The organism is Spirillospora sp. NPDC047279, from assembly GCF_040643285.1.
GTDB lineage: Bacteria > Actinomycetota > Actinomycetes > Streptosporangiales > Streptosporangiaceae > Spirillospora.
In genome coordinates this window covers 547,503-774,257 of the sequence record NZ_JBEYUA010000001.1, presented here as the reverse complement: position 1 = coordinate 774,257, position 226,755 = coordinate 547,503, and the positions used below count along the sequence as shown (strand labels likewise).

The following is a 226,755-nucleotide window of genomic DNA, read 5'->3' as shown; positions in this document are numbered from 1 at the left end:
GAGGGCGATCCGGCCCAGCGCAACAGCCGCCACGAGGCACCGCGCCGCAGCTGACCTGAGACCCCCTGCCCGCGGCGAACCACCGTCACTCCCGGCCATGGCACCGCGGGCAGGGCCGGGTCACCCGGCGGAACGCAGGAGTGGGCATGATCGGTAAGATGTCTGACATCTTACCGAGGAGGATTAAGGTGGCCCTCAGTCCCGTGCCCGGCGGCTCGACCGTGGAGGCCGTGCTCGACCAGCTCCAGGCCGAGGTCAGCACCGGCACGTGGCCGGTCGGCGACCGGATCCCCGGCGAACTCGACCTCGCCGCCCAGCTCGGCGTGAGCCGTCCGGCGGTGCGCGAGGCGATCAGGGCGCTGACGCACGTCGGCGTGCTGGAGGTCCGGCGCGGCGACGGGACGTACGTGCGCAGCGGCGCCGATCCGCGGCCGATGTTGCGCCGGGTCGAGCACGCGAACCTGCGGGACGTCTTCGAGGTCCAGCTCGCCTACGACGTCCAGGCGGCCCGGCTGGCCGCGCGCCGCCGTACGGACGCCGACCTGGCGCGGCTGCGGGAGCTCCTCGCGGCCCGCGCGGCGGCCACCGGCGCGGCCGAGTTCGGCGCCGCGGACGCCCGCTTCCACCTGGGCGTGGTCGAGGCCACCGGCAACCAGGTCATGATCGAGGCCTGCCGGTTCTTCCTGCGGCGGCTGGGCGAGGCGATGAGCACGCTGCGGCTGGACGGGGAGATCCCCGAGGCGAGCCAGGAGTTGCACGAGGCGGTGGCCGACGCCATCGAGGCCCGGGACGCCGACGCCGCGGGCCGCGCCGCCGCCGCGATCATCGAGCCCGCGCTGGAGGCCCTGGAAGCCCTGGTCGAGCAGGGAGGACGCCAGGAGGAACAGGGAGAACGGCGGTGACCGGGCGGCGCGCGCTCACCGTCCAGCTACTCCTGATCGTCCTGGTCGCGGTCAACCTGCGGCCCGCCATCGTCGCGGTCGGCCCGGTGCTGACCGAGATCCAGGACGAGTTCCACCTGTCGGGCACCGCCGCCGGGGCCCTTACGACGCTGCCGCTCTTCTTCTTCGGCTCGTACGGGCTGCTGGCGCCGTTCCTGCGGCGCACGCCGCGCAGCGAGTCGCTGCTGATCGGCTCCATGGTCATCCTGATCGGCGGGCTGCTGGTACGGCTGCTGGACGCGCCGGTCGCGCTGTTCGCGGGGTCGCTGGTGGCCGGGATCGCCATCAGCATCGGCAACATCGCGATGCCGGCGATCATCAAGCGGGACCACCCGAACTCGATCACCACCGTGACGTCGATCTACACCGTGGCGGTCACCCTGGGCGCGGCCACGTCGTCGGGCATGGCGGTGCCCGTCGAGCAGGCCCTGGACAGCGGCTGGCGGCTGCCGCTCGGGTTGCTGGTGATCCCGGCGGCGCTGGCCGCCCTCGTGTGGCTGCCGCGGGCCCGCCGCGCCGCGCACGCCGCCCGTGGCGCCCCGGTGGTCCGGCCGTCGCGGGCGCTCGCCGCCCATGTCTGGCGGTCCCGGCTGGCGTGGCAGGTGACCGCGTTCATGGGCCTCCAGTCGTTGCTGGCCTACGTCACGGTCGGATGGCTGCCGACGATCTGCCAGGACCGCGGCATGGCGGAGGCGCCCGCCGGTTACGTGATGGCGTTGTCCAGCCTCGTCCAGGCGTTCGCCGCCCTGTCGGTGCCGGTGCTCGGACGCCGGATGCGCGACCAGCGCCCCCTCGTGGTCGCCACGGTGGCGGCGAGCCTGGTCGGGTTCGCCGGCATCGCCTGGGCGCCGATCGGCTCGGTGTGGGCGTGGTCGGTCGTGCTCGGCGTCGGCCAGGGCCTCGGGTTCGCGACCGCGCTCTCGCTGCTCGGCCTGCGGTCGCGGGACGCGCGGGTGGCGGGGCAGCTCTCCGGCATGGCGCAGGGCGTCGGTTACGTGATCGCGGCGATGGGCCCGCTGGCGTTCGGCGCGCTGCACGACGCGACCGGCGGCTGGACCGTTCCGACCCTCGGCGCCATGGGCGTCGGCCTGATCCTGGGATTCTTCGGCTGGGCGGCGGGACGCGACCGCATGGTCACCGCGCCGCCGGAACCGGGGCCGGCGGGGCCCGAGCCCGAACCGGAGCCCGCCCGGACGGCAAAGAGGGCCCCTACAGAGTCAAATGCCTGCTAAATAGACATTCCCCACGATCGGGCCAGGGAATGACCACCTCGGGGGTGGTCACATGAACACCGGAATCGACGGCGGAGTCATCGCCTGGCTGGGGCCGATCGTCATCGCGCTGGCGCTGGTCGCGATGTTGTCCATGATCGCGACAGGGCTGCGGAGGACGAACGCGGCCTCGCGCCTGGCCGCGACCCGGCCGCCCGCGCCCGCGGGTGCGACCGCGGTGGCCGGGCTCGCCACGGTGCCGACGCAGCGCGACGCGCCTCGGCACGAGGTCGGGGGCGGGTTCTACCGGTACCGGCCCGGCATGTACTCGCACAGCTACTCGGAAGAGGAGATGGCGGCGCTGGACTCCGCCGAGAAGAAGGCGATCCTGCCCGCCTGAGCCGGGCGGCGAACCCGGGTCAGGAGCCGAACAGGCCGTCGGCGGGGCGGATGACGCCCACCGTGGCGTCGCCGCCGCGGAGGCGGACCGTCGCCAGGCCGTCGATCACGGCGGCGTCCGCGCCCGGCGCGGCGTCGATGCCGAGGGCGCGCAGCAGCGCCACCGTCACCGGCGTCCGGGCGCGCATCGAGCCGTCGTCGATCTTGATGGCGCCGGCCCGGCCGTCGGCGTGGGCGAACGCGTCCACGCCCTCCGCACCGCACTTGACCAGCAGCCCGGGAACGGCGTCCATGAGGCGCCGTTCCTCCCGGCGCGTGCCGGACGTCCATTCGGGGTGGGCGCGCATCGCGTCGGCCACGCGCCGTTCCGGCGTTCCCCGATCGGCCAGCACCAGCGAGCGGAACGCCCGCGCGACGCCGGTCGCGGACACGGCGAAGAGCGGCGCGCCGCAGCCGTCGACGCCGACCGCCGCGGCCTTCTCCGCGGTGAGCTCCTCGACGACCGCCCGTACGGCCCGCTGCAGCGGGTGCTCCGGGTCGAGATAGGAGTCGGTCGGCCACCCGGCCACGACGCAGGCGGCGAGCATCCCGGCGTGCTTGCCCGAGCAGTTCATCCGCAGCCGGGACCGGTCACCGCCCGACCGCGCCACGTCGAGCCCGACCTCGGGCTCGAGCGGCCACTGCGGCGGGCACCGCAGGAGCTCGGCCGACAACCCGGCCCCGGCGAGGATCCTCTCCGCGCCCTCGACGTGGAAGCCCTCGCCCGAGTGGCTGCCCGCCGCCAGCGCCAGCAGGTCGCCGTCCAGGTCGAGGCCGCAGCGGAGCATGGCGACCGCCTGCATCGGCTTGTTGGCCGACCGCGGGAAGATCGGCGCGTCCGGCGCCCCGGCGCGCACGGCCACCGTGCCGTCGACGCCGAGGCCCACCACCGACCCGCGGTGCCGCGACTCCACGAACCCGGAGCGCTCGACCTCCACCAGCACCGGATTGACCTGCATGTTCACCCCTGAATGACCCGAACGTTCCTTACAGGATAGAGGGAACGCCCACCCGGATCACGAGGTGGATGATCAGGCTGGTCAGCGGTTCTTGACGCCGAGGAAGGCACGCGCCTCGGCCACATCCATCGGCGGCCGCTGGGCGAAGCGGGCGACCGCCGCCGCCCGTTCGACGAGCTGGGCGTTGGACGTCACCGGCTGGCCCTTGGCGTAGGTCAGCGTGTCCTCCATGCCGACCCGCAGATGCCCGCCCGCCGACAACGCGGCGTACATCACCGGCAGGGACGTGCGGCCGACGCCGGTCGCCGACCAGGTGGCGCCCTCGGGCAGCGCGTCGACCGCCGCGACCAGCGTGCGCGCGTCGCCCGGCATCCCGCCGGGCACGCCCATCACCAGGTCGCAGTGCACCCGCCCGCCGTACGGCTCGCCGTGCTTGTCGAGCAGCCGGTGCAGCGCCGCCACCTGGCCGAGGTCGAAGAGCTCGAACTCGGGAACGATCTCCAGGTCCTGGGTGCGCCGGTAGAGCTCCACCATGAACGGCCACGGGTTCATGAAGACGTCGTCGCCGAAGTTGACCGTGCCGCAGGTGAGCGAGCACCCGTCCGGCTCGGCGTCGAGGACCCGCAGCCGGTCCTCGTACGGATCGGTGACCGCGCCGCCCGTGGACAGCTGGACGATCAGCCCGGTCGACTCGCGCAGCGCCTGGACCGTGTCACGGAGCCGGGCCGGGTCGAGTGTGGGCTTGGCCGCGTCGTCGCGGATATGGACGTGGACGACCGCGGCGCCCGCGGCCTCGCAGTTCTTGGCCGTCTGGACCAGCTCGTCGAGGGTCACCGGCAGCGCCTGGACGTCCGCCTTGGCGGACTCGGCGCCGGTCGGGGCCACCGTGATGAGCGTCATTGCTCCCATGCTCGAATGATCTGTCCTGCCAAGGCCCTCCCGCAAGTGAGGCGTACGGGACATCATGGGCGGCAATGAGGTTTCAGGTGCTGGGCCCACTGGCCGCGCGGGACCCCGACCGGGGTCCGGTCGAGCTGGGCCCGCGACGGCAGCGGATGGTCCTCGCGCGCCTGCTGGTGGCGGGCGGCGGCGTCGTGCCGGCCGAGCGCATCATCGAGGAGCTCTGGCCGGAGGACCAGCCGGTACGCGCCCTGGGCACCCTCCAGTCGTACGTGTCGCACCTGCGCCGGGCCCTGGAGCCCGACCGGCCGCCGCGCGCCCCGGCCACCCTGCTGGTGAGCGCGCCGCCCGGGTACGCCCTGCGCACCGAGGCCGTCGACGCGCGGCTCTTCGAGGACGAGGTCCGCGCGGCCGACCAGAGCCCGGACCCCGAAGAGGCGCTGCACATGCTCGACCAGGCGCTGGGCCGCTGGCTGGGCCCCGCCTACGCCGACGTCGCCGACCAGGGCTGGGCCCGGCCGGAGATCCTGCGGCTGGGCGAGCTGCGCGCGCACGCGGTCGAACGGCGCGCCGCGCGGCTGCTCGACACCGGGCAGGCCGCGGCCGCCGCCGGCGACCTGGAGGCCTTCCTGGCGGCCGAGCCGCTGCGCGAGGAGTCCTGGCGGCTGCTGGCGATCGCGCTCTACCGGACCGGCCGCCAGGGCGACGCCCTCGGCGCGCTGCGGCGGGCGCGCACGATGCTCGCCGACGAGCTCGGCGTCGATCCCGGCCCCGGCCTGCGGGACGTGGAGACGGCGATCCTCGCCCAGGACCCCGAGCTGGACGCCGTTCCGCACATGGCCCCGCTCGCGGTCGCCGAACCGCCCAAGCGCGCCGCCCCGCCCGACCCCGCGCCGGGCCCGGGCGCCGGCGGTCCCGAGACCGGCCTGTTCGGGCGCGCCGACGAGCTGGAACGGCTCACCGAGACCGCGCAGACCGCCGAGGCGGGCCGGCGGATGCGCACCGCCCTGGTCCACGGCGAGCCGGGCATCGGCAAGACCGCCCTCCTGGAGGTCCTGGCCGTCGGGCTGGCCACCGCGGGCTGGCGGGTGGCCTGGGGCCGCTGCCCCGAGGCGGGCGGCGCCCCGCCGCTGTGGCCCTGGCATCAGGTGGCCACGACGCTCCTCGGCGAGCCGCCGGTCGCGGCCGACCGGTTCCAGACCGCACGGGTGATCAACGACCGGCTGGCCCGGACGACCGACGACCGGCCCGTCCTGATCCTGCTCGACGACCTCCACAGTGCGGACGAGGGCACGCTGGCCGTGCTGCGCGACGTGCTGGCCGGGCCGCCGACCGCGATGCCGGTGATGGTCGTCGGCACGTACCGTTCGGCCGAGGTCAACAGCCCGCTGTCGGACACCCTCGCGGTCTTCGCCCGCCGGGGCGCGGTCCGGATGCCGCTCGGCCCGCTCCCCGACGCGGACGCGGCGGCCCTCGTCCGCGCCGTCCAGGAGGAGGAGGGCATCGCCGACCGGTCCACGCCCGGCACGGTCGCGGGCATCGTGCGGCGGGCCGGCGGCAACCCCTTCTACCTGCGCGAGCTGGCCCGGCTCCCCGTCGGCGTACCGGCCGAGGCCGCGGACGCCGCGTTCGCCACGCCGAGCATCCCGCCGCCGGCGCGGGACACGACGCGGGACAAGGGAGAGGGCGAGGACGGCGCCAAGGACGGCGGCGGGGCCGGTGAGGAGGCGCCCGCCGAGGTCCCCACCGGGATCGCCGAGGTGATCAGGCTGCGCGTGGCGCGGCTGCCCGCGCTGACCCGCAACGTGCTCCGCCTGGTGGCGGTGATCGGCCGGGAGGCCGACGTCCGGCTGGTCGTCGCCGCCCAGCGCCAGGACCCCGACGACGTCTACGACGCCCTGGAAGCGGCCGTCGTCGGCGGCCTCCTGGAGGAGCCCGCCGCCGGGCGGGTCAGGTTCGCGCACGTCCTGGTGCGCGACACGGTGTACGGCGACCTGCTGCGGCTGCGCCGGGCCCGGCTGCACGCCGACGTGGGCGCCGCGGCCGAACGGCTCTTCCCGGGCGGGCTGGCCGCCCTGGCGCACCACTTCTCGGAGGCCGCCGTGCTCGGCGAGCCCGACAAGGCCGTGCACTACTGCCGGGCCGCGGCCGAGGCGGCCGAACAGGCCCTGGCCTACGGGTCCGCGCTCGACCTCTGGGAGCGGGCGCTGGCCGCGTTCGACCGCGACGGCACCACCGGCGAGCCGCGCGTCCGGGCCGAGCTGCTCATCGGCCGGGCCCGCGCCGCGCAGCTCGCCGGGCGCCCGCGGTGGGCGCACGACCTGCGCGGCGAGGCCGTGCGCGCGGCCGAGGCCTGCGGCGATCCGGAGCTCATCGGGCGCGCGATCGTCGCGATCGCCACCCCGACGCTCTGGTACAGCCGCCCGCGCGGCCAGATCGACACCGGGCTGATCACCCTGATCAAGCGCACGCTCCCGGCCGTGCCCGACGACCTCCAGGCCCGGCTGCGGACGGTGTACGCGCTGGAGGCGGGCCTGCACCACGACCCGGACGGCGCGGTCGAGGCCGCCACCGCCGCGGTCGAGTGGGCGCGCGAGGCCGGCGACGACGGCCTGCTCGCCGGTGCGCTCAACGCGCTCTACTTCACCGAACGCAGGCCGGGCCGGTACGCCGAGGTCACCCGGGCCGCCAAGGAGCTCGAACGGCTCGGCCGCGACCGGCGCATGCCGGGCGTCGAGGCGCTGGGGCTGCTCGCCCGCTGCGTCGAGCTCGGCGCGCGCGGCGACATCGACGAGATCGCGTTCCTCACCTCGGCCGTCGCCGTGCTGGCCGACCGCTACGAGCTGCCGGTGTTCCGCATGCAGGTCCAGCTGGCCAACGGAGCCCGCGAGCTCGTCCAGGGCGATCTCGACGCCGCCGTGCATCTGTTCGCCGCGCTGGCCGAGGCGGCCGCCGGACGGGAGATGTGGGACGTCACCGGGGCCGGCGTGATCGGGCGGATCTGCGCCCGGCAGGCGGCCGGCGACGTGTCCGCGGCCGAGCAGGACGCGCGGCTGATCGCCTCGTTCGACGCCGCCGTGGGCACCCCGATCCACGCCTGCACGCTCGCGGCGCGCGGCGACGCCGAAGGGGCGCTCGCGCTGCTGCGCGACGCGCCCGAGCCTGCCCGCGACCAGCTGTGGCTGCTGCTGGAGGGTTTCCGCGCCGACGCCCTCGCGCTCGTCGGCGCGTCCGGTACAGACGGCCCGGCCAGCCCCCGCGAACTGGCCGGGCCGCTGTACGACCGGCTGCTGCCCTTCGAGCCGTTCGTCTGTGGCGGCGAGACGATGGGACTGCACATCGGTCCCGTCGCGACACGGCTGGCCCGCCTGGCCGAGCTCATGGGCCTCCCCGGCGAGACGGCCGCCCGCCATTGGGAGGCCGCGCTCGCACTGGCCCGCCGTGCCCGCGCACCACGGTGGGAACGCGAGGCCGTCACGGCGCTCGAACGCCTGAAGCGCTGAAGAGCGCCGCGCCGGCCGAAGGGCTCTGTGTCGTTCGACCGAAGTGCCGTTCGGCCGAAGTGCCGTTCGGCCGAAGTTGGCCGTGTTCAACCGAAGAGCGCCTCGTGCAGGCGCCCGTACCTCCTTCTGAAGAGACGCAACGCCCACCGGTGGGCGGGCGGGGTCCTGGCCATCGTCGACGACAGCTCGGCCGGCGGGACCACGGCCGCGTACCGCGAGACCGTGAACCACAGGTTCCGGATCGGGTAACCCTTGGTGGCGGCGCGTTCCCACCGCCCGAAGTCCTCCACCGAGACGTACTGCGCGATGGCCGGGAAGATGTCGCGCTCCTCCTCGGCGATGTGCTCGTCGAGCAGGTCGCGCAGCCGGACCGCCTCGACGGCCAGCGCCTTGCGCGCGACCTGGTCGGCCTGGCCGGCTTCCCCGGCCTGGTCGGCGCTGCCGGCCGGGCCGCCCCGCAGCGCCACGACGGCGCCGCGGAAGGCCTCGAGGACCGGTTCGAGCCGGTCGTGGTCGACGCTCAGCGGCTCGATGTCCACCGCCCCGAGCGCCGACGCCCGGACGACCGGGAACCCGATCTGGTCCTCGTAGTGGTGATGGTGCCGGACGTCGGCGACGAACAACCCGGTGTAGGTGTCCAGCGCCGTCGCCCGGCGGACGGTCAGTTCGACGTCCCCCGAGTGCAGCCGTTCCGCGAGATCGGCGAGCTCGTGGGCACCGTGCTGGATCGCCCGGTGGGCGACCGTGTACAGCCGCAGGTCCACCTGCGGGTCGGACGGCCGGCGCGGCCGGACCGTCAGCACCCTGTCCTCTCGCATGCGGAAAGCCTGGACCCGCCCACTTGGAGGCCACTTTCAGGACACTTGCACGCGCCCGGCAGAATCAGGGGGCATGCGGGCCGTAGTGCAGAGGGTGAGTCAGGCGAGCGTCACGGTGGACGGGCGCGTCGTGGGATCGGTCGAGGGGCCGGGCCTGATGGTGCTGGTCGGCGTGACGCACGACGACACCCCGGAGAAGGCGCGCAGGCTGGCCGCCAAAATGTGGGGCCTGCGGATCCTGGACGGGGAGAAGTCCTGCTCCGACCTCGACGCGCCGCTGCTGGTGATCAGCCAGTTCACGCTGTACGGGGACGCCCGCAAGGGGCGCCGCCCCACCTGGATCGACGCGGCGCCGGGCCCGGTGGCCGAGCCGCTGGTGGACGAGGTGGTGGCCGGGCTGCGCGACCTGGGCGCCAGGGTCGAGACGGGGATCTTCGGCGCCGACATGAAGGTCGCCCTGGTCAACGACGGGCCCATCACCCTGATCGTGGAGATCTGACCGTCAGAAGCCGTAGATCATTCCGGCGATGGTCACGACGGTGCCCAGCGCCGCGAGCAGGATGAGCGCCCGGTCGGCCTGCGCCAGCCGCCCGCGGGCCTCCGCCGAGACGACCAGGACCCCGGTCTCGCGCTCCCCGGAGGTGTCCGGCGGCTTGCGGAAGGGGTTGCGCAGGCCCGCCAGGCGCCACACCGCGTCGTTCTTGACGGCCTGGTGCGCGGCGCCGCAGGCGAACAGCCGGCCGCGGGCCGGCTCGCGGCACGAGAAGCCCTGGCGGGTCATCACCCGGCAGATCGTCGGCACGAGCAGGAACTGGTAGAGGCACCAGACCAGGAGCGCGATCAGCGCCAGCCGCCACGAACCGAACCACCAGGCCGCCCCCAGCAGGACGGCGAAGCCGCCCCACCAGACCAGCGCCGACTCTCTCCGGCGCCTGCGCCGCAACCCGCGTGCGCCCTTCTTGGCGGTCGGGGGATCGTCGTTCCCCAGGTTCGCCACCATCGGCAGGGACCCACCCCTCTTACCGGCCCATCCGATCCGATCGTGACCCGGTCCCCGTCCGATCGGACATCGTCCACGACAGACGATGTCCCCGTACGGTAGGCGGTTTACGCCCGATTTGCGGCTGTCCTCCGCAAGTCGATCTTGGCGTTGGCGCCGGTGTCCGGTGACACCACGACCTCCTGGCTCGCGGCCACCCCTCCGGCCAGCAGGTCAGCGTCGACCGGCACGTTCCGCTTGACCAGCGCGAGCGCGATCGGCCCCAGCTCGTGGTGCCGCGCCGCCGACCCGACGAACCCGACCGTACGGCCGCCCGGGATCTCCACCGGGTCACCGTGCGCGGGAAGCGTGTCGACGCTGCCGTCGAGGTGGAGGAAGACCAGCCGGCGCGGCGGGCGGCCGAGGTTGTGCACGCGGGCGACCGTCTCCTGACCCCGGTAGCAGCCCTTGGCCAGATGGACGGCCGAGTCGATCCAGCCCATCTCGTGCGGGATCGTCCTGTGGTCGGTGTCGCGGCCCATCCGCGGATGGTGGGCGGCGATGCGCAGCGCCTCGTACGCCCAGAGCCCGGCCGGCCGGAGCTCCCCGGCGAGCGACGCCAGGGACTCGCCCTCGCCCTCCTCGGCGCCGCGACGGACGAGCCACGTCTCCAGCCCCGCCACGTCGGGCCAGACGATCTCGCCGCCGCGCCCCGCGGGTCCGGTGACGACGGCGTACTCCTCGCTGACGTCGGCGACCTCGACGCGCATCATGAAGCGCATCCTGTCGAGGAACTCCACCAGCGACGGAGCGGCGCCCGGCTCCACGTGCGCCCAGACGGTCTCGCCGTCGTCGACCAGGTGCATGTGGTGCTCGACGTGGCCGTTGGGGCTGAGCAGCAGCGCCTGGGCGGCCTCGCCGGGCTTCATGACCTCCAGGTGCTGGCTGAGCAGGCTGTGCAGCCAGCGGTGGCGGTCGGCCCCGGTGATCGTGACGACGCCCCGGTCGCTCCGGTCGGTGAAGCCCGTACCCGCCTCCAGGGCGCGTTGTTCGTGCGCGGGCTCGCCGTAGTGGGCAGCGACCTCCCGGTCGGGCGAATCGGCGGCGACGGCTCCGGGCAGCTTGAGCAGCGGGCTCTCCATGCCCTCCAGACTATTTGGTCCGGGCGGGAGTTATCCGGCGCCCGCACCCCCGGGCGGGGATGGGCCGTCAGGTCCTGCAGTTCTTGCAGCGGCCGAAGACCGTGAGGTGGTGCACGTCGGTCTCGAAGCCGAAGTCGCGCTCCAGCACCCCGGCCAGCCCCGCGGCGACCTTGGGGTCCACGTCGTGGACCGTCTCGCAGCCGCGGCAGACCAGGTGGATGTGCTCGGCCTCCTCGGCCAGGTGGTAGTTGGGCGGCCCGTGCCCGAGGTGGGCGTGCTTGACCAGCCCGAGCTCCTCGAGGAGCTCCAGCGTGCGGTAGATCGTGGAGATGTTGACGCCGCGAGCCGTGCGCTGCACCTCGGCGCAGATCTCCTCGGGCGTGCCGTGCTCCAGCGCGGTGACCGCCTCGAGGACGAGCTGCCGCTGCGGGGTGACGCGGTAGCCCCTCGCTCTCAGCTCCTCCTGCCACGTCTCGCTCATGCCCCGAGTCTATGTGCCGGAGGTCACGGAAGGGGGTGGCGGAAAATGCGCTTGCCTCGATCCGCCCGGCTCGCATAACTTGCGAAGACGCGCGAAAGGAGGTGGTCCAGACAATGCATAGTTCTGGGACTCGCGAGGTGGCTGTCCGCTAGTCGCCGTTTACGCCTCGGAGCCGTCGTCCACGGGCGGCGGCGCCGCCGGTTGCACGGTGACCGGCGAATACCAGGCAGTTACCCGATCCCCGAGCCGGTGGGCCCGTCCTGTCCACCTCCCGCCACCCGGCGGGGAGGCTCGGGGATCGTTCATTTCCCGGCGTACTTGAGCTGGGCGGACAGGTGCGACTGGAGGGGCTGCCCGACGGCGGCCATCTCGTACACCCAGCCGAGGTCGCGCTTGCCGTCCTTCTCCGGCATCAGCCCGTAGAGCCGCTTGCCGCCGGTGACCTCCTTGGCCGTCTCCGTCCGCGCGATGACGTCGGTGGCCAGCTCGACCCGGTTGAACGCGACGTTCCCGAGGTAGATCTCGATGATCCCGGTGGGGTGGGCCAGCGTGACCTCGACCTTGTTGCCGGGCTGCGGCCGCCAGTAGCCGGTCTCGGTCGCCAGCGGGCGGCCCAGGGAGCCGTCGTCCTCGATCAGCCAGCTGCGGCTCGAATAGATCAGGAACGGCTTGCCGTTGTGGCCGAAGGTGATCTCCTGCCCGAACCGGAACTCCTGGATCGTGGGATAGTCGCCGACGCCGGCGCCCTCCCACCTGCCGAGGAGGAACTTCAGCGGTTCGAGGTCGGGGTGCAACTCGGGCTCCGTGGACATGGACACCGAGCGTAGCGGTGACGGCGCCCTATCTGAGCCGGGACAACCGTACGACCAGGAACGTCGCGCCGACCGCCACCAGCGCGAGCACCACGACCAGAATCCCCGCGTTCACCATGCCGCCCACGACCGGCACCCTATCCCCTGCGGGCGTTAGGGTGCCGGTATGGCGAGATCTCTGGTGATCAAGGCGACCGCCGGCGCGGACGGCGCGGAGCGGTGCAACCAGGCGTTCACGGTGGCGGCGGCCGGGGTCGCGAGCGGGCTGGAGGTCTCCCTCTGGCTCACCGGCGAGTCGGCCTGGTACGCCCTCCCCGGCCGGGCCGCGGACTTCGACCTCCCGCACGCCACCCCGCTGGCCGATCTCCTGGAGATCGTGCTGAAGGGCGGCACGGTGACGGTCTGCACCCAGTGCGCCGCGCGGCGCGACATCGGCCAGGACGACGTCGTCCCGGGCATCCGGATCGCCGGGGCGCCGACGTTCGTCGAGGAGGCCACCGCCGACGGGGCCCAGGCGCTCGTCTATTGATTGATCTTCAATAGAACGGACATAAGCGGCTTGACGACCCGCGAGGAGGCCGCGTGATCGAGATTCCGGTGTGGCTCTGGTGGGCGACGATCGCCCTCATCCTGGGGTTGTTCGTCTTCGACCTGCTGGTGGCGGTGCGCAAGCCCCATGCGGTCGGGCTGCGCGAGGCCACCTTCTGGTCGGTGTTCTACGTCGGGATCGCGCTGCTCTTCGGGCTGCTGCTGTGGCCGGTGGCCGGCACGACCGCGGCCACCGAGTACTACGCGGGCTGGGTCGTCGAGAAGAGCCTGTCGGTCGACAACCTCTTCGTGTTCGTGATCATCCTGGGCAGGTTCGCGGTGCCCGAGGAGTACCAGCAGAAGGTGCTGCTCTTCGGGATCGGGGCCGCGCTGGTGCTCCGCGCTATCTTCATCGCCGTCGGCGCGGCGGCGATCAGCATGTTCTCGTTCACGTTCCTGATCTTCGGCCTGGTGTTGTTGTGGACGGCCGTCCAGCTCATCCGGCACCGGAACGAGGATCCCGAGGTCGAGGACAACTTCCTGGTCCGCCGCACGCGCAAGATCATGCCGGTGACGACCGACTTCCACGGCGGCAGGATGTTCGCGCACGAGAACGGCCAGCGGGTGATGACGCCGCTGCTGCTGGTCTTCGTCGCCATCGGCAGCACCGACATGTTGTTCGCCCTCGACTCGATCCCCGCGGTCTACGGCGTCACCAGCGAGCCGTTCATCGTCTTCGCGGCCAACGCCTTCGCCCTGCTGGGCCTGCGGGCGCTGTTCTTCCTGGTGGAAGGGCTGCTGATGCGGCTGGTCTACCTGTCGATCGGGCTGTCGCTGATCCTGGCGTTCATCGGGATCAAGCTGATCCTGCACTTCGTGCACGAGGACATCAGCACGTCCTTCCCCGAGGTTCCGACGCCGCTCTCGCTCGGGGTGATCCTGCTCATCCTGATCGTCACGACCGTCGCCAGCCTGCTGCGGGTCAGGAAGCACCCGGAGGAGCGCGCCCACGCCGTCACCCTGCGCTCGCACAAGCGGCGCGAGAAGGAAGAAGAGGAGCGGGCCGCCCGCTCGTGACCGAGCGGGCGGGCCTCCGGGTGAGCCCTCGCGAACGTCCGTACCGTCCGCGTGCGGGCCGTCCGCGTGCGGGGCGTCTCAGCCGGCGGTGACGACGGCGTTGAGGCGCTCCTCGCGCAGCCGTCCGGCCCACGAGTCGTCGATCGGCTGGAGCTCGCCGCCGGTCGCCCAGCGCAGCAGCAGGTCGGCCAGCCCCGGGTTGCGCACGAGCGCGGGCCCGTGCATGTAGGTGCCGAGCACCCGGCCGGCGTAGGCGCCCTCGGTGCCGTCGCCGCCGCCGTTGCCGATGCCCGCGACGACCCGGGCCAGCGGCCGCGCGTTCTGGCCGATGTGGGTGACGCCCTGGTGGTTCTCGAAGCCGGTGATGCGCGGCACGTTCAGCTCGGTCGCGACGTCGCCGACGACCTCGCCCACCGCGCGCACCTCGCCGCGGCCGCTGCGGATGTCGAGCAGGCCGAGGCCGGGCAGCAGCTGCCCCTCCTCGCCGCCGAACTCGTGGCCGAGGATCTGGTAGCCGGCGCAGACCGCGAAGACGACCGCGCCGTTCTGCACGGCGCGGTGCAGCCCGCCGTCGTTGCGCAGCCGCTGCGCCGCGAGGATCTGCGGCCGGTCCTCGCCGCCGCCGAGCAGGTAGAGGTCGCCGTCCGGCGGCACCGGCTCGTCCGAGCGCAGGTGCAGGGTCTCGGTCGGGATGCCGCGCAGCGCGGCGCGGCGCTCCAGGACGATCGTGTTGCCCTGGTCGCCGTAGGTGGAGAGCAGGTCCGGGTAGATCCAGACGATCTTCAGTGGACGGTTAGACGACACGGCCGTACCTCGTTCGGATGTTCTGGAAGGCGGTGTAGTTGGCGATCACGTCGAGCTTGCCCGGTGGGACCGCCATGACCGCCTGGTCGATGTCCTCCACGAAGGTGAACGGCACCTCGGCGGCCTCGAGCCGGGCGGCCAGGTCGGTGCGGCGTTCGCCGGTGACCCAGACCGGGCGGCCGCGCAGGATGCGGTAGTCGACGTCCCACAACCAGGAGGTGTCGCGGCCGTCGGGGCCCTGCGCGTTGATCGACAGCGCGACCGGCGACGGCGCGGGCTCCAGCACGTCGAACGCCTCGAGCCAGCCCGCCGGGTTCTTGGAGAGCAGCAGCCGGATGTGGCGGCCCTCGTGCTCGACCGTGGTGTAGCGGCCGGCGACCGAGCGGACCTCGCCGAGCAGCGGGAGCGCCTGCTCGGGCGGCACGCCGAACTGGGCGACCACGGCGAGCGCGACCGCCGCGTTCGACCGGTTGGCGCGGCCGGGCAGGGCGAGTTGCGACAGCGGGAACATCCGCCCGTGCGGGTCGGTGACCTGGTCGCCCTTGAGCACCCAGTCCGGACGCGGGCGGGCGAAGTGGCACTGCCGGCAGCGCCAGTCGCTGTCCTCGTCGGTGTCCTGACGGTCGAGCGGGCCGCCGCACTCGGGGCAGCACCAGGAGTCCTCCCGCCAGTGCTGCCCGGCGGCCACCCAGGTCACGCTCTTGGCGGTGGACGCTCCCCAGGTGACGAGCGGGTCGTCGCAGTTGGCGATGACATGGCTCTGCGGGGAGGCCTCCAGGGCCTTGCGCCACTTGCCGGCCAGCAGCCAGATCTCGGCGGCGCGGTCCATCTGGTCGCGGCTCAGGTTCATCAGGGCGATCACGTTGGCCCCGGTCTCCCTGAGCACCATCGGGACGTACTTCTCGTCGCACTCCAGCACGCCGTAGCGGGCGGCGGGAGCCGAGGCGAGCGCCGACACGTGCCCGGTGGGCATGTTGGCGCCGAACGCGTTGGTGGCGACCTCGCCGAGCGGTGTCATCGCCGAGGTGATCAGCCGGGTCGTGGTGGTCTTGCCGTTGGTCGCGCTGACGAGGACGAGCTTGCGGTCCTTGGCCAGCCGGGTCAGCAGCTCGGGATCGAGCTTGAGGCCGACCTTGCCGCCGATCACCGACCCGTCTCCCTTGCCGGCGAGGCGGGACATCTTGGCGGCCGTACGACCGAGCGCGACGGCCAGCTGCGAACGCAGTGGAAGATCGCTCATGGACTCCGTCTTCTCCGGGGTTGCGCATCTGGGGCGCTTCAGAAAACCGTGTCGAGCCTAGCCGGAACCAGCGGCGATCTCGCCGGAACGTGACGAGATCGCCGGTGTCGTCACGCGCGTCCTCCTGGAAAATGCGACGAGAGTCACACGATCTCAGGTAAACCGGCTGCCTCGATCTTGACCGATGCCGAGGGTCCATGGTTCGGTGCCAGCCCCGGATGGCGGCGACAAATCGGGTGAACGAGTCGCAATATCGCCATCGACGCGCCCGCGAGCGACGTCAACCAGTACTTTGTCGGGGGCCCTGCTGTTTCGTGGGGAAAGCGGCGACAAGGCGAGGTCTGAGCGATGCAGTGTCCGACGTGCGGTACGAACACGCCCGCCACGCTCGGCAGGTGTGCCCACTGCAACGCGCCGGTCGACCAGCAGCTCGCGAGCATGCAGTCCGGGCTGCCGACGCCCCCGATGGGCGCGCCGGTGGCCGAGGCCGAGGCCTTCGGCGACAGGACGATGATGGTCCCACCTCCGACCCCGGCGTGGGCGCCGTCTCCCGAAAGTCTCGGCGGCACGCCGGCCGCGGCGGCCGGGCTCCCGCCGGAGGCCGACGCGCTCTCACCGATGGGCCGGGCACCGTCGCCGATGACGGGCGGCTCGCCGGCCGGCGGCACCCCACCGGTCGCGGGCGGGTCCTCGCCGCTGGGCGGGATGTCGCTGCCTCCGCCGCCCGAACCGTCCAGCCCCCTGCCGCCCCCGCCACCGGCGGGCGATCCCTCCCCCGCCGCCTCGGGCGGGTTCCCCGCCGCGTCCGGCGCGCTGCCGCCGGCGGACGGCGAGTCGACCGCCGCCTGGACGTTCGACCCGAACGCCGACGACGATGACCCGGGCTCCGGCGGTCACGGTGGCATCAGCGGTTCCAACGGCAACGGCGCGCAGGCGGGATCGTTCGCCGCCTCCCCGCCGCCTCCCGCGCCGTCCTGGGCGGACGGCCCGAACGGCCTGTCGGCGCCCTCGCCCTACGCGAAGGAGCAGCCGGCCGAGTCGATCGTGCCGGAATCCTGGTACGCCCCGGTCCGGCCGCCGCGCGAGCAGGAGGACCCCGGCGACCGCACCCAGATCTACTCGTCGCCCCCGCCCGCCGAGCAGCCCGCGATGAACGGGAACGCGACGATGCTCGACCAGGGCATGCCGCACCCCGGCGGCCCGTACCCCCCGCCCCCGGGGCCGGGCATGGACCAGTACGGCGCGGACCAGTACGGGGCCGACCAGTACGGGGCCGACCAGTACGGCGCGGACCAGTACGGCATGAGCCGGCAGGTCATGGATCCCAACGGCATGGGCCCCTACGGGATGAACCAGCAGGGGTCCGACCAGCAGGGGTTCGACCAGCACGGGACGGCTCCGTACGGGGATCCCCAGGGCATGGGCGGCCCCCACGGCATGGGGCCGAACGGCATGGGCCCCAACGGGATGGGGCCCAACGGGTACGGTCCCGGCGGCCCGGTGGACGCCAACGGCATGCCCATCGACCCCGCGTACGGCGGCCAGATGCCGCCGCGGTCGGGGGGCGGCGCGAGCAAGGCGCTCATCATCGGCGTCGCCGCGCTCGTCGTGGTCGCGCTGGTCGCGGTCGTCCTGGTGGTGCTGCCGGGGGACGACGACAAGCCGCCGACCGCCAAGCCCTCCGCGTCCGCGCCGCCGACCACGAAGGTCTCCGGGGAGAAGCCGCTCTCCGGCCCGGTCAAGCAGCAGGCCGCCGCGGTCAACGCCCTGCTGAACGAGAGCGCCGGCACCAAGCGCGTGCTCACCGCCGCGATGACCCAGGTCGGCAAGTGCGACACGCTCCCGGCCGCGATGGGCGGCTTCCAGAAGGTCGCGCAGGCGCGCCAGTCCCAGCTGCGCCGCACCCAGGCGCTCAAGCTCGACGAGCTGCCCCGGGGCGAGTCGCTGCGCACCTACCTCCGCATGTCGTTCCAGGGTTCCCTGGAGGCCGACCTGGCGCTGATGCGGTGGGCGCAGGGCGCGAGCCGCAAGTGCAAGGGCAAGCCGAAGCCGCCCGCCTCCAGGGCGCCCGGCCTGGCCTCCGGTGAGCGCAAAGCGACGCTGGGCAAGCGCCAGTTCGTCAAGGTGTGGAACCCCATCGCCAAGAAGGCGGGCCACCCGCAGCGGCGGTGGACGGGGATCTGACCCCGCTCCGTCACCCATCACAACCGGATTGCGACCGCGCGCGCCGCGAACCAGGGCAGACCGTCACGCAGTATCTTGTGACCGACCGTCCCCCGAGGGTTAGGGCTTGCCATGCGGTGCCCGCGATGCGGCAGCGACACTGATCCGGCGCTTCCCACCTGCTCCCGATGCGACGCGCCGCTGACCGACAACGCGACGACACCGGACCCGGGGCCCTTCGGCGAGCCGCGGTACGGGTCGTCCGACCGTCCGCCGCCCACCCCCTGGTCACCGTCGCCGCAGGAGCCGGCCGCGTGGTCGCCGCCGCCGCAGGACCCCGCGCCGTGGTCACCGCCACCGCGCGACCCCTGGGCCGGCGACGAGGGCGGGCCGAACGACTCCTGGACGCGGCCCGCGCCTCCCGGCGAGCACGGCCCCGGTGAGCACGGCCACGGCGAGCCGCCCGGCGGCGAGACCTCGATCTCCCTGTCCCGCGAGCCCTGGGACGAGCCGGAGATCTGGCAGCCGCCGCCCCCGCGGCGCAAGCGCAGCGCCCTGCCGGTCATCCTGCTCGCGGCGGGCGTCGTCCTGCTCGCCGGGATCGCGTCGGCGATCGTGCTCTGGCCGAGCGGATCCGACGTCCAGCCCGGCACGCCCACGACGCAGCAGAGCCAGGGCGTGCCGAGCGAGAGCGGCGGCACCGAGTCGCCGGCCGCCACCACGTCGGGCGCGGGCGTGACCGAGCAGGCCGGCAAGGTCGACGCGCTGCTCACCGAGATGGTCGCCACCCGTTCCGAGCTCGGCTCGGTCACCGGCGACGGCGAGTGCGAACGGTCCGGGCTGGAGCGCATCCGCTCGCAGCGGCAGGACCAGCTCGACCAGGCGCGCGATCTCGACGTCACCGCGCTGGACGGCGGCGCGGAGATGAAGGCCGCGCTCGTCCGCGCCCTCTCGGCGTCGGTCGAGTCCAACGGCAACTACCTGACCATGGCGCCGGACTGCCCGACCGACGCGACCGACGCCGACCGACGCGCCAGCACGGCCAAGTCGGAGTTCATCGGCCACTGGACGCCGATCGCCGAGCAGGCGGGTCTCCAGCCGCGTTCCGCCGACACCATCTGACCGCGCCCGCACCCCGCGGCCACCGCGCCGCGGGTCACTTCGTGGGGAAGGGCAACCCCTCGGCGGGGTCCTCGAACGGGACGACGAAGCGCTCCGGCCAGCTCAGCACCGGGTCGAGCCACTCGGCCACCCGCATCGTGACGGCCACGTGCTCGAGCTGCTCCTCATCCGACAGCCCGATGCCGACCACCGCGAGGTCGCGCACGAACCCCTCGTGATGGTCGTCGCCCGCGAGCGCGGTGATGGCGATGGGCCGGTTGCGTTCGAGCTCCATCGACAGCGGGTGGCGGCGCAGCGCGCGCAGCCGGTGGCCCAGCTTGGGCTCGGCGGGCTGCTTGAGCCCCGGCAGCTGGTAGTCGAGCGCCGGCGCCGGCTCGTGCTTGTCCGGGGCGCCCCCTTCGAACGGGAAGAGCCGCTCCATCTCGTGCAGCCAGCGCAGCTGCGGGATCACCCACTGGGGGCCGGGCAGCGACCCGATGAGGTCGTACGCGCCGCCGAGGAGGCGCTGCGCCGCCGTCGCGGCCGCGGCGGTGAGCTCGGCCGGCGCGTACGCGTGGCGCAGCGCCCACGCCCGCCGCGTCACCGCGCGTTCGACCAGGGTCGCCAGCGTGCACTCGCGCAGCCGCGGCAGCAGGCGCGACCAGGCACGGCCCAGCTCGGCCGGGACGGCGGGCAGCGGCCGGTTGGTGACGTGGGCGAGGACGAGCGTGTCGGTCCACAACCGCAACCAGGCCCAGTCGGCGTTGCCCGCGAGCAGGTCGGCCTCGCGCAGCTCGTACAGCGAGCAGGCACGTCCGGAGCGGCACTCCGTCCCGCACGCGTCCGACCGCCGCCCGTCCACCGGCGGCGGCGGGCCGGGCTGCACCGCCTCGCGTCCCTCGCCCAGCGGCACCCGCACCCGCAGCGGCCGGTCCATCCCGTCGGCGAACACCGCCGCGACGCCGGGACGCAGCGACACGACCTCGCGCGACTGCTCGGCGTCCAGGTTCATCGCCGAGCCGACCTGGTGGCGGTCGTCGAACGCCGGGAGCCGGTGCACGACCTTGAGCGCGGTGTTCTTGATGACGTCCGGCACCAGCTTGGTGGGGATCTGCTCGGCGACGATGATGCCCTCGCCGTACGCGCGGATCTCGGCGAGCATGCCGGCGAACAGCTCGACCGCGTGCGAGCTGGTGCGCTCGGGACCGCGGTTGCGCAGCAGCCGATGCGCCTCCTCGATCACGATCACGTGCCGGAGGCCCGGCGCGTTGCCCGACGCGCGGGCGCGCATCCGCAGGTGCTCGACCACACGGATGATCAGCGTGCCCATGAGGAACGCCTTGTCCTCGTCGTTGGCGACGTCCTCGATCGCGAGCACGATGTTCTCGCGCAACATGCCGCCGATGTCGGCCGGATGCCCACCCTCGAAGAAGCGTCCCGCCGAGCCGATCCGCAACGACCGCAACCGCACGTCCACGAAACCCTGGACGTCGGCCATCAGCTCGCGCCCGTAGCCGACGTCGCCGATGACCTGGAGCGCAGCGTTCTGGAGCTGCTCCAGCGTCGGCACCGCGGGTTCGATCAGCGACCCGGGCACGCCGCCACCGGTGACGACGTCCCAGCCGTTGGACTCGTACACCCGCTGCAGGGCCTGCGCCATGATCTGCGGGAACGGCTCCTCGGCGTCGAACGCGGCCTGGAACAGCGCCCGCACCATGTCGATGTGCGCCTGCACCGGGTAGCCGGGCTCGGGCGCCAGCGGGTTGACCGACAGCGGCACCGACGCCGGATCGGACGGGTTGACGACCGTCACCGGCCCGCCGAGATCCTCGATGCGCCCCGACATCGCCGCGTACTCCGACTTGGCCGGCTCGATCGCCAGCCACGGGATGCCCGCCCGCGTCAGCTGCTCCAGCAGGTGCCGCACGGTCTGCGACTTGCCCGCGCCGGTGGAGCCCGTCACGAACACGTGCCGGTTGATGGTCGAGCGCGGCACCGTGAACCGCCCGACCTGCCGGTCCTGCCCGTCCAGGATCGCGCCGAGCTCGATGCGCGGCTCGCTCACGTTGGCGGGCACCGCGTCATCGGTCTCGGACGTCACGTCGAAGTAGCCCGCGTCGAGCACCCGCAGGCCCGGCACCTCCCGCCGGGGCAGCCCGGCCAGGGCCGCCAGCGCCCCGGCGGTCGCCACGAACGGGTACCGCTGCTCCGACTCCACCGCGGGCCGCACCGGCGCGGGCGCCGCCGGCGGAGGGCGCAGGACCTCGCTGAACGCGCCGTTCCCGTGCCCGGACCGCAGCCGGTAGGGGTGGTGGCTCAGCTCCATCGAACCGACCAGCACCGGCGCGATCTGCCCGAGCTCGGCCTCCGACGCGGCGCCCGCCAGCACCCGCACCCGCCACAACCCCGCCTCGCGGAACGAGTCGAGCTCCGCCAGCCGATGGTCGGCCCGCGCCACCGCCAGCCGCGCCTGCTCGTCCTCACCCCGCCGCAACATGCGCAGCTCGTGGTGCAAATCCCGCATCTCCGAGTCGAGCATGCGCTCGTCGCACGGGTCGGCGACCACGAACCAGCCGAACGGCCGCTCCATCAACGTCACCAGCGTCGCCTCGAAGAGGCTCGCCCCGTTGTCGGCGGTCTTGACCTGCGGCGCCAGCCGTCCCGGACACCGCGTCCACACCATGCGCTCGGCCCGCCGGAGCCACCCGTCCCCGACCGGCACGCCCCGCGCCCCGCTCGGGAACAACAACCCCTGCTGCGCCTCCGGCCCGGGACTCACCGGACCGGCGTTCGTGATCAGTTCGAGCGGCGCGCCGCCGCCCGGAGAGATCCACCCCACCACGAACGGGCGCTGCCGCCGCGCCGCCGACAGGGCCGCGGGCAGCACGCTCACGAAGTCCCACTCCGCCGACGCGGTCCGTTCGGGCGCCGGGATCGACTGGATCCGATACCAGGGCCCGGGCAGGACACCGGCGTCCGCCACCTGCGGATCACGACGCTGCGTCTCGGGACGCTGCGTCTCGGGGGGTCGCCGCATTCCAGGGGGCACTGTCACGCCTGCATCCTTACCCCCGCGCACCCCCTCGCGCCACCTCCCCGGGCGCCACCTACTCGGGGGGAGGCTTGGGGGCGTGCTTGCCGTTCGGCTTCAACGGCGGGACGATCCGCGCCGGCCGCTGCCCCGCGCCCCGGGGAAGGGCATGCCGCGCGCCGCGCGGGCGAGGCGGCGCCTTGGCCTCCACCTCGGGCACCGCCGGGGTCTCGGTGTCGCGTTCCACCTCGGCCTGACGGGACCGCGCCAGCTCCTCCTCGGCGAGACGCTCCTGCTCGCGCACGTGCTCCTCGAACTCGACCGAGTGCGCGGTGGGCAGCGTGATGATCCCCGGGTTGGCGTCGACCAGCAGGATCCGCCGCCCGGCCGCGCCCGCGTGCGTGAACACCATCGCCGTCGGCGGCAGCTCCTGGAGCTGCGGCGGCTCGATCAGCAGCTCGCGGAACCGCTGCCGCGTCTCGGTCACCGGGATCGTCCGTCCCCACGCCGTGGCGGAGCTGATGCCCTCCACCAGCGCCGTGTCGTCGGCCGCCGGTGCCGGCAGCGGCGACCACACCGGATCGTTGAGCTCGTCGCCGCGCTTGCGCGCGAACGCCACCGTGCTCGCGTACCGTTCCCCCGCCGCGTCGGGCGCGGCCTCGCCGGCCGAGTCGGTGATCTCCGCCACCAGCAGCCGGTGGTCGGACCCGATGTGCTCGGCCGCGATCCGGGCGTCCTCCGGATTGCCCAGCCGCATGAACCCGACCGCCGCGTGCCCGCGCCGCCCGAGCCGCTCCCGCACATGCCGCGGGATCGACCGGTACATCAGCACCAGGCCGGTGCCGGTCGCCTCGCAGGCGTCGATCAGCCGGTCGAGCACGTCGCCGCGGAGCTTCTCCGCCCCGCACAGGAACAACGTGTGGTCCCACTTGCCGCCCGGCGGCGCCTCGCGGATCCGGTGCGTCAACGCCGTCGTCACGTACGTCCCGAGCACCCGGTTGGTGAGCACGCCCGCACGCCGGTCCATCGACACCACGTGCAGCCGGCTCGGCGGCAGCCGCACCGGCTCGGTGGCCAGCCGCTCCAGCTTGCGCAGTTGCGCCTCCAGCGCCCAGGCCCGCCGCACCACGATCCGGTCGGTCGCGTCGCGCCCGAACAACGTCGCGATGCGCTCCAGCTGGTCGTCGGTGAGCAGACCGGCCCGCAGGTCGTCGCGCGGGTCTCCCACCTGCGCCAGCACCCGCAGCCCCGCCGTGATCTTCGGGATCGTGACGTCGGGCCCGAGCACCCCGATCAGCCGTTCGAGGATCGAGTTGTCGAACGACAGGTCCCTGGTGCTGCTCTCCTCCTCGCCGGCGCTCACCACCAGCGAGAGCACGTCGGCCAGCGCCTCGGGCGCCAGCCCCTTGGTGGCGTCCAGCCGCGCCAGGTCGGCCGGCAGCACCCAGACCAGCGGGTCATCGCCCCGGCTGGCGGCCAGCCGCAGCAGGTCGTGGGCGACGGCGCCCTCGCTGAGATCGATGACGGTGACCCTGGCGCCCACCGCCAGCCGCGCCGCCCCCATCGTCGTGACGGTCGCCGACCAGCCCGCCAGCGTCCCGCCCACCACGTCCAGCCGGTCGACACCGGGCGGAACCGCCACGGGATACCACTCCCGCTGGCTCTCGTACGCCCGCTGCCGCCGCTCCCAGTCGGCCCACGCCTCCGCGTGCGCCTTGTCCGCCGCGTCCCGGTCGCGCCGCCAGGCGGCCCGCTCGCGTTCGCCCAGGGCCTCGGCCTCCGCGATGCGTTCGCGGACGACACGTTCGTCACGCCACAACGCCGAGCCCGTGATGGCCAGCACCACCCCGCCCGCCAGCATCGCCACCACGGCGAAGGCCCACGGCAGCACCCCGGCGAGCCCGCAGGCGAAGAAGAGCCCGACCCCGATGCCGGCACCGGCGCTCGCGGTGCGCAGCGGACGGCCGGCCATGTGCTCGGCGGGCATCCGCGTAGGCAGAACTCGCGGCTCGACGTCCGCCGAGGGCTCTGGTGGGCTCGGCGGCGGTCCAGGGTCCGGGTGCACCTGCGCGTAACGCCAGCCGACGTGGACGCGGTCGGCCTGTATCAACCGCGCCATCGCGGACCCGCTCGCCATGTCCGTCACGAAGTCAAACCCCTGGGTGTTGCGGGACGGTGAGTAACGCCTGGGGGCCGGGTTGGTTCGGATTCCTACCCGCACAGAGTAAAGACGTTCCGGGCACTACGCGCCACATTCAACCGAACACGAATACCCATGACCGACTTGAGCCACTAATTCGGTCAGGCCGTTCACCCACGTCAAGGTTCGGACACGCCGCGATGGACAAGGTGGCCGCATCCGGCCAAGGACCGTTCCAAGTCGGTCCGTCAGGGGGTCGTTCGTTCACCGCGCGTTCGCTCACTCGGAGGGTTCCGCGCCGGGGTTTCACGCGGGGTCCGTCAGGCGGGCGCGGCTCGACGCGCCAGGGGCTGGGGGCACGGCCGTCGCAGGTCCACTGCTGGATCCTGGCGGTGGTGGAGCCACCGGTCACCTCAAGGCAATAGGTACTGCTCCCCCGCGACACCGTGAAGTAGCCGCCGGTCACGGCGGTGAACTTCCACTTCTGGCGCGGCAGGGGCTCAGGCGGCGGAGGCTCAACGCAGGACGATGTCCTGCCAGGCCGAGCACACGGTGCCCAGGTCGTACCGCTCGCGCACCTGACCGTGGGCGACTTCGCGTTCCTCGTCCCAGCGCCCCGACGTGACGGTCTCAGCGATGGACCGGGCCATGGCGGCGGCGTCCGCGTGGATCCAGCGGCGGTCGTAGATCGTCTCGGCGCCCGGCCAGCCGAGGAGCGCCGGAACGGCCCGGGACGCCATGCCCTCGGCGGGGGCGAGATGGAAACTCTCGTCGTCGCTCGTCGAGAGGACGAACCCCACGCGGCGCAGCCACGCGCCCACGTCGCGGCCGTACGGATCGAACACGACCCCGCCGGACAGGGCCGGTGTCCCGCCGATGCGCCGGAACAGCGCCTCGTAGTGCGCCCGCTCTTCCGGGCGCTTCCAGATCCACCAGTACTCCCAGGGGAGCTTCGACTTCACGAAGAGCATGAAGCGGTCGTCGTGACGGCGCAGCTCCTCGACGACGTCCACGGCGAGGTCGAGCCGCTTGCGCGACGGGGCGGCGCCGATGAAGCCGAGGTGGAAGCGCGCGTCCGCCAGCTTGGGCCGGTCGAGCTGCGCGACGTCGACCCAGTTGGGCACCACGGTGATCTTGTCGGCGGGCCAGCCGGTGGCCTGCCGGGTCAGCTCGGCGTAGTGCGGGCTCACGCAGATCACCTGGTCGACCTGGCCGATGTCGAGCTTCTGCGGCCAGCCCGAGGTCAGCTCGAAACGGTGGAGCCGGACGAGCAGGCGCTGGCCGGCCCGCTTGTTGCGGGCGTACCAGAGCGCGTTGGGGCCGCACCATTCGCAGATGACCACGTCGGCCCATTCGGCCAGCTCGCGGCCGGCCTGCTCGTCGTGCTCGGAGAGCGAGCGCCAGTGGTCGACCCGGAGCTCGACGCCCGGCAGCGACCGCAGGTGCTCCATCAGCCGGGTGAAGAACTTCAGGTCGTGGCTGGCCACGAGCACGCGCAGGGGACGTTCCGCCGTGGCGGCGCGCGAGCGCGGGAACACCCGGTCGAGGTGTGCGCGGAGCCGGCCGGCGGCGCGGGCCAGCGAGAAGCCGTCCGCGGCGGCCCGGCACCGTTCGGCGGCGAGGGCGTAGACGGCCGGGTCGACCGCCGCCCGGCGCAGCCCTTCGACGACGTCGTCCTGCGTACGGGCGAACAGCGGGTAGTCGGCGCCGAGCAGCGCCTCGTGCATCGGGGTGCGGTTGAGCACGACCGGCAGGCCGAGGGCGCCGAACTCCAGCACCTTGGTGGACAGTTCGAGGCTGGCGTCCATCTCGGGCCGCCGCCAGGACAGCCCGATGTCGGCGCCGGCCGCGATGGCCATGGCCTTCTCCCGCGCGTGGCCGCCATGCCACACCACGCCGGAGGCGCTCGCCAGAGCGCCGCGCATCCGGTCGTGGAAACCGGGATCGGACCGTTCGTTGTGGATCTTGTCGCCCACCATGTGCAGCTCGGCGGTGACGCCCTGCCCCGCCAGGAGGCCCGGCAGCTCGGTCATCTCGAACGTGTTCCAGCGCAGCGCGAACTTGCCGGTGTAGACGAGCCGGAGCGGGGTGCCGGTGGTGCGGGTCTCGGCGCCGCGGTCGGCGAGCTCCTCGGGCACCACGACGACCGGCGGGAACAGCACGCACTTCCCGCAGGCGTCCTGGACGGCCTGCTCCAGGAAGCAGCGCAGCTCCTCGGTCTGGCAGAGCAGCACGCGCGAGGCGCGGGCGATGCGCTTGATCTCGCCGAGGACCGGCCCGTCCAGCTCGGCCGGGGACTGCGGGACGTCCGTCAGGTACGTCCACATGCGCCCGGCGAAGGCCGCGTCGCCCGCGAGCGCCGCGGCGACCCGGCGGCCCCGCACCACGACCAGGTCGTGGCGGTCCTCGGCGTCGATGTCGCCGAGGACCTGGTGGGCCTGCCGGACGGTCATCCCGGCGTCGCCCTCGACCAGGCCCTCCTGGTGAGGACGGCGGACGGTCACGCCGGCCAGCCCGGTGAGGGGGTCGACGAGCCGCCCGGTCCGGACCGGCGCCTTGAGGACGAGGGTGACCTCGCAGCCCGCGTCCCGCAGCGCACGCACCATCGACTGCGCCCAGATGGCCGACCCGTCGATGAGGTTGAGGTCCACGTCGCCGTAGACGAGCGCGCGGCGCGTCACCCGGTCTCCTCTGCTCGAAGTCATGGGGTCGCTCGGAGTCATGGGGTCGCTCGAAGTCATGGGGTCGCGTCCGCGGTGAGGCCGTCCAGGAGGGCCCGCAGCCGGGGCCCGTCGAGATCACCGGCATCGCCCTCGACGGCGTTCTCGACGGCGTCCCAGCCCAGCGTCACCAGCCCGGGCGCGCCGTGCGCGTTGTGCCACAACACCACCGGACGGCCCAGCGGCCGGGCCGCCTCCTGGACGGCGCGCAGGTTGTGCCAGCGGTCCATGGCCGCCGGGTCGCCGAGGTAGGCCCAGGGGTGCCCGGCCAGGCAGGCCGCCGCCTCGAAGATCACCACGTCGGGGTCGCACTGGTCGACCGCGACGCCGGCGTCGTGCGGGGACAGCCTGACCACGTGCGCCGCCTCGCCCAGCGCCGCCGCGGTCGCCGCGGTGAACGCGCCCGCGACGACCGGCCGGTCGGCGGGACGCAGCGTGGCGCCGAACAGGAGCCGCTCGACCTGGCCCACCTCGGTGCGCAGGACCGGCCAGCCCGACGCCGACTCGGCCGGGGGCACGGACGCGGCGGCCCCCGCCGCCCGGCCCTTGGCCAGCCGGTAGAGATCGCGGGGCAGCCGGACGAGATCACGCTTGGGCCGCCGCGCCGCCGCCGCGAGCCGCTGGCCGACGCGCAGCGCCGTGGACGCCTCCAGCGCGGTCAGCCGCGCCTCGGTCGCCCGCAGCCGCCGTTCGCGCTCCCGGAGCTCACGTTCCCGCTTGCGGAGAGCCGCGCGGAGCCGCTGCGTCTCCTCCTCGGCACCGGCCGCGCCGGCCGTGCCGTTCTCGGCGGGCTCGGCTTCGCTCCTGGGGCTCCCGGCGTCACTCACCGAGGCTCCTGATGATCACGTCGGCGATGCGGGCGCCGGCCCGGCCGTCCCACAACGGCGGCGCCTCGGCGTCCGCGGCCGGCGGCCCCTGCTCCAGGACCTTGCGGACGGCGGGCACGAGCTCGTCGACGGTCACGAGCCGGTTGGTGCCGTGGGTGATCGTGATCGGCCGCTCGGTGTTGGGCCGCAGTGTGAGGCACGGCACGCGCAGGATCGTGGTCTCCTCCTGGACGCCGCCCGAGTCGGTCACCGCGGCGACCGCGCCCCGGACCAGCCCCACGAACTCCACGTATCCCAGCGGGTCGCGGACGTGCAGCCCCGGGTGGTCGTCGAGGCCCGCCGCGGTCAGGGTGGGCCGGCTGCGCGGGTGCACCGGGATCACCACGTCCACCAGGTCGGCGACGGCGTGCAGGCGTGCCACGAGCTCGGCCGCGGTCGCGGGGTCGTCCACGTTGGCCGGGCGGTGCAGGGTCGCCGCCACGTACCGCTCGGGCAGCCCGTACCGCCCGCGCACCGCCGCCGGGTCGAACCGGTCGAGGTGGGCGAGCAGGGTGTCGATCATCGGGTTGCCGACCAGATGCGCCCGGTCGACCGCGACGCCCTCGTTCGCCAGGTGCCCGATCGCCTCCGGGCTGGTGACCAGGCACAGGTCCGCGAGCTGGTCGGTGAGGCGCCGGTTGATCTCCTCGGGCATCGTCATGTCGAAACTGCGGAGCCCGGCCTCGACGTGCGCGATCGGGATCCCGAGCTTGGACGCCGCGAGGGCCGCCGCGAGCGTGGAGTTGACGTCGCCGTAGACCACGACCATCCGCGGGCTCGTCGCGACGAACTCCTCCTCCAGCGCGGCCAGGAGCGCCCCCGTCTGCCTGCCGTGGCTGCCCGACCCGACCCCAAGATCGACATCGGGCTCCGGGAGGCTGAGCTCGCGGAAGAACACCGTGGACATACGTTCGTCGTAGTGCTGTCCGGTGTGGACGATCCGCTGCGCGCACCCGCGTTCGGCGAGCGCCGCGACCACGGGGGCGGCCTTGATGAAGTTGGGGCGGGCACCGATCACGTGCACGACGGGCGACAGCATCGACCTCTCCGATGGTCTGGTTGACTTACGGCTTATGTCCTGGGCCAAGACGTTCGCCCTCACCGCACAGGTGGCCGCGCGGCACCTGCGGACCGAACCGGCCCGCACTCCGCTGCTCGCCCTGCGGATCCTACCCAAGCCGGTTCGTACCGTTGTGCGCGGAATCCTACTGCGCGGCGGCCCGGTACCGAGCGCGTACGGGCTCTGGGACCTCGGCCGGCACGACGAGGCCCTGCACAAGATCGAGAAGGCCGCGGCCGGTGCCCGCCCGCGCCGGATCCGGCGTCTGGCCGCGTTCGCCGTCGCCGTCGAGCGCCCGGAGACCGCGGGCAAGCTGATCGCCGCGCTCCCGCCGGACTCCCCCGGCCGCCTCCACCTGGTGGCCCGCCTCGCCGCCAAGGAGGGCCGGCTCTCCGACGGCATCGCCGCCGTCGCCCCGCCCCTCCCGTCCGGGGCCGCCCGGACCGGTCGCCCCGCCCCCGCCCCCGTCCCCGCCACCCGGCAGGCGGCCCGCCTGCACCGAGACCTCACCGGCCGCCGCGACGCGCTGACCTGGACCCCGCCGCCGGCCGCCCCCGAACGTTCCGGCGACGCCGTTCCCGGCCGCGTCCTCCACATCGTCACCAACGCGCTGCCGACCACCAACGCGGGCTACACCGTGCGCACCCACAAGATCGCCACGGCGCAGCGCGAGGCGGGCCTGGACCCGCACGTGGTGACCAGGCTGGGGTTCCCGGTCGCGCAGGGGGCGCTCGACCCGCGCACCCGGGCCACGGTCGACGGCGTCCCGTACCACCGGCTCGTCCCGTGGCGGCTGCCGCCGCCGGCCTCGCTCGCCTTCCTGGAGGCGAACGTGAAGGCCGCCTCCCACCTGGTCGAACGGCTGCGCCCCGCCGTCCTCCACGCCGCCAGCAACCACGTCAACGCCCAGATCGCGCTGGCCCTGCGCGCGGAGCACGGCATCCCGGTCGTGTACGAGGTCCGCGGCTTCCTCGAGGAGTCCTGGCTCTCCCGCGACCCGCGCCGGACCACGGACCTGGAGTTCTACCGCCTCAGCCGGGACCTCGAAACGGCCTGCATGCGCGCCGCCGACCTCGTCGTGACCCTCGGCGGGACGATGCGCGACGAGATCGCCGGACGCGGCGTCCCGGCGGACCGGATCGTGGTGATCCCGAACGCGGTCGACGAGGAGTTCCTGAAGCCGCTGCCCGACGGCGGCCCGCTGCGGGCCGAGCTCGGGATCGGCCCCGGGGAGAAGGTCGTCGGGACCACGACGAGCTTCTACGGCTACGAGGGCCTCGACACCCTGCTGGAGGCCGGCGCCGAGCTGCGGCGGAACGGCCACCCCGTCCGGCTCCTCCTGGTAGGGGACGGGCCGGAACGCCCAGCGCTCCAGCAACGGGCGGCCGATATCGGCCTCTCCGAGGCCGCGCTGTTCCCCGGACGGGTGCCGCCCGAGGACGTCCGCCGCTATCACGCGGTGCTCGACGCGTTCGTGGTCCCCCGCCGTGACGAGCGCGTATGCCGCCTGGTCACACCGCTCAAACCGCTGGAGGCGATGGCCGGCGGAGTCCCCGTGGTCGCCAGCGACCTCCCCGCGCTACGGGAGATCATCGAACCCGGAGCAACAGGACAGATAACAGCACCTAACAATCCAGGACAGCTGGCCGAAATCCTGAAAATGCTCCTATATAGTTCATCCTTGCAGCAAACGCAACACGCGGCACAGGAGTGGGTCCGCCGTGAGCGGACCTGGCGGGCGGGCACCGATCGCCTCCGGGACGCCTACCGGTCGCTGAACATCCCCTGCTGACGCGAGCTCAGGTAAAAGGGGTCACGGGGTGGATCTTGATCTTGTCGTCATCGGGTTGGGCTACGTAGGGCTCCCACTGGCACGGGAGGCCAGTGCGGCCGGACTCCGCGTCGCGGGCCTCGACCGGGATCCGGCGGTCGTCGCCGATCTGGCGGCCGGCCGTTCGCACATCGACGACGTCGCCGACGCCGAGGTCGCGGTGATGCTCGGCGGCGGTTTCACGCCCACCACCGACCCATCGCTGATCACGCGGGCCCAGACGGTCGTGATCTGTGTCCCGACCCCCCTCTCGCCGGAGGGCGGCCCCGACCTGACCGCGGTGAAGAGCGCGACCCGCACGGTCGCCGAGCACCTCCGCCCCGGCGCGCTCGTGGTCCTGGAGTCGACGACCTACCCCGGCACCACCGAGGAGGTCGTCCGCCCCCTGCTGGAGACGAACGGCCTCGTCGTCGGCGAGGACTTCCACCTGGCGTTCTCGCCCGAGCGCATCGACCCGGGCAACCCGGTGTACGGCGTGCACAACACCCCGAAGGTCGTCGGCGGCGTCACCGCCGAGTGCACCTCGGCCGCCGCGTCGTTCTACGGCAAGTTCGTCGAGCAGGTCGTGCAGGCGCGCGGCACCCGCGAGGCGGAGATGGCCAAGCTGCTGGAGAACACCTACCGGCACGTCAACATCGCCCTGGTGAACGAGATGGCCGTGTTCTGCGACGAGCTCGGCATCGACCTGTGGGACGCGATCGAGCTGGCCGGCACCAAGCCGTTCGGCTTCCAGGCGTTCCGCCCCGGACCTGGCGTGGGCGGGCACTGCATCCCGATCGACCCCAACTACCTGTCGTACAAGGTGCGGTCGCTGGGCTACCCGTTCCGCTTCGTCGAGCTCGCCCAGGAGATCAACGACCGGATGCCGCGGTACGTCGTGGAACGTGCCCAGCGGCTGCTCAACCGCGAGGGCCGGGCGCTGCGGGGCGCCAGGGTGCTGCTGCTCGGCGTGACGTACAAGCCCGACATCGCCGACCAGCGCGAGTCGCCGGCCATCCCCGTCGCGCGGCGGCTGCTCCGGATGGGTGCGGACCTGGCGTTTCACGACCCGCTCGTCGACACCTGGACCGTCGACGGCGACGCCGTCCCCAGCCCGGACGACCTGGGCACCGCGCTCGCCTCCGCCGACCTCACCATCCTCCTCCAGGACCACCAGGCCTTCGACATGAGCGAACTCTCGGCCCGGGCGCGCCTGCTGCTCGACACCCGCGGGGCGGTGCCTCGTGGAGACAACGTCGAGGCATTGTGATCAAGTTCCCGGTTTGCGGCGTAACCCCCTGCACGACCCCGCGCGTCTGCATACTGAAGACCCTTTCCTTTTGGGGGCTGTGAGAAGGATGCGCATCTGTGTGTGCACCGTGGTCCATCACGCCGAGGATGCCCGGATTCTGCACCGACAGATCCGGGTCCTCCTCGACGCGGGTCACGACGTCACCTACCTGGCGCCGTTCAGCTCCGGTGACGTCACTCCCTGGGCCGGCCTGACCGCCGTCGACCTGCCGCGCGCCGGCGGGGTGCACCGCCTGCGCGCACTGCGCGCCGCCCGTCGCGCGCTCGCCGAGCACGCTCCCCAGGCGGACCTCCTGCTCGTCCACGACCCCGAGCTGCTGGCGACGCTCCCGTTCGTCCGCCGCCGCCCGCCGACCGTCTGGGACGTGCACGAGGACGCGGTCGCGTCCCTGGTCAGCAAGACCTGGCTGCCGCGCCCGCTCCGCTTCCTGCTGCGCCCCTTCGTCCGCGCCGCGGAGCTCTACGCCGAACGGCGCGTGCACCTCATCCTCGCCGAGGAGGGGTACCGGCCGCGGTTCCGGGGTTCCCACCCGGTCGTGCCCAACACGACGTTCGTCCCCTCCGAGCCGCCGCCGCCCGCCGGGGACGACCGCGTCGTCTACCTCGGCCACCTGTCGGCCGCCCGGGGCGCGGCGGAGCTGCTGGAGGTCGCCCGCCTCCTGGCCCCGGAGGGCATCAAGGTCGAGCTCATCGGCGGCGCGGACCCGCAGACCGCCGCCAAGCTGCGCGAGGCCAATCGCGCGGATCTGATCCGCTGGCACGGATACCGCTCGAACGACACCGCGCTGGGCATCGTCGAGGGCGCGCTCGCCGGGCTGTCCCTGCTCCACGACATGCCGAACTACCGGCACTCCGTCCCGACCAAGATGATCGAGTACATGGCGCGCGGCATCCCGGTGGTCACCACCCCGCTGCCCGCCGCGGTCGACATCGTCAACCAGAGCGGCGCCGGCCTCATCGTCCCCTACCTGGATCCCGAGGCCGCGGCCACCGCGATCCTGAACCTGCGCGACGACCCGGCGCTGCGCGCGGAGATGGCGTCCCAGGGCCACCTGACGGCCCGCCTGCACTTCCACTGGCCCGACCAGGGCAAGCTCTTCGTCTCCCACCTGGAGGAGTGGGCCGGCATCGGCGCCGCTCCGGCGGTCACCGGCCCGCCCGTGACCGTGTCCCAGGACAGGGTGACGTGATCAACGGGCCCGAGCCGTAAACCAGATCGGGGTCTCGCGCGTCTGACTACGAATTCTCTGGGGACGTGCGTCGTCGCGTTCCATCCGGGAACGCGGCGCACCATGAACCCCGTAGGGTACTTTGTGCTGATTTGCACGTGAAAAAACGCATCCGGAGGGGACCGTGAGCACGCCCGGCAAGCCAGAGGACGGCTCGAACCAGTCCTGGACCGACGAGCATGGTCGCCCCCAGGCCGAGAACGATGCCGGGCCGCCCCCGTCACCCGCCGACGCGGAGTCCGCCCAGGCGCCAGGCTGGGGCGTCGCGCCCCCGCCGACCCCGCCCTGGGCCGCCACGCCGGGGCCGGAGAACGCGGCTCCCGGCGCCTCCGTCGTCCCTGAAGGAGGCATCCCCGCTCCCCCGCCGCCCGCGTGGGCGACGCAACCGGGCGGCACTCCCGAGACCCCGCCCGCCGTGACCCCGCCGGACGACTCCGACGACGAGCCCGCCGACCGGACGATGATCGTCCAGCGGTCCGCCCAGCCGGCCGGCGACCAGACCCAGGTCGTGCAACATCAGCCCGCCCAGCCCGTCGGCGACGCCACACAAGTCGTGCAGCAGCCGGTCGGCGACGCCACCCAGGTCGTCCAGCACCAGCCGGCACAGCCGGTCGGGGATCAGACTCACGTCGTCCAGCGGCCCCCGGTGGGGCCGGCTCCCGAGACGGTCGTCCAGCAGTCCGCGCAGCCCGCTCCCGAAACGGTCGTGCAGCCCTTCAGCCCGCCTCCCCCCGTCGCGCAGCCGTGGGAGATCCCCCCGCCGGGCGCGGGCGCCCCGCCGTCACCTCCGGCTCCGGCCCCGTACGCCCAGCCCGAGGCGACCATGGCCGATCAGGTGCACCGGCCGTTCAGCCCGCCGCCCCAGGACATGAACCCCTGGGAGACCGGCCCTCCGGCCCAGCAAGCCGCCCAGCCCCTCCCGGGACCGCAGGGACTGTACGCACCGCCCGCCCCGCAGGGACCGCACGCGCCGCACGGCGCCGGATTCCAGCAGCCGGGCGGGCCTCCGCCGGCCGAGCCGTGGCTGGTCGAGGGCGCGCAGCGGCGCAAGCGCACGTTCCCGACCAAGCTGATCCTTGTCGTCGCCGGCGGGCTCGTCGTCGTGGTCGGCGCGGCGGCCGGGGTCTACGCCCTGGTCGCGAGCGGCGGAGACTCCTCGGACAAGGTCCCGGTCTCGCAGCTGGCCGACGATCTCTTCGCCGCCGGTCAGGGCGGCTCCGACGGCCTCGACCAGTCGATCAACGCGGTCGCCTCAGCCCAGGGCATGGCGATCGCGGTCGGCTCCGAGACGGGCGGCCTCAACCCGCGTCCGCGGTTCCTGGTCTCCACCGACAACGGGCAGAACTGGCAGGTCGCGACGGTCACGGCCAAGGACGGCGCACCGGCCACCGGCAACGGCCCGGACGCGGTCTTCGGCGTCCCCGGCGCCTGGGTGGCACTGGCCTCCAGCAACAGCGCCGAGAACGTCTGGACGAGCAAGGACGGCCGGGCGTGGACCCAGCTCGGCGCGGCGGCCGGCGTCTTCGTCGCGGGTGACAAGATCGAGCAGATCACCCGTTCGGCGGCCGGCTTCATCGCGGTCGGCCACCGGCAGCAGGGCTCGAAGACCCTGCCGCTGCTCTGGCGTTCCGCCGACGGCGCGACCTGGCGCCGCGTGGCGGGCGGCCAGCTGCGACTTCCCACGGACGGCGGAGCGGTGGGCCCCCTCCGGTACGCCGTCTCGGCCGGCGGAGACGCCCTCATCGCCGGCACCGTCGTCAAGTCCAAGAGCACCGTGGCCGGGCTGTGGCGCTCGTCCGACGGCGGTCAGACCTGGCGGCCCATCGCGACGCCCACGCAGAAGGGGGCGTTCGGCGACCTGCACCTCGCCGCGAACGGCTCGGGGTTCCTCGCGCTGCGCAAGGGCAAGGAGGGCTCCCAGCGTCCCGGCCTGCTGTTCCGTTCGGCGAACGGCGACAACTGGCAGGCGGCGGGCCAGATCAACGGCTCGGCGGAACCGGCCCCGCTGCGGCTCGCGGGCGGCGATTCGGGATTCGCGCTGCTGTCCAACCTCCCCGGCAACCGCCGGGTCCTCTTCCAGAGCCAGGACGGCGCCACCTGGGGCCAGCCGGTCGACATGGGGGCGGCGACGAACGGCTCGGCCGTCGGCCTCGCCACGGTCGGCGGGGTGACGCTGGTCGGCGAGTCCGTCCGCCAGTCCGACCTGAACTCCCAGCTCCAGACCGTGGCCGCCGGCCAGCGGCCGACGCCCGTCGACCTGGCGAAGGTCCCCGGCGCCGTCAGCGTCGAACGTGCGGTCCTGGACCTGCACACCGCGGCCGGCAAGACCATCGCGGTGGGCAGCACCAACGGGCGCGCCGCCGTCTGGACCACGGCCGACGGCGTCGCCTGGACCCGTGCCGAGACCAAGGGCCTGGGCACCAACAGCAAGCAGCGCCTCACCAAGGTTACCCACGGGACGCAGGGATGGCTGGCCATCGGCACCGAAGGCGGCCGTCCCCTGATCGCCACCTCGGCGGACGGCGCGAGCTGGCGCCGGGTGGACCCCTCGGCGTTCGCACCGCAGAACGGCCGGACGGTGACCCTCACCGGGGTCACCAGCGGACCCAAGGGCCACGTGATCGTCGGCCGGGACGACAGCGGCACCAGGGCCTCGTCCGCCCTCGCCTGGCACTCGACCGACATGGGCATCTGGACGCCCGCCAAGCCGGCCGGCCTGGTGTTCAGGGCCAACGTCTCGCGGGCCATGGCCAACGTCACCGCGACGCCGACGGGCTACGTCGCCGTCGGCTCGACGTCCACCCGGGGCGCGGCGGCGCCGGCCAACTCCCGGCCGGGCGTCTGGGTGTCCACCGACGGGCTGACGTGGACGGAGAAGGCCGTCACCCTGCCGGCCAAGTCCGCTCACCTCATCCACGTCGCGGCGCGCGGCAACCTCATCGTGGCCTCCGGTGAGGGGGTCATGCCGCAGAACCGGGCGATCACCGTCGTCTCCACCGACGGCGGCAACACCTGGCGCGGCGCCGCACTGCCCTTCACGGCCGACAAGGGCGCCAGCTACCTGCGGGCGCAGACGGTGACGAGCAAGGGCTTCACCCTGGTCGGCTCCATGGGCAGCTGGCAGAACGCGAACACCGTCCAGTGGACGTCGGCCGACGGCCAGAGCTGGCAGCCGTCGACGCCCGAGGGCGAGGGGCTCTCCGGCCCCGGACGGCAGCAGATCCTCGCGCTCGCGCCGCAGGGCGACGGCCTGCTCGGCGTCGGCGTGACGACGGAGGGGAAGGCCGACCAGATCACCCTCTGGCGGATCGCGGGCGGCTGAGCCGGCCCGCGACGCCGCCGGGGCGGGTCAGCGGTAGACGTTGTCCCAGGAGATGACGCGCTCGGTGGGCTCCGGATTGCATCCGGGGCCCCCGGTGAACGTCCGGCCGCCCGGCGACACCGTCCACGCGCTGATGGCTCCGGTGTAGCCGGAGCTCAGGGTGTTGGCGTAGAACCTGTTCTCCAGCGAGGCGCACTCGCGGGCCTCGCCCGAACGCTGGAACCAGTCCGAGAAGTAGGCCTTGGAACCCGCGCGGGTGAACACGTTCGCGGTGATCGTGTTGGAGTTGCTGCCGTTCCGGGTGCGGATCGGGTCGCCGCTCACGGTGGTGAACCGGTTGCCCCGGATCGAGTTGCCGCTGCTGAAGTGCGCCAGATAGACCCCGTGGATGAGGGCCTGCTGGTCCAGCGCGCCCGAGTTCTCGATCTCGACGAAGTCGTTGGCCTCGATGATGTTGTTCTGCGAGTTGATCAGGTCGACGGCCCCGAACCCGACCCCGGCCCGCGTGTGCTTGGACCCGATCGCCCGGAAGTACATGCCGTAGATCGTGTTCCCGTTGACGCCCCGGCTCGCCCCGGCGATCATGCCCTGCGTCCCGGTCTTGGTGCCGCCGTCGAGCATGATCCCGCCGTTGGAGTACTGCTCGACCTGCAAGTAGTAGAAGCGCAGCCGGGTGTCGCCGCCGGCGTGCCCCTCGGGCAGCTCCGCCCGGAACCAGAAGCCGTTCGACCCGTCGCCACGGAAGACCGGGCGGGCCTTGATCGCGTCGCTGCCCCGGCCGTAGGTGTAGTCGGCGGGCAGGAAGCTGATCGTGTGGCCGGGGACATAGGTGGTCCATGTCACCGGTGCCGCGGTGTAGACGCCCGCCTTGACGCGGATCTCGACGTCCACGTTCGGCTTCGCCTGGGCGACGACCTGTTGCGCGCGCGCGAGGCCGACCACCGGCGTGGACGGGCTCAGGCCGTTGTTGGTGTCGGCGCCGGCCGGGTCCAGATAGACCCGCAGGACCTTCGCGGCCTGCGCGGACGCGGAGGTGCCGGGACTGCGGCGCCCGTCCGGCTCGTCCTCCGCCCCGCCGGCGCTCGCCGCGACCAGGGCCGTCACCAGACTCGCCATCACGCCGACCGCGACCGAGGCGAAGGCGGCCGTACGCGGGTTGGAGGCGGGACGCCGCGGCCACCACCCGGCGGGCCCTCCGGCCTGGGCGGGCGGTGGTGGCGGCTCAGCCGGCGTCGGACGGTCGGCCGATGTCTGGTTCATCCCTGGTTACCGGGGCTTCCAGCGCGCAATCCTCAGTCCCTGTCTCTCGGAGATCGCCGCACGATCGACGTGCCCGCGATTCTGGCGGCCCGCTGCCTGGCCCCGTCCATCAGCTTCTCGCTGAGGGGAGCCTGGACCTTCCGCTTCAGGCGGGCGGCCTCCCGCTGCCACTGCTCGATCTCCTGTTCCTGCTGCCGTGCCTTCTTCTTCCAGCGCTTGGCTTCGCGCGTCCACTTCTCCAGCTCGACGGCCGAGGCGGGCTTGACCACGTCCGTCGCCGGCGCCAGCGCCCACTCCGTACCGTCGAGCCAAAAGGTACCGAACAACTCGTGAACGACCTGGTCGAGATCCTCGGAATCGTCTCGAAGTGCTTCCGCGCGGGCGATGGCGGCGGTGCGCTCGAACCTGGCCACCTTGAGGCCGTCGTCGTCCGGCACGGCGGCCAGGACGACCCCGTAGCCCTCGCTGTCGGCCAGCTCGACCAGCCTGGTCAGCGCCTCCGCGGTGGGCCGCCAGCCCGCCGGGACGGTCAGCCGGTACGGCGCGGGGGCCGACGTGGCCGGCGGGCTCTCGACGTAGTCCACCCGCCCGTCGTGGGCGAAGGCGGCCCGGGTGAGCCTGAGGTCGAGCAGGGGGTCGTCCAGCGGGGACCTGCGCTCGTCGCCGAGCTTGGACCACGGGCCCACGACGGTGACCCGGATGTCGTGCACCGGCCCGGCCAGGACGCCCGCGACGGAACCGCGCACGGCCTCGCTGGAAGCGTCGGTCGCGTCGACCACGACGTCGACGTAGGGGACGAGCCATTGCCGTCCGGCGGAACGGCGCCAGTCACGGCGCAGCGGCAGCAGCTGGCTCATGTACGGCTCGTTGTGCCGGGCCACCTCCTCGCGCCGCCGCATGACCGTCGACGGGCCCAGGTGCCAGCTGCGCGCCTCCGGCTCGGGGACGAAGACCGCCCCCTGCTGGGCCAGCCGGAAACCGAGGTCGGTGTCCTCGCCGAGGACGAGGGTGTCGTCCATGCCTCCGGCGCGCCGGAGCAGTTCCGCGGGCACGGAGGCGGTCGCCCCCACGTGGACCCGGTAGGTCCGGGGGCTGAAGGCACGGAGCCCGTCGCTCTCGTCGATGATCTTCTCGACCCATTCGTGCGGGTGGCTCCGCTCGACGTCGAACAGCCCGCCCGCCGCGCCGGTGCGCACCGCCTCGAAGACCGCCGCGGGGCTCGTCTCCCCACCGGAGAAGTCGACGAACCTCTTGTAGCCGAGCACCACCAGGTAGTCGGCCAGGTGGTGCCACCGCGCCTGGGCCTCGACGTGCTCCCGGTACAACACCATGTCGCAGTCGAGCCAGTGGACGATCTCGCCGTCGGCGACCGCCGCGCCGGTGTGGCACGCGTGGGCCCGCCCCCAGCCGCCCTCCCCGCCGCGCACCAGCCGGGTGCGCTCGGGAACGATCTCCGGCAGGCGCAGCGGCGGCGTGCTGCCGTCGTCGACGACCACGACCTCGAGAAGGTGCGCCGGATAACTCTGGGCCGCCAGGCTCGCCAGGGTGAGATCGAGCTTCTCCTGGTCCCGGTACGCCGGGATGACCACGGACAACGACCGGTGGGGAGCCCACCGGCCGGTTTCCGGGACCTGGAGAACGCTGTAGTCGTTGTGGCGGATGCGCGGCTGCCCGCCCATGCCCGCTGCGGGTTCGTTCACGTCTTCCCAACTCGGTGATTCGATGGTGCCGATGCCGGTGCCGCGTCGTGCGACGGGTCCGGCGTCATGGATCCGGCGTCGTACTCCAGCAGCGCGGTGGGCTCGAACCCGCGCCACTGCCGGGTCGCGGAACGGAGGAAGTAGGTGACCGGCACGCCCCACGTGTGGCCCTGCTTCCTGCGGTTGACGATGAACCCCAGGCCGTGGGTGCGATAGGTCCGTCCTCCGGCCGCCCTCGTGGCGGTCAGCAGGGCGGCGTCGACGCTCCGCGGAACGGGCGGGAAGCCGCCCAGGCTCTCGAAGAAGGAACGCTCCACCGTCATCGTCGCACCGGCGACCACGTCGGCGAACCGCTCGGACCCTCCCGCGGCGCGGTAGATGGTCAGGTCGATCTCCTCGAGATAGATGAGCTGCGCGAAGCACCCCACCAGCTCGGCTCCGGAGTACGCCGACGCGAGCAGCATGTCGGCCAGGAAGTCCGGGCCGTACCAGTCGTCGTCGTCCCACTTGACCAGGTGATCGCCGGACGCCCTGGCGGCTCCGCGGTTGAGGGCCTCGCCGAGGGGCGCCTCGTCGGGCACCTCCACCAGCGTGATCGGCCGGGTGCAGGCCATCACCGCCGCCTTCACCTCGGGGGCGTCGGCGGGGATGCCGTGCAGGGTGAGGATCACCTCGAAGTCGACGTCGCGCTGGCGCTCGATCTGCCGGAGGGCGAAGCCGAGGTAGTCCACGCGGCGGGTGCACAGGATCACCGACGCCGTGGGGGACGTGCCGGTTCCGGGCGCGGCCGGGCCCGCCAGCGCCTCCCACCGGGCACGCGTGGAATGCGCCCTGAACGCGGCTCGCCGCAGGCGGATGCTGTGCTCCTCCCGGCGGACGTCGTCGGCGAGATCCGCCGGTGCCACGCCGGTGATCAGGTCGACGAGCTCGGGCCCCAGCGCCCGGGCCCAGGACGGAACCCGGTCGGTGACGACCGGAACGCCCGCCATGGCGAGGGCGGCCACGACGCGCACGGCGGGGACCGGCCCCGTGTGGCGTCCCCAGCCGATCTCGATCCCGCGCAGCCGGCGCAGCCTGCCCACGTCCGCGTCGGTGACCGTGCCGGCGGGGTGGAAGCGCACGACGTCGCCCGGCGCCGCCTCGACCGCCCAGCGGTCGCCGTCCTGCCGGAGCGGTGCCCAGCCCAGGTCGGGGGCGGACGTGAAGCCCATCGGGTTGACCGAACGTTCGTCGACCGGCGGGACGAGGTCGCGGTGGGCGTACGCCTCGACGATCGTGCGCGCGTCCACCGCGCCCGGCGCCCCCAGCTCCGCCCACCGGGAGTGCCGGGTGCTCAGGCGGTCCGCCACGGGCACGCCGTCGTCAGGCCACGAGGGTGCTCCGGGCGCCGTCGAACGCAGGACGACCTCCGCGGGCGGGACCTGGTCCGGCTCCGCCAGGGGCCCCTCGACCGGAACGAGGGTGGCGGCCGGGTCTCCGGGACGCCAGAGGGCGCTGCCCGCCCCGGCCAGCGCGACGCGCGGCCCCTGCCACACCTGCGGCCGGTGACCGTCCAGGCCGCGGACGAGCGACGCGACGAACTCACCGGCCCGGACCGGGCGGCTGAACTGCGCCTCGACGGCCCAGTCGCCCTTGTCGCCGCGCAGCGCCTGGAACCGCCTGGCGGTGTGCCACTCGGTCCCGACGGCGGGAAGGGAGAGGGGATGGTGCCGCACCGACCGGATGACGCCCACGACGATGTGCGCCGCCCTGGGCAGCAGCCCGGCGAGGGAGGCCGCACGCCGCAGGTCGGTCGAGGTGCGGGCGACCAGGACGAACGTGCCGGACTCCTGGTCTTCCAGCGGATCCGCCGGGTCGATCTCGTCGAGGTCGATCACCGTGCCGGCCCGTGCGAGCCGTTCGGCGGCGGGCCCTTCCTCGGGCAGCAGCCCGATCGTCGCGACGACCGGCGGCGCGGCGTCGGCGACCAGCCCGGCGATCAGTTTGGTGGTCACGGGGACCGCCGGGTGAAGACATGGGCGGCGTTGCCCTGGCCGCGGGCGTTCCGCACCAGGTCCGGGTAGGCGGCGAGCCACCGGTCGCTCAGTGCGCGCTCGTCCGCCCGGTGGGCGTCGTCCAGCACGATCGTCACCACGTCCGCGCAGTGCCCCAGCAGTGCCGGCACCGCCGGGTAGCGCGCCTCGGGCCCGGTGTCGCCAGGGGGGCCGTCCACCAGGAGGACGCCGATCTCGACGAGGTCGGTGAGGGCGCCGGCGGCGTACCAGGAATAGGTGTCATCGCCGAGCGTCCACGGTTCGAGGGGGGCGTGCCGGACCTCGACGACCTCGTCGAGCCCGTGCGCACGCACGAGGTCCCGGGAGGCCTGGAGGAAACGTTCGTCGTGCTCCAGGGCGACCACCCGGCCGGTCCCCAGCCGCTGGACGGCGTACCCGAGCCACACGCTGGAGGATCCGCTCCCGCACTCGACGATCAGTTTGGGCTTGTCGCGCCACAACGTCTCGAACACGATCTGCAGCACGTCCGGCCGGATGGCCCACCCGCTGAGGCTCGGCAGGGGCGCCCGCGGGTCGACCCACGAACGCAGGTCGGCGTGCGCCTCGAGCTTGGCGTACGTGGCGTCCGCCGCGGTGCCGGCCGAGACCCTGACCTTCTCCGGGAGCTCTCTTATGAGGCCGTCGACCGCGCCGACGTGACCGTCGACCCCGGCCATCGTCCGTTCGAGGCGTTCGACCTGCCCCTTGAGCGCCGCGACGCCGTCCTGGAGCTCCGTCACCCGCGTGTACAGCTCGACGCGCTCCGCACCGAGCGCGCCCTGCATGCCCCGGACCGCGTCCCGGACCTCCTCCGCCACGGCCTGCCGCCGCTCGTCGATCTCGCCCAGCTCCCGGGAGCGCGACGTCTTGAGCGCCGAGGCGTGGTCGCGCTGCTCGCGCAGCGCCTTCTGGACCTTGGCGTCCACCCGGCGCACGCCGATCACGACGATGCCCAGCAGGACCAGGACGCAGTCGACGGCCAGCAGGGTCACCGCCGTCTCCCAGGCGACGCCGCCCGCGGCGGCCGTGATCACGACGGCGGCGGCCAGGCCCGCTCCGAGCAGACCTGCGAGGAGGGTCGACACCCGTGGTGAAAGTCTCGGCATTCCGTGCCTCATCCCTGGTCCGGGTCAGATGCAGACATGCGCTTCGGGCGGGCCGTAGAACTCGACCCGGGCCTGCTTGAGCAGTTCGGCGTCGTTCACCTGGAAGGTGTGCGCCGACGGGTCCGCGTTGCGGACGTACACGTAGTTGAAGCGGTCCGCGGAGTAGATGCGCACTCCCGCGGTCTTGGCCCGGCGCAGCAGCTGGGTGTCCGATCCGCGCGGGATGGCGTCGAACCGCAGCTCGCGCAGGACGTCGCCGCGGGCCACGAGCGTGCCGCCGCGCACGAGGTTGCCGTAGGCGTGCTCGGTCTCGGGCTTGCTGAGCAGCGTCGCGTTGATCGCCTTGAGCTGGACGTAGCAGGCGCGCTTTCCGACGATGCCGGCCTCGGTGTAGGAGAACGCCGGGACCAGGTCCGACAGGTAGTGCTCGCCGTAGATGTCGTCGTCGTCCATCTTCGCGATCAGCTCGCCGTCGGCGGCGTCGATGCCGAGGTTCAGGCAGGCGCCCAGCGGCAGGTCGGCGCCGGCCTCGACGATGACCAGGTCGTCGATCCCGTTGTCGGCCGCCTCCGCGCGTACCTTGTCGAGGTCCAGGTCCAGGCCGTGCAGCACCAGGACGAGCTGGAGGCGCTTCCAGCGCTGGTGGCCCACCTGCCGCAGCGCGGTGGACAGCCGGTCCGGGCGGTTGGTGGGAAGGATCACCGACACGTACGGCTCGGGACGGGTCTCGGGCCGCCCGATAGCCTCCAGGACGCTGGCGACGCGGTGGCCGAACGTATGGCTCGCGAACACCTCGCGCATGGCGAGATGGGCCTGGCGGTCACGGAGCTCGGGGTTGGCCAGCAGACCGGTGAGCAGGGTCTTGGTCTCCTCCTGGCTCCGCGTGAGCGAGACGGTGCCGGGGAAGAACCGTTCGATCGCCTCGGCGTGGCCCGACAGGATCGGGGTGCGGCAGGCCGACAGCTCGAAGATGCGCCGCGCGCACATGGTCGGCGAGTCCGGCACCGAGTTGACGTTCAGGAAGACCTTGTAGGCCTTGTACGCGGAGAGCATGCGCTCGTAGGGCAGCGAGCCGACCACGTGCCCGTCGTACCTCGGCGGGAACTGGAAGCGCGCGTCCTCCTCCAGCATCCGGCTGAAGATGTGCAGGTCGAAGTCACAGGCGGGCTCCAGCACGACCCGCATCTGGTCGGCGCGCTTGGGGTGCTTGTGGCTGAAGTAGGTGCCGGCGAAGGCGACCTCGTGGCGCCGGCCGCCGGGCACCTTCACGGGGTTGTGCAGGCGCGGCTGGGCCGCGAACGACAGCAGGCCGATCCGGTCGTGCCCGAGGATCTCCCGGTAGCGCGGGATCATCTCCTCGCTGGTGGTGAAGACCTGGTCGAACAACTTCGCCGTCTCGATGAAGACGTCGAAGTTGGGCGGGTCCTCCTTGTTCCAGAACACCGTGGGGATGCCGCGTTCGCGGCAGTAGGCGACGAGGTCGCGCAACGCCTGGCCGGGGGCGTCGCTGCCGCTCATCTGGCCGCCCCAGCGCTTGTCGTTGCCGGCCCAGGCCGACTCGACGAAGAGCAGGTCGGGGCTTTCGCGCTCCATCGTCTCCCGCCAGTCGCGCGGGCCCGGCTCGACCTGGCGCCACTCGTAGCGGAACGCCATCGCGGAGAAGCGGTCCAGGATCACCGCGACGGTGAGGTCCGGCCGGGCGATCGGCCCCTCGGGCAGGGCCGCCTCGGGGATGTCGGGCATCTGGCGCTGGTCCGTGCCGCCCTGGCCGCCCTTGCGGCCGGCGGCGTCCGCCTCCATCACCGAACGCCGGCCGCCGCGTCCCGGACGTTCGGGCGGCACGGGCATGTCGGGCTTGCGCAGGGCCTGGGTCAGCCCGCCGGGCAGCCGGAAGAGGTTCCCCGGCTTGCGCTTGACCTGCCAGAAGACCTCGCCGATCCGCCACCAGCGGCGGGACATCGACGACTTGAGCTGCCACGACACGTACTCGGTCTTGTACACCTGGTAGGCGTAGCGGCCTTCGGCGTCCTGCAGCCGCTTCTCCGTCTCGCGGAGCCGCTGCTCGGTCTGCGCCAGCATGCGGGAGAGGGTGTCGCTCTCCTGGTTCGCGGCGGCGGCCGCCCGGTCCGCCCCGGCCGGCGCGGTCCCGGCGGGATCGGCGGGGGGACCCTCGTCCGCGGAGGCGGCCGAGGACCGATCATCGATGGACATCCAAGACCCCAATTACGCTCGTCCGGCCCGCGGCCTTCGAAACCCGACCCTGATACCGGCACATCGCCATAGCCCCTCAACGGGGCAAACTCCACGAAATTCACGTCAGTGTACCCGCGCCACACCTCCGGACGGCGGGGGACGAAGCGTCTCGCGATCACATCGTTCAGGTGGCCTTGCAGACGTCGCGGTCGGCTCGGATCTCTCCGGTGATCTTGGGGATGGCGGAGCCGGCGCCCTTGAACTTGACGCCGTCCTTGCCGATCACCAGGTAGACGAGGCCGGGGCGGGCGGAGGGGCCCGCGGTGGGCTTGGGGCCCGGGACGGTGCCGGCGAGGACCTCGGCGGCCGGGCGGGCGCCGGTGCCGTAGAGGATCTGCGTCTTGGACGCGGCGGCCTTGAGGGAGCCGACCTTGGTCACCTGGTAGCCCTCTCTCTTGAGCCGGTCGGCGGTGCGGGCGGCGAGGCCGTCGACCTTGGTCGTGTTGTAGATGACGACCTTGACGTCCTTGGGCTTGGGCTTGGGGGTGGTCGTGCCGGCCTGTTCGGGCTTGGAGCTGGACGAGGGCTTGGGGGACGCGGGCGGGAGCGAGTTGTCGGTACGGATGGCGTCGAAGAGGGACGGCGAGCGGGCCGGGTCGAAGATGACGCGGTTCTTGTCGGCGGGGTAGGCCACGACGGGAACGGTGACGAAGCGGACCTTGCCCGCGCTCATGCCCTTGAGGCTTCCGGCCAGCTGCCGCATGACCGAGACGGTGAGCCGGTCGTCCGCCTTGATCGCCTTGGTGATGGCGTCCAGGAAGCCGTAGGTCTTGCCGGGGTCGGTCAGGACGCCCTTGCTGGTGGCCTTCTTGACGACCGAGCCCATGAACGCCTGCTGGCGCTTGATCCGGGAGAGGTCCGAGCCGTCGCCGAGGCCGCCGCTGCGGGTGCGGACGTAGCCGAGCGCCTGCTCGCCCCGCACGGTCTGCCGGCCGGCCTTCAGGTCGAGGTGCGCCTTGCGGTCGTTGATCGCCTTCGGCACGCACACCTCGACGCCGTCGAGGGCGTCCACGACCCTGATGAACCCGGCCATGTCGACCTCCATGTAGTGGTCGATCTTGATCTGGGTCAGCTTCTCGATCGTCTTCCAGGTGCACACGGGCCCGGCGAGCGCGTACGCGGAGTTGAGCATGCCCAGCCGGCCCGGCACCGTGCCGCCGTCCGACTTCTCGCAGGTGGGGATCTGCACCATGGAGTCGCGCGGGAAGCTGATGCCGACCGCCTTGTCACCGCCGGGCGAGATGTGCAGGAGGATCGTGGTGTCGGAGCCGCCGCCGCCGACGCTGCCGCCCAGTTTGCGGTTCTCGCCGTCCCGGCTGTCGGAGCCCATGAGGAGGATGTTGACCGAGTTGTTCAGCTTGGCGGGCCGGGGGCCGAGGCGCCCGCCCACCTTCTCGCGTTCGATGTTGCCGTCCAGCCTGCGGTAGAAGGAGTACGCGCCGAGACTGGCGATCACCAGGATCACCGACATCACGATCGAGAGGATGCCGAGGAGACGCCAGCCGCGACCGGTACGAGGAGCGTCGTCCGGCTCCCACCGGCCTGTTCTGCGCGTTACCACGTCGTTCGTCAGCACGGTCTCACCACGGCGTCGGCTCTTAGCGGCGTACTAACATAAATCACACCAGAACCGGAAATGTCACCATGTAACCCAGACGCGCGAACCCTGGCCACGGATGACATCGCTCGGGCGGCCCGAACGGCGGTGCCCGGACGCCACTAGAGTGGCGGCAGGATGAGCACCGTCGACGCGCTGACAGATCGGGCCATGGTCATACTCCAGGACCGGCCCGTCGTCGCGCTGCACCCCTGGCTCGCCACGGCCATCGCCGAGGGCGCCGACTCCGGCCGCGTCCTCCAGCTGGTCACCCCCCTCGACACCCGGCTGTCCCTGCCGCTGCGCACGGTGGCGGCGGCCGGCGACGGCGTGCAGTGGGTGATCCGTGACGGCAGCGGCTACTACGAGGGACTGACCGGACGCCCGCTGCGGTGGTCCGGGGGCATGTTCGCGCCGGTGCCCGAGGCCCGCGACTACGCGCCGGGCTTCACCAGCCGGCCGGGCGCCCCGATCGGCTCCCAGCTCACGCTCGTCTACCGGATGCGGCACGGCACCGACGGCGTCCTCGGCGGTCCCGTCGAACGGCTGCTCCAGCTGCTGACCGGCAAGACGCCGGCGGGCTGGGGGCCGGCCGAGCCCCTCGAACACCCCTGGCAGTCCGACCGGTTCACCGAGTACGTGCGCGGCCGGTCCAGTGCCAAGCTGATCGTCGGCGGCGACGGGCCCCGCGCGGCCCAGGCGATGTGCGAGTTCTCCGCGAGCACCGGCGGCGGCATCGCCGAGGTCAGCACGGTCACGGTCGGCTACGCGCCGGAGGACCCGCCCCCACTCCAGCATTTGCCGTCCCTGGTGGGCGGCCTGGCCGCCGACCAGCCGGTCGCCTCGCTGTTCGTGCAGCTCACCCCGGGACGCGCCGACCTCACCACCGAGCCGCGCTGGACCGGTGCACCCGCCCCGGTGGCACTGGCCGTGAGCGGCAGCGTCAACGGCCCCGCCGGGATTCCCGGCCAGCAGGTCGGCCCGCCGCGCGCCCCGCTGACCCTCTTCCCGCTGGGCGACGGCCGTTCGCCCGACGGCTGGCAGCGGCATCGCCACCTCATGCAGCACCTCCAGTCCTAGGGCGCCCCGGGGGGCCGCGGCGGGGCCGCCCGGCCAAGCTGAAAGCCCGCTCGGCGAAACCTGTACGCGAAAGGGCGGAACCAATGGGGCCCGGCGCGAATCAATAACGACGACGGGGCGTGTGACCTGGAGCCGGACGTCGTCTCCAGGGATCGCATACCCGATAGCCTTGCCCGACCTTTACTCTTATTTCATGACTAACGGCCTGGAGCAGTGATGAACCCTCCTGAATGGCCTGGCCAGAACCCCCCACCCGGCCACCCGGGATACCCCCAGGGTCCAGTGCCAGGCCCGCCCCCGTACGGGCAGCCGGCCTACGGCCCTGGACCCGGCGGCTACCCGCCCCCACCGCCGCGGCCGCCGAGCGGCGGCGGCCCGCTGATCCCGCTGCTGATCATCGGTGCGGTCCTGGTCGTCATCGTCGTGGCCGCCGGTGCCTTCGTCGTGCTGAGCGCCGACGACGACGATCCTCCGGTCACCCTGCCGACCCCGACCACCGGCGTGCCCACGCCGACGACCTCGCAGTCGGCCACCACCGAGGACCTCAGCACCATCCTCAAGACCACGGTCAGCACCGCCGGCGGCACCACGTTCACACGGGCCGGCGGCATCCGGAGCGGCAGCTGCGTGGCCCGGGCCGGTGCCGAGCTGCAGCGGGCGCTGCGCACCAACTCGTGCAGCCAGGACATGCAGTCCGCGCTCTACACCAACCCGTCGCGGCAGATCGTGACCGTGGTGTCGGTGCTGCGCTTCGCCGACTCGTCCGCCGCCGCCGCGGTCAACGACGAGACCAGCGAGGGCGCCGACCCGACGCTGCTCCTGCCGCCGTCGGGCAGCGGCCTGCCGACCCTGAGCCGCAACCCCAGCTCGTGGACCCGCAGCTGGACGCGCGGCCAGTTCGTCATCTACTCGCAGGGTTACTGGGCGAGCGGCAGCGACGCCGGCGAGCGCAACGGCACCGTCTACACCACGTCCGGCGAGCTCGGCATCGAGATCGCCAACGTGATCAGCTGGTCCAACTGATCTCCCGGGCGGGCCGACCAGGCAGGCCCGGCCGATCCCACGCACCGTCACGCCATCGTCACGGGACCGTTCGTGCGGCATCCGAGCGGCGTCCGCCCTCCCGGCGGGCGCCGCTCTGGCCTTCACGCCGCGCGGATCCGACCCGGCATCGTGGGATGAACCAACAAATGGACTAGACTCAGCCGCATGACGACGGCCGACGACGCCCCGCCCGCCCGGTTGCTGGAGCTGCCCACCTGGCTGATCAGCCAGACCTCCGTGCACGCCCACCGCCTCCTCGCCGAGGCGTTCGCCGAGGCCGGCTCGCGGGGTTACCACTACCGGCTGCTGGCGGCGCTGGTGGAATACGGGCCCGCCAGCCAGGCGACGCTGGGCCGCCGCACCGGCATCGACCGCAGCGACGTCGTGGCCGCGCTCAACGACCTCGCCGACCGCGACCTGATCGAGCGTTCCCCCGACCCGTCCGACCGCCGCCGCAACATCGTCACGGTCACCTCGGCCGGACGCGAGCACTACCGCCGCCTCGACACCGGCCTCACCGGCGTTCAGGAGGAGCTGCTCGCCCCGCTCTCGGCGGCCGAACGCGAGCAGCTCGTCCAGATGCTGGCCCGCGTCCTGGAACACCACTCCGGCCGCACCCCCCGAGCGGTCTGACCGGCCGCAACCCCTGAAGGGCCTGGCGGGCCCTAGCTCTGGATGACGCCGCCGGTGTAGGAGGCGGCGCCGCCGGTCCGCTGGTCGGTCGCCTTCCAGCTGCGGACCTGGGCCTCGGGGGCGCCGTCGGGGTAGACGGTGCCGCCCACCCAGTGGACGAGGGCCTCGGCGAACTTGCGGGCCACCCGTTCGGCATCGGGGATGTCGGACACCGCGCGCACGTCGACCCACCACACCGGGGCCTGGGCGCGCGCGCCGAACTCCGGCCCGAGCAGCCGGCCGACCTCGCCCGGCACCGAGATCAGCACCGGGTCCTCGATCGAGACCAGCAGGCGGCGGTCGGCGTCGTAGAGCAGGGTCGGGTCGGGCTCGCCGCCGCGGATGTGCACCGCCTCGCCGAGCGCCACCATGCCGTCGACGACGGCGTGCACGTCGGGCTGCCGCCGGGCCAGGACGATCAGGTCGCAGCTCACCGGGCCACCCCCAGGCCGAGCGCCCGCCCGAACACCTCGTAGGCGACCCGGTCGACGGCCATGCGGGTGGACTCGCCGATCCTGCTCAGGTCGAGCGCGGCGCCCGCGGCCACGTGCCGGTCGAAGGGCACCTGCACGACCGGCAGACCCCAGGCGCCGAGCATCTGGGTCGCGCGGTCGAGGTCGGCGCCGACCTGCGGGGCGTGCATCACCATCGCGATCACCGTACGGGACATCAGCGCCTGCTGGCCGCTGTTGGCGAACCACTCCAGCGCGCCGCGGGCGCTCAGGGCCCCGTCGACCGTGCCCGGAGTGACCAGGACCAGACCGTGCGTGGTGCTCAGGATGCCGCGGTGCAGCTCGGTCAGGATGCCCGCGCCGCAGTCGATCACGGCGGTGGAGATGTAGCGCGCGAGCGTGCTCAGCGCGGACTGGAAGGTCTCCAGGTTGAACTCGCCGGCGATCCGGCCGCCGCGGGTCGACGACAACACCCACAGGCCGTCGTTGGTGCGCGTCAGGTAGCGCGAGGCCTCCTCGAAGGTGCGCGGCTGCTGCCCGGCCAGGTCGAAGAGCGACAACTCCGAACGTACGCCGAGGCGCAGCGGCAGCGACCCCAGCTCGGCGTCGGCGTCCATGGCCAGGACCCGGTCGGTGCGGTGCCGCGCCAGCTCGGTCGACAACATGGCGGCCATGGTGGTCTTGCCCGCGCCGCCGCGGACGCTGGCGACGGCCAGCTGCCGGTAGCTCGGGACGGGCCGCTGCAGCAGCTCGACGATCTCGGCCTGGGTCTTGACCCCGGCGGATCCGGAGGCGCCCACGGCCTTGCGCACGCCTCGTCCCATCCGGCGCATCAGCGGGTCGCCGTGCACGTTCTTGCGGACGAACTCGTGCGCCATCGGCACGCCGCCGGCACCGGACTGCTGGTGGCCGCCCGACAGGGACTGGCCGTGCTGGTGGGCCGACGGGTTGGGCTGGGCGGCGGCACCCGTGCCGTGCGGGTCGTAGGCGGCGTCCTGGTGGCCCTCGTCCGCCTCCTCGTCGTCCATGGCGCCGGGGGCGCCGGGGGCGCCCGGCGCCTGGCCGCTCAGGACGGGCGAGATGGCCGCGTCCCAGCTGAACTCCTCGTTGACCAGCGGAGCCGCCAGGGCCTGGTCGTCGCCTCCGAGGCCGGGCTCCTCCGCGTACAGCTGGGCGGCATGGCCCTGCGCGTGCGGCTGGGGCTCGGGCGGGACGGGCGCCGCGTGCGGCTGAGGCTGGGGCTGGACGTCGGGCGGCATCGCCGGGCCGGTGCCCTGGATCACCGCGGGCGGGGTCTCGGGCATGGCGGGGCCGGTGCCCTGGATCACGGCAGGCGGGGTCTGGGGCATGGCGGGGCCGGTGCCCTGGATCACCACCGGGGGGCTCTCCGGCAGGACCGGGCCGGTGCCCTGGATCACCGCGGGCGGGGTCTCGGGCATCGCGGGACCGGTGCCCTGGATCACGGACGGACCGTCCATCACCGGACCGGTGCCCTGGATCACGGCGGGGGCGGCCATCGGGTTGTCGGCAGGCTGCGTCGGCGGCATCGCGGACATCGGGGACGGCTCCGCCGAGGGCAGGGGCGCCGCCTCGGCACCCCAGGAACCCTCCGACGCGCCCCGTGACGTGTGCTCGAGCACCGCAAGCCCACGTTGCGACGTGCCAAGATCACGGAGTACGGCGTGCTGCCAGCTCGAGTCGGACACCTGCCTCCCTTTCCTCTCCCGCAAGACTACGAGACGCCGGGTGTCTCCGGTGGCGCCGCCGTCCCTCGCACCGCATGATTACAGCCACCTGTCTCCCGACATACCCCCTTTCCCGGGTTCTCGTTATCCTCGCTAGGCAGACCAGTTCAGACCATGAAAGGCCGGGGGATGGCCGACTTCTCAGGAGCCGAGCTCGACCGCATGCTGACCGACGCGCGCAAGACCCTCGAGTCGATGCGCAAGGGGGGCGGCGCGGACAGCTCGGCCCCGGCCTCCGGGGCCGGAGGCGCGGCCGGGCGGGACGCCGGACGGCAGGCCGGTGCCTCCCAGGGCCGGTCCCGCGACGCGGCCGGCGGTGGCGAGCCCGTCGTCGGCGTCGGCGAGGCGGCCGACGGCCGGGTGCTCGCCACGGTCGAGGCGGGCGGGCGGCTCAAGAGCGTCGAGATGGACCCGCGCGCCATGCGGCTGGCGTCGGCCGAGCTGGGCGAGCAGATCGTGGTCGCGGTCAACGCGGCGCTCGACGACCTCCGTGCCAAGGCCGCCGCGGCGGCCGCCGACCAGGCGGTCGACACCGACACGCTCGGCAAGCAGGTCGAGGACATCCAGAACCAGAGCCTCCGCCAGATGGAGCTCATCACCCAGGCGCTCAACGACACGATCACCAAGATCAGCAACCGCCGCTGAGGCCCGGGCGGAGACGACGGGTCCCCAACCTTCAGGCGTGGCTGAAACGATCGACTACGGCCGTCTGGGAGATCGCCTGCGGGAGTCGTCCGCGCGCGGCCCCGAGGCCCGCTGGGAGCTGCTCCGCGCGTTCCAGCGGGAGGGGGAATACCGGGAGGGCGGCGAGCAGGTCTGGCCGCGCGGCGCGGAGGCCGAGCCCGCCGACCAGGCCGCCGTCGAGACGCTGGTCGCGACCGACCTGCGCCACCGCGACCTGGCCGCGTCCGCACCGGCCCGCCGCACCGGCCCGTCCACCGGCTGAGCCGGGAGCGCCGGCCGGGCAGCGCCGGCCGGGCAGGGTCAGTTGGACCAGGTGTACATGTTGGTGAGCTCGGCCTGGAACCTGCGGATCAGCGTGTCGCCGAGCGTCTGCGCCGGGCCGGTGCGCGGGCCCGGGTAGCGGGCCTCGTTGTTGAACGACTGCCGGATCAGCACGTACTCGCCGACCGACGAGCTCGACCACCAGTGGCCCGGCTCGTTGCCGTAGGCGACCCGGATGACCGGCGCGGTCGACGAGCTGACGCGCCGCGCCACCCGCTGCGCCGTCGAGGAGTCGGGGAACTGGACGACGGTCATCTGCACGTACGTGAGCTTGTTGGGCCCCTGGTACATGGCCCCGTACAGCAGGCCCTTGCAGTCCTCCTGGCGGAGCAGCGTGGCCAGCCGGGACTTGAGCTTGTAGCTCGACGAGCAGCTCCTGGACCACGAGCTCGACTGGAGGTACGTGCCCTTGCTCGTCGAGACCGACCGCGCGAAGAAGGACGAGCCGACCACCGGCTTGCGGGGCGTCGTCGGGGGGGTCGGCCGCGTGGTCGGCACGGAGAACGTCGGCGTGGGGACCGAGGTCGGGAACAGCTGCCCGGACCCGGCCGTCGTGCGCCCCGGGTCGTCGTCATCGTCCCCGGTCAGCAGGATGACGCCGCCCACGCCGCAACCGCCGACGACCAGCAGGCCGACGAGCAGGATGACGATCAGGGCGGCGGGGTTGCCCTTGCTGCGGGGCGGCGGGCCGCCGGGGTACAGAGGCGCCGGCATTCCGGGCGGCGCGTGCATGCCCGGGTAGCCGTGGGAAGGGCCGCCGGGCACACCGGGCGGTGGTGGCGGGTAGGGCCCTCCAGGCGGTGGTGTGCTCAACTCGGCATCCTCATCAGGAGGCGGGGGACATGCGGGGTTTTGCTGCGCGAACAATATCGCTGTTTATTCTCCTATTCGCCCCAATTCGGTCTGTCGCCTACCATGATCGTCCACTCGACTCGGTCCAGGGGGGACGAACGTGACGGCGGACGGCTACACCATCCAGCCGGAGACCATCCGCAGCGCGGCGAGCGGTCTCTCCGACGCGGGAGACCGGCTGTCGCAGGAATGGACCACTCTGGTCTCCACCGTCGAGGGCATGGGCGCGCCCTGGGGCGGTGACGACATCGGCATGCTGATCGGCGAGTCCTACACCGCGATCCAGGCGCAGGCCGACGAGTCGTTCACCGGTGCCGCCGCGGACATGGGCGCCTTCGCCGACAAGCTGATCGCCGTGGCCGACAACTACGAGAAGGCGGAGCAGCAGATGGTCGGCGAGGTCACCTCCGTCTCCGCGGCGCTGAACGGCTGAGCGCTCCATGGGACTGCAACTTCCCGGCGAACTGATCGGGCTCCTCGGCATGCTCGGCTACACCTGGCCGGAAGCGGACGAGAGCAAGCTCTTCGAGCTCGGCGGCGCCTGGATGGCCTACGGCGGAACGGTGCAGGGCATCGTCGCCGACGCCGACACCGCCGCCCAGCAGGTCTGGAGCGGCAACAAGGGAGAGGACATCGACGCCTTCAAGGAGGCCTGGAGCGGCGAGGACGCGCCGACCGAGATGCTCCGGACCGCGGCCACCTCGTCGATGGTCGTCGGCGGCGTCTTCTTCCTCTGCGCGGGCGTCGTGCTGGCGTTGAAGATCAACGTGATCGTCCAGCTGGTCATCCTGGCGATCCAGATCGCCCAGGCCATCGCCACCGCCGCGGTCACGTTCGGCGCCTCCCTCCTCGAGATCCCCATCTTCAAAGAGATCACCGGAATGATCATCGACGTGCTCGTCGACCAGGCCATCGGGGCCCTCCTTGGCTAAGAACCGCGGCGGCAACAAGGGCAGGCGGAAGGGCGGCCAGGCGCCCGGCAGGTTCGGCCAGGCGGTCGGAGCGGAGGGATTCCCCTCCTCCGGCGGCCGGGGCGGCGGCGGAGACGGCGGGTCCGGCGGCGGCGGGGGCCGCGGCCGGGACGGCGGCCGCGGCGGGCGCGACCAGGGCCGTCAGGGCGGCGACCGGCGGGACGGGCGGCAGCCCGACGGCCGGGCCACGACCCGCGACCCCATCGACGTGATCACCGGCGAGGTCCTGCTCAGCGGCACCGACCTCCGGCTCCCCGGCGTCCTGACGTTCGCGCTGGAGCGCACGCACATCTCCAGCTACCGCGACGGCCGGCTCTTCGGCCGGACGTGGGCCTCCACGCTCGACCAGCGGCTCGAACCGCAGCCGGACGGCGTCCTCTTCCTGTCCGCGGACGCGATGATCCTCAAGTATCCGCACGCCGGGCTGCCCAACGTCCGCTTCCTGCCGGCGGAGGGGCCGCAGTGGCCGCTGGTGCTGACGTCCGACGGCGGCTACACCCTGACGGACCCGGAGACCTGCCGGATCCTGCACTTCCCGGCGCCGGGCGAGGAGCACGGCTGGTCCAGCCTGCCGCTGGTCGCGATCAGCGACCGCAACGGCAACCGGGTGGACCTGGTGTACGAGGACCGCGTCCTGGTCGAGATCCGCCACTCGGGCGGCTACCGCGTCGCCGTCGACACCGCCCCTCACGACGGCGGCGAACGGCGCGTCACCGCCCTGCGGCTGCACACCAGCGACACCGGCGGCCAGGCCGGCGGGGTCACCGTGGTCCGGTACGGGTACGACGGCGCCGGGCACCTTTCGGAGATCATCGACTCCTCCGGGCGTCCGCTCCGCCTCGGCTACGACGCGGAGGGCCGCCTCATCGGCTGGCACGACCGCAACGACCACTGGTACCGGTACGACTACGACGAGCAGGGCCGCGCGGTGCGGGCGGCCGGGTCGGACGGCATCCTCGACACCTCGCTGGTGTACGAGCCGGACGCCCACCGGACCCTGGTGTCCGACGCGCTGGGGCACGTCACGACCTACGTCTACAACGACGCGCTCCAGGTGGTGTCCCAGGTCGATCCGCTGGGCGGGACCTCGCACTTCGAGTGGGACCGGTTCGACCGGATGGTGGCGCACACCGATCCCCTGGGCCACACCACCCGTTACTCCTACGACGACGAGGGCAACCTCACCGAGCTCGTCCGTCCCGACGGCGCGCGGGCCGCGTTCGCCTATGGCGGCCCCCGCCTCCCCGTGGAGATCACCGACGCGGGCGGGAACGTCTGGCACCACGAGTACGACGAGCGCGGCAACCTCACGCGGATCCTCGACCCGGCCGGCTCCACGGTGGGCTATGCCTACGACGAGCGCGGCCATCTGGTCGCCGTCACCGACCCGCACGGGCAAACGACCCGGATGGAGGTGAACGCGGCCGGCCTCCCGGTCGCGGTCACCGACCCGCTGAACGCGGTCACGCGGTTCGCGCACGACGCGTTCGGCCGCGTCTCCTCGGTGACCGACCCGCTGGGCGGCGTGACACGGTTCGGCTGGACGCCCGAGGGCAGGCCGGCCTGGCGCGCGCTGCCGGACGAGACGGTGGAGAGCTGGTCGTACGACCCGGAGGGCAATCTCACCGAGTACGTCGACGGCGCGGGACGCGTCACGCGGACCGAGTTCACGGCGTTCGGCACGCCGGTCGCGGAGATCGGCCCGGACGGCGCGCGGCTGGAGTTCGGTCACGACGGCGAGCTGCGGCTGACGAAGGTCGTGAACCCGCAGGGCCTGACATGGACGTACGACTACGACGCGGGCGGGCGCGTCGTCGCCGAGACCGACTTCAACGGCCGGACCGTCTCCTACGCCTATGACGCGGCGGGCCTCCTCTCCGCCAGGACCAACGCGCTCGGGCAGACCGTCACGTTCACCCGCGACGTGCTCGGCCATGTCGCGGAGAAGCACGTGGACGGCGCCCGCACCGTGTTCGAACGGGACGCGTCCGGCCGCCTGCTCCGCGCCGCCAACGACGTGGCCGACCTGCGCTTCGACCGCGACCCGATGGGCCGGGTCGTCGCCGAACGTTGCAACGGCGCCGTTGTGTCGTCCGCGTACGACCGGTTCGGCCGGCGCGTCCGGCGCCGCACGCCGTCCGGCGCCGAGAGCACGTGGACCTTCGATCCGGCCGGGCAGCCCGCCGCGCTCGCCACGAGCGGCCAGACCATCACGTTCGCGCACGACGCGGCGGGCCGGGAGGTGCAGCGCCGGATCGGGCACGGCACGATCCTCGCCCAGCAGTGGGACGCGACGCACCAGCTGAGCACCCAGACCCTCTGGGGCGCCCCCGTCGCCGCACCGGCCCCGGGGGCCCAGGACGCCGGGCAGCCGCGGCTCCTCCAGCACCGTGCGTACGCCTATCGCGGCGACGGCGCGGTGACGGGCATCGCGGACCGGCTCAACGGCGACCGCCGCCTCGACGTCGACGCGGCGGGCCGGATCGTCGCGGTCCGCGCGCAGGGCTGGACCGAGCGGTACGCCTACGACCCCACCGGCAACCTCACCCACGCCGACTGGCCGGTCGTCCCGCCGGGCACGAGCGTCAACGGCCGGACGGGAACGGCGCCGCCCGCCGGGCCCGGCCCGGACGCGAACGCCGACGCGGTGGGGGCGCGCGAGCACTCCGGAACGCTGATCCGCCGGGCCGGGAACGTCCGCTACGAGCACGACGCCCAGGGCCGGATCGTGCTCCGCCAGCGGGCCCGCCCGTCGTCCACGCCGCTGAACTGGCGGTATCAGTGGGACGCCGACGACCGGCTGGTCGGCGTGGAGACGCCGGACGGCTCCCGGTGGCGCTACCGGTACGACGCGCTCGGCCGGCGCGCCTCCAAGCAGCGCCTCGCCGCCGACGGCCGGAGCGTGCTGGAACAGGTCGACTTCGCCTGGGACGACGACGTCGTCGCTGAGCAGATCCACAACGTCTGGTCGCCCGAACGGCGGGCGTGGTCGACACGCTGCACCGTCTGGGAGTACGAGCCGGAGAGCTACCGGCCCCTCGCCCAGACCGAACGTGTGCCGGCGCGCGACGCGTCCCAGCGGTGGATCGACGAACGTTTCCACGCCATCGTCACCGACCTCGTCGGAGCGCCCGCCGAACTGGTCGACGTGTCGGGCGAGGTCGTCTGGAGGTCGCGCACCACGGTGTGGGGCGCGAAGGTGCCCGCCCCGACGTCGGGCGTCGACTGCCCGCTGGGGTTCCCCGGCCAGTACCGCGACCCCGAGACCGGCCTGAGCTACAACCACCACCGCTACTACGACCCGATCTCGGCCGGATACGCCTCCGGCGACCCCATCGGCCTGGCGGGCGGTTTCAACCCGCACGCGTACGTGGCCAACCCGCTCGGCTGGATGGACCCGCTCGGGCTGCGCCCCAAGGGTCCGCCCGAGAAGTTCGAGCGGTACGGCAGCCAGGGCGAGGCGGAGGCGTCCAAGGCCGCCGGCGGCCTCGTCCCGCGCCCCGGGCACGAACGCCAGCCGAAGTGGATCGCCGACAAGGGCGTCGTCGACCCGCGCACCCTCGGCAAGCGCCAGAACTACACGCACTACATCGAGATGCACGCCGATCCGGGCACCAAGCAGTGGCTCAAGGATCAGGGGTACGAGATCAAGCCGACGAACGAGCCCGATCGTTATGCTGTTCCGGAATCAGCACGTGAGGAGTTCAACGAGCGCGTCCGCAAGGTCGAGATTAGGAGGCGGTGATCTCGATGCCGACGACGCCGAGGGAGGACTTCCTCGCCTCCCTGCTCGCCCTCGCCGACCGCTCCGGGACGTCCGCGGAGGAGCTGACCGAGGCGTTCCGGGCCGCCCTGCTCGCCTACGGCTCCGACACCGACGACAACCGCGCCGCCGCCGGGCGCCTCGCTGTCCAGGACGCCGATGGCACGACCGCGCTGGCGCTCACCCCGCCCGGCGTCCCCGTCGCCGACGTGCTCAACGCCGCCGAGGGCGGCGAGGTCCCCTCCCCTGTGCGCGAGGCCTTCCCCGAGATCGACCAGGACGGATGGGACGCCGCCCTGCGCGTCGCGACGCTGGTCATGACGGCGCTCGAGGCCCGCGGCTGAACGGCCCGGCCGGCCGGTTCCGGGGGTGTCGCGTAGATTGGGCGGGTCCGGTGATCGGCCAGCCGATGGAGGGATCGCGTTCATGAACGCCGCCCAGGGTCCTCCCGCGACCAACGCGGAGCTCAAGCGGGCCTGGAAGAAGGAGGAGAAGGCCGCGCTCGGCGAGCTCGGCTTCCGCGGCGGGCGGGGCGACCAGTCCACGATCACGCTGGGCGAGGCGGGCGACTGGACCGGGCACCTGACCGTGCCCAAGCGGTCCGGCCCGAAGGACACGCTCGTGGTCTTCCTCGACCCGATCGGCTTCTCCCTCATCCACGAGCCGGCCGAGGCGATGGTGCGCGAGCTGAGCGGCCTGGGCGAGGACGCCCCGGAGTACGTGACGGTCTCCGGTGACCGGACGAAGGTCCTCCCGGCCGAGCTGAACGACGAGCTCGGCAAGGTGCGGGTCAGCGACGCCGAGGGCATCGAGCATGCCGTGTCGCTGGTCACCACGGCCGTGCGGGACGGCATCCTGCCCTGGATGGAGGAGCGGGCCGGCACCGACGCCCTCCTGGCGCATCTCGGCGAGCCCGCGCCGTCGCCGGGGCACGAGGCCCGCCGCCTCGAACGGCTGGCGGTGGTCCAGCACCGCCTCGGGCACGACGACGAGGCCGCCGAGGCGCTGGACGCCTACAAGGAGAAGTACTGCGACACCGGCGTGGTGTCCGTCGACGAACAGCGGCGGCGTTTCGCCGCGGCGCTCGGCGAGCTCCTCAGGAACGTTCGATGAACTCCCTCGGCACGACCTCGACCGCGAAGTCGACGCCGTGCTTGCGGAAGAGCGCGGCGCCGGTCGAGAGCAGCTCCATCGCCTTGGGGTGCGAGGGCTCGTCCATGCAGACCAGCCGCACCTTGATCTCCTTGCCCGCCATCTCCGGGAAACGTTCGACCAGCTTCCCGCTCTGGATGATGTCCAGATAAGAGTTGATCTTGGCGAGCAGCTGGTCGGTCTGCCGTTCGGACATCTCGAAGGGCCGCGTCTCGACCATCACCAGCGTGTAGGAGGACCCGTCGTCGGTCGCCGTGATCTCGTCCACGGTGCCGAAGTCCTCTACGGTCAAGGTCGCCTCCAGAGTGATCAGGGAGTGGGAGCGGCCGGAGGGGTCTGTCTGTAGGTCGTCTCGACCACACGGCTGCCGCTCTGGCCCATCCAGTTGTCGAGCGCCTGCTGTTCGGCGGGCCCCGCCTTACCGTCGAGGACGTCCTGGACGGTGTGATGTTCGAGGGCGTTCTTCGTGCTGGTGGGCATGCTATCAACGTCCCACCGTTCGACCCGAACCTCCGGAATCTCCCCCGGAGTCAGGACGTGCCGCTTCGGCAGGCCCTCGTCCTTGAGCGAGCTGGAGCCCACCTCGACGTTGCCGTCGGGGATGCGCGGATAGAACTTCTTCTGCTGGTCCGTGAGCTCACCGCCGCCGGACTTGATCTCCACGCCGTTGATCTTGCCGTCCGGCATCTTGACCACGTGGTCGGCCTTGGTGACGTCCTTCCAGTCCCCGGGCTCGTGGAACCGGACCTCCTTGGCGATGACGGACTCGCCGCGCTTCTTGGCGGCCGCCTCGGAGAGGTCGTTGCCGATCTGCCCGCGCATCGCGTTCGGCAGCGGGGGGTTCTTGCCCTTCCTCTGCGGCAGGCCCTTGTACTTGTCCGGCTGCCACGGCCCCTGACCGGGGAACCCGCCGGTGCCGTTGACGAGCTTGACGAGCTTTCCCGCGCCGGGGATGTTCTTCCCGCGGGTCGCACCGCCGCGGCCAGGTCCTCTAGTCACCGAGAAGGACTCCGATCGCCTGGTCGATGAGGATGTCGATGATCACGCCAGCGATCGTCTTGAAGATCGGGATCTGGGCGAGCGAGGCCCCGAAGGTGACCACGGCGGTCGCGATCGCCTGGGCGATCTGGATGGCCAGCATGATCAGCTGGATGATCACGTTGATCTTCAGCATCAGCACCACGCCGGCCGCGATGAACAGGCCGACGCCCATGGCCATGCAGCTGATCGAGGCGGTCTGGATGTTCTGCGGCGCGGCGTCCTCGCCGGTCCACGCCTCGCGGAACGCGTCGAAGTCCTCGCCCTTGTTGCCGGTCCACACCTGCTGGGCCGCGGTGTCGGCGTCCTGCGCGATCGACTGGAGGGTGCCGCCGAACTGCGTCCACGTGGTGCCGAGCTCGAACAGCTTGGTCTCGTCCGCCTCGGGCCAGGTGTACCCCAGCATGCTCAGGAGGCTGATCAGCTCGCCGGGCAGTTGCAGGCCCATCAGAGAACGTCGCCGATCCGGTTCACGTACAGCAGGTTGGCGTCTTCCATCTGGTCGTAGCCGTCGGCGACCTGCCCCACCTGCTCCGCGCGCCCCATGATCTCCGAGGCGTTGTCGGTGAAGCACTCCACCGCGGCCTCGAAGACGGCCCCGTGCGCCAGGCCGATGATCATTCCGATGTCGTCGCCGCCCCAGGGTTCGCCGAAGCCGGCGACCTCCGCCTGGAACTGCTTCGCGGCGTCCGCGAGGCGGTCGGCGATCGACTTGAGCTCCAGGCCCGACGAGCGCACCCGGTCGGGAGAGACCTCGAATCCGGCCCCGGTCATCGGTCCGCCCCGAGTGAGAAGTGCGCCAAGTCCCCGACCCTCCGAGATTCACAGACGTCCCGGAGGAGATCATAACTGGACAAACGCCACAAAGGTCAGCACGGCACGTTCTGGCCGGACCCGGTTACGACGGCCCGCACGCCTGGACGAGGCCGGCGCGCCTGGACGACCACCGGCACGCCTGCCGGACCCTGCCGAGATGGCACCCTCCGCGCCCCTCAGGGCCCGTCCGGCCGCTTCCGATGGGGCATGACAGACACAAGCCGGGCATGGGGGACAAAACGGCCTGACGGGACGTCTGACGCCCGGACGGAAGCGGCATCAGGAAGTGGCCGCTCTCGTCCGGGCGTCAGGTGTGGTCGTCAGGTGATGGGTGCCGCGTACGAGGGGTGCCGCGTACGGGGCGTCAGCCGCCGGAGTTGGCCTGCTTCACGCAGGCGGCCGAGTCGGCGTTCGCCTTGTTGGCGTCCGTCACGTTCTTGGGGGCCACGCCGAAGTCACCCGGCTTGGGGTCGTCGACCTGGTAGCCCTTGGCGCGCATGCACTTGGCGACCTTGGTCAGCGTCTGGAGGGACTTCTTCTGCGCCGGCGTGAGGTTGCCGGTGCCCTGGCCGCTCCCGGTGCCGTTGCCCGCACCGGTGCCGGAGCCCGGAGCCTGGTTGCCCGGCGTGATGACCGCCGGAGCACTCGGCGAGGCCGAGGGGGAACCCGAGGCGCCGCCCGCCTTACCGCCCGCCGCGCCGTCCTTGTCGTCACCACCGCACGCGCTGACGCTCAGCGCGAGCGCCAGGATCGCCGCAGGCATGACCAGCAACTTCTTCAACGCACTGCCTCTCTGGGGAGCTTGTCCTCTGACGGGTCCTGCATGCTAGCCAGCACCACGCACGGTTGGCGCGTGATGTCCCACATGTCGCGTTGGCCGTAGTCGGCCCCGGCGTCCCCTCCGGTCAGCGGCGGTAGCCGGGCGGAGGGCCCTGCTGACCGGGCGGGCCCTGCGGAGGCGTGGGGTAGCCGCCGCCCTGACCACCCTGCGGGGGCCTCGGGTATCCGCCACTCTGACCAGGGCCGCCCTGGGGGGCTCCGGCGCCCCAGCCCGGCGGCGGGCCGCCGGCCTGCTGCCCGGGGCCTCCGCCGTAACCGCCACCGCCGTACCCGCCGCCACCGGACGGCGGGCGACCGCCGCCGCTCTTGCGCTTGACGACGAACAGGATGATCACGGCGACCAGCACGACGGCGAGGATGGCGCCCACGGCGATGACCAGCGTGATGATGCTGTTACGGTCATCGTTGTTCTGCGTCTCGGCGACGGGCGCCGAGGAGCCGCCCGCCTGGCCGCCCGCTCCCTGCGTCTTGGCCCACTGGTCGTACTTGTCGAACACCGGGTTCGGCGCGCTCTTCGGCACGGTGGCGGTCAGCGCCCGCTCCGGGATGACGACGCCGGCGCCGGTCATGTTGTCCTTGCCGGGAGGACCGGCGTCGACGGCCGAGGCGATGATGCGCTGCACGACCTCGCGGTTGGACATCTGCGGGTTCTTCGAGCGCACCAGCGCGGCGACCCCGGACGTCAGCGCCGCCGCCTGGCTGGTGCCGATCACGTTCCCGACCAGGGCGCCGTTGCGGCCGACGCTCGTGACGGGCGCGCCGGGGGCCGCCACCGCGACGTACGGCTGGCGCTGCGTCCCGACCCAGGCGTTCTTCTTGTTGTCGACCGCGCCGACCGCCAGCACTCCGGCGCAGTTGGCCGGGTTGTTGGAGGGGTTGGCGGCGTTGCCCTGGTTGCCCGCCGAGACGACGACGACGACGTCCTTCTGGATCGCGTGACCGACGGCCTGCTGGAGGTCAGGCTGGCAACCGCCCCGCGCGGGGAAACCCTGGGAGATGCTGACGACCTTGGCACCGTTGTCCGCCGCGTGCCGGATGGCCTTCGCGATGGTCGGGGGGCTCTTGGCGGTCAACGGCATGATCTTGGACTGCGGCGCGACGCCGACGAACCCCGTCCGCCCGCCCTGGCTCGCGATCAGCGCCGCCATGCCCGTGCCGTGACCGCCGGTCGCGGTGTCGGTGTCGGTGCGCCCGCCGCCTGAGCCGCCCTCGAGGTCGGCACCGGGAACGACGGCACCCTGGAACTCGGGCAGTGACGCGTTCACACCGGTGTCGATGACGGCGACGGTGACGCCCGCCCCCTGGCTCACCGGCCAGACCTTCTTCTGGATCTCCCAAGCGGAGAACCACCACTGTTCACTCCGCGGGCCTGGGACCGCCCCGGCGGGAGTGGCGACCGTCAGGGCGAGCATCGAGCCCGCCCCGGCCGCGGCCAGGAAACGTGTCATCCGTCGCACAACTACCTCACTTACGCGAAAGCGGCGTGAACGGCCCGGAGCATACCGGGCCGTTCACGCCGCCTAGTCCTTCTTCACGGAAACCGCGATGTGGATCAGCCGATCACCGGGGGCGCGGCGTCGCCGTCGCTACCGCCCCAGATGTCCTCGTCTTCGGTGAGCCAGGTGGAGCGCTCGTTCTCGCCCTCACCGGCACCGCCGCGGCCACCGGCACCGCCCATCGGCATGCCCATGCCACCGGCGCCCGCGCGGCCGCCACCGGCGCGCATGCCGCCCATGCCGAGCCCGCGGCCCTTGCCGGCTCCGGCACCGCGCCCGCCGCCGGCCATTCCGGCACCGGGCATGCCGCCCATGGCGCCCATGCCGCCACCGCCGGCGCCACCACCGGGGATACCGCCGCCGGCGCCGCCACCGCCGATGCCACCGCGACCGAACGGGTCACCGGAACCCGGGAGGTTCGCGCCACCGCCGGAGAGGCCGCCACCGCCGCCGACACCGGCGAGGTCGCTACCGCCGCCACCGCCCGGGATGCCACCGCCGCCACCGGGAATGCCGCTACCGCCACCGGGGATACCGCTGCCCCCACCGGGAATGCCGCCACCCCCACCGGGGATACCGCCACCGGGGATACCGCCGCCACCACCGGGAATGCCGCCCCCACCGGGGATACCGCCGCCGCCGCCGGGGATGCCGCCACCGCCGCCGCCGGGGATGCCGCCACCGGGGATGCCACCGCCGGTGTTGGGCGGAGGCTGCTGCCACTCGGTGCCGCCGCCGTACGGGAGGTCGGTGGTGACCTCCTTCGGCATCCAGGAGTTGTTGGTGTTGATGGTGCTGTCCTGGAGCTTCCTCATGTGCTCCTTGGCGAGTTCCTTCTCCTCGCTGTCCCACCATCCGGTCAGGTCGCCGACGACGTCGGCGACCTTCTTGCCGCCGACGGCCAGCACACCACCGGCGGGGCCGGCGATGGTCGCGCCCGCCGCGAAGACCGTGGCGTCGGTGTAGGTGAAGCCGGGAATCACGCCGCCACCGGGAGCGGTGCTCTGGAACTCGATCTGCCGGTTGGCGTGAAGGTCGAGCGCCCTGCCCGCCTCGCCCAGCTTCGCGTCCATCTCCTTGGAGGTGGCGTTGAGCCGCTGCATCTGCTTCTGCGCGGCGGCGGCGTCCTCACCCTTCCAGACCTTGGACAGCGCGTCGGCCCGGGAGCGCAGAAGACCCGCGGTGTGCTCGAACTTGGCTGCCGCATCGGTGTACGCCTGGCCGGCGTCCTTCACCTTCTGCGGCTGCATGCTCTCGAGGATCTGCTTCATCTCGTCGAGGCCGCCGTCCCACTCACCCGGCGGGGAGGCCTCGACGCGCAGAGCGGTGGTCTGCGGCCTGCTATCGGTCATTGCTCTGTTCTCACTTCCTCAGTGCCACGAACGAATGCTGTTGACGGCCTAGGTGTACGACTGGGTGTTGCTGGTCGTCGGCTGGGAACTGGAGTTGCCGCCGGTGGACACGCCGTTGGCGGTCGCCGCGTTGTTGGTCTCCATGTCCTTGTAGCCCTTCACCGCGTTCTCGAGGGCCGTGATGATCTGGTCGTAACTGTTGAGGAAGGCGTTGTACTGAGCGGCGGCCTGGTTGTACGTGGCCTGCGTGCTCGCCTGAAGGCTCTGGGCCGCGGGGTAGTTGCCCAGGTGCGCGGTGTTGATGTTGCCTCGGGACTGGATGTCGCTGACGGTGCCCGTGCCGTTGGCGTAGCCGTCGTAGTCGGCACGGAGTTCCTTCAGGATGCGCTCGACTTCGTCCTTGTCGATGTCGACGTCCTTGGTCGCCTCGAGTCCGGGCCAAGAGGGGTCCAGGTAGAAGCCGGCATAGCCGCCCCCGCCGCCGCTATCCAAAACCATGTCAGTCAGCCTCCTGCGGGCTGATCCGCGCCCGCTCCTATTTTCTTGCCTTCGTTATCCAGAGGGTCGTCCGCCGATCCCGGGACGACCCTGAACCGGCTCCCCGGCCCGGCGACCGGGCCGGGGAGCCGGGAACGGCTTCGTCAGCCGCCGATCATCTGGGTGTTGGCCCGCATGGTCGACTGGCCGGTCTCCGACGAGGAGTTGATGACCGTGCCGAGCGCGTTCATCACGCGGCCGATGTCCGCCGCCGAAGCCTCCCACTGACGCTTGGCGTCCATGTAGGCGGACTTGGCGTCGTCCTCCCACTGCCCGAGCTTCTGCTCGACGGCCTTCTCCAGGTCGTCGAGCTCCGACTGCATGGCGGTGTACTTCTGCTGGAACGCGGCGTATGCCTGCTGCATAGCGCCGAAGTTCATCGAGCTGTAGCTCATGGGTTCCTCCGTAGCCTCGGGTCGCTTGTCTCAGCCGGCCGTCAGCCGTTGAGCAGGGAGTTGAGCCGGTTGACGTCTTCGGTCTGCTGCTGCTCGCTGGCCTCGTAGTTGATCTTGGCCTGGGAGAGCTTCTCGTGCAGCGTCTCCAGAGCCTGGATCACCTTGGACAGCTCGCCGTCGAACTCGGTGTAGACCTTGGTGAAGGCGCTGGAGGCCTCACCGACCCACTGACCCTGCAGCTGCTGCTGCTCAGAGGCGAGGTCGCCCTTGATCTTGTGAAGGTCCTGCGCCGCAGACTCGACCCGCTGGGCCGCCTGAGCCATTTCTGCTCTGTCGACCGCTGACCTTTGACTCATCAGTCACCCTTCCCAGTGTGTCTCGGTTGTCTTAGATGCGGCGCGGGCCCCGTTGGTTGCCGAGCTGATCAAGAATCTTCGGGAGCCACACCCTGCCCGGCGTGCCCGGCAGACAACTCTGCCAAGCCTTTACCAGACTAGGGCAACGTCCGCATCACTGTCGATCTACCTCGTGCAATGCTCCGCCACCACGAACCAACCGGTGGCCGGAACGTTACAAAGAGAGGTCGAACCACTCAGGCCCACATGCCGGTGTTGGCACCCTCGGCCTTCTTGTAGTTGTCATGTGCCGCACGGATGGCTTTGGAGAACTCCTCCACCGCCTTGGCCGCCTCGCGGGCCGCCTTGTCCCACTTGGCCTGCTGCTCGAAGTAGGCGTCGCGCGCGTCGTCCTCCCACCGGGAGAGCCCGCTCTGCAGGTCGGCTTCCAGGGAGTCCAGCAGGGAGGTCAGCTCCTTGTGCTTGCTCTTGAAGAGAGCCTCCGCCTGCTGCATCGACGCGTACGTCGTGCTGAACGCCTGACCCACGCTCCTCCACCTCCGTCAATGTCAAGCCCTGTGGAACACGGCTGGCAACTTACCAAGCCACCCCGGGACGAGTCTGATCTTTTACCTACTTACCGGCGAACACACGACGACCAGCCTGTTTCCGGTCATACCGGTTCCGACCTCGACAGGCGACGCGACCTGCGACGCGGCACACCGTGCCTGCCGCATCCGGCCACGCCCTCATCCGGACATCCCGGCCGCCGGTCTCGATGCCCGGCGAGCGCGTGATCTCCATGATCTTCCTGGCTCTGACGCCATCGTCCCCCGGACGGTTCCGGAAAAGATCGCCGATCTTCGGAGCTGGCGAGTTTCAGCCACGTCGCGCCCGGCCGAACGCACGCACGCCGGCTAGCCACCGTTGCCCTGCGTGTTGATCTGCGGCGGGTTGTTGGGATCGAGGAGCGCCAGCGCCGGCCCCTCCGGCAGCAGGCGCAGGAGCTGCGTCGGCACCGGCTCGACGTCGCTGCTGCTGTCCTGCGAGATGGTGTAGCCGAGCGCCTTGGCGGCGTCGGCGTTCTTCACCGCGTACTTGCGGCCGGAGTCCGACACGAAGTAGTAGCTGCTGATCGCCTTCGCGTCACCGGTCAGCACGCCCGCGAGCACGGCGCTGCCGGGCGGGAGCACGACGTTGTCGACGCCGCCGCTGCCCTGGGTGGTGGGGAGCGGCAGGTCGGTGCCGCCGCCGACGGTCAGCTGCGGCTTGCCCATGCCGCTGCCGAGATCCGTGTAGACCACGCAGAGCGCTTCCTTCGGGTCGTACCGGACGGGCTGGAGCTGCTTGTCCGGCAGTCCGGTCGCCGCGATCGTCGTCTGGGACGCGTTGGCCGTGATGGCCGAGGGCGCCACCGTGGTGCCCTGCGGCATGTTGCCGTACTGCGGCATCGACTGGATCAGTTGCGCCTGGACCTTGGTGATCGAGGCGAAGCCGTCGGGCAGCACGGTGTAGTAGCGGTCGTTGCCCTGGTCGTGCACGACCTGACCCTGCCGCCCCGAGAAGCCCTGCAGCGTGACCGCCTTGCCGAAGCCGTTGAGGACCTCCTTGGGTGGACCGAACTCGGGCCCCTCGGGCATCGCGTTGACGAAGACCGGGGAGACGGGCACCGGCACGGTGTTGCCGAGCACGGTCCGGCCGCCCTGGCTGACCTTCAGCCGCTGGTTGTTGTAGACGAGCCAGTCGGAGCCCGCCGAGCTGACGACCACCGCGGCGCTGGCGTCCAGCGCGCGGCCGCCCACGTTCTTGCCGCCGACCAGCGACACGAACGACTGGACCTGGCCGGTCTGGCCGGTGCCGGTGCGCACGCACACCGACCACGGGCCGCCCACCAGGCGCTTGCGCTCGGGGATGCTGTCGGGCGCGCCGGCGATGCCGATCACCGGGCCGCGCGGGAACTTCGACAGCGACTTGGACGACACCGACTTCTGCTTGCCCTGGCCGCCGACCGCCAGCTTGGCGGAGGCGTAGTTGGCCACCGGGCACAGGGCCTTGTCCTTCTGTCCCTTGGGCGTGCACCAGACGTACCGGGTGCCGGTCTGCTTCTCGATGAGAAGCATCTGCGGGTCGTCCAGCCCCTTGCCACCGCCGCCCATGAGCAGGCCGGCGATGCCGAAGCCGGCCGCCACCAGCACTCCGGCCATGATTCCCGAGAACAGGCCCACGTTGAGCCGCTTGAGCGGCTGCTCCGGGTTGTCCGGCTCGCCCAGGATGAGCGCCTGCGAGGCGCGCTGCGTCATCAGCCGGTGCGCCTGCAGCAGATCGCGTTTGGTCTGCATCTACCCCTGCTCCTCGTTCGGCCTCGACTCGGATCTCACGGGTCAGCCGGCGAGGCCGCGGACCCAGTCGAAGACGCCGCTGACTCCCAGCGCGAGCGGGATCAGCGCGACCACGAGCATGATCTCGATGATGTCGCCGGCCCGGCCCCAGAACGGGGTGAGCCGGTTCTTGGGCAGCCACATGCCGACGCCGACCGCGATGCCTGACACCACCAGGGTCGGGGCCAGCACGCCGGCCAGCAGGACGACCTCGGACTCGGTCAGGAACGCGGTGCCGACCGCCAGGACCGCCAGGACGGTGACGCCGGGGACGAGCATCCAGAGCTTCTGCGCCCGGCCGCGGAACATCCGGGCCCGCAGCAGCATGGCGAGCGCGACCACGACGGCCATCGCCGGGGCGACCCAGCCGTCCTGGAGCGCCAGCGGCAGCGAGGCGCCGAGGGCCACCATGCCCATGCCGGACACGCCGCCGGTGACGAAGCGGTCGGCGGAGGCCGAGCGGGCGAGCACCTGCTGGCCGTCCACCATCAGGGTGTCGCGGCGCAGGTCCTCGGCACTGCTGGGAACGGGGGGCAGCGTGACCCGGGCGAGCTTGAACGCGATGGCCGGCAGCAGCGGCGTCAGCGCCAGCGCCACCGCGACCGTGATCGCGGCCACACCGGCGGAGTCGAAGTCGAAGACCAGCGCGAGCCCGGTGGTGATCGCACCGAGCAGCGCGGCGATCGCGGTGCCGTAGAAGACCGGCATGCCGTCGGCGATCGCGAAGGCGCAGATCGTGGCCGCCAGCACCGCGGCGCCGAACCCCGCCGTCAGGTGCAGCGCGTCCAGCTTGGACAGCGGGTCGTCGCCGGCCGGGGCCAGGATGCCCGCGACGAACGCGTACGGGATCGCTCCATAACCGAGCACCGCGCCCGCGCCAGCGTCGCCCGCCGCACGCGAGAGCGCGATCGCGGCGATGATCAGCAACAGCGCGATGCCGCCCGCGACGGCGGCGGGCACGATCCAGCCGGGGCCGGTCAGGAGCAGCGTGACCAGGCCGACGCCGAGCCCGGTCGCGCCCCAGCCCAGGGCGAACGTGCGCGCGGACTCGGGCCGCCACCGGCCGGGCCGGTCGTTGACCGCGGTCGCGACGACGTCGGGGACGTCGTCGAACGCGAGGTCGGGCATCTGGGCCATCCGCGGCCGCAGGTAGATGAGGTCACCGTCGCGCAGCCCGGCCTGGCCAGGTGTGGCCGACGGCTCGAACGGCGCCTGGTCGAGCTTCTGCAGGACCCACCCGCCGTGCGCGAGTCCGGCGTCGGCCAGGTCCTGGCCGGCGTAACGCAGCATCGTGGGGTAGAGCTCGGCGAACGTGGCGTCCGCAGGAACGGCGATGTCGACTCGCCGTTTCGGTCCGACGACCGTGATCCTGCAGATGTCGGCTCCAGGGGGCGCGCTCACGACTTCCTCGCAGTTGTCCGGGACGGGTGGAGGGGGGACCACCGGGTTGGCGGGGGACGACCACTCTGCATGGTGGCATGCCGGTGGCGCCAGCAGCCTGGTTGATGCTGCTGATCACATCGACCGCGAGGATCGTCCGTGATCACCCGGAGAGATCATCGTGGCACGATGTGAACCGGCCCAAGATTACGCAATGAACGGCGCCGGGGCACAAAACCGCCCCGATCCGTCGAATCGGCAGGCTGATTCGCACATGATCAGCTATGAACGTGACGAATCGGTCTCTCGCCAGCGAGCTCGGGCCACTACCATTTGGTTGATTTGGTTGATGCGTGCGTTAAGAGGTGACCCAGAGACGCCAGCGTCGCGGCCGCCGCCCGGTCCCCGCCCGGGCCGGATGCGGGCGGGCTCCCGCTCTGGGTCCCCGGTGGAAGGAAACGAAGCGTGAGCACGGTTCTCGTCCGCCGTCGTGACCGGCGGAGGCCCCCCGCGATGCCGCGGGGAGAGATTCTCCTGGAGTCTCCCCCCGAGCTCCCCGAAGTCGAGCCGCAAGGCTTCTCGGCGGTCATGACGTACCTGCCCATGCTCGCGGGCTCGGGCGCCATGGTCTTCATGATGGTCGGCCGCGGCGGCGGCCCGCTGCAGTACGCGGCGGGCGGCATGTTCGCGATCTCGATGTTCGGCATGATGCTGGGCCAGGTCGGCAAGACCGGCGGGGAACGCAAGGTCAAGCTCAACAACGAGCGCCGCGACTACCTGCGCTACCTGGGCCAGGTGCGGCGCAAGGTGCGGAACGCGGCCAAGCAGCAGCGGGAGGCCCTGGAGTGGGGCAGCCCCGACCCGTCCAGCCTCTGGTCGATGGTGATGAGCGCCCGACTCTGGGAGCGCCGCCCCGCCGACGAGGACTTCGGCCAGGTCCGCCTCGGTGCCGGCAACCAGAAGCTGGCGGTCGAGCTGATCGCCCCCGAGACCAAGCCGGTCGAGGACCTGGAGCCGATGAGCGCCGGCGCGCTCCGCCGGTTCATGCGCACCCACGCGAACGTGCCCAACCTGCCGATCGCGGCCAACATCCGCTCGTTCGCGCGGGTCGTCCCGCAGGGCGAGCCCGAGGCCGTCTACGGCATGGTGCGCGCGATGATCATGCAGATCGCCGCCTTCCACTCCCCCGACGACGTGCACATCTCGGTGTGCGCGTCGCGCGAGCGCATGCCCTGGTGGCAGTGGGTCAAGTGGCTGCCGCACACCCAGCACCCCACCGAGTACGACGCGGCCGGCCAGGTCCGGCTCATGAGCGAGAGCATGACCACGCTGGAGGCCATGTTCGGCCCGTCGGTCAAGGACCGGCCGCGGTTCCAGCCCGGCCTCTCGGCCGACGACCTGCCCTACCACATCATCATCATGGACGGCGGCCAGGCGTCCTACGACTCCCAGCTCGCCGCCGACGCCATCGAGGGCGTCTGCATCATCGACCTCACCGGCTCGGCCGCCCAGGTGCACGAGTCGATCACGCTGCGGCTGGCCGTCCAGAAGGAGCGGATCGCCCGCCTCACCAAGGACCGCACCGGCAAGGACGTCGGCACGCGGCTGGGCAAGCCCGACTCGATGACGCTCCAGCAGGCCGAGGCGCTGGCGCGCCAGCTGTCCCCGCTGCGCTCCAGCGCCGCGCAGGGCGGCATGGAGGAGGACGCGCTGTCGGCCGCCACGACGATGACCTCGCTGCTCGGCATCGACAACCCGTTCACCGTCGACGTCCGCGACGTCTGGCGGCCCCGCGCGCCGCGCAACCGGCTGCGGGTGCCGATCGGCATCGACCCCGAGGGCCGTCCGGTCTCCCTGGACATCAAGGAGTCGGCCCAGGGCGGCATGGGGCCGCACGGCCTGTGCATCGGCGCGACCGGTTCCGGTAAGTCGGAGCTGCTGCGCACGCTGGTGCTGGGCCTGGCGGTCACGCACTCCTCCGAAGAGCTCAACTTCGTGCTCGTCGACTTCAAGGGCGGTGCGACGTTCCTCGGCATGGACGAGCTCAGCCATGTCTCGGCCGTCATCACCAACCTCGAGGACGAGCTGCCCCTGGTCGACCGCATGTACGCGGCGCTGGAGGGCGAGATGGTGCGCCGCCAGGAGTACCTGCGGGCCCAGGGCAACTACGCCTCGCTGCGCGACTACAACAAGGCGCGCGAGCAGGGCGCCGAGCTGGCGCCGATGCCGACGCTGTTCCTGGTGCTGGACGAGTTCTCCGAGCTGCTGAGCGCCAAGCCCGAGTTCGCCGACCTGTTCGTCATGATCGGCCGGCTGGGCCGGTCGCTGGGCGTGCACATCCTGCTGGCCTCGCAGCGCCTCGAAGAGGGCAAGCTGCGCGGCCTCGACACCCACCTGTCGTACCGGATCGGCCTGCGGACCTTCTCGGCGCAGGAGTCCCGCGTCGTCCTGGGCTCGCCGGACGCGTACGAGCTGCCGTCGGCACCCGGCCACGGCTACATGAAGTTCGGCACCGAGTCGCTGACCCGGTTCCGCGCCGCGTACGTCTCCGGGCCCGCCACCGAGGACCTCGCGCCCGCCGCCAAGAAGGGCAGCAAGCAGCACGTCCGGCAGATCGTGCCGTACATCCCCGACTACATCCGGCCGCAGATCATCGAGCAGCCGGAAGAAGAGCAGCAGAACAGCGAGAACGAGGTCACCGCGTCGCTGTTCGACGTGGTGGTCAAGCAGCTGGAGTGCCACGGCCCGCCCGCCCACGAGATCTGGCTGCCGCCGCTGGACGAGCCGCCGACGCTCGACGGGCTGCTCCCCACGCTCGCGGTCGTCCCGGGGCTCGGCCTGACCACGCAGAACGACGCGTGGCGCAACAAGCTGCACGCGATCGTCGGCATCATCGACCGGCCGTTCCACCAGCGCCGCGACCCGATGTACGTCGACCTGGCCGGCGCGGCGGGCAACGTCGGCCTCGCCGGCGCGCCGCAGAGCGGCAAGTCGACGATGTTGCGCACGCTGATCGCGTCGCTGGCGATGCTGCACACGCCGCAGCAGATGCAGTTCTACTGCCTCGACTTCGGTGGCGGCACGCTCGCCGCGTTCGAGGACCTGCCGCACGTCGGCGGCGTCGCCAACCGTCTCGACACCGACCGGGTGCGCCGCACCGTCGCCGAGGTCACCTCGCTGCTGGAGCGGCGCGAGCGGGAGTTCGCCGAGCGCGGCATCGACGGCATGGCGACCTACCGCCGCATGCGCAACGCCGGCGAGATCACCGGCGACGGCTACGGCGACGTGTTCCTGGTGGTGGACGGCTGGATGACGCTCCGCCAGGACTACGAGAACCTCGAGCCGGTGATCACCGACCTGACCGCGCGCGGCCTGGGTTACGGCATCCACGTCGTCGCCACGGTCAACAAGTGGTCGGAGTTCCGCACCACGATCCGCGACCTGTTCGGCAGCAAGCTCGAACTGCGCATGGGCGACCCGTACGAGTCCGAGGTCGACCGCAAGCTCGCGGTCAACGTCCCGGAGGGGCGGCCGGGCCGCGGCCTGACCCGCGACAAGCTGCACTTCCTGTCGGCGCTGCCGCGGCTGGACGGCGAGGCCAACGGCGAGAACCTCTCCGACGGCGTCCGCAAGTTCGTCGGCGCGGTCGCCGGCAACTGGCAGGGCCCGGGCGCGCCGAAGGTCCGCATGCTGCCGTCGGTCCTGCCGATGAGCCAGCTGCCCGCGGCGGCCGAGACGGGCAACCGCATCCCGTTCGCCATCGACGAGGACTCGCTCTCGCCGGTCTACCTGGACTTCGCGCAGGAGTCGCACCTGCTGGTCATCGGCGACACCGAGTCCGGCAAGTCCAACATGCTCAGGACGATCGTCCAGGGCATCGTCGACCGGTACACGCCGGAGCAGGCCCGGATGATCTTCCTGGACTACCGGCGGTCGCTCCTGGACAACGCCAACACCGAGCACCGGATCGGCTACGCCGCGTCCTCCACGGCCGCGGCGTCCCTGGTCAAGGACATCGTCGGAGCCCTCAAGAACCGGCTCCCACCCGCCGACCTGACCCCGGACCAGCTCCGCGACAGGTCGTGGTGGAGCGGCCCGGACCTCTACCTGGTCATCGACGACTACGAGCTGGTGGCCACCTCCAACAACCCGGTGACCCAGCTCGCCGAGCTGCTTCCGCAGGCGCGCGACATCGGGCTGCACGTGATCCTGTCGCGCGCGTTCGGTGGCGCCGGCCGCGGCATGTACGACCCGGTCCTGCAGCGCATCAAGGAGATGGGCTCGCCCGGTCTCCTGATGTCCGGCAACAAGGACGAGGGCGTGGTGCTGGGCAACATCAAGGCCCACGCGCTGCCGCCGGGCCGCGGTTACTTCATCGACCGCCGGGGCGGCACCCGCCTCGTCCAGACCGTCCACCACGAGTGACCACCGACACGCTCCCGGAGAAAGGTTAGGTCAGATGGCCGATTTCAGCCTCGGCAACGGCTTCGAGCAGTTCCAGCGCGACATGGAACAGCAAATGGGCGACTTCACCAAGATGAAGGAGCGCATCGACGAGGCCGTGGGCAAGGGCGAGGGGGCCGACGGCCGCATCTACGCCGAGTTCACCGCCTCGGGCGGCCTCACCCGCCTGGACATCGACCCGCGCGCGCTCCGGCTGCCGTCGTTCGAGCTGACCGAGCAGATCCGGCTGGCCGTCAACGCCGCGTCCACCGACTTCCAGGCCAAGGTCCGCGAGGCCAGCGAGTCGATGTTCAAGCTGTCGAACGACCCGGACAAGGGGCTGGACCCCTCCGCCGCGCTCGCGTCACTCGACAAGATCGCCAACGGGTTCGCGGGCCAGATGAAGGACCTGGCCCGCGAGCTCGGCCTCCAGCAGCAGCGCGCCAAGGAGGCCATGGACAACTACCGGGGCCCCGGCCACCCCGGCAACTACCAGGGCTGAGCGCCACGGCTCCTACATCAGCCTGCCGGCGAGCGCGACGACGCCCAGCAGGATGAGGACGCCGAAGAGGACGCCCAGGGCGATGAAGCGCTGCCTGACCTTGCCCTGGGCGTGCTCGACTGCCGCGCGCGTCTCCGGTGACGAGGCGGGGTCGTCCGCCCCGGGCAACCTGCCGCGCATGATGTCGGCCGGGCTCACCCGCTGGACGGGCTGACCGGCCTGCTGGGCGGCGCGCTCGCGCTGCTGCTGCTCGTACTGCGCGTGCACGTTGTTGTCACCGAACCCCGGGTAGGGCGCGGCCTGCTGCGGTGGCCCCTGCTGCTGCGGCGGCTGGTAGGGCGGGCGCTGCGGCTCTCGCCCGGACGGGTCGTTCGGCGGGGGGTATGCCATGTCGTCAGCTCCTGGCCGATGCTCGATCTACTCCGAGCTGCGCAGCAGGTCGAGCGCGATGGGTGCGGCGAGGATCAGCGTACGCAGCGGCTCGGGAAGCTGGTAGTTGAGCTCCAGCTCGTAGCGGTCCTTGCTGGACCAGGCCGGCTGGTGGCTGTCGAGCCGGGCCAGCGCCGTGCGGTTCATGTCGTAGAACGTGCAGAAACGACCGCCGCGCGGGCGTTCCAGCTCCTCGTAGTTGAACCTGCTGACCCGCACCGTCCCGTACTCGACCTCTTCCCAGAGCACGTCACAGAGCTGCTGCCCGTTCGCGTCGAAGAGCCGGTGCGCCTCGGTGTACGACCCGCCGCCGCCCGCCAGCGGCCCGCGCACGCCCTCCAGGAAGCTCTGCGCGGTCGACTGGAGGTTGTACTCGAACCGGCCGATCAGCTGCCCGTCCGGTGACACCACCGCGCACGGCGGCCCCTGGAGGTCGGTGGGGTCGCCGGACGCGGCGGCGCGGTCCGCGAAGAACAGCGGGGTGCCGTCCGGGCGGTCCACCCGGACGACGGCACGGCCCAGGGCCTGCGGCTCCTCGAAGTGCCGTTTGAGCCAGCTCTTCTTGGGCTGCTCCCCCATGACCCGGCCGCCGTGGCCCAGCGGGCCGCCCTCCGGGTCGGTGATGACATAGGTGTTCTCGTCCTTGGGCTGGTCGACCAGCAGAACGGGAGAGTGGTGGATGTCACCCATGGACGGACCTCCGGGAGCGGTTTACGGGGCGCTCTCCCAGGGGGGCTGGAAGTCGCCCGAGGTGTCGTTGATGCCCCAGCCCTGCCCCGTCACCTCGCCGGAGCCGTTCGCGACCTGGACACCCGAGGGAGCGTACTGTCCCTCGGCCGTTCCGCTCCAGGAGCCGTCGTCCACGTTGACGTTGCCCTCGACGCCCCCGCTGACGGTCTCGGTGGGGTCCTCGTAGGTCACCCCGCCCGAGACGGTGTCGTTGCCCTGGTCGTCGTGCTCGTAGCCGCCGGTGACGCCGACGCCGGCCTTGTTCTGGTAACCGCCCTCGGCGTTCCAGGTCTGGGTGCCCTCGGCGTCCTGCGAGTAGCCGCCCGAGACCTCGGCCGAGTTGCCGAGCGGCCCCTCGTACGAACCCTCGGCGTCGACGCCCCAGGCCTCGCCGTCGCCCTTCTGGACGTGCACGCCGCCCTCGTAGGTGGAGCCGCCCGGCGTCTCCACCGTGGCCCCGGCGCCCACGTTCCAGGTGTTGTCGAACGCGCGGTCGGCGTCCAGGTCGACCTCCTGGAGCGGCACGCCCTTGGGCGGCTTGACTTTGCTGCCCGGGAGGGTGGCCGCGTCCTGGTAGCGGTTGACGAACGAGAGGCCGGCGTTGGCGGCGTTCTGGAGCAGGTTGGCCGCGGCGCCCGCGGCGCCCGTCGCCTGCGCCTGGAAGAAGTCGCCGAGGGCCTGCTCGTTGCCCCGGCCCTTCTCGACGAAGGCGGTGAGCAGCGCGCCGCCGGCCAGCACCGCGGCGACGATCTGGCCGCACGCGGCGAGGATCCCGGTGGCGACGGTGGTGATGGTGAGGCAGGTGGCCGCGGTGGCCTGCATGCCCGCGATGGACGGGGAGCCGACCACCGAGGCGGCGGCCGCGATGACCGCGATGGCCAGGGCCGCCAGGAAGGTTCCCATCCCGATCGCGAAGAGCGCGTAGGCGAAGAGCGCGTAGGCGACCGTGGTCAGCGAGATCCCGACGGCCTGGCAGTACGCCTGCAGCGCGTCCAGCTGGGAGCAGAACTCCTGGATCTTCGCCTCGTACTGCGGGCGCGCGGTGTCGGTCCACGCGTCGGCGGGGACGGACTGCACGTTCTGCGGCAGCTCGGTGATCAGCTTCTGGATCGCCTCGGCGGCCTCGCGCCAGGCCTGACCGGCGACGTCGAGGGCGGGCGCGTCGCCCGTGGACAGTTTGAACTGGAACGTGACCATCGCGGCGGGCGGCAGCAGGAACGCCGCCGTCCCGGCCTCGGTGGTGGCCGTGTCCATCAGGGTCTCGACGGCTCCGAGCGCTCTCCCGGCTCCCATGGTCCTCTTCTTCCGTTACGTGGCGGGTCGTTTCGGTCGCGGGGATGGGTGGGCCGCCAGCGCGGCCCCGTCCAGGTCAGACGATCTTGCTGCCGTCCTCGGCGCCCTGGTAGTTCTTGGCCGTGGTCTCGATGTTGGCGGCGTAGCCGCTGAGCATCTCGATGTGGGTCTTGAGGTCCTCGAACACGAACTGGATCGCCCCGGGATAGGCCACGGAGGCCATCGTGCAGGTCACGCTGAACGCGCCGCCCTCGAGGTTGTAGATCCCGTCCGCGCTGAGGTCCTCACCGATCTTCGTCAGCTGCGGCACGAAGGTCTCCTTGAGATCCGTCCCGTGCTGCGCGATCCGCTCCGAGTTGATCTGAAGTTCGCCGCCCACACCTCTACCTTTCGTTCAGGCCTGCCGAAGGTCGACCGCGACGCTCATTGCGGAAGATCGTTAGAGAACTTCGAGCAGGATATGACAAACCGATCGGTCGTTGAGGAGCATGGCTAAAAGTCGACACTCCACCCCAACCCTCACTTCCGGGACCCGAGCCCACGAATCACGGTCGCGGATCCTTTAGAGTCTCTGTGGATCGTGAAGGTTCCGATGTGGAGGCAGGTCATGCGGTGGACGGCGGGCGCGGCTCTGGTCGTGTGTCTTGCGTCACAACTCGCCCTGCCCACCGCGGCCGAGGCGGCCCCCACCAAGTGCGAGCCCGAACGCGGCAACCTGCCCAAGAGCGAGATCACGCTCGCGCCGTGGCCCCAGCAGGCGATGCCGCTCGACAAGGTCCACGAGCACGCCACCGGACGCGGCGTCCGGGTCGCGGTGATCGACAGCGGCGGTGACAACAACAACCCGCAGCTCAAGTTCGAGCCCACCATCGACCTCACCAGGACCGGCAAGCGCGACTGCGTCGGCCACGGCACCGAGGTCGCCGCCATCATCGGGGCGAAGAAGGGGCACAGCCTCTTCCACGGCGTCGCGCCCGACGCCACGATCATCCCGATCAAGTACGCGGCCGCCGCCACGCAGAACGACCCCGCGCTGCTCGTCAAGGGCATCTACGAGGCGATCAAGGCGCGCGCCGACATCATCAACATCTCCTCCGAGACCCACGCCGCCTCGCCGCAGCTGCGGGCCGCCGTCCTCCAGGCGACCGCCAAGGGCATCCTGATCGTGGCGTCCGCGGGCAACATCGACCCGGAGCGGAAGGGCACCCCGACGCCGGCGTTCCCCGCCCAGTACGAGGAAGTGCTCTCCGTCGGCTCGTTCGGCCAGGACGGACAGGTGAGCCAGTTCTCCAACGCCCGCACCCGGGTCTCGGTGATCGCCCCCGGCAAGGACATCGTCACGATCGCCCCGGACGGCGGCTACATCTCCAAGGAGGGCGGCACCAGCTTCGCGGCCCCGTTCGTCGCCGGGGTCGCCGCGCTCGTCAAGCAGCAGCACCCCGAGCTCAACGGCCAGCAGATCATGACCCGTATCGAGCGCACCGCGCAGGGCTCCAAGGGCGACGGTAGCGGCTCGGGCCAGGTCAGCCCGCTGGAGGCGGTGACGAGCGTCATCGACGTGAACGCGGTGGGTGCGCCCCGCGCGGAGCCGGGCTCGCTGACCCTCCCGAGGCGCGACACGGTCGACGCGACGACCCGCGCCGTCGCCCTCGGCATCGGCGGCGGCGCCCTCGGGCTGGCCGCCCTGGTCGTCGCCGCCGGCATGGTCATCCCGGCCGGCCGCCGCCGCGGCTGGAAGCCCGGCCAGGTCACCTTCTCCGACGACGACACCGTCACCCCCACCCGCCGCGTCCGCTGATCCGCGGCCGGTCCCGTCCGGCGGCCACGTGCGGGGCTGCGCCGCCTCGGTCACCACCTGGGTGAATTCTCCATCTATGGGCGGTTGTCAGCGGTAGACGTTACGATCTGGCGGCATGCAGCCCCTCCCCCCGGTTGCGCCGCCCCCCGCCTCCGAGCCACAGGCCGAGGAGCCGGCGCGGCGACGTTTCCTGGTGCCCGCGATCATCGGCGGCGCCGTCGCCGTCCTGCTGCCGGTGTTGTGGCTGACCGGCGGGCTCGACCAGACCCCGCAGCAACCCCGGCGGGCCCCCGAGCAGATCGTCGACCAGGGCAAGTTCACCGTCACCGTGCACGACGCGCGCATCACGACCGACAAGGGGGTCTTCGACACCAAGCCACAGCGCTACGTCGTGGTGCGCATGCGGGTCGTCAACAACGACAAGGAGACCGCGTCGCTGAGCTCGGGCGGCCTCAAGGACGGCGTCGCCGCCCGCACCAAGGCCGGCACCTGGCTGAAGCCCGACGACGTCGAGGGCATGTCCGCGGGGAGCCCGGTGACGTCCGTCCAGCCCGGCCTGCCCATCGAGGCGACCGCGATGTGGAAGATGGGGCCCGCCGACTCGCCCAGGCAGTTCACGGTCGGGCTCCTCGAATGGGAGTTCGGCACCGGCTTCACCGACGCCGAGTACCGCTGGCGCGTGGTCGAAAAGGCCGAAGACCGCCTCGCCGCCCTCTTCACGCTCCCGGTGGCCGCCTCGTGAACGCCAGGTTCGTCCTCATCCGCGGCGGCGCCGGAGTGGCCGGCTGCGCCCTCCTCGGCGCCGCGATGTGGCTCTACACCGTGGAGCCCAAGGTCGACGCCGAGGTGCTGGATCCCATCCGCACCAGCGGCAAGGTCGGCAAGGTCATCTCCAACCCCGAGTTCGATCTCAAGGTCGAGGGCGTCGTCGTGGCCCGTTCGCTGAAGCAGGGGCTCGGCAGCATCACCAGCCGGCCCCCGGTCACCACGGACGGCGTCTTCCTGATCGTCACCGGCCGGGCGATGGCCCAGAAGGAGCCGATGACCCTCGACACCGCGGTCCTGGAGACCCCCGGCGGCTACACGTTCAAGAAGGCCTCCCGCACGAGCGTGTCCAGCAACCTCGCGTTCTCCGACTTCCAGCCGCTGATCTGGGGCAGGTGGAGCCACATCTTCGAGGTCCCCAAGAACCGCCTCGCGGGAGCCCACATGGTGATCAGCGAGAGCAGCCTGTTCATCGCCCCCTCGGCCGCGACCGAGGTCGACCTCGGCATCACCAAGGCCCGGGCCACCCAGATGATCAACACCGCCGCGGTGAACTACGACCCGTCAGGACGCTCATGAGCTCGCCACCCCACTGGGACGGCAATCCCCCGGACGAGCAGCCCCCGAGCGAGCCCCCGCGCGGCAAGCACGCCAGAGGGCAGGCCTCCCCGCCCTCCTCCCAGTGGCCCACCGACCCCCCGCCCCCGAGCCGGCCGGACGCATACGGGCAACCAGGCACGGGCGCGCACGCGAAGCCCGGTGCCCACGCACAAACGGGGCCGCAGCCCGGCACGTACGGCCAGACCGGCCCCCAAGCACAAACCGGCGCGCACGCACAAACGGGCCCGCAGCCCGGTGCGTACGGCCAGACGGGCCCGTACGCGCCGCCCCCCGGCGCATACGGCCAGACCGGCGCTCAAGCACAAACCGGCGCGCACGGACAACCCGGGCCGCACGGACAGACCGGCGCACAGGCACAACCGGGCGCTCAGGCACAGACCGGCGGACACGGACAGACCGGCGGACACGGACAGACCGGCGGACATGGACAGACCGGCGGACATGGACAGACCGGCGGACATGGACAGACCGGCGGACATGGACAGACCGGCGCGTTCGAACAGACCGGAGCACGCGCACAATCCGGCAAGCACGCACAGACCGGTGGACACGCGCAGCCTGGTGCTCGGGCGCAGACGGGTGCGTACGGGCAGACCGGTGGTGCGTACGGGCAGCAGACCGGGGGGTTCACGCAGCCGGGGTGGGAGACGCGGCGGGAGCGGGACCCGTTCGAGAAAACCCGGCGGGAGCGGGATCCGTTCGAGGAGACCCGGCCTGACCCCGGGCCGAGCGCGGAGGAGCCGGCCGAGGAGGAGAAGCCGCGGCGGGCGAAGCTGCCGGGCGAGCGGCGGCTCTACGAGCTGATGGCGCTGATGACGCTGGCGTCGGTCCTGCTGGGCCTGCGTTGGGTGGAGTCGCAGGACACCGCGCACAAGACGTTCGACCCGCCGGAGAAGGTGATCCCGGTGGCCAAGGGCGGTGCGGGCGTCCTGATGGACGCGGAGTGGCGGATCACCAACCGGACGGCGCAGAAGTCGGCGCTGACCCCCGACCAGGACGTGTCACGGATCGAGGTGACGTTGACCGCGCGGCCGCTGAACGCGAACGGGTCCAAGGCGCTCGCGGGCTTCGGGATCACCTATCGGCTGCGCGACGCGGACGGCCGGATCTGGAAGGCGGCGGGCCTGCCGGTCGGGACGCCGCGTCCCGGCCAGCCGGTGCAGTTCGCCGTCAAGGTGTCGCTGCCCCGCTCCAAGGCCGACTCGGTCTCGCTTGAGGTGCTGGCGCCACGACCCCTGGCGACGACGAAGCGGGGGGCGCCCCAGCCTTTGCTGCGGTTTGCACCATGACGCGGGTGACGACGAGGTTGAACGCGGCGGCCAGCAGGCAGATGCGCAGGGCCTCGAAGACCATCGCGGCGCCGTAGCCGATGAACGGCAGGGCGCCGGTCCACCAGGCCGCGTCGTGCGGGCCGAGCAGCTCGTAGATCTGGCGCCGGGCCATCACCTCGACGACGTTGAGCCCCATGAAGAGCGCGGCGAACGTGGCGAACGGCACGAGGCCTGACCGGCGCACGAGGCGCAGGCCGTACCAGGCGGGCAGCCACATCTCGCGGAAGCCGCGGGTGATGAGCTCGCGGGGGCTGTTGGTGCGCGCCATGCCGCTGGCCCGCGCCAGCCGCCGGGCGGTCCGGCTCCGGCCGAGGACCACCTCCTCGTCGGTGGCGTCCAGGCCCAGGATGACGCCGGCGATGACGAGCCAGATCAGCCCGCCGAGCACCGCGTGCTTGAACGAGGGCCAGAGGGCGAGCACGCCGCCCGCGACGTCGTTGAGCCAGCCCCAGACCTCGCGCTGGGTGATCCACTCGCCCGCCTCGCCGCGCAGGTGGTCGATCGTGAAGATGGCCGACAGCGCGAAGTTGATCTCGATGAACGCCAGGATCAGGCCGGACACCCGGGGCAGCCTGGACCGCATCAGCCACTCACCGAGGATCTTGAGGACGATGAAGCCGACCGTGAGCCCGATGGCCAGCTTCATGTGCTCGCCGACCTCGATGGCCAGCCCCAGCCCCTTGGTGGCCCCCTGGATGCCGCCCTCGGCGAACCCGCGGCTGACCGCGGCCTCGGCGAAGTCGAGGGCGTCCTCGCGCATCATCCCCCACGCGAGGTAGAAGATGACGAACGGCAGGACGGCGCGGTTGAGCGCGTCGAGGGCGCCCTCGTCGTTGCCGACCGCCCACGGGGTCAGGTCGCCGTCGGCCTCGCGCGCCTGCACCACGTCCAGGCCCTCGCGCACGCAGTGCACCATCGCCACGGTGATGACCAGACTGATCATCACCAGCACGCTGATGGTGACCAGCGGCATGACGGTGGCCACGGTGCCCTTGCCCTGCCCGAGCCGGTAGCCGGCGTACATCGCCCCGTACCGCAGCAGCTCCCCGACGGTGAACCAGAGCGCCAATGGCAGCGCGAAGCGCGCCGCGAGCTTGAGAGTGGCCCACGGCAGCACGAGGGGGGAGCGAGCCGACAGTTCGAACATCTCGGAGATGCTATCGAGCACAGGCGACAGATCGGCACGAATAGGCAGGAGAGAGTCTCGCGCCACCCCGCGCGGCCCCCGAGGGCCGCCCGGCCGGAACGCCGAACCCCGCCGATCGCACGTGGCGGGCGGCGGGGTTCGGCGTACGGAACGAGGTGGCCTCGGGTCAGATGGCGACCTCGAGGGCGGCGACCTCACCGACCTTGGCGGTGACGGCGTTGTCCACGCTCACGCCGCCGGCGGCGAGCACGCGGACGGTCCAGTCGCCATCGGCGGCGAAGAACCGGAACACGCCCTCGTCGCCGGTGACGACCTCGGCGGTGAACTCACCGGTCGAGTCGAGCAGGCGGGCGTAGGCGCTGGAAACGGGGGCACCGTCACGGGTGACCGTGCCCTGGATGACGGCCTCGTTGTTCAGGTCGACGGTCGCCGGAAGGTGCGCCGTCTGCGCGGGCGCTGCGCAGCCCTGAGTCATCTCTCCTCCTTCTCCGCCGGCGGGCGGATGAGTCGATCCGCTGAGAGGGGCGGAAGGTCCTGCTGCTTGCTACTTGGGCTCGCCGAGCTCGACCGGCACGCCCACCAGCGAGCCGTACTCGGTCCACGAGCCGTCGTAGTTCTTGACGTCGGGCAGGCCGAGCAGCTCGTGCAGCGCGAACCAGGTGTGCGACGAACGCTCACCGATGCGGCAGTAGGCGATGGTGGACTTGCCGAGGTCGACGCCGGCCTCGCCGTAGATCTCGCGCAGCTCGTCGTCGGACTTGAACGTGCCGTCGTCGTTGGCCGCCTTCGACCACGGGATGCTGCGCGCGGTCGGCACGTGGCCGGCCCGCTGCGCCTGCTCCTGCGGAAGGTGCGCCGGGGCGAGCAGCTTGCCGCTGAACTCGTCGGGCGAACGCACGTCGACGAGGTTCTTGGTGCCGATGGCGTCGACGACCTCGTCGCGGAAGGCGCGGATGGTGAGGTCCTGGTCCTTGGCCTTGTAGTCGGTGGCCGGACGGCTCGGCACGTCGGTGACCAGCTCGCGGGAGTCGAGCTCCCACTTCTTGCGGCCGCCGTCGAGCAGCTTGACCTGGCCGTGGCCGTAGAGCTTGAAGTACCAGTAGGCGTAGGCGGCGAACCAGTTGTTGTTGCCGCCGTAAAGGATCACCAGGTCGTCGTTGGCGATGCCCTTGGCGGACAGCAGCTGCTCGAACCCGGTCTTGTCGACGAAGTCGCGGCGGACCGGGTCCTGCAGCTCGGTCTTCCAGTCGATCTTCACGGCGCCACGGATGTGGCCCTTGTCGTAGGCGGAGACATCCTCGTCGACCTCGACGAGAACAAGACCCGGGGCGTCCAGGTTGGACTCCACCCAGTCGGCGTCCACCAGGACGTCGGAGCGGCTCATACGGGAACCTCCCAGTCGGAATGCTTCTTCGGAGAAATGCGGCGGACCAGCAGATACATTTCGCAGCCGAGGCAGAACCCGAACGCCGCGTTCAGGAACGCCGCCCCCAGTGCGAAGGCGGTGGCACCGATGCCGAGCCATTCGATCCCCAGGGCGTAACCGACCGTTCCGACCAGGGCGAAGACCAGGCCGACCGCTTGGGCGAACCGCGGCGGAGCGGCGTCTTCGTAGTCCTTGGGCGGGCCGAGACGGGGCCGGATCAGCAGTCTGAAGACCATCCCGTACGGGGAGTACCGCAGGCCGAGGAAGGCGCCGAGTGCGAACACCAGCGCCTGGCAGGCCAGCAGCACCCAGTTTCCCTGGACGAGCACCGCGATGAGGACGACGGATGTGACGGCCGCGGCAAAACGCTGCCCTCTCGGGTCAACCTGCATCGGGAGTGCTCCTAGAGCGGAGAATCGTGCGTACGAGCGAAGTCGGAGAAATGCTCGGGGGCGAACGGGCTCGATGCCTCAGGCCATGCGACAGAGCGAGGCGGCCACGCGGCAGAAGTCGACCGCGCGGCGCTTCGTGAGCATCTGCTCTGTCCGGTCACGCACGTACACAGGGTAAGCCGACTTTCCGCGGGCTGTCACATCTGTCTCGACTTCCGAGACACTGACCGCGGCCTTCACGCAGGTCAACGGGTCGCCGTTCATGAGGTCGCCGCGTCTCCCAGAGCCGCGATGACATCGGCCTTCCGAGGCTGCCCGGACGCTCGCCGGACGACGTGTCCCGACCGGTCGAGGACGAGCACGGTTGGGGTGCGGATCACATGGAGACGGCGGACGAGGTCGAGGTTCCGCTCGGCGTCGATCTCAATGTGTGAGACGCCGTCGACCATGCCGGCGACCTCTCCGAGCACCCGCCGGGTGGCCCGGCAGGGCGCGCAGAACGCGCTGGAGAACTGCACCAGGGTGGCCCGCTCGCCGAGCGGCTCGCCCCCGAGGTCCGCGGCGTCGAGCCGCTCTCCCCCGGCGGCGGGAACCTGCGCGGGCACGCCCGCGTCGTCGATGTCGCCGTCCGGCATGTCCACCTCACGTGATCCGTCCGGCTCGCGCGCCCCGGCCGTTCCGACCTGGCGCAGCACGCCGTCGCGGCGCCGCCGGGCCAGCCCGAAAACGGTGGCCGCCAGCAACACGCCGATCGCCACGAGTGCACCAGTCATCGTCAGATGAAAGTACCCGGGAGCCGTGAAGATTCCCGTTCCGCCCCCGAACCTCGGTGCGGGAGCGGTCACGCCGGGACGGTCAGCAGCGGCTGGCCTTCCACGGTGACGACCTCGAACGAGAAGAGCTGGTCCCGCGGGATCATCGTGGAGGCGGGGTATTCGCCGTAGCCGCGCCGGTACGCGACGAACCAGCTGCCGAGCGGGTCGCGCTGCCCGTTCTTGGCCACCGCGTAGAGCCGGCAGCTCCCCTCGTAGGGGGCCCCGCGCAGGTAGAACTCGACGCGGGTGCCCCAGCGCTTCTTGTAGAGCATCACCCGCGCCTCGAGCTTGCCGTCGGGCGAGCGGGCGATGAGCTGCTCGGCCTTGGGCGGCACCGTCGGGGGCGTCGGCGGGGGCGTCACGGTCCGCACCGCGACGGGCCGGTCGTCGCCGGCCAGGGACGTGACCCCGATCGCGCCGCCGACGAGGCCTCCCACGACCAGGAGGACCGCCGCGGCCGCCGCCGCCGGCGCCCACCGCGAGACCCGTCCACGCCGTCCGCCGTCCCCGCCGCGGGCGCCGTTTGCCCCGGCCAGCCAGGCGAGCGGGCGCCGGCGTTCGTCGGCGGCCTTGGCCAGCAGGCTGTCGAGCATCTCCTCGGGCGGCCCGGCGACCTGGGCGATCTGCGCCTCGTTCACCCGGCCCAGCAGCGCCGGGAGCGCGGCCAGCGCGGCCAGCTCGTCCCGGCAGGACGGGCAGGCCGACAGGTGGGTCTCGATCTGGCTCCGCTCGGCCGGGTCGATCGCCCCGAGGACGTACACCCCGAGGGTGGCCCGCATCTCACCGCACCCCGTCATGGCGCCAACCCCCGCTCCTCCAACGCGAGTTTCAGCGCCCGCAACGCGTAATAGGTCCTCGACTTGACCGTGCCGGCCGGGATGCCGAGCGTCTTGGCCGTCTCCGCCACCGACCGGCCCCGGTAGTAGGTCTCGACCAGCACCGCCCGGTGCGGGGGGCTGAGGTCGGCCAGGGCCTCGGCGACCGTCCACGACTCCAGCGCCCGGTCGATGTCGTCGTCTCCGGCGGTCTGCGTGACCTGCTCGTCGATGCCGGTCTCGGGAGGCCGCGCCCGCCGTGCGCGATGGGCGTCCACCACCAGGTTGCGGGCCACCGTGAACAACCACGGCCGGACCGGGCGCCCGGCGAGCGCCTCAGGGTGCCGCCAGGCGCGCAGCAACGTCTCCTGCACCACGTCCTCGGCCTGCGGCCGGTCGCCTCCGGTCAGCCGGAGGACGTAGCCGAGAAGAGGACCGCCGTGCTCGTTGTACAGGGCGCGCAGCAGCCCTTCATCCGCGGTGGGACCCACACCAGTGACACGTACGCGGTCGGGGCCCGGTTCACAAGACCACCGCTTTTCCCGCTACCGAAACTCGATCGTTCTGTGATCAGGCGGTCGGAAGGTCGTTCAAGCGGACGTTCTGGGCGGTGGCGGACACCCGCAGCCCCTCGGGCGTCGGCTCGATCCGGCTGATCCGCGACCCGACCGGCAGGTTGGCCACCGGGACCGTCCAGCTGACCAGCTGGCCGACGGCGGGCAGCTGCGGCAGGCCGGTGAGCCCGCCCGAGATCGGAGTGATCACGATGCCCTTGGCGCTCGGCTTGACCGCGACGACCGCGCTGCCGCTGAGCGGGAAGCCCGCGACCGAGCCGCTCAGGTCGACCTGGAGGTTCTCGCCCTTGGCGGCGATCCCGGTGACCTCCTTGGGCGCCTGCTGCTTGATCACGCTGTAGGGGATGACGGCGGACGCGGTGGCCTCGCGGGCGGTGATGTTGTTGGAGTTGCCCGCGGCGACCTCCGACAGCGGCGCCTGGACGCCGCGCATCTCGACCGTGACGTCGCCGACGGTGACACCGCGCTCGGTCCACTGGCCGAGCTTCACGTCGATCTTGTCGTACTCGCCGCCGATCGCCTGCGTCAGGAACGGGAATCCGTGGATCTCGACCTCGGGCTCCTGCTTCAGGTCGTACTGCGCCGACACCTGCCGGGCGATCTCGTCCTCGGCGAAGCGGACGCCGAGCCGGTCGGCGGCGATCACGCCTCCGATCAGCAGGACGAGCAATACCAGCAGTGCTTTCCGCATGTCTCTCCTCTGGGCGACGGCGGCGATCGCCACACGATAGTCGGCACGGACCCGGCGCCGAGTCGCCTTGGGGATTGAGATCGCCGGACGCGCGCGTAGGTTCGCGGAACTACCCGCGAACGTCGCCCCGAACTGTGATCTCAGCCACCCGCGAACGGCGGCAGGACCTCGACGACGCCGCCCTCGGGCAGGGTGACCGAGTCGTGCGCGCGGGTGCCCACCGGGTCGCCGTCGACCAGGAACGAGCTGCGCTCGACCACCCGCCGGAAGTCGCCGTCACGCCCGTCCCGCAAGGCCGCACCGGCGATGGCCTCGGCCAGCGTGTCCGCCTCGTAGGGCTCTTCGGCGACACCGGCGGCGGCCTTCGCCGCGGCCCAGTATCTGATCGTTCCGTTCGCCATGGCCCCAGGATCTCATCCCGGCGACACCGGAAACCTGTCGTAAACGTCCCATTGCCCTGGAGGACCACTCGGATATGCTCAGCGTGAGGGATCCGGGCGACGAGGCCATGGAGTTCATTTCCAGCCTTCATGGTCACCTCTCCTCGAGTCGGCCATGCCGGGCTGGGAGATGGACCGCCTGGGTCCTACGTCTTTTGAGGGCGAGGAGGCGGCACTTGAGCAGCTTGCTCCTGCTGACCAACGCGTTGGAACCTTCCGACGAAGTCCTGCCCGCACTGGGGCTTCTCCTGCACTCGGTGCGCGTCGCGCCCGCGGAGGCATCCGCGCTGATCGACGCGCCACCCGCGGACGTGGTGCTCGTCGACGCCCGCCGTGACCTGGTCCAGGCCAAGAGCCTGTGCCGGCTGCTGCGGACGACGGGGCTCGACTGCCCGCTGCTGGCGATCGTCACCGAGGGCGGTCTGGCCGCGCTGAGCCCGGAATGGGGGCTGGACGACGTCCTGCTCCAGTCCGCCGGGCCCGCCGAGGTCGAGGCCCGCCTGCGCCTGTCGGTGGGCCGGGTGTCGGTGGCCGAGGCCGACGAGGTGCCGGGCGAGATCCGCAGCGGTGAGCTGACCATCGACGAGGCGACCTACACGGCCCGGCTGCGCGGCCGCGTGCTCGACCTGACGTTCAAGGAGTTCGAGCTCCTCAAGTACCTCGCGCAGCACCCTGGTCGCGTCTTCACGCGCGCCCAGCTGCTCCAGGAGGTCTGGGGCTACGACTACTTCGGCGGCACCCGCACGGTCGACGTCCACGTCCGCCGTCTGCGCGCCAAGCTCGGGGCCGAATACGAGTCCCTCATCGGAACGGTCCGAAACGTGGGCTACCGATTCGTCCCCGACCACCGGCCCGGCGAGACCGAAGAGGCCTCCGTACCTGTGTGATCCTGCGGTGCGCGATCGCTCCTGAGGCGGCGTTTCCGCCCCGTCTCGGCGCGTTCATGCACTTGGAGCGATCCAGGCGCCCGGTCAGTCCCGGGCGTCCCTGTCGCCGTTCCCGCCGCCGTCCCTGTCGTCCCTGTCGTCCCTGTCGTACCTGTCGTCGCGGTCCCGCTCGTGGGCGTGGGAGTCCATCGACTTGTGGAGCTCCTCGAGGTTGACCTTGATCTCGTGGCCCACCCGCTGGATCACGCCACGGCCCTGGAGCCAGCTGAGCGCGCGCCCGGCCGCGCCGCGCGAGGTGCCCGCCCAGTTGGCGAACTCCTCGCTGTTGACGCCCGGGTTGACGGCGACCTCGCCTTCGCGGCCGCGGCGTTCCCGATGCGCGATCTGGTGCAGCAGCTCGATGACGCGGTCGCGGGCACTGCGCGCCGCGCGGATCTCGTTGGCCGACCGCAACCGGCCGCTCATGACCTGGAACATCGCCTCGGACATCACCGGCGAGCCGAGCGCGAGCCTGCGGAACTGCTCGCCGGGCAGCTCCAGCACCTTGATCATGCCCTTGGCCACCGCGCTGGCCAGCCGCGGCCGGCGGTCGACCGCCTCGAGCTCGCCCACGATGTCGCCGGGGCCCAGCAGGTCGAGCACGGTCTCCTTGCCCCGGTCGCTGACCATGCAGACCTTGACCCGGCCCTCCATGACCACGTACACCCGCTCGGGCGTGTCCCCCTGGAGCATGAGCGAGTGCGTGTCGGGGATGATCCGGTAGCGCCCGAGCTCGCTCAGGGCCCCCTGCGCCGAGGCGTCCAGCAGCTGCCAGAACGTCTGGTGTTCGGCCACGCGGTCGTCCTCCGTTCCACCGGTCCGGCGCGAACGGACGGCGATCGCACCGGCGCAGGCCGCGCCCGCACCCCCCAGTGCAAGCGCGGCCCGGCGGCCGGTCAATGAACTGTGACGCGGACCACGGCCCGAATCACGGCCCGAAGGCATCAACCGGCCCCGGCGAACGTGTTGAGGGCCGTCCACACCACCAGGACCGCGGCGCAGCCGAACGCCCACCGCAACGCCGCGTGCGCGTGGTAGTGCCGGTCGTGCGCCTCGGCGATGAGCATCTGGACGTGCTCGTAGAGGACGGGCCCCGAGGGAGCGCGGGACGGCGTCCGCAGGTAGGGCCGCCAGCCCGATCGGGCCGGCGCGTCGGTCGCCCGCCGGAGCGCGCTCAGCGGGTGCAGCACGTCCCCGTGCGTGAGGGCGAGCAGCGCCGCGCAGCGCAGGCTCGCCGCGCCCAGGATCACCAGGACCGCCAGCCGCGCCCCCGCGAGCGGCCGGTCCAGGTCGTGGACGGCACCGGACTGGAACAGCAGCCCGGTCACGACGAGCGCCAGCGCGCCGCCCGCCAGCAGGACGTCCTGTCCTGACCTGCGGAGCAGCACGGCGAACTCGCCGAGCAGTTCCAGCGCGCGGTCGTCCGGCGGGAGCGCGCCCGCCCCGTCGTCCGGAGACCGTGGCCTGGTAGGGGTCATGGACCTCTCCTCCCGTGAGGTGGAGAGTCCAGGAGACCCCGGCGGCGCCCGGCGCCGACAGCCGCTTTGCACCCGCCCCGCCGCCCTTTTGGAGCGCCGTCCCGCGTTCCGTCCGGGCTCCCCGCGCGCGCCGATCGCGACGCGTCCGCGCGCCTTCTGGGACGGCTGGGCGTCTCGAACGGCCCGATCAGCCGAAGCGGCCCGTGATGTAGTCCTCGGTGGCCTTCTCCTCCGGGTTGGTGAAGATCTTGCTCGTCTCGTCGATCTCGATGAGCTTGCCGGGCTGGCCGGTGCCGGCGATGTTGAAGAACGCCGTCCGGTCGCTGACCCGGGCGGCCTGCTGCATGTTGTGGGTGACGATGACGATCGTGTAGAGGTTCTTCAGCTTGGCGATGAGGTCCTCGATCGCCAGCGTGGAGATGGGGTCGAGGGCCGAGCACGGTTCGTCCATCAGCAGCACCTGGGGCTTGACCGCAATCGCGCGGGCGATGCACAGGCGCTGCTGCTGACCGCCGGACAGGCCCGCGCCGGGCTTGCTGAGGCGGTCCTTGACCTCGTTCCACAGGTTGGCGCCCTGGAGCGACTCCTCGACGATCCCGTCGAGCTGGGACTTGCGGCGAACGCCGTTGAGCTTGAGCCCGGCCGCCACGTTGTCGTAGATCGACATGGTGGGGAACGGGTTGGGCCGCTGGAAGACCATGCCCACCACGCGGCGCACCGCGACCGGGTCGACCTCCTTGCCGTACAGGTCCTCGTCGTCGAGCATGACCTTGCCCTGCACCCGGGCGCCGGGGATCACCTCGTGCATCCGGTTGAGGGTGCGCAGGAACGTGGACTTGCCGCAGCCCGACGGCCCGATGAACGCGGTCACCGAGCGCGGCTCGACCGTCATCGAGATGTCCTCGATGGCGTGGACGCCGCCGTAGTAGGCGTGCAGTCCGGAGACTTCGATGCGCTTGGCCATGACGGTGGTGCTCCTATCGGGTCTTTCGGTCGGGTGGGTCAGCGGGCGTCGGGCCGGTGCCGGCGGGCGACGAGGCGGGCCAGGATGTTGAGCAGCATGATGATCAGGATCAGCGTGAGGGCGGCCGTCCAGGCGCGGTCGATCGCGGTCTGGTTGGGGTCGCCGGCCTGGTCCCAGATGAACGTGGGCAGCGAGCCCTGCGGGCCCTCCAGCGGGTTGGTGTTGATCGCCTTGGTGAAACCGATCACCAGCAGCAGCGGGGCGGTCTCGCCCATGACCCGGGCCACGGCGAGCATGATGCCGGTGAGGATGCCGGTGAGCGCGGTGGGCAGGATCACGAAGCAGATCGTGCGCCAGCGCGGGACGCCCAGCGCGTAGGAGGCCTCGCGCAGGTCGTTCGGCACCAGCTTGAGCATCTCCTCGGTGGCTCTGACCACGGTGGGGATCATCAGGATCGCCAGCGCCAGGGAGCCGGCGAAGCCCGCGCCCTCCTTCATGATCCCGAGCGTGAGCAGCCACATCGCCAGCACGAACAGGCCGGCCACGATGGACGGGATGCCGGTCATGACGTCCACGAAGAAGCTGATCGCCCGCGCCAGCCTGCCGTTCGCGCCGTACTCGACCAGGTAGATGGCGGTGAGCACGGCGATCGGCACCGCGATCAGGCTGGTGATCAGCACCTGCTCCAGGGTGCCGATGATGGCGTGGTACGCGCCGCCGCCCGCGTCCTTGCCGGACACCCCGTTCATGGAGAACCCGAAGAAGTCGGCGTCGAGGCGCGCGACGCCGTTCGAGATGACGGTCCACAACACCGACACCAGCGGGATCAGGGCGAGCAGGAACGCCATGTAGACCAGGGCCTGTGCCGCCCGGTCCTTGATCTTGCGCCCGCTGGAGACCGAGCCGAGCGTGCGGGTCTGCTTGGCGGGGCTGGTCACGGCACTCACACGAACTCCTTGCGACGGGCGACGACGGCCCGGGCGACCATGTTGACGAGCAGGGTGATCACGAACAGCACCAGGCCGGAGGCGATCAGGGCGCCGCGGCCCGTCTCGCCCGCCTCGGCGAAGCTGTTGGCGATGTTGGAGGCGAACGTGGCGCCGCCGTCCTCCAGCAGGTGGATGTTGATCCCGGGAACGAAGGTCAGCACCATCGCGACCGCGATCGTCTCGCCCATCGCGCGGCCGAGACCGAGCATCGAGGCGCCGATCATGCCGGAGCGGCCGTACGGCAGCACCGCCATCCGGATCGTCTCCCAGCGGGTGGCGCCGAGCGCCTGCGCGGCCTCCAGGTTGGGCCGCGGCACCTGGAGGAAGACCTCACGGGAGATCGACGAGATGATCGGCAGGATCATGATGGCCAGCACGATCGAGGCCGTGAAGATCGAGTTCTTGCCGGGGCTGTCGCCGCCGAAGAACGGGATCCAGCCGAGCGTGGTGTTGAGGAACGCGCTGACGCCCTCCATGTGCCGCGACAGGAAGTAGAGCCCCCACAGGCCGTAGACGATGCTCGGCACCGCGGCGAGCAGGTCGACGGTGAAGCCGAGGACGCCGGTCATCCGGCGCGGCGCGTAGAACGCGATGAAGAGCGCGATCCCGATCGCCACCGGGGCCGCCATCAGCAGCGCGAGGAACGACGAGACCACCGTGCCGAACGCCAGCTGCGCGATGCCGAACTCGGGCGGCGTCGCGTTGGGGTTCCACGCCTCGGTGGTGAGGAAGCTCGCCTCGTTCTTCTGGAGCGCGGGGACGGCCTTCCAGATCAGGAACACCGCGATCGCGGCCATGAGGGCGAGCACGAAGATGCCCGAGCCGCGCGCGGCACCGCTGAAGATCTTGTCACCGGCCTTGCCGGTGCTCATCGGGCGGCCGGTCGCCCGGTGCTTGGCGCCGGCGGTCGCCTCGACGCCGGTCTCGGTCGTCACGGGGGGTCCTCCTCGAAGATCGTCGTCGTCGGAACCCAGGCGTGCCCCGCCACCGAGGTCGTCGGTGACGGGGCTGCCGGTGTTCGGTTCTCTGGTCAGGACAGGGCCTTCACGGAGGCCTGGACCTTGGTCAGCACCGACTCGGGGAGCGGGGCGTAACCGAGGTCGGTGAGGATCTTCTGGCCGTCCGCACTGGAGGTGTAGGTGAGGAAGGACTTCACGAACGCGCCCTGCTCGGCGGGCAGGCCCTTCTCGCAGACGATCTCGTAGGTCACCAGGACGATCGGGTAGGCACCCGCCTCCTTGGTCGCATAGTCGATCTTCAGCGCGACGTCGTTGCCGGTGCCCTCGACCTTGGCGCCCGCGACGCCCTTGGAGGCGCTGTCGGGGGTCAGCTGGGTGTACTCACCCGCGCCGTTCTTGACCTGCGCGGTCTGCAGGTTGTTGTTCTTGGCGTAGGAGTACTCGACGTAGGAGATCGTGCCCGCGGTGTTCTTCACCTGGCCGCTCACGCCGTCCGACTTGGGCGCGCCCTGGCCGGTGCCGTTCGGCCACTTCTTGGCGGGCTCCCAGGTCCAGGCCTTCGCCGCGGTGGCGGCGAGGTACTTGGTGAAGTTCTCGGTGGTGCCCGACTCGTCGGAACGGTAGACCGGCTTGATCGGGGAGCCGGGCAGCTTGGCGCCCTCGTTCTCCTTGGCGATCGCGGGATCGTTCCAGGTCTTGATCTTGCCCGAGAAGATGCCGGCCAGCGTCTCCGGCGAGACCTTCAGGCCGTCGACGCCCTGCACGTTGTAGATCACCGCGACCGGGCCCACGACCATCGGCAGGTTGAGGGGCGTGTTGCCCTGGCAACGCTGCTTGGCCGGGCCGACCTCGTCGTCCTTCAGCGCCGAGTCGGAGCCGGCGAAGGAGGCCTGGCCCGAGCTGAACGCCTGGATGCCCGCGCCCGAACCGCTGGCCGTGTAGTTCAGGTTCGCACCGGCGCACTTGGAGGCGTAGAGCTTGGTCCACTCCTCGATGGCGTTCTTCTGCGCGCTGGAACCGGCCGCGTTCACCGTCGCCTTGGCACAGTCGATGTTGCCGGCGGGGGCAGCGGAGCTCCCGCCGCCCGCGTTGTCGTCGCTCCCACAAGCGGAGAGGGCGAGAGCGCCCGCGACGACCACTCCGCCCAGGGCGGCCAGCCGAGATCCGTTCTTCACCGGAGGGTCTCCTCGTTAGTCGTTAGCGGTGTCCCGGCCAGGTTTCTGGAGTCGTTTGTCCAGGTAAGGGGGGCACCGTCGAGAGCGACGCTAAGCAGGGGAGGTGACCACTCACCCTGATCCAGGTGAACGGAGAGTGAACTGGGTCAGGCAGAGCCAGGAAGAAAATATCGAATCGGCATAGACAGAGGGTTAACAGCCCAGGTCACATGCCATAAAACAGCCGACATCCAGGGCGTTTCGGGTGCCTCACGGGGCCTCGAACATCACGTCCACGGCATACCGTCCGAACCCCAGCGACTCGTACATCCGCACCGCCGCGACGTTCGACTCGTCGACGTACAGCAGGATCGTCGGGACCCCGCGTTCCCGCAGGTGGCGCAGGCCCCGCAGGGTCAGCGTACGGCCCAGGCCGAGCCCCTGCGCGGCGGGATCCACGCCGACGACGTAGACCTCGCCGAGGCCGTCCGGGTGAATCTTGGTCCAGTGGAAGCCCAGGACCTTTCCGTTCCGTTCACCCTGCGTGCCCTCGGCGAGGAAGAAGCCCTCGGGGTCGAACCACGGCTCGTGTTCGCGCAGCCGCAGGTCCTCGATCGTCCAGGAGCCCTGCTCGGGGTGATGGGCGAACGCGCGCGCGTTGACGCGCAGCCACGCGTCCTCGTCATGGCCGACCGTGAACGTGCGGAGCCGCACGCCGTCGGCCACCTTGACCTCGGGAAGCGGCTCGGCCGCGGGACGCCGCAGCTGGAACAGCACCCGGACACGGTCCAGCCCCTCGGCCGCGGCGAGCGCCGAGGCCGCGGGAAGGTCGCCGTGCGCCCACACCCGCAGCGGACCGTCCGCCTCGCGCCGCAGCCCCTTCAGCAGGGCCAGGCCGTGCCCCTGCCGCCGCGCGTCGGGTTCGACGAAGAACTCTCCCGCCGCGGGCTCCTCCTCGGACGGCGGGTCGAAGTGCGCGTAGCCCACCACCCGCCCCTCGTCGTCGAATCGCAGCAGCGCCCGCGCGCCCGCCGCGTCGCCGGGCTCGGACCCGGCCGGGGCGCCGTCGGCGGCGTTCTGGAGCCAGAGGACGGAACGTTCCGAGAGCGGGGCGACGCCGTCATGGCGGGTGGCGGCCTCGACGAGACCGCGGACGCGGCCGATCTCGGCGTCCGACAACGTGGCGCGCACCTGCGACTCAGACATGATCACAGCTTAGGCGGTGGCGACACCCGGACAGTCCTGGTCAAACCGTCATTGAAACGTCATTCGGGCGACCGAACCCGTAATACCCCCAGGCTTAGAGTGCCGGAATGACACGACGACGCATGACCCTGGCCTGTGCCGCGGTGGGGCTTGCCGTGCTCGGGGTCGCCGCGCAGCCGGCCGCCGCCAAGCCCGCGCCCACCGCGTCCGTACGGCTGCTGTCGCTCAACGACTTCCACGGCAACCTGGAGCCGCCGACCGGCAGCTCGGGCACCGCCATCGACGAGAGCGGCACCGCGGTGCCCGCGGGCGGTGCGGCCTACGTCGCCTCGCATCTCAAGCGCCTGGCCGACAGGAACACCCTGACGGTCGCCCAGGGCGACCTGATCGGTGGCACTCCCCTCATCTCCGCCGCCTACCACGACGAGCCGTCGGTCGAGTTCCTCGGCAACGTCGGCGTCACGGCGTCGGCGGTGGGCAACCACGAGTTCGACGAGGGGTACCGCGAGCTGCAGCGCATCCAGTGGGGCGGCTGCCACCCCACCGACGGCTGCTCCCCCGCCGGCAGGTGGCGCGGCGCCAAGTTCGACTACCTGGCCGCGAACGTCATCAAGGAGAAGCAGAACAAGCCCGTCCTCAAGCCGTGGACGATCCGCAGGATCAACGGCGTGCGGGTCGGCTTCATCGGGGTCGTCACCAAGACCACGCCGACCATCGTCACCGCCGACGGCATCAAGGGGCTGCGGTTCGACGACGAGGTGGCCGCGGCCGACCGCGCGGCCCGCGAGCTCAAGCGGCGCGGCGTGCGGGCCATGGTGCTCCTCGTCCACGAGGGCGACCAGGTCACCGCCGGGCAGCGCCCGGACGCCTGCGGCGTCGTCCCCGGCGCCGGGACGCGCATCGCGCAGGCCGCCGACCCCGAGATCGACATGGTGCTCGCGGGCCACACCCACCAGCAGTACATCTGCTCGGTGCCGGACCCGAAGGGCGACCCGCGCCTCTACTCGTCGGGCTCCTCGTTCGGCCGGGTCATCACCCAGGTCGACTTCCAGGTGAACAAGCGGACCGGCGACATCGTGCGCTCCACGCTCAAGGGCGACAACCACGTCGTCACCCGCGACGTGGCCGACCCGGAGACCGAGAAGTTCGTCGCGACCTGGAAGGAACGGGTCGCCGAGATCGCCGACCGGCCGATCGGCAAGATCACCGCGACGCTGGACCGCAAGCCCTCCCCGGCCGGCGAGACCACGCTCGGCGACGTCATCGCCGACGCCCAGCTCGCGTCCATGAAGGACCAGGGCGCCCAGATCGCGCTCATGAACCCCGGCGGCGTCCGCGCCGACCTCGTCTTCAAGGGCGACGGCACGGTGACCTACGGCGACGCGTTCGCGGTCCAGCCGTTCAGCAACATCATGGGCATGGTGACGCTCACCGGGGCGCAGCTCGACAAGCTGCTGGAGCAGCAGTGGGTCGGGCAGGCGACCGAACGTGTCCTCCAGCCGTCGTCGACGCTGCACTACACGATCGACCGGTCCCGGCCGGCCGGTGACCGCGTCGCCGGCATCACGATCGACGGCACCCCGGTGAACGACTCCACCGGGTACAAGGTGGCGGCGAACAACTTCCTGATCGGCGGCGGGGACGGCTTCACCGTCTTCACCGAAGACCCCGCTCCCGTCCTCGGCGGCCCGATCGACCTGGACACGTTCACCGCCTACCTGGGCGCCAACTCGCCGGTCGCCCCGCCGGCCCTCAACCGCATCAGCGGCCAGTAGGGCGAACGCGGGGAACGATCAGGCGGGAACGCGCGGAGAGGGAAAGAGCACGAACGCGAAGGCCGCCCCGGCACGGACGTCGCCGGGGCGGCCTTCGCACGTTCGAAAGGGCGGATCAGGCGCCGAAGAGGTGCACCATCCAGTAGACGACGGCGGCCACCGCGGCGGCCATCGGCATGGTGAGGATCCAGGCGACCACGATGTTGCCCGCCACGCCCCAGCGGACCGCGGACAGCCGCTTGGTCGCGCCGACACCCATGATCGCCGAAGTGATCGTGTGGGTGGTGGAGATTGGAGCGTGCCAGATGTAGGCGGCCGCGTAGAGCACCATCGAGGCGGTCGCTTCGGCGGCGAACCCCCGCGGCGGGTCGAGCTCGATCACCCTGCGGCCGAGCGTGCGCATGATGCGCCAGCCGCCCGCGTAGGTGCCGAGCGACAGCGCGCCCGCACAGGAGACGACCACCCACAGCGGCACCGAGTTGCCGTCGGAGTGCCCGGTGGTCACCAGGGCGAGCACGATGATGCCCATGGTCTTCTGGGCGTCCTGGAGGCCGTGGCCCAGCGCCATCGCGGCGGCCGACAGGGTCTGCGCGATGCGGAACCGGCGGCCGACCCGGGCCGGGTGGGCCCTGCGGAACATCCACAGGATCCCGACCATCAGGAAGTACGCCAGGAAGAAGCCGACCACCGGCGAGATCACCATCGGGATGGCGACCTTGTCGACGACCTTGTCCCAGCTGACCGTCGACGCGGACGCCAGACCGGCGCCGACGACCCCGCCGATGAGGGCGTGCGACGAGGACGAGGGGAGCCCGAAGTACCAGGTGATGAGGTTCCAGGTGATCGCCCCGAGCACGCCGGCGGCGACCACGGTGAGGCCGTGCAGCCCGCTCGGCGGCGTGATGACCTCGCTGACGGTCTTGGCGACCTCGACGCCCAGGAGGGCGCCCACCAGGTTCATCACGGCGGCCATGAGCAGGGCCGCGCGCGGGGTCAGCGCCCGCGTCGACACCGAGGTGGCGATCGCGTTGGCGGCGTCGTGGAAGCCGTTGGTGTAGTCGAAGATCAGCGCGATGACCACGACCAGGACGAGCACCGCGGTCTGGGCGTCCGAGCGGAGCCCGAACGCGCCCATGAGCATCACCAGCAGCACGCCGCCCAGCAGCGCCCACCAGAACTTGCTGGGACCGCGCCTGGCCTGTTCGGCCAGAGTCGGCTCAGCACCGGGCGGCGATTCCTTGGTGAGGGTCGCGCCCGAACCGGAGGGGTCGCTCATGATTCCTTGACCGCGATCGTCTCGACCGTGTTGGCCACGGACTCGAAGGCGTCGGCCGCGTCCTCGAGACGATCGATGACCTCCTTGAGCTTGAGCACCGTCAGCGGGTCGTACTCGCCGCTGAACAGCTTGGCCAGCAGCTTTCGGTAGACCTGGTCGCCCTGGTTCTCGAGCCGGTTGATCTCGATCCAGTACTCGTTGAGCTCCTTCATGGAACGCAGCCTCGGCATGGCCTCGGCGGTGAGTTCGGCGGCCCGTTCGAGCACCTCCACCATGTGGACGATGCCCTTGGGGAACTCCTCGATCTTGTACAGGACGACGAGGTCGGCCGCCTCCTCCATCTCGTCCATGACGTCGTCGATCGTCGAGGCCAGTCGATAGATGTCCTCGCGGTCGAAGGGCGTGATGAAGGTTTCGTTCAACCGGCGCATGATCGCGTGAGTACATTCGTCGCCCGCGTGTTCGCAGGCGCGCATCTTCTCCGCGATCGCTTCCCGGTCGGCGCCGTCACTGATGAGCTCCACGAGCAGCCTGGCGCCAGTGACCAGGTTGTTCGCCGAGTCGGCGAACATGTCGTAGAAGCTGTCCTCACGCGGCGTGAGACGCAAGCGCACGTCGTTCTCCTGAAGTGCCGGAACGGTCCGCAGAGGATCGTAGGCGCAACCAGCCGTAAAAAGAACCTTTGCCCCAGCTTCGGCTGGTGTCCGCCATCCTCTCACCTACAAGATTGCCCGGGATCAAGAGCCGCACACCCGCTCGACACGGGCCTGTCTGCGGGGATGCGCCGCGTTCTCGTGCCGGGGAGGAGACGGCTACGCAGAGTGCGGATCCAGGTGAGTGAGATTCGTTACAACGTGCCCGGATGACGTGCGGTGACGGTGTGAGCGCCATCGGCGGCGATCGCGGAGCGAGGTCGCGCCCGGCCGCCTTGTGGTCTGGCTGAGCCGCCGGCTCAGCCAGAGGCCACAAGGGCGAGATACACGGGCCCCGAGGCCGTTAGAACATTTCGGTACTGCGACGACCGGGTTCGTCGGGACGTATTCCGAGCACCATGTCGATCTCCGCGAGGGTCAGCGGCCGCTCGGCCGCCGCCACCGCGCTGAGCATCTCGGCATAGAGTTCGATCTCGTCCAGCGCAACACGGTCGTGGACGCGCAGGTCGAGGTTCAACTGGCGCACCGCGTCCACCTCCGTTCGTTCCCCACACCCACTGTCGAGGCTACGCGTCAGGGGCCCGCAGGCACATGACCCAAGAGGGCCATTCGAGGGCCACTCTCCGCGGCCACACCCGACACGCTCCCATAAGAACCCATTCCCCCATTTACCCATTTCATTCGGGGTGTGTGGGGGTGTCAGCGGCCCTGGTGGAAGTCCCCCAGCATCTGCTCCAGAGCGGATTCGGTCAGGTCACGGGCGGTGAGGCGGGCGACCGTCGCGGCGTTGACGTCGGCCCCCGCGAGACGGGCGGCCTGCCGGGAGACGGTCTGCTCGAAGATGGCCCGGACGGTCCGGGCGTAGCCGAACGAGGGGTCCTCCCGCATGCGGGCGAAGCGGGCCAGCAACTCCACCCGCAACTCCTCGTCAAGCATGTAAAGATCACGCTCGGCGTAGCTCTGGAAGAGGTTGACCAGATCACGGTCGCCGATGCCCTCGAACTGCATCGTCCGGCCGAACTCCTTGCGGAACCCGGGGTTGCCCGCGAGGAAGCCCTCCATCTCGGCCGCCGGGCTGGAGCAGACGATCACGAACCGTCCCTCCTGGCCCCGCATGTGCCGCAGCAGCTCGTTCACCACCGCCGGGCTGCGGTCGAGCCGGTAGGCCTCCTGGATCAGCAGCACGCCGCCCAGCGCCTGGTCGATCATGCTCGCGACCCGGCCCTCGGTGTCGAGCGCGTCGCGCCCCGCCAGGTGCACCGGGCGGCAGGCCACCACGTGGCCGGAGCCGAGCAGGCCCAGCGCGGCGTAGATGCCGCCGAGCAGGCCGGCGACCGTCGTCTTGCCGGTGCCGGGCGGGCCCGTGAAGATCAGGTGCCGGGACGTCTCGGACGCCACCCCGTGCCGGGCCCGGTCGGCCGCCAGCCCGGCCTCCTCGACCAGCTCGCGGACGGCCTCCTTGACGTCGGTCAGGCCGATCAGCTCGTCCAGTCGCCGCAGGTAGCCGTCGATGTCGCCGGGCGGCCGGAGCGCGGGCTCGATGCCCTCCGCCACGCCGCCGAGGTCGTCCGGCGTCAGCAGCAGCCGGTCGCGCGAGGCGCCGGCGCGTTCGAGGTGCCGCTGGCAGGCCTGGTCGAGGTAGGCCTCCACCAGGCGGGCGTTGACCAGGTCGCCCGGCCCGCGCAGCCTGCCGAGGTCCTCGCGCGCCACCTCCAGCGCGGAGTTGCCCAGCGTGACACGGCGTTCGTCGGCGAGCAGGTGCAGCAGCGTCATGCGGTTGTCGAGCTCGGCCAGGTCGGGCATCCGGTAGACCCGGAACACCTCGATCAGGCGCGGGTGGTCCTTGAGGAGCCGCTTGTACGTCCGCGGATCGCAGGTCGCGATCAGTACCGTGCCCGTGGCGGGATGCCGGCGGGAACGCCGCACCGCGCCCGCCACGGCCACCGGGTCGGCGGCCGACGTGATCGCCACGTCCAGCCGTTCGAAGAGGATCGCCGCGCCCGTCTGGTCGAGCACGCGCGCGACCCCCTCGGCGGGCGCGTCCCGCACGTCGTCGGCGTCGTGCGCGCGGATGGCGCCGTCGCCCACGCCCGCCTCGGCGGCCGTGAGGGCGATCATGCGGGCCAGCCGGCGCTGCCCGGTGTGCGGGTTGCCCACCAGCATCACGCTGGGCACCGCGGCGATCTCGCTGGGCGCCCCGTCGACGCGGGTCGCCTCGGCACCGCCCGCGGCCGGGGCGTTCCACGCCTCGATCCGCTCCCGGACGGCGTCGAGCAGGGCGCCCGCGTCCTGCTCGCCGCACACGAAGCCGATGCCGAAACGTTCGAGGGTGCGCCGCTCGTCGCGCTCGGCGGGCGGCGGGATCTCGTGGACGGGCCGGTCGGGCGACGGGGTGTCGTCCAGGAAGTCGAAGTCGCCGACCATCGTCTCGGACATGATGCGCGTGCCGGGCCCCGCGCCCGCCTTGGGCGGCGAAGGCGGCCGGGGCTGGGGTGACTCGTCTCCGGCGACGTCGCCGGGGCCCAGGATCCGCGTACGCGGCGGACCGGCCGGTGCCGGCGGCACGGGCGGGCCGCCCTGGCCGGGCGGCCGCTTGGCGCCTCCCGGCTCGTCGAAGCGGGTGGCGTACGGGTCGACCGGCTGAGCGGGCTGCTGAGGCGGCTGCGCGGGCTGCTCCCGGCCCGGGGGCGGAGCGGGCTGTTGTTGTGCCGCGGGCTGCTGCTGAGGGCCCGGACCCGCGCCCGGACGCTGGAAGCCCAGCTCGGTATAGGGCGGCGCGGCCACCTCCGACGGCTTCTGCTCCGGCTGCTGCACGGGAGGCGGAGGCGGCGACGCCGACGCGGCGGCCGCCCCGGGCACCCCAGGCTGACCGGACACCCCAGGCTGGCCGGGGGCACCGGGCCCACCGGGCATGCCGGGCCCGCCCGGCCCACCGGGGGCGCCAGGCGCTCCCGGCCCGCCAGGCCCCGCGGGCGGTTGGGGCGTCGCCGACCTGGCCCTGGGCTGGTAGCCGAGCTCGGTGTAGGGCGGCGCGAAGTTGCCGTCGTCCTTGCGGCCCTCGCCGCCGGAGCCCCCGCCCATCTGCGGGTCGGGCGAGGCGAAGGCGGCCTGCTGCGCGGGCGGCGGTGGCGGGGACGGCGACGCGGAGGGCGGCGCCACGTGCGGTGAGGGCTGGGAGCGCGCCGGCGGCTGCACGAACGGCTTGTCCGGCTCGCCCGGCATCCCCATGGGCTGCGGCGGCGTGCCGGGCTTGAGCCCCGGCTGGCTCTGCGAGGTCATCGGCGACGGCGGCTGCGGGACCGGCGGGACCGGCTGCGGCGCGCTCGTCGTCCCGGTCGCGGTGGACCTGACCCGCGCCGATCCCATGATCTCGGCGATGATCGCGGTGGGCACGGGGAACCCGCGCGGCCGTGCGGGCATGCCCGCCAGGCGGCACCACGCGAGGTCGACCTCGTACATCGAGGCGAGCAGGCGACCGGCGGCGTCGCCGCCGGTCATCGTGGAGCGCAGCGGCTCGGGCAGCCGCAGGTCGCCCGGCCACAGGCGGCGCAGCGGGTGGCCCGGCTGGCCGCGCACGGCCTGGACCGTGTAGCGGATCTCCGGGTCGAGCCAGGGCACGATGCCCTCGGCCACGTCCTTGCGCACCACGTCGAGGTCGGCGGCGACCAGCGCGGCCGCCACCAGCCGCGGCTCGACGTAGACCGGGTCGGACGGGTCGCCGGCCAGCGTCGCGACGACCTCGGCCAGGCCGTAGTAGGCGTGCCGGAAGTTGTCGCCCGGCGAGCTCTCGTTGCGCAGCGCGGGCACCAGGTGCGGCGGGCAGCGCGTCAGCCACTGCTGGACGATCGCCTGGTCGCCGTACGGCAGCGCGTCGTAGTCGACCGTCGGGTTGCTGAGGGTGGCGCCGAGGATCTCCAGCAGCGCGTCCGCGCGGATCTGGAACCGCGGGTCCTCGCGCAGGACGCTGGCGACCGCCCACATCGTGCGCAGGACGACCACCGCGGCGTCGACCCGGCCGGCGCGCAGGCGCTCGGCGTACAGCCCGACCAGGGCCTCCATCGGCGGCGGTGTCAGCCAGCGCGGGCCGTCCACCTCGGGCAGCGGCTTGGCGCGGTAGGGCTTCCAGAGATCCAGCATCTGCCCGTCGAACCGCGAGTCGAAGACCGGCGCGGCGCCGCACCACAACATCACGCCCCAGGCCGCCACCACCGTCGACGGCGTCTCGGACGTGAACAACGACCACCAGTGCGGGTACTCGGACGCGGGCAGCGCGGACGCCGAGTCGACGGTCGACCGGACCCGGGCGGTCAGCTCGAGCGCGAAGCCCTGGCCGACGAACGAGCGCGGCTCGGGCGGCGCGAACGAGAAGTCGGGGCCGGCCGGGACCACGTGCGGAGGCAGCGCCGGGACCTGGCCGCCGCCGTGCTGGGCGGACCTGGCGGCCATCCGGACACCGGGCGAACGGGGCGGCGGGCACAGGTACCACTGGCCGTCGGACGGGTGCAGCCGGTACCACCGCGACCAGGCCCCGAACAGCCACCACGTGCCGTCGGGGAGCATGAGCATGCGCCCGCCGATGGCGTGCTGGCGCTGTTGCGGCGGCGCCGACGGCCACCATCCGGCGCCCACCATCGCCCTCGTGTCACGCTCTGCCGCCGAGAAAGGATCCTGCCCAGCCTGGGGGCTGGGCGGCGGAGCACTGCCATAGCCCGGTCCCCACACCACAATGGTCATCGTAGTCAGCTACACGGCGCCCGCACTATTGGACGGTCCATCCTCCCGGCCTACGCCGTCACCGCCCGGATGGGCTATTTCCAGGTGGCGTCCCGGTGCAGCCGGGCCTTCTTCACGTACACCTCGGGGGTGTGTTCCAGCACCAGGCGGTCGTCGTCGGTCAGCTCGCGGACGACCTTGCCCGGCATTCCCGCGACTAGGACGCCGGCCGGGATCCGCTTGCCCGGCGGGACCAGGGCCCCCGCCGCGATGAGCGTCCCGGCGCCGATCCGCGCCCCGTTCAGCACGATCGCGCCGATGCCGATGAGCGACCCGGTCTCGACGTGCGCGCCGTGCACCATGGCCTTGTGGCCCAGGCTGACCCGGTCCTCCAGGACCGCGGGCAGGCCCGGGTCGGCGTGCAGGCAGCTCAGGTCCTGGATGTTGCAGTGATCGCCGACGACGATCTCCTCGTCCTCGCCGCGCAGCACCGAGCCGTACCAGACGCTGGACTCGCGGCCGAGCGTCACCTTGCCGACGACGACGGCGCCCGGGGCGACCCACGCCTCCGGATGGATGCGCGGCTCGTCCGCGCCCAGGGACCCGATGTAGCTGCTCATGCCGCGATCGTAGGTGGCGTCCACTTCCGGCCGTTCGCCGGGGGCGGACCCGTCGTGCGCACGATCGAAGTACGCAGCGGGCCCGCCCCCGTGGACAGGATGCGGAAGGGACGGCACCGCTGCCGCTTCTCGCGGCTCCAGCCGGACGGCGCACGACGGGCGCCGATGGGACGTCGCGAGGACGCCTTGTATTAGGGGACGCACGGTGCACCCGGGCAGGTTGCACCCCGTGCGGACATTGACGCGATATTTCCTAAGATTGGACAACTTGCCGACTCACCCCAGGTGAAGAAATGGCTGCGACAACACCCGTTTCGGTTGCGCGAATGGGGTGGACCGGACAAGAGTCGATCCTGACGTTTACCGAGCTTCCCTCCCTGCCGTCTCCGACCCTGACGGGGTGATCACCCCCCGCCAACGACCCCCAAGGCATCATGAACAACGAAGCAGAAATCCTCCCGAACCTCCTCCGCGAGGAGTCCTTCGAGATCGTCATGCGCGGCTACAACCGCCGCCAGGTCGACGAGTTCATCGCCCGCAGCCAGAACCAGATCCGCGAGCTCGAGGCCCGGCTCGCCCGCGCCCTCGACGACGTCGAGCGGACCCGCCGTGAGATGGCCGAGGTCCGGGAGGCGCGCAAGCCCACCGGCGACGACCTGAGCGACCGCCTCCGCCAGATCATCAACCTGGCCGAGGACGAGGCCAAGGACAAGGTGGCCGAGGCCGAGGCCAAGGGCACGCAGATCCGCAAGGACGCCGAGAACGAGTCCAAGCGGATCGTCGAAGACGCCCGGGGGCGTGCCGACGACGACCTGGCCCAGGCCAAGCAGAAGGCCGAGCACGTGCTCGCCTCTGCCAAGAAGGAGTCCGACAGCGTCCTGACGGCCGCCAAGCAGGAGGCCGACCAGACGGTGACGAGCGCCCGCCTCGAGGCCGAGCGCACGCTGACCGCGTCCGAGCGGCGCGCCAGCGTGATCAACGAGGGCGCGACGACGCGGCTGACGCAGCTCACCAAGAACCACACCCAGTCGCTGCAGCGGCTGACGGAGATCAGCGAGACCCTCAACCGCCTGCTCAAGGCCGAGAACGACGCCGGGCCACTGGAGAAGATGGTGGAGGACGCGGTACGCCAGCCGATCTCCCCCGCGCCGCCGCGCAAGCAGCCCGTCGGCGCCGGCGTGCCGGCCGGCCCGTCCGTTCCCGCGTCGCCGTCCGCGGCCAAGCCCGCCGGTCCGGCGGTGCCCGCGTCCCCGGCGACGCCGTCGCTTCCCGCGGCGCCCGTCCAGCAGTCGGCGCCCGTTCCGCCCCGCGGCAAGCCGGAGCCCGAGCCCACCCTGGTGGACGGTCCCGGACCGCAGGTCCCGCAGCAGGCCAAGTCCCCCGCCCCGGCGGGCGACCCGGAGGGCCCGGCGCCCGCCGGCCCGGTCCCGCCGCAGCCGGGGCCCAAGCCGGGCGACCAGGGCTGACGCGCTCAGGTCACGGGCTCGGGGGCTCAGGCAGACGCGAACGGTGCCTTCACCGCGGACGACGATCCGCGGTGAAGGCACCGTTCTCCGTTGAATAAGATCTTGTCATGGCCAAGGCAGCTCGCGGACGTGACGACCGGCGCCGCGACCGGCGCGGCGATCGGCGCGGCGATCGGCGCGGCGATCGGCGCGGCACGGTGCGGCCCATCCGGCGCCTGGGCGACCCGGTGCTGCGCACCGAGTGCGACCCGGTACGGACGTTCGACGCGGCACTCGAACGGCTGGTCGACGACATGTTCGTGACCATGTACGAGGCGGACGGCGCGGGACTGGCGGCCAACCAGATCGGCGTCTCGCAGCAGATCTTCGTCTATGACTGCGCCGACGACGAGGACGTCCGCCACATCGGCCACGTGATCAACCCGGTGCTGGTCGCCGCGGACGGCGAGACGGTCGTGGAGCAGGAGGGCTGCCTCTCGGTGCCCGGCCTCAACTTCGCCACCCCGCGCCAGGCCCACGCCGTGGTCGAGGGCGTGGACGTGCGGGGCGAGCCGGTCCGTGTCGAGGGGACCGGCTACTTCGCCCGCTGCCTCCTGCACGAGTGCGGCCATCTGCGGGGCCAGGTCTACATCGACGTGCTGTCCGGCGACGCCCGCCGCGAGGCGATGCGCGCCATCCGAGCCGCCGAGGCCTGACGGCCGCCCGGCCCGCCGGGGTCAGTCCCAGCGCCGCGACCGTGCCCGCTTGACGTCGGCACGGCGCTTCTTGTTCTCCAGGCGGCGTTCGTTGATGCCGCGCGGCACCTTCTTGGGGACGCGCTTCTTGGGCGGCGGCGCGATGGCGTCGGAGAGCACCGACGCGAGCCGTTCCCGCGCGGCGTCCCGGTTGCGCGCCTGCGACCGGTACTCCTCGGCGCGGATCGTGAGGACGCCCCGGACGAGCCGCCCGGACAGCCGTTCCAGCGCCCGCTGCCGGTAGTGCTCGGGAAGCGAGGGCGACCCGGCGACGTCGTAGGAGAGCTCGGCGGCGGTGGAGGTCTTGTTGACGTTCTGCCCGCCCGGACCCGACGACCTGGAGAAACGCCAGGCCAGCTCGGTCTCCGGGATGGAGACCGAGCCTCGGACGTGGAGCTCGGCGGGCATGCCCTGATTATCCCCATCCTGAGCGGATCATGTCGCCTGGTTTTCACCACGGGAGCGGGCGGGCGTCGCGGAAGAAGCCGCCGGTGGGGCCGTCGTCGGGGAGGGTGGCGGCCCAGACGATGCCGGCCGCGCCGTCGTGCACCGGACGGCCGCCGGGGCCGCCCATGTCGGTCGCCACCCAGCCGGGGCAGACGGCGTTCACCAGGACGCCGTCGGCGCGCAGCTCGGCGGCCAGCATCCGGGTGAGCGCGTTGAGCGCGACCTTGGAGGCGGTGTAGGCGGGCGTGCCGCCGCCCATGTTGGTGAGCGAGGCGGCCTCGCTCGACACGTTGACGATGCGGGGGTGCTCGCTGCGGCGCAGCAGCGGCAGCAGCGTCTCGATCAGCCGCCACGGCCCGTACAGGTTGGTCTCGACGGCCTCGCGCACGACCGCGAGGTCGGCCTCGGCGGCGCGCTGCCAGGTGTCGTAGTGGATCGCGGCGTTGTTGACCAGGACGTCCAGCCCGCCGTGCCGCTCCTCGATCTCGGCGGCGATCCCGGACAGGTCCGGGCCGGTGACGTCGAGCCGCAGTGGAACGGCGTCCTTCCCCAGCTCGCGCGCCGCCTCCTCCGCGTCCGCGGCCGAACGGGCGCTCACCAGGACCGTGTGCCCCCGCCCAGCGAGCTGCCGGGCCGTCTCCCGGCCGAGGCCCCGGTTCGCGCCCGTGACCAGGGCGATCACGACGATTCCGCGGCCTTGGCGGCGGCCAGGGACGGCAGGTCCTCGTTGCCGTCGGCCCAGATCGCGGTCATCACCACGGCGTTGATCTTCCACTCCTCACCGGAGCCCGCGCCCGACTCCGCGGACGCCCGGACGAGGTCGAAGCGGTACGTGCCGCCGAGCGTCCACAAGGGCCCGCCGTGCGGGTTCGCCAGGCGGTGCGTGGCCTGGAAGGAGGCGGTGCACACGGCGGAGTCGCCCTCGACCGTGACGAGATGGTTGGTGATCAGGTGCTGGGTGGCGTCGAACGCGCCGAGCGTCGCCGACCAGGCCGCCACGACCTGGTCGGGGGCAAGCTCGGCGGGCTCGCCGCCGTTCAGGCTCGTGTAGTCGAGGGTCACCGGGTCGGCGAAGATCCCGGCCAGCTCGTCCCACTCGCGCCGGTCGGCGTGCCATGCCATGCGGGTGCAGGTCTCGACGATCGCGAGGCGATCTTCCGTGGTGCTCATGTGATCATCATGGGGAACGGTGATTCGCCAGGTCCAATACATGCCGTGATAGCTATCGGAGCTCGCTCTCGCCTGGCGGCCCGACGACCACCGCGCGGCGATCCGTGACCTGGTCGAAGCGCTGCTGCACGCACCCGGGATCGACTGCGTGGAGGACTGAGACGCCGCTGTTCGCGCGGCGAGGTCGCGCGCTAGCAAGTACTTACTTACAATGATCGCCATGACCGACGGACTGTTCCGGGACGACGACCTCATCCGCGTCATCACCCGCGAGGGCGTGCTCATCGCGGCGGGCGGGGTGGCCTCCCTGCTCCAGACCGCGCACCCCAAGGTCGCCCAAGGCGTCTACGACCACAGCTACACCGCCGAGAACCCCCTGCGCCGGCTCCAGAACACGATGGGCTGGCTGTACGCGGTGCAGTTCGGCACCCGCGACGAGGCCGAACGTTTCAGCGCCCTCGTGCGCAAGGGGCACGAGCAGATCACCGGGCCGGACTACGAGGCCAACGACCCCGAGCTCCAGGTCTGGGTGGCGGCCACGCTGTTCGCGGTGTCGGCGCAGTTCTACCAGGCGCTCTTCCGGCGGTCGTTCAGCGACGCCGAGTTCGAGGAGTACTACCGGCAGACCAAGGTCTACGCGACGATCCTGGGCTGCCCCGAGGAACGCCTGCCGGCGACGTACGCCGACTTCCGCGTCTACTACGCGGAGATGGTGCGGAGCCTGCGGATCACCGACGCGTCCCGGGCCATCGCCGAGCAGGTGCTCAGCCCGAAGACGCCGGCCGGCCCGCTGGGCGCTCCCGGGCTGGCGATGGTCCGGCTGATCACGGCCGGGATGATGCCCGCGCCGATCCGGGAGCAGTACGGCTGGACGTGGAACGCGGGGCGGGAGCGGCGCTTCCGGCTCCTCATGGGCGCCCTGGCCACCGTCTACCCCCGGCTGCCGCTGCGGGTCCGCACCATGCCGCGCGAGTACTACCTCATGACGACCCGGCGGACCCTGGCGAAGCTGGCCGGGCAGCGGAACCCGGTCCTGACCGTCAAGACCGAACGCGGCGGCACCGCCGCGGGAGGAACGGAAACGGCCGCGTGACCAACCCCCCTCGGCGGTCACGCGGCCGCGTTCCGTACCCCCTCGGGGAACGAACGCCCGCGCCCCCCAGCACGGGCCTCCCATCCCCTTGGCGGGCCGCCCCGCCGGGACCCTTCCCCTGATCAGGACCCCGGGACGACCCGGTCATCGGAGGCCGCCGCGGTACCGCCCGCTCCCCCCAGAGCCGTGTCCCGGCGGCGGCCTCCGATGAGTCTCCTCAGATCGACGCCGCCTTGATGATCTGGTCGGCGGCCTTCCTGGCGTCGTTGACCGGGATCGCGAACCCGACGCCGATGTTGCCCGAGCTGCTGCCGGACGTGGCGATCGCGGTGTTGACGCCCACGACCTGCCCGGCGGAGTTGACGAGCGCGCCGCCCGAGTTGCCCGGGTTGATGGCCGCGTCCGTCTGGATCGCGTTCTTGATCACGGTGGTCTCCTGCTGCTGCGCCGCCTGGCCGCGCAGGCCGGGCGGGAGCTGCTGCTGGTCGTCGTCCGAGCCTTCCTTGATCTCGCGGCCCAGCGCGCTGACGATGCCGGACGTGACCGACCCGTCGAGGCCGAGCGGGCTGCCCATCGCCAGGACCGTGTCGCCCACCGCCAGCGCGTCGCTGTCGCCGAGCGTGGCGGGCTTGAGCCCGGTCACGCCCTGCGCCTTGATCACCGCGATGTCGCTGGACGTGGCGCTGCCGAGCACCTGGGCGAGCGCGGTCCTGCCGTCGCTGAACTTCACCGACACCTGGTCGGCGCCGCGCACCACGTGCGCGTTGGTCATGATGACGCCGTCCGACCGCAGGATCACCCCGGAACCGCTGCCGCCGCTCGAACCCGACCGCACGGCGACCGAGACCACGCTCGGCTGGACCGCCGCGGCGACCTTGGCCGTCGCCCCGCTGCCCGCGGAGGCCCCGGACACCGCGGTCGGGCTGCCGTAGACCGTCTCGCCCCCGGTGAGGATCGCCGCGCCCACGGCACCGGTGCCGCCGGCGGTGATGGCGAGGGCCATCGCCGCGCCGGCCGCCGCGAGCTTGCGCCGCATCGTCCACCAGCCGTCGCCGTACGACTGCTGGGGCGGAACGGCACCGCCGTAGAGCGGCACGTCGCCGTAGGGAGGCTGTCCCCCACCCCCGTAGGGGCCCGCCTGCGGCTGCGGCCGCTGGGGCTGCTCGAAGGTTCCGGTCTGCGCGGTCGCGCTCTGCCCGTGCCCGGTGCCCTGCCCGTAGCCGGGGGCGGCGCCGGTGCTCTGGCCGTAGCCGGTGTCGGTGCGCTGCGCGTAGCCGGTGCCCGTTCCGGTCCCAGTGCCCTGTGCGTAGCCCGTGCTGTGTGCGTAGCCAGTGCTCTGCCCGTAGCCGGGGGCGGCGTTCTGCCCGTACCCGGTGGTGGGCCATGACCCTGACGCGGGCGCCTGGCCGTGGCCGCCACCCTGCGCCTGGCCGTAACCAGTGCTCTGTCCGTCGTCGTAGTCTCTCGGCGTGCCCGCGCTTCCCGCGCTCATCTGGACCCCCTGTTTCTCAGTCATCCAGAGAATGGCCGACGGGCCTGGAACCACCCTGAGACGAACCTGAAAGTCCCCTGAACGCCGGTCCGGCAAGCGGAAGGCCGTGACCGGGGAGTCCGGTCACGGCCTTCGGAACGTTGGCCAGGGCGCACGCCCCAGTTCCCGTCGCTGGTGTTCCAGGGGCGCCCTGTGATGGAGAGATAACCCGATCCAGCTGAACGCACGCTGAACCGATCCCCAAGCTTCTCTAAGGAGATCACGCCTGGTCGAGCGGCAAATACACCCGGAACACCGCACCCTCTCCCGGAGCGGACTCGACCTCGACCTTGCCGTCGTGGGCGGCCACGAGCGCGGCGACGATCGCCAGGCCGAGGCCCGTCCCGCCGCCCTTGCCGTGCTGCCCGATCGAGCCGCGCGCCGGGTCGCCGCGGTAGAACCGTTCGAAGACCCGCTCGGCCTGCTCGGGCGGGAGCCCAGGCCCCTCGTCGGCGACCTCGCACACCACCGCCGGGCTCCCGTCCAGCTCCCCCGACAGCAGCCGCACCTCGACCGGCGCGTCGGCCGGAGTGTGGGTGAGGGCGTTGGCCAGGAGGTTGCCCAGCACCTGGCGCAGCCGCGGCTCGTCCCCGAGCACCTGGTAGGCCATGCCGTCCCGGACGGACAGTTCGACGGGCCGGTCGGGGGCGACCACCCTGGCCTCCTGCACGGCGTCGGCCGCGACCGCGAGCATGTCCACCGGGCGGCGTTCGATGGGCCGCTGCCGGTCCAGCCTCGCGAGCAGCAGCAGGTCCTCGACCAGCAGGCCCATCCGCGCCGCGGCGTCCTCGATGCGGCCGATGAGCCGGTCCAGCTCCTCGGGCGTACGGGCCGCGCCCTGCCGGTAGAACTCGGCGAACCCGCGGATCGCGGTCAGCGGCGTCCGCAGTTCGTGGCTGGCGTCGGCGACGAAGCGCCGCATCCGCTCCTCCGACCGCCGGGCGGTCTCCTCGGACCAGCGCGCCGCGGCCTCCGACTCCGCGCGCGCCCCGAAGGCGGCCTCGATCTGGGCGAGCATGCTGTTGAGCGAACGTCCGAGCCGGCCCACCTCGGTGCCCGGACCGGCGTCGGGCACCCGCCGCGACAGGTCGCCCGCGGCGATGGCCCCCGCCGTCTCCTCGATCGCCCGCAGCGGCCGCAGGCTGACGCGGACGACCGCCACTCCCAGAACGGTCAGCCCGGCGACCACGCTGACGCCCACGATCGCGTCGATGACGACGAGCCGCCCGACCGTCCGTTCCATCTCGTCCAGGCTGAGCCCGAGCACGAGGGTGTCGCCGCTCGGCAGCGGCACCGCCAGGACCCGCCACGGCACCCGCGACCCGCCGGTGCCGGGCACGGTGAACGGGGTGTTCAGGTGCGCGCCGATGTCGCCCGGCAGCTTGGGCGCCCCGGGCTGGTCGATGGCCGGATCGGGCGAGCGGGCCTGGCCGTCCTGGGTGTAGACCTGCGTGTACATCTCGCCGGGCACCCTGATCTTGAAGTCCATGGTCGGCCGCTGGAGCTGCTGGACGACCTGCACCGACACCCGGTCGGCGTTGACCCGCAGCTGGCCGTCCGCCCGGTCGAGCAGGTATCCGCGCAGCACCCAGACGCCCGCGACGCCCATCACGATCAGGCCGACGATGACCAGCACCAGCGTGCCGGCGATCAGCTTGACGCTGATCGGCGTCCGCCCCGGCAACGACCGCAGCGCCGCCGCCGGCCCCGTCGACCCTGTCGGCCGCGTCTGCCGCGTCTGCCGCGTCGCCTGTGTCGGCCGTGTCGGCTCGGTCATCCGCCCCGGCTTCTCCGTCCCCCCCGAAACAGCCATCAGCCCGGCGTCGGCGGCAATCGCAGGACGTACCCCACACCGCGCAGGGTGTGGATGAGCCGCGGCTCGGCGTTGTCGACCTTGCGACGCAGCGCCGACACGTACGACTCGACGATCCCGGCGTCGCCGCGGAAGTCGTAGTTCCACACGTGGTCGAGGATCTGCGCCTTGGAGACCACCCGCCCGGCGTTGCCCATGAAGTAGCGCAGCAGCTTGAACTCGGTCGGCGACAGCTGGATCGGCCGCCCGTTCCGCCACACCTCGTGACTGTCCTCGTCGAGCTCTATGTCGGCGAACACCATGCGCGGCGACGGCTCGGCGGCGCCGCCCCCGACACGGCGCAACACGGCGCGGATGCGCGCGACGACCTCCTCGAGGCTGAACGGCTTGGTGACGTAGTCGTCGCCGCCGATCGTCAGCCCCTTGATCCGGTCCTGGAGGGCGTCGCGGGCGGTCAGGAACAGGACCGGCGTGTGCGTGCCGCCCGACCGGAGCCGCCGGACCACGTCGAAGCCGTCGATGTCGGGCAGCATGACGTCCAGCACGATGAGGTCGGGCCGGTGCCGCTGGGCGGCCTGCACGGCGTCCGCGCCGTTGGTGGCCGTGACCACGGCGAACCCCGTGAACCGCAGGCTTCCGGCGAGGAGCTCCAGGATGTTGGGCTCGTCCTCCACGACGAGCAGGAGGCCCTCCGGCGCCTTGCCGCCCACCTCGCCGCTCAACGGCTGCTCAGTCACTCCCACACCCCTCTCAATCATCCAGAGGGTTTCAGGGAAACCTGAAAAGAGCCTGAACGTCCACTCCGAATTGGATGAGGCTTGGGGCGATCAGCCGAAATACTCGATGAACGGCACCTTCCTGGTCAGCTGGGAATCGGTCCCGACGGACCCGATGCCGGTGGTGCCCGGACGGTGGTCGACGTCGTTCGCCGCGACCGTGCCGGAGCGCGCCGGGCCGGTCAGCGTGGTCCACGCCGAGCCGTCGTAGTGCAGGTAGCGGGTCTGGTTGCCGGTGCCCGGCGGCAGCACGACCACGCCGGACCCGCCGTCGGACGACATTCCCACCCCGGCGGCGTTCAGCGGCGTGGTGATCGTCGTCCAGGACGAGCCGTTCCAGCGCAGCAGGGCGTTGGTCACCTGCGCGTTCTGGGCGACGCGGTCGAGGTAGACGTTGGTGGGCGAATGCACCACGATCCGGTGGACGGCGGCGCGGTAGGCGGGCGTGCCCATCGAGCCGGGCACGTCGATCCGGCTCCAGGAGGTGCCGTTCCACCGCATGACCAGCGCGGTGACGGTGACGCCGTCGGTGGTGGTGCCCGCCAGCCAGACGTCGTCCTTGCTCTTCACCTCGACGGCGGTGACGGTGGTGCTCGGCGGCAGGGGCACGCTCTCCCCCACCCAGGCCGTGCCGTTCCAGCGCAGGATCGCGCTGAGCCCGCCGCCCGAGGCGTCGATCCCGGCGAGGGAGTAGGCGGTGCCGTCCGGGGCGGCCGACACCATGAACGGCATGCCGACCATCGGGTAGTCGACCTTCGTCCACGCGGTGCCGTTCCAGTGGATGCCCACCGTGCCGCTGGTGAGGTTGTAGCCGATGGCCCACGCGCGGGTCGCGCTCGCGGCGGCGACGTCGGTCGGGAAGAAACCGACGGGGCTCGTCTGGCCGGCCCAGGACGAGCCGTTCCAGCGGACGATCATGGCCTGCGGGCCGAAGATGCTGCCCTGGGAGCCGACCGCCCAGCCGGCCCCGGAGTCGGCGAAGTCCACCCGGTCCAGGCCGCCGTTGTACGTCAGGGCGGCGCTGGGGACGTCGCGCCACGTGGCCGCCTCCGCCGGGGACGCGGTGGCCAGGACCACGCTCGCGCCGCAGAGCACCGCCGTCACCGCGTTCCGCCACATGTGGGACTCCCAAGATCGATTGAGGCGGTGAAAGCGTACGGGATCACTTACTTCGTGGTAACCCCTCAGCCCCGGTGACCACATCAGGCCTCAGGAACGACGAAGGAACGCCCGGAGCCGGTGGACGGCTCCGGGCGTTCCCCAGGTGCTGCGCTGTGCTGTGCTGTGCTGCGCTGTGCTGTGCTGTGCTGTGCGAAAGGGCTATTCGCCCTTCCAGACGGGCTTGCGCTTCTCGGCGAAGGCGGCGGGGCCCTCCTGCGCGTCCTTGGACACGAACACCGGGATGGTGATCTCGCTCTGCTTCTTGAAGGCCTCGTCGGCCGGCCAGTCGGCCGATTCGACGATGACCTTCTTGGTGGCCGCGAGCGCCAGCGGGGCGTTCTCGGCGACCTTCAGCGCGAGCTCCTTGGCACCGGCCAGCGCCTCGCCCGGCTCGGTGAGCCGGTTGACGAAACCGAGCTCGGCCATCCGGTCCGCCGGGTACTTGTCACCCGTCAGCGCGATCTCCATCGCGATGTGGAACGGGATGCGCTGCGGCAGTCGCAGCAGCCCGCCGCCCGCGGCGACCAGGCCGCGCTTGGGCTCGGGCAGCCCGAACTGGGCCTCCCTGGACGCCACGACCATGTCGCAGGACAGCGCGATCTCGCAGCCGCCGGCCAGGGCGTACCCCTCGACCGCGGCGATGAGCGGCTTGGCCGGCGGGCGCTCGACGATGCCCGCGAACCCGCGGCCCTCCACGATCGGGTTGTCGCCCGTCAGGAAGCCCTTGAGGTCCATGCCCGCGCAGAACGAGCCGCCCGCGCCGGTGAGGACGCCGATCGACAGGTCCTTGCGGCTGTCGAGCTCCTCGATCGCGGCCGCGATGCCCTGCGCCACGGCGCCGTTGACGGCGTTCTTGGCCTCGGGGCGGTTGATCGTGATGACGAGGACGGCGCCGTCTTCCTCGGTGAGAACTGCGTCGGTCATTAGAGCCTCACTTACAGGACTGTCTGGAAGCGGATGCTGGCATCGGGGCGGCTCCCCGTCACTTGGGCTGGAAGCGGATGCCGCCGTCGAACCGGATGGTCTCGCCGTTCATGTAGTCGTTCTCGATGAGCGACTTGACCAGGTGGGCGAACTCCGACGCCTTGCCCATGCGCTTGGGGAACGGCACCGGCGCGGCCAGCTTGGCCTTGAACGCGTCGGCGGCCTCGCCCTCGCCGTAGATGGGGGTGTCGATGATGCCGGGGCAGACGGTGTTGACCCGGACGCCGATGGCGGCGAGGTCACGCGCCGCCGGCAGCGTCATGCCGACGATGCCGCCCTTGGACGCGGAGTACGCGACCTGGCCGGTCTGGCCCTCGAGCGCCGCGATGGACGCGGTGTTGATGACCACGCCGCGCAGGCCGTCGGCGTCGGCGGGCTCGGTCTTGGAGATCGCCGCGGCGCCGATGCGCATGAGGTTGAAGGTGCCGATCAGGTTGACCTGGATGACCTTCTCGAAGGTCGACAGGTCGTGCGGGCTGCCGTCGCGGCCGACCGTCCGGGAGGCCCAGCCGATGCCGGCGCTGTTGACGACCACGCGCAGCGGCGCACCGGTGTCGACGGCGGCCTGCACGGCGGCCTGCACCGAGGCCTCGTCCGACACGTCCGTCTTCACGAACACGCCACCGATCTCGTCGGCGAGGGCCTTGCCCTTCTCCTCGTTGAGGTCGGCGACGACTACCTTGGCGCCGTTGGCGGCGAGCTCGCGGACGGTCGCCTCACCGAGACCGCTCGCGCCACCGGAAACAACGGCGGAAACTCCGTTCAGGTCCATAAGCAGCACCTTACGTCAGAGACCGAATGTGGTTCGGGGTGATGTTACCCACAGGTCACAATACGGGGAACGCCCGACCCCTGACTTCACAGGTACCCCACATCCGGCACCCTCTTATACGCGCCACCTGATGATTGCCTTTCCGCCTTCGAGATCGACCGGAGGAGCCCCGTCCCCCCTCCCATCCCGCCCGCCGGTTCCGCGACCCCGTACCCAACGCCGCCCACAGCCGCGACGACCTGAGCAGGTACAGGCCCAAGCGGTCACGGCCTGAGCAATCGGACGGCCCGCGCGGTGACGGCCCGCGGTGACGGCCCAGGCCCGCGCGGTGACGTCTAGGTTGCGGCGGTCTGGATCGCGGCGCCACAGAGGTAGAGGAGGGCCAGGGTGGTGGCCAGGGCTCCCAGGACGAGCCGGAGGGCCTTCTCAGGGAACCGGGGTTGCAGGCGTGCGCCCAGGTATCCGCCGACCAGGCCACCGAGCCCGCACGTCACCCCGAGCGTCCAGTCGGGCGCGATGTCGCCGGGGACGGTGAGCGAGAGCACCGCGTACGTGCCCGCACCGACCACGGACGTCAGGAACGTGGAGGCGAGCGCGGCCGGCGCCACCTGGGCGACCGGCATGCCCCGCCCCACCAGGATGGGGCCCAGGATCGAGCCGCCGCCGATGCCGTAGATCCCCCCGACCACGCCGACGCCCAGCGCGAGCGTGCCGACGAAGCGCCTGGACGGCTCGCCGGCCTTGTTGAGGCGCGGACGCAGGGTGCGGACGCACAGCCACACCCCCAGCGGCAGCAGCAGGAGCCCGACCAGGACACGGAAGACGGTGGGGCCCGGCACCGCGAAAACCCGGATGAGGGCTCCGGCGACGACGCCGGGCAACGTCCCGGCGATCAGCAGGCGGGTCAGCCCGCCCACCAGCTGCCCATGCCGGTGGTAGCGGACCAGCGCGCCCGGACCGGCGATCACGTTGAACAGCAGGTTCGTGGGGGTGACCGCGGGGTTGGGCACGTTCAGCACGCTGAGCTGGACCGGGAGCAGGAACACCGCCCCCGAGACCCCGACCGGGGTGGTCACCAGGGCGATCAGCGCGCCGGCGGCGAACCCGAGCAGCAGCTCCACCCGCCACCCCGTACGCGGCTTGACGAGCCTTTGGGCTCGATCGGATACAATTCCCAACGATTGTAGTAGGAAAAAGGTGGAAAGGAGAAGTGGTGCGCAAGCTCATCCTGCTCGGCCTGGTCGGCCTGGCCGCTCAACTCGTCGACGGCAGTCTGGGCATGGCCTACGGGGTCACCTCCACCACCTTGCTCCTGGCCGCCGGCACCAACGCCGCCGCGGCCTCGGCCACCGTTCACCTGGCCGAGATCGGCACCACGCTGGCCTCGGGCGTCTCCCACTGGCGCTTCGACAACGTCGACTGGAAGGTCGTCGCCAAGATCGGCATCCCCGGGGCCGCGGGCGCCTTCGCCGGAGCGACGTTCCTCTCCAGGCTCTCCACCGAGACCGCCGCCCCGATCATGTCGATCATCCTGCTGGCCCTGGGCCTCTACATCCTGGTCCGCTTCACCGCGTTCGGCCTGCCGCGCGGCGACCTCGGCAAGCCGCTGCGCCGGCGCTTCCTGGCCCCGCTCGGAATCTTCGCGGGATTCGTGGACGCCACCGGCGGAGGCGGCTGGGGCCCGGTCGGCACCCCCGCCCTCCTCGCCAGCGGCCGCATCGCCCCGCGCAAGGTGATCGGCTCCATCGACACCAGCGAGTTCCTCATCGCCGTCGCCGCCAGCCTGGGCTTCCTGGTCGGCATCGGCTCGGAGAACATCGACTTCGCCTGGGTCGCCGTCCTGCTGGCCGGCGGCGTCATCGCCGCGCCCATCGCCGCCTGGCTCGTCCGGCACCTCCCGCCGCGCGTCCTCGGCTCCTCCGTCGGCGGCCTGATCATCCTGACCAACGCGCGCACGCTGCTGCGCAGCGACTGGATCGACGCGCCCCTCGCCGTGCGGTCCACGTCCTACGTCGTCATCTCCGTGTTGTGGGCGGCCGCCCTCGCCTACTCCATCCGCGAGTACCGCCGTCACCGGGACGAGGAGAACGTCGAAGCCGTCGACGGCGACCTCCGGCAGAGCGAGACCCGGATCGAGAAGGAGCTCGCATCTGCCTGACCCGCCCGATCCCCTCGATCCCGCCGGGAACGGCACGTCCGGCCGCCGGCCCGGCCCCCTCCCCGGGAGCCGGGCCTCGGCCATCACCGCCCCCCGCCGAGCCAGCGACCACCGGAGTGCCCTGTGAAGTCGTCGCGCCCCGCCCCGCTCCCCCGTCACCGTGTCAATCACCGCTTGAATCAACGCTTGCCTCGCCGTTCCAGTCCCAGCCCGCGACGTCGCCGGCAGGAACCGTGATACGCCTCGCAGCCCGAACCCAGTACGCGCTCCGCGCCATGATCGCCCTGGCCGTCCACGGCCCCATGAGCCTGGACCGGCTCGCCGCCGACCAGGACATCCCGCGCCGCTACTGCGGCGACGTCCTGCGGTTCCTGCGCCAGGCCGACCTGGTCCACAGCCAGCGCGGCTCCGACGGCGGCTACCGGCTGGCCCACCCCGCCGAGCGCATCACCCTCGCCGACGTCATCCAGGCCACCGAGGGCGTCTCCCCGCCCCCGCCTCACTTCTCCGGCGCCGCCGAACCCCTGACCGAGATCTGGGAACGCCTCCACCGCCACCAGTCGACCCTGCTCAGCGAGATCACCCTCGCCCACGTCATCGGCTCCTCCAACGAGGAGACCACCCACCGCTGACACCACCCCACCCCGAACCCCATCACCGCCCACCCACCCCCGGCCCTATTACGCACCACCCCGGCCCACAACACGGCCCACCCAAGCCAGCCCTACTGCGGCCCATCACGGCCCGGCCCTGTTGGGACCAGCCTGGGCCACAACAGGGCCGGTCATGGCGCGGTGCTAGTGCGGACTGGGCCCAGGGTCATCACGGGCCACTCACGACCCCGCTCTTGTCGTGGACCGGCCCGGGGCGGGGCTGGTGCGGACCCGCCCCGGGGTGGTGGGTCAGCAGTCGCGGAGGGCCGGCGACTGGTTGAGGAGTTGCGCGCGCGGTGAGGTGAACGCCTCGATCCGGTCGGTGGCGGACGGCGCGAAGGCCGCCACACGGTGACAGTTCTGGAACGCCAGGCGCACACCGAAGTGGCGTTCCAGCGCGCCTCGGATGGAGTCGCTGGCCAGCGCCCGCAGGAGCTGGCCGCGGGCCTCCTCGTCCGGCGGCGGGGTCTCGTTGTCGGCGAAGCCGTCCCGCATGCGGCCGGCGACGTCGCTGATCACCTCCCAGGCGTACGGCAGCGAGGCGCGCACGCAGGCGACGAACGAGGCGTCGTCCACCTCGCCGCGGCGGGCCCGCTCGAGCAGGCGGTCGTCGACGGTCAAGGACATGACCGGTCTCCCTTCGTGGTCGGAGACCTCAGGCTCGCATGAAAATGATTATCATTCTATCGAGCAGGGCTGGGAGGTTCCGGCAGAAATCAGTCGCGGTACGGGGCGGGCGGGGTCGGGATCGTGCCGAAGCAGGTGGCGATCGGGTCTTCCCACGAGCACCAGCCGGGCCGCCGCTTGGGCACGTACCCGGACGGCACGCCGCGGTCGGCGATGATCTGGCGGTACGTGGCCACCCCGTCCGTCGGGCGCCGAGTCAGCGTCGGGTCGTTCAGCACGTCGACCCGGTAGAGGCCGAAGCGGGGACGGTAACTGCCCCACTCGTAGTTGTCGGTGAGGCTCCAGTGGTTGTAGCCGATCACCTTGACGCCGTCGGCGATGGCGCGCTGCACCCAGTAGAGGTGATCGCGCATGTGGTCGGAACGGGTGTAGCCGTCGGCGCGCGGCTTGCCGTCGTCGGTGGGCATGCCGTTCTCGACGATGTAGAGCGGCAGCCTCGGCAGGCGGCGCTGGTAGTTCTTGAGGACGTAGTAGATCCCCTCGGGCTCCGGGTCGATCTTCCAGAACTCGCCCGTGAGCGAGTTGATCGCCGTGGTGTTCCGCACGTTGACGCCGTAGTAGTAGTCGACGCCGACGAAGTCGAGCTTGTCGGTGACCTGGTTGAACAGCGCCGCGTCGAAGATCCCGTTGAGGACGGCGCCGTACGCCACGTTGCTCGACACCATCACGTTCGGGTCGACCTGGTGGAACATGTCGTACGCGGCCCGGTGGGTCTTGATCAGCTGATCTCGCATCGTCGCCACCTGCCCGAGGTTCATCGGGCGGGCGAGCAGCTCGTGGTAGATGTACTGGCTCGCCTCGTTGAACGTGATCCACATGATCCCCTGGCCGCGGTAACGCTCGGCCAGGAACCTGGCGTTCCGCAGCCAGTCCCGGCCGGTCCGCGGGTTGTCCCACGCGCCCTGGTCGGCCACCCAGCCCGGGTACGTCCAGTGGTCGAGCGTGATCATCGGGCGCATGCCGGCGGCTCGGACACGGCGGATCAGGTCGTCGTAGTACGCCAGCTCGCGGGCGTCGCGCACGCCGCGGCGCGGTTCGACGCGGGACCACTCGATCGAGGTGCGGAAGACGTTGACGCCGAGGCCCCTGGCCCGCTGGACGTCCTCGGGGTAGCGGTTCCGGAAGTCCACCGAGTTCCTGTACGGGTCCTTGATCCCGTAGGCCTTGCGGTCGACGTACCGGGTCCAGTTGCTGTCGGGGAACGACCCCTCGGACTGGAACCCCGACGTCGACACCCCGAACATGAACCCCTTGGGGAACTTGCCCCCCAGGGCGTCCGCGGCCCCGGCCCGCGCGGCGGCGGGGGGCTGGGCGGCCGTCATCACCACCGCGGCTGACAGGGCGAGAGCGGATAGGACGTGCGCGACTCGGGGCCTGCCCAACACGGGATCTCCCTCCGGAGAACAGATGTGAATCTGCTTCGGATGACAGGTGGGCACGGGTGCGCTGTCAATGCCGCCCCCGGTGACGCTTCGGTGGCCCGCCCCCGACACCGGGGCTCGGGTACTCAGACGGGTTGCGGCACCGGGTGAGTAGGGATCCCCGCGCTCGTACTCAGGCGCGGGCGTCCAGCGCGGCGCAGAGTTGTCCCATGAACGGATTCCTGCAGCTCAAGGGAACGACCGCATTCTTCATCCAGGCGATCATCTCGTTCGCCGTCGCGGTGACCGCGATGACGCTCGGCATCGTCTACATGCCCGCGCCGGTGTGGATCCGCGCCTTCCTGGCGCTGGGCGGGCTCTACCTCATCACCTCGACCTTCACCCTGGCCAAGGTCATCCGGGACCGGCAGGAAGCCGGCGCCATGGGCGGCCGCCCGGAGGGCGTCCCGCCGGTGCTGCCGCCGAACGCGCCGTACGTCGACCCGTCGGGCGCCGCCTCCTGGAGCTGACCGGCCCCGTGAAGCCGACCGGCCTCCTGGAGCCGACCGGCATGGGCCGGACAGATTCGGACGACCCTTGGACGTGCCCTGAACGCGCGATCACGATTGGCCGCATCGGGCCAAAGGACGTACCGCCCGAATGTGACCACGGAGCCGACAAACCGCCCGACACCCACCCCCTTGGCACCCACGCCCCAGCGCCCGCCACCTGGCGGGCGCTTTTCGCGTCCGCGACGAGCTCGGACGATCCAAAAATTGATCACCTCACTCCGCCCGCAGCGATTTCCGGCAAACACCCCCTAAATGCCGGAGCGTGGCCCATTGTGGCCGCCATCACGGGCCGGTAAAGGGTCTGGCCACTGGGACGCTTACCATCACGGTGGGTAATCACAATTCCTCATCCGAAAGTCTTTACTGACTTCTACGTCATTGCCGCTCCCGCGGCGGTCTGGTTAATGTGTTCCGCGAGCGGCGAAGGGGTCGCTGAACAACCGAAGAACGGGTCCGCCGCGACCATGTGCCCCGCGTACATGGTCTTCGACAAGCGCGTCCACAGACCGGCGCCATCACGGCCGACCAGCCGAGTCCATGCAGACCAGAGGCATGGAGCCGGACGCCCGCCGCCCCCGGAAGCCATCCCGGGCGGGCCGCGGAGGAGTCATCGCCGAAACCGAATCACGTTTGTGTATTTCGGCCGCCCGGCAGGCGAGAAAACGAGGTTAGGAGCAATCCTGAACACCTTGGGAATCCCCTTTTCGTCCCGTGCCACCGCTTTGCTCCTCCGCGGCTGCGCTCTGGGCACGGCCGCCGCGGCGGGAGCACTGGCGCTGCCGGCCACCTCGATGGCCTCGGCGACCGCCCCGCGAAGGCCGGCGACCACCGCGAAGGCCGCGAACACACCGGCCGCGGTCGCCGCCGCCCGATCGAAGGCCCAGTCGAGAAAGGCCAGGCAGAAGCACCGCGCCGCGGCGGCGGTGACCTATGCCTCCCGGCAGATCGGCGACCGTTACCGCTACGGCGGCACCGGCCCGGGGTCCTGGGACTGCTCGGGCCTGGCCGGTGGATCGTGGCGCAAGGCCGGCGTGAGACTGCCGCGCACCACGCACTCGATCTACCGGGCGGTGAAGTACAGGGTCTCCTGGAAGGGGGCCGTCAAGGGTGACCTGCTGTTCTTCTACACCGGCAAGAGCCACATGGGCATCTACGTGGGCCGGGGCTACATGATCCACGCACCCAGCTCCGGCAAGCGGGTGAAGAGGGTGAAATTGTCGGGTTACTACAAGCGGCACTTCAGTGGGGCGGTCCGCCCCGGCTACTGACCGTGACGTTCGCCTGCCGCTTTTCGATCAGCAAAAGCGCCGCGACACAACGCTGTGCGCCCGGCACGGATCGTGTCGGGCGCGCAGTGAGGTCGATCACCCAATTCACCCCGAATCCCCCACGAGTCAGGGGTTGGAAGTCAAATGTGAGCCACATCACAATGGCGTCACATCGCCGATATCCGTGCAGGCGGAGCGCTGAATACCCGGTATGCGAGTAACGCCCCGCCCACCGCTTCGACGGTCCGTGATTTGCCGGATATGGCGGGGCGTGGCTACGTTCTAGCCGTTCCGCAGGGCAATGGTGGCCCTGCAGATAACAGAACAACATCAACGCCGACGAGCGGCAGCGGTGCCCCCAGCCTTCCCACCGCGTGAGCATCCGCCGTCGACGGCCGCGTCCGCGCAGACCAGAAGCGCGGAGCCGGAAGTGCCGACCGTTCCCGGATGTCCCGTTCAGACATGCCCGGAACCGCGGCGCGCAGCATCCCCAGACCTCACGGCGGTCCATGCCGCCGGGGTTCCGGGCTGCCCGGTAGGCACCATCAGCTAGGTCAGGAGTCGTCCTGCATACCCCTCGAATCCCCCTCAAGACGTTCACCGGTGGCATCACGCTGGGCACCGCGGCCACGCTGGGAGCCTCGCTCCTGGTGGCCGGGCCGGTGAACGCGTCCGCTCCGCAGACCGCCACCGCACCGGCGGCGGTCCAGCTGAGCGCTGCGGGCACGAAGGCGAAGCTGTCCAAGAAGCAGCGGCTGGAGCGCCAGAAGAAGCGCGCCGCGTACGCCGTCAAGTACGCGCACAAGCAGATCGGCGACCGCTACCGCTACGGCGGCACCGGCCCGGGCTCCTGGGACTGCTCGGGCCTGGCCGGCGGGTCGTGGCGCAAGGCCGGCGTGAAGCTGCCGCGCACCACCCAGCAGATCTACCGGGCCGTGAAGTGGAAGGTGTCCTGGAAGAAGGCGCGCAAGGGTGACCTGCTCTTCTTCTACGGCGGCAAGAGCCACATGGGCATCTACGTGGGCAAGGGCTACATGATCCACGCGCCCAGCTCCGGCAAGCGGGTGAAGAAGGTCAAGCTGAAGGGCTACTACAAGCGCAACTTCTCCGGCGCCGTCCGCCCCGGCTACTGACCGGGCGCACGCCGAAGGACCCCGTGAGGGCGCCCCGGTGGCCGACGAAGCCCACCGGGGCGCCCCACACCCCACATCTCCCCTTCCATCCTCCGGTCGTCATCGTTCAGGCGGCCCCGGCGGCCGCGGCGGCCTCGGCGGCCTCGATGCTGGGGTAGTCGGTGTAGCCGCGGTGGTCGCCGCCATAGAAGGTGGCCTTGTCGGCCTCGTTGTACGGGCCACCGGCCCTGATGCGGGCGGGAAGGTCCGGGTTGGCGAGCCACAACTCGGCGAACGAGACCGCGTCGGCGACGCCCTCGCGTACCGCGTCCGCGCCGTCCTCCGGCCGCGACGGGAACGAGTCCGGCTTCGGGTGCGCGTTCAGGATCAGCGTGCCCGGCCACTCCGCCCGGATCAGTCTGGTGATGTCGCGGGTGACGAGCTCCATCACGTGGACGTACGCCAGCCCGAGCGGCGCCAGCTCCCGGACCAGCGCCGGGTACAGATCGGCCGTGTCGCTCTCGGTGATGCCGTTGGCGGTGTTGCCGGGCGACATCCGGATGCCCACCCGCTCGGGGCCGATGGCGTCGCCGACCGCGCGGGCGACCTCCACGGCGAACCGGATCCGGTTCGCGATCGAGCCGCCGTACGCGTCGGTGCGGCGGTTGCTGCCGTCCGCCAGGAACTGGTGGATCAGGTAGCCGTTCGCCCCGTGCAGCTCGACCCCGTCGAAACCGGCCGCGATCGCGTTGCGTGCCGCCGAGGCGAAGTCCTCGACCGTCCGGCCGATCTCCCGCAGCGTCATCTCCCGCGGCTCCGGATGCGCGAGCATGCCCTCGTCGGGCGTGTAGAGCACCTCGCCCGACGCGATCGCGGACGGCCCGTGCGGCAGCGCGTCGTCCGGGTACAGGTAGGGGTGGCCGACCCGGCCGCCGTGCATGATCTGGGCGAAGATCCGGCCGCCCTTGGCGTGCACGGCATCGGTCACCGCCCGCCAGGCCGCCACCTGGTCGTCGTCGTGCAGCCCCGGGGTGTCGATGTACCCCTGGCCGATCACGCTGGGCTGGGTGCCCTCGGTGATGATCAAACCGGCCTCGGCGCGCTGGGCGTAGTACTCCACGGTCAGCTCGTCCACCTTGCCCGAGTCGTACGCGCGGCTCCGGGTCATCGGCGCCATCACCAGGCGGTTGGGCAGGCTCAGCGCTCCCACGTTCACGGATTCGAACAGCTCGTCCATCTCGGGTCTCCAGTCGTTTCTCAGCACGTTCTGACTGGTCACGAACCTACGGAGCACCACATACGGGCCGAATCCGTAAAGCTTCGGTAGTGGGCCCCGTAGTTTTGAGATGTGCTCTACGGACGTGAGGCCGAGCAGGGACGGCTCGCCGGACTGGTGAACGAGGCCCGTACCGCCCGGCGCAGCGGTGCCCTGGTGCTGCGCGGCGAAGCGGGCATCGGCAAGTCCGCGCTGCTCGACTGGCTCGCCGCGGAGGCCGCCGGTGTACGGACCGTGCTGCGCGCCACCGGCTTCGAGAGCGAGAGCAGCCTGGCCTCCGCCGGCCTTCATCAGCTGCTCTGGCCCGTGCGCGACCGCATCGACGACCTGCCCGCCCCGCAGGCGACGGCCCTGCGCCGGGCACTCGGTATGGCCGACGGCTTCAACCCCTACGGCACGTTCCCGAACGCACCCCCAAGCACCCACAACACGAACGTGACCATCCAGACCGCCGGCGCGGACGGCCAAGGCAGGCTCCCAGGCGCGGGCGCCTCCACGAACGGCGCGGGGGCGGTCGCCTCGAACGGCGAGCGGGCCCACGGCGGTGAGGCTTACCCGGACGGGGGGCAGGGGCGGTTCCTCAGCGGGCTGGCGGTGTTGACGCTGCTCTCCTGCATGGCCGACGACGGGCCGGTGCTCTGCCTGGTCGATGACGCGCAGTGGCTCGACAACACGACCACCGACACGTTGCTCTTCGCGGCGCGGCGGCTGGCCGCCGAGGGCGTGGTGATGGTGTTCGCGGTCCGGGAGGACGGCTTCACCGGCACCGGGCTCCCGGAGGTCCAGCTGTCCCGGCTGAGCCGCCCGGACGCCGAACGGGTGCTGGACGGGCAGGACCTCGCCGCGCTCACCGCGACCACCCGCGACCGCGTCCTCGCCGAGGCGGACGGCAACCCGCTGGCGCTGATCGAGTTCGGCTCCGCGCCACGGGCCGGGACGTCCGGGGCGGTCACCGTGCCGTCGCCGCTGCCGGTCGCGGAACGGGTGGCCGCCGCGTTCCGGGCGCAGATCGCCCGGCTGCCGGAGAAGACGCGGCTGATGTTGCTGATCGCGGCCGCCGAGGGGCGCGGCTACCTGCCCGCCACGCTCGGCGCCGGGGAGCTGCTCGATGCCGGGCTGGCCGACCTGGAGGACGCCGAACGGGCCCGGCTCGTGTCGATCACCGGAACCTCGGTGTCGTTCCGGCACCCGCTGATCCGTTCGGCGACCTATCAGGGGGCGTCCGCCGCGCGCCGGATCGAGGTCCATCGGGCGCTGGCCGACAGCGCCACCGACCCCGACTGCCGCGCCCGGCACCGCGCGGCGGCGGCGATGTCCCCGGAGGAGCCGGCCGCCGCCGATCTCGAGGCCGCGGCGGAACGTGCGCTGGGCCGGACCGGGTACGCCACCGCGGCCTCGCTCCTCCAGCAGGCGGCCGATCTGTCCCCCGCCACCGCCGACCGCGTCCGCCGCCTGAGCGCCGCCGCCTCCGCCGTCCTGCGGGCCGGCCGGCTCGCGGTCGCCGAGGAGCTGGCGGCGACGGCGGAGAAGTACGCCGAGTCCCCGGCCGAGCACGCGCGGCTGGCCCGCATCCGCGCGGCCGTGGAGTTCGAACGCGGCGAGCAGCCCGGCGCCGCCCGCCTCCTGCTCGAGTCGGTCGAGCATGCCGCCCCCGAGGACGTCCCCGGCATGCTCCGTACCGGCGCCACGTACGCCTGGAGCTGCGGCGACGTGACCACCATCAGGCGCAGCGCCGAGCTGCTCCGCGCCGGCGGCCACGACGACAAGGCGGTGCGGGGTCTGGCCCACGTGGTCGAGGGCGGCTACGCGCACGGGCTTCCGCTGCTCGCCGAACTGCTCGCCGAGGCCCGCCGCACCCCGCCCGCCACCACGGAGGAACGGCTGCACGTCATCAACTGCGGGCTGATCCTCGGCGACGACGCCGCCACGCTCGACCTGGCCGCCGCCGAAGCCCGCCGCCTGCGCCGCGACGGCCTGATCGGCGCGCTCCCGGACGCCCTGCAAGCGCTCGCCCAGGTCCAGGTCACGGCCGGACGGCACCGGGACGCCGAGGCCACCGCCGCCGAGGGCGTCACCATCGCCCGGGACACCGGCATGGCGGCGCGCGAGGGCCGCATCGGCGTCGTCCTCGCCCGGATCGCCGCGATCGAGGGCGACGAGGAACGCCTGCGCTCGCTGGTCGAGCAGGCGCCCGTCGCGGGCGGCTGCGGCCTGGCCGAGGTCGCTGTGAGCCTGCTCGACCTGGGCCTCGGCCGGTACGAGCAGGCGCTGCGCCGCCTCGGCGAGATCGCCGGGGACCCGCGCCGCCACACCTCGACCGGCCTGCTCGCCGCCGCCGACGAGGTCGAGGCCGCCATGCGGCTCGGCCTGCCCGATCGTGCCCGCGAGCCGTTCGCCAGGTTCCGCGCCTGGGCGGACGCCGGGCGCCTCCCCTGGGCCCTCGCGGTGGCCGCCCGCTGCGAGGCCCTCGTCTCCGACTCGGGCGAGGCGTACGAGAACGCCCTGACCCTGCACGAACGCGACGGCGCCCGCGACGGCGGCCGCCCGTTCGAACGGGCCCGCACCGAGCTCCTCTACGGCGAGTGGCTGCGCCGGGCCCGCCGCCGCGCCGACGCCCGCGTCCCGCTCCGTTCGGCCCTGGAGATCTTCGAACGCCTGAAGGCCGCGCCGTGGGCCGAGCGCGCCCGCGCCGAACTGCGCGCGACCGGCGAGACGGTCACCGCGTCCGCCACGTACGAGAAGGCCGTGGCGCCCGACCTGCTCGACCGCCTCACGCCGCAGGAACTCCAGGTCGTCCGGCTCGCCGCCGACGGCATCAGCAGCCGCGAGATCGCCGCGCAGCTGTTCCTCAGCCCGCGCACCGTCGAGTACCACCTCTACAAGGCGTATCCCAAGCTCGGCGTCTCGTCCCGCCGCGAGCTGCACAAACTCCGCCTCGCGCCCACCGAACGCTGACCTCCGGCGCCGCCGGCGCCGCGGCCCGGCCTCAGCCCATGATCGCGTAGACCGTCGTGGCCCGCGCCGCGATCTCGCCGTCCCCGTCGCCCGTCATCTCGACGTCGGCGAACGCCAGCGTCCGGCCGATCTTGCTGAGCCGTGCCGTCACCAGCAGGTCCTTGCCCACGATCGGCCGCTGGAAGGACGTCGACAGCTGCACGGTGGTCATCGGCACGAACCCGCCCCGGGCCGCCGAGATCGCGATCACCGTGGCCGTGTCGGCCGCCGCCATCATCGCCTGGCCGCTGAGCCCGCCGCCCTCCCGCGCGAGCCGGTCCGACCAGGGCAGCCGCAACGTGGCCGCGCGCTCCTCCACCGCCTCCACGGTCAGCCCCAGGTCGAGCACCCAGGCCGCGAAGTTGTCCTTCAGGATCTCGTCGCCTTCGGCGGGCTGCATCGTCACCCCGTCATGATGCACGCTGAAGGCATGCTTGAGGAGATCTTCCTGCCCGCCACCTACGCCACGGGCGTTCCTTACGACACGTTCGCCCGCCTGCGCGCCGAATCTCCCGTCTGCTGGATCCCCGAGCCGCCCGTCGGCGCCTGGCCGGCCGGCACCGGCTACTGGGCCGTCTTCCGGCACGCCGACGTCAAGCACGTGCTGCGTTCGCCCGACCTCTTCTCCTCGAACCTCGGCGCCACCCAGATCCGCGACCCCGACACGCCCGAGGACCTGGCGTTCGTCCGCGCCATGATGCTCAACCAGGATCCCCCCGAGCACTCCCGCCTGCGCCGCATCGTCGCCGCCGCGTTCACCCCCCGCGCCGTCCGCGCCCTGGAGGAGACCATCGGCGAACGGGCCCGCACCCTGGTCAACCCCGGCGAGGTCGACTTCGTCGCCCTGGTCTCGGACCTCCCCGTCTGGACCCTGGCCCACATCATGGGCGTCCCCTCCGAGGACCGCGCCCTCCTGTACGACTGGGCCTCCCGGGTGATCGGCTACCAGGACGCCGACTACGCCACCCTCTCCACGGCCGCCGACGGCCTCTCCCCCATGGCCCAGGCCGCGCTGGCCCACCGCCCCACCACCATGACGCGCCCGGACGGCCGCCCGGTGAACCCCCGTTCCCGCGCCGCCCTGGCCGACATGTTCGCCTACGCCCACGCCCTGGCCGCCAGGCCCGCCAACGCCGGCAGCGTCATGTCCCGCATGCTGGCAGGCGGCCTCACCCAGGACGAGTTCGAGAACATGTTCTTCCTCTTCGCCGTGGCCGGGAACGAGACCCTCCGCAACGGCATCCCCGGCGGCCTCCTCACCCTCCTGGAGCACCCCGCCCAGCTCTCCAAGCTCCGCGGCGACCCCTCCCTCCTCCCCACCGCCATAGAGGAGATGCTCCGCTACTGGCCACCGGTCCTCGACTTCCGCCGTACCGCCACCCGGCCCCTGACCCTCTCCGGCCGGCACATCGACGCCGGCGACAAGGTGGTCGTCTACCACGCCTCCGCCAACCGCGACGAGACCGTCTTCGCCTCCCCCGACACCTTCGACATCACCCGTTCCCCCAACGACCACGTCAGCTTCGGCTTCGGCCCGCACTTCTGCCTGGGAGCCCACCTGGCCCGCACCCAGATGCGCGCGATCTTCAGCAACCTCCTCCCCCTGAAGATCCACCTCTCCGGCACCCCGACCCGCCTGGCCTCCAACTTCCAGAACGGATTGAAGACCCTCCCGGTAACACTCACCCGCTAGGGTCACCGCCCATGAGCTTCACCGCCTGGCTGTGGGACGCGAGCGCCGGCATCTACGAACAGATCCGCCTCCACCCGTTCCTCCAGGGCCTCACCACCGGCAAGCTCGACCGCGACGCCTTCCGCTTCTACGTCATCCAGGACAGCCACTACCTCAAGGACTACGCCCGCACCCTCGACCTCGTCGCGGCCAAGGCCCCGACCCCCGCCGAGGCCACCCTCTTCGCCGAGCACGCCACCAACGCAGCCGCCGTCGAACAGACCCTCCACGCCACCTTCCTCGCCGAGCTGGGCGACGTCACCGAACCCCCGGCCCCCACCACGGTCGCCTACACCAACTTCCTCCTGGCCTCCGCCTACGCCGGCTCCTTCGGCGAGGCCGTCGCCGCCGTCCTCCCCTGCTACTGGATCTACGCCAAGGTCGGCGAGGAGCTCCTCACCGCCTCCTCTCCCGACCCCCTCTACGCCCGCTGGATCGCCACCTACGCCGCCCCGGACTTCCAGCGGCTCGTCACCTCCGTCCTGGAGATCACCGAACGCCACGCCGCCACGCTCTCCCCCTCCGACCACGAACGCATGCGCCAGCGCTTCATCACGGCCGCCCGCTACGAGTGGATGTTCTGGGACGCCGCCTACCGCCAGCAACGCTGGCCGGTCAGCCCCGAGCATTACTGATGTGCAAGGAGCCAGTCGTGGCCTCTACACTCGGGGCGAGCGGGGTCGGTAGCTCAATTGGCAGAGCTCCGGACTTTTAATCCGTAGGTTGTGGGTTCGAGTCCCACCCGACCCACCCACTCTGACCAGCCCAAACGCGAGAATGCCCCATTTTGCACACCTCCCGCCATGTCCCACTTTGTTCCCGTGGCTGCTCGATGCCTGCTCGCGGGCACGGACCGGGCCTGGTCGGGCCCGTTTTCGGGGTCGTCACCCAGGCTTGGGGAGAAATCAATCGCGGTTCCGGGCGAAGCGCCGGCCGCACGTACAAGACCGACCAGGGCACACCGGCCAGCGCCGACATCAAGTCAGGTAGCGCCTTCAAGGGCTGGGACACCCTGAACGGCGCTCGGGTCGCCAAGCGGTCCGAGGCGCAACCGGGCCTCAAGGCATGCTCGGGGCTTCCCGAGAAAAGCTGGAAGACCAACACCGGCGCTCTGAATCGCGTTCAGGGCGACTTCGCGTTCCGCGTCCGCAGCAACGAGGGACGCCACGGGGTCCTCAACATCGCCGAGGTCCCCAAACCCTCACAATTCATCCTGTGGAAGACCGGTGAGGGTGTGTCAAGTTAACGGTTGATCTTGGTTGTTGGGGTGTTCAGTTGGCGGTCGGGGTGAGTCGGCCTTGCGGATCTCGACGTCGAAGCCGAGGAAGGGCACGAACTCGACCCAGGCGTCCGACCAGAGCTTGATGATCGCCGGATACTTCCCGCTCCAGGCCTCCTGGAACTCCAGGAACCGTTCCTCGGCCGCTTCCTGGCTCGGCGCCGTGTAGATATCGGCTTGAGCGCCTTGGCGATCTTGTCCCAGTACTGACGCGCCGCGTAACGGAAAGCTGTTGCGCAGCAGGGGAACGGTGCAAGTCTGGACAATCGTGCGAGTCCAGACGGTCTGCACCGCCTCGGGCCGGCCCTTGAGGCCGTCGCAGACCAGCATCAGCACGTCCTGAACGCCGCGGTTTCTTCAGCTCGGTGAAAACGTGCAGCCAGCACTTGGCGCCCTCGCCGCCGTCGCCGACCCAGATGCCGCGAGGACACCGTCCTCGGCCTCCCCTGCACCGTCTACGCCCTGGACCGAGACGACTTCCCCTCCCCCTGAACGCCGACCGCCGCCCAAGCAACAACAGCCCTCACGCAGGCACACCGCCCCTGGAAGGCACCCGATCGGAGCGCCTGGCACGTTCACCGGACCCACTCGTAGTCGCCGTCCGAATCCCATCCGGCGTCCCGCTCGTCGCAACCGAGAAGGTCGTTCAGATTTGCCGTCGGTGAGTTCACCGTCTCGTCCACGGTCCTTCGACCTGCTGCCGCGTATCCGCAACTGGCACGACCTGATCTTCTACCGGCCCGACGAGGGAAGCCGCTACGCCCACATCGACTCGCTGTTCGGCGACAAGGTGGTCGACTGGGGCCTGATCGAGAACCACTGGCCCGATCTGCTGCGCACCGCGATCTCGATCCGGGAGAAACAAGCTGTCGTCGGTGACGCTGCTGCGCCAACTGGGCAACCACTCCCGCAAGAACCGGCTCTACCGCGCCTTCCGCAAGCTCGGCCGCGCGATCCGCACCATGAGTCTGCTGCGCTATCTGTCCGAGCCCAAGTTGCGTGAGTAGATCACCCGAGCTTGTCCTACCGTTTTGATGCGGGTCCGATCTGGTCGTTCGTAGGATCCGGGGGGCCTGGGAGCCGGGGGTATGGCTGTGAGACCACTACCTGGCAATCATGAAACCCCAGCTCACAGCCACCAACTGAGGTCTCCACCCGACCCGGGGCGGCTCATCACCGCGAAATCCGCCGGGCGCAAGGTCTTCGGCTCGCCACCGCAGACGTCTCCGTCTCACTTGACCTCTTGCGCGTCAGTCCGGCAGCCAGTGCAGCTCGTGCGCCAGGGTTTTGGCGACGGCACGGATGCGGCGGTGTAGCGGCGACTGCTCGCGTGGGAGGACCAGGTGGAACGTCAGGCTGGGCGCGCCCCGCAGCGGTCGCCAGGTGAGACCGGCCGGTGATGCCGTGACCGCGGCTTCTCCGGCCGGGGCGAGGGTGACCCCGTCGCGCAGGTCGCGCTGAGACATGTCGAAAGAGACTGCGGGCGTGTGGAATCGGGGGTGTGGTCGGGTGTCTCGGAACAGTGCGGACAGCTGATCGTGGATCACGGGGTTGGCCGCACGGTCCGGGAGTCGCAGCGGATACGCGGCCGCGTCGGCGATCTCGATCTCCGGGTATTCGGCCAGCGGATGGTGCTGCGCCAACTGGACCCCGACGCGCGCACGCCGCAGCAGGAACCGGCGCACGCCACGGCCCGGCTGTTCACCGCGGGTGATCCCGGCATCGATGCGACCGTCGGCGACCGCGTGGGAGATCTCCGGTGTCGCCATCGGGACCGCGCCGACCTCGAGTCCGCTGTTGCCGCGAATCAGCCTGTCCACCAGGGCCGGTGCCGTCTCGGCCCCGGCGCTGAGGCTGTATCCGATGCGCAGCGTGCCCAGTTCACCGGCCGCCGCGCTCCGGGCGGTGTCCCATGCCCGGTCCAGCGCCGCCAGCGCGGGCGGCGCGGACTCCGCCAAAGCCGCACCGGCCGTGGTCAATACGACGCTACGCGTGTTGCGGACCAGCAGGGCCGTACCGAGTTCCGCCTCCAATCGGCGCATCCGGGCGCTGAGTGCGGGCTGTGCGATACCGATCCGTGCGGCCGCGCGGGTGAAGTTCAACTCCTGCGCCAGCACCAGGAAGTACCGCAGGCTCACCGTATCCGGCGCCACGTGACCTCCCCGCCAATTGATAACGATCCGTTCTGACTCTATCCCGTACCGGTCTTTCCCTCGACCGGACATCAAGCCCTAACCTGCGCATATGACGATTCAACTGACCGCAGTACCCGTCGGCGGGATCGATCGATCTGAGTGTCAATTCGAAGTCGGACGTGTCCGGCCGAGCACAGGAGGTTTCCATGACTAAGGGCTACTGGGTCAGTGTCTACCCCGCCATTTCCGGCCCTGAGGGGCTGACTGCCTACGACAAGCTGGCCGGTCCGGCTGTCCAGGCCGGGGGCGGGCGCAACCTGTCCCTCCTCCCGTCCCGTGGCGGTCGAGTCGTCGCCCACGAGGCCGGAATCACGCAACGCGTCGTTCTGATCGAGTTCGACAGCTTTGAACAGGCCGTCGCGGCATACGAGAGCGAGGCATACCAGAAGGCGCTGGTGGCCCTCCCCGGCGGCGTCGAGCGCGACTTCCGCATCATCGAAGGCATCGACTGACCGGCGGGCACAGCCATCGCTGAGCATCCGTCACCTGATACGCACGCCACCGGCGGTGCGGTCATCATCCACTATCCGGTGCAGGACGGCACCGGCTGAGGCAGGACGGTATGCTCCGGGACGCGTTCGGCCGGCCGTTGCGGCCAGGTCCGGCGACGGCGAAACGCCGTTCGCGGTTGCCGGTTCGTTGAGCGTCAAAGGTGGGCCGATGTCCTGGCCGGATGTCACGGTGGTTGATGCGTGCGTGCGGCGCGACAGCCGGGGCGGCAGCCCCACGGCCGTCACCGACGACGACCCGGCGGCGACGGACGCGGACCGGCGTGCGGTCGCTGCTGCGGCCGGCACCTCGCACGCTGCGTTCCTCGGCCCGGGGCGGACGCCGGACGGTGGCCGGCCGGTCCGGTTCTTCACCGCCACCACCGAACTGTCCGGCTGCGGCCATGGCACCGTTGCCGCGCAGGCCGTCCGGTTGACCCGCACCGCGCTGGGCGAACTGAACGACCGCCAACACACCGGCGGGCGCACGTTCGACACCGTCGCGATCCGCCGCCCCTCCGGCATCGAGGTGTGGTTCGACCAGGGCCTCGTCGCGCTACGTCACCCGGCACCGGACGAGCGCGCCGCGATCGTCGCCGCGCTCGGGCTCACCGCGGACGACCCGCATCCGACCGACGCGCCACGGATCGCCGCGCCCGGCGCACCACGCATGCTGGTGCCGGTCCACGACCGGTCGGCGCTGCTCCGAGTCCACCCACACCTCGGCAGGCTGACAGCGGCGTGCCAGCGGTACGGGCTCCTCGGCTGTTTCGTGTACGCACCGCCGGTGGGCGACCAACCGGGTGCGGCGCGGATGTTCGCGCCGGCGATCAATGTCGACGAGGACGTCGCCAACGCCAACAGCACCGGCTGCCTGGCCGCCCACCTGCTCGACACGACAGGGGCACAGACGGTCGCGATCGAGGTGGAGCAGGGCGACACCCTCGGCCGACCGGCCAGCGTGCTCGCTTCGGCCCGACGCGGGCCAGCGGGCATCACGACCCGGGTCGGCGGGTTAGCGGTGGTCCGCGACGGACACCGAGGCGACAACTAGACCTGTTGTCGAGGTAGGCGATGGTGGCCTGGATCAGGTGCAACGCCAGGGTGGACACCTCGACGTGCTCGCGATCGTCGCCGGTCAGGTCGCCGGCCTTGCCATAGAAGCCAGCACAAGATCGAACACCCCGGCCGAGCCCCACCGAAAGATCAATCAGCAGCGAGCGGTCGTGCCATAGGCACTGAACCGGACTCTGAAGGATAGACGCCTAGTTAAATGACAAGCTCAGGCGACCGTTCCGCCCGCGTTGCGGATCAACCGCTGAAGCACCTTGACCGTGGTGACGTAGTCCGCGTCGTCGATGCCTTCGTGGAGGGCGGCGCGGACCGCGGGGGCGTTGCGTGCGAGGTCGACGCGCGCTTGTTCCCCCTCCTCGGTGAGCCACAGCCGGTCCTCGGCGTCCCGGCTCAGCCAGCCACGTTCCAGGAGCGCCTCGGCCTCTGCCGCCAGGTCGTCCTCGGGCCGGATGTAGGAGGCCATGGCCTCTCGCAGCTCGGGCAGGGTCATCCCGTCGCCGGTGGGCGAGATGTCATTCACCGACAGGTTGCGCAGCAGCCAGAACTGGGGCTGGGTGTAGCCCTTCTCGGCCTGTCGGGCCCGGGTGTACGCAATCAGCGCCTCGTAAGCGACACCGGTCCAGTACGCGGCGGGCTGTCCGGCGAGTTCGGCGTCGGGGATCTGCTGGATCGTCATGGGACGCTCCTCCTGGTACCGCGGTGTGGGACCTGCACGGTCGTACAGGTCGCGTGGAGACCGTATGACCTCAAGTTTGGTTGAGGGCAAGGTGGTGATCATCTAGACGCTGTCGGCGACAACACAGTGAAGCCGTGATCACTTGCTCGGGGATCACCCAGACGGCCGCTTCACCTGAGCCCGGCACGCACCGGTTTCGTGATGAGGGCGGTGAGCGGTCCCGAGCGGACGACCGTGCCCCCGGCGGACTCGGGGCTGCTTCTTCAAGGGCAGGTTCGGATGTGCTGTCACAGCGTGATCGCGGACGGTCTGCCGATAAGACCTGCACCTTGAGAGACCAGCACGACATCCCGTCCGAGGGCCGTGCACCAGGGCCCTCGACATACGGTCGAATCAGGCGGGTAGGCCGTACCTCCAGGAGGCGGTGGTTGCCTTCCGCCTTCCCGCGAAAGCGCAGGATCGGGAAGCATGCCCTCCCGGCCTTCGGTTTCCGTCGACTGATCACCCTCTTCGTGCAGCGTCCATCCCCGGCGGTGACCAGACGCGCTGTTTGGTCCGATGGGACTTCGGTCTAGGGGAACCGTAGGCTGGCGGTCACCGCTGTCCCATCGGCGGGACACCTCGCGCGTGCGTGGACGGCGCGGTTGCGCAAGATCAAACGCATACAGGGCTCCCCCGTCCTGCTCTTCTGCTTTGTCGGCGGACCCACCTACGCCGGACAGGTGATCTGCTGCCCCTGACGTCTGTTCACGGCCAGGCTCACTGAAGTGGCCGCGGACGGTCCCGTGCCCACAGCCGAAGTTCTTCAAGGGTGTGGGCGGCCAGAGCGGCGATGAACACCGAGCAGTGCCATCCGTCGAAGTCCGTCAGCGAGGAATGCCCAAAGACACTCTCCGTAAGCTCGTCCATCATGTCGCTGTCCTCGGCGTCGGCCTGGATCTCCTCGGCCCAGGCACGCCGGTCATCCAGCAAGCGGATGACCAGGGTGAGACCTTCAGGACCGCCCAACAACTCCTCGCTCTCGTGGAGCGCTTTCAAGGGAGGGTGGATGTGCACGCCTGGCGCTGAACACTCCGCTATGGACAGTGTGGCGGCCACGAATCTCAAGGCCTCGGTCACCTCGTCAAGGACGATGGAATCCCGCAGCCCATACACGATAGGGAACCGGCCCACGTACACGGCGAGCAAGAGTGCGGGCACGTCCTGGTGACGCGGGTCTTCGTGTAGACGATCGGCCACCCAGCCCACCACCTCATCGATATCCCAGAGGCCGTACCCATGGACGGCTTGATCCAGATCAGAAGCCAGTTTTTCGCGATCAAAGGTGCCATCCGCGTTAAGGTACACCGAATTCCCTTCTCTATCAGGACGGACCATGCCATATCTTCTCAGGCATTAAAGTAGATGGGATTCCCTTCAGGAAATCAGGTCGGGAGCCTCCACGGTGAAACGGACGGGTGGAACATCTCCATCAAAATGGGCGCCCGGGACCGGGGACAGGCGTCATCTTCGCCTACGACAACGGCATCGTCAGCCGGGGCTGACGCCGCAGGGCCGGCTGCGGGGCATGCCGTCTGGCACCGGGCCTTCGCTCGGGGGTAATGCCCAGGTCAGAGCGGGTGCGCTTCAGGGATCTGAATCCCGAATTCGCGAATCGAGCACTGGCACACGTCCACGCGCCGTAGTGCCCGCCTTTGGGGCGGAATGGATCTCCAGGTGGTCGCCGATGGCCTCAAGCCGGTCCCGCATGTTGCGAAGTCCGGAGCCGGACGTGGCGGACCCGCGCGTCGAAGCCGAGGCCGGGATCTGACACCGAGAACTCCAGAACGCCGCCGTCGCAGGTCAGCCTCAATCGAGGCAGGCACATGCCGGCGTACTTCGTCGCGTTCTGCAGGGCCTCAAGGCAGCAGAAGTACACCGCCGTCTCGACCTCAGGCGCGAAGCGGCGCGCGACCAGCTCGGGCGAGACCGAGATCTCCGCCGGGACGACCGTCCAGCTCGTCCGGCCTGTGGCGCAATCGGGGACGTGGTCGAACGCGCTGCTGGTGCTCGTCCCCGCGAGTCCGCCGGTACCGGGTCGGCTCACCGCCGCCGCCGACAGCACCGTGAGCAGACAGAACGCACCGCCGGGCACGGTGATGAGCAGCACGTCCTCCAGGCCGTCGATCACCGGCCGGAACGAGCCCGGATGCCGGTCGGTCGAGACGATCGCGAAGCACACCACCGCGACGGCCAGGTCGGCGGCCGATAGCCAGGCAACGGCAGGCCACAGCCGGGGACCACGCCGTCGTGTTCGGTTCGTGTCACTCGGCGGTTGCCCGCTCTCTCGCGACGCCGTCAGCCGGCCTCTTGCTCGCCGGCGACGTGACCGCTGCCTGCTTGCTCGGCGCATCGGCGTCGACGTCCGGGCTTGAGGTCCGCTACGGTTTATTGTGATACTCGGAGTATCTGAGATTCCTAGTATCGAAAATCGGAACGGATGGCGAAGCTGCTCCTCGTCGGCGGCGGGATGGACGACGGAAAGAGGAGACGATGACCGAAGAGACGATGGTCGCCGCGGGTGGGGGTAAGCGGCTTTCGTTGGATGGGCGTGCGTTGACGCGGCGTGTGGGTCTGGCGTTGCCGGCGGAGTTGCCGTTGGGTTCGTGGGTGGACATCGGGCGGCAGATCGGTGTGATCGCGGATGCGTCGGCGTGGTGGCTGGGTGATTGGCTGGTGTACGGCCAGCGGTGCTATCCGGATCGTTACCAGCGCGCTATCGATCAGACCGGGCTGTCGTATCAGACGCTGCGCAACTATGCCTGGATCGCCCGGCGGTTCGCGGTGTCCCGCCGGCGGGACACCCTGAGCATGCAGCATCACGCGGTCGTCGCCGCGCTGGGCGATGAGGAGCAGGATGTGTGGCTGGAGCGCGCCGAGCGTGAGGGGTGGTCGGTGAGCCGGTTGAAGAACCGGCTGCGTTCCGATCGTTCCCGCCCGGCTCCCACGGGCGAGGCTGTCGTCGTGGTGACGATGGAGATCGACCCGCACCGGCGGAAACAATGGGAGGAGGCCGCCCAGCGCGCCGGGGCCGACCTTGCCTACTGGGCCTCGCAGATCCTCGACCAGGCCGCACTCCACATCCTCCAGACCCAGCCCACCCTGGACTGACCCCCCGGGCATCCCGACGAAACGGCCGCCATCTGCCGCGGAGGGTGGGGCATACCTCGTTCCAGGCACCAGGCGACCACCGACAGCAGACGCCTGGCCTGTCTCGAGGGCCACCTGCACCAGGATGTCGGTGGCGAGGTCCTCTCTCTCACTGTCGTATATACGACGGTCGCCGAATTCTGTCGAATGTGCGTCATTCAACGTTGCACCTACGCTGCTCACGACGCGCTCTCTATACCAAAAGAAGGCGGGAAAGCAGATGACCGAAGCGAATTCTTCGTTCACCCGACCCGGATTCACTGACGACGCCGCACTGGATTTGCAGTATCTACGTGCGCTGGCCGGCGCGTCTTACGGCGCCGCCTCTCCCGGAGAGGTCCTCGTGGTCGCCGACACGGTGCGGCGGCGTGGCGGCGACCGTGACGCCTACATCCAGGCCTGGGCCGAGCAGGGACGACGGGTCGCCATGCACGGCGCGGAAGCGATCGCGACCGGCCGGCGCGCCACCGCGCTGAGCGCATACCTGCGGGCTTACAACTACCTTCGGGCCGCTGAATTCTTCGTCCCCGCGAGCCGGCTGGAAGAGCGCCGGAAACTGTATGAAGAGAGCGTCGCCCAGTTCGACGCCGCCGTTCCGCTCATGCCCCACCCGGCCGAGAAGATCGCGATCCCCTACGCGAACGGCGTGATGCTTCCCGGTTATGTGTTCACGGTCGCCGACGACGGTCGGCCACGGCCGACGGTGGTCGCCTGCGGCGGCGTCGACGGCTACGGAGAGGAGATGTACCTGCTGGCCGGGGTTCCCGACGCGCTCGCCCGCGGGCTCAACGTCGTCGCCTTCCACGGCCCGGGCCAGCGCGGCCTGCAGCTGTACCACCCGGAGCTGGCCTTCCAGCCGGACGCCGAAGTACCGCTCGGCGCGGTGATGGACTACGCCGCCGACCATCCGGACGTGGACGGCGACCGGATCGCCCTGTACGGGATGAGCTTCGGCGGCTACCTCGCCCCGCGCGCGGCCGCGCACGACAAGCGCGTCAAGGCGCTGGTGGCCAACGCCCCGCAACGGGACCTTCTCGGCATCGTCCTGGGCGCCGGCGAGCGGAACGACGACAACCTGATGAAGGAGGTGAAGGAGACACGCTGGGGTGGGGTCGGCCTTCGTCGAGAACTACCTCCTGTGGAGCACCGGCGCGGCCACACTCGAGGAATTCGCCGCCCAGGCCGGGCTCTTCACCCTGGAAGGCCTGGAGCAGGAGATCGTCTGCCCGACGCTGAGTCTCGCCGCCGCAGGCGAAATCGGGGTGGCGGCGGAACAAGCCCGGCAGTTCCACGACACCCTGCGCGCACCCAAGCAGTTCACCACCCTCGCCACCGCCGACGGTGCGGACGCCCACTGCGGCATCGGCAATCTCCCCCACACCTCGGCATTGATCTATGACTGGATCACCCGCGAACTCGGCTAGGCACTGTTTCGCCAGAGCTGCCGTTCGATGCGGGTCCGGTGGGTGGTCGACCGATGATCAGGCCGCCGAAACCTGCGGGCCCGCATCACCGGACCAGCACTTCGATCACACGACGGGGATACCCTGCGCATCGGCCTTCGCTGGGTTCTGGACTTGGACGGCGGGCCCATCCGATCGGGATTCACGATCACCGCAGGGCGGGTGGCATCCAGTCCACCATCGCGCGATCTGGCGGCGCCACAGTGTGGGCGGCAGTAGCCGGGCCGCGGTGGTCATCGCTTGAAAATGCTTGTGGCTCAGCTCGGCTTGACGTTGCGCCGCGTGGGCGATGGCCTGCGTGCGCGGACGCCGCTCCCGGTCGTACCGTTCCAGCGCCGGACCGGGATCGCGTTCGGCCGCCAGCACCGAGGCGAGCACGACGGCGTCCTCGATGGCCTGGCAGGCGCCCTGCCCGAGGTCGGGTGACTGGGCGTGGGCCGCATCCCCGAGCAGCGCCACCCGGCCGCGCACATAGGTGTCCAGCGGGTCGAGGGTGGTGATGTCGTGGTGCAGTACCGCGCTGGGAGCGCTGGCGGCCAGGACGCGCGGGATCGGATCGTGCCAGTGGCCGACGCGGCGCCGTACCTCGGCCAGTTCGTCGTGGTGGCGGATGCCCGGCCGGTCGGCATCGGCGGTGAGAAATCAGTACACGTGACCGTTGGGCAAGGGTGATCAGGCCAACAGGACGGTCCGGCGGTCCAGCCGTCCGATCGCGACCGGGACCAGCAGCGCACTCGCGGCGGCTCGACGAGACCGACTGGGCCTCCCCTCTGGGCGGGGCGCGGTCCTGCGCACGAGGTTCCCGATCTATTCGCCAAGGTCGCTTCAGATGAGGAGGGCACCGCACAGGAAGCGGTCAAAAGCCTCTACAGCTCCGTGCATAGGGGCGACGCGTCCCCCAGCGCTGCTGTTCCTGGTCGAACGGATGCTCATCCCCCCGGCCCGCAACACGCTCCTTCTCATCGCCGACGGCCGCGGCGAGGCGCGCGCAGCCGTCCAGGAGGCTCTTCCCTCACTGCTTCACCTTCAGGACGACGAGCACCCCTCCATCCGGTGGGCGGCGGCGGGACTCGTACGCAACTGCGGGGCGACGGCGTGAACGCCGCGGCGACGCCTCCTGAGTACATAGTCCGTTCGGAAGTTTCCGCCATTCGGCGCACCCAGGTACCGTCCACTGGAATGCAAGTCATCGCCGAGATTAATCCGTTCGTCCTTGGCCCACCCGTTGGCTTGATCAGCTGGACCGACCACGAAGGCATACGTTGCCCCACGGACCAGCGAGGGCAAGTCCTCCCGCGACGCACAACGCTGCCTCAAACGCGCCATCGGCCGCCAAGTCTTCAAGACCCTCGAACGTCCGCCCCAGAAGAGCCATGAAGATCTTTCTCAAGCGGCTTGACGTGATATAGCCGCCTCGGGGTAAGCCTGGATCACCCCGTGGTCCGCGGTGTCCCGCCGACCGGACACAGTGAACCTTGGGCGAATCGCTCAGAACGGCTTCTGGTCGCCGGAATCGCGCCGTTGCCTGAGCAGCCACAAGCCGCAGACCACGGCCAAAGTCGCCAACACCGACAGTGCTGCCAGCCACCAGGACCGGTCATTCGCATAGACCTGATCAAGGAGTGTGAGGGCCGCACCAGCGGCGATCAGCGCCACGAAGTACATCACTTTTCTCGACATGGGCAAAGTGTACCTACCGGCTCGGATCAGAAGGCATTGTCATGTCCAGTGCCGGTCGCACCTGTATGACGTACATTTTATTCGGACGAACAGAACAAGGAGCGAATGAATGGCCGATGTACCGGCGCCGCCCAAGGTGCTACGGCTCGCCGCGATCAACATGTACGCTCACTGGTCGGCCGTCGGGCTCGTCGGCCTGGGAGGTCTCGTCGTCTCCACGGTGGTCACCTACGACCTGCGAGAGACGGGTTTCGTGATTTTCGGCTACGTCTATCTACTCCTCTGCGTGGCTGTCATTCTCGTCTCCCTCGCTGGAATCCGGCTCGCCCGGACCATGCCGCGGCGCCGGACCAGGACCTGGATAGGCGCACTCCTCCTGGAATCCTGTCTCGCCTTCGGAAGCGTCTGCTACGCCCTTGTCACGCTGTTGCACCTCCACTGGGCGACGATCATCTTTCTTCCCTTCGTGATCAGTTCCCTGCTGGCTGTGGCCTTCCTGCTGTCCGGACCGACACGAACCTTCTTCAGAAAGCACTGAACCGGAGACCAAGCCCCGCCGGGTTCCCCACGGGCTCGGCTATGCCCGACCCGCCCCTTATGGCGGATCGAGCAGTCCGGGGCTGACGGTCACGAGCCGAGTACCTCGGTGTTCTGGCAGGCGGTCAGAAGCCACCGCCCGTCCTGCTTGGCCATGACGTACAGCGGGCTGCCCTCGTTCTGGCCCTCGATCGGCCGGCCGTCCAGGGTCACCGCCCGCTGGCGGACCTTGACGGCGGCGACGTCGGGACGGATGAACAGGATGTGGACCACTTCGTAGGTGGCTGTGGATTCTCTCATCGCACCAGGCAGGACTTCGTGCGTGAACGCCGAGATCTCCTCGCGGCCGGTGAGGCGCTTACCAAAGGCCGTCGTCCAGATCGCGTCGGCCCGGAATAGCCCGACGAACTCCCCGGGGAGTTCGTTCTGCTGGGCATGCTGGATAGTGGCGACCACCTGCTTGATCTCGCCGATTTCGGCCTCGCGCGCCTGCTCGTCAAATCTCGTTGTCTCCATGCGGGACACAATGGCACCTCGAGCTTGCCTGAAGTCAAATCATGAGAGTGCGACCATCATTCGATATGGCGTCGTGCAGTTCCGGACCGCCGGTGATCTTTTCGAATGCGACGGGTCCAAGGACGCGGCGGATGGTGGTCGCAGAGCGGCGGCAGTGAACGGGAACCGCATGCCGGCCGGCGTCGTCGTTGACTGCATGGTCGATGACAAGACGGAACTCGCCCCGATGCCCGAAGACGCCGCCGGTTGGCGGGCACTGGTGGACGAATGGCGGCGAGCGGGCATCGGGGAACCGCTCACAACCGGAAGGTCCCGCGAGGAGTTGCTTATGGACTGCGTGACGCGGCTCGGCTCGGCTCCCGACGACCGGGTCGCTCCAGCGCTGGCACTGGGAATCATGATCATGTCTCAGCCCTTCTACGATGCTCCGCCGGACCTGCCCGTCGACAGCGTCGTGCGGGTGCTCACCGCGGTGGACGCCGCCTTGCGTGACCGCCCGTGCGAGCACGGCGTACACGCCTATGACGCGGCCATCGACGACTATGAAGAGTTGATGTACGACGTCGTCTGGGAGGACTTCTGGGGCTGCCACACCTTTGAGGGCTGGAATGACCTGCCCGCGACGGCCGCGCGGCTCGTCGGCGCGGAACCGTGGACGGATCAGGCTGAGCAGCGCTGGCGATGCCCGCGTAACGTCGCGGCCTTCACCCGCATGGCGATCGACGCGCTACGGCCGGGTGCCGCCGAGGACGTTCTCATCCACCCGCCCCTCCTGGCACGAGAGCCAGCCGAGCATTTGAGCCGCCGAGCCGGGGACGTTCTTGAGGACTACCCGCTCACTGATGACGATGCGCGTGTCACCGTCCTGGATCTGGCGGCGGAACTCTCCGTTGCCACCGAACACGGGCAATGCGCAGCACTGATCGTCACCCTCCGCACGCTGGCCACGCACCACCCACGGTTCGCCGTACCGCGGGTGTTGGAGGAGGCGATCGCGGCTCTGGAGACCGCTCTGGACGCGCTTCCCGCCGCCCGCTGCGCACACGACGACGACCACCCTGTTCTGGCCACGGACCCGGAGGCATGGAACCCGGCGCTGGGCGGCCCGAATCCGGAAGACCAGCGACAGGACATCTCCACCGTCTCCTGGTTCCTCACCCACGGAGGCCGAGCCGCCTATGAATGGCGGCGTCGGCGATTCGGCGGCGTCTCCCTGGACTCCTGGCTTTGCCCGATCTTCCTGCGGCATTCCGCGAGAGTGGCATCGGACGAGATGCGCGCAGGCCTTCGCGGCCTCTTCGGCACCGGCGAGACCCCGTACCTGGACGCTGAATTGCTGCGCCCCGATGGTCGGCTGGAGATCGATAAGCTCACCGGGCTGCTGAAGTTCTTCGACTGGGAAGAGTTCGACGTCGCCGAGGCGTCCCACTGGGCCGCTCGCAGGCTGCTGTCCGACCCCGGCGGACCCCGGGAACGCCTGGTCTTGCTGGTGTTCTTGTTCTGGAGCCGGTGCCGGGGACCCCGCATGGCCCTTCCCGCGCCGATCGCCGCCGATGTTCGGGCGGCGTTGCGCACCGTTGATCCCGCCGCGCTCGGCTCCCCCTGCCGGCACGGCGGTGCGCCCCATCCGTGGGACGCGGTGTGGGACGGCGCCGGTGACCCCGACGACGTCGTTCAGAACGCACGCGCCTGCGAAATGGCCGCACGCATGGCCATCAACGCGCTCTACGCCCCGGAGGAATACGAGCCTGTGGGGCTCTCATTCTCATTCGAGGACTGGAACTGTCCTCGGCATCTGGCCGACCTCGCACACCGCGCACTGTCGACTCTGGAGCCCGGCAGCGCCGCGGACCGCTAATACGGTCACCAGCGCGGTGTCTCACCGCGAGATGTCTCGTCGGCGGGACAGCTGTGGCCGCCGCGGGGTCAGGGGGTGAAGCCGCGCATGAGGGCTCTGAGCATCTGCGGCGGGTCGGGCTGCGGGACGTCGATGAGGCCGCGGTAGACGACCAGGCCGACCAGCATGTCCGACAGGAGCCACAGATCGGTGCCGGGGGGCAGTTCGCCTCTGGCGGTGGCGCGGTCGTAGATCGCCCAGCTGCGCGTCATCCGGTCGCGCATGGCGGTGCGGATGACTTCGGCGATGGCGGGGTCCCGGCCGGCTTCGCCGAAGATCTGCCGGGTGCGTTCGGCGAGTTCGGGGGAGTTCCATGCGGCGAGGGTCTCGGTGACGATGACGAGGAGGTCGCCTTCCAGGGAGCCGGTGTCGGGGACGGCGGGGACCTGGGCGTCCATGGCAACGCTGATCGCGTCGAGCAGCATGTCGCGTTTGGTGGCGTAGCGGCGGAAGACGCTGGCCCTGCCGACGTGGGCGGCGGTCGCCACCTCGTCCATGGTGAACGAGGGGCCCTTGCTCACCAGCAGCGTCACCGCCGCCTGCTTGATGCGCGCGTCGACGTCGGGGTCGGGCTTGCGTCCGCGGGACTTCATTGCGATACTCCAAGTATCAGAAACTGTCAGTCTCAGAATAGGGGCCCGGGCATGAGGGTACTCATCGTCGGCGGTGGTGTCGCGGGACTGGCCGCGGCGCGCGGGCTGACCGCGGCGGGTCACGACGTCCAGGTGTACGAGGCGGCGCCGCAGTTGCGCACCGAGGGCGGCTCGGTATCGATCTGGCCGTCGGCGGCTGGCATCCTGCGCGAGTTCAAGGTCGACCTGGACGGCGCGGGACGCCGCCTGGAGTCGATGGTGAGCCGGTCGGTGCGCGGGCGCAGGCTCAACACGATCGACCTCACCGCCGTCGAGCGCCGCTTCGGCGGCCTGCCCGCCCTGCACATCGCCAGGCGCGAACTCCTCGAGCGCCTGGCCGACGGCGTGCCGGTCCGCTACGGCCACGCGGTCACCGCTGCCGATCCCGACCGCGCGGAGATCACCTTCGCCGACGGGAGCACCGCCCGCGGCGATCTGCTCGTCGGCGCCGACGGCCGCAGATCGGTCATCGGGCGGGCGCTGCGGGGAACGGAGACCTCCAGGCTCAACGGCTGGGTCACCTGGCAGGCGTTCACCTCGCTGCCCCGCGAGATCATCGACTCGGGCGCGGCCATGATGATCTCGAACGGGCGGTCGCTGGGCAGCGTGGCCCCGGCCGGGCACGGAAGGGCGCTGTGGTGGTTCGACCTGCGCGCCAAGCCCGGCGGCCGGTTCTGGGGCGACGAGCCTGAGGTGATGGACCGGCTGCGGGAGCGGTTCGGCGGCTGGCCGGAGCCGTTCCCGACGCTGCTCGAACACGCCCAGGGAGCCGACTTCTACCCGCACTACCGTCAGCGCGTCCCGGCGGTCTGGGGCCGGGGGCCGACCACGCTCATGGGCGACGCCGCCCACACGATGCCGCCCGCGATGGCGATGGGCACCGTCCAGGCGATCGAGGACGCCTGGGCGCTCAGCGCGTCGCCCGGCGACCCGCGCGGCTACGAGCGCGCGAGGTCCAAGACCGTGCGCAAGGTCGCCAGGATGGTGAACGCCGAGATGCCCAGCCGGCAGGGACCAATGACCGGACTCGTCTCCGACGCGTTCTCGACCCGCTCCTACATCAACTGGCTCCGCTCGGCCAGCGACTACCTCCAGCACGAACACAAGGCACTATGACATAGGCAGCGACCTGGCCCGCCCGGCGCTTCCACGAGTCTCCGGCACGCTCTGGCGTCAGTGATGACCGTTGGTGTCAGCGATTGCTGGGGTGGACCTCGATGCCGCCCCGTCCGGAGACACACGCTGGTGCTGGGCGAACCCGGGCTTGGAAGTCGACCCTGATCCGCCGGATGGCGGTGGGGCCGGCCGGGTACGGGGGTTGACGCGCTGATCACGATGCTGCCGCTGGACCAGTTCGACCACGAGCCCTCTGCCAACACCATCTGACTGGTGACGGACCCTGCTGGTGCGCACCGGTGCCCTGGCGCAGTTGACGGGTGAGGCTCCCGGGCTGCCGGAAGGGGCGGCCTCCGGCTGGCTGAGCGACTGCGCGCGAGCCGACCCCGCCGGAGCTGTCCGGCAGCCTGTACGACCTCAAGCTCCGCCACCGTCCCGAGCTGCGCCATCTCGCGGTGGACGAACGGTACGCGCGGGCACTGCGAGCGCGGCTTCGCTCCGACCTTGAGCTGACCGCCGAGAATTCTTCCAGTACGGACTGGTACGGGCAGCCTCGTGACCACGGTTACAGCCGCGTCCCGGAGGTGTTCACGACCCCACCGGGACGCGATGTCGTCCGGGAATGGTTCGACGACGAGAGAGAGCGGCTGTGTGTGGGGCGACCTTAACGGCATGTTCCTGCTGCTCGGCCGCTGCTCCTACGTCGACAATCTGCTGGCCCTCCTGCCCGAGGACGTGGAGGCGATCGCCGATTTCACCGCGGTGGACGTCATGGCGCCGCTGATGGCCGAGCTTCCGGAGGACGTTACGTTGGAACGGGCCGAACGGCTCCTGGCCGAATCTCGTTCCAGGAACAAGGCGCGGTGGAACCACGAAACGATCTCCATGATCTCTCGATCGCTGCCGGGACGAGACGGTGAGGCGATGGCCCGCGTCTCATCGTCCCTGATCCAGGCCGCGGCCTGCCGCGTGGCACTGGACCGCCTGGTCCGCCGCTTCAGTCCCCTGGAGGAGGAATGCGCCCAGCGCCACGGGCTGGGCCATGGAACGTAAGGTGCCACGTCATCCGCTGGAGGCGGTCAAGACGAGCCTGCTGCCCCTGGCCCGGGAGCACCGGTCCACGGCGCACATGGCGGCCGTTCCGTCCGGCCCGCTGGCCACCCTGCCGGCACTGACCTCGTGGTACGGGCCGAACGCCCGCGTTCGGGCCGTTCCCTCTTCCTGCCGGGGGGAATGGCAGTTCGAACGAGCATGGGCCCTGCACCCGGAGTAGCGCGGAGTCGCCCGCGCCCTCCTCGCCGAGTGCCGCAGCCCGACCCGCCACAGCTGCTCAGGGCCCTCATACAAGGCTTCACTCGATGATCACGTGGCGACCGCCGAGCACGGTGGGCAACACCGGCCGTGATGCCCTGGCCCGTCTCGAAGGGGCAGGCCAGGGTGCACGGGAGAACGAGCCGCGACGTTAACGCCGGTACGCGGTGACGCCGACGGGCACTGTGCCGTCCACCGCCCGGATGGCCGGCTCGGCGCCCTCGGGCCCAGGCCCGCCGTACAGCTCGATCAACTGCAGCTCGCTGGCCATCCTTCCTGCCACCAGGCCGGCGGTGGCCTCGTCCGGAACCGCCACGAAGGTCGTCTTGCCGCCGCCGGGCTTGTCGTGCACCACCACGTCCGAGGATGGATCGGCGCCATCGTGCACGATGATGAACGCCTCCGACAGCACCTCCCCGTCCTCGAAACGCTTCTTGTACGAGGCCACGCCGGCGAGCGACTCGAACCCGTAGTAGATGGCCCCCACGGGGATCCTTCCGGCGGCCGCCCTGCCGGCCGCGGCGTGCCATGCCGCGCCGAACGCGCCGCAGAGCTCGACCCGGGTCAGCCCTTCGTCGACCAGTTGGGATACCAGCTCTGGCATCTGCTCCGGCTTGCCGACGGCCCGCACTCGCGTGCGCCCGCTCCCGTTCTGGATCGTCATGACGTCGGTCGTCGGGTCGGCACCGGTCTCTTCATAGATGATCACTTTGTCTTCGCTCATGCTCGGCATTCTGCTATCTCGACCGCACTTGAGATCAACTGGTTCCGGCGACAGGGAACCTCATCGGGCGTAGCTTCCCTCTCTGATCCGCATCAAAGCCGCCCGCCGACATCGAGCGTGTAAGACCCCCGAAAATGGCGGATCTGAACTGAAACACCGGTTCCGCATACGGAGACGACGTCACCGTATTCTTTGATGTAGAGCTTAATACCTGGCTTGCCGACCTCCCAGTCATAACTGGCGCTTGCGGTCGGCCCCTTCAGCGGAGGCGGTTCCGGCAACCGCCGTGAGGGTGGCAGCGGTAAGTGCGACGATCCCGGCGATGGCTTGAACCGGTGAAAGGGCCGGTCGGAGCGAACCCGCGGTGCGTGGGGGCTTCCGCGCACCGGGGAGATGGAGGAGCGACGGCCGCTCCTCCATCCGCCCGCGGTCGCTAGAAGGTCACGGTCTTCGTCTCCTTGGTGCTGCACAGCGGCCCGAAGGCGGCGTCGTGCTTACACGCCTTGGCCTTAATCGTGAGCGACTTCGTGGATGTGCTCACCTTGTACTGGTAGGTGGCACTGTCGCCCTTGCCGTTCCACGTTCCCCAGTCGTTCCACCCGATGGTGGCGACGGCGTTGCGCCCATCGGCCTTGTCGTCGATGATCTCTCCCTTGACGGAGTGCCCGCTGCTGCAGTCCTTGGCGTAGATGCGGACCTTGGCCCCCTTGCCCGCCCCGATGGTCGTCACGAACGTCCAGGAGCAGCTGTATGCCTGGGCGGCGGCGGGAACCGCCACCGCGCCGCCGGCGAGCGCGCCGACGAGAAGAGTCCGCCAAGCCAGCTTCTTGATACGCATGATTTCCCCTTGGTGATTCCGGTCGATGGTCACTTGCGGACGGTCGTTGGAGCGAGGTTTCGCGGCCCGAGGCGAGAGGAGCAGACGGCCGAACGAGGGTGGTGCCGTGGTCCGCGCGGAAGCGGACAGGGCTGGGGCCAGACCTGGTGGATCCCGGGTGAAGCCGGTGCGTGAAACCTCATGCCGTCAGTTCTATGGGGGCCGGAGGTTGTCCGAAACAAGTCCGTGGAGCCTCCGGACATCGCCTCAGACGATCCGGACAACCAGGTGGGAGGGCCTACGGCACCTTTCGCCCCCCGGCACGGGCCGTCCTACCAGGAACGCGCCGACCAGCAGCGGGATGGTCGCCGCGGTCGCTCCATGTGCGCTCGCGGGCGCAAAGGCGTTCGCGGATGCTGCCGCTTCACCGACGACGAACTCGTCTGGAACAGCGGCCCCTGGTGGGACTGGCCCCTGAAGCAGGGCAAGGTCCTGATCGGATGCTCAGGATGAGCGGGTGGAGATATCGGGGTCCTCACTGACGCCGAAGACGGACTGCCGGTGACGGTCGTACGTGTGCAGCCGGAGCTTGACGGCGGCACTGCCGAGCTTGGGATGGACCTGCTTGGTGATCTCCTCGGGGAATCGGACGACGATTCCCGAACGCGAGTAGAGCGGCTCGCCGCCGGCGTGCCCGATCTCGACGATCTCGGCCTGCGGAGCGCGCTCCTTGACACGGCCGACGAAATCCTGGAGCCGCTGTTCGAGACCGCTCAGCGGCACGGGATCGTCGTCTCCCAGGATTCGCTGAAACCGCGCCTCGGCGGTGGCGACATCGGGAACCTGCAGCTCGGACCAGAACGCCAGTTCGCGCATGGCGAGATGTCTCCCTTCGATCGCAGTGCGGTTTGCTCACACGTCAAGCGTGTGCAGGCCTTGTGCAGGCTCATCCCAGATTCGCTGCCCGGTCTGCCCTTCGAGACGAAGTGCAGACTGAGGGGCCACCAGCCGCAAGCGAGGGTTACGGGTGTGGTGACCGGCGAGGACGGCCCGGCTGATCGTCGCCAAGAAACCTATTCAAGCCTCGCCGAGTGGCTCGCCATCGCGGGTGACGGTCTCGCTTCGACCACTCTGGTGGTTCAACAAGTTCCGACCCCCGTCTTCTGAGGGCCTGCTTTCTCGGCGCTTGGCGACGGGAGCCGATCAAACGTCAAGGCACCGCCGGGGCCGAAAGAGCCCGGCGGTGCCGACGACCGGTGCCTTGCCGTCCACGGCCGGTCGTACTGCCCGGATGGGCGCTTATCGCGCCAGCCGCGTACACGTTCCCGTGGCGCCCATATGTCCGGTGCAGGCCCGGAAGGGGCCGGGGCCCGGAATGGTCTTGGTGTTGAACCAGCGGTGCAGCACTCCCGTGTAAGTGATCCTCGTGCGGGTCATGACCGTGCCGCTGGAACTGCGCAGGGTGATCTCATTGCCCGCCTTGTTGAGGAGGGCCTGGCCGTGGTAGCCGCGTTTGGTCCCGCCGGTGCCGTTGCAGTACCACAACCGGACGGTGTCGCCGTTGGCGCTGGCCGCCTTCCTGCACGGAGCGGCAGCCGTCACCCCGGACCCGGCGGCCGCCGCGCTGGACTCGGCGGTGACCGACTGAGCTGGCGCCATGCTGAGTAGCGTCACGGCTGCGGCGCCGACCGCCAGGGACCCGGCCCCGACCCCGGCCACCCAGGTCCTACGTTTCACGGCTACTTTCACGAATTCCTTCTCCTTGTTCGGCTACTTCTGCACCACATCGAAAGGCGTCCCGTACGAGCGGGCCATGCCTCGGACGAAGGTGAACGAAATCGGACGGCGGCCGGGTCATCGATCGCTTGCGGTGGCCAGGCCCTGGTGGGAGGTGGTGCGCCGGGGCCTGGCCTGTCGGCAGGGATCAGCAGGGGGTCTGGGTGAGCCCGATGTACCAGACGGGATCCCAGTTGATCCACTCGTGGCCGCCGGCGCGGACACAGCCGCGGTCACGCAGCTGCACGCCGTTCCTGTCGTAGAACCTCATCGCCGCGCTGCCGGTCTGGTTGTTGTGGACGGGCCCGCTGCCGAGGAAGTAGCTCAGGCGATAGCGGCCGTACTTGTAGAACTGGAAGAAGTACTTGGTCCCCGCGTTGGTGACCACCGCGCACGCCCTGCCGCTCGGGCAGGCGATCGAGCCGCTCGCGTTCGGGATGAAGCGCTCGGGCGCGGGTGACGTCGACGGGACGTTCGCGGCCAGCCGTGTGCCGGACGCCGCGTTCGCCGTCGGCGCGGCCGCCATGGTCATCGTGGCGGCGGCCGTGAGCAGTCCCGCCGCGAGTGCCGTGCCGGTCTTTCTGCTGCGTGGTCTGAGACTCATGCATCTCCTCGCTCTGATCCGAATCGGGAGCGAGCCAAGCAACCGTCCGCTTCACCGCTGCTTCACCTTGGCTTCGGCCTGCTGCCGGTTGATGGGTGCAATCCTCACTCTCCGCGTCGTGTTGCCCTGTGCGGCTCGGGACGGGGGCGGCGAGTGGGTCAATTTCGGGCGGGCGGTGGTGCCGGTCCGCGGTCAGGGCGGGTGCACCGCCGTCACCGTTCCGAGCCCGGGGAAGTCCGCCGTGATGGTGTCGCCCGGCGCGATGGTGACGGCCGATGCCGTGGCGTTCAGGGCGGTCATGAAACGTGCGAGGAGGGGACTCGTCTCGCCCGCTCGCCAGACCAGATGCAGGGTGGTGGAGGGGTGGTGACCGCGCGATGCTCGTCCGGGTCGGACGGGTTGAGCGGGTGGTGCACCGCGCGGTCGCCATCAGAGTGTGAGTTGCCGGTTGAAGCCGAGCATGTCCATGACGCGCCAGGCTTCGACGATCTTGCCGTCTGCGAACCGGTCGATGGTGATGCCGGTGAGCGTCACTGGCCGGCCGTCATGGGTCATGGTGGCCGTCCAGTGAGTGGCGACCTTGTCGTCATCGGCGAGCTGGTGATGAATGGCGAACGCCATGTCGGGGTAGACGGCGCGCCGGTCGGTGATGGTCGTCTTCATCCCGGCCAGTCCTGCGGGGCCGTGCGGGTCGTAGGGGTCATGGTGGATCACGTCGGCGGCGACGAGTGCGTCGAGCCGGGCCAGGTCTCCGCTGTTCCAGACGTCGAACACCGCGCGGGCGGCGGCCTTGAACTCGGTGGACAAGGGTCACTCTCCTTCGCTGCGAAGGTCGCAGTGCTGCTTGATGCCTGACTGGTCAGGCCGATCACGGAGTTGATGCGGGCTTGTTCATCGAAATGGAATTGAACGGCTTCCAGGGCCGGGAAGTCGAGGGTGTCGGGGAGAGCCGCAGGAATCCATGGCGGGCCCGGTCCAGCAGCATCGAGATCAGCTGCTCGTCGGTGGCCGCTCGACGTGCCCGGCGGCGAGTGATCTCGCGCAGGACTGCGGCGTCCGCCGTCGTCACTGACTTGACCGGCTGGACGGTCACAGGTCGGGGTCGCGACGAGTACGCCCGGTCGGTGTACGGGACCTCGCGTTCTGACGTCCGGGACTCACGCCGTCGGAGGTGTGCGTCGTCACCCAGCCGGGTGACCGCGCCTCGGAAGGCGTCGGGTCAGGGGAACTCGCTCGGGAAGACGTAGATCTCGGTGCGGCCGAGGTCGGCGGCGGCGGGGGCCGGGGCGGCGGCCGGGTCTTCGTGATCCGTGGGGAGCAACAACTCGCGGACGGAACGTCCTGGCTGGGGGTCGGAGCCCTGGACGTCGGCGGCGCCGTGATCGGATCCACCAATGATCTTTCCGGCTCCGTTGCGGAAGATCACTGTCGCGTGGACGCCGGGGATTCGCTGGGTGAATGCCGAGTCGATCGTGAAGGTCAGGCTCGTCAGGTCGGGAACGTCCAGCAGGGAGCGGACCCGTCGCGTTCGCAGATCGCTGGCTTCGAGCTCGGTGAAGCGTCCCTGGGCGTTGCTGGGGAACCAGGTGATCTGGTGGATGGTGGCCTGGATGCCGGTCACCTTCCTGCCGGCCGGCCAGACGGCGCTGCCCGCTATGCCCATGCGGCCGCCGGGCAGGATCCGGGCGCCTCCGTGACACCGCGAACCTGGGAACCGACCGGAGTTCCCCCGCCATAAAAGGTAAGGGTGAAGGTGGGGAAGGCGACATCGGTCGTGTCGCGGTTTCGCAATATGAGGCCGAAGGACAGCCGCGGGGGGGTTCTCTTCCCACTTGACCTTGGAGAATCCCAGGTCCTCCACGACGACCTGGCCGAGGTCCCCGTTGGTCTTGTAAGGGGTCGCCGCGACGGTCGGAGTCTGAGTGGCCGACTCTGGGTCGGTGCGGCGTCCTCGGCGCATCCCGTGAGAACCAGGCCCGCTGCCGCGATGAGCATCCCCGCGTGAAAGCCGCGCGTTCTCATAATCCGACTCCGTTCTGGACGCGTGATCTGCGAGGCACGGCACAGAACGTCCCGGAATGGCCCGGCCGCCGCGGATACGGCGAATCGGCCCCAGCCTGCACGTGACCAACCCGATCCAGCGACAACCATCCACACGCGGTACACGCTCACTGAACAAATGTGCGTTCACCCAATACTCACGACCGCGCCAACGAACCGACCTTCGAAACGCACATCACCGCCGACACAGCCAGAACGGCCCGGTCGCGAGAGGGGTGTCGCTCGCGGCAACGACCTTCCCGTTCTCCCCCGCGCGCGCGGGGAAGTTGCGTGTAGACGCCGATGTGTGCCTGAAGGTTGACGTGCACGTCCGGGTCTGGTCGCAGCGCTTTGCTACCGGCCGGGCAGCGACAACCGGTCGAACAGTTCGCTGAACGGGGAGTGGGTGCAGCTGTTTAACACTTCCAAGAGCTCGAAGCAGCTCAAGGGCGTCAAGCTGCGGGACAAGACCGGCTACACCTACACCTTCGGCACGTTCACGCTGAAGGGCCGCAAGAGCGTGTACGTCCACACCGGCAAGGGGACCAACAACGCCACGCACCGCTACTGGGGGCGTAGCGCGTACGTCTGGAACAACACCGGTGACACCGCCTACCTGCGGTACCCGAGCGGCGCAGCGGCCGACCAGTGCTCGTGGGGCGGCAAGGGATCATCGAAGTACTGCTGACCCGTGGCTGCCGCGCTGGCCCGTCCACTCCGCGGGGGTGGGCGGGCCGACGTCTGCGGCGGTCCATTGCGGCGTCCATGAAGCAGGCGTGAAGCTTGTCCGTGGAAAGCTCGCAGCTGCCCTGTCAATGGCGAATGGGAGGATCCCATGCGGACGATCTCGATGAAGACCAAGCCGGTGGTCCGGTCCGACCGGCCCAAGGGAGGCGCCATCGTGCTCCTCCCCTGGTGGGTCTGAACCATGACGCGGGGCCCGGGCCCAACCGCCCGGGCCCCGGCCCCCTCACCGTCACAGCTGCGCCTGGAGCCTTCATGCGGTTTCGTCGTTCCCGTTGTCTGATGTGCTATTGGAACGACGGCCGGTTCGTCCTGCATCCGTATCCCTCCGGCACGCCCGTGACGGTGCATCCGGTGGCGGCCGAGATCTTGTCGGCGTTCGAGGACTGGAGCGGTGTCGAGCAGGCGGCCAAAACGCTGGACCACCTGACCCGCGAGACCATCGACGAAGCCGCCCGTGCCCTTCTCGACGCCGGGGCGCTCGTCGCCGAGGACACCCCCCAGGCCCGGCGGGATGCGCGTGTCCACCAGGACTGGGGCGCATGGACGCCTGAGGCGTCCTTCTTCCACTACGCCGTCCAGGACGTCTACGACGACATCCCTCTCGCCGAGGAGCAGCTGCTCGTCGATCCGGTCGAGTTGCCCGCGATGTTCACCGGCCATCCGGACGTGCCGCGGCTGCTGCTGCCCCGCCGCCCCGCCGATCTTCGCGCTCCGTACGAGCAGGTCCTGTACGGGCGCCGCACGCACCGCGACTTCCGGACCGAACCGGTGGCCCTGAACGTGCTCGCCGCGCTCATGGCCACCGTGTTCGGCCCCGTCGACTTCGTGGACAGCGGGCAGGGGCCGGTGTTTCGCCGGACCAGCCCGCAGGGCGGCGCCCGCCAGGAGATCGACGCGTACGTGGGCGTCCTCAACGTCTCCGATCTCGATCCCGGCTGGTATCACTACAACGCGCTCCAGCACGGCCTGGAACTGCTCACCGCCGGGCTCACCGGGCAAGAAGCCGCCTACCTGTGCGGCGACCAGGAGTGGTGCGGCGACACGGCGTTCCTGGTCGTCCTCGCGGCGCGGCTGGAGCGCATGAGCGTGAAGTACCCCGCGCCGCGCACCTATCGCGCCTGCCTGCTCGACGCCGGCCACCTCGGCCAGACCTTCGTGCTGACCGCCACCGCGCTCGGGCTCGGGCCCGCCCAGACCGCGGCCTTCCGCGACTCCGACATCGCCGAGCGGTGCGGCCTGGACAACACCGGACGCACGCCGCTGTACGTCCTGGCCGCCGGCCACCCTCATCCCGACCCGCAGACCGTCCCGCCACCGACCACGCCCGCGACCTGGCGCGACATCACCCTCTCCGCACCCTAGGCGCACGCCGAGCACGCGCATCGGACGTTCGGCGCCGGCGGTGGCGATCAGGTCGAGACCGTCCGAGTTCCGGTCTCTTGCGGTGCCCGGCCGGACGGGAGAGTCTGCGAGTGACCATGACCTTGACGCAGGCGGGGGCACCCGATGAAGGCGATCGTGCAGGATCGGTACGGCTCTGTAGAGATTCTCGCGCTGGAAGACATCGACAAGCCCGTGCCGAAGGCCGACGAGGTACGGGTGCGGGTGCGGGTGGCGGGCCTCGATCCGAGCGTGTGGCACTTGATGACGGGCAGGCCGTACCTGGTCCGCGCGGCCTTCGGGCTGCGCAAACCCAAGCTCCGCGTTCCCGGATGGGACTTCGCGGGAAAGGTCGAGGAGGTCGGGGCGAAGGTCACCGCGTTCAAGCCGGGCGACGAGGTCTTCGGCGTGGGCAACGGCTCCTTCGCCGAGTACGTGTGCGCGGACGAGGGCAAGGTCGTGCCGAAACCGGCGAACGTCACCCATGAGCAGGCCGCGGCGGTGCCGACCTCCGGCATCACCGCCCTGCAAGCGGTGCGCGACAAGGGGCGGGCCGAGGCGGGACAGAGGGTCCTCGTCGTCGGCGCGGGCGGCGGCGTGGGGACGTTCGCGGTGCAGCTCGCCAAGGAGTTCGGCGCCCACGTCACCGGGGTGTGCAGCACGTCCAAGACCGATCTGGTCACCTCGCTCGGCGCCGACGAGGTCATCGACTACACCCGGGAGGACTTCGCCGAGGGCACGCACCGCTATGACCTCATCCTCGACACGGCGGGGATGAGGCCGCTGCCTCGGCTGCGGAGCGTTCTCACCCCGCGCGGAACGCTCGTCCTGGTCGGAGGCGAAGGGGAGGGACGACTGCTGGGAGGATCGGGCCGGACCTTCCACGCCGCCGCGTTGTCGCCGTTCGTCCGCCACAAGCTGCGCCCGATGTTCTCCGTGCCGCACAAGGAGGAGCTTGAGACGCTTTCGGCGCTTCTTGAAAACGGCAAGGTGACCCCGATCATCGACCGCAGCTATCCCTTGAACGAGGCACCCGAGGCCATCCGGCGGCTCCAGGAAGGCCATTCGCGCGGCAAGGCCATCATCGCCGTCGCCTAGCGGGCAGGTTCGGGCCGATCCGGGCGCAAGGCCTCAGGATTCGTGAGGCCGCTTCGGATACGAGGGCTGGTGGTTACCGGCTGTCGCCGTGGCCGTCGACGTCACCGGCCCTGGGAGACCGTCCGCGGTGCGGCGGCGGAGGTCGGCGAACGGCTCGGTGCCGCCGACCTCAGTGTCGACGACGCCGGTGTCCAGCTCATCTCGCCGACCTGCGGCAGGACGAAGGGCAGCGTCAGATGGACCTCCTGCCCACTGAGCAAGCCGTCTGGCCTGCCCGCAGAACGGCGGATTGGGCGAGAACTCGCCAGCTGCTGCGAGCCGTTCCGTGGGTCCGCGATACTCACGCACATGATCACGATCCTCGCCCCGCGAAGCCCTGTCGCCATCGAGGATCTGGGCGAGCCGACCATCGAGGACCGGCCTTGAGTCTTACTCGCCATTTTCCGAACGCCTCTCCCCCGCTCTCGCCCTTCCGCACGACTTCTCAGGTGGCTTCCTATGGACCGCGATGAACTGCTGGCGACCGTGTCCCGCCTCTTGGAGGCGGAAACGAGCGAACTGACGTGCGAACAGCCCGGGCACAGGGACGGGCACACCTGCGTGCCGGTCTCCGACAACGACATCGATCCATCGGACGCGTTCGACAGCCGGTACCCCGTCATGTACTGGAACGGCGAGCCGCCGATGGCCCTCCCGCAAGGGCACGTCTGGGACGGCGCCTGGGCACACGGCATGCGGGCGGTCGCGGTCGGGGCGGACGCGGACATCCGCCTGGTCGTCGCCGTCGCGCGGCGGACCATTCCGGAGCCGGTCGCTCTACCGGCGCGGATGTCGTGGGTGGAGCGGCTGGTCGCGATCACGGGTGGACCCTCGTCGCCCGTTCCCTCGCCCGACTGGGCAGCGGTCGAGTCCCGACTCGGCACGCCCCTGCCGAACGACTACAGGCGGCTCGTCGAGACATTCGGCTGCGATGGCATGTTCAACGGATTCTTCGACGTGTTCACCCCAGAGAGGCTCATCCGGGACACCAAAGTTCACGCCGCCCGCGACATGAGGTTCGGGGAGGAGCATCCTCCGTTCCCGGCCCCGGGCGGGCTGATCCCCTGGTCGAACAACGAGCACGAGGAGACACATTTCTGGATCACCGACGGGCCCGACCCCGACCGGTGGCCCGTCTACGCCGTGGACAGCCTCGACGAGGGCAGCCGGTTCGAGTGCACGGCCACCGAGTTCCTGTTCCGGCAGATGACCGATCAGGAACACCCGTTCCACATCGCCGCGGAAAACGTCCGCGGACACTGGTTCCAGCATGTCCCTCCGAAGCCCTGACGCCCGCGCCCGCTGGTCCTGAAGGCCCCCTCGGCCTTGAGGCCCATGTGGTGCCAAGCTAGCGGCTGGCCCGGGGGACTTGCTGGTCCTGGTCGATGTGGGCCGTTCGAGCTGGACCCCGCCGTCACCGCCATCCTGGACGATCCCCTCGACGAGCGGTTCCTGGATTCGTCACCGGGACGGACGTCCTGGTGGACGGTGGCGTCTGCGCCGGTCTCAACTCCCAGGTCGGGGGCTGAGACCGGCCAGGGCGACCGCGGCTCTCAGAAGACCGTGCCGGCGTCTTGGGCGATCAGTTCGTCGGTGGCCCGTTCGGCCACGGCGGCGATCGTCATGGAGGGGTTGCACGCGGCGGTCGTGCCCGGCATGAGCGCCCCGTCGAGGACGTACAGGCCGCGGTGTCCGTGCACGCGACCGGCCAGGTCGCAGACGATCTCCATCGAGGCGCCACCGAGCGGGTGCCAGGTGGAGGGGTAGGCGGCCGTGGTGTCGACCAGGGTGGACAGGGGTCCGGCGATCTTCTGGACGCGGGCGTTGATCTTCTTGTACAGGGTGTCGTCGGCGCCGGCGGGCCAGTTCAGGATCGCGTCGTCCTTGGCGGAGTCGTAGACGTAGCGGCCCCGTCCTTGGCTGATGCCGTAGCCGACGAGCATGGTCGAACGCAGGTTGGCGGGCAGCGGCGGGAGCGACGCCTGGATGACGGTGTTGGCGGTGGCGATGTCGCCCCAGGCCTTGCTGCCGTAGACCACCGGCCCGCCCTGGGGGTTGCCGAAGTCGTCCCAGTAGTTGGTCCAGACGTAGATCCGGTCGCCGTTGGAGCCCCAGTTGGTGCCCAGCCCGTCGGGCAGGTCGGGGATCTGGCCCTTGGCCGCCGCACGCATCAGCAACCTCGTGGTGTTGACGGTCCCGGCCGCCATGACCAGCGCCTTCGCTGTGATGATCTTGTTTTCCAGAACGGTGCCGTCGGTGGCGATGCGGTCGACGCGGACCTCCCAGCGGCCGTCCCGGGCCTGGGCGACGTCGGTGACGTTGTGCTGGGTGGCGACCCGGGCCAGGCCCGTGGCCTCCGCGGCGGCGATGTAGGTGACGTCGACCGAGTGCTTGCCGCCGTTGTTGACCCCGAGGGCGCAGTCGCCGTTGGTGTAGGACGGCTTCATCTCGCCCTTGAGCTCGCGCAGCGCGAAGTTCCAGTCGATCGGCATCGGGATCTTCGACAGCTCGTAGCCGGCGTTCCCGACGTTGCGGGCGAAGATCCGGGACGGCTGATAGCTCCTGCTGCCGACCAGTTCGTCAGGGGCGGTCTGGAGCCTGAGCATGCTCGCCACCCGGGGGTAGTACTCGCTGTTCATGCGTGCGTAGTCGAGGCCTTCGGGCATGGTGGCGTTGAACAGCGTCTCCGAGGGCTGCATGGTCATGCCCTGGTAGACCAGGGAGCCGCCGCCGACCCCCGCGGCGCAGATGACGTCCATCCCGTTGCCGCCCACCACCTGCAGCAGGCCGGTGTACGGCGACGCGAAACCCGGGATCGGGATTCCGAAGATGGACACGCGGGACCCGAGCCAGAACATCCGGTTGTCAGGGGACGTCGCGTGCGGGAAGGTCTCGGCGTTCGGGCCGGTCGGCCAGCGGATCCCCCGTTCGAGGACCAGGGAGGGCACCCCCGCCTGCGCGAACCGCAGGGCGGTCACCCCGCCGCCGAACCCCGAGCCGATGATGACGACCCGGTGCTCCTCACGCGTCAGCGGTATCCGGCGTCCGGAGGCGGCGGACGCGGGCTTCGGCGCTCCGAGGGCGGCCGCGGCCGTCGCGCCCGCGGTGCCGAGGAGGAGGGAACGGCGGTTGATGGAGATCTCCGCGGGCGGGGACATGGGGCTCCTAGCGGGGTCGTCGCCCGATCACCGGCATCGGGTGATCGGGCCGCGTGAGACAGGGTGGGAGTCGGAGGGCGGAGGAACGGGGGAGGGCCGGTGGTGACCGTGCCCCAGACTCCGCAAGGTAGGGTGCCTCTCCTCTCCAGCAAATGGCGTTCTCATATTGAGGCGTAGCGACCCCCTTCTGTCAATGTCACCTCGGTGATAACGCAGCACTCAGATCAATGACAAATCTGGACGGGGACACCTCTGCCGCCGCCGGTCCCCACGTTCGAACGCCGGAGGCCCGCGCCCTGATCCGTGCAGCAGAGGCCCGCCGCCAGGTCGCGCCGGCGGGCTGCGGGATTGTTGACCGCCGTCGGAGACCGTGCGATGCTCCGGTTCCGGAAAGCTTGTTTACGTTTGACGAGAACGTTGCTCTCATCTAGCGATAGGCCTCCGACATGCGGCTCCCCGCCAAGGAACCGGAGTCATGCGCCTCAGGCTCGCACGCCCAGCAGGAGGCATCCGGCCGACACCAGCGGTCGAGCTCACACCGCCGGCACCGTGCGCGATCTCCCCCACCCCGGCCCGCCGATGAATCGGCCATCGAAACCATTGACACGGGCGCAATGGCCGCCCATCCCGAATAGCTCAGCAGTTCCTGCCTTACCGCCAATTCTCCGTGGCCGCGTCGCCATTCCGGATGGCGAACGGCGCGTTGAGTCGGCCGGCTCCCCGTACCCCGGACGCCGGCTCCGGCGTCCATCTCTGGAAAGAAGGCTCCCTTGTCCCGTCTTCACCGGCTTCACCATGAGCGCCATCGGCTGCACCTACCGCGGTGACCTGACCGGCACCTACGACGCGACCGACATCCCCGGCACCGCGTCGTTCACCGACCAGCCCGCCACCCGCACCAGCGGATTCCTCTGCCCCGCCTCGGTGACGCTCAGCGCCGCCTACGACTTCACCCAGCCGTGACCTCCCGCCCGGTCGTCATCTCCCGGCCGGCCGCCGGGCAGGGTGAAGGCCGGGCGGACGTCGGGTGAACCGATCTGTTGCTCGCCGTGCTCCCGGGCCGCGCACCGGCCCGGGAGCACGGCCCCCAGGCGCCGGTGGCCGCGTACCGGCCCGTACCTGGAGGTGCCCCGGGCTCCCGGCCGGCGACCGAGACGAAGGACCAACGATGCCCAACACCAGGCGAGTCGAGCACGAGGCCCGCCTCCACCCCGCGGCTGCGATCATGGCTGACATCCTGCGCCCGCAACTGGCCGCGCTCGCCGACGAGGTCGTCAAGGAGATCGAGACGCAGGTGCCCTCGGTCGGCCGCCTGCTTCAGGGCGAGACGCGCACCGCCGCCCTGCGAGCGGTCGCGAGCGAGACCGCGGGTTTTCTGGCCTGGGCCGTCGGAGGAGAACCCGTTCCGGCCGAACACGGCATGCGGGCGCATGAGGCGTTCATCGCCCGGGCGTTCCTGGACGGATGCTCGCTCGGCGACCTGCAGACGGCCTACCAGGTCGGCGCTCGCATCATCTGGCGCTGGGTCTCCCAGGCCGGGGCCCAGGCCGGCGTCGACCCCGAGTACATGTACCACCTGGCCGACGCCATCTTCAGCCGCCTCCAGGGGGTCTCCGCCGAATCCGGCCAGGCGCTCGACTCCTTCGAGACCGCGCCCCAGGACGCGCTGCGCAAGGTCCGCCAGCGCCTCGTACGCCTGCTGCTCAGCGACGTCACCCCCATCGGCCCGGCCATCACCACGCTGACCCGCGAAGCGAAATGGCAGATCCCCGCGCGGGTGGTCTGCGTCGCCCTCGACGGACCCGAGGCGCGGCGGGCGGCGCCGTTCACGTTCGACAACGACGTCCTGCCCGACCTGGAACGGCCCGACCCCTGCCTGATCGTCCCGGCGGACGGCCTGCACGCCCGGCGCCGGATGTTGCGCCGAACCCTGCGGACCGTCACCCATTCCATAGGCCCGCCGGCCGAGCCGACCGAGGCACCCCTGTCGATGACACTGGCCCGCCAGGCCCTCGACCTCGCCCAGGAGGGCGTCCTCCCCGCCGGAGCCGGCCAGATCCGCTGCGACGAACATCTGGCGATGCTCCACCTGACCAGCAGCGAAAGGCACCTGCGCCTCTTGAGGCGAACCTCCCTGGAACCCTTCGCCAGGCTCAGCGCCGACCGTCGTTCGCTCCTGCTGGAGACGCTCCTGGCCTGGCTCACCCACGGCGCCGCCACCTCCCCCCAGGTGGCCACCGAGCTGTGCGTGCACCCCCAGACCGTCCGCTACCGGATGCGCCAGATCAGGCACCTCGTCGGCACGGCATGCCTCCAGGACCCGGCCTGGAGATTCGAGATGCAGCTCGCGCTGCGCTCCTGGGACCTGGACCGCCGCCGAACGCAGGCCCGTTCCAAACCACCCCCCGATGACTCGCTCCCCCGCACCCCCACCTGAACCGGCCGCCCTCCCGGAGACAGCCCCGCCCCGCCTTCGAGACGGCGGTGTTCGCCGGTTCGGTGCCGGTGGCCTTCAGCCGCGGGTCAGGCTCGTGAGCCCACCGAGAGAGTTCGTCGCATAGAGCGCTTTCGGATCCCAGCCGGGCCCGGCTCCGAATCGAACCGAGGAGACGAGCGGCAGCCCGTCCGCGACCGTGCAGACATCTCCGGTGCCGGGATCGAGGCGCACCACCCGGCCCGCGACGTTCAGCGCCACGTACAGCTAGCCGGTGCGGCCTGTCGTGTATTGGCGGCGGAACTGGCGGGGGGACAGGTCGTAGGCGCTGCGGAACATCTGGCTGAAATGGGCGGAGTTGACGAGACCCCACCGGGCGGCGATCGCACTGATCGAGTGTGCGGCCAGCCCGGGATCGGCCAGGTCGCGGCGGCACCGTTCCAGGCGGCGCTCGCGGATCCAGCCGGCGACCGTGCGGCCCTCTTCGCGGAACAACGTGTACAGGAAGCGCGGGGAGACGTGGTGCGCCGAGGCGATGAGGCCCGGAGTGAGTTCGGGGTCGGCCAGGTTGCGCTCGATGAAAGCGTGGATCTGAGCCAGCAGCGCGCGCCGCCTGGTGTCCGGCGGGACGGCGTCGCGGGCGTCCAGCTCGTGGGCGAGCGCCACGGTCAGCAGGTCGACCGTCAGGGTGGACAGCCGTGCGGTGTCGGCCGGGCTGAACTCGTCCATGCGCCGGGCCAGCTCCAGCAGGAACGCCGAGGACAACGCGCCGACGCCCCGATCGCCCGGGATGCGGACCGCGGTCAGTTCCCGCAGATCCCGCTCGGGCAACGGCAACAACGAACGCGGGAACTGCACGCACAGCACCTCGCTTGCCGGCTGCCCCGTCGCGAAGCTGGTCAGGTAGGGACGCGAGCTGTCACGCAGGACCAGATCCCCGACGTGCAACTCCGCCTGCCGGCCGTCCTGCTCCCCCACCAGGCGCCCCCGCACGGCACAGTCCAGGATGAACGCATCGGGATCGGACCGGCGGATCAGCTTGGGCGTGCGGTGCACCGACAACGGCGTGGTGGTCAGCACGGTCACCTGCACGGCACCGAACCCACCGAAACCGGCCCGGCCCCTGAATCCGTTCACCTGGTGCGGGTCGCAGCGAGCGTCCAGGGGCAGCCACAACCTCTCGCTCACCTCGCGGAACAGCGCGAACCGCTCTTCCACCGGAATCTCGGCGGTACTGATCACGTCCATGGCCCCACGAAACGTCGACAACCGGTGATCGCCATCCTCGGCAATCGCCCCGCCGTTGTCGTCGGACGCTCGGCGCAACCCCCCGTACTCCCACCGGCGTAGCCCGCCGCGTGGCTACCAGCGGACACGGCAGGGGCGAACGCTTTCGGATTGAGGGGCTTGTCGGGAGTATGGGGGTTGGCCACTGGGAGGGGTGTTGATGGGGCTTGGCGTGCGGCGGGTCTTGGGGGATGGGGTGTTCGATGATGTCGGGGCCCCTGAGGTGGTGGCTTCCAACGGGGTTTGGACGGTGGTGGGCGGGGATCTGGGGTGGCTCAGCTGGCACGGGGACATGACGGCCAGCAGGCGGTGGCGACGGTGGCGGCTGGGGATCTACTGGGCCGACGACCTGCGTCTTGAACACCTGCTGCGGCTGCGATGGCCGGCGAGGTCGGTGGCTTTCCACCCGAGCCTGCCCCTGCTGGCGGTGGGGACGGGCGATTATGACGGCGGCTACTGCTTCGACGGCGAACTGCTGCTCGTGGATCTGGAGTCGGGGTGGACGAGGTCCATGCTCGACGCGGAACGCGACGTCCGCCTGGTCGAGTGGCTGGATGACCGGACGCTGCGCCTGCTGGTGGCTCCGCGGAGTGAGGACACCGAGGGCGCGCACGATCACGGGTACGAGTTCGTGCTCGAAAGGGACTGGGGTGGTGCGGGTGAGCACACGATCAGCCTGAACACCGGTGACAAGCCTCTGGTGGAGGCGCCGGTCCGGCGCAGCGCCGAGGCGGAGTTGCTGGAGTTGTCGCCCGGATGGACCCGGCGGCGGCAGGTGTGGGACGTGGCGCGTGTGGGCGATGGGCGTGTGCTGGCCGTCCTGGAGAGGGTCGCGCTGGAGGCCTGGTCGGTCTCGGGAGAACGCGAGTGGGCCGTTCCGGACGAGGCCGGCGGACGGCAGATCGCGGTCGCCCCGGACGAGCGGTCGGCCATGGTCAACATCTCGGAGCGGACGCGCCTGGTGGAGGGCCGCTGGACGCGGCCTTCCGGGCACGCTCTCCGCGTCTCCCTCGCGGACGGGAACGTCCTGGAGACGTTCGACATCGGGGCCTCGATGGTGTTCACGACGCGCGAGGACGGCTGGCTGGCGCTGCGCGACGTGCGTTACAAGGAGGAACGGCCGCAGACCCGGCTCGTCAGTCCCGAAGGGATCGAGGCCGGCCGGGTCGCGTTGGGGCGGTGCGTCGGCGGCCACCACGTCCTGCGCGTGAGGAAGAGTCCCGAGCTGCACTTCATCCAGGGCCGCAACAGCGCCTCCCCCAGGGACGACACGTGGGTCGTGTCCGTCGGCGTTCCCGATGGGGAGGTTCGGCGGCTGTTCCCGCTCGAATGGGAGGCGGGAGTCGACCGGCTCATCTTCGGCGGGCCCGCCGTCCGGGTGGACGGGGCCCTGGTGCACGGGGGCGGGCTCGCGGCGCGGAGGGGGCGGATGGCCGACAGCGAGTACATCGTCCGGCGGCGGCTGCCGGACGGGGCGGTGGACTGGCTGCTCCGGGGCGACTTCACCGTGACCGCGCTGGAGGCGGACGGCGACACCGTCTACGCCGCGCTCCAGGCCGGTGAGATCGTCGCCCTGAACGCGGCCGACGGGACGGTCCGGTGGCGGACGGAGATCCCGGGCACGCCCCTGTCGATGAGCCTCGACCGGGACGGCCGGATGCTGATCGGGACCGCCGAAGGCCGCATCCTGGACTGCGACGTGACCGCGCACTGATCCGGGGAACCGCGAAGCGGAACGGCGGAACGCAACCGGAAGGCGGGCTTCGGGAGAGAGGAGGGTGTCGGCACCCCCTACCGCGGAGGCCCCCGTGAAGAGACGCGCGTGGTTGTGGGGCATCGCCGCCAACCTGTGGGCGGCCGCGGGCCTCCGGAGTGCCGGATGACGATCACGATCAAATCAAGGTCTGCCCCGCTCAGAGCGGGTGCTCGGGGTCCAGCGGGGTCGTCGGGGTCAGGGGGATGCGAAGGACGAGGCGGGCGCCGCCGTCGCAGTCGGCGACGCGCAGGGTGCCGCCGTGGTTGTGGGCGATCTCCCGGCAGATCGCCAGGCCGAGTCCCGTGCCCGACGGGTCGGCGCGGCGGGCGTCGGCGCGGCGGAAGAACCGGTCGAACACCGCCTCGCGATCCTCCTCGGGGATGCCCGGGCCGTCGTCGCAGACCTCCAGGACCGCGTGCCCGTCCTCGGTGGTCACCAGCACCTCGATCCGGGAACGGGCGTGCCGTTCGGCGTTGCTCAGGAGGTTGTCCACGACGCGCATCAGCCGGACGGGCGATCCGGTGACGACCACGCCCTCGGCCAGGCGGGCGTCGATCTTCGGTTCGGGCCGGGTGCGGCGTTCCAGGGAGGCTCGGACGGTCTCGGTGAGGTCCACCGGTTCGCTCGTGGCGGGCGCCCCGGCGTTGAGCCGGGCGAGTTCGAGGAGGTCGGCCACGATGTCGCCGAGCCGTTCGGCGTCCAGCAGCGCCGCCCGCAGGATGTCATGGGGGTCGGCCTGCGGGTCCTCCAGCGCGGCCTGCAGCCGCAGTTGCAGGCCGGTGATGGGGCCGCGCAGGTCGTGGGAGGTGTCGGCGACGGCGTTGCGGTGGCGTTCCATCTCCAGGCGCAGCTCGATGGTGTCGCGCTCGCGCGCGCTGTGCAGCCGCAGGTTGTCGGCCTGGAGCTCGGCGGTGCGGGCGTACAGGTCGGCCTCGATGACCTGCATGCGCGCCTCCAGGCCGAACGGGCTGGAGCGGCTCGTCGGCGTCGCGGCGACACCGCGCACCTGGTCGACGAACGCGGTCGCCTCCTCGCCCCGGTGGATGATGTGGGTCACGGTGCCGTCCGGGCCGAACACCGGGGCGTTCATCAGGCTCCAGTACCGCTCCTCCACCACGCCGCGGGGCGACTCGACGTCGTAGCGCAGCAGCGGCATCACGTCGATGCGGCCTTCGGCGACGACCCGCTCCAGCGACGCCCGCAACACTCTCGCGCCCTGGTCGGCGGGGCCGCCGGGAAACCGCTCATAGATCTTCGCGCCGATCAGCAACGTGCGGGAGCGGCCGCAGACCTCCTCGTAGGCGCGGTTGACCAGCTGGAACACGCCATCAGGCCCCAGTACCGCGGTCGGTATCGGCAACGCGTCGAAAACCGCGGCGACGTCCACCCCATCCATAGCCCCCACCCCCCGGGACGGACCCGAGCCCTCAGTCCGCATACAGAACCTCCCCATTTCAGGGCAATGTCCATATCAAGGGGAGCCCTTGGAGATACCAAGCCCGCAAAGAGAACGGCGAGACAGAGGCAACGTCACACGCCGTCAGGTGCCGGGGCTCGGGGGCGGAGGACTCCCTGGGACTCCCAGTCCCGGATCTGCCCGCGCGCCCAGGCGCCGCCACCGGACGCGCCTCCCCGCGTTCGCCCGGCGAAGTCGGAGATCACGTCCTCGGTGCCGCGGCCGTCGCACAGGTTCCAGAGGTGGAACGAGTCCTCCGTGAGCCGGTGCACGACGTCGACGCCGACCATCAGCCCGAACCCGCCGGCCCACCGCACGGGGGCGTAGCAGGGGTTCCGGACGGGGCCGGAAGCCGGCACGTTGAAGAGGGGCAGACCGTCGACGGGCCCGCTCCAGGCGTCCAGCAGCGACCGGCCGAGCAGGTGCCCCGCCAAGGCCAGCCGCCAGCGGATCGTGTCGCGAACGACGGACTCGTCGAACGACGCCGAGAACCCGCCGAACACGCGGTGCCCGTGCTCGTCCAGGATCCGCGCGAGGAACGGGTTCCTCGCCATGCGGCGCTGGAGGAACTTGCGCCCCACCCAGAGGTCGTCACATCCGGCCAGCGCCGCGTCGACCGACGTCCGCAGGCCTTCCTCCGAGGCCGCCAGGGCCGTCGCCAGATCACCGCTCCCCAGCGTCCCGGCGACGTCTTCGACCAGGCTGGCGAGGCACAGGGCGGAGTGGGTCATGACGTCACGCCGGAGCGCGTCACGATCAAGGCACTCCAGGAGGGCGCGAACCCGCGGCTCGGCGAACATCACGTCGCCGGTGACGACACGGGTCAGCAGGGCCCACTCCCGGAACGAGCCGAGCATGAAACCCGGACGGTGGATCTCCCGCGATGCCTCCGCCCTGGCACAGGCGGTGTCCCGCAGCCGTTCGAGGTCGGCAGTAGTGATCTTTATGAGGTCGAGCGCCAGGCCGTCGTGTTTCCGCAGGTCATGGGGAAGGCGGTCGGCATCGCAGGCGTTCCGTTCGGCGTCCGTGGCGAACACCAGGATCACGTCGAGGTCGGACCGGGCATGCGCCAGGCCCGCGGCACGGCTGCCCGCGGCGATGGCGGCCAGGACGCTCCCGGCCCCCGGGAGGGCCGCCACGGCCTTCCGCAGGTGGGCCAGGTGCTGCGGGGCGAACCCGGCGTCCGGTACCTGCCAGGGGCTCGGCGTCGGCCGCGTCGTCACAGCGCCATCTCCCTCGGTATGAGATCACGTTCCGCCAGGGCGTCGAGCGTCACGCGAACGGCCGCCGCGACGTTCTCCTCGCGGGCCCTGTCCGTCATCTCGACGCACGGCCACCGCTCCGCCTCCGCGATCGCGATCAGCTTCGCCTGGATGCCCGACTGGAGCGCGATGAACGACGCCTCCGTCGCCCGGCCGCTGATGCCGGCATGTTCGCCCCGGGGGATCCTGCCCTGCTGGCGTTCGCGCCAGCGGCAGGCCAGCCGAGGATCGCCGCGCAGCACGACGGATTGCGCCGCCGGCGCCCAGTGGGCAAGGCACCGGTGAACGAGCGAGAAGTACTCGTCGAGCGCCCGGTCCGTCTCCACGCGCCCGACGGTCACGGCTCGCGCGAACATGCCCATCTTGAGGACGTTCTTGAGCCCGTGGCTCTCCTGGATCACTATCCGGCCCTGCGCGAGAGCCGGCCTGATGACGAAATCGCGTTCGATGAGCCGTGCCGCGGTCTCCATGAGCCCGGCGGCCACGAACGGAGCCGGATGGTGAACGTCCAGGGCGATGTCCACGTCCGGGTCGGCAAGGAACCCCAGGTCATCGAGGTCGAGCAGGTGTTCGGCGCTCTCGCCGTCGGGCCCCAGGCAGCCCGAGTAGATCGACCGGAACATCGCGCCGTAGGCGGCGTGCAGCGCCTCGCTCCCCCGGCCGGACCGGTCCGCCCGCAGATGCCGTCGCCACGACGTGAGCGTGACCTCGAACCCCTGACGGCGCAGCACCTCGGCCAACGCGTCCGAGACCGACGACTTGCCGATCCCGTCCATGCCCAGCAGGGCTATGTCGAAGCTCACGCATCAGCCTTCCGTCGGAACGGAAGCTATGACCGCCCCCCATATTCGGCCTATATCCCGCCCCTCCCGCCTCCGATGTCCCACCCCCCGCACTCCAGGCCCCTACTCCGATCTGGAGCAGATTGCGCAATCCGTGCCCGCCTACACGGGCCCGCAGGACGAGTACCTGCTGGCCCGGCAGCCCAACGGTGCGCCGGCCTTCAACATCCGCCCGTTCGCCACCCCGCCCGCGCCCTTCGGGGGCTACACCCCGATCTCGGGGCCTGACATCGGCTAGAGACCGATCCGGCCGTGTCCACGCCGTCGACCGGCGGCGTGGGCACCTGGGCCTGCCGTCCACCGCGGCTCGGCCTCACTGCGGCGGGCGCTGGGCGGACTCCTCGTTGGCGGGCTCGCCGGGCCGGCGCATCAGGGCCGGGTCCGCGAACGTCTGCCAGCCGAATCGGCGGAAGTGCTCGGCTCTCTGGTCATCCCGTTGCCGGCGTTCCAGGCCGCTCAGGGACGACGCCGCCTTCGCCGCCATTTCCGGGTGTCCGGTGGTGATCGCCTCCCGGTACCAGTGCCGGGCCTGCTCGATGTCCCCCTCCCATTCCTCCAGGCCCGCGAGGTTGTACATGGCGAAGGGCGCCTCCTCGGGATGGCCGGTGGCGATCGCCTGCCGGTACCAGTGCCGGGCCTGCTCGACGTCGCCCTCCCGAGACTCCAGGATCCCGCGGTTGACCATGCCGCGGGGTTTCTCGTCGGGGTGGCCGGAGGCGATCACCCGCCGGTACCAGTACCGGGCCTGCTCCGCGTCGCCGTGAACGTGCTCAAGGTAACCGAGACGGCTCATGGCGAACGACGCGTGCTCGGGATGCTCGGTGGCGACGGCCTGCCGGTACCAATGGCGGGCCTGCCCCAGGTCCCCCTGCTTCTCCTCCTCCAGGATCCCGAGGCAGTACATGGCACGGGGCCTCTGCTCGGCGTGACCGGTCGCGATCGCCCGCCCGTACCAGTGCCGGCCTTGTTCGAGATCGTCCTGCCCCTTCTCCAGGATCCCGAGTGCGCACATGGCCTGGGCCCCGTACTCGGGGTGTCCGGTGGCGGCCGCCTGCCGGTACCAGTACCGGGCCTGCTCGACGTCGCCCTGCAGATCCTCCAGGCGCCCCATGTCGTACATGGCGTTGGCCCGGCATTCGGGTTGCCTGGTGGTGGCCGCTCGCCGGTACCAGCGCCGGGCCTGCTCGGCGTCGCCCTGCCGTTCCTCCAGGACCGCGAGGTTGCGCATGGCGAAAGGCGCGTGCTCGGGATGGCCGGTGGCGATCGTCCGCCAGTAGTAGCGGCGGCTCTCGCCTGGGTCCCCTTGCCGGGCCTCCAGAAACCCCAGGTTGAACAGGGCGCGAGGCTTCTCGTCAGCGTGACCGGCGGCGATCGCCCGGTGGTACCAGTACCGGGCCTGGTCCGCATCGCCGTGAACGTGCTCAAGGTGACCGAGACGGCTCATGGCGAACGACGCGTGGTCCGGATGCTCGGTGGCCACCGCCTGCTCGTACCAGTGACGGGCCCGCGTCAGATCGCCCTGCTTCTCTTCCTCCAGGATCCCGAGACAGAACAACGCACGCGGCCTCTCGTCGGCGTGACCGGTCGCGATCGCCCGCCCGTACCAGTGCCGGCCTTGTTCGAGATCGTCCTGCCGCTTCTCCAGGATCCCGAGGTCGCACATGGCGCGGGGCGCGTGCTCGGGATCGCCGGTGGCGATGATGCGCTGGTACCAGTGCCGGGCGCCGGAGGTGTCGCCGGTGGACTGGAGGCGTTCGGCGATCTGGCGGAGCGCGGCCGGATCGACGGTGGTGTCGGCGTGGTCGAGGAGACGGCGGGCGGCGGAGTGGGCGCCGCGCTGGAGCGCGGTGTACCCGAGGTCGCGGCGGGCGTCCCCGGAGAGGAACGTGTTGGCGTAGCGCCACAGCGCGTCCCCGACCGGCCAGGCCGCCTGGTCTTCGGGGTCGTCGGCGAGGACGGACAGCAGGGGGTGCGGGGCGTGGCGGTGGCCGTCGGCCAGCTTCTGCCGGCTGATCAGCTGGGGGCGGTCGGGGGTCCTGGTGGTGGCCCAGGTCAGCGCGCTCCCGTAGGCGTCGATGTCGCTCGGTGCCCCGGCGGGACGGCCGGTGAGCTCGGCGTGGTGGATCCGGTAGAGGTAGTCCAGCACGTCGCGGTTGAGCAACCTCGGCACCGCGACGCGGTACCAGTCGGTGACCGCGCGGACGAGGGCGAGCCGCTCCGTGGCGTCCTCGCCGGTCTCGGTGAGCGCGGCGCGGATCTGCTCCCAGGTGGTCATGAGCCGGCCCATCAGCACGCCGGTGCCCTCGGCCAGGATCGGCCGCAGGTCGGCGTACACCTCCTGGTCGGCGACGTCGGCCCGTTCGTCCGCCGACAGCGCGCCCAGGTCGATCCGCACGGCACGTTCCCGCAGGGCTTCGACCAGGTGCTCGTGGATCCGCAGCCCTTTCAACGCGTCGTCGTCGAACGTGGCCAGCACCTTCAGGCCCGGGTGGATCCGGCCGGTCTCGCCGCCGGGGAGGGTGGCGAGCTCGACGTACCGGCCGGGGTCGAGCCCGTCGAGCCAGAGCACCGCCCCCTGGGAGGGGCCGGTCCACCGGCGGGCGTGATCGATCATGTCGGTGAGCGGGACGCGCGGGTCGTCGACGAACCCGATCACACGATGCCGGGGCAGGTGGGACTGGGCGGCCTGGGCGAGGGTGCTGGTGGTGCCGGCCAGCCGCGGCCCTTGGACGATGACGACCTGCCGGTCGTCGCCGGCCAGTGCCGCGCCCAGGGTCTCGTCGACGTCTCGGGGGATGTAGAGCGCCTCGCCCTCGGCGCCGAAGCGGTTGGGATGCACTCCCAGGGCCCGCGGGGTCACCTCGGTGAAGGTCTTGGGCGTCCCGTCGGGACGGGTGAGGGCCGGCCACGCCACCGGCTCGACGTCCCGCTCGTCCTCGCCCGCCCGGACGGAGGCGACCTTGTGCGTGACCACGACCGCGAGCCCGGCCAGTGCCAGGTCTCCGGCCAGCCACCACCACGCCCACCGACCGTCGTTGAGGATCTGGTTGGTGGCGACCCCGATGGCCACGACCAGCCCCGCCGACACGGCGTCCAGCAGCCAGACCCATCGCCGCAGTCGATCGCGTCTCATCGGCCGCTGTGCCTCCCCGCCGGTGCCAATGCGTCGCCGTGGCCTCCGGGCAGGGAACCCAAGGGCAGGGAACCCGAGGGCAGGCACCGCCCGCTGTCGAGAGCATCCTGCCCGTAACCACACCGCTCCAGGCGGCCTGCGCCACTTCCGGCCAACGGCCCGGCCGGGCCTCTGAGATCGTAGCCGTCGAGGCGGACGGTGGCGCTGAGTCCCCAGTTGCGGAAGCCGGACGTCATCGCGACGACCCCTTCACCAGCGCCCTGGCCGGGATCCTCCGGTAAGGATCACCGTGAGCGGGCGCGCAAGCCGTCGAGCAACATCTCCAGGCCCAGGCGCAGGCCGTCGACATCCGCCTCCTCTTCGGTCTCGAAGAGGTTCTGCGCCGCGCGCAGGTGGGACAGCCGGTCCGGCGGCAGCAACTCCAGGTACTGGGTGATCTGGGACGTCCGCCGCTGGAGCTCTTCGGCGGCGGCGTCCGGCGTCCCGCCCACGCTCATCTCGTAGGCCGCCGCGGTCAGGTGCAGGGCGAGGACGTCGGCCGCGGCGAGCGCCTCGCGCGGCGGGATGCCGCCGGCGTCCAGCAGAGCGAGCACCCCGTCCATGAGCCGCAGCGCGTTGGGCGTGGTGGGGATCGCGGTCTCCATCGAGACGCGGGCGATGCCGGGCTTGGCGACCATCGCCCGCGCGGTGCCGGTCAGCAGTTCCAGCAACTGGTCGCGCCATCGGGCCGGGTCGGGCTCGGGGACGTGAACCGGCGCGAGGGCCGCGTCCAGGAGCAGCTCGTGCAACTCGGCCTTGTTGCGGACGTGCGCGTACAGCGACCCGGCGGCGGTGCCCATGTCCTGCGCCACCCGCCGCATCGTGACGGCGTCCAGGCCCTCGCTCTCCAGGATGCGCATCGCGCTCTCCAGGATCGCCTCGAGGCTCAGCTGGCGGCGGCCCGACTTGTTGGCGCCGCGCACCCAGGGCGGAGGCGGCAGGGGTTCCGCGGTTGGCATACGAACACCGTACTTGACGCGAACACTGTTTGTGAATAAAACAGTGTTTGTTCAACTAACACTGTTCGTGATCCGGTCACGGACGAAGGAGGAAGGCACCGATGGACTCATCGACCCCCCGCCGTCCCGTCCTCGCACGCAGGCCGCTGCTGGTCGTTGCCCTGCTGGCCGCCACCTGGGGAGGGTTCTCCACACTGGGGATGCCGGGCCTCTCGCCGGCCGCCGGCGTCCCGATGGGCATCGCGGCCGGCCTGCTGTGGACCGCCGTCGCCGCCGCCGTCGCCAGGCCGCTGCTCCGACGACGGGCCCAGGCGTCCTCACGCGCTCCGGAGGTGGCGGCGCTCCTGGCAGCTCTCGGCGCCGAGCTGCTCTTCGGGCCAGGCCTCTACACGCACCTGACCTACCTCACGGGCGAGTCCTATCTCGGCCTGATGATGTCGGACGACCCGGGCGCCGCCTACGTCTACTTCATGGTGCTCAACCCGCTGATGGAGTGGGTGATCGTCCCAGCCGTCGTGCTGCTCAACTGGCCGGTGGCCCGGCGCCGCGCCCTCGTGGTCGCCGGCGCCGCCGTCTACTTCGCGGTACGAGCGTGGACCTACCTCTACTTCGCGCCGACTGCGCTGAGCTGGCAGGACCATGCCGGACAGGCGCCCACCCAGGCCCAGATCGACCAGGCGCAGACCTGGCTGAACCTCGACTGGCTCCGGCTGGCGCTCGACCTGACCGTGGGCGCCTGCTTCGCCGCGCTGGCGCTGATGCCCCGCCGTTCCGGACCGGCCCGCAGCGGGCGGGACGCCGCCCCCTCCGCCAGCACCGCCGACGCACGGGCGCTGCCCTGACCCGCCGCGTTCCGCCTCTCCCCTGACACGACGTTCCCCCGGGGACACCTCGTTCTCCCGGACACCGCGAAGGATGGATGGAAATCGCATGGAAACGCTCTCAGAACCGCGCGCGGGCCTCGGCGAACACGTCGCCGTCGCGCATGACCTGGCCAAGTCGTACGGACGCGGGGAAGGCGCGGTCCACGCGCTGCGCGGGGTGAACGCCGCGTTCGGCCGCGGGCAGTTCACCGCCATCATGGGGCCGTCGGGGTCCGGCAAGTCGACGTTCCTGCACTGCCTGGCCGGGCTCGACGCCGTGACCTCCGGGTCGGTGCTGATCGGCGACGTCGACATCACCCGCCTGTCGCGCTCGGCCCTCACCAGGCTCCGCCGGGACCGGCTCGGCTTCGTCTTCCAGTCGTTCAACCTGCTGCCCATGCTGACCGCTGAGGAGAACATCCGGCTGACCGGGCGCCTCGGTGGACGCGACGCGGACCGGCAGTGGTTCGACTCCATCGTGGACGCGCTCGGCCTGCGCGGGCGTCTGCGGCACCGCCCCGCGGAGCTGTCGGGCGGGCAGCAGCAGCGGGTCGCGGTGGCGCGGGCGCTGCTGACCCGGCCGCAGGTGCTGTTCGCCGACGAGCCGACCGGCAACCTGGACTCCCGTGCCGGGGCCGAAGTGCTGGGGTTCCTGCGCGGTGCGGTCGACTCCTACCGGCAGACGGTGGTGATGGTGACGCACGACCCGGCGGCCGCCGCGCGCGCCGACCGGGTGTTGTTCCTGGCCGACGGGCGCATCGTCGGCGAGCTCGCCGACCCCACGGCCGACCTGGTCCACGACCGCATGCGGACGATGGAGGGCTGAGACATGTGGCTCATCGCCAGGCGTTCCTTCACCACGGGCTGGGGACGGCTCGCGGCGACGCTGGCGGCCGCGCTGCTGTCGGTCGGCCTGATCGCCGGAACCATGCAGTTCGCGCTGCGCGCCCAGGCGGCGGTGTCGGGCACCGGCGCCAGCGAGTTCGCCCGCGCCGACGTGCTCGTCCAGGGCGGTTCGGTGGACCCCGACGATCCGCACGCCGTTCCGGACGGGCGGGTCCGCCTCGACCGGGTGGCCGGACGCCCGGGGGTCGCGGCGGCCACCGGTGACGCGACGGTCCCGGTCACCGCGGCCGGTGCGGACGGGCGGCTCGTGATGCCTCCAGCCGGCGCGCGCACGTCATTGCGGCCGTGGGTGGCCGACGTCCGCCTGAACCCCTACCGGCTGGAGTCGGGCCGCGCCCCCGCCGCCGACGGCGAGATCGCGGTCACGCGGCATGTCGCCGACGCCGCCGGGCTGGAGACCGGGGGCGCCCTCACCGTGGGCCTGCCCCGGCAGACCCGCGCGCTGAGGGTCGTCGGCATCGTCACCGTTCAGGGCCGTGCCGCCGTGGCCGCCGGCGACCTGCTCCTGGCGCCGCCCGAGACGGTGCGGCGGGCGGCCGGTCTCCCGGCGGGCACCTGGCAGGCGGTCTGGGTGAAGGCGGCGCCCGGCGTACAGGCGTCCGGGCTCGCCCGCGACCTGGGGCACTCCCTCGGCCCGGGCACCGCCACGGTACGGACGGCCGAGGCCGTGCGAGACGCCCAGTCCTCCAGCCTGATGGCCGAGGGCGCGTCGGTGGCGGGCGGGATCGGCATGCTGACCACGGTCGCGGTGTTCGTCGGGCTGTTCGTCGTCGCCAACACCTTCGGCGGGCTGATCCGCCAGCGCACCCGCATGCTCGCGCTGCTCGGCGCGATCGGTGCCACTCCCGAGCAGGTCAAGAAGCTGATCCGGCTGGAGGCGCTGGCCGTGGGGCTGATCGCCTCGGCCGGCGGCGTCCTGCTCGGACATCCGATCGCCGGTGCGCTCGCCCGGCTGTTCGCCGAGGACGGCTTCGACGTCTCGGTCGCCGAGCCCTCCTTCGGCCCGCTCGCGTCGGCGGTCCCGCTCGCCGCCGGGATCGGCGTCACCCAGCTCGCCGCCTGGCGCGCGGCCCGGCGGGCCGCGGACATCGCCCCGATGCGGGCCCTGCGCGAGACCGCCACCGAGCCGTCCGACCGGCGAGGGCTCCGCATCGCCGGGGCCACCGCCGTCTTCCTGTCGGCCTTCCTGTTCTACGGGCCCGTCCTGGCCGTCCTCAACGACAGCCCGCCCGGCCCCGAGCGCACGATCGCGATCTCGTCGCTGATCGTCATCGGCTCGATGATCATCGTGTGCGCCCTGGCCGTCCTGGGCCCGCTGCTGGCCGGTCCGCTCGGCGGTCTCGTCGGCCGACTCGGCATGCTCGTCAGCGGCGAGGCGGGCCGGCTCGCCCGCGCCACCATCGCCCGCAGCCCGCGCCGCGTCTCGTCGGCCGCGTCCTCGGTCATGCTGGGCGTCGCCCTGGTCACCTCGACCGCGCTGATCGTCCTGTCCGCCACCGCCCGCTTCGACGAGGCGGGCGGCGAGGTCATGCGCGCGGAGCACGCGGTCAGCACCACGGGAAAGACGGCCGACGGCATGCGCCCGCTCCCCCGCGACGTCGCCGGCCGGATCGCGGCCGCGCCCGGCGTGACCCACGCCGCCGCCCTGACCGCCACGGACGTCAAGCTCGTCGAGCCGGCGCCGCGCGCGTACACCTCCGACCAGAAGGCCAAGCCCCTCTATGTCACCGTCACCGGCGCCGACCAGGCCGCCCTGCCGGCCGTCCTGAACCTGGGCGGCGCCCTGCCCACCCTCGCTCCCGGCCAGATCGGGCTGCCGTCGACGCTGATGGACGCTCAGCACCTCAAGCCCGGTCAGCGGATCGTCGTTCGCGGCAAGCACGGCCCGGTCCCGCTCACCCTCGTGGGCGCCTACCACGATCCCTCCCATCTGTTCGCCGACGGGGCGCTGGTCGCCCCCGCCACGATGGACCTGCTGGACCAGAACGCGGTGACGCGGGCCGTCCTGGTCCGCGGCGGCACCGCCGCCGGCATCTCCCAGGCCGTCAGGGGCGTGCCCGGCGCCACGGTCCTCGACCGTCCCGCCTACGTGAAGCAGGCGTCCGCCACCATCACCGAGGGCATGAACGTCATCTACGGCTTCATCGTCATGACGCTGGTGCTGGCGTTGTTCGGGACCGCCACCACCGTGTCGATGAACGTCGGCGAGCGCAGGCGGGAGTTCGGCCTGCTCGGAGCCGTCGGCGCGACCGGCCGCCAGCTCCGCGCGATCGTCCGCTGGGAGGCCGCGACCGTCGTCACGCTGGGGACCGCGCTCGGCCTCGGCGTCGCCGTCGGCACCGTGGCCCTCATCCATCTGGCCACGGGCAGCTCGTTCATCCGTCCCTCGGCACCGTGGTGGATCTACGTCCTGGTCGCCGCGGGCGCGCTGGCCGTCACCCTGGTCACCTCGTCCCTGCCCGCCCGGCGCGCCGCCCGGGTCCCCGTCCTGGACGCGGCTCAGGGCGATTGACCGCGGTGGCCAGGCCGAGGAGTGCGGCGAACGGCGCCACGGCGGCCGGGACGAGGACCAGCGCGAGGCTCGGGGCGTGCCAGGACGGGCGGTGTTCGAGTAACCCGGACTGGTCGTCGATGAAGGCGTCGTCGCCGAGCGGCTGCAAGGTCCAGGCCAGCCACAACACGAACAGGTGGACGACCAGCAGCGCGCCTGCCGCGGGCAGCGCCGCGGGCCGGGCGTGCCCGGCCCGCAGGCGGGTGCCGAGGATCGTCCACAGTGCCTCCACGACGGCGAGGACCGCGGTCATCTGGAGGTTGAGGCCGCGGGAGATGGGCGCGGCGTCGGCGGCGTACTCGCCACCGGCGTGCGCCGCGGCGGCGATGGCACGCACACGATCAGGAACGCGCAGCCCACCGCCCGTCCTCGGGCCGGTGGGAGAGCGTGGGGAGCGCCGTACGCCGGCGGCCGGTCACCGTGGCTGTTCTCCGTCATGCGTGTTCTGACGGCCACCAAGTCGATCTTGTTGTTCGCGTCGTGCGAAGGTGCCGTGAAGGAACGGACACACATGCCCGCGCACGCCCGAGCCGGCCGAACAGCACCGGGTGCTGCTCGGCCGTTACCGGGGGTCAGTGCTGGGGGGCGTAGCGGGGGTTGGTGGCGTGCCATTCGAAGCCGCCGCCCATCCAGGCGCGCAGGCCGCGCAGGAAACGCTGGAGGTCGGGGGACGGGACGGGGGCGAGCTCGCGGTGGGTGTCCTCGAAACCTCGGACGAAGTCGTTGTGGAGGCCGACGGTGAACTCGGTGGCCTCCTCGACCGAGCAGCCGCGGTCGTCGGCGACCAGGAGGACCAGGTTGCAGACGGGGTTCTCGTCGGCGGCGTCCTTGGCGACCGAGTGCAGGTCGTTGACGATGACGCTGGCGGTGCCGGCCTGGATGGCGGCACGGCGGACGAGGGGTTCGTAGTAGAGGTCGGCCGGGACCTCGTAGCCGCCGACGACGTCGATCAAGGTCATGGAGGTGTAGAAGCTGTCGTGCTGGCGGGCCGCCAGATACTCCCAGGCGGGCGGGTGGTCGCCCGTCTCGCGCCAGGCCGCGTAGGCGTTCCAGCTCACGAACATGGCGAACGTCGAGTAGCAGACGCGCTGGACCTGGGCGGGGGTGGCGTGCCGGCTCAGATGGGAGACGGCGGAGCCGAGCAGCCTGAGGACCAGGTCGTCCCGCAGGGCCTCGTCGAGGGGCGGCGTGAGCTCTCCGGCGGGCGGGAGGGGGTCCATCGCGGCCATCGCGAGCGCGAGGCGGGGCGGGAGCTTGGCGGGGACGGCGCCCAGGGCGGTGTCGTCGGCGTAGTAGTCGTCGGCGGCCCACCAGGCGGCGTTGAGCTGGGCGGCGACGAGCAGGGCGTCGGGATCGTCGGTGTCGGGGTGGGCGAGGGTGACCAGGCGGCCGAACGTGGCCTTGGCCAGGGCTTCGAGCTCGTGGTCCTCGAAGCCCTGGTCGGCCGCCCAAGCGATGAGGCGGGCGTCCACCTCGGCGGCGAGGGCCTCGTCGGCGCGTTCGTGCGGCGGGCAGTAGAGCGGTGAGTGCGTGCCGTCGCCCCAGGGCCGTTCGATGTAGCCCGGCCCCGGGGGCCGTTCGGCGAAGCCGCCGTACGGTGCGTCGCGGCTCAAGCGGGAGCTGGTCAGGAGGGTGGGCAGCAGTGCCGCGGCGCTGCCCAGGCCGGACGGCCCGAGCGACCTCGCCGGCGACGCGTCCGTCAGCGCGGTGTGCCCGCCGGTGCCGCACTGTGGGTGGTGCGTCGGGCGCATGGTCGGTTCACCTGTCTCTGGTCGGGTCGGGCGGTGGGGTCAGACGCGGTCTGCGGCGATCAGCAGGTACTGGAACCCGCCGTCGCGGTAAGCGTCCAGGAAGGCGTCCTCGATGCCGGTCGCGACCGAGGACTTCTGGCGCAGCTCCCAGTAGGGGATGGTGTCGGCGGTCAGGTCGATGACGCTGGTGGGCACCAGCCGGTTGGCTGCCATGGCGCGGAAGTAGGCGCTGCGTGGATGGATGTCGCACACGTAGTGGGCGTTGATGGTGGAGACCGCTCTGGACGGCAGCCCGTAGACGTCGTCGTAGCAGCCGGTGATGGTGACATACCGGCCGCCGCGGGCCAGCAGCCGGGAGTGCGCCGCGAAGAGGTCGTCGAGGACGACGTACATCGTCGACTCGTTGTTCCAGATCGCCTGGTAGGCGCCGGCCTCGAAACCGGTGTCGAGCATGTTCTTGAAGTGGAAGCGCACCTTGTCGGCGACCCCGCGTTCGGACGCCTGCCGGTTGGCGAACTCCACCTGGGTCTGGGAGATCGAGACGCCGTCGACCTGGCAACCGAACGCGGCGTTGGCCAGGATGCTGGACCCGCCGCGGCCCGAGCCGGCGTCCAGCAGGCGGTGCTGGGGACCGATGTCGCCCAGGTGGCCGAGCAACAGGCGGGCCTGGTCGTTCTCCAGGCGGTGCAGCTCGGCGATGATCGCCTCTTCGCGGACGTCGTCGGGCGCCTCCAGGACCGACCAGTCGACCTCGCCGATGCCGTAGTGGTGGTGGTAGATGCCCGAGACGTCACCCAGCCGCAGGTTGACGGCGTTGCGCTCGGCGTTCCAGTAGCTGGCGACGTCGTTCTGGTAGTCACTGACGATGGTCATGAGGGACCCTTCCTTCAGCTGCCGGATACGTGATGTCACCGTGCTCGAACGAACACGTAGCGTCACTGAGCGAAGCTAATCGCTGGTCCCCGGCCCGGAAAAGGGTCCGGTCACCACAGAAACCGAACGCGCGGTCAAGGCAACTGTCTCGTCAGAGTCAGGCCCTTCAGGGCTCTTGGCCGGCAGAACGTCACAAATCAACGAGCCGGGAGCGAGGGGCCAGGCCGCGGAGGTGGGATGTAAAGATCATTCCAGCGTTGTGCCGCGGGGTGCTCGCCGTTCCGGCGGCGTTCGCCGCGCCGTCGCTGGAGATCGACTACAACGATCCCGGCTACATGCTGGGGCCCGGCAACCCGAACCGGACGAACGGGTGGGTCCCCTCCGGCACCGACTGGGGAATCGCGCTGGTCGAGAACGCCGCCTTCCCGGCGGCGGGCATGCCCGCCGACCGCAGCCTGCGCGTCGACAACTCGGTCGTCCCGGGCACGCGTTACCGCGTGTGGGTCCCCTCCGGCCCGGCGAGACGGCGACGTTCACGTTCACCGTCAAGGCCCGCCGCCCGGGGACCATGGACACGTCGCCCGCTGGAACGGCGGCACCGCCCGTACCCGCACCCTCGTACTGCCCGGCCCCGTCAAGTAGGGAGCGGTCAGCGGAGGACGCGGTAGCGGAGGTGGGTGGCCTCCGGGGTGTCGATCACCCGGATGATCTCCAGTTCGATGCGGGACGGCAGCACGTCGAACAGGCGCCGGCCGCCGCCGAACAACACCGGGACCTGGTGGATCAGCAGCTCGTCCAGCACGCCCGCCTCCAGCGCCCGCCGCGCCGTGTAGGCGCCGATCACGTGCACGTTCCGGTCGCCCGCGGCCTTCTTCGCCTGGGCCATCGTGCTCTCGATCCCGTCGTTCACGTACGTGACCAGCGGATAGTCCGCGACGGGCGGGGCGGGCGGGCGGTGGCTGGGGACGAAGATCGGGACGCCCTGGCCGTTGTGGTCGCCGCCCCAGTGGCCGACCTGCTCGGCGGTGCGCCGTCCCGTCACGACCGCGCCGGTCGCCGCGATCTCGCCGAGCACCTCCCCCGCGGGCCCGGACGTGCGGAACTCCCCCTCTGATGTCAGGCCCCATTCGTGCAGCCGGATGAAGCCGTCGCCGCCGGGGTTGCCCGGCTCGTCGTTCGGTCCCGCGATGTAGCCGTCGAGCGACATCGACATGGCGAGCACTGATACCGGCACTCCGGCCTCCTCGTGTCCTGTTGAGAGATCGCCAGCATCGCGGACCTCGGGTGACACGGCTGTGTCAGTCTGGGGGCATCCGCCATCGGTCGAGGAGGACCGCCGGTCGAGGGAAGAGGTGCGATCCGGGTGCTGACCGTCGAGTTACTCGGGCCGCTGCGCGTCTCGGTGGACGGGCGGCCGGTCGAGCTGCCGGCGGGCCGGCAGCGCGCGCTGCTGGCCGTGCTGGCGATGTCGGCCGGGCGCACGGTCCCGACGGGCAGGCTGGCGACGGCGGTGTGGGGCACGGACTCCGGCGGCGACCCGGGCTCCAACGTCCGGACGAACGTCAAGCGGCTGCGCCGCGCGCTGGGGCCCGGCGCGGAGCGGCTCGTCGAGGCACGTCCCGGCGGCTACCTGCTGGCGGCCGAGCCCGACCAGGTCGACGCGCTGCGCTTCGAGCGCCTGCTCGACGAGGTCGCGACGGCCGGCCGTGCCAGGCTCGCCGAGGCGCTGGCCCTGTGGCGCGGTGTCCCGTTCGACGGGATCACGTCGGACTGGCTCGATCAGTTCGTGGCCCCCTCGCTGCAAGAGCGGTACCTGACCGCGCTGGAACGACGGGTCGACCTGGACCTCGCCCATGGGCCGCGGCCCGACCCGGCCCGGCTGGCCGAGGCCGCCGCACGGCACCCGCTGCGGGAGTCGTTGTGGACGCGGCTGCTGCGGGTGCTCGAAGCGGCCGGCCGGCCCGCGGAGGCGCTGGAGCGGTACGAGACGATCCGGCGCCGGCTCGCCGAGGAGCTGGGCGCCGACCCGAGCCCCGAGCTGCGGCAGGCCCACGCCGACCTGCTCGCCAGCGGCGCCCCGCCGTCCGGCGCCGGGGATTCGGTGCCCCGGCAGCTGCCCGCCACCGTGGACACGTTCTCCGGGCGGGACGTCGAGCTGGCGGCGCTGGACGCGCTGCTCGGCCCGCCGGCCCGGCCCGGGACCGGGTCGCCGCGGATCGCGGTGATCGCCGGTACGGCCGGCGTGGGGAAGACCACGCTGGCCGTGCACTGGGCGCACCGGGTCGCCGAACGGTTCCCGGACGGCCAGCTCTACGTCGACCTGCGCGGGTACGGCCCGTCGGGCCAGGCCGTACCGGCGGCGACGGCCGTCCGCGACCTCCTCGCGGCGTTGCGGGTGCCGCCGCAGCGGATCCCGGACGGCCCGGCCGCGCAGGCCGGCCTCTGCCGCAGCCTGCTGGCCGACCGGCGCGTCCTGATCCTGCTGGACAACGCCCGCGACGCCGACCAGGTCGCCCCGCTGCTGCCCGGGGCGCCCGGCTGCCTGGTGGTGGTCACCAGCCGGGACCACCTCGCCGGGCTGATGATGGCGTACGGCGCGCGCCCGGTCCCCCTCGGCCTGCTGCCGCCGGACGAGGCCGGCCGGCTGCTGGCCCGCCGCCTGGGCGACGACCGGCTCGCGGCCGAGCCCGCGGCCGCCGAGGAGATCATCGCCCGGTGCGCCGGGTTGCCGCTCGCGCTGGCGATCGTCGCCGCCCGCGCCGCCCTCCGTCCCGCGCATCCGCTCGGCGCGCTCGCCGCCGAGCTCCGGGACGTCCTCGGCGCGCTGGACCGCGCCGCCGACGTACGGGCGATCTTCTCGTGGTCGTACGAGCCCCTCGGCGAGGCCGCGGCGAGGCTGTTCCGCCTGGTCGCCGGGCTGCATCCCGGTTCCGCCGGCGAGACCGCCGCCGCGAGCCTGGCCGGCGTCCCGGTGTCCCGGGTGCGGGCGCCGCTGGCCGAGCTGGCCCGTGCCAGCCTGCTCACCGAGCACTCCCCGGGCCGCTACTCGTGCCACGACCTGCTGCGCGCCTACGCCGCCGAACTGTGCCGGGCCCACGACGCCGACCGCGACCTCGCGCTGCGGCGCGTCGTCGACCACTACGTCCTCACCGCGGACGCCGCCCACCGGCTGCTCGCCGGGGAGATGCGGGAGGACGCCGCGAACGACGGCCCCGCCACGCCCGGTCCGGGCGTCTCCGTGGCCGGCCTCGCCGATCGCGACGAGGCGATGGCCTGGTACTCGGCCGAACGCCAGGCCCTGCTCGACGTGCTGAGGCTCGCCGCCGATCTGGGCCTCGACCGCCAGGTCTGCCGCCTGGCGCGGGCGATGTCGGTCTTCCTGCACGGCCAGGGGCTCTGGCACGAGCGGGCCGGCGCCCAGCGGGCCGCCGTGGCCGCCGCCGGGCGCCTCGGCGACCCGGTGGAGGAGACCCGCGCCCACCGCGACCTGGCGTTCGCGCTGGCCGACCTGTGCCGGTTCGACGAGGCGCACCACCACCTCGACCTGGCCCTGGAACGTTCGCGCGACGACCTCACCGGCCAGGCGTGGACGCACTACCGCCGCAGCATCGTGTACGCCAGCCAGGGCGGGGAGGCGGACGCCCGCGACGCCGCCCGCCTCGCCCACGACCTCTTCGAGCGGCTGGGCGACCAGGCGGGGCAGGCCATCGCGCTCACCGACCTGGGGTGGCACCTCGGCCGCCTCGGGGACCACGACCAGGCCGTCCACCTGTGCGAACGGGCGCTCGTCCTGCACCAGAAGCTCGGGAACCTCGGCTACGAGGCCCACACGTGGTCGTGCCTGGCCGACACCCGCCTCCGTTCGGGCGACCCCGCCGGGGCCCGCCGCTCCTACCTCCAGGCCCTCGACCGGTTCCGGACGTTCGAGGACCCGTACGCCGAGGCCAGCACCCTCGCCCACCTCGGCGCCTGCCATTACCTCGCCGGAGACCACGCGGCCGCCCAGGAGCAGTGGCGCGACGCCCATGCCCTGCTCGGCGGCCTCGCCCCCGCCGCCACCGACCAGACCCGCACCCAGCTGGCCACCATCAACGCCCCCGCCGCCGAAGCCTTCACCCAAGCCCACTGACTCCCCCGGGCGGTGCGCCGGTGCGGACCCAGCGACTCAGTGTCACCTGGGGAACACCTTCCCTCTCAGCAGGAGGGGATTTCGGGTACGGGCTGGTCGTTCCAGGTGGAGGAGACCGAGAGCCGGCCAGTGCACGGGGACCGGCAGCGGCTCGGCCGGATCGGGCTCGAAGAACTTCCAGACCCGTCCCTCCCGGTCGTCGCCCAGCCGTCTCGTGCGGACCTCCACGGCGTTGTGCGCGGCGAACCGGTCCTGGAACGCCCCGTTGAGGATCAGGTCGAGGTGGCGCCGGATCGCGGCGTGGCGCTCACAGTCCAGCGGACGGCACTCACAGGAAAAACGCCTGCACCACGGCTTGTCAGCATCGTTCCAAGAGGATCCGACGACGGTCCGACCAGGACGCCTCCTGAGCCTCTTTCCGAACGAAGGACACGCCATGCCCATGATCAACTCCCCTGCCGTCACCCGGCCGTTCCGGCGGCTGCTGACCGTGCTCATCGTCGCCGCGGCGGTCGTCGGCGGCGCGGTCTCCGCGCAGGCCAAGCCGGCTCCGTCCGGACCGAAACCGACCGTGGTGCTGGTCCACGGCGCGTTCGCCGACGCCTCCGGCTTCAACGACACCATCGCGCTGCTCCAGCGGGCCGGCTTCACCGTGATCGCGCCGGCCAACCAGCTGCGCGACACCGCCGGCGACGCCGCGTACGTCTCCAGCGTGCTGAGCACCATCGAGGGCCCGGTCATCCTGGCCGGCCACTCGTACGGCGGCGTCGTCATCACCAACGCCGCCCGCGGCCACGCCAACGTCAGGGCCCTGGTCTACCTGGGCGCGTTCGCCCCCGACAAGGGCGAGAGCGCGATCCAGCTGGCCAATCAGTTCCCCGGCAGCGAGCTCGGCACCGCCCTGGTCGCGCGTCCCTGGAAGATGCCCAACGGTACCGAGGGCATCGACGGCTACATCGACCCGGCCAGGTTCCGCGCGGTGTTCGCCGCCGACCTGCCGGCCTCCGAGACCCGGCTGATGGCCGCCACCCAGCGTCCCGGCAGCGTCGCCGGGCTGTCCGGCGGCAGCGGCGAGCCGGCCTGGAAGACCCTCCCCTCCTGGTACCTGATCCCGACCGAGGACAAGGTCATCCCGCCGGCCGCGCAGCGGTTCATGGCCGAACGGGCCGGCAGCAAGGTGCGCGAGATCAAGTCGTCGCACGTCGTCATGACGTCCCACCCGGCCGCCGCGGCCGCCACGATCCTGGCCGCCTACGCGGGCACCCGCTAGCGAGAACGCAACGCACGTCAGGGAGAACAAGGAGACACCGATGAAACCCGACACGATCGTCCTGATCCACGGCTTCTGGGTCACCCCGCGCAGCTGGGAGAACTGGGTCGCCCACTACAAGGCCAAGGGCTTCCGCGTGCTGGCCCCGGCCTACCCCGGCTTCGAGGCCGAGGTGGAGGCGCTCAACGCCGACCCGACGCCGATCGAGCAGCTCACCGTGCCCGCCGTGATCGAGACGCTGATCAAGGTGATCAACGAGCTGGACCGGCAGCCGATCCTCATGGGCCACTCGGCCGGCGGCGTGTTCACCCAGCTCCTGCTGGACCGCGGCTACGGCGCCTGCGGCGTGGCGATCAACTCCGCGCCCACCGAGGGCGTCAAGCCGATCCCGCTGTCGCAGATCAAGGCCACCTTCCCGGTGCTGAAGAACCCCGCGAACCGGCACAAGGCCGTCGGGTTCACCTACGACCAGTGGCGGTTCGCGTTCACCAACACCTTCCCCGAGGACGAGGCCCGCGCCACGTACGAGCGGTACCACGTCCCGGCCTCGGGCCATGTGTTCTGGGGCAGCGCGCTGGCCAACATCCACCCCGGCCATGACGACACCTACGTCGACTACAAGAACGCCGACCGGGCCCCGCTGCTGTTCGTCGCGGGCGAGAACGACAACCTCATGCCGCCGAAGATCCAGCGGTCCAACGCCAAGCACTACAAGGCGGCCGGCACCGTGACCGAGATCGTGGAGTACCCCGGCCGTTCCCACCTCATGCCCGCGCAGGAGGGCTGGGAGGAGATCGCCGACCACGCCCTCGCCTGGGCGCTCGACCACTCCTGACGGACGCCCGCGGTTCCCCGGCGCGGCGAAGGCCCGCCGGGGAACCGCGGCGCGACCCCGCTCTCCGGCGCCGGAGCCGTTCACCGGAACGGCATCGGGCGCCCGGCGCCGGAGAGCGGGCGGAACGCCGCTCAGCAGGTGAGGTCGCCGCCTGCCGGGACGCCCAGGATCTGGGTGAAGCGCTGGTAGGCGTTCACCCGGCTCTGGACCTGGGCCGGGTTGCGGCCGTCGCATTCCAGGGCCCCGTTGATGCTGCGGATGGTCTCGCCGAAGCCGCGGCCGTTGACCATCGCGGTGTGGCCGCTCATGGTGCCGGGGCCGCTCTGGGTCATCCAGTACCAGAGGCCGGTCTTCCACGCGACGGACGCGTCCTGCTGGACGAGCCACGGGTTGGTGAGCAGGGGCAGGCCGAGCGCGTCGCCCGCGGCCTTGTAGTTGAAGTTCCAGCTGAGCTGGATGGGACCGCGGCCGTAGTAGGCGGCCTGCCCGGCGGGGCACCCGTACGGCTGGCCGGCGTCGCAGTAGTGCGGGTAGTTGGCGGTGTTCTGCTCCACGATGTGGACCAGGCCGCCGGTCTCATGGTTGACATTCGCCAGGAAGGCCGCCGCCTCCTGCTTCGCGACGGTGTCGCCGCCCGTCGTGGCGAACGCGGGGAACGCGCTCATCGCGGTGGTCAGGCCGCTGTAGGTGTAGAAGGAATTGCGGCCCGGGAACATCTGGTCGAACTGGGCCTGGCTCACCACGAAGCCGCCGGGCGCGGGCGGGTCGGTGGTCCCGCCGCCGCACGGCCCCTGGTCCGCCCACACGTCCGACCTCCCCGGAGTCTCGTTCTGCGTCCACCACTTGGCCGACCAGTTGCGCCCGTTGTAGGACGCGACGGCGCCGCCGGTGTAGACCGCCGAGGCGTTCCACGGCGTGGCGCAGGCCGCGGCGCCCGCCGCGGCGGTGGCCGTCACGGCCGGGAGCACGCCCGCCAGAAGCGCCAGGGCCGCGAGCACGACCACGATCCGACGCATCAGGATCACACCCCTTCCTGAAGGGATCACTTAGGAAAGTTTCCTAAGAGTGGCCGCGATCGTGACATGCCCGGCGTGCCCCGGCAAGGCCCAAGTCACCGGTCCGGCGGGCTGCCTGGAGTGGTGCCCGCGAAGGCGCGGAACGGCGCCGCGTATTTACAGCCGCGTTCCCGGCATGGATGATGCGGTCCCCTCCCGAAGCGAGGCGGCGCCATGGCCCATAACACCGGCTGCGCCAAGGCCCAGCGGCCCGGTTGCGAATGCGACTGCGGCGGCGCGCGGCACGGCTGCCAGGGGGCATTCGAGATCGCGGAAGCGTCAGAGGACGCCGTTCGGACCTTTATGGCGGCGAAGGAGAATGACTGGCACGGAAGAAGGCTGGTGGGGCTGAGCCAGGGGCAGGCCGCCATCGGCTGCGCCAAAGCGGACGTCGTGTGCTGGCTGCATCGCGACCGCGCACTCCGGGAATGCGCGAAGAGCGCCACGGAAAGGGCCTTCGAGCACGACCCGGAGACGCCGGAGCAGGGGCTGGTCCTGAGCGGGCTCACCTCCCACCTCGGTTCGCAGCGCATGCTGGAGTTTCAGGAGTGGGCCCGGACGACGCATTTCTGGTGCGAGCTCCTCGCGCAGATGGCCTTCGCGCTCGACCATTACGAAAGGCTCCGGGCGCGGATGTTCCGGGCGGTGGAGGACGTCCTCTCCCAGCTGGACGGACCGCCCCCGCCCGATGTGGTGCGCCGGGCCGCGGTCATCCGGATGGCGGTCTGGTCGGCCTGGAGATACGTCCTCGAAGGAATCCTCGCCGCGTCGGGCACGGGCGCCGGCTTGAAGGCGTTGCTGGACGACGGGAACGTGCAGCCGCTCATCTGGCCCATCCGGGTGATCGCCGTTCTGATGTGCCCGGACGCCTCCTGCCATCCGATGGTCCGCGAGCACTGCTGGGAGCCGATCGTCCGCCACGGCGGCGCGGAGGTCCGGCACGAGGTGCGTGAACGGCTCGCCGGGGCCTTCCCCGGCAACGCCTGGTCCTGGCAGGGCTGACGCACCCGGCAGGGCTGACGCACCCGGCGGGGGTCAGGGGGCGAGGGTGATCGTGGACGGGATGCCCTGGCGGGTCATCTTGGAGTAGGGGCACAGGCCGGTGGCCCTCGCGAGCAGCCGTTCGGCGATGTCGCGGCCGACTCCGGGCCAGTTCACCACCAGATCGGCCTGGAGGAGGTAGCCGCCGTCCGCCGGGTCCCGGCCCAACGCCACCGTCGCCTCGACCGTGATCGGCGCGGGATCGAGCGCTTGCTGCCTGGCCACCAGGCTGAGCGCGCCGTGCAGGCACGCGGCGAAACCGGTGGCGAAGAGCTGCTCGGGGTTGGGGCCGGTCGCGTCGCCGCCGAGCTCGTACGGTGTGCGCAGGTCCAGGTCGAGCGAGCCGTCGGCGGAACGGGCCCGTCCGGTCGCGCGCCCGTGGGCGGAGTCGCCACCGCTCACGGTGACGCGGGCGGTGTAGATCGGCGTGAACCGGGCGCCCTCGTCGTCGTCGGCGGGCGGTGCCGGGATGGGGAGCGGGTCGTTCACCGGGGCGGCCCTCCTTCCTCTCTCAGGAACGGTTCCAGCGCCGGAGCTTGTCGGGGTTCAGCACGATCCACACGGCCGTGACCTCGGCGCCGGCGACGCTGAGGCTGATCACCGCCGCCGCCCGGCCCGCCCGCCGCGGCACCAGGCCGGTGCGGCCGTTGACGGACTCGACGGTCACGGTCATGCGGGGCTCGCCGTTCAGCAGGGTGGTGACGAAGCCGGCCACCGCCGCCGCGCCGTGGATCGGATGCGGCACCGCGCGCACCTTGCCGCCGCCGTCGCCGACCACGATCGCGTCGTCGGCCAGCAGCCTCCGCAGCGTCTCGGTGTCGCCGGTGCCGCACGCCGCCGCGAAGCGGCGCACGACATGGTCGTGCCTGGCCAGCAGGGCGGGGTCGGTGTCGTCCTGCTGGGGATGCCGCCGGAGCCAGGCCTCGACCGGATCCTCCGCCGGGCGGCCGGCCGGGGTCCTCGGACGAGGAGCGGGGGAACGCGGCGCCTGGGGGCGCGGGCCTGGCCCGGGGACCGGGCCGAGATCGGAAGAGGAGGACCGCGCCAGAAGGTCCAGGCAGATGCCTCCCGCGACCCGCGTGAGCCAGGCGCGGGGCACCGCGATGCGTGCCCGCTCGCCGTCGTCGAGGGCGTACCAGCGGCGGTACGTCTCCAGGACGATCTGGTCGGCGGCGGCCGCGCCGAACATCCACCCGGCGGTCTCCAGGAGGTGCCGCCGCTCGTCGAGCATCTCCTGCAGCGAGGCGGCGCCCTGCCCGGTCATGGCCGGCCGTCCTCACGGCGGGAGCGACGCACGCCCGTCCCGTGCCCACGGCCGGCTGTCACGATCGTCCGCACGTTCGTCCTCACTTCGGTCGGGTCGCCAGCTAGGACAGGACAGCCCTGCGCGTTGTGACGGCGGAGGTCAGGCCGGTGCGGACACTGCGGTGATCTTGGACGGGTTCATCATCCACATGACCTGGTCGATGCCCTCGCCGGAGGTGTGGACGCTGAGGACGGCGAACATGTGCCCGCCGTTGAAGAGCAGCGCGGCCGCCTGCCCGTTGACGTCGCCCCACCGCACCTCGACCCCGGCCCAGAACCGGCTCGCGAACGCCCGGTGGTACCTGGCGACGCGGACCGAGCCCACCACGGGGACGCGGGACGCCCGGACGACGCCGCCGCCGTCGGAGTAGCTGATCACGTCCGCGGCGAGGATCTTCTCCAGGGCGGTGAGGTCGCCGGTCTGCGCCGCCGCGACGAACGCGGTCAGCAACCGGCGCTGCTCGGCCCCGGTCACCGGGGCCCGCCGCTCGGACCGCAGGTGCTTGCGGGCCCGGCTGACGAGCTGCCGGACCGACGCCTCGCTCGTCTGGATGATCTCCGAGATCAGCGAGTAGGGATAGTCGAACGCCTCGCGCAGGACGTAGGCCGCCCGTTCGGTCGGCGACAACCTCTCCAGCAGGAAGAGCACCGCGAGTTCGAGGGCCTCGCCGCGTTCGGCGCCGAGGTACGGGTCGGCGCTGGTGTCGACGGGCTCGGGCAGCCAGGGCCCGACGTAGGTCTCGCGGCGGACCCGCGCCGACTGCAGGACGTTGATCGCCAGCCGGGTGGTCGTCGTCGCCAGGAACGCCGCGGGCTCGGTCACGGTGGCGCGTTCGTAGGCCTGCCAGCGCAGCCAGACCTCCTGCACCAGGTCCTCGGCCTCGGTGGAACTGCCGAGCATCCGGTAGGCGATGCCGAAGAGGCGCGGCCGGACGCCCGCGAAGACCTCCGCCGCCTGCTCCAGATCATCCGGCCGCTTCGCGTGGTCCGCGGGTCCGGTGTCCTCCACGTGATGCCCCTGTCTCCGCTGGTCGCTGGATCGTCCGCCCTGGTGGTCGCTTGGACGGGACGGCCGCGCGGTGGGTGACGGCGGCCCGCGCGGCGAGCGGGCATCGGCGTGGAACGCCTTGGCCGCGTTCGTGTTCGATGCGCTGCCGCCATTGTGCACCCGCCGATCACGTCGCGCCTTCCTCGCGGAACTCGATCTTCCGGTGGGTTCCGTCGCACAGGGGTTTGCCGGCGGAGTGCCCGCAGCGGCACAACGTCATGCGGTCGCGGGTCTCCAGCGGCTCGCCGTCCGCGCGCAGGACCGGCACGCCGCCGGTCACCCACAGGGCGCTGGCCAGGCCTTCCTCTTCCTCGAGGACCGAGATCGCCTGGGGCAGGTCGGGCCCGATCGTGTCGCCGCCGCGTTCCAGGGCGTAGCTGTAGGACCCGGACGGGCAGTGGTCGATGCGGCCCATGATCGTGGAGCGCACGTCGCTGTCCTCGGTGTCGGCGAGCATCGCGGCGATCGGCCTGGTGCGGCCGATGCAGAACGCGGCGTGAACGCACAGCTCGCCGACCCGCTGGGCCGAGATGCCGACCCCGTCGTGCACGTGCTGGAGTTCCGCGTACGGCCGGGTGACGGCGGCCTCGGTTCCGTCGAACCCGGCCACGGCGTGCGTCCCGTCGCAGAACGGCTTGGAGCCCGACTTGCCGCAGCGGCACAGCGCGTAGGTGTCCTCGGTCTCCAGATCCTCGCCGGTCTTCCAGGTCAGCGCGTCGTTCCCGGCCGAGACGATCTTGCGTTTGCGGCGGAGCGGGACCCCGCCGTACACGACGTACGGGCCGTCGCGCAGCGCGACGATCTGCCGCCGGTCACCGGTGCTCCACCGGCGCAGCTCCGGTGCGACGTACTCGAACGTGGGCCCGGCGGTCATGCCGTCCTCGTCGGGCATCGCCATCAGCGCCTGGGCCTGCGCCTTGAGCGCGTACATGGTGCCGGTGGCGACCGAGAGCAGCCGCGGGCTGCCGTTGAACGCCTGCTCCAGCAGGTGCAGGACGGCGCAGTAGGTGTGGTTGAACTCCTCCTGGGCCACCCGGATCGGGCTGCCCGGCGCGTGGTCGGCGAGCCGCGGGTCGCGCCGCATCGGCCGGACGCCGTCGAAGCCGACGTCGATCGTCTCGCCGGTGGGCCCGGTCTCCGGCGTGTCGCCGCGGCGGTAGCGCCGGCCGAGCTTGAGCTCCTGGAAGCGGTAGTAGTGCGCGACCTCGTCACGTTCGGGGTGGTGGACGTCCCGGTCGCCGTCCCAGACCTCACCGCGGGCCGTGCCCTCGCCCTGCTCGACGATCTCCTCCAGCGCCGTCAGCGCCGAGGCCAGGTCGGTGACCGGGATCAGCTGCCCGGCGGTGTTGCGGAAGTGGCCGGCGTGCACCTGGCGGGCCGGGTCGCCGCTGAAGACCGCCTTCTCGCCGAGCCGGTCGCACACGTGCCGCAGGCCGTGCTCGATCGCGTCGTAGAACTGCCCGATCGTCTCGTAGCCGTCGGCCTCCGCCGGGGCACCGGGCGGCGCCGGGCGTTCCAGCCGGAGGAACGTCTCCAGCGCCTCCGGGCCGAACGGGAGCAGCGACAACTCCAGCGAACGGTCGCCGTGCGGCAGGGGCCGCGGGTGCGGCGGCAACATCCGCGGCGTGTCCAGCAGCGGGGCGCCGCCGACGGCGTTGAGCAGGTTCGCGGCCAGCGCCAGGTGGATCATCTCTTCGACGAAGACCCCGGCCACCACCTCGGCGGCCTCGGGATGCCTCGCCGGGTCGAGCGAGTAGAGCGCGCACAGGTACGGCGGCAGGGTCGCGTGCTCCAGCTCGATCGCCCACTGCAGATGCTCGCGGAGGCCGTCCAGCGTCGTGATCGCTCCAGGGTCGTTCACCGGCGTTCCGCCTCGCCGGTCGCCTCGCCGGTCGCCGGGCCGGTCGCGGGGCCGGCCGGGTGGTGGCCGCCGAGCTCCTCGGCCGCGCCCATGAGGTTGCGCAGGCCGATCTCCTCACGCTCGGCGTCGGCCGGGTCGAACGGCCACTCCGCGACCGGCAGGCCGGCGACCTCCTCCGGGCGGCTCGCCTCGGCCAGGCTCAGCTCGACCTCGATCTCGGCCTTGAACTCGAACTCGAAAGTGCTCATCGTTCCTCCACGCAGGGCTGGGACGGACGCCTGGCGGGCCGGACCCCGGCGCTTGACCGCGTGGATCAGCTGCATCGAGATCTGTCCGGAGCCGAACAGGCGGGTGAAGCTCTCGCTCTGGTGAGCCGCCAGCGCGTAAGCACGGTCGGCGCGGTGCCGGGCGGCGACGACCGCGGCGACCTGTTCGGCCCGCCGGGTCCAGGACAGCGGTACGTCGCCGGGCCGCTCGATCTGCTCGATCAGGTCGAACCCCGTGCCGGCCAGCAGCCGGACGAGGTCGTGCTGGGTGGGAAAGAGGTTGCCCTCCGGGCCCGCGGGGACCCGGGCGTCCCGGGCGACGACCACCAGGAGCCCCAGCGAGGCCCCCGGCGCCAGCACCCGGTGGATCTCGCGGAGCAGGGCCGCCTTGTCCCGGACGGTGTCCAGCACCCCCAGGCACCAGGCGGCGTCGATCGTTCCGTCGCGGAGCGGGATCCGCGCGCCGTCCGCCAGGATCACCGGGAGGCCGAACATCCGGGAGGCCGCCCGGCACGCGGCGGGCATCGGCTCCAGCAGGATCGGCCGGACGCCGAACCGTTTGGCCGCCCAGGCCGCCGGGCCGCCGGCTCCCGCGCCGACGTCCAGCAGCCTGGTCCCGGGCGCCAGCTCGCACGCCTCCGCCAGCCAGGCCAGCGCCGCCGGGCTCGCGCTGCCGCGGCAGGCGGCCGGGATCGCGTGCCGCTCGCCGAGCTGCTCGACGGCGTCGGCGGTCCAGCCGGCGACGGCGTCGAACTCGGCGACCATCGCTGCTGCGGTCACGGCGGACCTCCGTCCGGTCAGGTTCTGCTGGTCACGCGGGCCCGCTGCTCATCCAGGTCCGCTGCTCATCAGGGCCGCTGTCATCGGGGCCGCTGTCATCGGGGCCCGGCGGTCACTGGGCGGGCGCGGGGTTGTTCGGCAGCCACTCGGCGTACGTGATCTCGCCGAGGGTCGCGCCGTCGCCCGGGACCAGGTCCGTCTCGTTCAGCTCGGCGCCGAAGTAGTGCGCGTGCGGGTCGGTCACCACCGTGCGCTTGTCGCCCCACGCGATCAGCGCGTCGCGGAAGAAATCGTCCATCCGGGTGCGCTCGGGCCCGCCGATCTCGATCGCCCCGTTCAGCGGCTCGCCCACGGCGGTGCGCCCGACCACCCTGGCGACCTCGTCGCCCGCGATCGGCTGGAACGCCACCGGGGGCATCCGCACCGTGTCGCCGTCGGTGGCGCCGTCGGCGATCCGGCGGGCGAACTCGAAGAACTGCGTCGCGTGCACGATCGAGAACGGGATGCCGGAGTCCTTGATCAGATTCTCCTGAGCGATCTTCGCGCGGAAGTAGCCGATGTCGGGACGCCCGCCGGTGCCGACGACCGACAGCGCGACGTGGTGCTTCACGCCGGCCTCGGCCTCGGCGGCCAGCAGGTTGCCGGTGGAGGTCTCGAAGAACTTCAGCACCTCGGCGTCCTCGAACGACGGCGAGTTCGACACGTCGATCACCACCGAGGTGCCGGTCATGGCCTCGGCCAGCCCCTCGCCGGTGAGGGTATCGACGCCGGTGTTCGGCGCCGCGGCGACCGCCTCGTGGCCGTGCTCGCCGAGCTTGGCCACGAGCTTCGAGCCGATCAGGCCGGTTCCGCCGATAACCACGATCTTCATGACTGTGACCTTCCTGTTCGCCGGGGCTGCGTATCCGCCGGTCGCCAGCTAAGACAGGGCACCCCCCGGGCCTGTGACAGGTCCGGCGAAAGGTCGTCCATTCGACTGAAAATCGGCACGAACTGTCACAGGAGGGGGCAGTGGCCTGTCTTTCTCAGCAGGACGGAGCCATGGACGACGGGAGCGAGACAGTGCCGCCAGCAGGTACCAGGGACCGGATCCGGGTCCGCATGACCGCGCGCGCGATCGACGAGCCGCACCGCGCGGCCAGCCCACTCGAACTTCTGTTCGATCTCACGTTCGTGGTCGCGGTCGCGGCCGTCACGGTCCAGCTGGCGCACGAGATCGCCGACGGGCACGCCCTCTCCGGGCTCGTCCCGTTCCTCCAGGTCTTCTTCGCGGTCTGGTGGGCGTGGATGAACTTCACCTGGTTCGCGTCGTCGTACGACACCGACGACGTCGCCTACCGGCTGCTGACCCTGGTGCAGATGGGCGGCGTGCTGGTCCTGGCCGCGGGCGTGCCGGCCGCGGCCGAGGACTCCGACTTCCGCGCCATCACGCTCGGGTACTTCCTCATGCGGATCGCCCTGGTCGCCCAGTGGTTGCGGGCCGGCGTCGAGGACCCGGCCGGACGCCGTACCGCCCTGCGGTACGCCGCCGGGATCACCGCGTTGCAGGCGGGCTGGATCCTCCGGCTCGTCCTCGCGGAGACGGGCGCGCTGCCTTCGGCGGCCCAGCTGCCGTCGTTCGTCGTGCTGGCCGCCCTTGAGCTCTCGGTGCCGTGGTGGGCCGAGCGCACCAGCCCCACCAACTGGCACCCGCACCACATCGCCGAACGGTACGGCCTGTTCACGATCATCCTCTTCGGCGAGAGCGTCCTGGCCGCGTCCAACGGCGTCGGCGGCGCGCTCGAAGCCGCCGGACCGAGCGTTCCCCTGATCGTCATCGCCGTCTCCGGGCTGGTCCTGCTGTTCGGACTCTGGTGGCTCTACTTCCTCACCCCGGCCGGCGAAGGGCTCAGCGACCGGCGCGACCGCTCCTACCTGTGGGGGTACGGCCACTACGTGCTCTTCGCGGCCCTCGCCGCCCTCGGTGCCGGCCTGGAGGTCGCCGTCGAGCGGACCGGCCACCATCTCAAGGCCTCCGACCTGGCGATCTGCTACGCCGTGGCCGTTCCGGCAGCGATCTACATCGTGGCGCTCTGGCTGGTCCACCGGCCCATCGTCGCCGCGCCCGCCCTCCGTCCCGCCGTGGTGGCGGCCGGCGCGACCGCCACCCTGCTGCTTCCCCTCGCCGTCCCGCTCACCGGAGTGCCCGCCGCCGTCGCCGCCATCGCGGCGGTCTGCGTCCTGATGGTCGCCGTCACCTACCGCCCGCTGCTCTCCGGCGGCCGGACGCCCTCCCCGTCCCGGGCGGAGGAGGGCAAGATCGGTACGTGAGGATGGCGGCGCTGCACTCGGTGTCGGCGGAGATCGAACCGGCGCCCTGCGAGACGACCTCGCGCCCTGCGCGGCGCGACCTGCGCCCGTACGTCGTGGCTACGCGAGCTTCCGTTCCACCGCCGGAGGGCCCCAGCGGCACCGGCTGCTGCCGATGACCCTGACCACGCTGATCATCGACCTGGCGGGCGCCGCGCGGATGGTCACCGGACCGCGCCTGGCGGACGTCCTCGGCCCGCGTGCGGACCTGCTGGCGGAACGCCTGGCCGGGACACCCGGGTGGCCCGCCGGCAACGCCCTCTACTCGGCGAGCAAGGGGCGCGCCGGAGCAGAGCGTGGCGTTCACGGCGCATCAGCCGCTCCGTCGGCTGCGCAGGGATCAGGCCACCGGCTCCATGGCGGCGCCGAGGAGGATCATGCGGAGGGCGCGTTCGGCACCGTCCGCGAGGAACTCCTCGCCGCGCGACAGGGCCTCCAGGAGGCCGACCGGGCCGGGGAGGATCCCGGCGAACGCGTCGATGCCGCTGCCGTAGACCAGGTGGGCGTCGGCGCCGATCGTCCCGGCCAGGGCCAGGACGGGCTTGCCGTACCGCTTGGCCCGCCGGGCCACCTCGGCGGGGATCTTGCCGCGGGAGGTCTGCCGGTCGATCGCCCCCTCGGCCGTGATCACCAGGTCCGCGCGGGCGAGCAGCCCGTCCAGGTTCACGTGCTCCAGGAGGACGTCGAAGCGCGGCAGCAGGCGGGCGCCCACGGCGGCGAGCCCGGCTCCGAGGCCGCCCGAGGCACCGGTGCCCGGTCCGGTGCGCAGGCCGGTCGCGCCCAGGTCCCGCTCCAGCACCTCGGCCCAGCGGCACAGTGCGCGGTCGAGCACCTCGACCTGGTCACGGGTCGCGCCCTTCTGCGGCCCGTACACGCGGGCCACGCCGTTCTCGCCGCACAGGACGTTGCAGGGATTGCACGCGACCAGGAGCTCGGTGCGGGCGAGGCGGGGATCGAGCCCGGAGACGTCGATCCGGTCGAGCCGGGTCAGTGCGGCCCCGCCCGGCGGGAGCTCGCGGCCGGAGGCGTCGAGGAGGCGGGCGCCGAGAGCCCGCAGCGCGCCGGCGCCTCCGTCCGAGGTCCCCGAGTCGCCGCAGCCCACCAGAACGCGCCGGGCGCCGGCGTCCAGGGCGGCGGTGATCAGTTCGCCCACCCCGGCGGTGGTGGTGCGGGCCGGATCGCGGGCGTCGCGGGGCACCAGGCGCAGGCCCGCGGTGGCGGCCATCTCGACCACGGCGGTGAGCGGGGCCGGGCCGCCCATGAACGCGTAGTGCGACTCCACCGGCAGGCCGACCGGGCCCGTGGTGACCGTGGGGACGATCCGTCCGCCGGTGGTGCGGGCGAGCGCAGCCGCCGAGCCCTCACCGCCGTCCACCAGCGGCAGGGAGTCGATCGTCGCGTGCGGGACGACCCGCCGGACACCGCACGCGATCACCGCCGCCACCTCGTCGGCGGTCAGCGATTCCTTGAACCCGCTCGGGGCGATGACGATGCGCAACGGACTTCTCCTTCGGGAACGGGCGAACGGTGGTGGACCGGGGGGTCAGAGCGAGAGGCCGAGCAGCGGCCAGACGTACAGGGCGAAGACCAGGACCAGCGCGGCGGTGAGCGGGGCCAGGACGGCCGACACCCGCAGCAGGTCGCGGGGCGTGTACGTGGTGACGCCCTCCACCTGGTGGAAGAGCGCCACCGGCTTCGCCGACGACGGGAGCGTGAGGCAGAACCCGGCGGCCGCGGTGGAGGCGAACGCGGCGGCGGCGGGCGAGATCCCCGCCCCCACGGCCGCGGTGATCACCAGTGGGACCAGCACGCTCGACCGGGCCGACCGTGACTGCAGGACGAGGTGGGCGAGCGTGCTCACGACGATCACGCCGGCGAGGAGGACCCAGGCGGGCGCGCCCCGCGTGCCGCCGAGCAGGCCGCCGGTGATCCAGGCGGCGGCACCGGACGTGGTCAGCGCCACGCCCATCGCCATGGTCGCGGCCATGAACAGCAACATCGACCAGGGCACGGTCGTGAGGGACTCGCCGAGCGTGACGGTGCCCAGCCAGGGCGAGGCGCTGATGATCGCGCCGACCAGCGCGACGACCGCGGGCGGGACGCCGTGCAGCGGCTCGCCGCACCACAACACGACCACGACCGCGAGCAGGGCGGCCGAGCGGGCCTGGTGCTCGGTCAGCGGCCCGGTCACGGTCACGCCGGCGGCCTCGCCCACGTCCTCGGCGCTGATCGACACCGGCCGGCGGCGGTCCTCGCGCGTGGCGGTCAGCAGGAGGACGACCTCGGCGGCCAGGTGTGAGGAGACGAGCGCCAGCGGCGTTCCCAGCAGCAGCCACTGGACGAAGCCGATCCGCTCCCCGGTCGCCCGCGCCAGCATCTCGGCGGTGATGAGGTGCGCGCCGGCGCCGATCAGCGTGGCCACCGCCGACAGCAGGATCACCGCCGGGAAGATCAGCGCCAGGGCCAGCACCACCCGGCGGCGGTCGCGCAGCGCCCTCGCCAGCGCCAGGAAGATCGGCAGAGCCAGCGCGGCCCGGCCGGAGGTGGCGGGGATCGCGAACGCGGTGGCGACCAGGGCGGCGGTGGTCAGGTGCGCGAGCCCGCGCACCGTGCGGGCACCGGCGACGAGGAACGCCGCCATGCGGGTGGCCAGCCCGGTCCGGGACACTCCGGCCGCGATCACGAAGGCGCAGATCAGCAGCCAGATGGTCGGATCGCCCAGGCTGCCGAACAACGTCTCCGACTCCAGCGCGCCGGTGGCGACCAGCACCAGGCCCGCGCTCAGCGCCACGAACGTGTCGTCGACCGGGCTGAACATCCACAGCAGCGTCGCCACCGCGAAGACCGCCAGGGTGATCCGGCCGCCGGCGCTCAGGCCGCCGGCACCGAACATGATCCAGGCGCACGCCACGACGGCCGCCACGCCCAGGATCGCGTACCGCCGCGCCGCCTTCGCCGGCATCGGTCCCGTGCGCACCGATCCCGCCGGCACGGTCGTCGCCGCCTTCGTTCGCACCGTCGTCCGCACTGCCGCATCGACTCCTTCACAGACCCGTCCGAGCTGACACATCGATCATCTGAACGGGCGGTGAGCGAGCCGTGAACCCGAGATGAAGCGACCTTCATCCGGAGGGACGGCGAGGTCAGGGCAGCCGGTACCCCATCCCGCGGACCGTCTCGACGCAGCCGTCGCCGAGCTTCCTGCGCAGCGCGCGCACGTACACGTCGACGATGTTGGAGCCGGGGTCGAAGTCGTATCCCCACACGTGCGAGAGGATCTGCTCGCGCGACAACACCTGGCCCGGATGCCGCAGGAACAGCTCCAGCAGGACGAACTCGCGCGCCGTCAGGTCGACCGTGCGGTCGCCGACGCGGGCCCGGCGCGTCCGCAGGTCGAGCGCGAGGTCACCGGATCGCAGCACCGTCACCTCCGGCGCCCGCGCCGCCCCGCGCAACCGCAGCCGGACCCGCGCCAGCAGTTCCTCGAAGCGGAACGGCTTGGTCATCCAGTCGTCGGCGCCGCCCTCAAGGCCCGCCACGGTGTCCTGGACGGAGTCGCGCGCGGTCAGCACGATCACCGGCGTCGTCACCCGCGCCTCGCGCAGCGCCCGCAGCACCGTGAAACCGTCCCGGCCCGGCAGCCCGATGTCCAGCAGGATCAGGTCGTAGCCGGAGCCGAACGCGTGCGCCAGCGCGCTGTCGCCGTCCTCGGCCACCGAGACGACGAAGCCGTTGGCCTTGAGCCCCTTCTCGATGAACGTGGCGATCCGGAGTTCGTCCTCGACGATGAGGATCCTGTTCATGTGCGGTGTCACCGTCCTTCGCGGGCCGCGCGGGGCAGGTCGAGTTCGAATCGGGCGCCGTGCCCGGGTGCGCCGCCGACGCGGACCGTCCCGCCGTGGCCGGCGGCGATGGCCGCGACGATCGCCAGGCCGAGCCCGGCCCCGGTCCGGTGCCGGCGCGTGCCGCCCGTGGTGGCGGTCGAGGAGCCGCCGTGCGCGAACCGTTCGAAGATGCGCTCGACGTCGTCCGGGGGGACGCCGGGGCCGGTGTCGGCGACCCAGAACACCGCCCGGTCGTCGTCCAGGGCGGAGCCGACGCGGACCGCGTCGCCGTCGCCGGTGTGCTGGAGGGCGTTGTGCGCGAGCTGGACGACGGCCTGCGTGACGCGCTGCGGGTCGACCCGCGCGTCGCCCTCGCCGATCCCGTCCAGGATCCACTCGCGATCGCCGAGCGCCCGGACCTTGGCGTAGATGTCGCTGGTCAGCTCCGTCACCGGGACCCACTGCACCTGGACGAAGTCGGGCCGTTCGGCCTTGGCCAGCAGCAGGAGGTCCTCGACGATCCGGCTCATCCGGTCGAGCTCGTCGGTGACCAGCCGCATCGTCTCGGCCCGCTCGTCCGGGTCGTCGCCCATGAGCTCCAGATGACCGCGCACGATGGTGATCGGCGTGCGCAGCTCGTGCCCGGCGTCGTCGACGAACTGCCGCTGGGTGGCGAACGCGTGGTCCAGCCGGTCCAGCATCGCGTTGAACGTGGCAGCCAGCTCGCCGACGTCGTCGCGGCGGTGCACCGGGATCCGGCGGGCCAGATCCTGCTCGGTGATCTCGGCGGCGGTGCGCCGGACGAGCCGTACCGGGGCGAGGATGCGGCCGGACACGATCCAGCCGATCCCGGCGCCGCCGAGCAGCGCCGCCGCCGACACCGTCCCCATGACCCGCATCGTCTGCCGCACCTCGGCGAAGTCCCGGTCGATGAAGTAGGCGATGACGAACGTCGCCGGCCGCCCGCCGTCCCGGGTCACGGTCTCGACCTTGGCCCAGCGGATCTCCCCCGCCGGGCTCGCCGTCCGCCCGGACGACCCGTTCGCGCGCAGGACGCGCCCCAGCACCGCCCGGTCGTCCGCCAGGTCGTAGGGCCCTTCGCGATCTTGCCGGATGACGCGCCCGCCGGGCTCGATCCCGAGCAGCAGCTCGTCGTCGTCGGCGTGCTGCCGCCGCAGGTGCGTGTACAGCAACTGCCCCGCGTCGGTGAACGGCGTGCCGTCCGCCGGGTTGCGCCCTTCCTGCGCGAACCTCTCGAACTCCCTCGCCTCCTGCTCCAGGAGCTTGTTGCCGTCGCTCTCGACCTCGGCGATCAGGATGGCGCGCACGGCGAACGCGACGGAGCCGAGGGCGACCGCCATGACCGCCACCAGCCACGACAGGATGCGCAGACGAGCCGAGAACCCGGACCGGGCCCGCCCGTCAACCGTCATCCGCCCCGTCGTCCGCCCCGTCGTCCCCGATGTCGTCGGCGTCATCGTCGTACGTCGGCGGCGGTGGCGGCACCACCGAGGGCCGCGTGGCCGACGGGGACGGGGTGCCCGCCGGAGCGGTCGGCGGCGGAGTGGCCGAGGGCGACCGCTGAAGGGGCGGCGGCACGGGAGACTCGGAGCCGTCGCCGCCCACCTGCACCCGGGCCGGGACGCGCGGCTGCTCGGCCGGCTCCGACAGCGCCTGGCTGATCCCGGCGATCCCCAGCGGGACCGCCACGATGGCGCCCAGGATCCCCGCACGTTTCAAGGTGCTCATGGCGCCGAGCCTGACCTCCGGAACGAAGGCGACGATGAGCCCAAGATGAGGATTCGTTCATCTCAACCACCCCGGCCTGCAAACGTCCAGGTCAGGCGGATACGTTCCAGCCCCGGAAGGGGCGTGGGCCACTCCGCGACAGGATCCGGAAGCGGTGGCTCCCGCTGACCCTGCCGCGAGGTCAGGGGGTGGGGGCGAGGTGGACGGGCATGTGGCGGACGCCGGTGTGCTTGTTGCTGCGGGTGAACTCGACGGGGGCCGTGAGGTCGACGGTGGCGACGCCGTCGAGGAGGGCTTCGAAGACGACGCGCATCTCGATGCGGGCCAGGGCACCGCCCAGGCAGAAGTGGCCGCCGCGGCCGAAGGCCAGGTGCGGGTTGGGGCGGCGGGTGATGTCGAAGCGGTGCGGGTCGGGGAAGGCGCGCTCGTCGCGGTTCGCCGAGGCCCACCAGAGGGTGACCTTGTCGCCGGCCTTGACGGCCTGGCCCGCGATGGTGGTGTCGCGGGTGGCGGTGCGGCGGTTGTACGGGGTGGACGAGGCCCAGCGGAGCATCTCCTCCACGGCGGTGTCGAGGTGGGATCGGTCCACCTGGAGGGTCGGCCAGGCGCCGTGTTCCAGGAGGGCCAGCATGCCGAGGGCGATGGAGTTGCGGGTGGTCTCGCTGCCGGCGGCGATGAGGAGGTTGAACAACATCTGCTGTTCGAGGTCGGTGAGCGGGGCGCCGTCGATCTCCGCGTGGGCGGCCAGGGAGAGCAGGTCGTCGGCGGGTTCGGCGCGTTTGCGGGTCAGGAGGTCGGTGCCGTACGCGAACATCTCCGCCGCGGCCTGCCGGGTGCGGTCCGTGGTCTGGCCCAGCTCGCGGTCGTCGTAGTCGAGCGTCACGTTCGCCCAGGACAGCAGCCGGTGGCGGTCCTCCTGCGGGACGCCGAGCAGCTGGGCGACCGCCTGGAGGGGCAGTTCGGCGGCCAGGTCGGTGAGGAAGTCGCAGTCGGCCTTGTGCACGGCGTCCGCCACGATCGTTCGGGCGCGGGCGCGGAGGTCCTCCTCGATGAGCCGCAACGTCCGGGGTGCGACGCTCGGGGTCAGCAGCCTGCGGAACCGCGCGTGCCTCGGGTCGTCCATCATGTTGAGCAGGACGCCGGCCGCGAACCCGCTCGGCAGGTCTTCGAGCAGGGTGCCGCCGCCGTCGCGTTCGCCGCCGGTCTCGGAGGAGAACGTCTCGGGGTCGCTCGCCGCCACCACGACGTCGGCGTACCGGCTCAGGACCCAGAAGCCCTCGCCCCCGGGGGTGCGCGGCGTCGGCGGGTGGAACCAGACCGGGGCGTCCCGCCGCAGCACGTCGAAGACGTCGTGCGGGAACCCCCGAGCGAAGCGGTCCAGATCGGTCAAGTCGATGTCGTCCATCGAGGACTCCGCCCTGTCGTTCTCGCCACGGTGTCACGGGCGACGGAGGCGGAGCAAGCGCTTGGTCAGAGCCGGGCGGGGACCTCGCGCGGCTGCCGGATGGCGTGCTCCAGGAGCTCGATCAGCACGACCTTGGCCGACTCCCGGTCACGCGCGTCGAACAGGATGATGGGGATGTCCGGCGACACGTCGAGGGCGGTGCGGATCTCGTCCTCGGTGTACTCGATGGAGTGGTCGAACCGGTTGACCGCGATGACGAACGGCTCGGCCCGCTGCTCGAAGTAGTCGATGGACGCGAAGCTCGCGGTGATGCGGCGGGTGTCGACCATGACGACCGCGCCCAGGGCGCCGCGCGCGAGCTCCTCCCACATGAACCAGAACCGCTCCTGGCCCGGCGTGCCGAAGAGGTAGACCGACAGGCCGCCGCTGAGCGTGATCCGGCCGAAGTCCATGGCGACGGTCGTGGTCTTCTTGCGCTCCAGGTCGCGCAGGTCGTCGACGCCGACGCTGACCTCGGTGAGCGCCTCCTCGGTCTGCAGCGGCCGGATCTCGCTGACCGCCCCCACCATCGTGGTCTTGCCGGCGCCGAAGCCCCCGGCCACGAGGATCTTGTAGGCGGCGCGCGGCGCGGGGGCGCCGTCAGATGGTTCGTAGTTCGTCACGGATCCTCCTCAACGTCGCGAGATCGGGAAGCTCGGTCGGTGCGGGCAGGTCGATTCGCAGCAGGTGGTGTTCGATGAGCTCCTCCAGCAGCACCTGCATCACGCCGAGCGGCAGTTCGAGCCGCGAGGCGAGGTCGGCCACGGTGTGCGGGATCTGGCACAACCAGAGGAGGCGCTGGTGTTCGGGCGACAGCCGCAGCCGGGGCGGCGGCGGGTCGCCGGACGTGACCAGGATCGTGACCAGATCCAGCGCCCGCCCGCGCGCCCGGGTCCGGCCACGCGTGATGGCGTACGGACGAACGAGCGGACCGGCGTCGTCGTCCAACCATCGCTCACGGTGGCCGCTCATCCGGGATCACCCCGTGCCGGTGGAGGAGCCCGCGGTGCGGGGCCGGGCGGCCAGGTGCCTGCTGACCCGTTTGACCAGCACCGTCATCTCGTAGCTGACCAGGCCCGCGTTGGCCCCCGTCCGGCTGAGCAGGGCCAGGCAGCTGCCGACCCCGGCGGGCACCACGAAGAACAGGCCGTCCTCCAGCTCGATCACCGCCTGCCGCACCTCGCCCGAGTCGAGGTGCGTGCGGGCCCCGGCCGCCAGGCTGAAGAACCCCGCGGCGAGCGCGGCGAGGAACTCGGCGTCCTCGCGGCTCATCCCGCGCGTCGCACCCATGATCAGGCCGTCGCGCGACAACACCAGCGCCTTGCGCACGTCCCCGACCCGGTCGACGAGGTCGTCGAGCATCCAGCCGAGCTCACCGGCGATGTCGGGCTGTGTCATGGTGTTCCCTCCCCCGGCGCGTCAGTGCGCGCATTTCCTGTCTCGTCCTCGCGTCCCGGCTGGTCACGGCCGCGTTCCCAGCCGCCCTGGATGGCCCCCCACAGGTCGCGCGTCTCCTCGGCAGGCCGCTCGGCGGGCTCCCGCGGCTCCTCGGCCCAGGACGGGCCGGACTCCCGCGCCGTGCCGCGGGAGCGCAGGGCGCTCTCCCGCAGCTGGGGAGCGAGGTTCTCCATCCGCCGGCGCCGGGTGAGCACGGGCTTCTCCTGGGACGTCGTCGTCCCGACGGACTGCGGCGGGGCGGGCTCCTGGGCCGGTGCCGATGGTTCGAGGCCCCATCTCTCGTACGGCGCCGGCTCCGGCCGTCCCGTGTCGTACCGCGGCTGCTGCGGTGCCTCGTACTGCGGCTGTTGCGGCACCTCGTACTGCGGCTGCGGCGGCGATTGCGGCGGCGCGTCGTAGCGCGGCGTCTCCTGCTGCGGCATCTCGTACGGCTGCTGCGCCGGGGGGCCGCCCGCCATGGTGACCTGGACGATCTCGTCCGAACGCTGGTGCCGCGACGGCAGCGGGACCTCGTCCGTGCCGGACCCCGACGGGCCGCCGACCCCGGTCAGCGAGACCGGTTCGGGGCTGCGTTCGAGCGCGCCGACCACGAGCGCGTGCGGCAGCAGGACGATCGCGGTCGTCCCGCCGTAGAACGACTCCTGGAGGCCGACCCGGATGTTGCGGCGCGCGGCGATCCGCGCGACCACGAACAGGCCGAGCCGGTCGGTGTCGGCGAAGTCGAACTCGGGCGGGTCGGAGAGGATCTGGTTGAGCCGCGCCCGTTCGGGTTCGTCGATGCCGATCCCGCGGTCCATGATCTCGATCGCGTAGCCCTTGCCGACGGGCTCGCCCCGGACGTTGACCTCGGTGTTGGGCGGCGAGAAGAGGGTGGCGTTCTCGATCAGCTCGGCCAGCAGGTGGACGACGTCCGCGGCGGCGTTGCCGATGAGGGAGATCTCCTCCGACGTCGAGACCTCGACCCGCGCGTAGTCCTCGACCTCGGCGACCGCGGCGCGCAGCACGTCCACCATCGGCAGCGGACGGCTCCAGCCACGTCCCGGGGACGCACCGGAGAGGATCACCAGGCCCTCGGCGTGCCGGCGCATGCGGGTGGTGAGGTGGTCGAGCCGGAACAGGTCCTCCAGCACGTCGGAGTCGGCGCGGCGTTCCATCGCGTCCAGCAGCCGGAGCTGGCGGTGCAGGAGCGACTGGTTGCGCCAGGCCAGGTTGAGGAAGACGCGGTTGATGCCCTGCCGCAGGCTCGCCTCGCCGACGGCGCTGACCACGGCGGTGCGCTGCAGCTCGGTGAGGGCGTCGGCGACCCGGCCCACCTCCACGGTGCGGCCCACCGACAGCGGCGGCGCCTCCGCGCTCACGTCCACCTGTTCACCGCGGCGCAGCCGGGCGACCACCGAGGGCAGGCGCTCCTCGGCGAGGTTCTGCGCGACCTTCTGGAGCTCGCGCAGCTCCCGGCCGAGGCCGCGGCCGAACAGCACCGACAGCGCGATGGAGACCAGCACCGCGATGAGACCGAGACCGCCGGCGATCACGAGCTGGAACGCGATCCGGTCGCCGATCGGCTCGGCCTGCTTGATCAGCGCGGCGCTCGCGGTGTTGACGGAGTTGGCCCAGGCCGGGCTGAGGCGCTGCGACAGCTGCGTCCATTCCGCGGTCTGGGCGGGGGCGAGACGGCCGCCCGAGGCGATGATGGCCGCCTCGAGCTCCCGGAAACGCCGGTAGTCGCTCGACTCGCTGAAATCGCTGAGGGTGGCGGCCATGCCGCCGGACAGGTCGCCGAGGCCGGCCTCGAAGAACTGCTGGCCCGCCCCGGCCCAGCGGGCGAACTCGCCGCGTTCGACGGCGGTCAGCCGCCCGCCCTGCGTCTGCGCGGCGATGATCAGGCAGTCCTGGCGCATCGCGAACTCGCGGGACCAGCTCAGGCTGATCATCGCGCGGCCCGCCTGGAAGATGTCCAGGTCCTTGATGATCACCAGGCCGCCGAACAGCCTGATGGTCGATCCGACGATGTCGTTGTAGCCGGCGAGCGCGTCGGCGCGCCGGACCGAGCCGGCGTCGATCTCGGCGCGCAGCGCGCGGAGCCGCTGGAGCTTGCCGGACACCTCGTCCAGGCGCGCCCGGATGGCCGGCCCGGCGTCCTCGCGGACGTCGGCGTTGAGGGCGGTGCGGCGGAAGACCACCTCCGCGGCGTCGGTGCGCGCCCGCTGCGCGGCGAGCTGGGTGCGGTCGCGGCCGCCGGTCGCCAGGTACGCCACCGACAGGGCGCGCTCGGCCTGCAGATGGACCGAGACGAGGACGCCCGGCTGCCCGATCTTCTCGTTCGTGCGCTGGACCTCGTACCGGCTGAGGGCGTTCTCCAGGGTGAGGCTCGCGGCGAACGCCCACAGGCCGACCAGCGAGGCCAGCGGCACCACCAGCAGGACCGTGATGCGCACCCAGACCGGACGGCGCCGGGGCCTGCGGTGCGGGCGGGCCTCGGACGCGCCCCCCGCGCCGGGAGCGGTGGCCGGCGCGGGTGCGGGCGCGGCGGAGGCGGCGGGGTCTTCGGAGCCTTTCCTCGGCTTCGAACGTCTCATCGGCGGCCACCTCTTCGCGCCCGAAGGTCTCGGTACCGAGTACTCCCAAGGGTGCTCAAGACGCCTTCACCTTTCGTCCGGTACGAGCCCATGATCGAAAAGGCCGTGAAGGGTGACCGGCCATTTCGCTCCGTGACCCAGGCACCGGCGTGGCCAACGCCCATTCAGACCCGCACGAATACCCGGGGCATAACGTCCCGGGTGAGTAGGTCCGGAATTCCTGGTGCTTGAGCGAACGGGGCTCCACATGATTGCCGGTGACAATCACGAACGCAAGAGTGAACTTTCGAGCGGCGGAGGGCCCCGGATCGGTTCAGTTCGCACCGCGACCCAACGCCGCCGGAGGCGAGACGAAGATCGAACTTCCCGGTAACGGTGAAGTGCTTACTGTCACTCCCGACCCGGCACGGGTGTCCCGAAAGGGGCGGAGATCACCAACTTTGAGGCCTGGCGCCCGTTTCTGACTGGCATCTCTGACACTTCGTGACCCTTCACAGGGGATGTCTCGGGTCGTCAAGACCCCCGGTGACCCCACGGGCCCCATCGTCTCTGGCCGCTCTATACGATCTTGTATCGCGCCGTACCGGACGGTAGTCAATGAATGTGGCTGATGTTTTCTGTCCTAACTCGGCCACGAATCTCGCGGCGCCGGACCGCCGCACCCGCCGGGAAGGGTCGGCCGGTCCGCCGCGATCGGCGGACCGGCCGGGGTCGGACGGGGTGGGCGTGGGTCAGGGGGCGTTCGGGGTCCGGACGCCGACCTCGGCGAGGACGGCCCAGCCGGCGGAGCCGGTGATCTGGACGCGGACGGCGTCGATGCGGGAGCCCGGCCCGGCGCGGAACCAGGAGAGGTCGTCGCCCCAGCGCACGCGGTCGTCGAGGACGCCGACCGTCCGCCACGTGTCGCCGGTGCGCACCTCGACCGTCGCCGCCTCGGCGTAGCCCGGCTTGAGGGCGACGCCGACCTCCCGTACCCGGGTCGGACGGGCGAACGTCAGCGTGTACGAGGCGGGCGCCGCGCGCGGAGCCCAGGCGGCGTCGTTGTAGCCGACGACGCCGTCGATCGCGCCCGCGGGCCCGACCCCGGGCGTGGCGGCGGCCGTGTGGGTCATGTCGGTGTCGATGGTGAGACCGCCCGCGGCGTGCAACGCGGCCAGGTCCACCCGGCGCGGGTCCGCGGGCTCGCCGCGGATCGTGGACGCGTCGACGAAGGTCCCGACGAGGCGGCTCGTGGCCGAGTCGAAGCCGATCACCAGGACCCGTCCGGGGCGCACTTCGACGACGGCCGGATTGGCCTGGTCGCCGGTTCCCGAGTCGTACACCAGCTCGCGCGGCGCGCCGTTCCAGGGGCGGCCCGGGTCGCGCAGCACGGCGCCGACCGTCCCGCGCCGGCCGGTGAAGTGGCCGGAGAGGTCGCCGTAGGCGAGGAAGACGTCCCCGTTCCGCAGGACCTCGGTGTGCGCCGAGGAGGTGACCAGGTCGATCTCGGCGGGCGCCGTCCAGGTGCGGCCGCCGTCCCTGGACCACGACTCCTGGGAACGGACCGCGCCCATCGTGGAGGCCGCGGTGCCGATGCGCAGCAGCGCGTGGATCGCGCCGTTCGGCAGCACGGTGAGCACCGGCTCCTGGTAGTGGGTGCCCTGCGCGGCCGCGATCCGCGACTCGGCGGACGCCCGCCACGTCGCGCCGCCGTCCAGGCTGCGCACGACGGTGGCGCGCTGCCAGCGGTCGTCGGGGACGGTCCCGTAGAGCGGGATGATCAGTTCGCCGCCGCGCAGTTCCTTGATCTGCCCGTGGCTGGCCGCCCAGCCGAGCTCGTAGGTGTCGACGATGTCGGACTCGCCGCTCATCGACGACTCGACCGGGACGGGCGCGGACCAGGTGGCGCCGAGGTCGTCGCTGCGCGCCACGAACGTCCCCATCGGCTCCGCGGGCCGCACGGAGTAGTCGATCTGGAACCAGCTCAGCAGCAGCCGGCCGGACGAGAGCTGAGTGATCATCGGGTCGCGGTCGTCGTACGGGGTGTCGAGGACCACCGCGGGCCGCGACCAGGTGCGCCCGGCGTCGCGGCTGCTCAGCATGAGCAGGCGGCCGTCCTGCCCGGTGTGGCCGGCGCCCTCGCGGGCGACCGCGACGATCGACCCGTCGCGAAGCCGTTCGGCGTTCGGGAAGTGCAGCTTCTTGCCCGGAGCGGCCTGCGCCAGGGTGATGTCGGGCTGGCCGGGTGTCGCGGGGACGCCGGCGTGCGCGGAGGTGCCCGCGTGTGCCGGGGCGCTCGCGAGCCCCAGCGCGAGGGCGGCGGTCAGGGTGAGGACGGACGTTCGGGAGAACCTCATGGTTCCTCCAGCAGGAGGTTCGAACGGCGTTCAAGATCGGACCAGGCTCAGACAACGCGGAATGCCATTCCATGTCAATGTTTCCGCGCGAATTCAATCGGCGGGCGGATTTCCACGGGCAGGCGAAAGCGCGCGGTGGCCGAAATACGTGCGGCGGCACCGCGAAAGGAGGGCGCTCAGCGGGAGGTCAGTACCTGGCTTCGATCGGGCTGCGTTCGACGGCGCGGTCGCCGTCGGCGAAATGCAGGGCGCTCCACATGTTGGTCGTGCCGCAGGCGTGGTTGGGGATGACGCGCAGCAGGTCCCCGACGCGCAGGCCGGCGGTGCCCGGTCCGGTGAGGAAGCCGTGCTCCTCGTTGGCGTTGGGGAACTCCACCCCGTCCAGCGGCCGGCCGGCCGGGTCGCAGACGATGCCCAGGCGCCCGGCGGTCGCGAGGGTGTCGGAGCTCATCGCCTTGACACCCGCGTCGATGATCACCGTTCCGGGGCGCTGGGCGCTGACGACGCGGGTCAGCACGGTCTGCGCGCACTGCTCGAGCCGGGCGCTGCCCAGGCCGACCTGGTTGGCGTCGAAGTAGACGTAGGTGCCGGGCCGGGCCTCGGTCACTCCCGCGGCGAACGGCGCCGACGTCGCACCGGGCGTCGAACCGACCGACACCAGCGGGCACTCGTGGCCGGCATCCCGCAGCGCTTCCGCGACCTCGACCAGCGTGCGGCCGGCCAGGTCGCCCGCGGCCTCCAGCCCGGCGCGGTCGGGGCCGTGCGCGGCCAGGTGGCCCTCGTGCGTGAGGACGCCCCGCAGCCGGAGGGCGGGCAGCGCGGTCAGCGCGGCGGTGGTGCGGACGGCCTGGTCGGGGTCGACGCCCGCGCGGTGCAGGCCCGTGTCGACCTCGAGGACGAACGGCACGGCGACCCCGGCCGCGCCGGCCGCCCGCGCGAGCGGCTCCGCGGCCTCCACCGAGTCGAGGGCGATGGTCAGGCCGCCCCTGGCCAGCGCCCGGACGGCGAAGCCGACCTTGGCCGGGCCGACCGGCTGGTGCGCCCACAGGACGTCCTCGATGCCGGCGTCCTGGAGCAGCGCGACCTCGGCGGGCGTGGCGCAGGTGAACCCGATCGCCCCGTGCGCGAGCTGGCGGCGTGCGACCGCCAGGCATTTGGAGGTCTTGAAATGGGGGCGCAGCGCGACCCCGGCACCGGCGAGCGCGTCGGTCATCGCGGCCAGGTTGGCCTCCATGCGGGCCCGGTCGACCAGCAGGGCGGGCGTCGGCAGTTCGGACAGGGGCGTCGCCCCGGCGGGGAAGGCGGTCGTCATGCCAGCCCCATTCGCGGGCGGGGGTCGCCGTCCAGCAGCCACTCGACGGTCTCCTTCCGGATCTCGGGGAAGCCGGACGGGCGCCGCCCGACCATCTCGCGCAGTCCCGCGACGGCCTCGGCGGGCGTCCACAGCGGGAAGTCGGAGCCGAAGACGAGGCGGTCGACCACGTCCCACTCCTGCGCGCGGGCGAGCGCGAAGTAGCCGTCCATCGGACGGGCCCAGGACGCCGACACGTCGGAGTACACGTTGCGGTTCTTGCGCAGCGTCACGATCGTCTCGCGCTGCCACGGGTGCCCGAGGTGCGCGATGATCTGCACGAGGCCGGGGTGGCGGCGCGCGACCTCGTCCACGACCAGCGGGTTGCTCACCGACAGGTCGCCCGCCGGGCTGGGGGTGGCGCCCATGTGCCACAACACGACCAGGCCCGCGTCGGCCGCCGCGCGGTAGAACGTGTCGTACTTGGTGTCGCGCGGGTCGAACAGCGCCAGCACCGGGTACAGCTTGATGCCGCGCAGCCCGCGCGCGACCCCGTCGGCGAGCTGGGTGAGGACGTCGGGGTCGGTCGGGTCGAGCGCCATGAACCCGATCGTGTCGGTGGCGGTCTCCGCGCAGAACTTCTCGGTGTGCTCGTTCGGGGTGAGGACGCCCGCGGCGGTGGCGCGGATCCCGAACACGCACGCGGCGGTCACGCCCTTCATCGCACGGTCGTAGTCGTCCGTGGTGAACTCGTGCGCGCCCTGACCGTAGACGGGACGCCAGTGGTCGTCCCACTCGCAGCCCCAGTGCTCGGGCCGCTGGCAGTGGGTATGGAAGTCGATCAATCTTCCTCCTGGGTGCGGGGGGCGCCGGAGCGCAGGGACGAGTGCAGGTGCTCGAGGGCGGCGACGACGTCGGCGTCCGCGGCGAGGGCCGCCGCCGCCTCGCGCAGCCGGTCCAGGTAGGCGGCGCGCGGCAGCTCGCCGAACTCGGCGGACGGCCCCGACACGCTGACCGCCGCCACGCAGAACCCGTTCACCTCGACCGGCACGGCGACGCAGCGCAGCCCGACGCTGCCCTCGTTGTCGTCGAGGGCGTAACCGCGTTCGGCGGTGGCCCGCAGGTCGCCGGTCAGCGAGCCGGCCGTGGTCAGGGTGTGCTCGGTGCGGGCCGGGAACGGCTCGGCCGGCAGGTGCGCGGCGAGGTCGGTGAGGTCGAGGCGGGCGAGCAACATCTTGCCGAGCCCCGTGCAGTAGGCGGCGTCGCGAGTGCCGGGCATGGTGTGGAAGCGGATCGGCCGGTCGGGCTCGCGCACGCACACGTGCAGCACCTCCGCCCCGTCCAGCACGCCGAGGTTGGCGGTCTGCCCGGTGTCCTCGGCGATCCCGGCGAGATGCCCGCCGGCGATCTGGGACAGGTCCAGTCCCGACAGGTACGCGGTCGACAGCGCCAGCGTCTTGTGACCGAGCCGGTAGGCGGGCCGCTCGTCGGCGCGGACCACGTACCCCATCTCCTCCAGCACGCCGAGGAGCCGCACGAGCGTGCTCTTGGGCAGGCCGGTGTCGGCGTTGAAGTCGTTGAGCGTCAGCGCCCCGCGCCCGGCGGCGAGCCGCTCCAGCAGGGCGATGCCGCGGGCCAGCGCGTTGGCGTGGTAGTTGGCCGAGACCGGGCGGTCGTCGTCCACGCTGGCGCGGCGTGCCGTGGTTCGTGCCATGGTGCCTCGTCTCCGATCAGGGAACGCGCAGGATCTCGCCGGGACGCGCACCGCTGTGCGCGCCGTCCTCGACGACGGGCCGGCCGCCGACGACGACGGCCCGGATCCCGTCCGGATACTGCTGGGGTGCTGTGAACGTAGCCCGGTCCACGATCCGGATGGGATCGAACACGGCAATGTCGGCGACCGCTCCGGGGCGCAGCACGCCGCGGTCGGCGAGACCGGCCCGGCCGGCGGGAGCGGACGTGCACTTGCGCACCGCCTCGGCCAGGTCGAGGCCGCCGGGCCGCCGGACGTACTCGGCGAACAACCGCGGATAGCACCCGTACGAACGGGGGTGCGGCGAGCCGTGCCCGGTGGGGCCCAGCGGGTCGAGCGCCTGCCCGTCCGACCCGATGACGGCGGCGGGGTGGCGGAGCGCGTCCAGCAGGTCGGCCTCGCTGCGTCCGCCCGCGACCATCTGCACGCCGTTGCCGTACGCGGCCGTCAGTTCGAGCGCGACCTCGCGCGGGTCGGTCCCGGCGTCGGCGGCGATGCCCGCGATGGTGCGCCCGGTCACGTTCCCGGCGCCCCCGGCCTCCTCGGCGCCCCCGGCGCCGGGGTCCTCAGGGACGCGGCTCACCGTGATGTCGTCCCAGGAGCTGGGCAGGTCGTTCCACTCGGCCGTGACGCGGGCGCGGACGTCGCGTTCGGCGAGCCGTGCCCGCATCGGCCCCTCGCCGCCCTCCTGAGCCCAGGCCGGGAGCAGCTGCGAGAGCGGCGCGTTCCCGGCCAGGTAGGGATAGACGTCGAAGGCGACGTCCAGCCCGGCGCCGCGGGCGTCGTCGATCAGCTCCAGCGCCCGCGCGACCTTGCCGTGGTTGCGCCGGCCGACCGCGACCAGGTGGGAGATCTGGGTGCGGCAGCCGGTGGCCGCGGCGACGCGCAGCGCCTGCCGGACGGAGTCGAGCAGGTCGTCGGCGTAGTCGCGGACGTGCCAGGAGAAGAGGCGCCCGTGGGCGGCGGCGGTGCGGCCGAGTGCCTCCAGCTCCTCCTCGCGGGCGTAACAGGCGGGCGCGTACACCAGTCCGGTGGAGACCCCGGCCGCGCCCGCCGCGAGGGCGTCGGCGAGCAGGCCGCGCATCCGGTCGAGCTCTGCGGCGCCCGCGGGCCGGTCGCCGAACCCGGCCGCCGCGGCGCGCAGCGGGATGTGCGCGACGAGCGCGGCCACGTTCACCGAGGGCCGGGCCCGATCGAGCGCGTCGAGGTATCCGGGCAGGTCGGACCAGTCCCAGCCGACGGCCGGGTCCAGGTCCAGGTAACCGGCGGCGGCCCGCAGCGCCTCGCGGTCGGCGGCGACCGGGGTCACCCCGAGCCCGCAGTTGCCGACGACGACCGTGGTGACGCCCTGCCGGACGGCGCTGTGCGCCCGCGGCTCCGACAACAACGTCAGGTCGGAGTGGGTGTGCACGTCCACGAACCCGGGCGTCACGACGTGCCCGGACGCGTCCAGGGTCCTGGCGGCGGGACGATCGGCGAGGTCGCCGACCGCCTCGATCCGCCCGCCGGTGACGGCGACGTCGGCACGGCGCGCGGCGGCCCCGGTGCCGTCGACGACCGTCCCGCCGGTGATGAGCAGATCGGTCACGGCGCGGCCGGCCTCTCGCGCAGCCGGAACGTGGCCTGGACCTCGACGGGACTGCCGGTCGGCAACGCGGCGACGCCGAGCGCCACCCGCGCGTGGCCGCCCGCGGTGTCGCCGAGCACCTCGGTGAACAACTCCGTCGCGGCGTCGGCCACCAGGTGCTGCTCGACGAAGCCGGGCGCGGACGCCACCCACACCGAGACCGCCTCGACGTGGTCGATCGCGCCGAGCCCGCCGTCGGCGCGCAGCTCGTCCCGCACGGCGGTCAGGACGTTGCGGGCGCACTGCCGCGCGCAGGAGCGGGCGGTGTCGAACGTGACTCCGTCGCCCACCGTCCCCTCGGCGATCAGCTTCCCGTCCCGGACCGCGACCTGCCCGGAGGCGATCAGCGTCGAGCCGGTGCGCCGGGCGGCGGCGACCCGGGGGCGCGCGCCGGCGGGCCCCGGCTCGACGGCGGCATCGGCCAGGCGGGCGTCGGCGTCGTGCATGGTGTGTCTCCTTGCGGGTGGGAGCGGTTCGGGTGGAATCGGGGCGTCAGGCGGTGGCCAGGACGTCGGTGACCTCGGCGAAGTGGCAGGCGGCCCGGTGGCCGATCCCGTCGTACGCCACCAGCGGCGGCGTCTCCTCGGCGCAGATGTCCTGGGCCTTCCAGCAGCGGGTGCGGAACCGGCAGCCGGACGGCGGGTCGATCGGGCTCGGCACGTCCCCGGTGAGCACGATCCGTTCCCGCCGTGCCGCGGCGGCGCCGGGCTGCGCGCGGGGAACGGCCGACAGCAGCGCCTGCGTGTACGGGTGCGCGGGGGTGCGGAAGATCTCCTCGCGGGTGCCGGTCTCCACGATGCGTCCGAGGTACATCACGGCGATCTCGTGCGACACGTGCCGGACCACCGACAGGTCGTGCGAGATGAAGAGGTACGCCACGTCCAGCTCGCGCTGCAGCTCGCGCAGCGTGTTGACGACCTGCGCCTGGATCGACACGTCCAGGGCGCTGACCGGCTCGTCCAGGACGAGCACCTTCGGGCCGAGCGCGAGCGCGCGGGCGATCCCGATGCGCTGCCGCTGGCCACCGGAGAACTCGTGGGCGTACCGGCGGGCGTGCGCGGGCGCGAGCCGCACCATGTCGAGCAGCTCGGCGACGCGCGCCGGCCCGCCGTCCTCGTAGCGGCCCTGGACGCGCAGCGGTTCGGCGATGATGTCGTGCACGGTCATCCGCGGCGACAACGACGCGTAGGGGTCCTGGAACACCAGCTGCAGGTCGCGGCGGAGCTCGCGCAGCTCGGCTCCGCGGACGTGGGTCACGTCCCGGCCCGCCACCGCGATGTTCCCGGCCGTGGGTTCCAGCAGGCGGACGGCCATCCGGCCCGTCGTGGTCTTGCCGCAGCCCGACTCGCCGACCAGGCCGAGGGTGCGGCCCGTGCGCACGGCGAAGTCGACGCCGTCCACGGCGTGCACCGCGCCGGTCCGGCGGCGCATCGGCCCGGACCGCACCGGGTAGTGCTTGGCCAGCCCGGTGACGCGCAGGACCTCGTCCGGCTTCCGGGGCTCAGTCATCGTTGCCCTCCTCGGCCAGCTCGTGGTGGAAATGGCAGGCGCTCGCCCGCCCCGGCCCGGTCTGGACGAGCTCGGGCCGTTCGGTCAGGCACCGGTCCCGCACCATCGCGCAGCGCGGGGCGAACGGGCACCCCTCGGCGGCCTCGCCCGGTGCGGGCGGGGTGCCGGGGATCGGTGTCAGCTCCTCGGCGTCGTCGTCCAGCCGGGGCAGGCTCTCCAGCAGCCCGCGGGTGTACGGGTGGCGCGGAGCGCCGAAGATCTCGGCGACGGGCCCGTGCTCGATCACCCGGCCCGCGTACATCACCACGACCCGGTCGGCCAGCTCGGCGACCACGCCCAGGTCATGGGTGATCAGCACGGTCGCCGCGCCGGTCTCCCGCCGGGTCAGCCGCAGCAGATCGAGCACCTGGGCCTGGACGGTGACGTCCAGCGCGGTGGTCGGCTCGTCGGCGATGAGCAGGTCGGGGTCGTTGGCCATGGCCATCGCGATCATCGCGCGCTGCCGCATCCCGCCGGAGAACTCGTGCGGGTACTGCTTCAGCCGCCGCCGCGCGCCCGGCACCCCGACGAGCGTCAGCAGCTCGGCGGCGCGGTCGCGGGCACCGGACCGGGACAGCCCGGGCCGGTGCAGCCGCAACGCCTCGGTGAGCTGCGCGCCGATCGCCATGACCGGGTTGAGCGCGGTCATCGGATCCTGGAAGATCATCGCGATCCGGCCGCCGCGCAGCCTGCGCAGCTCGCGCGCGGGCAGCGTGCGCAGATCGAGCCCGTCGAACACGACCCGGCCCGACACGACCCGGCCGGGCGGCTTGATCAGCCCGAGCGCCGACATCGCGGTGACGCTCTTGCCCGATCCCGACTCGCCGACGACGCCGAGCGTCTCACCGGGCGCGACGGCGAATCCGGCACCGTCCACGGCGCGGACCGCGCCCTCGTCGGTGGCGAAGTCGACGACGAGATCCTCGATCTCCAGCAGCGGGCCCCGGGTCTCGTCCCTGCCGGGGGCCACGGTCTTCCGCGCCGACGGCTTCCGCGTCGAGGACGTCACTTGTCGCCTCCCCGTCCGGCGGGGGTCACGGCGTCGCGCAGCCCGTCCCCGACGAAGTTGACCGCGAGCACCGTCACCGCGATCGCGATGCCGGGCGGGATCCACAACCACGGCATCGTCTGGATCAGCGTGAGGTTCTGCGCGTCGTTCAGCATGTTGCCCCAGCTGGCCTGGGGCGGGCGGACGCCCAGGCCGAGGAAGGACGCGGTGGTCTCCAGCATGATCGCCTGGGCGACGGCCAGCGTGCCGGTCACGGTGACCGGCGGCAGCGCCGCGGGGACGATGTGCCGGCGGATCAGCCACCACGGCGTGGCCCCGGCCGCCTCGGCGGCCTGGATGTACTCGCGGTCGCGCAGCGACAACGTCACGCCGCGCACCACCCGCCCGGCGACCGGCCACTGGGTCAGGCCGATCGCGACGATCAGCACGGTCACGCTCGGGCCGACGATCCCGGCGAGCACCAGGATCACCACCACGGTCGGGAACGACATCACGATGTCGGCCGCCCGCATGATCACGTGGTCGGCCCAGCCGCCGAACAACCCGGAGACCGCGCCCAGCAGTGTCCCGACCGTGACGGCGGCGAGCGCGGCGGTCAGCCCGACCAGCAGCGACACCCGGCCCGCGTACAGGACGCGGGCGAAGACGTCGCGGCCGGAGGCGTCGGTGCCGAACCAGTGCGCGCCGGACGGTCCCTGGCGCACCGCCTCGAGATCCACCGCGTTCGGCTGGTGCACCGCGATCAGCGGCGCGAGCAGCGTCACCAGCGCCACCACGCCGAGCACCACGGCGCCGGCGACGGCCAGCCGGTTGCGGCGGAAGCGGCGCAGCGCGCGGGCGCGCGGCGACGCGGACGCCCCCTTCGGGCCCCGGGGGCCCTTGGGCCCCTTCAGGTCGGGCACCGCCGTGACGGTGGTGCCGTCGGTGGACGTGGACGCGGTCATCGCAGGCTCACTCTCGGGTCGACGACGGCGTACAGGAGGTCCGCGACCAGGTTGCAGACCAGCACCAGCACCGCCACGTAGAGCGCGAACCCGACGATCACCGGGTAGTCGTGCTGGCCGATCGAGCTCACCGCCAGCTGCCCCATGCCGGGCCAGGCGAAGACCTGCTCGATCACCACCGCGCCCGCCAGCATCTGCGGGATCTGGTACATCACCACGGTGATCAGCGGGATCAGCGAGTTGCGCAGCGCGTGCCGCAACACCACCCGGGCCTTGGACGCCCCCTTGGCCTCGGCCGTCCGCACGTAGTCGGCGCCGAGCTCGTCCACCAGCCCGCTGCGCACGTACCGCGTGAACGGCCCGGCGGTGACGAAGGCCAGGATCAGCCCCGGCAACACCAGGTGACGCAGCTGGTCGAGGGGACCGCCGTCGCCGGGCGTCGTCATCCCGGCGGACGGCAGCACGCCGAACTTCAGCGAGAACACGTAGATCGCGACGATGCCCAGGAAGAACGGCGGCACCGACACCGCGGCGAGGCCGAGCACGGTCGCGCCGTAGTCGACCGCCGTGTTGCGGCGCACCGCGGCGGCGACGCCGAGCGCGACCGCCACCACCAGGGCCACCACCAGCGCGGCCCCCATGAGCTGCAACGTCGGCCCGAGCCGCTCGCCGAGCACCGCCCCGACGGGCCGGTGCCCGACGTAGGAGAACCCGAGGTCGCCGCGCAGCGCGCCCGACAACCAGTGGCCGTACTGCACCACCACCGGCTGGTCCAGGCCCAGCTCCTGACGCTTGGCCTCGATGAACGCCGCGCCGCCCCCGCGCATCTGCTCGGGGTCGACCATCATGCGCACCGGATCGCCCGGCGCGACCCGCACCAGCGTGAAGATGCCGACGCTGATCAGCAGGAACACCAGCACGTTCACCAGCAGGCGCCGGATGACGTAGGCCGCCACACCTCACCTCCTCTCGTTTCCGGACCGCACGGCCGGGGACGCGCGGCGCGCCCCCGGCCCGCGGGTCAGCTCAGCTTCCAGCTCGCCATGTCCCAGAACCCGACCTCGTTCGTCGGGACGCCGGACGGTTCGAAGCCCGACAGCCGGGTCCGGTACGCCCAGATCGTGTCCGGGTTGTAGAGCCACAGGTAGGGGACCTTGGCGTTCTCGACCTTGGCCGCCTGCTGGAACACGCTCTTGCGCTCGGCCGGCTCGGCGATCGTGTCGGCCTTCTTCAGCAGCCCGTCCAGCTCTCCGTCACAGAAGCGGCTGATGTTGCCGCCGTTCGGGTAGGCCTGGTCGCAGGCGTCGATGGTGGCGACGGTGGACGGCTCGGTCGCGTAGTTGCCGCCGCCGAACAGCGCCAGGTCGTAGCTCTTGTCCTCGTACGACGACAGCAGCGCGTCGGCCTGCACCTGCTTCAGCTCGACGTTGACGCCGACGGCCTTGAGCTGGCTCTGGATGACGGTCGCGGCGGTGTCCCGGTCGCGCTGCCCGGGCACCCACGACAGGGTGACCGGCGCGGACGAGTCCCAGCCCGCCGCGGCGAGGAGGCTCTTGGCCTTCGCCGGGTCGTAGGCGTACCCGGTGCCGGACGGGGCCAGGTCACCGTAGAAGCTGGAGTCCACGACCGTCCCGGCGCCGGCGAGCACCTTCTCCACCAGGCCCTTGCGGTCGATCGCGCTCAGCAGCGCCTGCCGGACCCGCGCGTCCTTGAAGCGGGCTTTGCTCTGGTTGACCGCGATCCGGTTGAAGCCGGGGCTCTTGGCCGTGACGACCTTGACGTCCTTCAGCTTCTGGACGGTCGGCAGGTCGGTCGGCGAGATCTGGGCCAGGTCCATCTCGCCGGTGCCCAGCTGCGCGGTGGCGACGTCGGAGGTCACCGGCTTGAGGAACGCCTTCTTGATGGAGACCGGCTGCCGGTGGTGGGGGTTGGCGGCCAGCTCGACGTACTGGTCGGTCTTGTACTGGACGAAGGTGAACGCGCCCGACCCGACGGTCGGCTTGGTGAAGAAGCCGTTGTCGCCGAGGCCCTTCGCCGGGAGCCGCCCGAGGACGTGCGCGGGCAGGATCGGGAAGTTGCCGATGAGGCCGGGCAGCCCCGCCGCCGGGCGGGACAGGCTGATCTTCACGGTGGTGTCGTCCGGCGCGGTGACGCCCTTCAGCGAGCCGGCCTTACCGTCCGCGAGCTCCTTGGCGCCGTCGACGGCGGCGAACTTGCCCGACTGCGCGCTGCCGGTCGCCGGGTTGGCCAGGGCGTTGTAGGTGAACACCACGTCCTTGGCCGTGAGGGGCTTGCCGTCGCTCCACTTCAGGCCGGGCAGCAGCGTGAACGTGACGCTCCTGGCGTCCTTGGACACCTGCGGCGGCGCGGCGGCCATGCGCGGCTTGAGCGCGTACGAGGCGTCCGCGCCGTACAGCGAGTCGAAGATGAACGACATGACGAGCTGGTCGGGCCCGTTGTTGGGCGCGAGCGGGCTGAACGTCTTGGGCTTCTGGTACAGGTACATGTTGAGCACGCCGGTGTCGCCGCCCGACGACTGCTGCGTCGGGTCGGAGCTGCACGCGGCGAGCGCCGCCGCCGCGAGGACGCCGCCCAGCGCCATCGCGACGGGGCGTCTCCCGATGCCGACGGCCGCGCCGCGGCCTCTGCCGGTACCAATGGTCATGACTGCCTCTTCTCGGCCGTGGCCGGGCCCCGCCCGGCCACCGTCCGCTCAGCGGACGCGGTTCACCAGGCTGCCGAGCCCGGTCACGCGGACCGTCATCTCGTCGCCTGCGGACAGGAACTCCCCCGATGCCATACCGACCCCGGCGGGCGTGCCGGTGTAGAGCACGTCGCCGGGTTCGAGCGTCATGAGGCGGGAGGCGAACGCCACCAGCTCCGCGACGTTGAAGATCATCTGGCCGGTGTCGCCCTGCTGCCGGACCCGCCCGTTGACCTCCAGGGTCACGTCGAGCTTCTGCGGGTCGGGCACCTCGTCGGCGGTGACCAGATAGGGGCCCAGCGCCGCGAATCCGTCCGGCCACTTGCCGTTCAGCCAGTCGAAGAACGCGACCGCGGGGTCGTCGGTGTCGCGCTCGTGCCCGTAGTCCATCCGCCGGGCCGACACGTCGTTGCCGATCGTGTAGCCGCCGACGTGGTCCAGGGCGTCGTCCGGCGCGATGTCCTTGCCGCCGCGGCCGATGACCACGACGAGCTCGGCCTCCCAGTCCACGCTGGGGCTGACGGACGGGAGCGCGATCTCCTCGCCGGGGCCGCTGACGGCGGTGGAAGGTTTGAGGAACAGGCGCGGCGAGATCCGTGACTTGTCGATCCGGTCGCCGCCGGTCTCGGTCACGTGCTCCTGGTAGTTGGCGGCGACCGCGAGGACCTTGCCCGGGCGCGGGAGCGGCGCCAGCAGCGTGACCTCGTCCAGCGCGTACGAGCCCGCCGGCGACGGCAGCGTGCCGAGCGTGCCGATCACGGCGCTCAGGTCGCCGTCGCCGAGGTCGGTCACGCGTCCGTCCGCGACGATCTCGCCGTGGCGGATCCCGCCGTCCGGCAGCCGGTACGTGGCGAGCTTCATGGATCAGACCTCCGAGGGGTCGAGCGCGACGGGGGCGCCGAGGGCGAGGGAACGGGCCGCGGCGGCGGTGACGCGCAGCGCGGCGAGGGCGTCGGCGGGGCCGGCCTCGGGCGGCCGGCCGGTGACGATCGCGGTGTGCAGGGCGGTGAGCATCCGGGCGACGGTGCCGGGCGCGTGCCAGGCGGTGCGCGTCCCGGCGGCGGTCCGGACCGTCGCGCCGGGCCGGTTCGCGTCGACGTCCATGACGCCGCCGGATCCGCTGACCCGGTAACGGTGCAGCGCCATGCCGGGGGCGCCCGCGGTGCCGTGCAGGCGGCCGACGGTGATCGTGCTGGTCAGGCCGTGCTCGTGGTCGAGGAGCAGGACCGCGGACCGGCCGGGCTCGCGGCCGGCCAGGGCGTGCACGCGCCTGACGGCCTGCCCGGTGAGGGACGACACCACGTCCACGGGGTAGAGCCCGAAGTTGACCAGCTCGCCCTGCGGGCACGGGTCGCCGCCGTCCACGAGGAAGTCGGCCTGGACGTTCCAGGGCAGGCCGACGCGGCCCCCGGCGAGTGCTCCCCTGGCGGCCTGGACGGCCGCCCCGAACCGGTGGTGGTGCGCGGGCATGCACACCCGTCCGGTCTCCGCGGCGACGGCCGCGACCCGTTCGGCGTCCCGGAGTTCCAGCGCCATCGGCTTGTCGGCCAGGACATGGCATCCGGCCTGGAGGGCTTCGACGATGCGGTCGGCACGTTCGTCGGCGGGCGCGCACACGCACACCACCTGCGCGCCCGTCTCGGCGATCGCGTCGCCGAGGCCGCCTGCCTCCGGCGCGTCGGCCGCGTCCGCCGGCTCGACGACGCGGAACCCGGGGTGCTCGCGGAAGGCGGGCAGGTACATGTCGCGCTGGTGGTCCTGGGACCCGAGGCCGCCCGAGCCCCAGGGCAGCACCCGCAGCACGCCGTTCCCGGCCCGGCTCGCGTTCCGGCCCGCGTTCTGGCCCGCGTTCTGGCTCGCGTTCTGGCTCACGCGGCCTCCTTCAGCACGTCGGCGACCCGTACCGGCAGCCCGTCGGCGATCGATCGTTCGGCGGCGACGCCCAGGGCGACGGCGAGCAGGCCGTCGTCCCCGGTCACGGCGGCCGGTGCGCCCGTCACGGCGTCCGCCCAGGCCGCGATCTGCGTGGCGAACCCGTCGGTGCCGCCCGGCGGCAGCAGCGCGGTGCCGGACTCGTCGGTGACCGTGCCGGACTCGCCGTCCCACGGCAGCGTGAGGACGCCGCCCGTCCCGGTGACCAGCACGTCCCGGCGCGCGAACGAGGCGGGACTGTGCCCGCGGCTCATCTCGCACACCGCGACCGCGCCGCCGGCGAAGGCGACCGTCATCTCCAGGTAGTCGTAGATCCCGAGCTCGGCGGCGGTCTGGCGGCGGCCCCGCGCGTACACCGTCTCGGGGACGTCGCCCGTCCACCAGGTGACCAGGTCGAGCAGGTGGACGCCGTTGTGCAGGGCGTGCCCGCCGGAGCGTGCCGGGTCGAGCATCCAGCCGCGCCAGTCCGGCCAGATCCAGCCGCCCAGGATGGACAGCCGGATCAGGTCGACCGCGCCGAGCTCGCCGGAACGGATCACGTCCCGCACGGTCAGCGCGTAGTCGTAGTGGCGGTGGCTGTGCGCGGGCATGAGCACCCGGCCCGCCCGGGCGAACGCCGCGACGGCGCGCCGCGCGCCGGCCACGTCGGTGGCGAGCGGCTTCTCGATCAGCAGGTGCGCGCCCGCCGCGGCCACCTGGACGGCGATCTCGGCGTGCGAGTCGTTGGGCGTGCAGACGACGCAGCCGCCGGCGCCGGTCTCCGCCAGCGCGGCGGCCAGGTCGGTGAACCAGGGCACGCCGCCGTTGGCGCGGGACGCGGCGGCGGCCCGGCCGGGATCGATGTCGACGACCCCGGCGAGCTCCAGGCGCGGCTCGGCGTGGATGGCCGCGGCGTGCTGCGCGGCGATGAAGCCGGTGCCGACGACCAGCACCCGCACTGGCACGGAATGGGATTCCATGCCGATGGATACTGATCCTTGAGCGATTCGCCTGTCAAGGGTCAATCTGGGTTCATTATTGACGAACCCCAGATCAGCAACGCTTCTTCATGACTCTTCATTGACATGGAACACCTTTCCATGAATCATTCCGAGCCGAAACAAGGATGTAACAGACTGCCGATTGACTGGGGGCTCCCACATGACCACCGCCGATCTGGCCGGGCAGACTTCCGCAGGCGCGAAGCTCCTGGACGCCGCGCGGACCGTGATCCCGGGCGGCGTCAACTCCGCCACCCGCCTGGTCGGCCCGCCGTACGCGATCACCGCCGCGTCGGGCGCGTACGTCACCGACGCCGACGGCCGGCGTTACCTCGACTACCACGCGGCGTTCGGCGCGATCCTGCTCGGCCACGCCGCGCCCGAGGTGGACGACGCGGTGCGCGCCGCGCTCGGCGGCCTGGACCTGGTCGGCTGGGGGGTCACCGAGCCCGAGATCGAGCTGGCCAGGCTGGTCACCGAGACGATCCCGTCCGCCGAGCAGATGATCTCGACGATGTCGGGCAGCGAGGCCACCGCGCAGGCGATCCGGCTCTCCCGCGCGGTCACCGGCCGCCCCCTGATCGTCAAGTTCCAGGGGGGTTTCCACGGCTGGCACGACGCGGTCGCCCGCAACGTCATCTCCGCGCCCGGCCGCGCCTACGGCGACGACCCGCTGTCCGGCGGCATCCTGCCCGAGGCCCTCGGCGCCACGCTGATCGCCGAGTTCAACGACCTGGACTCGGTCCGCGCCCTCTACGAGGCGCACCCGGAGCGGATCGCCGCGGTGATCATGGAGCCGATCCCGCACAACGTCGGCGCCCTCGTCCCGTCCCAGGAGTTCGCCGAGGGGCTGCGCGCCCTCACCGCCGAGCAGGGCTCACTGCTGATCTTCGACGAGGTCATCACCGGCTTCCGGCACGCGCTCGGCGGCTACCAGGAGATCTGCGGCGTCACGCCCGACCTCACCACGTTCGGCAAGGCGATGGGCAACGGCCACCCGATCGCCGGGCTCGCCGGCCCCCGCCGCCTGATGGAGAACTTCAGCTCCGCGGGCGGGGACGTCCTGCTCGCCGGCACGTTCAACGGCAACCCGGCCTCGTCGGCCGCCGCCATCGCCACCATCGAGTACCTGCGCGCCCACCCCGACTTCTACGAGCGCACCCACGCCCTCGGCGAACGAATGCGCACCGGCCTGGACGCCGCCTGCACCGAACTCGGCATCGAGGCCACCGCGGCCGGCTTCGGCGGCGTGTTCGCCCTGTACTTCGCCGAGTCGCCGATCCGCGGCTACCGCGACCTCATGCGCAACAACGACGACGCCTACGTCGCGTTCCACCGTCGCATGACCGACCGCGGCTTCCTGATGCTCCCGCTCGCCCTCAAGCGCAACCACATCTCCGCCGCCCACACCACCGACGACGTCGACCGCACCCTGGAGGCCGCCCGCGACGTCCTCCGGACGATCCGCGACGACGGCCTCCTCACCCCCGCCTGACCGCCCCGGCGCCCTCGCCGGAACGGGTCAGAAATCGGTCCAGGCGTATTGGCGCAGGCCGTCCTGGGAGGCCCTGTCGTTCCAGAGGCCGACGAATCGTTTCTTGGCCTGCTCGGCGGCAGTGTTGGCGGTGACGATGGACGTGCTGGCACCGGCGTCCGTGCAGGTGGCACCCCCTCTGATGCGTTTGGCCCAGCGCACGTACTTCTTGTCGGCGTCCAGGGTCACCTGCGTCATGTCGACCAGGGCCCGCTTGAGCGCCTCGGCGTCGGTCAGGCCGTCCAGGTTCATCGTCCTCGCCTGCTCGGCCTGCCGCGTACGTTCGTCGGTGACGGTGAGGAGGCCCGCGTAGTCGGACTCGACCGTGTCGCAGCGGCCCAGCGAGTCGGGCAGCTTCTTGCGCGTGGCGTTGATCGAGGCGAGGAAGGTGCCGAGCTCGCCCGCCGACCCGGAGGCGGACGCGGTCGGGGTGGCCGGCGTCTCCGCCGCCGGCTCGATCGTCCTGGGCCAGTTGTCGAAGGTGTACTTGCCGCCGAAGGCCAGCACCATGATGACGATCGCCACGATGCCCGCGCTCTTGACCGGCTCCGCGTACGGCGACGGCACGTGCTCGACGTTCTCCTCCTCCGGGGTGTCGTCCAGGTCGTCGGGGAGTTCCTCCCAGCAGTGCAGGCAGGTCGGCCCGCCCAGGTCGTTGTCGTTGCCGCACCATTCGCACGTCATGAGCCGCCCCTGTCCCCCGCGTTCCGATAGGGAGCGCCGTCCGTTCTCCGGACGCCCTGATGCCGGCCTTGGCCGTTGGACGGGTCGCCCAGCCGTTGTTTCTGCCGCGCCCTGGCCTGGGCGATCCACTCCCGGCCGTCCGCGGCCACCGCCTCCAGGAGGCGCAGCGCGCCGTCGAGGTCGGTGTTGACCGGGATCTCCGGCACCTCGTCCTGGGAGCCCTCCAGCCATTGGGAGATCCAGCCGTCCAGGTTCTCCACCGTGATCTCGACCGTCTCGCGGCTGGTGAGGGTCAAGCGGAAGTACTGGTAGAAGACCAGTGACGACGGGTCCTTCTTCTCGCGCTGCCGCC

213 protein-coding genes, 1 tRNA gene and 1 pseudogene (2 of these 215 running past the window's edge) are annotated in these 226,755 nt (G+C 71.7%); 75 read left to right on the top strand and 140 right to left on the bottom strand.

Translation table 11 applies throughout. The annotated features are described in order from the left end of the window. The 4 genes from ABZ810_RS03765 to ABZ810_RS03750 form a co-directional block, all read left to right on the top strand. Positions 1–54, top strand: the 3' portion of a protein-coding gene (locus tag ABZ810_RS03765) for a hypothetical protein (RefSeq protein WP_358398748.1). 183 nt of this gene lie to the left of the window's left edge; only the last 54 of its 237 coding nucleotides appear in the window; its start codon lies beyond the left edge, outside the window; it ends in the stop codon at positions 52–54. 134 nt (positions 55–188) lie between these two features. Further along, complete coding sequence (locus ABZ810_RS03760) at positions 189–902, top strand: FCD domain-containing protein (RefSeq protein WP_358398745.1); 714 nt, start codon at positions 189–191, stop codon at positions 900–902. Then, positions 899–2,173 carry an MFS transporter gene (locus ABZ810_RS03755; protein ID WP_358398743.1) on the top strand — a complete coding sequence of 425 codons (1,275 nt, stop codon included), beginning with the start codon at positions 899–901 and terminating at the stop codon, positions 2,171–2,173. The genes ABZ810_RS03760 and ABZ810_RS03755 overlap by 4 nt, the downstream gene beginning before the upstream one ends. 52 nt (positions 2,174–2,225) lie before the next feature. Further along, entirely contained in the window at positions 2,226–2,552 is a 327-nt protein-coding gene (locus ABZ810_RS03750) for a hypothetical protein (protein ID WP_358398741.1), read from the top strand. A 19-nt stretch (positions 2,553–2,571) separates the two neighbouring features. Here ABZ810_RS03750 and ABZ810_RS03745 read toward each other — a convergent pair whose 3' ends face one another. Both ABZ810_RS03745 and ABZ810_RS03740 read right to left on the bottom strand, forming a co-directional pair. Next, entirely contained in the window at positions 2,572–3,549 is a 978-nt protein-coding gene (locus ABZ810_RS03745; protein WP_358398738.1) for an asparaginase, read from the bottom strand. Positions 3,550–3,630: 81 nt separating this feature from the next. Continuing rightward, the gene (locus tag ABZ810_RS03740) at positions 3,631–4,449 is read right to left on the bottom strand and encodes a 3-keto-5-aminohexanoate cleavage protein (protein WP_358398736.1); all 819 of its coding nucleotides are present in this window, start codon (positions 4,447–4,449) and stop codon (positions 3,631–3,633) included. A 74-nt stretch (positions 4,450–4,523) separates the two neighbouring features. On the opposite strand from ABZ810_RS03740, the gene ABZ810_RS03735 reads away from it, so the two are divergent. Then, entirely contained in the window at positions 4,524–7,952 is a 3,429-nt protein-coding gene (locus ABZ810_RS03735) for a BTAD domain-containing putative transcriptional regulator (RefSeq protein ID WP_358398733.1), read from the top strand. 86 nt (positions 7,953–8,038) lie between these two features. On the opposite strand, the gene ABZ810_RS03730 is transcribed toward ABZ810_RS03735, so the two are convergent. Then, positions 8,039–8,770, bottom strand: coding sequence for a hemerythrin domain-containing protein (locus ABZ810_RS03730; protein ID WP_358398730.1), 732 nt, complete (start codon positions 8,768–8,770; stop codon positions 8,039–8,041). Positions 8,771–8,843: 73 nt separating this feature from the next. Here ABZ810_RS03730 and dtd point away from each other — a divergent pair, with 73 nt between their 5' ends. After that, positions 8,844–9,269, top strand: a complete 426-nt coding sequence (dtd, locus tag ABZ810_RS03725; protein ID WP_358398728.1) for a D-aminoacyl-tRNA deacylase — start codon at positions 8,844–8,846, stop codon at positions 9,267–9,269. A 3-nt stretch (positions 9,270–9,272) separates the two neighbouring features. On the opposite strand, the gene ABZ810_RS03720 is transcribed toward dtd, so the two are convergent. The 4 genes from ABZ810_RS03720 to ABZ810_RS03705 form a co-directional block, all read right to left on the bottom strand. Beyond that, complete coding sequence (locus tag ABZ810_RS03720) at positions 9,273–9,770, bottom strand: hypothetical protein (protein WP_358398725.1); 498 nt, start codon at positions 9,768–9,770, stop codon at positions 9,273–9,275. A 107-nt stretch (positions 9,771–9,877) separates the two neighbouring features. Continuing rightward, positions 9,878–10,891, bottom strand: a complete 1,014-nt coding sequence (locus ABZ810_RS03715; RefSeq protein WP_358398722.1) for a folate-binding protein — start codon at positions 10,889–10,891, stop codon at positions 9,878–9,880. 67 nt (positions 10,892–10,958) lie between these two features. Next, positions 10,959–11,372, bottom strand: coding sequence for a transcriptional repressor (locus ABZ810_RS03710; RefSeq protein ID WP_358398719.1), 414 nt, complete (start codon positions 11,370–11,372; stop codon positions 10,959–10,961). A 302-nt stretch (positions 11,373–11,674) separates the two neighbouring features. After that, positions 11,675–12,184, bottom strand: a complete 510-nt coding sequence (locus ABZ810_RS03705; RefSeq protein WP_358398716.1) for an FABP family protein — start codon at positions 12,182–12,184, stop codon at positions 11,675–11,677. Positions 12,185–12,350: 166 nt separating this feature from the next. On the opposite strand from ABZ810_RS03705, the gene ABZ810_RS03700 reads away from it, so the two are divergent. Beyond that, entirely contained in the window at positions 12,351–12,713 is a 363-nt protein-coding gene (locus tag ABZ810_RS03700) for a DsrE family protein (RefSeq protein ID WP_358398714.1), read from the top strand. Positions 12,714–12,766: 53 nt separating this feature from the next. After that, on the top strand, positions 12,767–13,789 hold the full coding sequence (locus ABZ810_RS03695) for a TerC family protein (RefSeq protein ID WP_358398711.1): 1,023 nt from the start codon (positions 12,767–12,769) through the stop codon (positions 13,787–13,789). Between the two features lie 78 nt (positions 13,790–13,867). Here ABZ810_RS03695 and ABZ810_RS03690 read toward each other — a convergent pair whose 3' ends face one another. After that, a complete protein-coding gene (locus ABZ810_RS03690; RefSeq protein WP_358398708.1) occupies positions 13,868–14,593 on the bottom strand; it encodes a glutamine amidotransferase in 726 nt (241 codons plus the stop codon). Continuing rightward, positions 14,583–15,833, bottom strand: a complete 1,251-nt coding sequence (locus ABZ810_RS03685) for a MurT ligase domain-containing protein (protein ID WP_358398706.1) — start codon at positions 15,831–15,833, stop codon at positions 14,583–14,585. The genes ABZ810_RS03690 and ABZ810_RS03685 overlap by 11 nt, the downstream gene beginning before the upstream one ends. A gap of 348 nt (positions 15,834–16,181) precedes the next feature. Here ABZ810_RS03685 and ABZ810_RS03680 point away from each other — a divergent pair, with 348 nt between their 5' ends. Together ABZ810_RS03680 and ABZ810_RS03675 are read left to right on the top strand one after the other, a co-directional pair. Further along, positions 16,182–18,017: a hypothetical protein gene (locus ABZ810_RS03680; protein ID WP_358398704.1), complete on the top strand. Its 1,836-nt coding sequence runs from the start codon at positions 16,182–16,184 to the stop codon at positions 18,015–18,017. A gap of 111 nt (positions 18,018–18,128) precedes the next feature. Beyond that, positions 18,129–19,118 carry a hypothetical protein gene (locus tag ABZ810_RS03675; protein WP_358398702.1) on the top strand — a complete coding sequence of 330 codons (990 nt, stop codon included), beginning with the start codon at positions 18,129–18,131 and terminating at the stop codon, positions 19,116–19,118. A 34-nt stretch (positions 19,119–19,152) separates the two neighbouring features. On the opposite strand, the gene ABZ810_RS03670 is transcribed toward ABZ810_RS03675, so the two are convergent. From ABZ810_RS03670 to wecB, 6 genes are all read right to left on the bottom strand, one after another. After that, positions 19,153–22,152, bottom strand: coding sequence for an ATP-binding protein (locus ABZ810_RS03670; protein WP_358398700.1), 3,000 nt, complete (start codon positions 22,150–22,152; stop codon positions 19,153–19,155). Between the two features lie 52 nt (positions 22,153–22,204). Continuing rightward, positions 22,205–24,265, bottom strand: a complete 2,061-nt coding sequence (locus ABZ810_RS03665) for a hypothetical protein (RefSeq protein WP_358398698.1) — start codon at positions 24,263–24,265, stop codon at positions 22,205–22,207. Between the two features lie 118 nt (positions 24,266–24,383). Further along, entirely contained in the window at positions 24,384–24,764 is a 381-nt protein-coding gene (locus ABZ810_RS03660) for an RICIN domain-containing protein (RefSeq protein WP_358398966.1), read from the bottom strand. Positions 24,765–24,783: 19 nt separating this feature from the next. Beyond that, positions 24,784–26,973: a glycosyltransferase gene (locus ABZ810_RS03655; protein WP_358398696.1), complete on the bottom strand. Its 2,190-nt coding sequence runs from the start codon at positions 26,971–26,973 to the stop codon at positions 24,784–24,786. 32 nt (positions 26,974–27,005) lie between these two features. Beyond that, entirely contained in the window at positions 27,006–27,815 is an 810-nt protein-coding gene (locus ABZ810_RS03650) for a hypothetical protein (protein ID WP_358398694.1), read from the bottom strand. Further along, entirely contained in the window at positions 27,808–28,893 is a 1,086-nt protein-coding gene (gene wecB, locus ABZ810_RS03645) for a UDP-N-acetylglucosamine 2-epimerase (non-hydrolyzing) (RefSeq protein ID WP_358398691.1), read from the bottom strand. Before wecB ends, ABZ810_RS03650 begins: the two co-directional genes overlap by 8 nt. 34 nt (positions 28,894–28,927) lie before the next feature. On the opposite strand from wecB, the gene ABZ810_RS03640 reads away from it, so the two are divergent. From ABZ810_RS03640 to ABZ810_RS03625, 4 genes are all read left to right on the top strand, one after another. After that, the gene (locus tag ABZ810_RS03640) at positions 28,928–30,706 is read left to right on the top strand and encodes a glycosyltransferase (protein ID WP_358398689.1); all 1,779 of its coding nucleotides are present in this window, start codon (positions 28,928–28,930) and stop codon (positions 30,704–30,706) included. 28 nt (positions 30,707–30,734) lie between these two features. Continuing rightward, positions 30,735–31,994 (top strand): nucleotide sugar dehydrogenase, encoded by a 1,260-nt coding sequence (locus ABZ810_RS03635; protein ID WP_358398687.1) that lies wholly within the window; start codon positions 30,735–30,737, stop codon positions 31,992–31,994. Positions 31,995–32,082: 88 nt separating this feature from the next. Further along, positions 32,083–33,225 (top strand): glycosyltransferase family 4 protein, encoded by a 1,143-nt coding sequence (locus tag ABZ810_RS03630; RefSeq protein WP_358398685.1) that lies wholly within the window; start codon positions 32,083–32,085, stop codon positions 33,223–33,225. Positions 33,226–33,388: 163 nt separating this feature from the next. Continuing rightward, positions 33,389–36,586, top strand: coding sequence for a hypothetical protein (locus ABZ810_RS03625; RefSeq protein WP_358398683.1), 3,198 nt, complete (start codon positions 33,389–33,391; stop codon positions 36,584–36,586). Between the two features lie 27 nt (positions 36,587–36,613). On the opposite strand, the gene ABZ810_RS03620 is transcribed toward ABZ810_RS03625, so the two are convergent. The 6 genes from ABZ810_RS03620 to ABZ810_RS03595 all read right to left on the bottom strand — a co-directional run bounded on the left by ABZ810_RS03620 (position 36,614) and on the right by ABZ810_RS03595 (position 46,514). Continuing rightward, complete coding sequence (locus ABZ810_RS03620; protein WP_358398681.1) at positions 36,614–37,846, bottom strand: right-handed parallel beta-helix repeat-containing protein; 1,233 nt, start codon at positions 37,844–37,846, stop codon at positions 36,614–36,616. 32 nt (positions 37,847–37,878) lie between these two features. Then, on the bottom strand, positions 37,879–39,546 hold the full coding sequence (locus tag ABZ810_RS03615; RefSeq protein WP_358398679.1) for a glycosyltransferase: 1,668 nt from the start codon (positions 39,544–39,546) through the stop codon (positions 37,879–37,881). Next, positions 39,543–41,540, bottom strand: coding sequence for a glycosyltransferase family A protein (locus tag ABZ810_RS03610; RefSeq protein ID WP_358398676.1), 1,998 nt, complete (start codon positions 41,538–41,540; stop codon positions 39,543–39,545). The genes ABZ810_RS03615 and ABZ810_RS03610 overlap by 4 nt, the downstream gene beginning before the upstream one ends. Further along, positions 41,537–42,664, bottom strand: a complete 1,128-nt coding sequence (locus ABZ810_RS03605; protein ID WP_358398674.1) for a class I SAM-dependent methyltransferase — start codon at positions 42,662–42,664, stop codon at positions 41,537–41,539. Before ABZ810_RS03605 ends, ABZ810_RS03610 begins: the two co-directional genes overlap by 4 nt. A 45-nt stretch (positions 42,665–42,709) precedes the next feature. Then, the gene (locus ABZ810_RS03600) at positions 42,710–44,896 is read right to left on the bottom strand and encodes a glycosyltransferase (RefSeq protein ID WP_358398672.1); all 2,187 of its coding nucleotides are present in this window, start codon (positions 44,894–44,896) and stop codon (positions 42,710–42,712) included. Positions 44,897–45,062: 166 nt separating this feature from the next. Further along, on the bottom strand, positions 45,063–46,514 hold the full coding sequence (locus ABZ810_RS03595) for an LCP family protein (protein ID WP_358398670.1): 1,452 nt from the start codon (positions 46,512–46,514) through the stop codon (positions 45,063–45,065). Positions 46,515–46,673: 159 nt separating this feature from the next. On the opposite strand from ABZ810_RS03595, the gene ABZ810_RS03590 reads away from it, so the two are divergent. The 3 genes from ABZ810_RS03590 to ABZ810_RS03580 all read left to right on the top strand — a co-directional run bounded on the left by ABZ810_RS03590 (position 46,674) and on the right by ABZ810_RS03580 (position 49,292). After that, positions 46,674–47,615, top strand: a complete 942-nt coding sequence (locus ABZ810_RS03590; RefSeq protein ID WP_358398667.1) for a DUF6177 family protein — start codon at positions 46,674–46,676, stop codon at positions 47,613–47,615. Between the two features lie 282 nt (positions 47,616–47,897). Beyond that, a complete protein-coding gene (locus tag ABZ810_RS03585; RefSeq protein ID WP_358398665.1) occupies positions 47,898–48,638 on the top strand; it encodes a hypothetical protein in 741 nt (246 codons plus the stop codon). Between the two features lie 186 nt (positions 48,639–48,824). Continuing rightward, positions 48,825–49,292: a MarR family transcriptional regulator gene (locus tag ABZ810_RS03580; protein ID WP_358398662.1), complete on the top strand. Its 468-nt coding sequence runs from the start codon at positions 48,825–48,827 to the stop codon at positions 49,290–49,292. 32 nt (positions 49,293–49,324) lie between these two features. Here ABZ810_RS03580 and ABZ810_RS03575 read toward each other — a convergent pair whose 3' ends face one another. Together ABZ810_RS03575 and ABZ810_RS03570 are read right to left on the bottom strand one after the other, a co-directional pair. Then, entirely contained in the window at positions 49,325–49,765 is a 441-nt protein-coding gene (locus ABZ810_RS03575; RefSeq protein WP_358398660.1) for a hypothetical protein, read from the bottom strand. Further along, positions 49,762–51,339 carry a hypothetical protein gene (locus ABZ810_RS03570; RefSeq protein WP_358398658.1) on the bottom strand — a complete coding sequence of 526 codons (1,578 nt, stop codon included), beginning with the start codon at positions 51,337–51,339 and terminating at the stop codon, positions 49,762–49,764. Before ABZ810_RS03570 ends, ABZ810_RS03575 begins: the two co-directional genes overlap by 4 nt. Before the next feature lie 318 nt (positions 51,340–51,657). On the opposite strand from ABZ810_RS03570, the gene ABZ810_RS03565 reads away from it, so the two are divergent. Next, positions 51,658–52,173: a YbaB/EbfC family nucleoid-associated protein gene (locus ABZ810_RS03565; RefSeq protein ID WP_358398656.1), complete on the top strand. Its 516-nt coding sequence runs from the start codon at positions 51,658–51,660 to the stop codon at positions 52,171–52,173. Positions 52,174–52,210: 37 nt separating this feature from the next. Next, positions 52,211–52,474: a hypothetical protein gene (locus tag ABZ810_RS03560; RefSeq protein WP_358398653.1), complete on the top strand. Its 264-nt coding sequence runs from the start codon at positions 52,211–52,213 to the stop codon at positions 52,472–52,474. 38 nt (positions 52,475–52,512) lie between these two features. Here ABZ810_RS03560 and ABZ810_RS03555 read toward each other — a convergent pair whose 3' ends face one another. Next, a complete protein-coding gene (locus ABZ810_RS03555; RefSeq protein WP_358398651.1) occupies positions 52,513–53,346 on the bottom strand; it encodes a hypothetical protein in 834 nt (277 codons plus the stop codon). A gap of 139 nt (positions 53,347–53,485) precedes the next feature. On the opposite strand from ABZ810_RS03555, the gene ABZ810_RS03550 reads away from it, so the two are divergent. From ABZ810_RS03550 to ABZ810_RS03530, 5 genes are all read left to right on the top strand, one after another. Beyond that, on the top strand, positions 53,486–53,818 hold the full coding sequence (locus tag ABZ810_RS03550) for a PE domain-containing protein (protein WP_358398649.1): 333 nt from the start codon (positions 53,486–53,488) through the stop codon (positions 53,816–53,818). 7 nt (positions 53,819–53,825) lie between these two features. After that, positions 53,826–54,317: a hypothetical protein gene (locus tag ABZ810_RS03545; protein WP_358398646.1), complete on the top strand. Its 492-nt coding sequence runs from the start codon at positions 53,826–53,828 to the stop codon at positions 54,315–54,317. Then, positions 54,310–58,101 (top strand): RHS repeat-associated core domain-containing protein, encoded by a 3,792-nt coding sequence (locus ABZ810_RS03540; RefSeq protein WP_358398644.1) that lies wholly within the window; start codon positions 54,310–54,312, stop codon positions 58,099–58,101. The genes ABZ810_RS03545 and ABZ810_RS03540 overlap by 8 nt, the downstream gene beginning before the upstream one ends. 5 nt (positions 58,102–58,106) lie before the next feature. Next, on the top strand, positions 58,107–58,463 hold the full coding sequence (locus ABZ810_RS03535) for a hypothetical protein (RefSeq protein WP_358398642.1): 357 nt from the start codon (positions 58,107–58,109) through the stop codon (positions 58,461–58,463). Positions 58,464–58,545: 82 nt separating this feature from the next. Further along, a complete protein-coding gene (locus ABZ810_RS03530; RefSeq protein WP_358398640.1) occupies positions 58,546–59,232 on the top strand; it encodes an HAD family hydrolase in 687 nt (228 codons plus the stop codon). On the opposite strand, the gene ABZ810_RS03525 is transcribed toward ABZ810_RS03530, so the two are convergent. From ABZ810_RS03525 to eccD, 13 genes are all read right to left on the bottom strand, one after another. Continuing rightward, positions 59,216–59,563, bottom strand: a complete 348-nt coding sequence (locus tag ABZ810_RS03525; protein ID WP_358398638.1) for a DUF6572 domain-containing protein — start codon at positions 59,561–59,563, stop codon at positions 59,216–59,218. The two genes, ABZ810_RS03530 and ABZ810_RS03525, sit on opposite strands and share 17 nt — an antisense overlap. A gap of 17 nt (positions 59,564–59,580) precedes the next feature. After that, complete coding sequence (locus ABZ810_RS03520) at positions 59,581–60,270, bottom strand: hypothetical protein (protein WP_358398636.1); 690 nt, start codon at positions 60,268–60,270, stop codon at positions 59,581–59,583. Next, on the bottom strand, positions 60,263–60,757 hold the full coding sequence (locus ABZ810_RS03515; RefSeq protein ID WP_358398633.1) for a hypothetical protein: 495 nt from the start codon (positions 60,755–60,757) through the stop codon (positions 60,263–60,265). Before ABZ810_RS03515 ends, ABZ810_RS03520 begins: the two co-directional genes overlap by 8 nt. After that, the gene (locus ABZ810_RS03510) at positions 60,757–61,083 is read right to left on the bottom strand and encodes a hypothetical protein (RefSeq protein WP_358398631.1); all 327 of its coding nucleotides are present in this window, start codon (positions 61,081–61,083) and stop codon (positions 60,757–60,759) included. The genes ABZ810_RS03515 and ABZ810_RS03510 overlap by 1 nt, the downstream gene beginning before the upstream one ends. A gap of 406 nt (positions 61,084–61,489) precedes the next feature. Continuing rightward, on the bottom strand, positions 61,490–61,888 hold the full coding sequence (locus ABZ810_RS03505; RefSeq protein ID WP_358398629.1) for a hypothetical protein: 399 nt from the start codon (positions 61,886–61,888) through the stop codon (positions 61,490–61,492). A gap of 142 nt (positions 61,889–62,030) precedes the next feature. Beyond that, the gene (locus ABZ810_RS03500) at positions 62,031–63,413 is read right to left on the bottom strand and encodes a S8 family serine peptidase (protein WP_358398627.1); all 1,383 of its coding nucleotides are present in this window, start codon (positions 63,411–63,413) and stop codon (positions 62,031–62,033) included. 104 nt (positions 63,414–63,517) lie between these two features. After that, entirely contained in the window at positions 63,518–64,813 is a 1,296-nt protein-coding gene (locus tag ABZ810_RS03495; RefSeq protein WP_358398624.1) for a hypothetical protein, read from the bottom strand. 48 nt (positions 64,814–64,861) lie between these two features. After that, positions 64,862–65,311 (bottom strand): DUF2563 family protein, encoded by a 450-nt coding sequence (locus tag ABZ810_RS03490; protein ID WP_358398622.1) that lies wholly within the window; start codon positions 65,309–65,311, stop codon positions 64,862–64,864. A gap of 143 nt (positions 65,312–65,454) precedes the next feature. Next, positions 65,455–65,745 (bottom strand): WXG100 family type VII secretion target, encoded by a 291-nt coding sequence (locus ABZ810_RS03485; RefSeq protein WP_358398620.1) that lies wholly within the window; start codon positions 65,743–65,745, stop codon positions 65,455–65,457. Positions 65,746–65,786: 41 nt separating this feature from the next. Continuing rightward, positions 65,787–66,101 carry a WXG100 family type VII secretion target gene (locus ABZ810_RS03480; RefSeq protein ID WP_358398618.1) on the bottom strand — a complete coding sequence of 105 codons (315 nt, stop codon included), beginning with the start codon at positions 66,099–66,101 and terminating at the stop codon, positions 65,787–65,789. 236 nt (positions 66,102–66,337) lie between these two features. After that, positions 66,338–66,628: a WXG100 family type VII secretion target gene (locus ABZ810_RS03475; protein WP_358398616.1), complete on the bottom strand. Its 291-nt coding sequence runs from the start codon at positions 66,626–66,628 to the stop codon at positions 66,338–66,340. Positions 66,629–66,997: 369 nt separating this feature from the next. Further along, on the bottom strand, positions 66,998–68,419 hold the full coding sequence (gene eccB / locus ABZ810_RS03470; protein WP_358398614.1) for a type VII secretion protein EccB: 1,422 nt from the start codon (positions 68,417–68,419) through the stop codon (positions 66,998–67,000). Between the two features lie 42 nt (positions 68,420–68,461). Beyond that, positions 68,462–69,859, bottom strand: a complete 1,398-nt coding sequence (gene eccD, locus ABZ810_RS03465) for a type VII secretion integral membrane protein EccD (protein WP_358398612.1) — start codon at positions 69,857–69,859, stop codon at positions 68,462–68,464. A 444-nt stretch (positions 69,860–70,303) separates the two neighbouring features. Between eccD and eccCa the strand changes: the two genes are divergently transcribed. Beyond that, entirely contained in the window at positions 70,304–74,263 is a 3,960-nt protein-coding gene (eccCa, locus tag ABZ810_RS03460) for a type VII secretion protein EccCa (protein ID WP_358398609.1), read from the top strand. 34 nt (positions 74,264–74,297) lie between these two features. Beyond that, complete coding sequence (locus ABZ810_RS03455; protein ID WP_358398606.1) at positions 74,298–74,783, top strand: YbaB/EbfC family nucleoid-associated protein; 486 nt, start codon at positions 74,298–74,300, stop codon at positions 74,781–74,783. A gap of 12 nt (positions 74,784–74,795) precedes the next feature. Here the strand turns inward: ABZ810_RS03455 and ABZ810_RS03450 are convergent, their stop codons facing one another. The 4 genes from ABZ810_RS03450 to ABZ810_RS03435 form a co-directional block, all read right to left on the bottom strand. After that, the gene (locus tag ABZ810_RS03450; RefSeq protein WP_358398604.1) at positions 74,796–75,173 is read right to left on the bottom strand and encodes a hypothetical protein; all 378 of its coding nucleotides are present in this window, start codon (positions 75,171–75,173) and stop codon (positions 74,796–74,798) included. 27 nt (positions 75,174–75,200) lie between these two features. Next, on the bottom strand, positions 75,201–75,902 hold the full coding sequence (locus ABZ810_RS03445; protein ID WP_358398601.1) for a hypothetical protein: 702 nt from the start codon (positions 75,900–75,902) through the stop codon (positions 75,201–75,203). 21 nt (positions 75,903–75,923) lie between these two features. Further along, on the bottom strand, positions 75,924–77,234 hold the full coding sequence (locus ABZ810_RS03440; RefSeq protein ID WP_358398599.1) for a hypothetical protein: 1,311 nt from the start codon (positions 77,232–77,234) through the stop codon (positions 75,924–75,926). A gap of 76 nt (positions 77,235–77,310) precedes the next feature. Further along, positions 77,311–77,613 carry a hypothetical protein gene (locus tag ABZ810_RS03435; protein WP_358398597.1) on the bottom strand — a complete coding sequence of 101 codons (303 nt, stop codon included), beginning with the start codon at positions 77,611–77,613 and terminating at the stop codon, positions 77,311–77,313. Positions 77,614–77,841: 228 nt separating this feature from the next. Here ABZ810_RS03435 and ABZ810_RS03430 point away from each other — a divergent pair, with 228 nt between their 5' ends. The 4 genes from ABZ810_RS03430 (at position 77,842) to ABZ810_RS03415 (ending at position 81,707) form a co-directional block, all read left to right on the top strand. Further along, a complete protein-coding gene (locus tag ABZ810_RS03430; RefSeq protein ID WP_358398594.1) occupies positions 77,842–79,032 on the top strand; it encodes a S8 family serine peptidase in 1,191 nt (396 codons plus the stop codon). Positions 79,033–79,147: 115 nt separating this feature from the next. After that, on the top strand, positions 79,148–79,774 hold the full coding sequence (locus ABZ810_RS03425) for a hypothetical protein (RefSeq protein ID WP_358398591.1): 627 nt from the start codon (positions 79,148–79,150) through the stop codon (positions 79,772–79,774). After that, a complete protein-coding gene (locus tag ABZ810_RS03420) occupies positions 79,771–80,376 on the top strand; it encodes a hypothetical protein (RefSeq protein ID WP_358398588.1) in 606 nt (201 codons plus the stop codon). The genes ABZ810_RS03425 and ABZ810_RS03420 overlap by 4 nt, the downstream gene beginning before the upstream one ends. Next, positions 80,373–81,707 carry a hypothetical protein gene (locus ABZ810_RS03415; protein ID WP_358398587.1) on the top strand — a complete coding sequence of 445 codons (1,335 nt, stop codon included), beginning with the start codon at positions 80,373–80,375 and terminating at the stop codon, positions 81,705–81,707. Before ABZ810_RS03420 ends, ABZ810_RS03415 begins: the two co-directional genes overlap by 4 nt. Here the strand turns inward: ABZ810_RS03415 and ABZ810_RS03410 are convergent. The 10 genes from ABZ810_RS03410 to ABZ810_RS03365 all read right to left on the bottom strand — a co-directional run bounded on the left by ABZ810_RS03410 (position 81,589) and on the right by ABZ810_RS03365 (position 88,011). Next, complete coding sequence (locus tag ABZ810_RS03410) at positions 81,589–82,896, bottom strand: hypothetical protein (RefSeq protein ID WP_358398585.1); 1,308 nt, start codon at positions 82,894–82,896, stop codon at positions 81,589–81,591. The two genes, ABZ810_RS03415 and ABZ810_RS03410, sit on opposite strands and share 119 nt — an antisense overlap. Positions 82,897–83,062: 166 nt before the next feature. Beyond that, positions 83,063–83,371, bottom strand: coding sequence for a DUF1416 domain-containing protein (locus tag ABZ810_RS03405; protein WP_358398584.1), 309 nt, complete (start codon positions 83,369–83,371; stop codon positions 83,063–83,065). 69 nt (positions 83,372–83,440) lie between these two features. Further along, positions 83,441–84,280, bottom strand: a complete 840-nt coding sequence (locus ABZ810_RS03400; protein ID WP_358398582.1) for a sulfurtransferase — start codon at positions 84,278–84,280, stop codon at positions 83,441–83,443. Continuing rightward, positions 84,277–84,714: a DUF4395 domain-containing protein gene (locus ABZ810_RS03395; RefSeq protein ID WP_358398580.1), complete on the bottom strand. Its 438-nt coding sequence runs from the start codon at positions 84,712–84,714 to the stop codon at positions 84,277–84,279. Before ABZ810_RS03395 ends, ABZ810_RS03400 begins: the two co-directional genes overlap by 4 nt. Before the next feature lie 78 nt (positions 84,715–84,792). After that, entirely contained in the window at positions 84,793–84,858 is a 66-nt protein-coding gene (locus ABZ810_RS03390; RefSeq protein WP_353819285.1) for a putative leader peptide, read from the bottom strand. 116 nt (positions 84,859–84,974) lie between these two features. After that, positions 84,975–85,349 carry a thioredoxin family protein gene (locus ABZ810_RS03385; protein WP_358398962.1) on the bottom strand — a complete coding sequence of 125 codons (375 nt, stop codon included), beginning with the start codon at positions 85,347–85,349 and terminating at the stop codon, positions 84,975–84,977. 206 nt (positions 85,350–85,555) lie between these two features. After that, on the bottom strand, positions 85,556–86,308 hold the full coding sequence (locus ABZ810_RS03380) for a zf-HC2 domain-containing protein (RefSeq protein WP_358398578.1): 753 nt from the start codon (positions 86,306–86,308) through the stop codon (positions 85,556–85,558). A 14-nt stretch (positions 86,309–86,322) separates the two neighbouring features. Next, the gene (locus ABZ810_RS03375) at positions 86,323–86,835 is read right to left on the bottom strand and encodes a sigma-70 family RNA polymerase sigma factor (RefSeq protein ID WP_358398576.1); all 513 of its coding nucleotides are present in this window, start codon (positions 86,833–86,835) and stop codon (positions 86,323–86,325) included. A gap of 79 nt (positions 86,836–86,914) precedes the next feature. Beyond that, on the bottom strand, positions 86,915–87,610 hold the full coding sequence (locus ABZ810_RS03370; RefSeq protein WP_358398574.1) for a DUF2993 domain-containing protein: 696 nt from the start codon (positions 87,608–87,610) through the stop codon (positions 86,915–86,917). Positions 87,611–87,750: 140 nt separating this feature from the next. Next, positions 87,751–88,011, bottom strand: coding sequence for a MoaD/ThiS family protein (locus tag ABZ810_RS03365; RefSeq protein ID WP_358398572.1), 261 nt, complete (start codon positions 88,009–88,011; stop codon positions 87,751–87,753). A gap of 215 nt (positions 88,012–88,226) precedes the next feature. Here ABZ810_RS03365 and ABZ810_RS03360 point away from each other — a divergent pair, with 215 nt between their 5' ends. Next, complete coding sequence (locus ABZ810_RS03360) at positions 88,227–88,937, top strand: response regulator transcription factor (protein WP_358398570.1); 711 nt, start codon at positions 88,227–88,229, stop codon at positions 88,935–88,937. Positions 88,938–89,021: 84 nt separating this feature from the next. On the opposite strand, the gene ABZ810_RS03355 is transcribed toward ABZ810_RS03360, so the two are convergent. From ABZ810_RS03355 to mshD, 7 genes are all read right to left on the bottom strand, one after another. Then, positions 89,022–89,771, bottom strand: coding sequence for a Crp/Fnr family transcriptional regulator (locus tag ABZ810_RS03355; RefSeq protein ID WP_358398568.1), 750 nt, complete (start codon positions 89,769–89,771; stop codon positions 89,022–89,024). Between the two features lie 149 nt (positions 89,772–89,920). Beyond that, a complete protein-coding gene (locus tag ABZ810_RS03350; protein ID WP_358398565.1) occupies positions 89,921–90,454 on the bottom strand; it encodes a hypothetical protein in 534 nt (177 codons plus the stop codon). Between the two features lie 187 nt (positions 90,455–90,641). Then, positions 90,642–91,418, bottom strand: a complete 777-nt coding sequence (gene pstB / locus ABZ810_RS03345) for a phosphate ABC transporter ATP-binding protein PstB (RefSeq protein WP_358398563.1) — start codon at positions 91,416–91,418, stop codon at positions 90,642–90,644. Positions 91,419–91,456: 38 nt separating this feature from the next. Beyond that, entirely contained in the window at positions 91,457–92,356 is a 900-nt protein-coding gene (pstA, locus tag ABZ810_RS03340) for a phosphate ABC transporter permease PstA (RefSeq protein WP_358398960.1), read from the bottom strand. Positions 92,357–92,361: 5 nt separating this feature from the next. Further along, on the bottom strand, positions 92,362–93,342 hold the full coding sequence (gene pstC / locus ABZ810_RS03335) for a phosphate ABC transporter permease subunit PstC (RefSeq protein WP_358398561.1): 981 nt from the start codon (positions 93,340–93,342) through the stop codon (positions 92,362–92,364). 95 nt (positions 93,343–93,437) lie between these two features. Further along, on the bottom strand, positions 93,438–94,541 hold the full coding sequence (gene pstS / locus ABZ810_RS03330) for a phosphate ABC transporter substrate-binding protein PstS (protein WP_358398560.1): 1,104 nt from the start codon (positions 94,539–94,541) through the stop codon (positions 93,438–93,440). Positions 94,542–94,790: 249 nt separating this feature from the next. Next, positions 94,791–95,726: a mycothiol synthase gene (gene mshD / locus ABZ810_RS03325; RefSeq protein WP_358398559.1), complete on the bottom strand. Its 936-nt coding sequence runs from the start codon at positions 95,724–95,726 to the stop codon at positions 94,791–94,793. 107 nt (positions 95,727–95,833) lie between these two features. Here mshD and ABZ810_RS03320 point away from each other — a divergent pair, with 107 nt between their 5' ends. Continuing rightward, positions 95,834–97,501, top strand: coding sequence for a bifunctional metallophosphatase/5'-nucleotidase (locus tag ABZ810_RS03320; RefSeq protein ID WP_358398557.1), 1,668 nt, complete (start codon positions 95,834–95,836; stop codon positions 97,499–97,501). 115 nt (positions 97,502–97,616) lie between these two features. Here ABZ810_RS03320 and ABZ810_RS03315 read toward each other — a convergent pair whose 3' ends face one another. The 5 genes from ABZ810_RS03315 to ABZ810_RS03295 all read right to left on the bottom strand — a co-directional run bounded on the left by ABZ810_RS03315 (position 97,617) and on the right by ABZ810_RS03295 (position 104,763). Next, the gene (locus ABZ810_RS03315) at positions 97,617–98,636 is read right to left on the bottom strand and encodes an inorganic phosphate transporter (protein ID WP_358398957.1); all 1,020 of its coding nucleotides are present in this window, start codon (positions 98,634–98,636) and stop codon (positions 97,617–97,619) included. 137 nt (positions 98,637–98,773) lie between these two features. Then, positions 98,774–99,391: a DUF47 family protein gene (locus tag ABZ810_RS03310; RefSeq protein ID WP_358398555.1), complete on the bottom strand. Its 618-nt coding sequence runs from the start codon at positions 99,389–99,391 to the stop codon at positions 98,774–98,776. Between the two features lie 382 nt (positions 99,392–99,773). Further along, on the bottom strand, positions 99,774–99,965 hold the full coding sequence (locus ABZ810_RS03305) for a hypothetical protein (RefSeq protein ID WP_358398553.1): 192 nt from the start codon (positions 99,963–99,965) through the stop codon (positions 99,774–99,776). Positions 99,966–100,129: 164 nt separating this feature from the next. After that, positions 100,130–104,062: an AAA family ATPase gene (locus tag ABZ810_RS03300; RefSeq protein ID WP_358398551.1), complete on the bottom strand. Its 3,933-nt coding sequence runs from the start codon at positions 104,060–104,062 to the stop codon at positions 100,130–100,132. Positions 104,063–104,238: 176 nt separating this feature from the next. Continuing rightward, positions 104,239–104,763 carry a gamma carbonic anhydrase family protein gene (locus tag ABZ810_RS03295; protein ID WP_358398549.1) on the bottom strand — a complete coding sequence of 175 codons (525 nt, stop codon included), beginning with the start codon at positions 104,761–104,763 and terminating at the stop codon, positions 104,239–104,241. 434 nt (positions 104,764–105,197) lie between these two features. Between ABZ810_RS03295 and ABZ810_RS03290 the strand changes: the two genes are divergently transcribed. Continuing rightward, entirely contained in the window at positions 105,198–106,229 is a 1,032-nt protein-coding gene (locus ABZ810_RS03290) for a DivIVA domain-containing protein (RefSeq protein WP_358398547.1), read from the top strand. 107 nt (positions 106,230–106,336) lie between these two features. Next, entirely contained in the window at positions 106,337–106,924 is a 588-nt protein-coding gene (def, locus tag ABZ810_RS03285) for a peptide deformylase (RefSeq protein ID WP_358398544.1), read from the top strand. Positions 106,925–106,945: 21 nt separating this feature from the next. On the opposite strand, the gene arfB is transcribed toward def, so the two are convergent. Genes arfB through ABZ810_RS03270 form a run of 3 tightly spaced genes read right to left on the bottom strand, consistent with a single transcriptional unit; the run spans position 106,946 to position 108,580 of the window. Then, positions 106,946–107,371 carry an alternative ribosome rescue aminoacyl-tRNA hydrolase ArfB gene (gene arfB / locus ABZ810_RS03280; RefSeq protein WP_358398541.1) on the bottom strand — a complete coding sequence of 142 codons (426 nt, stop codon included), beginning with the start codon at positions 107,369–107,371 and terminating at the stop codon, positions 106,946–106,948. Positions 107,372–107,414: 43 nt separating this feature from the next. Beyond that, the gene (locus ABZ810_RS03275) at positions 107,415–108,092 is read right to left on the bottom strand and encodes an SDR family NAD(P)-dependent oxidoreductase (RefSeq protein ID WP_358398538.1); all 678 of its coding nucleotides are present in this window, start codon (positions 108,090–108,092) and stop codon (positions 107,415–107,417) included. After that, positions 108,089–108,580, bottom strand: coding sequence for a nuclear transport factor 2 family protein (locus ABZ810_RS03270; RefSeq protein ID WP_358398536.1), 492 nt, complete (start codon positions 108,578–108,580; stop codon positions 108,089–108,091). Before ABZ810_RS03270 ends, ABZ810_RS03275 begins: the two co-directional genes overlap by 4 nt. A gap of 220 nt (positions 108,581–108,800) precedes the next feature. On the opposite strand from ABZ810_RS03270, the gene ABZ810_RS03265 reads away from it, so the two are divergent. Next, positions 108,801–109,673, top strand: a complete 873-nt coding sequence (locus ABZ810_RS03265) for an oxygenase MpaB family protein (protein ID WP_358398534.1) — start codon at positions 108,801–108,803, stop codon at positions 109,671–109,673. Positions 109,674–109,890: 217 nt separating this feature from the next. On the opposite strand, the gene ABZ810_RS03260 is transcribed toward ABZ810_RS03265, so the two are convergent. The 7 genes from ABZ810_RS03260 to ABZ810_RS03230 all read right to left on the bottom strand — a co-directional run bounded on the left by ABZ810_RS03260 (position 109,891) and on the right by ABZ810_RS03230 (position 117,831). After that, positions 109,891–111,165: a trypsin-like peptidase domain-containing protein gene (locus tag ABZ810_RS03260; RefSeq protein ID WP_358398532.1), complete on the bottom strand. Its 1,275-nt coding sequence runs from the start codon at positions 111,163–111,165 to the stop codon at positions 109,891–109,893. A gap of 259 nt (positions 111,166–111,424) precedes the next feature. Next, entirely contained in the window at positions 111,425–112,981 is a 1,557-nt protein-coding gene (locus ABZ810_RS03255) for a HAMP domain-containing sensor histidine kinase (protein WP_358398530.1), read from the bottom strand. Positions 112,982–113,016: 35 nt separating this feature from the next. Continuing rightward, complete coding sequence (locus ABZ810_RS03250) at positions 113,017–113,754, bottom strand: response regulator transcription factor (protein ID WP_358398527.1); 738 nt, start codon at positions 113,752–113,754, stop codon at positions 113,017–113,019. A 90-nt stretch (positions 113,755–113,844) separates the two neighbouring features. Further along, positions 113,845–114,912: a hypothetical protein gene (locus ABZ810_RS03245; RefSeq protein ID WP_358398525.1), complete on the bottom strand. Its 1,068-nt coding sequence runs from the start codon at positions 114,910–114,912 to the stop codon at positions 113,845–113,847. Positions 114,913–115,113: 201 nt separating this feature from the next. After that, positions 115,114–115,878 carry a crotonase/enoyl-CoA hydratase family protein gene (locus ABZ810_RS03240; protein WP_358398522.1) on the bottom strand — a complete coding sequence of 255 codons (765 nt, stop codon included), beginning with the start codon at positions 115,876–115,878 and terminating at the stop codon, positions 115,114–115,116. Positions 115,879–115,936: 58 nt separating this feature from the next. Continuing rightward, the gene (locus ABZ810_RS03235; protein ID WP_358398519.1) at positions 115,937–116,710 is read right to left on the bottom strand and encodes an SDR family NAD(P)-dependent oxidoreductase; all 774 of its coding nucleotides are present in this window, start codon (positions 116,708–116,710) and stop codon (positions 115,937–115,939) included. 335 nt (positions 116,711–117,045) lie between these two features. Beyond that, positions 117,046–117,831 (bottom strand): TSUP family transporter, encoded by a 786-nt coding sequence (locus tag ABZ810_RS03230; protein ID WP_358398516.1) that lies wholly within the window; start codon positions 117,829–117,831, stop codon positions 117,046–117,048. 92 nt (positions 117,832–117,923) lie between these two features. Between ABZ810_RS03230 and ABZ810_RS03225 the strand changes: the two genes are divergently transcribed. Together ABZ810_RS03225 and ABZ810_RS03220 are read left to right on the top strand one after the other, a co-directional pair. Then, on the top strand, positions 117,924–118,868 hold the full coding sequence (locus ABZ810_RS03225; RefSeq protein WP_358398513.1) for a sulfite exporter TauE/SafE family protein: 945 nt from the start codon (positions 117,924–117,926) through the stop codon (positions 118,866–118,868). A gap of 233 nt (positions 118,869–119,101) precedes the next feature. Beyond that, entirely contained in the window at positions 119,102–119,500 is a 399-nt protein-coding gene (locus ABZ810_RS03220; RefSeq protein ID WP_358398510.1) for an Rrf2 family transcriptional regulator, read from the top strand. Between the two features lie 270 nt (positions 119,501–119,770). Here the strand turns inward: ABZ810_RS03220 and ABZ810_RS03215 are convergent, their stop codons facing one another. Together ABZ810_RS03215 and ABZ810_RS03210 are read right to left on the bottom strand one after the other, a co-directional pair. Next, the gene (locus ABZ810_RS03215; protein ID WP_358398507.1) at positions 119,771–120,148 is read right to left on the bottom strand and encodes an SCO5389 family protein; all 378 of its coding nucleotides are present in this window, start codon (positions 120,146–120,148) and stop codon (positions 119,771–119,773) included. Positions 120,149–120,237: 89 nt separating this feature from the next. After that, positions 120,238–121,530: a family 1 glycosylhydrolase gene (locus ABZ810_RS03210; protein ID WP_358398504.1), complete on the bottom strand. Its 1,293-nt coding sequence runs from the start codon at positions 121,528–121,530 to the stop codon at positions 120,238–120,240. Positions 121,531–121,799: 269 nt separating this feature from the next. On the opposite strand from ABZ810_RS03210, the gene ABZ810_RS03205 reads away from it, so the two are divergent. The 3 genes from ABZ810_RS03205 (at position 121,800) to ABZ810_RS03195 (ending at position 124,542) form a co-directional block, all read left to right on the top strand. Then, entirely contained in the window at positions 121,800–122,099 is a 300-nt protein-coding gene (locus ABZ810_RS03205; protein WP_358398501.1) for a YiaA/YiaB family inner membrane protein, read from the top strand. A gap of 731 nt (positions 122,100–122,830) precedes the next feature. Then, positions 122,831–123,409: a C40 family peptidase gene (locus tag ABZ810_RS03200; RefSeq protein WP_358398498.1), complete on the top strand. Its 579-nt coding sequence runs from the start codon at positions 122,831–122,833 to the stop codon at positions 123,407–123,409. 662 nt (positions 123,410–124,071) lie between these two features. Then, entirely contained in the window at positions 124,072–124,542 is a 471-nt protein-coding gene (locus tag ABZ810_RS03195; RefSeq protein WP_358398495.1) for a C40 family peptidase, read from the top strand. 106 nt (positions 124,543–124,648) lie between these two features. Here ABZ810_RS03195 and ABZ810_RS03190 read toward each other — a convergent pair whose 3' ends face one another. After that, entirely contained in the window at positions 124,649–125,758 is a 1,110-nt protein-coding gene (locus tag ABZ810_RS03190) for an alkene reductase (RefSeq protein ID WP_358398492.1), read from the bottom strand. Between the two features lie 111 nt (positions 125,759–125,869). Between ABZ810_RS03190 and ABZ810_RS03185 the strand changes: the two genes are divergently transcribed. After that, the gene (locus ABZ810_RS03185) at positions 125,870–128,752 is read left to right on the top strand and encodes a LuxR C-terminal-related transcriptional regulator (protein ID WP_358398489.1); all 2,883 of its coding nucleotides are present in this window, start codon (positions 125,870–125,872) and stop codon (positions 128,750–128,752) included. A gap of 31 nt (positions 128,753–128,783) precedes the next feature. Here the strand turns inward: ABZ810_RS03185 and ABZ810_RS03180 are convergent, their stop codons facing one another. Beyond that, complete coding sequence (locus tag ABZ810_RS03180; RefSeq protein ID WP_358398954.1) at positions 128,784–129,191, bottom strand: PaaI family thioesterase; 408 nt, start codon at positions 129,189–129,191, stop codon at positions 128,784–128,786. Positions 129,192–129,221: 30 nt separating this feature from the next. Here ABZ810_RS03180 and ABZ810_RS03175 point away from each other — a divergent pair, with 30 nt between their 5' ends. From ABZ810_RS03175 to ABZ810_RS03160, 4 genes are all read left to right on the top strand, one after another. Next, complete coding sequence (locus ABZ810_RS03175) at positions 129,222–130,484, top strand: cytochrome P450 (RefSeq protein ID WP_358398486.1); 1,263 nt, start codon at positions 129,222–129,224, stop codon at positions 130,482–130,484. A gap of 11 nt (positions 130,485–130,495) precedes the next feature. Further along, entirely contained in the window at positions 130,496–131,158 is a 663-nt protein-coding gene (gene tenA / locus ABZ810_RS03170; protein WP_358398483.1) for a thiaminase II, read from the top strand. A gap of 42 nt (positions 131,159–131,200) precedes the next feature. Beyond that, a tRNA-Lys gene (locus ABZ810_RS03165) sits at positions 131,201–131,273 on the top strand. Between the two features lie 82 nt (positions 131,274–131,355). Continuing rightward, entirely contained in the window at positions 131,356–131,769 is a 414-nt protein-coding gene (locus ABZ810_RS03160) for a hypothetical protein (protein WP_358398480.1), read from the top strand. Here ABZ810_RS03160 and ABZ810_RS03155 read toward each other — a convergent pair. Continuing rightward, a complete protein-coding gene (locus tag ABZ810_RS03155) occupies positions 131,761–132,132 on the bottom strand; it encodes a transposase (protein ID WP_358398951.1) in 372 nt (123 codons plus the stop codon). The two genes, ABZ810_RS03160 and ABZ810_RS03155, sit on opposite strands and share 9 nt — an antisense overlap. Positions 132,133–132,175: 43 nt before the next feature. Here ABZ810_RS03155 and ABZ810_RS03150 point away from each other — a divergent pair. Both ABZ810_RS03150 and ABZ810_RS03145 read left to right on the top strand, forming a co-directional pair. Then, a pseudogene (locus ABZ810_RS03150) lies at positions 132,176–132,658 on the top strand (Tn3 family transposase); the annotation flags it as partial. A 19-nt stretch (positions 132,659–132,677) separates the two neighbouring features. Next, on the top strand, positions 132,678–132,809 hold the full coding sequence (locus ABZ810_RS03145) for a Tn3 family transposase (protein WP_358398477.1): 132 nt from the start codon (positions 132,678–132,680) through the stop codon (positions 132,807–132,809). A gap of 243 nt (positions 132,810–133,052) precedes the next feature. On the opposite strand, the gene ABZ810_RS03140 is transcribed toward ABZ810_RS03145, so the two are convergent. Beyond that, positions 133,053–133,955, bottom strand: a complete 903-nt coding sequence (locus ABZ810_RS03140) for a LysR family transcriptional regulator (RefSeq protein ID WP_358398474.1) — start codon at positions 133,953–133,955, stop codon at positions 133,053–133,055. Positions 133,956–134,143: 188 nt separating this feature from the next. On the opposite strand from ABZ810_RS03140, the gene ABZ810_RS03135 reads away from it, so the two are divergent. Together ABZ810_RS03135 and ABZ810_RS03130 are read left to right on the top strand one after the other, a co-directional pair. Then, positions 134,144–134,449: a DUF1330 domain-containing protein gene (locus ABZ810_RS03135; RefSeq protein ID WP_358398471.1), complete on the top strand. Its 306-nt coding sequence runs from the start codon at positions 134,144–134,146 to the stop codon at positions 134,447–134,449. 208 nt (positions 134,450–134,657) lie between these two features. After that, entirely contained in the window at positions 134,658–135,539 is an 882-nt protein-coding gene (locus ABZ810_RS03130) for a PhzF family phenazine biosynthesis isomerase (RefSeq protein WP_358398468.1), read from the top strand. A 228-nt stretch (positions 135,540–135,767) separates the two neighbouring features. Here ABZ810_RS03130 and ABZ810_RS03125 read toward each other — a convergent pair whose 3' ends face one another. The 3 genes from ABZ810_RS03125 to ABZ810_RS03115 form a co-directional block, all read right to left on the bottom strand. Beyond that, the gene (locus tag ABZ810_RS03125) at positions 135,768–136,235 is read right to left on the bottom strand and encodes a MarR family transcriptional regulator (protein ID WP_358398466.1); all 468 of its coding nucleotides are present in this window, start codon (positions 136,233–136,235) and stop codon (positions 135,768–135,770) included. 759 nt (positions 136,236–136,994) lie between these two features. Continuing rightward, positions 136,995–137,612 carry a hypothetical protein gene (locus ABZ810_RS03120; RefSeq protein ID WP_358398464.1) on the bottom strand — a complete coding sequence of 206 codons (618 nt, stop codon included), beginning with the start codon at positions 137,610–137,612 and terminating at the stop codon, positions 136,995–136,997. Positions 137,613–137,967: 355 nt separating this feature from the next. Further along, positions 137,968–138,405: a hypothetical protein gene (locus tag ABZ810_RS03115; RefSeq protein ID WP_358398462.1), complete on the bottom strand. Its 438-nt coding sequence runs from the start codon at positions 138,403–138,405 to the stop codon at positions 137,968–137,970. Between the two features lie 362 nt (positions 138,406–138,767). On the opposite strand from ABZ810_RS03115, the gene ABZ810_RS03110 reads away from it, so the two are divergent. After that, positions 138,768–139,385 (top strand): LmbU family transcriptional regulator, encoded by a 618-nt coding sequence (locus ABZ810_RS03110; protein WP_358398460.1) that lies wholly within the window; start codon positions 138,768–138,770, stop codon positions 139,383–139,385. Positions 139,386–139,644: 259 nt separating this feature from the next. Further along, positions 139,645–140,823 (top strand): prolyl oligopeptidase family serine peptidase, encoded by a 1,179-nt coding sequence (locus tag ABZ810_RS03105; protein ID WP_358398458.1) that lies wholly within the window; start codon positions 139,645–139,647, stop codon positions 140,821–140,823. Between the two features lie 130 nt (positions 140,824–140,953). Here the strand turns inward: ABZ810_RS03105 and ABZ810_RS03100 are convergent, their stop codons facing one another. Then, the gene (locus ABZ810_RS03100) at positions 140,954–141,358 is read right to left on the bottom strand and encodes an FAD-dependent monooxygenase (protein WP_358398455.1); all 405 of its coding nucleotides are present in this window, start codon (positions 141,356–141,358) and stop codon (positions 140,954–140,956) included. A gap of 33 nt (positions 141,359–141,391) precedes the next feature. Here ABZ810_RS03100 and ABZ810_RS03095 point away from each other — a divergent pair, with 33 nt between their 5' ends. Both ABZ810_RS03095 and ABZ810_RS03090 read left to right on the top strand, forming a co-directional pair. Then, complete coding sequence (locus tag ABZ810_RS03095; RefSeq protein WP_358398452.1) at positions 141,392–141,559, top strand: hypothetical protein; 168 nt, start codon at positions 141,392–141,394, stop codon at positions 141,557–141,559. 253 nt (positions 141,560–141,812) lie between these two features. After that, positions 141,813–141,986 (top strand): hypothetical protein, encoded by a 174-nt coding sequence (locus ABZ810_RS03090; RefSeq protein WP_358398450.1) that lies wholly within the window; start codon positions 141,813–141,815, stop codon positions 141,984–141,986. Positions 141,987–142,375: 389 nt separating this feature from the next. On the opposite strand, the gene ABZ810_RS03085 is transcribed toward ABZ810_RS03090, so the two are convergent. After that, on the bottom strand, positions 142,376–142,567 hold the full coding sequence (locus tag ABZ810_RS03085) for a hypothetical protein (RefSeq protein WP_358398448.1): 192 nt from the start codon (positions 142,565–142,567) through the stop codon (positions 142,376–142,378). 109 nt (positions 142,568–142,676) lie between these two features. Here ABZ810_RS03085 and ABZ810_RS03080 point away from each other — a divergent pair, with 109 nt between their 5' ends. Next, positions 142,677–143,105, top strand: a complete 429-nt coding sequence (locus tag ABZ810_RS03080) for a hypothetical protein (protein ID WP_358398446.1) — start codon at positions 142,677–142,679, stop codon at positions 143,103–143,105. 89 nt (positions 143,106–143,194) lie between these two features. Here ABZ810_RS03080 and ABZ810_RS03075 read toward each other — a convergent pair whose 3' ends face one another. Then, positions 143,195–143,620 carry an SgcJ/EcaC family oxidoreductase gene (locus tag ABZ810_RS03075; RefSeq protein ID WP_358398444.1) on the bottom strand — a complete coding sequence of 142 codons (426 nt, stop codon included), beginning with the start codon at positions 143,618–143,620 and terminating at the stop codon, positions 143,195–143,197. 73 nt (positions 143,621–143,693) lie between these two features. Here ABZ810_RS03075 and ABZ810_RS03070 point away from each other — a divergent pair, with 73 nt between their 5' ends. Next, on the top strand, positions 143,694–145,478 hold the full coding sequence (locus tag ABZ810_RS03070; protein ID WP_358398442.1) for a hypothetical protein: 1,785 nt from the start codon (positions 143,694–143,696) through the stop codon (positions 145,476–145,478). Between the two features lie 68 nt (positions 145,479–145,546). Here the strand turns inward: ABZ810_RS03070 and ABZ810_RS03065 are convergent, their stop codons facing one another. Further along, positions 145,547–146,110 (bottom strand): TetR-like C-terminal domain-containing protein, encoded by a 564-nt coding sequence (locus tag ABZ810_RS03065; RefSeq protein WP_358398440.1) that lies wholly within the window; start codon positions 146,108–146,110, stop codon positions 145,547–145,549. 51 nt (positions 146,111–146,161) lie between these two features. Here ABZ810_RS03065 and ABZ810_RS03060 point away from each other — a divergent pair, with 51 nt between their 5' ends. The 3 genes from ABZ810_RS03060 to ABZ810_RS03050 all read left to right on the top strand — a co-directional run bounded on the left by ABZ810_RS03060 (position 146,162) and on the right by ABZ810_RS03050 (position 148,538). After that, positions 146,162–147,265 (top strand): NAD(P)/FAD-dependent oxidoreductase, encoded by a 1,104-nt coding sequence (locus ABZ810_RS03060; protein WP_358398438.1) that lies wholly within the window; start codon positions 146,162–146,164, stop codon positions 147,263–147,265. Positions 147,266–147,937: 672 nt separating this feature from the next. Then, the gene (locus ABZ810_RS03055; protein WP_358398437.1) at positions 147,938–148,318 is read left to right on the top strand and encodes a hypothetical protein; all 381 of its coding nucleotides are present in this window, start codon (positions 147,938–147,940) and stop codon (positions 148,316–148,318) included. Between the two features lies 1 nt (position 148,319). Then, the gene (locus tag ABZ810_RS03050) at positions 148,320–148,538 is read left to right on the top strand and encodes a hypothetical protein (RefSeq protein ID WP_358398435.1); all 219 of its coding nucleotides are present in this window, start codon (positions 148,320–148,322) and stop codon (positions 148,536–148,538) included. Positions 148,539–148,727: 189 nt separating this feature from the next. On the opposite strand, the gene ABZ810_RS03045 is transcribed toward ABZ810_RS03050, so the two are convergent. The 8 genes from ABZ810_RS03045 to ABZ810_RS03010 all read right to left on the bottom strand — a co-directional run bounded on the left by ABZ810_RS03045 (position 148,728) and on the right by ABZ810_RS03010 (position 154,160). Then, on the bottom strand, positions 148,728–149,300 hold the full coding sequence (locus ABZ810_RS03045) for a DUF6506 family protein (protein WP_358398433.1): 573 nt from the start codon (positions 149,298–149,300) through the stop codon (positions 148,728–148,730). A gap of 433 nt (positions 149,301–149,733) precedes the next feature. Next, positions 149,734–150,171 (bottom strand): hypothetical protein, encoded by a 438-nt coding sequence (locus tag ABZ810_RS03040; protein ID WP_358398431.1) that lies wholly within the window; start codon positions 150,169–150,171, stop codon positions 149,734–149,736. 450 nt (positions 150,172–150,621) lie between these two features. Further along, positions 150,622–150,993, bottom strand: a complete 372-nt coding sequence (locus ABZ810_RS03035; RefSeq protein ID WP_358398429.1) for a hypothetical protein — start codon at positions 150,991–150,993, stop codon at positions 150,622–150,624. A 423-nt stretch (positions 150,994–151,416) separates the two neighbouring features. Then, positions 151,417–151,776, bottom strand: coding sequence for a hypothetical protein (locus ABZ810_RS03030; RefSeq protein WP_358398427.1), 360 nt, complete (start codon positions 151,774–151,776; stop codon positions 151,417–151,419). A gap of 265 nt (positions 151,777–152,041) precedes the next feature. Beyond that, positions 152,042–152,497 (bottom strand): hypothetical protein, encoded by a 456-nt coding sequence (locus ABZ810_RS03025; RefSeq protein WP_358398424.1) that lies wholly within the window; start codon positions 152,495–152,497, stop codon positions 152,042–152,044. Between the two features lie 429 nt (positions 152,498–152,926). Then, positions 152,927–153,304, bottom strand: a complete 378-nt coding sequence (locus ABZ810_RS03020) for an ester cyclase (protein WP_358398422.1) — start codon at positions 153,302–153,304, stop codon at positions 152,927–152,929. A gap of 61 nt (positions 153,305–153,365) precedes the next feature. Continuing rightward, entirely contained in the window at positions 153,366–153,566 is a 201-nt protein-coding gene (locus tag ABZ810_RS03015) for a hypothetical protein (RefSeq protein WP_358398420.1), read from the bottom strand. 150 nt (positions 153,567–153,716) lie between these two features. Continuing rightward, a complete protein-coding gene (locus ABZ810_RS03010; protein WP_358398417.1) occupies positions 153,717–154,160 on the bottom strand; it encodes a hypothetical protein in 444 nt (147 codons plus the stop codon). Positions 154,161–154,874: 714 nt separating this feature from the next. Here ABZ810_RS03010 and ABZ810_RS03005 point away from each other — a divergent pair. The 4 genes from ABZ810_RS03005 (at position 154,875) to ABZ810_RS02990 (ending at position 159,091) form a co-directional block, all read left to right on the top strand. Continuing rightward, on the top strand, positions 154,875–155,225 hold the full coding sequence (locus ABZ810_RS03005) for a lamin tail domain-containing protein (protein ID WP_358398948.1): 351 nt from the start codon (positions 154,875–154,877) through the stop codon (positions 155,223–155,225). Between the two features lie 338 nt (positions 155,226–155,563). After that, entirely contained in the window at positions 155,564–156,646 is a 1,083-nt protein-coding gene (locus ABZ810_RS03000) for a SagB/ThcOx family dehydrogenase (RefSeq protein WP_358398415.1), read from the top strand. Positions 156,647–156,790: 144 nt separating this feature from the next. Beyond that, on the top strand, positions 156,791–157,762 hold the full coding sequence (locus tag ABZ810_RS02995) for an NAD(P)-dependent alcohol dehydrogenase (protein ID WP_358398413.1): 972 nt from the start codon (positions 156,791–156,793) through the stop codon (positions 157,760–157,762). 498 nt (positions 157,763–158,260) lie between these two features. Further along, positions 158,261–159,091, top strand: a complete 831-nt coding sequence (locus tag ABZ810_RS02990; RefSeq protein WP_358398410.1) for an SMI1/KNR4 family protein — start codon at positions 158,261–158,263, stop codon at positions 159,089–159,091. Between the two features lie 263 nt (positions 159,092–159,354). On the opposite strand, the gene ABZ810_RS02985 is transcribed toward ABZ810_RS02990, so the two are convergent. Next, a complete protein-coding gene (locus ABZ810_RS02985) occupies positions 159,355–160,959 on the bottom strand; it encodes a GMC oxidoreductase (protein WP_358398407.1) in 1,605 nt (534 codons plus the stop codon). A 795-nt stretch (positions 160,960–161,754) separates the two neighbouring features. Between ABZ810_RS02985 and ABZ810_RS02980 the strand changes: the two genes are divergently transcribed. Next, the gene (locus ABZ810_RS02980) at positions 161,755–161,922 is read left to right on the top strand and encodes a hypothetical protein (protein WP_358398405.1); all 168 of its coding nucleotides are present in this window, start codon (positions 161,755–161,757) and stop codon (positions 161,920–161,922) included. A gap of 205 nt (positions 161,923–162,127) precedes the next feature. Beyond that, complete coding sequence (locus ABZ810_RS02975; RefSeq protein ID WP_358398402.1) at positions 162,128–163,396, top strand: helix-turn-helix domain-containing protein; 1,269 nt, start codon at positions 162,128–162,130, stop codon at positions 163,394–163,396. Between the two features lie 75 nt (positions 163,397–163,471). Here the strand turns inward: ABZ810_RS02975 and ABZ810_RS02970 are convergent, their stop codons facing one another. Continuing rightward, complete coding sequence (locus tag ABZ810_RS02970; protein ID WP_358398400.1) at positions 163,472–163,654, bottom strand: hypothetical protein; 183 nt, start codon at positions 163,652–163,654, stop codon at positions 163,472–163,474. A gap of 6 nt (positions 163,655–163,660) precedes the next feature. Further along, a complete protein-coding gene (locus ABZ810_RS02965; protein WP_358398398.1) occupies positions 163,661–164,641 on the bottom strand; it encodes a helix-turn-helix domain-containing protein in 981 nt (326 codons plus the stop codon). A 331-nt stretch (positions 164,642–164,972) separates the two neighbouring features. Here ABZ810_RS02965 and ABZ810_RS02960 point away from each other — a divergent pair, with 331 nt between their 5' ends. Beyond that, positions 164,973–166,394, top strand: coding sequence for a PQQ-binding-like beta-propeller repeat protein (locus tag ABZ810_RS02960; protein WP_358398396.1), 1,422 nt, complete (start codon positions 164,973–164,975; stop codon positions 166,392–166,394). Between the two features lie 199 nt (positions 166,395–166,593). On the opposite strand, the gene ABZ810_RS02955 is transcribed toward ABZ810_RS02960, so the two are convergent. From ABZ810_RS02955 to ABZ810_RS02945, 3 genes are all read right to left on the bottom strand, one after another. Then, positions 166,594–167,832: an ATP-binding protein gene (locus ABZ810_RS02955; protein WP_358398394.1), complete on the bottom strand. Its 1,239-nt coding sequence runs from the start codon at positions 167,830–167,832 to the stop codon at positions 166,594–166,596. Positions 167,833–167,966: 134 nt separating this feature from the next. Further along, positions 167,967–169,115: a nucleotidyltransferase domain-containing protein gene (locus ABZ810_RS02950; RefSeq protein WP_358398392.1), complete on the bottom strand. Its 1,149-nt coding sequence runs from the start codon at positions 169,113–169,115 to the stop codon at positions 167,967–167,969. Next, entirely contained in the window at positions 169,112–169,957 is an 846-nt protein-coding gene (locus ABZ810_RS02945; protein ID WP_358398389.1) for a hypothetical protein, read from the bottom strand. The genes ABZ810_RS02950 and ABZ810_RS02945 overlap by 4 nt, the downstream gene beginning before the upstream one ends. A 133-nt stretch (positions 169,958–170,090) precedes the next feature. Between ABZ810_RS02945 and ABZ810_RS02940 the strand changes: the two genes are divergently transcribed. After that, positions 170,091–170,234, top strand: a complete 144-nt coding sequence (locus ABZ810_RS02940) for a hypothetical protein (RefSeq protein ID WP_358398387.1) — start codon at positions 170,091–170,093, stop codon at positions 170,232–170,234. A gap of 75 nt (positions 170,235–170,309) precedes the next feature. Here ABZ810_RS02940 and ABZ810_RS02935 read toward each other — a convergent pair whose 3' ends face one another. Together ABZ810_RS02935 and ABZ810_RS02930 are read right to left on the bottom strand one after the other, a co-directional pair. Beyond that, on the bottom strand, positions 170,310–173,129 hold the full coding sequence (locus tag ABZ810_RS02935; RefSeq protein ID WP_358398385.1) for a tetratricopeptide repeat protein: 2,820 nt from the start codon (positions 173,127–173,129) through the stop codon (positions 170,310–170,312). Between the two features lie 284 nt (positions 173,130–173,413). Beyond that, positions 173,414–174,127, bottom strand: coding sequence for a TetR/AcrR family transcriptional regulator C-terminal domain-containing protein (locus ABZ810_RS02930; RefSeq protein WP_358398383.1), 714 nt, complete (start codon positions 174,125–174,127; stop codon positions 173,414–173,416). Between the two features lie 101 nt (positions 174,128–174,228). Here ABZ810_RS02930 and ABZ810_RS02925 point away from each other — a divergent pair, with 101 nt between their 5' ends. The 3 genes from ABZ810_RS02925 to ABZ810_RS02915 all read left to right on the top strand — a co-directional run bounded on the left by ABZ810_RS02925 (position 174,229) and on the right by ABZ810_RS02915 (position 178,408). Continuing rightward, positions 174,229–174,969 carry a hypothetical protein gene (locus tag ABZ810_RS02925; RefSeq protein ID WP_358398381.1) on the top strand — a complete coding sequence of 247 codons (741 nt, stop codon included), beginning with the start codon at positions 174,229–174,231 and terminating at the stop codon, positions 174,967–174,969. Positions 174,970–175,057: 88 nt separating this feature from the next. Continuing rightward, the gene (locus tag ABZ810_RS02920) at positions 175,058–175,816 is read left to right on the top strand and encodes an ABC transporter ATP-binding protein (protein ID WP_358398379.1); all 759 of its coding nucleotides are present in this window, start codon (positions 175,058–175,060) and stop codon (positions 175,814–175,816) included. A 3-nt stretch (positions 175,817–175,819) separates the two neighbouring features. After that, positions 175,820–178,408 (top strand): ABC transporter permease, encoded by a 2,589-nt coding sequence (locus ABZ810_RS02915; RefSeq protein ID WP_358398377.1) that lies wholly within the window; start codon positions 175,820–175,822, stop codon positions 178,406–178,408. Here ABZ810_RS02915 and ABZ810_RS02910 read toward each other — a convergent pair. The 5 genes from ABZ810_RS02910 to ABZ810_RS02890 all read right to left on the bottom strand — a co-directional run bounded on the left by ABZ810_RS02910 (position 178,341) and on the right by ABZ810_RS02890 (position 182,305). Further along, on the bottom strand, positions 178,341–178,784 hold the full coding sequence (locus tag ABZ810_RS02910) for a hypothetical protein (RefSeq protein WP_358398375.1): 444 nt from the start codon (positions 178,782–178,784) through the stop codon (positions 178,341–178,343). The two genes, ABZ810_RS02915 and ABZ810_RS02910, sit on opposite strands and share 68 nt — an antisense overlap. A gap of 235 nt (positions 178,785–179,019) precedes the next feature. Next, on the bottom strand, positions 179,020–180,198 hold the full coding sequence (locus tag ABZ810_RS02905) for a family 2 encapsulin nanocompartment cargo protein terpene cyclase (RefSeq protein WP_358398373.1): 1,179 nt from the start codon (positions 180,196–180,198) through the stop codon (positions 179,020–179,022). Between the two features lie 39 nt (positions 180,199–180,237). Beyond that, positions 180,238–181,071: a geranyl diphosphate 2-C-methyltransferase gene (locus ABZ810_RS02900; protein WP_358398370.1), complete on the bottom strand. Its 834-nt coding sequence runs from the start codon at positions 181,069–181,071 to the stop codon at positions 180,238–180,240. A gap of 331 nt (positions 181,072–181,402) precedes the next feature. Next, complete coding sequence (locus tag ABZ810_RS02895) at positions 181,403–181,558, bottom strand: hypothetical protein (protein WP_358398368.1); 156 nt, start codon at positions 181,556–181,558, stop codon at positions 181,403–181,405. Positions 181,559–181,720: 162 nt separating this feature from the next. After that, a complete protein-coding gene (locus ABZ810_RS02890; RefSeq protein ID WP_358398365.1) occupies positions 181,721–182,305 on the bottom strand; it encodes a dihydrofolate reductase family protein in 585 nt (194 codons plus the stop codon). A 129-nt stretch (positions 182,306–182,434) separates the two neighbouring features. Here ABZ810_RS02890 and ABZ810_RS02885 point away from each other — a divergent pair, with 129 nt between their 5' ends. The 3 genes from ABZ810_RS02885 (at position 182,435) to ABZ810_RS02875 (ending at position 187,305) form a co-directional block, all read left to right on the top strand. Continuing rightward, entirely contained in the window at positions 182,435–185,200 is a 2,766-nt protein-coding gene (locus ABZ810_RS02885) for a BTAD domain-containing putative transcriptional regulator (RefSeq protein WP_358398362.1), read from the top strand. 442 nt (positions 185,201–185,642) lie between these two features. Further along, the gene (locus ABZ810_RS02880) at positions 185,643–186,470 is read left to right on the top strand and encodes an alpha/beta hydrolase (protein WP_358398360.1); all 828 of its coding nucleotides are present in this window, start codon (positions 185,643–185,645) and stop codon (positions 186,468–186,470) included. Positions 186,471–186,510: 40 nt separating this feature from the next. Then, positions 186,511–187,305, top strand: a complete 795-nt coding sequence (locus tag ABZ810_RS02875; protein WP_358398358.1) for an alpha/beta hydrolase — start codon at positions 186,511–186,513, stop codon at positions 187,303–187,305. Positions 187,306–187,436: 131 nt separating this feature from the next. Here the strand turns inward: ABZ810_RS02875 and ABZ810_RS02870 are convergent, their stop codons facing one another. After that, positions 187,437–188,321, bottom strand: a complete 885-nt coding sequence (locus ABZ810_RS02870; RefSeq protein WP_358398945.1) for a glycoside hydrolase family 19 protein — start codon at positions 188,319–188,321, stop codon at positions 187,437–187,439. A 213-nt stretch (positions 188,322–188,534) separates the two neighbouring features. On the opposite strand from ABZ810_RS02870, the gene ABZ810_RS02865 reads away from it, so the two are divergent. Then, positions 188,535–189,362 (top strand): hypothetical protein, encoded by an 828-nt coding sequence (locus ABZ810_RS02865; RefSeq protein ID WP_358398356.1) that lies wholly within the window; start codon positions 188,535–188,537, stop codon positions 189,360–189,362. 33 nt (positions 189,363–189,395) lie between these two features. Here the strand turns inward: ABZ810_RS02865 and ABZ810_RS02860 are convergent, their stop codons facing one another. The 6 genes from ABZ810_RS02860 to ABZ810_RS02835 form a co-directional block, all read right to left on the bottom strand. Next, positions 189,396–189,890, bottom strand: a complete 495-nt coding sequence (locus ABZ810_RS02860) for an Ohr family peroxiredoxin (protein ID WP_358398355.1) — start codon at positions 189,888–189,890, stop codon at positions 189,396–189,398. A gap of 22 nt (positions 189,891–189,912) precedes the next feature. Continuing rightward, positions 189,913–190,665 carry a nuclear transport factor 2 family protein gene (locus ABZ810_RS02855; protein WP_358398353.1) on the bottom strand — a complete coding sequence of 251 codons (753 nt, stop codon included), beginning with the start codon at positions 190,663–190,665 and terminating at the stop codon, positions 189,913–189,915. Positions 190,666–190,806: 141 nt separating this feature from the next. Continuing rightward, positions 190,807–191,715, bottom strand: coding sequence for an RNA polymerase sigma-70 factor (locus ABZ810_RS02850; protein ID WP_358398351.1), 909 nt, complete (start codon positions 191,713–191,715; stop codon positions 190,807–190,809). A gap of 166 nt (positions 191,716–191,881) precedes the next feature. Beyond that, positions 191,882–193,615, bottom strand: a complete 1,734-nt coding sequence (locus ABZ810_RS02845) for a ferritin-like domain-containing protein (protein ID WP_358398349.1) — start codon at positions 193,613–193,615, stop codon at positions 191,882–191,884. Then, positions 193,612–194,661: a class I SAM-dependent methyltransferase gene (locus tag ABZ810_RS02840; protein ID WP_358398347.1), complete on the bottom strand. Its 1,050-nt coding sequence runs from the start codon at positions 194,659–194,661 to the stop codon at positions 193,612–193,614. Before ABZ810_RS02840 ends, ABZ810_RS02845 begins: the two co-directional genes overlap by 4 nt. A gap of 112 nt (positions 194,662–194,773) precedes the next feature. Next, on the bottom strand, positions 194,774–195,532 hold the full coding sequence (locus ABZ810_RS02835; protein ID WP_358398345.1) for an SDR family oxidoreductase: 759 nt from the start codon (positions 195,530–195,532) through the stop codon (positions 194,774–194,776). Between the two features lie 170 nt (positions 195,533–195,702). Here ABZ810_RS02835 and ABZ810_RS02830 point away from each other — a divergent pair, with 170 nt between their 5' ends. Next, positions 195,703–196,971 (top strand): low temperature requirement protein A, encoded by a 1,269-nt coding sequence (locus ABZ810_RS02830; RefSeq protein WP_358398344.1) that lies wholly within the window; start codon positions 195,703–195,705, stop codon positions 196,969–196,971. A 379-nt stretch (positions 196,972–197,350) separates the two neighbouring features. Here ABZ810_RS02830 and ABZ810_RS02825 read toward each other — a convergent pair whose 3' ends face one another. The 24 genes from ABZ810_RS02825 to ABZ810_RS02710 all read right to left on the bottom strand — a co-directional run bounded on the left by ABZ810_RS02825 (position 197,351) and on the right by ABZ810_RS02710 (position 224,164). Next, complete coding sequence (locus tag ABZ810_RS02825) at positions 197,351–198,508, bottom strand: glycerate kinase (protein ID WP_358398342.1); 1,158 nt, start codon at positions 198,506–198,508, stop codon at positions 197,351–197,353. 45 nt (positions 198,509–198,553) lie between these two features. Further along, on the bottom strand, positions 198,554–200,038 hold the full coding sequence (locus ABZ810_RS02820) for an SLC13 family permease (protein ID WP_358398340.1): 1,485 nt from the start codon (positions 200,036–200,038) through the stop codon (positions 198,554–198,556). A gap of 115 nt (positions 200,039–200,153) precedes the next feature. Then, entirely contained in the window at positions 200,154–200,813 is a 660-nt protein-coding gene (locus tag ABZ810_RS02815; protein ID WP_358398338.1) for a response regulator transcription factor, read from the bottom strand. An 8-nt stretch (positions 200,814–200,821) separates the two neighbouring features. Continuing rightward, positions 200,822–202,267 carry a HAMP domain-containing sensor histidine kinase gene (locus tag ABZ810_RS02810; protein ID WP_358398336.1) on the bottom strand — a complete coding sequence of 482 codons (1,446 nt, stop codon included), beginning with the start codon at positions 202,265–202,267 and terminating at the stop codon, positions 200,822–200,824. After that, positions 202,257–202,583 (bottom strand): hypothetical protein, encoded by a 327-nt coding sequence (locus ABZ810_RS02805; RefSeq protein WP_358398334.1) that lies wholly within the window; start codon positions 202,581–202,583, stop codon positions 202,257–202,259. Before ABZ810_RS02805 ends, ABZ810_RS02810 begins: the two co-directional genes overlap by 11 nt. A gap of 181 nt (positions 202,584–202,764) precedes the next feature. Then, on the bottom strand, positions 202,765–203,988 hold the full coding sequence (locus ABZ810_RS02800) for a cytochrome P450 (RefSeq protein ID WP_358398332.1): 1,224 nt from the start codon (positions 203,986–203,988) through the stop codon (positions 202,765–202,767). A gap of 65 nt (positions 203,989–204,053) precedes the next feature. Beyond that, the gene (locus tag ABZ810_RS02795; RefSeq protein ID WP_358398330.1) at positions 204,054–204,650 is read right to left on the bottom strand and encodes an ATP/GTP-binding protein; all 597 of its coding nucleotides are present in this window, start codon (positions 204,648–204,650) and stop codon (positions 204,054–204,056) included. Further along, on the bottom strand, positions 204,628–204,999 hold the full coding sequence (locus ABZ810_RS02790; protein WP_358398328.1) for a DUF742 domain-containing protein: 372 nt from the start codon (positions 204,997–204,999) through the stop codon (positions 204,628–204,630). Before ABZ810_RS02790 ends, ABZ810_RS02795 begins: the two co-directional genes overlap by 23 nt. Before the next feature lie 6 nt (positions 205,000–205,005). Then, positions 205,006–205,425: a roadblock/LC7 domain-containing protein gene (locus ABZ810_RS02785; RefSeq protein ID WP_358398326.1), complete on the bottom strand. Its 420-nt coding sequence runs from the start codon at positions 205,423–205,425 to the stop codon at positions 205,006–205,008. After that, positions 205,422–208,061, bottom strand: coding sequence for a nitrate- and nitrite sensing domain-containing protein (locus ABZ810_RS02780; RefSeq protein WP_358398323.1), 2,640 nt, complete (start codon positions 208,059–208,061; stop codon positions 205,422–205,424). Before ABZ810_RS02780 ends, ABZ810_RS02785 begins: the two co-directional genes overlap by 4 nt. 731 nt (positions 208,062–208,792) lie before the next feature. Next, positions 208,793–210,397 (bottom strand): sialidase family protein, encoded by a 1,605-nt coding sequence (locus ABZ810_RS02775; RefSeq protein WP_358398321.1) that lies wholly within the window; start codon positions 210,395–210,397, stop codon positions 208,793–208,795. A gap of 187 nt (positions 210,398–210,584) precedes the next feature. After that, positions 210,585–211,709, bottom strand: coding sequence for an alanine racemase (locus tag ABZ810_RS02770; protein WP_358398318.1), 1,125 nt, complete (start codon positions 211,707–211,709; stop codon positions 210,585–210,587). Then, on the bottom strand, positions 211,706–212,533 hold the full coding sequence (locus ABZ810_RS02765) for an amidohydrolase family protein (RefSeq protein WP_358398315.1): 828 nt from the start codon (positions 212,531–212,533) through the stop codon (positions 211,706–211,708). Before ABZ810_RS02765 ends, ABZ810_RS02770 begins: the two co-directional genes overlap by 4 nt. Then, on the bottom strand, positions 212,530–213,402 hold the full coding sequence (locus tag ABZ810_RS02760) for an IclR family transcriptional regulator (RefSeq protein WP_358398313.1): 873 nt from the start codon (positions 213,400–213,402) through the stop codon (positions 212,530–212,532). Before ABZ810_RS02760 ends, ABZ810_RS02765 begins: the two co-directional genes overlap by 4 nt. A 16-nt stretch (positions 213,403–213,418) precedes the next feature. Further along, entirely contained in the window at positions 213,419–215,029 is a 1,611-nt protein-coding gene (locus ABZ810_RS02755) for a D-aminoacylase (protein WP_358398311.1), read from the bottom strand. Then, positions 215,026–215,514, bottom strand: coding sequence for a RidA family protein (locus tag ABZ810_RS02750; RefSeq protein WP_358398309.1), 489 nt, complete (start codon positions 215,512–215,514; stop codon positions 215,026–215,028). The genes ABZ810_RS02755 and ABZ810_RS02750 overlap by 4 nt, the downstream gene beginning before the upstream one ends. A 46-nt stretch (positions 215,515–215,560) precedes the next feature. Beyond that, complete coding sequence (locus ABZ810_RS02745; RefSeq protein ID WP_358398307.1) at positions 215,561–216,577, bottom strand: oligopeptide/dipeptide ABC transporter ATP-binding protein; 1,017 nt, start codon at positions 216,575–216,577, stop codon at positions 215,561–215,563. Further along, on the bottom strand, positions 216,570–217,625 hold the full coding sequence (locus ABZ810_RS02740; RefSeq protein WP_358398305.1) for an ABC transporter ATP-binding protein: 1,056 nt from the start codon (positions 217,623–217,625) through the stop codon (positions 216,570–216,572). Before ABZ810_RS02740 ends, ABZ810_RS02745 begins: the two co-directional genes overlap by 8 nt. Beyond that, positions 217,622–218,569 carry an ABC transporter permease gene (locus ABZ810_RS02735; RefSeq protein WP_358398303.1) on the bottom strand — a complete coding sequence of 316 codons (948 nt, stop codon included), beginning with the start codon at positions 218,567–218,569 and terminating at the stop codon, positions 217,622–217,624. Before ABZ810_RS02735 ends, ABZ810_RS02740 begins: the two co-directional genes overlap by 4 nt. Next, on the bottom strand, positions 218,566–219,525 hold the full coding sequence (locus ABZ810_RS02730) for an ABC transporter permease (RefSeq protein WP_358398300.1): 960 nt from the start codon (positions 219,523–219,525) through the stop codon (positions 218,566–218,568). The genes ABZ810_RS02735 and ABZ810_RS02730 overlap by 4 nt, the downstream gene beginning before the upstream one ends. Positions 219,526–219,590: 65 nt before the next feature. Beyond that, the gene (locus ABZ810_RS02725; protein WP_358398298.1) at positions 219,591–221,234 is read right to left on the bottom strand and encodes an ABC transporter substrate-binding protein; all 1,644 of its coding nucleotides are present in this window, start codon (positions 221,232–221,234) and stop codon (positions 219,591–219,593) included. A 48-nt stretch (positions 221,235–221,282) separates the two neighbouring features. Next, positions 221,283–222,134 (bottom strand): fumarylacetoacetate hydrolase family protein, encoded by an 852-nt coding sequence (locus tag ABZ810_RS02720; protein WP_358398296.1) that lies wholly within the window; start codon positions 222,132–222,134, stop codon positions 221,283–221,285. Positions 222,135–222,137: 3 nt separating this feature from the next. After that, on the bottom strand, positions 222,138–223,145 hold the full coding sequence (locus ABZ810_RS02715) for a Gfo/Idh/MocA family oxidoreductase (protein ID WP_358398293.1): 1,008 nt from the start codon (positions 223,143–223,145) through the stop codon (positions 222,138–222,140). Further along, positions 223,142–224,164 (bottom strand): Gfo/Idh/MocA family oxidoreductase, encoded by a 1,023-nt coding sequence (locus ABZ810_RS02710; RefSeq protein WP_358398290.1) that lies wholly within the window; start codon positions 224,162–224,164, stop codon positions 223,142–223,144. Before ABZ810_RS02710 ends, ABZ810_RS02715 begins: the two co-directional genes overlap by 4 nt. Before the next feature lie 181 nt (positions 224,165–224,345). Between ABZ810_RS02710 and ABZ810_RS02705 the strand changes: the two genes are divergently transcribed. Continuing rightward, the gene (locus tag ABZ810_RS02705) at positions 224,346–225,680 is read left to right on the top strand and encodes an aspartate aminotransferase family protein (RefSeq protein WP_358398288.1); all 1,335 of its coding nucleotides are present in this window, start codon (positions 224,346–224,348) and stop codon (positions 225,678–225,680) included. A gap of 27 nt (positions 225,681–225,707) precedes the next feature. Here the strand turns inward: ABZ810_RS02705 and ABZ810_RS02700 are convergent, their stop codons facing one another. Both ABZ810_RS02700 and ABZ810_RS02695 read right to left on the bottom strand, forming a co-directional pair. Further along, positions 225,708–226,403, bottom strand: a complete 696-nt coding sequence (locus ABZ810_RS02700) for a hypothetical protein (protein ID WP_358398285.1) — start codon at positions 226,401–226,403, stop codon at positions 225,708–225,710. Beyond that, on the bottom strand, positions 226,400–226,755 hold the 3' end of the coding sequence (locus ABZ810_RS02695) for a hypothetical protein (protein WP_358398282.1). It continues 1,867 nt past the right edge of the window; the window shows 356 of its 2,223 coding nt (coding positions 1,868–2,223); the start codon falls outside the window, past its right edge; it ends in the stop codon at positions 226,400–226,402. Before ABZ810_RS02695 ends, ABZ810_RS02700 begins: the two co-directional genes overlap by 4 nt.

What these genes read in the sequence shown, in the direction of transcription:
- ABZ810_RS03750 (WP_358398741.1), top strand. Translation starts at nt 2,226, where the DNA reads ATGAACACCGGAATCGACGGCGGAGTCATCGCCTGGCTGGGGCCGATC.
- ABZ810_RS03745 (WP_358398738.1), bottom strand. Translation starts at nt 3,549, where the DNA reads ATGCAGGTCAATCCGGTGCTGGTGGAGGTCGAGCGCTCCGGGTTCGTG.
- ABZ810_RS03740 (WP_358398736.1), bottom strand. Translation starts at nt 4,449, where the DNA reads ATGACGCTCATCACGGTGGCCCCGACCGGCGCCGAGTCCGCCAAGGCG.
- ABZ810_RS03735 (WP_358398733.1), top strand. Translation starts at nt 4,524, where the DNA reads ATGAGGTTTCAGGTGCTGGGCCCACTGGCCGCGCGGGACCCCGACCGG.
- ABZ810_RS03730 (WP_358398730.1), bottom strand. Translation starts at nt 8,770, where the DNA reads ATGCGAGAGGACAGGGTGCTGACGGTCCGGCCGCGCCGGCCGTCCGAC.
- dtd (WP_358398728.1), top strand. Translation starts at nt 8,844, where the DNA reads ATGCGGGCCGTAGTGCAGAGGGTGAGTCAGGCGAGCGTCACGGTGGAC.
- ABZ810_RS03720 (WP_358398725.1), bottom strand. Translation starts at nt 9,770, where the DNA reads ATGGTGGCGAACCTGGGGAACGACGATCCCCCGACCGCCAAGAAGGGC.
- ABZ810_RS03715 (WP_358398722.1), bottom strand. Translation starts at nt 10,891, where the DNA reads ATGGAGAGCCCGCTGCTCAAGCTGCCCGGAGCCGTCGCCGCCGATTCG.
- ABZ810_RS03710 (WP_358398719.1), bottom strand. Translation starts at nt 11,372, where the DNA reads ATGAGCGAGACGTGGCAGGAGGAGCTGAGAGCGAGGGGCTACCGCGTC.
- ABZ810_RS03705 (WP_358398716.1), bottom strand. Translation starts at nt 12,184, where the DNA reads ATGTCCACGGAGCCCGAGTTGCACCCCGACCTCGAACCGCTGAAGTTC.
- ABZ810_RS03700 (WP_358398714.1), top strand. Translation starts at nt 12,351, where the DNA reads ATGGCGAGATCTCTGGTGATCAAGGCGACCGCCGGCGCGGACGGCGCG.
- ABZ810_RS03685 (WP_358398706.1), bottom strand. Translation starts at nt 15,833, where the DNA reads ATGAGCGATCTTCCACTGCGTTCGCAGCTGGCCGTCGCGCTCGGTCGT.
- ABZ810_RS03680 (WP_358398704.1), top strand. Translation starts at nt 16,182, where the DNA reads ATGCAGTGTCCGACGTGCGGTACGAACACGCCCGCCACGCTCGGCAGG.
- ABZ810_RS03675 (WP_358398702.1), top strand. Translation starts at nt 18,129, where the DNA reads ATGCGGTGCCCGCGATGCGGCAGCGACACTGATCCGGCGCTTCCCACC.
- ABZ810_RS03665 (WP_358398698.1), bottom strand. Translation starts at nt 24,265, where the DNA reads ATGGCGAGCGGGTCCGCGATGGCGCGGTTGATACAGGCCGACCGCGTC.
- ABZ810_RS03655 (WP_358398696.1), bottom strand. Translation starts at nt 26,973, where the DNA reads ATGACTTCGAGCAGAGGAGACCGGGTGACGCGCCGCGCGCTCGTCTAC.
- wecB (WP_358398691.1), bottom strand. Translation starts at nt 28,893, where the DNA reads ATGCTGTCGCCCGTCGTGCACGTGATCGGTGCCCGCCCCAACTTCATC.
- ABZ810_RS03640 (WP_358398689.1), top strand. Translation starts at nt 28,928, where the DNA reads ATGTCCTGGGCCAAGACGTTCGCCCTCACCGCACAGGTGGCCGCGCGG.
- ABZ810_RS03630 (WP_358398685.1), top strand. Translation starts at nt 32,083, where the DNA reads ATGCGCATCTGTGTGTGCACCGTGGTCCATCACGCCGAGGATGCCCGG.
- ABZ810_RS03620 (WP_358398681.1), bottom strand. Translation starts at nt 37,846, where the DNA reads ATGAACCAGACATCGGCCGACCGTCCGACGCCGGCTGAGCCGCCACCA.
- ABZ810_RS03600 (WP_358398672.1), bottom strand. Translation starts at nt 44,896, where the DNA reads ATGTCCATCGATGATCGGTCCTCGGCCGCCTCCGCGGACGAGGGTCCC.
- ABZ810_RS03590 (WP_358398667.1), top strand. Translation starts at nt 46,674, where the DNA reads ATGAGCACCGTCGACGCGCTGACAGATCGGGCCATGGTCATACTCCAG.
- ABZ810_RS03580 (WP_358398662.1), top strand. Translation starts at nt 48,825, where the DNA reads ATGACGACGGCCGACGACGCCCCGCCCGCCCGGTTGCTGGAGCTGCCC.
- ABZ810_RS03570 (WP_358398658.1), bottom strand. Translation starts at nt 51,339, where the DNA reads ATGTCCGCGATGCCGCCGACGCAGCCTGCCGACAACCCGATGGCCGCC.
- ABZ810_RS03565 (WP_358398656.1), top strand. Translation starts at nt 51,658, where the DNA reads ATGGCCGACTTCTCAGGAGCCGAGCTCGACCGCATGCTGACCGACGCG.
- ABZ810_RS03545 (WP_358398646.1), top strand. Translation starts at nt 53,826, where the DNA reads ATGGGACTGCAACTTCCCGGCGAACTGATCGGGCTCCTCGGCATGCTC.
- ABZ810_RS03535 (WP_358398642.1), top strand. Translation starts at nt 58,107, where the DNA reads ATGCCGACGACGCCGAGGGAGGACTTCCTCGCCTCCCTGCTCGCCCTC.
- ABZ810_RS03530 (WP_358398640.1), top strand. Translation starts at nt 58,546, where the DNA reads ATGAACGCCGCCCAGGGTCCTCCCGCGACCAACGCGGAGCTCAAGCGG.
- ABZ810_RS03515 (WP_358398633.1), bottom strand. Translation starts at nt 60,757, where the DNA reads ATGGGCCTGCAACTGCCCGGCGAGCTGATCAGCCTCCTGAGCATGCTG.
- ABZ810_RS03510 (WP_358398631.1), bottom strand. Translation starts at nt 61,083, where the DNA reads ATGACCGGGGCCGGATTCGAGGTCTCTCCCGACCGGGTGCGCTCGTCG.
- ABZ810_RS03505 (WP_358398629.1), bottom strand. Translation starts at nt 61,888, where the DNA reads ATGCCTGCGGCGATCCTGGCGCTCGCGCTGAGCGTCAGCGCGTGCGGT.
- ABZ810_RS03500 (WP_358398627.1), bottom strand. Translation starts at nt 63,413, where the DNA reads ATGACACGTTTCCTGGCCGCGGCCGGGGCGGGCTCGATGCTCGCCCTG.
- ABZ810_RS03495 (WP_358398624.1), bottom strand. Translation starts at nt 64,813, where the DNA reads ATGACCGATAGCAGGCCGCAGACCACCGCTCTGCGCGTCGAGGCCTCC.
- ABZ810_RS03490 (WP_358398622.1), bottom strand. Translation starts at nt 65,311, where the DNA reads ATGGTTTTGGATAGCGGCGGCGGGGGCGGCTATGCCGGCTTCTACCTG.
- ABZ810_RS03485 (WP_358398620.1), bottom strand. Translation starts at nt 65,745, where the DNA reads ATGAGCTACAGCTCGATGAACTTCGGCGCTATGCAGCAGGCATACGCC.
- ABZ810_RS03480 (WP_358398618.1), bottom strand. Translation starts at nt 66,101, where the DNA reads ATGAGTCAAAGGTCAGCGGTCGACAGAGCAGAAATGGCTCAGGCGGCC.
- eccB (WP_358398614.1), bottom strand. Translation starts at nt 68,419, where the DNA reads ATGCAGACCAAACGCGATCTGCTGCAGGCGCACCGGCTGATGACGCAG.
- ABZ810_RS03455 (WP_358398606.1), top strand. Translation starts at nt 74,298, where the DNA reads ATGGCCGATTTCAGCCTCGGCAACGGCTTCGAGCAGTTCCAGCGCGAC.
- ABZ810_RS03450 (WP_358398604.1), bottom strand. Translation starts at nt 75,173, where the DNA reads ATGGCATACCCCCCGCCGAACGACCCGTCCGGGCGAGAGCCGCAGCGC.
- ABZ810_RS03445 (WP_358398601.1), bottom strand. Translation starts at nt 75,902, where the DNA reads ATGGGTGACATCCACCACTCTCCCGTTCTGCTGGTCGACCAGCCCAAG.
- ABZ810_RS03440 (WP_358398599.1), bottom strand. Translation starts at nt 77,234, where the DNA reads ATGGGAGCCGGGAGAGCGCTCGGAGCCGTCGAGACCCTGATGGACACG.
- ABZ810_RS03430 (WP_358398594.1), top strand. Translation starts at nt 77,842, where the DNA reads ATGCGGTGGACGGCGGGCGCGGCTCTGGTCGTGTGTCTTGCGTCACAA.
- ABZ810_RS03425 (WP_358398591.1), top strand. Translation starts at nt 79,148, where the DNA reads ATGCAGCCCCTCCCCCCGGTTGCGCCGCCCCCCGCCTCCGAGCCACAG.
- ABZ810_RS03415 (WP_358398587.1), top strand. Translation starts at nt 80,373, where the DNA reads ATGAGCTCGCCACCCCACTGGGACGGCAATCCCCCGGACGAGCAGCCC.
- ABZ810_RS03410 (WP_358398585.1), bottom strand. Translation starts at nt 82,896, where the DNA reads ATGTTCGAACTGTCGGCTCGCTCCCCCCTCGTGCTGCCGTGGGCCACT.
- ABZ810_RS03405 (WP_358398584.1), bottom strand. Translation starts at nt 83,371, where the DNA reads ATGACTCAGGGCTGCGCAGCGCCCGCGCAGACGGCGCACCTTCCGGCG.
- ABZ810_RS03400 (WP_358398582.1), bottom strand. Translation starts at nt 84,280, where the DNA reads ATGAGCCGCTCCGACGTCCTGGTGGACGCCGACTGGGTGGAGTCCAAC.
- ABZ810_RS03395 (WP_358398580.1), bottom strand. Translation starts at nt 84,714, where the DNA reads ATGCAGGTTGACCCGAGAGGGCAGCGTTTTGCCGCGGCCGTCACATCC.
- ABZ810_RS03385 (WP_358398962.1), bottom strand. Translation starts at nt 85,349, where the DNA reads ATGCCGGACGGCGACATCGACGACGCGGGCGTGCCCGCGCAGGTTCCC.
- ABZ810_RS03380 (WP_358398578.1), bottom strand. Translation starts at nt 86,308, where the DNA reads ATGCGGGCCACCCTCGGGGTGTACGTCCTCGGGGCGATCGACCCGGCC.
- ABZ810_RS03370 (WP_358398574.1), bottom strand. Translation starts at nt 87,610, where the DNA reads ATGCGGAAAGCACTGCTGGTATTGCTCGTCCTGCTGATCGGAGGCGTG.
- ABZ810_RS03365 (WP_358398572.1), bottom strand. Translation starts at nt 88,011, where the DNA reads ATGGCGAACGGAACGATCAGATACTGGGCCGCGGCGAAGGCCGCCGCC.
- ABZ810_RS03350 (WP_358398565.1), bottom strand. Translation starts at nt 90,454, where the DNA reads ATGACCCCTACCAGGCCACGGTCTCCGGACGACGGGGCGGGCGCGCTC.
- pstB (WP_358398563.1), bottom strand. Translation starts at nt 91,418, where the DNA reads ATGGCCAAGCGCATCGAAGTCTCCGGACTGCACGCCTACTACGGCGGC.
- mshD (WP_358398559.1), bottom strand. Translation starts at nt 95,726, where the DNA reads ATGTCTGAGTCGCAGGTGCGCGCCACGTTGTCGGACGCCGAGATCGGC.
- ABZ810_RS03320 (WP_358398557.1), top strand. Translation starts at nt 95,834, where the DNA reads ATGACACGACGACGCATGACCCTGGCCTGTGCCGCGGTGGGGCTTGCC.
- ABZ810_RS03315 (WP_358398957.1), bottom strand. Translation starts at nt 98,636, where the DNA reads ATGGGCGCGTTCGGGCTCCGCTCGGACGCCCAGACCGCGGTGCTCGTC.
- ABZ810_RS03300 (WP_358398551.1), bottom strand. Translation starts at nt 104,062, where the DNA reads ATGGTGGGCGCCGGATGGTGGCCGTCGGCGCCGCCGCAACAGCGCCAG.
- ABZ810_RS03295 (WP_358398549.1), bottom strand. Translation starts at nt 104,763, where the DNA reads ATGAGCAGCTACATCGGGTCCCTGGGCGCGGACGAGCCGCGCATCCAT.
- ABZ810_RS03290 (WP_358398547.1), top strand. Translation starts at nt 105,198, where the DNA reads ATGAACAACGAAGCAGAAATCCTCCCGAACCTCCTCCGCGAGGAGTCC.
- def (WP_358398544.1), top strand. Translation starts at nt 106,337, where the DNA reads ATGGCCAAGGCAGCTCGCGGACGTGACGACCGGCGCCGCGACCGGCGC.
- arfB (WP_358398541.1), bottom strand. Translation starts at nt 107,371, where the DNA reads ATGCCCGCCGAGCTCCACGTCCGAGGCTCGGTCTCCATCCCGGAGACC.
- ABZ810_RS03270 (WP_358398536.1), bottom strand. Translation starts at nt 108,580, where the DNA reads ATGAGCACCACGGAAGATCGCCTCGCGATCGTCGAGACCTGCACCCGC.
- ABZ810_RS03265 (WP_358398534.1), top strand. Translation starts at nt 108,801, where the DNA reads ATGACCGACGGACTGTTCCGGGACGACGACCTCATCCGCGTCATCACC.
- ABZ810_RS03260 (WP_358398532.1), bottom strand. Translation starts at nt 111,165, where the DNA reads ATGAGCGCGGGAAGCGCGGGCACGCCGAGAGACTACGACGACGGACAG.
- ABZ810_RS03255 (WP_358398530.1), bottom strand. Translation starts at nt 112,981, where the DNA reads ATGACCGAGCCGACACGGCCGACACAGGCGACGCGGCAGACGCGGCAG.
- ABZ810_RS03245 (WP_358398525.1), bottom strand. Translation starts at nt 114,912, where the DNA reads ATGTGGCGGAACGCGGTGACGGCGGTGCTCTGCGGCGCGAGCGTGGTC.
- ABZ810_RS03240 (WP_358398522.1), bottom strand. Translation starts at nt 115,878, where the DNA reads ATGACCGACGCAGTTCTCACCGAGGAAGACGGCGCCGTCCTCGTCATC.
- ABZ810_RS03235 (WP_358398519.1), bottom strand. Translation starts at nt 116,710, where the DNA reads ATGGACCTGAACGGAGTTTCCGCCGTTGTTTCCGGTGGCGCGAGCGGT.
- ABZ810_RS03215 (WP_358398507.1), bottom strand. Translation starts at nt 120,148, where the DNA reads ATGTCCTTGACCGTCGACGACCGCCTGCTCGAGCGGGCCCGCCGCGGC.
- ABZ810_RS03210 (WP_358398504.1), bottom strand. Translation starts at nt 121,530, where the DNA reads ATGACGGCCGCCCAGCCCCCCGCCGCCGCGCGGGCCGGGGCCGCGGAC.
- ABZ810_RS03205 (WP_358398501.1), top strand. Translation starts at nt 121,800, where the DNA reads ATGAACGGATTCCTGCAGCTCAAGGGAACGACCGCATTCTTCATCCAG.
- ABZ810_RS03190 (WP_358398492.1), bottom strand. Translation starts at nt 125,758, where the DNA reads ATGGACGAGCTGTTCGAATCCGTGAACGTGGGAGCGCTGAGCCTGCCC.
- ABZ810_RS03180 (WP_358398954.1), bottom strand. Translation starts at nt 129,191, where the DNA reads ATGCAGCCCGCCGAAGGCGACGAGATCCTGAAGGACAACTTCGCGGCC.
- ABZ810_RS03175 (WP_358398486.1), top strand. Translation starts at nt 129,222, where the DNA reads ATGCTTGAGGAGATCTTCCTGCCCGCCACCTACGCCACGGGCGTTCCT.
- tenA (WP_358398483.1), top strand. Translation starts at nt 130,496, where the DNA reads ATGAGCTTCACCGCCTGGCTGTGGGACGCGAGCGCCGGCATCTACGAA.
- ABZ810_RS03160 (WP_358398480.1), top strand. Translation starts at nt 131,356, where the DNA reads ATGCCTGCTCGCGGGCACGGACCGGGCCTGGTCGGGCCCGTTTTCGGG.
- ABZ810_RS03155 (WP_358398951.1), bottom strand. Translation starts at nt 132,132, where the DNA reads ATGCTGGTCTGCGACGGCCTCAAGGGCCGGCCCGAGGCGGTGCAGACC.
- ABZ810_RS03135 (WP_358398471.1), top strand. Translation starts at nt 134,144, where the DNA reads ATGACTAAGGGCTACTGGGTCAGTGTCTACCCCGCCATTTCCGGCCCT.
- ABZ810_RS03130 (WP_358398468.1), top strand. Translation starts at nt 134,658, where the DNA reads ATGTCCTGGCCGGATGTCACGGTGGTTGATGCGTGCGTGCGGCGCGAC.
- ABZ810_RS03125 (WP_358398466.1), bottom strand. Translation starts at nt 136,235, where the DNA reads ATGACGATCCAGCAGATCCCCGACGCCGAACTCGCCGGACAGCCCGCC.
- ABZ810_RS03120 (WP_358398464.1), bottom strand. Translation starts at nt 137,612, where the DNA reads ATGGTCCGTCCTGATAGAGAAGGGAATTCGGTGTACCTTAACGCGGAT.
- ABZ810_RS03110 (WP_358398460.1), top strand. Translation starts at nt 138,768, where the DNA reads ATGACCGAAGAGACGATGGTCGCCGCGGGTGGGGGTAAGCGGCTTTCG.
- ABZ810_RS03105 (WP_358398458.1), top strand. Translation starts at nt 139,645, where the DNA reads ATGACCGAAGCGAATTCTTCGTTCACCCGACCCGGATTCACTGACGAC.
- ABZ810_RS03090 (WP_358398450.1), top strand. Translation starts at nt 141,813, where the DNA reads ATGCTCATCCCCCCGGCCCGCAACACGCTCCTTCTCATCGCCGACGGC.
- ABZ810_RS03085 (WP_358398448.1), bottom strand. Translation starts at nt 142,567, where the DNA reads ATGTCGAGAAAAGTGATGTACTTCGTGGCGCTGATCGCCGCTGGTGCG.
- ABZ810_RS03080 (WP_358398446.1), top strand. Translation starts at nt 142,677, where the DNA reads ATGGCCGATGTACCGGCGCCGCCCAAGGTGCTACGGCTCGCCGCGATC.
- ABZ810_RS03075 (WP_358398444.1), bottom strand. Translation starts at nt 143,620, where the DNA reads ATGGAGACAACGAGATTTGACGAGCAGGCGCGCGAGGCCGAAATCGGC.
- ABZ810_RS03065 (WP_358398440.1), bottom strand. Translation starts at nt 146,110, where the DNA reads ATGAAGTCCCGCGGACGCAAGCCCGACCCCGACGTCGACGCGCGCATC.
- ABZ810_RS03060 (WP_358398438.1), top strand. Translation starts at nt 146,162, where the DNA reads ATGAGGGTACTCATCGTCGGCGGTGGTGTCGCGGGACTGGCCGCGGCG.
- ABZ810_RS03055 (WP_358398437.1), top strand. Translation starts at nt 147,938, where the DNA reads ATGTTCCTGCTGCTCGGCCGCTGCTCCTACGTCGACAATCTGCTGGCC.
- ABZ810_RS03045 (WP_358398433.1), bottom strand. Translation starts at nt 149,300, where the DNA reads ATGAGCGAAGACAAAGTGATCATCTATGAAGAGACCGGTGCCGACCCG.
- ABZ810_RS03035 (WP_358398429.1), bottom strand. Translation starts at nt 150,993, where the DNA reads ATGCGCGAACTGGCGTTCTGGTCCGAGCTGCAGGTTCCCGATGTCGCC.
- ABZ810_RS03030 (WP_358398427.1), bottom strand. Translation starts at nt 151,776, where the DNA reads ATGGCGCCAGCTCAGTCGGTCACCGCCGAGTCCAGCGCGGCGGCCGCC.
- ABZ810_RS03025 (WP_358398424.1), bottom strand. Translation starts at nt 152,497, where the DNA reads ATGAGTCTCAGACCACGCAGCAGAAAGACCGGCACGGCACTCGCGGCG.
- ABZ810_RS03010 (WP_358398417.1), bottom strand. Translation starts at nt 154,160, where the DNA reads ATGGGCATAGCGGGCAGCGCCGTCTGGCCGGCCGGCAGGAAGGTGACC.
- ABZ810_RS03000 (WP_358398415.1), top strand. Translation starts at nt 155,564, where the DNA reads ATGTGCTATTGGAACGACGGCCGGTTCGTCCTGCATCCGTATCCCTCC.
- ABZ810_RS02995 (WP_358398413.1), top strand. Translation starts at nt 156,791, where the DNA reads ATGAAGGCGATCGTGCAGGATCGGTACGGCTCTGTAGAGATTCTCGCG.
- ABZ810_RS02990 (WP_358398410.1), top strand. Translation starts at nt 158,261, where the DNA reads ATGGACCGCGATGAACTGCTGGCGACCGTGTCCCGCCTCTTGGAGGCG.
- ABZ810_RS02985 (WP_358398407.1), bottom strand. Translation starts at nt 160,959, where the DNA reads ATGTCCCCGCCCGCGGAGATCTCCATCAACCGCCGTTCCCTCCTCCTC.
- ABZ810_RS02980 (WP_358398405.1), top strand. Translation starts at nt 161,755, where the DNA reads ATGAGCGCCATCGGCTGCACCTACCGCGGTGACCTGACCGGCACCTAC.
- ABZ810_RS02975 (WP_358398402.1), top strand. Translation starts at nt 162,128, where the DNA reads ATGCCCAACACCAGGCGAGTCGAGCACGAGGCCCGCCTCCACCCCGCG.
- ABZ810_RS02965 (WP_358398398.1), bottom strand. Translation starts at nt 164,641, where the DNA reads ATGGACGTGATCAGTACCGCCGAGATTCCGGTGGAAGAGCGGTTCGCG.
- ABZ810_RS02960 (WP_358398396.1), top strand. Translation starts at nt 164,973, where the DNA reads ATGACGGCCAGCAGGCGGTGGCGACGGTGGCGGCTGGGGATCTACTGG.
- ABZ810_RS02955 (WP_358398394.1), bottom strand. Translation starts at nt 167,832, where the DNA reads ATGGATGGGGTGGACGTCGCCGCGGTTTTCGACGCGTTGCCGATACCG.
- ABZ810_RS02935 (WP_358398385.1), bottom strand. Translation starts at nt 173,129, where the DNA reads ATGAGACGCGATCGACTGCGGCGATGGGTCTGGCTGCTGGACGCCGTG.
- ABZ810_RS02930 (WP_358398383.1), bottom strand. Translation starts at nt 174,127, where the DNA reads ATGCCAACCGCGGAACCCCTGCCGCCTCCGCCCTGGGTGCGCGGCGCC.
- ABZ810_RS02925 (WP_358398381.1), top strand. Translation starts at nt 174,229, where the DNA reads ATGGACTCATCGACCCCCCGCCGTCCCGTCCTCGCACGCAGGCCGCTG.
- ABZ810_RS02920 (WP_358398379.1), top strand. Translation starts at nt 175,058, where the DNA reads ATGGAAACGCTCTCAGAACCGCGCGCGGGCCTCGGCGAACACGTCGCC.
- ABZ810_RS02915 (WP_358398377.1), top strand. Translation starts at nt 175,820, where the DNA reads ATGTGGCTCATCGCCAGGCGTTCCTTCACCACGGGCTGGGGACGGCTC.
- ABZ810_RS02905 (WP_358398373.1), bottom strand. Translation starts at nt 180,198, where the DNA reads ATGCGCCCGACGCACCACCCACAGTGCGGCACCGGCGGGCACACCGCG.
- ABZ810_RS02900 (WP_358398370.1), bottom strand. Translation starts at nt 181,071, where the DNA reads ATGACCATCGTCAGTGACTACCAGAACGACGTCGCCAGCTACTGGAAC.
- ABZ810_RS02880 (WP_358398360.1), top strand. Translation starts at nt 185,643, where the DNA reads ATGATCAACTCCCCTGCCGTCACCCGGCCGTTCCGGCGGCTGCTGACC.
- ABZ810_RS02875 (WP_358398358.1), top strand. Translation starts at nt 186,511, where the DNA reads ATGAAACCCGACACGATCGTCCTGATCCACGGCTTCTGGGTCACCCCG.
- ABZ810_RS02870 (WP_358398945.1), bottom strand. Translation starts at nt 188,321, where the DNA reads ATGCGTCGGATCGTGGTCGTGCTCGCGGCCCTGGCGCTTCTGGCGGGC.
- ABZ810_RS02865 (WP_358398356.1), top strand. Translation starts at nt 188,535, where the DNA reads ATGGCCCATAACACCGGCTGCGCCAAGGCCCAGCGGCCCGGTTGCGAA.
- ABZ810_RS02855 (WP_358398353.1), bottom strand. Translation starts at nt 190,665, where the DNA reads ATGACCGGGCAGGGCGCCGCCTCGCTGCAGGAGATGCTCGACGAGCGG.
- ABZ810_RS02835 (WP_358398345.1), bottom strand. Translation starts at nt 195,532, where the DNA reads ATGAAGATCGTGGTTATCGGCGGAACCGGCCTGATCGGCTCGAAGCTC.
- ABZ810_RS02830 (WP_358398344.1), top strand. Translation starts at nt 195,703, where the DNA reads ATGGACGACGGGAGCGAGACAGTGCCGCCAGCAGGTACCAGGGACCGG.
- ABZ810_RS02815 (WP_358398338.1), bottom strand. Translation starts at nt 200,813, where the DNA reads ATGAACAGGATCCTCATCGTCGAGGACGAACTCCGGATCGCCACGTTC.
- ABZ810_RS02810 (WP_358398336.1), bottom strand. Translation starts at nt 202,267, where the DNA reads ATGACGGTTGACGGGCGGGCCCGGTCCGGGTTCTCGGCTCGTCTGCGC.
- ABZ810_RS02805 (WP_358398334.1), bottom strand. Translation starts at nt 202,583, where the DNA reads ATGAGCACCTTGAAACGTGCGGGGATCCTGGGCGCCATCGTGGCGGTC.
- ABZ810_RS02800 (WP_358398332.1), bottom strand. Translation starts at nt 203,988, where the DNA reads ATGGACGACATCGACTTGACCGATCTGGACCGCTTCGCTCGGGGGTTC.
- ABZ810_RS02790 (WP_358398328.1), bottom strand. Translation starts at nt 204,999, where the DNA reads ATGAGCGGCCACCGTGAGCGATGGTTGGACGACGACGCCGGTCCGCTC.
- ABZ810_RS02785 (WP_358398326.1), bottom strand. Translation starts at nt 205,425, where the DNA reads ATGACACAGCCCGACATCGCCGGTGAGCTCGGCTGGATGCTCGACGAC.
- ABZ810_RS02780 (WP_358398323.1), bottom strand. Translation starts at nt 208,061, where the DNA reads ATGAGACGTTCGAAGCCGAGGAAAGGCTCCGAAGACCCCGCCGCCTCC.
- ABZ810_RS02775 (WP_358398321.1), bottom strand. Translation starts at nt 210,397, where the DNA reads ATGAGGTTCTCCCGAACGTCCGTCCTCACCCTGACCGCCGCCCTCGCG.
- ABZ810_RS02770 (WP_358398318.1), bottom strand. Translation starts at nt 211,709, where the DNA reads ATGACGACCGCCTTCCCCGCCGGGGCGACGCCCCTGTCCGAACTGCCG.
- ABZ810_RS02760 (WP_358398313.1), bottom strand. Translation starts at nt 213,402, where the DNA reads ATGGCACGAACCACGGCACGCCGCGCCAGCGTGGACGACGACCGCCCG.
- ABZ810_RS02750 (WP_358398309.1), bottom strand. Translation starts at nt 215,514, where the DNA reads ATGCACGACGCCGACGCCCGCCTGGCCGATGCCGCCGTCGAGCCGGGG.
- ABZ810_RS02745 (WP_358398307.1), bottom strand. Translation starts at nt 216,577, where the DNA reads ATGACTGAGCCCCGGAAGCCGGACGAGGTCCTGCGCGTCACCGGGCTG.
- ABZ810_RS02735 (WP_358398303.1), bottom strand. Translation starts at nt 218,569, where the DNA reads ATGACCGCGTCCACGTCCACCGACGGCACCACCGTCACGGCGGTGCCC.
- ABZ810_RS02725 (WP_358398298.1), bottom strand. Translation starts at nt 221,234, where the DNA reads ATGACCATTGGTACCGGCAGAGGCCGCGGCGCGGCCGTCGGCATCGGG.
- ABZ810_RS02720 (WP_358398296.1), bottom strand. Translation starts at nt 222,134, where the DNA reads ATGAAGCTCGCCACGTACCGGCTGCCGGACGGCGGGATCCGCCACGGC.
- ABZ810_RS02710 (WP_358398290.1), bottom strand. Translation starts at nt 224,164, where the DNA reads ATGGAATCCCATTCCGTGCCAGTGCGGGTGCTGGTCGTCGGCACCGGC.
- ABZ810_RS02705 (WP_358398288.1), top strand. Translation starts at nt 224,346, where the DNA reads ATGACCACCGCCGATCTGGCCGGGCAGACTTCCGCAGGCGCGAAGCTC.
- ABZ810_RS02700 (WP_358398285.1), bottom strand. Translation starts at nt 226,403, where the DNA reads ATGACGTGCGAATGGTGCGGCAACGACAACGACCTGGGCGGGCCGACC.